Genomic DNA, 197,379 nt, shown 5'->3' on the forward strand with positions numbered 1-197,379 from the left:
CCGCAGGTCCGTATCCACAGCGGCGATCTCGGTGCGTAGAGCCTCAGCGTCGTCCGCGTGGGCGTCGCGGTAGGCAGCGACCAAGTCGGCGCGATAAGTCATCAGCTCGGTCTGTGCGGCCGTGGGTTCGGCCCGAGTAATGACCGGTTCCTCAGCGAGGTGCCAGCCCTCTCGGCATTGCGCTTGCCGCAGCGCTTTCGCCTTGCGGGCACACGGCAAACAGACAGATTCCACTGTGGACCCGCACGGGACGGGCACGTAGCGCAGCTCCCCGGTATCAGTGTCGGCGACCTCCATCGTGAACGGCCGCACGCACACTCCGTGCTTCTCCGCAGTCGCCTTCACAACATCGGCAGCCAGCGCCCCACGTGTGCGCTCGACCCTGGTTTCGGTGCTCATGCGGCCGCCTCTCCGCCACGTGCCCAGTCGCGCAGCAGCCACACCGGCATCTCCTGCTCGGTGCGCGGAGGCAGGTCAGGAAACGTCACGGGGTCGAACGGGACCCCGCCGTAGACCGTCACCGGAATACCGCACGGCGTCCGGCCACTCAGCTCCAACTGAACCCGATCCCCCGAGCGCCACAAGCTCACGCGGGGTGCGTCCAGGGTCGCCGCCCAGGTGCTCAGCCCATGCGCGACTCCGGTCACCGTGTCGGTGTCGAGGTGCACGCTCACCGGCGTGGACCAGGTGGTGACCTCGATCGAGCAAGCCGGAGGGAGCGCATGCGCGTCGAGGTGATCGCGGATGGCGTCGAGGAAGATCATGAGCCGATTCATGCCGCCCTCCTTTCCTCGGCCTGCGCGTGGTCGAGGTGGTGGGTGCCGCCGTTGGTCACGTACTGCTCCAACGCCTTCACCGTGTCGTCCGACACCCAACCCGCGCGGACGCGCAGGGGTTCGCGGATGCCTTCGCCCCACACGTAGCCGGTGCCGGGCATGGTCTCCGGGATGCGGTTGGCCCACGCCCCGCGTTCGTACGCGCCGTCGCCGAGAACCATCCCGACATGGGTTTTGGAGGTGACTCGCAGGCAGACGCGGCGGGTGAACAGCTCCCGCACCGGCACCGTGTCCTTCGTCGGCTCCTGCACATAGCCGCGGACCGACACCCCCAACGCCCGGCCCTGCGTGTTGAGCACTGCGACGTGTTCCACGATCGCCTCGCGGGCCTTGCGGTCGGTGTAGCGGGTCAACGCGCCGATCTCGTCGAACTCCAGCAGCTCCAACGGAAACTCCTGCGACAACGGCACATCCCGGGTCCGCCCGGCGAACTCCCGCTTACGGTGTTCCAGCTCGTCCCGCAACCCCTCCAGCAGTTCCAGAGTGTCCTTGCCGGACACGGCATAGCGGGCGAAGATCCCACGCCCGTACGCCAATTCCATGCCCTTCGGGTCCACACCGGACACCCGCACCAGCCCGGAACGGATCGCCGAAGCGGCCGACACCAGCGGGGACCACATGACCGAGTTCTTCCCGGCACCGCTGGCACCGGCGACGAGGATGTGCGCGCCCGCACCGGTCAACGGCAGCCGCCACGGCGTCCCGTACTCCGTCGTCCCCGCATACACCGCTCGCAGGTTCACCCCGGCAGGTTCCAGGCCAGGCAGCTCACGGCACCGGACGGGGGTGGTGAGCAGGTCGCGGCGCATGAAGTCCAGCGACACCACATCCGGCGCGATCTCCCGCACCTGCACCCGCGACACCTTCCGCGCCGTCGCCAACGCCCGCGCCGCCTCGTCGAAATCCTCCGGCTTCTGCCCCGGAACCAACCGCACCCGGACCTCGTCCCACGACGCCCCCGACCGCACCCGCACCACCGCAGGCACCGCCACCCCCGACGTCTTCCGCGCCTGCGTGATCGCCTGGCGCTTCCGCCGCCGCGACACCAGATTGACCGTCACGTCCACCGGGATGGCTTCGTCGCGGACAGTCAGGCCGCAGGCATGCAGCCAGTCCGGCAGCTTGCGCCCGTAGACCGCCCAGCGCAGCCACCACGCCCGCAGCCACCGACCGCACCACCGGTCAAACCCGACCACATCGAGCTGATGCCAGACCACCGCGATCAGCGCCAGCGTGACGAGCACGACCGCCAGCGACAGCCAGCCCCACCACCGCAACCACGCCACGATCACGAGCAACGCGAGACCGGTGCGCCACCGGGTGACGATCTGCCGGGCCAGCCAGCCGACCGCCCGCAGCACTGTCCAGAACGCGAATCCCAGGAATGCCAACGCTGCCAGCGTTTCCACAATGGACGCCAACGCACGCCCCAGCTTCGCCAAAATCCACAACACCACCGCGACACCCGCGCCGACAGCGATCACCACAGCCGCGTTCATCGACGCTCACCGCCCTCAGCCGCGGTGAGGTCAAGCGGCAACATTCCTTGACATGCCGCGCACTTCGCTTCTCCCCGCACAAGTCGGGCGAACTTTTTGCATGCGGCGCAACGCATCCGGGTGACCCCCGTTGACGCACGCCGTCCAGAACCGGTTATGTTCGTCATTGTTCACTTCCCAGTGGACAGCGCAGAACCGGTGACGGTTGGCAGCCAGAGGCCGGTTCTGCGTTTATACGGAACAATTCCAAGCGCAAATGGGCGCGTTGAACACAGCACACGTCGCCGTGCGCTTTTTTCAGTACCCGCTAAGGTTTTCCCGCTAGTCGGTGGCCGACTCGTCCGTGGTCGGTTCCTCGCCGGTCAGGAGCCGGTTCAGCCCGGCGTCAGTCGCCCGCCGCTGCGCCTTCACCTCTTTCAGGAGCTGGTCGACCACCACCGACAGCCGCGCCAGCGATTCCGCCGGAGACAACGCAGCCGCCCGCAGCCGCTCGATCGTCACCGTGTACGGGGTGGCTTCCTTCCCGACCAGGAACACGCCCATCCCGCGATGCGGGCAGTACACGACATCCGAGGTGTCCTTCAGCGCGTACCGGCTGAACGCCTCCGCAGTCACCGCCTGACTCGGAGCCAGGCGGATAGTCATCGTCCGCGACAGCCCGATCAAGTCCTTGAGGAACCGCGTCTGCCGCAGCATCACCTCGGCATCCCCGAAGTGGTTCCGCAGCGCCTCCGACCCGATGAACATCTGCGCCGGGATCGCGCCCGCGCCGAAGATGATCCGGTTGCGGTCCATCCGGCTCTCGACCACCTGGTCCAGCTTCTCCTTGTCCCGCAGGTCCGGGCCGAACACCAGCCGCGCGTAATCCGGGACCTGCAGCAGATCCGGAATCAGCAGCGGAGCCCATACCGTCACGGCCGTCGCGACCCGCTCGTGCGCGATCAATGTCGTGTAGTGGGCCGGGTCAGCCTGCGAACCGACCGAGGACCAGCTCGGGCCCGTCACGCCATGCGCCAGCAGCATGATCCACGCTTTCCGCTCCCCGGTCACTCCGAGAGCACCGAGCACGTTCGACACCTCTTCCGGGGTCGGGACCCGCTGACCGAGTTCCCAGTTCGACAACAACGCCGGGTTCACCCCGATCCGCCGCGCCAGCTCCCGCAACCCGAACCGCGCCTCGATCCGGGCATCTCGCAACGCCGCCCCCAGGCCGCGTGCTCGCGGGCTCGCCATCTCCGTGCCACGCATCAACCACACCTCCGGCCCGGGATCGTCCCTGTCTGCAAACCAAGAACACCCATCTACGCCGCCTTGCCCTCACCCGACGCCGACGACGCACCCGCCGACCTCGACGACGACTTGCCCGCAGCGGCCCTGAACCCCGTCGCCCGAAAGACGTACGTCTGATACTTGAACTCGCCCTGCCCGCCGACACGCGGCTCCGCCGTCAGGCCGTCCAGCTCGACCGGCCGCATCCCCGGCAACGCCTCCGCCGTCGTCGGCACCGGCTGCACATCCGCCAGGAACGTCACCTCGAACGAGGCCCGCTTCGCCTTCGTCTCACCCGGGTCCGTGACCGCAGCCCTCCATTGGCGCTTCCCGGTCACCTCATCCACCCGTTGCCGCACCGGACGCCCCGCAGCCCGGTCCTCCCGAGACTGATACTCGTTGTCCGGAATAACTTCCCCCACCATCACCAGTCCCTGCGGGAACGCCTCGTCGAAGTCGATCGCAAACCGGTGTCCCTTTTCGATAGCCATAACCGCTAGCTCCCTGTGTTCTTTGTCAGTCAGTCGTGTCCGGCGCCTCGCCGCCGTAGTCCGTCCGTGTCGCTGCGCTCAGCGCCGTCTCTGCTTCGTGAAGTTGCTTGCCCAGAACCGCGATCGCGTCGGAGTCGACGAGCAGGACCACGGGGAACGCCTTGCCGAAGCGGATCTCCGCTCGGTTCGCATACGTCAGCGCGCGGACGCGGATCGGCAGGTCTGCCGTCACGTGGATCTGGACCGTGTCGCGCATGTCGTCCGCGCCTAAACCACGTACTTGCGCGGCACCGGCGCGGACGAACCGCTCGACTCGCCTCCGAGCGTCGACGCCGTACTTGCAGTCGTCATGTCTGCCTCCTTCGGGCTCTGCCGCCGAGCGAGTCTCGGCAACGTGCCACCCAATCTCCGGCAAAAGGCGGGACATGATCACCACGTGGCAGGACATCTTGGGACGTCCCTGGTACGGTCGAAGACGTCCCTAAAAGTCCCAAGGGGGTGCGGATGCCCAACGAACGGCTGCGTGACGCGCTGCTGCGCAACGGGCTCACGCTGGAACAAGTGGCCAAGGCGCTCAGCGTCGACCAGAAGACGGTCGAGCGGTGGATCACCAAAGGCCGCACCCCGTACCCGAAGCACCGGCACAAGATCGCCGCGATGGCGCGCGAATCGGAGACCTACCTGTGGCCGGACTCCGTCGCACCGGAACGCCGGGCCGAGACTGCCGCCGCCGAGGTGGTGAGCGTGTTCCCGCACCGCAACGCCATCCCGGTCGAGCTGTGGGACCGGCTGATCAACGACGCGTCAGAGACCGTGGAGATCCTGGTCCACGCGGCCCTGTTCCTGGTCGAACGCCCGCGGTTCATCAAGGACATCGCAGCCAAGGCCGCGGCCGGCGCGAAGATCCGCCTGGCGTTCGGCGACCCGGACGGGGACAGCGTCGCCCTGCGCGGAGAAGAAGAACAACTCGGCGACGGGACGCTCCCCGCGCGTGTCCGCAACGCGCTGGCGTTCTACCGACCGCTCGTCGGCGTCGAGGGAATCGAGATGCGATTCCACAACACGACGCTCTACAACTCCATCTTCCGCTTCGACGACGAAATGATCATCAACACGCACGTCTACGGATTCCAGGGCGCCCACGCACCGTCGCTCCACCTGCGCCGACTCTCCGCCGGGGACCTCTTCGAGACCTACTCGGAGAGCTTCGAGACCGTCTGGAACCTCGCCAAGCCCGCCACCATCTAGGAGGCACCACATGGCACGCGTCGACTACTACAACGACCCCAACGCACCCGAGGCCAACAGCATCGCGGTCGCGGTGTCGGCCTTCATCCAGGACGAGGAAGGGCGGATTCTCATGATCCGCCGGACGGACAACGACCTGTACGCCATCCCCGGCGGCCAGCTTGAGTTAGGCGAGACGCTTTCCCAAGCCGCCGTCCGGGAGGTGCGCGAGGAAACCGGCATTGAGTGCGAGATTTCAAGCGTCGTCGGACTATACTCCAATCCGCATCACGTCATCGCCTATGACGACGGCGAGGTTCGACAAGAGTTTTCGATTTGCTTCCGCGCCATCCCGGTTGGCGGCAATCCAAAACCGAGTAATGAGAGCAAAGAAGTCCTTTGGGTCCATCTTGCCGATCTCAATAAGCTCAACATCCATCCTTCAATCCGCATAAGGATTCAACACGCTTCAGAAGGTACCGACCGAGTCTTTTTCTCCTAGGTTCCCGCAAGTGCAACTTAGTTGCCGCGTCCTGCACCAGCAACCAGGTCAAGGACTTCTTTCAGCCCCGCGTGAATCCTGAAGGTATCCGCCTCTGGATTGAACCTCGTATTACCGCTTGAATATCGCCAGACGTACTGCGACCCGCCACCCTGGCCGCCAGGCTTCAGGTAGCCGACGACAGAAAATTCAAACAGCTCACGCAGAGCCTCTTTGCTTTTCCCAATCTTATCCATGTCCAGCTTCTTCCAAGCCAAGTCGAAAGAAGTTGACGTGAACTGCATGGAGCCGACGCTCTTAACGACCTCTAGATAATCTTTATAGTGCGGAACCTGCTTTGCAATTTCATCATCAAGCTCGTTTCTAAGGTACTCAGAATACGAAGACCTGGCCTCTAAGACGTGTTCGTTATCAAATTTTTCGTCCGGATCTGCGCCGAACGCTCTGTGCTCTATCAGCACTTGATTGCAGAATTTGATCATATCGCGCGGGCGAAGAAAGGTGCGATCGCAGATGTAAGTGTACTTTGACTTCCGACTCGGCATCTCTCGACCCTCGTTAAAAACACTGTCCCACGAAACCGTTCCTTCACCGTTTAAGACCTGACCGAACCTGCGCTCCATGAGACTTTTAAGCGTGAGACCTCTCCCATACTCCTTCCATTCAATCTTGGACAGGTGGTTCTCGGTAAGCTTATTCTTGTCCTCAAAATGCAGCATCTGGTAGATATCGTCGCGAAGAAATACGATCACTGACGCACGCTTACCATTCTCGGTAGCGATCCGATTTAACTCACGCGACGCCAAAATGAGGCCGATCAGCCTTTGATGGTATGCCTGATCGCCAGGATTGAAACCTAAGTCTAATTGGTCGAAGCAGATGTAGTAGTCATGCTCAGGGTTCAAGCTCTGCATAACGTGCTTGGCAAGCTGTCTATTAACTTCCTGGATGTGGATAGGCAGGTCTTTTACTCTGATTCGCTCGATATCCAGCACTGCGAACGGCGTCCTCAGGCCGCCCTTCAACTTTATTTCCTTGTTGGGCGAGAAGAGCTGCGTCAAATCCGGGTTTCGAGACCCGTACGAGTCAACAACGAACGACTCAATAACCTCCAGCGAGTCCAGGGATTCTTCCCTGATCGCCAATGACTGATCCTGATTCAGTGCGATTTTTGCAAGGCTAAGCAACATCAGGTACTTCCAGCTTTGGATGTACCGTCTCTCCTCCGGGACGCCCGTCTGAGCTTGCAGGTCGTGATGATGCCATGGGTAATCATCAAACGTGTGACCGTCGCTAAAAAGATCATGCGAACGCTCCGATATTAGCCGCCTAAAAATAGCAGTCTTTCCACTTCCTTTCCGGCCAATAATCAGGAACCTCTCATGCTTTCGCGCATCCAGGTAAGCTCCGTGATCCTGAAAGCATTCGTTCAAAAGCAAGTCAGCGTCAGCGTCGATTCCACCGAAGCTGCTGACATTTCCGAGGTCCACTAGCCTTGCCTTCCTTATCCAGAATGTAGCTGCCGAACTTGGCTCTATGGGATCAAGGCGCGCGCCGCCCAGGGCGGCGCGCTGGTCACCTAACGTCCGGCGGCCCCGCCCCCGGGCGGCGCGGATGGCCTGCCGCTCCGCTTCGGCCACCGGCCGCGGGGCGGGCCGCCGAAGGTGCAGCGGCGTGAGCGCGCCGCCCAGGGCGCACACCGGACATGTAGATCCACATGAGACATAGAACGCTCAGAGCCACCCCCGTGTTACTGCTTGCTGTCTGGGCTGCGGAGGCCACTCCCTCGTCGGCGATTGTCTAACGGCGGACCGACACCCTCAAGGGCGCCTCCGGCGTCGCTGGCGCGATGAGCTGCGCTCACCCTTGACCGCGCCACTCCGACGCTAGGTGCGGCAGGGACGAGGAAGAGGCCAGGCTGCCTCCGCACGAGGGCCACCACCCGAGGGCGAGACGGCGACCAAGCAGGCCATGACCAGGCAGGATCTTGGGGACCATTTGGGGACCACACGTCACGCCCGGACCCACACGACCAGGCGTTTCAGACACGCCAGTCGATCAAGCAAACGCGCTCTGAGCTGCGAAAACCCTGACTCCACCGTCCTGGGGGTCAAGGGGTCGCAGGTTCAAATCCTGTCAGCCCGACCGGACGAACGAGCCGCTTGGCTTGGGTGAAAGCCCAGGTCAGGCGGCTTTTTTCGTCGCGGGTTTGATCTTGCGGATGATCACCGGGGGCTGCCGCCCGGGGACATCTTGGGGACAGACCCCGGTTGGAACGAACGCCGGCCGAACCGAACAGCTCTCGGCCCCGGGCAAGTAACGCGCGCGCGGGCCCATCCGATGACAGGAACTAGCTTCGAGTGGCCTACAGAGGGAGCGCACAGAGTGACCGGGCTGGAGACAGGCCTTGTGATGGGTGGGAAGTTCCTCGCCCCGCATGCCGCCAAGGCCGCGCTCAAACTCGCGAAGAGAGTCACCTATCGGTGGCGAGTAGATCGCGACGTTCATGGCCGCTTGAACCTCAAGTACCGGAGGCGACACTTTCGTTCGTGGCTCAAGACGATCAAGGCCAGCGACCTAGACCAGCCTGTCGAGATTGGCGGACCCGAGCTTGCAGTCCGCCTCTCTAAGTGGCTAAGTGAGCGCGACCCAGCGTGGGAGCGCAACCCGGAGAGACTATCTTGCGCTCGCCGCATCATTGAAGCGACATACCTCGCGATCCTCAAGCTGGCAGACCCAGGACTCGAACGACAGCTGCGCGAGCAATGGAGCCGAGGTCGCAATGAAGATCTCATCGAACGACTGGTAACCCTCACAGGGCGAAGCGCGCCGGTTAGCCCGGAAGATCTGTCAGTCTGGCTCCTCCGCCGCTCGACGGAACGAAGACGGCTTCGGCTCGCAGCCTTCGACGTCGATGCGGACGCCGTCGACGACCAACTCGATGCACTTCGTGCATTCGTTCCTGACCTCCGCGCGGGATCATTTCGAGTACTGGTCGGATCGTTCGGAGCAGGCAAGTCGGAGATCGCAGAAGAATGGCACCGGATCACTATTTCGCGGATTACCGAGAGCCCGACCTCGCCGGTTCCCGTTTGGCTTTCCGCTCGCGACGTCGCAGCAAGCGGCTTAGAATCCAGCCTTGCGCAGCTGGCGGGCGATGTCCGGGTTCGTTCACATGGCGCTGCGATAGTGGTCGACGGCCTCGATGAGGTTGACGGCGCGACAGCAGAAGCGATCGCACGCGACGCACGGGTGCTGGTAGCGGGCGACCCGCGGAGCACAGTTCTAGCGACGTGTCGCCCAAGCGTCTTGCTTGAAAGCGCTGACGATATTGCGGTCGACGGATTCAGCGAAGATGCCGCGAGAGCATTTGTTGAAGCACTCGCTGGCGGAAGGCATTTGACTTTCAAATGGTCAGACGATCTAATAGACACAATCCGTCGACCGTTTTTCGCGCTAGCCGCAGGCTCCTTAATTGCAGCCGGGCATTCTGCTGCAAATCAGGTCGAACTGATCGACAAGTTGGTCCAAGGCGCTCTCACGCGTCCGAACAGCTCTTCCGCGACCAGCTCGAGCGATTTGTTCAAAATACTCATCAGGCTGGGCGTATCTCTCACTAGATCAAGTGGCCGCCTTGACGGTTTGTCCTTTCAAGAACGTCAGTCCGTGTTGTCAACCCGACTAGTAAGCCGCAACGTTAGCAACAATGCATCATTCGTCTTGCCGATATTCGAGCAATGGTTTGCGGCACAAGCACTAATTGAAGAGAGCGATCTATTCGCCGAAGCGATCAGCAGTCCAGAACATTTCGATCGATGGCGATGGGCTGTTGCGATCGCCACGCTTGACGGAAACTCCGATCAAGTCGACGATATGATCGAGGGATGCGTTCGATCAAATCCAGGCGCAGGCGCGTGGCTTATCGAACAAATTACACCACAGAAATCTACCTCACAGTCGGCAGACGAAGGATCAGTTGATCCAGATTCAGTCGGGAGCCGGTTACTCCGCGCGAACCGGGCGTGGATCGATTCACTCGGACCACTATCGACCATGCTATTTCCAATTGCCGATGCGTCGAAGCCGATTAGGCTCGGCACAAGAGTTACAGGCCGCTTCCTCGAAGTTGGATGGTCGACTACTGCGCCAACCGCAGACGAATGCATACCACTACCGGACCACATTCAATTCTTCTCACCGAGCGATAAGGAATGGCAATTCAGGTCCGGGGGACGCCTTCCGGGAGGGATTCAATGGCCTTGGACCAAAGTACGCGACCATATCGCAAGCAGCACCCTTAACCTTCTCAACGGCCCAACAGTGCTCGGGCCGATGGGCGGCATCTGGCATCAAGAGATCCGGTACCGTACAGCTAGGCTTCTAGTGTCGGAGAGCGGAATGCGGCACGATCCACTGAACCGCCAGAGAGTCATTAAAGCCGGAATATCGCTGGTAAACCAAATTGACCCCAATGTCGAGAACGCCACCATCCAATTGGGATCCCATACGGTTGAACTCGTTGATATCAAGGATTTAATCGCATGGCTTCAAAGTCAGGGATTTGAGTCACTTGAACGTGTCGCCCCAAGGTCCGACGTGCTCCAACCTTCACCGGGCGGTTGGGTGTGGGACTTGTACACACCTGAGCACATGGCACGATTTTGTGCGGAGACGTACGGACTTGCATGCGTTGCGTATGACGAGGTGGCCAATACCAGCTTCTCAGCCTTCGGCTGGTCACTTGGTCATAGAGTGATTCGGCCGTTCGGGATATTCGGGCTGGTAACGTACCAAGAATCAGCACTTGGCACGACTCCGACATTTGCTTACGAGATGCTTCCCGAGGAAGTTTTGCGAGAGGTCATCTCCAAAGAAGAAGGCCTTATAGTTTCGACCAACGGCCGGTCGGCAGTCAAGCTCCTCCCGCACCCGACAGGCGACAGTGACGATTGGCGAAAATTGGCAGAGGCGCAAGCGAAGCTAACTTCCGAGTGGATCCTTAAGAACGAGATAAAGACACCGTTCCAGAACATCTCTTCATACAACACCATCATCGAGTGCGGCCACGAACGTCCAGTGAGCTATGTCGCGGCACAGTGGATTTGGGCTGACCTTAATCTCCTATCTTTGGCGAAAGGAACTTTTCCACAATTGGACCGATGACTCTAGACGGCTCGCAAGCGGCGTTTCTCGCGCGCAACTGTCAGATGTTTCGAAAGCAACCCCCGCGTCCGTGATCGACTGCTGATCGGGGTGGAGGTACCGCTGTGTCGTCGACAGCGAGCCGTGGCCGGCAATCTTCCTCAACACATGGACGGGTACGCCCGCGTCAGCCATCCACGTAAGGCCGGTGTGGCGAAGATCGTGACGGCGGAGGTGTTCAAACCCCAGCTTGGTCACGACCTCGTCCCAGTGCGTCGCGTCTCGCAGGACCGCGGTGCTGATCCGACCGCCGCGAGGACCGGTGAACAGCCTCGCCATCGGCTCGGGGCCGACCGCATCCAGTCGGCTCGCTCGCCACCAACGGCCGGATCTCCTCGATCAGAGGCACCTCCCGGGCTCGTTTGCCCTTAGCGGCCTTGTCCATCAGCCCGCCAGGTGCCGTGGTCGTCTGCCGACGGACAGTCCACAGCCACTTCTCTCGGTCGATGTCGCAGACCCGAACCCCTGAGACTTCGCCGATCCGGGCGGCCGTGGAAGCCATGAACTTAACTATGTTGCCTCACCCAACGAACTCGTCGGACGATCGTGCGACCAGCGCATCAGCTAGGCGCAGGAGAGTTGGCCAGTCCGGGAGGGCCAAGGAGCGAGGGTCGTCAAGCTCGTCCTCCGCCATCTCGAATTCGCGCTGCCATTCGGCGATACGGGCGGGGTTCTGGCTGATGAGCTCGTCTCGATGCGCCTGCTCCCTCGCAAGGCTGTTCTTGATGGTGGATTTGCTGCAGCCGTCGGCGATCCAAGCCATCGCGGCGCGGTCCACTACGCCGTACGTGATCATGCATATGGGCAAGTGCCCAAGCGTCGGCTTGACACGCTTTCGCCAGCCGGCCAGATACGGGGTCGGTCGTCTTCGCCGCCAACCCCCGGATCTCGACTGACAGGTTGAGGTCCCCGTACTCTCCGAGCGGCATCTCGGCAGCTGCCGGATCTACGCCGCTTGCCGCGGCGCGCTCCATCCCGCTGATCCAGTCTTCGGCTTCATCGCGAGTTTCGTGCGACTGCGAGATCGAGGGGTAACCGCCGGTTTCGGGGTCGCTCCAACGAACCCGCGCACGATAGGGCAACGGCCGGCCTTCGCGGTACTCGATGTCGGTCGCGAGAGACACACCCCATCGGCGGCAGGCGGCGCTTACCAGTTTTTGTTCGATGCCAACGTAGTCTCCAGTGTCATCCGGGAACTCGAACGAGCACCGAGGGTTTTTGACCACCTACTAGTGGGGGCCTCTTCGTCCATCCCGTCGACCTGGCGTGAGCCCGATCAAGTCTGTCAAGGGGGCCCGTTTCTGGGGTGGTGAGTGTGCGTGCGGTCTGCCCCCTTGACAGGCTTGATAGCCCCTTGGGGAGGTCGAGATGACGGCGTGGTTCGCACTCACCGCAGGTGACTACCGCGGGGTGCTTGCTGCGGGGCAGGCCGGTGAGCAGGTCTCGGCGACGCATAGCGTCTCGGTGCAGCTCATAGCACAACAGGCGAAGGCGTTCGCCCGCATGGGCATGCGCGCCGAAATGAAACAAACGCTGGAACGCGGGCGAGTTGCCCTCGATAAGCTTCAGTATCCAGCCAATATTGACAACCACTTCGTAGTCGACCCGTCGAAGTACGACTTCTACGTGATGGACTGTTACCGCCACGTCGGCGAGGACCGGCTCGCGCGTGAACTGTCTGAGGAAGTAATTCGCGTGAGTTCGGGATTTCAGGACCAAGACCGCTGGCCGATGCGCATTGCCGAGGCTCAGATCACGCTGGGAGTCGCAGCGGCGCGAGAGGGCGATCTCGACGGCGCGGTTGTGTATGGCCGACGAGCGCTCGGCAACGGTCGGCGTTCGCTTCCGTCGCTGAGCATGGTCTCGCGCGACCTGTCGTCGGTGCTGCAGGAACGCTATCCCGGTGAGCCTGCGGCAGATGAGTTCGTTTCTGAGCTTCGCGAGATTCAGCGGCCGGCATAGGCCCCGGGGACAAGTTGGGGACAGCGCACGCGGCGACACGCGCGAAACGCCAGGACGTGAGCAACTGTCGACGCTTCACATTTTGCTGTTTTCTCAGGTCAACGCACTAGCTGAGTCCTGGGGCCAAGGGGTCGCAGGTTCAAATCCTGTCAGCCCGACCGGACGACGGGTTTCCGCAGCTCAGAGCAGCGGAAGCCCGTTTTTTCATGTGGTCGCAGGTGTCCTTCCGGTCTAGCGCAGCGCTCGGTGACACCTTGACTGCAGGCTCTCCTCATGCCGATCACTTTGACTAAACAGGGTGTGCCCTCGAGGAGTGGGACCGCGGCCTCCGCGTCGGCAACAAACCTCACACCACCGCTACAACTACGAACTCGCCGTCGCCCAGTTCGCCGACTTCCTCGGCAGTGAGGACCTCCCTGCGGTTTCTCGCCGACGCCGACGACCCCACCGACGTGGGACGCAAGCACGTCGAGTCGTTCATCGCCTGGATGATCCAAACCCGTTCCGCATCCACCGCCCTGAACAAATACAAAGCACTCCAGCAGTCCTTTAACTACCTGCTCGACGCCGAAGAAAACGACCGCCATCCGATGGCCAAGCTCAGCCAGCCGGCCACCACCGAAAAAATCATCCCCGTAGTCGGCGACGAACAGCTCGCCGAGCTGCTCGAAACGGGCAAAGGCAAAACCTTCCGCGACTGCCGCGACATGCCGATGAGCCGAAGCTCGCTCGTGGGGTTTTCCGACCGAGCGCCTTCCGTTCGGGCGGGCCCGGCTGTACTGGGCTGGTATCGAACCCGGTTACCGATCGGTCAGCTGACCATGCCGGCCTCGACCTCCGGGATCGGTTGCTCCTCGAGGACGGTGATGGCACAGGAGTCGGCCCACTGCAGGTGATGGTGATCGCGGACCATGTCGAGCGCGTCGTCCATGGTGTCGGCCTGCAGGATCGTCATACCGATGACCTCGGTCGGGGCAGCCATGGCGCCATCGCGGGTCACGGTCCTTGCATTGCCGAGCGGTCGGCCGGGATCGATCAGTGCCGGTCCGAGCCGAGCAAACCAATCCGTCCAGAGCTGCATGCCGGCCTGGGCCTCCTCGGGCGTGGCCGTTGCGAAACGTTCCGCGACCTCTTGCGGAGCGCGGTACAACACGATGAAGCGTGCCATTTCGTTGTCTCCTTGCTCTCATGACTCTCGTTCGCCGTCAGTGATGGTCGATGAAAGCGTGCGCGACACCTCGTTGAGCGAGACCGTGAGTTCACGCAACTTGGCCTCGCTCAGCTGTGACACGACCTCGGCGAACCATGCCACCTGCCGCTGATAGATCGCGCTTAGTACCTCGTGTCCCCGGGGGGTGAGTTCGGCAAGCTTCGTGCGGCGGTCGGTGGGGTGTGGCCGATACGCGATCAACCCCTCTCGCTCCAGCACGTCGGCCACCCGCTGCACGCTCTGCCGTGCGTGCCCCATCTCGGCCGCCATCTCAGCAACGGTCCGCGGCTGGAATGCCCGACCGAGCACTTGCCACCTCGCTGCGCTCTGCCCCAAGGGACCGGAGATGCGCTCGCCTGCCTGAATTATCAATCCGTTGACGTCAAAGACCGCGAGTACGAACTCGCTCCACGCGTCCTCTGGCCCACGCCGATGACTCACGACGGGAGTCTCGCACGATCGACAGCATGCTGTCAATTAACTCGTTTATGAGCGCGCCCCGGGACGGCAGGAGAGTGTTCTACGCCAACCGGAACGGCAGAGGCGGCACCCTCGCTCTCGACCCCGCCGCCTGGGAGCGCGATCTCTTCCGCATCCTCGGCAACCGCCGGTTCACCCCAGACTGCCAAGCGTCGCCCGAGATTGTCACCGCGGTGCCGCCGGGCAGATCGTGCATGTTTCTTGAAGGCGTCGCACGGGTCAGTGCTCGAGGCGGTAGTGCGTCGTGGCCCAGGGCGGACTTGACGGTGAGCCCAGGTCGACCCCTCAACCCTGCATGGCGGGTGCGGCACTCACTGTGGTCGTCGAAATGTCTGGTTCTGCTGCCATCGTCGGCGAGCCGCCCGCATCACCACGTCCGAGGGCCGCCGCGCAGGTGGACAACTCGCGCCGGAACCTCCGGCTTCCGAGCCGACACCGTTAAGCCCATGCGATCGGCGACTGCGGCAAACTGGCTCCGCTGACCCGCATCGGCTAAGCCGCGGTCCACCCGCCGTCGACAGTGAGTGTGCTGCCGACGGTATAGGTCGCGGCGTCGGACGCCAGGTAGACGGCCGTTCCGCCGGGCTCATGCGGAGCTGCCACGCGGGTCTGCGGGGTACGGGCGAGGAGGCGCTCACTCCATTTGCTTGCCGTCGCCCCGGCTTCGATGTCCTCCCATGCATCCCGGACGAGCTGCAGCCGCAACAGCATGGGCAGCGCTGCTGGGCTTCGCTCGGCTCACACTCGCTGTGCCACGCGCTGGCAGCTGGCGAGCGGGCTTGCCGGTCCGAGCGGCGGGTTGCGCCGTGTCCGAACTGGGTCGCGGCGAGGAACTTCTGTTTCACGGCACCGGGGTGATGTCCTCCTGGCTGGGCCGCCAGACTGAGTCGCACCACACTCCGGCGGCACTGAGCGTGAGCGCGGGCGGCGATCTGCTGGCCGGATGCGATTCCGTCGGTGGCCGGTGGCGATCAGGTGGTGCTCGGCCGTCACAAATGGCCCCCGCCGTCGGCCAGGTCTACGTGGTGGACCGGATCGGCGCGGTCTGTGGTGAATGTGGCAATCCGCGCCTAATGCGCATTCCGCCCGGCTGGCGGTATGGACCGATATATTCCGGCTGACGTAAACGTCGCCCGTCGCATAGCTGCAGGTGATTTGTGTGTTTCGACTGAATAAGGTCAAGGGCGACGTCGCAGCAATCAGCGCCGAATCGGTCACACTGCGTCGATATTTCGGCGGTTGTCGCTCCTGGGTGTCTGGGAAAATGCATCTGCAATCAGGCGGATTGCTTTTGTTCACCTCGCATTTTCTTCCCCGACCGCTTTGGCGAAGAAAGATACGGCGCACACGGAAATGTGCGACGTCTCGTTGTACTCGACTCCATGGAGAGCCATGCCGAAGTTCACTCGCCCGGCCGTAGCCGGCGCTGCGATGGCGTCCGCCGCATCGCTGCTCGTGCTTTCGACCCTGCCTGCCGACGCGCAGTCGGCGGGCGCGCCCGCGAACAAGCACGTTCTGCTGATTTCGGTCGACGGCATGCACCAGAGCGACCTCGACTGGTATGTCGCCACCCACCCGGGTTCGACGCTGGCCAAGCTCTCGCGCGGCGGCAGCGAATACACCAACGCGCAGGCGTCCAACCCGTCGGACTCCGACCCCGGCGGCACCGCGCTGATGACCGGCGGCAACCCCAAGTCGACCGGCGTCTACTACGACGTCGAGTACAGCCACAAAACCGACGAGCCCGGCTCCGCCTGCACGCCGGGCAAGCCGGCCACCGGCGGCGATGTCGTCTACGACTCGCCGGACGACGCGCTGGCGAACGTCAATGACTTCATCAACCCGTCGAACGGCACGTTCCCGTCCTTCGACGAGAACGGTTCGATCTACGCCAAGGGCGTCGACAAGAACCCGGCCGCGATCATGAACCTGAAGAACGACGCCTCGTCGTTCAATGCCTCGACGTTTCCCGTCGACCCGGCGACCTGCAAGAACATCACGCCGTGGGACTACCTGGGCACGAACTCGATCTTCCAGGTGATCCACAACGCCGGTCGGCGCACCGCCTGGTCGGACAAGCACGCCGTTTATCTGTCGTTCAACGGCCCGGGCTCGAACGGCCAGAGCATCGACGACTTCTTCGGTCCCGAAATCGACTCGCAGGCCGTCATGCCGAACGGCGTCCCCTACCCGCAGGACGACGACTGGGCGCACATCGACGCCGCCACCAAGCAGTACGACGGCTACAAGGTCCAGGCAGTCCTCAACGAGCTCGACGGCCGCGACCACTCGGGCAAGGCGCAGGTCGGCACCCCGGCGGTTCTCGGCATGAACTTCCAGGCCGTATCGGTCGCGCAGAAGAGCCGCTCGACCTCGACCACGCTGATCGGACCGGACGCGAAGGGCAACTACACCACCAGCGCGCCGCAGCCGGGCGGCTACCAGTGGGTCAACGGCAAGCTCGTCCCCGGCCCGGCCCTGTCGAGCGCCTTCGACTACGTCGACGCCCAGCTGGGCAAGATGTCCGCCGAGATCCACAAGGACGGCCTCGCGGACTCGACGACGGTCATCGTCACGGCGAAGCACGGCCAGTCGCCGATGAACCCGAACGAGCTCGTCACGGTCCAGGACGGCCCGATCGTCAGCGCGATCAACGCTGCCTGGGCCCAGAAGCACCCGGACAACAAGAGCCTGATCGTCGCCGGCACCGACGACGACCTGTGGCAGTCCTACCTCTCGGACACCTCGCAGGCCGCGTGCGATTTCGTCAAGAACTACCTGTGGAACCACACCGCGCAGGGTTACGACGTCAACAAGAAGCCGGTCACGGTCCAGCACTCGGGCCTCACCCAGATCTGGGCGGGCTCTGATGCCGCCGGCTTCTTCGGCGTCCCGGTGAACAACGGCCACTACCCGGACGTGTTCGGCAAGGTCCAGGAAGGCGTCGTCTACTCGAAGCCGACCAAGCTCGCGGAGCACGGCGGCATGAACACCGGCGACCGCAACGTCCTGATGGTCGTCAACGGCCCGGGCGTCCCGGCTCAGGTCCAGTCGAACCCGGTCGAGACCACCCAGGTCGCGCCGACGATCCTCTCGGCTCTCGGCCTCGACCCGGCGTCGCTGCAGGCCGTCCGCACCGAGGGCACGCAGGTCCTGCCCGGCATCGGCGGAGCGCACCGCTGATCCAGCCCCGCTCGACCGGAGCGCCGGGATCCCGCACCGGATCCCGGCGCTTCTGCGCTGCCGGGCTTCTCGTCGAGACCGGAGCGGCGACAGGCAACCGGCGCTGCTGAACAGCCTGCGCACGCACGGCGGCCGCTTCGGCCTGCAGACGATGTGCGTCGCCGGCGATGTGACTTAAGGGTTCGCGTTTCCTCGCTGGCTTGGAGGTCGGGTCAGGGCATTTCCTGTCTGGCGCTCCGTGAGCGTGTTGCGGCGCTCGCGGAGGTGTTCCGGTCGTGCCCGGCTACGTTCGAGATTCTCGGGCCGGCGACTTGCGGGGTCTTGCCTCGCGAAGTCGAGGTGCTGCTGAGCCAAGCGGTCTAGACCGGCGCAAGGCGTCGAGTGGATCGGCGAGAGGGCAGCGGCACGCTGTCTGCTCGCTTGGCGATCGCGGCTGGAGCCTGTCGACTGGCTGCGGAGCGCGCCGGTCGGCTTGGATGTCCGCGGCCATCGCCAGCGTTCGGTGACGCCTTGACTGGAGGCTCTCCTCATGCCGATCACTTTGACTAAACAGGGTCTGCCCCGCCCGGCCAGCGACCGCCGGATCTCCTACCTCGAGAAGTGGGACCGGAGCCTCCGCGCTGACGACTCACGGGCAATCAGGCGGAATTGCAGAGCCTGAGCGCTCGTCGGGGTGGTGTGACGACGGGTGGGACGGCGGGCCGCCGGTGCGCGCCCCGGCTTGGTGTCGAGCACCGGTCCGGCGGTCGCGACGACGTCCCTGCGGTGGTAATCGCAGGTATCAGAACCGGGGGAGTCGGGTAGTGCGCATCGGCTTAACGACTTCCGGATGGAAGGTTCCTCAGGGTGCGTTTGAGGATCTTCCCGTTGGCGTTCTTGGGAAGCTCGTTGAGAAATGTGACGGACTTCGGTTTCTTGAAGGACGCCAGGTGCGCACGGGTGTGTGCGATGAGTTCTGTCTCGGTGACGTCGGCGCCCGGGCTGGTCACGACGAACGCGCCGACGTTCTCGCCCCATTCTGGGTCGGGGAGGCCGACGACCGCGGCTTCGTGGACAGCTGGATGGGCGAGCAGGACTTCTTCGACCTCGCGGGGGTAGATGTTCGAGCCGCCGCTGATGATGACGTCTTTCGAGCGGTCGGTGAGATACAGGAATCCGTGTTCGTCGACGTGCCCGACGTCGCCGGTCAGCAGCCAGCCGTTGTCGACGGCGGCGGCGGTGGCGGCTGGATCGGACCAGTAGCCGGTCATCACGACGTCGCCGCGGACCCGGATTTCTCCGGTCGTTCCGGGGGGAAGTTCGGTGCCGTCGGCGTCGGCGACCCGGACCTCGACGCCGGTGAACGGCTGGCCGCAGGACCGGCGGCGAGGGTGTGCGCGGTTGTGAGGAATCTGGTCCGATTTCATGACTGCGATGGTCATGGGCGCCTCGCCTTGCCCGTACATCTGGGTGATGATCGGGCCGAATGCGTCGAGTGCTTGCTGCAGATCTTCTTGATATAGCGCGGCTCCGCCGATGACGAGGCTGCGCAGTCGTGGAAGCGCTGGTGCGGAGCCGGCTCGGGCTTCGTCGGTCAGCCGACGCAGCATCGTGGGTGCGAGGAACGCTCCGTGCGTGACCTGGTTGGCTTCGGCGAGCGCGAGATAGTCGGCTGGCTCGAAGCTGCCGGCCGCGGAGATTACGTTGACCGCTCCGTGCCCCACGGCGGGGAGCAGGTACATCCCGCTGCCGTGGGTGAGCGGAGCGGCGTGGAGGAAAACGGCGTCGTCGTGGACCGGGTCGACGTCGGCGTAGTAGTTGAGCGTCATGCTCAGCAGATTCCGGTGAGTGAGGGTGGCGCCCTTCGGCCGCCCGGTGGTCCCTGAGGTGTAGAAGATCCAGGCGGGGTCCTCAGGGCGCACTTCGGCGACCGGCACCGGCCGTCCGGCTGTGAGTGCCTCGTACGAAGGTGAGTCGGTGCGGAGCACGGTGGCATCGGTGGTGTCGCTGCTTGCCGCGTCGCCGGTTTCGGGTGCGACGACGAGGAGCTTCGCTCCGGAATGGCCGAGGACGTATGCCACCTCCCGGGGGTGCAGGTGCCGGTTGAGAGGCACTGTCACCAGCCCGGCCCAGAAGGTCGCCCACAGCAGTTCGAAGAGGTCGGGCCCGTTCGGCAGGACGAGCGCGACCCGGTCGCCGGTGCGGAGCCCGAGCGCCTGCAGTCCTCCGGCCAGGCGGGCGATCCGGTCGCGGGCGAGCGCGTAGCTCGCGGATCGGTCGCCGTGGCGCCAGGCGTCGCGTGCCGGTACCCGGAGCGCGCTCGCTGCCAGCAGAGTTGCCGCGTTCATCGTGTCGTCAGCCTTCGGCGTTGCCCGGTTCGGGGAAGTGCTCCACCGGCGAGCCCGGCGGAATGGCGTCGTTGACGAGCGGGCCGCCGTCCTCGCGCCACATCTCGTAGGCGATCTCCTTGGTGATCTTGCCGTCCTTGAGTTCGAAGCAGTGCACGATGCGGGCGCTGACCCGGGTGCCGACGGGGAAGGGCAGGTTGGGCATCTCGTCGCCGACCACGGTCACGTCGGCGATCGCGTCGTCGAAGACGAAGTTCTCGGTGGCGAAGCGACGCAGCGAGGTCAAGGAGTGGAACTGCAGGGTGCGGAAGATCCCCAGGTAGCCCTCGCGGACTTTGCCGTGGTCGGTGTAGACGAGCCCGCGGTTGGGGGCTTCCCAGGAGATTTCGGGGGCGTAGAGCGCGATTGCCTTGTCGACGTCGTCGGGGTTTTCGTTGTGGAAGTGTTCTTGGACCACTTCGAGATTGCGCGCGATGATCTCGTCGCGGGTCAGCGCCGCGTCCGGTCGCATGGTCGTCATGAGTCAGGGATCCTTACGGCAGAAGGGAAAGGTTAGTTGGTGAGCCACGGGTAGCGGGTGGTGTCCTCGCCGGCGTAGTCCGGGTCGAGGTAGACGAAGAGACGCTGGATCTTGAAGTCGCGGATTTCGAACACGTCGCACCACGGCCCGGCGGAGGTCACTCCCGCCCGCCACTCGACGCCGTTCGCGGTCGTGCCGTGGCTGGTGCCTTCGACGACGACCTTGTCGCCGTCGACGACATAGTTGAAGTACGCGGTGTGGTGTTCGATCGACGAGATGATGCCGCCGAGCTGGCCGAAGAACTCGCGGATTTTGTCGATGCCGCGGACCACGCCGTATTTCGGGAAGCAGAACTCGGCGTCGTCGGCGAAGAGTTCGAGGACGTTGCCGCCGGAATCGACTCGTTTGAGGAACTCCAGGGCGACCGACTTGCGCTGTTCGTCGGTCATGGTGCCGGTCGTGACGGTCATTTCGAGCCTCCTTGATCGAATGAATGGCCGGGCTCAGGTTCGGGAGAGGGCGGCCTTCGCCGCTTCGCGCAGCGCGCCGACCGGGTCGTCGGCCTTGTCGTGGCTGCGCCAGGCGATGTGCCGGTCGGGCCGGACCAGCAGGCAGCCGCCGTCGGTCACCTCGCGGGTTCTGGCCCAGTCGCCGTACACGTCGTCGAAGGCGAGCCGGTAGCCGATGGGTGCGCCGACGATCTCGACACCCAGTTCGGCGCTGATCTTCTCGGCGGCGGCGGTCCAGGCTTCGCCGCCGATCCCGGTGATCAGGGTGAATGTGCCGTGCCCGACGACGTCGAGCGTCGAGATCTGCTTGCCGTGGCGTTCGATCCAGACGTGGGGGAGGTAGGCGCCGGGGTGGGTGGTGGGGTGGTAGTAGAGCTCGGGATCGCGGGGGCAGGCCGGGAACGGGGTGCCGTCGTCGACGACGGCGGCTGAGGTGTAGCGCTGGCCGAGTTCGACCCCGTGCGCGTGGAAGTGGTACGCGTTCTCGTCGAGGCAGTCTTCGAGCGCTTTCCGTCGCCTGCGGCCGTCGTCGGTGTCGGCGAAGAAACCGTCGATCGCCGCCCAGCCTTCCTCGTCGGTCTGGCCCGGCCGGATGCCGAGGATGGACGGCACCCGGCCCACGATGTCGGCGCTTTTCAGGGCGCGGTCCACGACCTGGCGACCTACCGGGTGCCGTTCCTGGTGGTAGGTCTCGAGCAGTGCTTCGCCGGCGTGTCCCTGGATGACCGCGGCCAGTTTCCAGGCGAGGTTGTAGGCGTCCTGGATCGAGGTGTTGGACCCGAGGCCGTTCGCGGGCGGGTGCCGGTGCGCGGCGTCGCCGGCCAGGAATACCCGTCCTCGCCGGTACTCGGTGGCGAGGACGTGGTTGACCTGCCACGTCGAGACGTTCTTGATCGTCACCGGGACGCTGTCGTCGCCGATCGCCTTGTGGACGCGCGGCAGCATCGCTTCCTCGCTGGTGTCGATCTCCTCGGTGTCCGGGTCGTACATGAACACCAGGACCCATTCGTTCCAGGGCCGCACGGTGATGAAGACTCCGGAGCCCAGCCAGAAATCCTTGCCCGGCTGGACCGTCCAGAACAGCACGCCCGGGCGGTGGGCGCGGAAGCGCGAGAGGTCGGCTTCGAGCCAGACGTTGACCGCGTACCCGAGACCGGTTTCTCCCTCCAGCGAGAACCCGAGCTGGTCGGCGACCGTCGAGCGGCCGCCGTCGGCGCCGATGGCGTACTTCGCCTTGATCAGATAGGTCTCGCCGGTGTGGCGGTACCGAACGGTCGCCGTGACCCCGGCGTCGTCCTGGGCGATTTCGATCAGTTCGGTGGAGAACCGGATGTCGGCGCCGCGGTCGAGCGCGCCCTGCAGGATCAGGGGCTCGAACAGGTGCTGGGGCATGTTGCACATGGCCGACGGGCTGCCGGCCTCGTAGTCGGCCTTGCGCTGGACCATCGTCCCCCAGGTTTTCACCCGGGCGATCTCCTTGCCCGCCATGCTCGTGGCCCACACGTTGTCGGCCATCAGCTCGTTGGGCACCGAAACGGCGCGCACCTGCTCCTCGATGCCGAGGTCGCGCATGACTTCCATGGTGCGCTGGTTCGTGATGTGCGCCCGCGGCGTGTTGGCAGTGCGCGGATACTTGGTGACAGTGATGGCCTCGACGCCGTACATCGCCAGGAACGCCGCGGCCGTGAGTCCGCAGGGCCCGGCGCCCACGACGAGGACATCGGTTTCGACGACTCGCATGGTCGGTCTCCTTCCCGGTCAGTCGCGGGACGCGACGAGACGGTGGGTCATCCGGCCCAGCCCGTCGATCCGGGTGGTCAGCACATCGCCGGCGGCGAGGTAGCGCTGCGGGTGCGAGGCGAGTCCGACGCCGGCCGGGGTCCCGGTGAAGATCAGGTCGCCGGGGTAGAGCGTGACGACCTCGGAAAGCTGTTCGATCAGCGCGGGCACCGAGAAGATCAGGTCCGAGGTCCGGCTTTTCTGGACCTCTTCGCCGTTGATCGCGCAGGCGATCTCCAGGTCGTCCGGGTTCTCCAGTTCGTCCGGGGTGACCACCCACGGCCCGGTCGGGCTGAAGCCGGGATGCGACTTGGCCAGGCTGAACTGCGGCGCGGGCCCGGCGAGCTGCCGGGTTCGCTCGGAAATGTCCTGGCCGTTGGTCAGCCCGGCGACGTGCTCCCACGCGTCCTGTTCGCGCACGGCGCGCGCCTCGCGGCCGATCACGACGACCAGTTCCGCTTCCCAGTCGACGTTCCCGTCGACGAGGGCGATGTCGCCGGCCGGTCCGGTCAGCGACGAGGCGAATTTGGTGAACACCGAAGCCTTGTCCGGGATGTCGAAGCCCGACTCGACCGCGTGCGCCCGGTAGTTGAGCGCGATCGCGAAGATCTGCCGCGGCCTCGGCACCGGCGGGCCGAGCAGCGCCTCGTCGAAACTCCGCGGAGCCAGCGTCGCAGTTCGCGCCCACTCACGGAACTCGGCCCACTGCTCCAGGACTGCCTGCGGGTCCGGGCCGAAACGCCCGCCGCTGTCCCGGGCGACGTCAGCCGCTTCGTCGCCGGTCACCAGGACCGCTCGTCCTGCCAGGTTTGCCAACTTCATCGTCGTCCTCCTCGGCCGGGGCGGCCGGCGCCACCCTGCGCTGTGGGACTCAGCATGACCGCAAACTTTCTAAAGTTCAAGCGAAAGAGGAAAGTTGCCGGTACGTTCTCTTCTGCTGCTACTGTGGAACCATGGCGCGATCCACGCACGGGACCCGCGCGGACGACACGTTCGCGACGATGCGGGCCGACATCCTGGCCGGGCGGCTGGCCCCGGGGGAGAAGCTGAAATTCCCGGAACTCGGCGCCCGGTACGGCGTCGGCGTGGGAGTGCTCCGTGAAGCCCTGACCCGGTTGGCCGAGCAGGAGCTCGTCCGGTCGCAGCCGCACCAGGGTTTCCAGGTGACGCCGTTGTCCGCGGAGGATCTGACTGATCTCACCGCCGCCCGCGTGGCGATCGAGTGCCTCGTGCTGCGGATGTCGCTGGCCGAGGGCGACACGCCGTGGGAGTCGGATCTGGTCGCGAAGCACCACACGCTCGAGCGGACTCCGCAGTACGACGAGGACGATCCGGAACGGGTCAGCGACGCGTGGTCGCGCGCGCACGCCGACTTCCACCACACGCTGCTGGCCGGCTGCCGCAACTCCCGGCTGCTGGGCATCGCGAATTCGCTGCGCGACTCGGCAGAGCTTTACCGCTCGTGGTCGCAGCAGCATTCGAGGCATCCCGGCCGCGATGTGATCGCGGAACACCGCACTCTCATGGAACTCGCGCTCGCCCGCGACACCGAAGCCGCTGTCGAGGCGTTGGAGCGGCATATCAGCCACACCACGGAAATCCTGCTCGACGGGGACCGAGCTTCCCGGTCTGACGGCGGGTTTCCGCGTGCACGTCCGGAGCTCTCAGCCCGAGTGGCGGGCGCTGGGCGGATCGCGGTCGAGACGACCCCGTGACAGGTAGGGAGCGCGAACTGCGCACCCGAACCATTCGAGGTCCGCCCGTCGCGCGAAAGGCTGGTAGTCGTGAATCTCGGCCTTGCAGGGAAGAGCCTGCGCGCCATGACCATCGAGTACAGTGCGGTCCTGCACTTCTCCGACGATTGCACGGCGCGCATCGAGTCGCCATTCACCTTCAGCACCGCAGGCGAGCAGTACAGTTTTTCTCCCGACAGCGATCCGCAAGAATCATTTCGGCCGATGGATGTCGTGCTGTCCGATATTGTGACGAAGGCAGACGCTGATGATGCGGGCGCTCTGAACATCGTGTTCGACAGCGGGGCTGTGATTCGGGTGGAACCCGACGACGAATACGAAGCATGGACAGTGTCGGGACCCGGCGGGTTCCTGGTCGTCTCCATGCCTGGCGGGGAACTTGCGACCTGGGACGCAAAGCCTGACGTTTCCTGACGAGGTTTCGCCTGCCTCCAAGCGCACCGACACGGTCAAGTCCGAGGTGTCCTCGGTCGCAGCAAGCTCGTCGTGCGGGTGCGCCGCCGGAATCGGCGCGGCGTGTCTCCGACCGCATCACGGAGCCTCGCAGCCGTTGTCGTCGTCAAGCCCGTCTCCCTGCGAGCCCTCGCCGAGACCGCACTTGCCCAGGTCCCCGACGGCATCGGACTGGTGGAGAGCTCAAGAACCTGACCGGGTTCGATCTCGACGAGCTGTCGCCTCTCGCTTACGCGAAGACGTCACGGTCCCGACGCTGCTCGCCAGGTCCACCACGACTCCAGCACACGCCCCGACGACGTCCAGGGCGGTGACGACAACCTCGCCTCAACGGACCAGAAGTTGTAGCGGACCGAGGGAACTACTCGCCGCTTCGATGGCCTGCTGGCCGGGGCAGCCGTCGCTTCGGCGATGTCCGCTGATCGGTGGTGGCCGTACCGCGGCGGCCGGGGTTCCTGCACCGTCGCCACTGCCCGCGACGCGAGCGAGTAACAGCTCGGCTGCGCTGCAGCTTTCCTTGGCGTACGGCGGTATCCAGGGAGAATTCAGGTCGGGGAATAGTTCCCGGCGAACGGTGCTCGGCCGGTCCGGGTCTGTCCACTGTGGTCATGGCAGCGGCCGGGCTCATACCGTGCCGGGGGACCAGATTCAAGTGAAGAAATCCGAATCGGCGCTTTCCGAGAACCGAAGCTGGTTTTCGGGAGGATCGTTGACGCTCCGCGTGACGGCTGCGTATGGATACAGGCATGCCACAATCCGCGGTTCGCGTCTACGACCGGCTCTACATCGGCGGCGAGTGGGTCGCGCCCGCTGACGGCGAGAACGCCGAGAGCATCGATCCGGCCACCGGACGGGCGTGGGCAGTGGTCGCCACCGGCGGTCCGGCGGACGTGGACCGGGCCGTCGATGCCGCTCGCGCGGCTTTTCCGCGCTGGCGGCGCACTCCGGGGCACGAGCGGGCCGCGCTGCTGCGCCGGTTCGCGGATCTGTTCCGGTCTGCTCTTCCGGAATTGATCGAGGTCGAGTCCCGGGACACCGGGACGCCTGTGACTGATCTGCGTGCTTCGTTGCCCGCGCAAGTGCAGTGGTACCACTGGTTCGCGTCGCTCGCGGACAAGGCGCAGGGCGCGACGATCCCGTTCGACGATTCCGTGCACGCGTTCACGACCAGGGTCCCGGTCGGTGTCGTCGGCGCGATCGTGCCGTGGAACGCCCCGCTGCTGGCCACCTGCCTCAAGCTCGGCGCCGCGCTCGCCGCGGGGTGTGTCGTGGTGCTCAAACCGGCCGAACAGACTCCGGTGTCCGCGCTGCTGCTGGCTCGTCTCGCGCATGAGGCGGGTTTCCCGCCGGGCGTGTTCAACGTGGTCAACGGCGCCGGCTCCCGGGTCGGCGCGCACCTGGTCGCGCACCCCGGCGTGGACAAGATTTCGTTCACCGGGTCCACCGCGACCGGCCGCCGGATGCTGCGCGAGGGTTCAGGCAATCTGAAGCGGTTTACCTTCGAGCTCGGCGGCAAAGCTCCGCACATCATCTTCGATGACGCCGACGTCGAGCAGGCACTGAACGCCGCGACCGCGTCGGCCTGGAGGTTGTGCGGGCAGAGTTGCGCGCTGGGCTCCCGGGTTCTGGTGCACCGCCCGCTGTACGACCGGGTCGTCGAGGAGTTCCGCACCCGCGCCGGTCGCGTCCGGGTCGGGCTGCCGCACGACGAATCCGTCCGGATGGGGCCGCAGGCGCACGCCGAACAGCTGGCGAAGACCCTGTCCTATGTCGAGCTGGGCACGCACGAAGGGGCCGAGCTTGTGCCGGCGGCGCGCGCATCACCGACGGCGGTCTGGCCGATGGTTATTTCGTCCAGCCGACGGTGTTCGCCCGGGCGACGAACGCGATGCGGATCGCCCGGGAAGAGATCTTCGGGCCGGTGGCGACCCTGATCCCGTTCGAAGACGAGGACGAGGCGGTCGACATCGCGAACGACACGGACTACGGCCTGACGGCTGGCCTGTGGACCCGCGATTTGTCCCGAGCGCACCGGGTCGCCGGCCGGATCGAGGCTGGCTCGGTGTGGGTCAACACCTATTCGTTCGTCCGGTGGTCCATGCCCTACGGGGGTTTCAAGGCCAGCGGATGGGGGAGGGAGAACGGGATCGACGCGCTGGCCCCGTACCTGGAGACCCGGACGACCGTGATCGGGCTGAACGGGACCTTCCCCGACCCGTATTCGGCGTAGCACCTCTGAAAGGAAGCGCGATGGCAGCGAAGGCACCCATTCCGGAAGACAAGATCCGGTGGGCGATCGACGTCGAAGAGATCAAGACGGTGATGGCGAAGTACTGTCACGGGATCGACAAGCAGGACGAAGAGCTGTTCATGAGCATCTGGTCCGAGGACGCGGAGTACGTGCTGCCCCGAGGGGAAGGGCGGGGCATCGACGGCGTCCGGGCGTTGGTGCGGAAGGTGTGGGTGCAGGTGCCGCGGTGCCACCACCACATCACGAACCCGGTGATCGAGGTCGACGGCGACACCGCGGCAGCGAAGGCCGACGTCTTCTACTTCCGGATGACCGAAGGCGGTGTGCGGGAGTTGTTGTCCGGCGGGTACGACTTCGAGTTCGTCCGGCAAGACGGCGGATGGAAGACGCGCCGGATGGAGTTCAGCCCGTTCGTCTCCGCCAGCCCGGTATTCGCCGACAATCCGGCTGCCGCCCACGGCTGAGGAGACGACCCCGCTTCGTGGGCTGCAACGGCATCGCTGGCGCAGGCCACGAAGCGGGGCCGTCAGTGCTTGCCGCCTTGCGCGTCGGCCAGGACGTGCCGTTCGGACCTCGTCGCGAAAGACCGTCTTCGGCAATGGAAAAGCCGCAGAAATGGAAGAACAACTGCCAGGTCTACCACGGACAGGCAGAGTGGCGGCCAATGAATCACAGCGGAGACGTGTCAGCTTCAGACTGCCAGGCGGCCTCGATGGAGCGAGACGGCGTCAGTTGGGGCTAACTCGTGCTCGCCGTGGCTCGGGCCAAGCACGAACCGCCCTGGATTGAGATGGAGTTTTACCGCGGGACTCTGAGGGACGCTCAGCCTTGGCGCTACAGCGAACGTGCGGATCCGGACGACTATGACACGGCTGCCGAGCTTCGGAGAGGTGCGCTGGCGGACCGCAGCGGACGCAGCCGCCCAAGGCAAGACCTTCGCGCAAGCCGAGAAGGCGATCATCAGACCCGTCCGCACTTGCCGGGAGATCGTGCCAGTGCTCCGCTCCACGAATTTCCGCACCTGCGGATCCCATGGAACGGCAGCCTCAACAGGTCGCCACCACGGCTAGCAGACGGCACCATCCGAGTGGCCAACCGGCATTGCCGAACCCCATCCACAGTCGCGAACGGTCATCACCGACCGTTCGAAAAGCGCGGTCCGCGACGCCTTCCGCGCCCTCGGCTACTCGCCGCGCCAGCAGGACGCCAACCACGTCGACCGCTGGTGCGGCCTCCCCCGACGATCACGACACAGAGGAGGGGGCGGTCTGCCGGCCGGGTCGAGTACGCCGGACGAACCGATCCCCGCGACCGTTTTCAGAGCCCCGTTGTTCAGGCACGATGATGCCGTGCATGGAAGCGGGCGCGCGTCGAAGGCGGCCGACCGCTTGGTCGGACGCACGGCCGAGCTGGAGCTGCTTCGCTCGTGCCTGGATTCGGCCGGTGGCGGGCGTCCGGTCGTCATGATGTGTGTGGGCGAGCCGGGCATCGGCAAGACGCGCCTGGCGGAGGCTCTGGGCGAGGCGGCTGGGGCGGCCGGTTTCGTGCAGGCTTGGGGCCTCGGCGACGAGGCGGACGGCGCCCCACCCTTCTGGCCGTGGATACGAATCCTGCGCCAACTCGCGCAGGAAACCCGCGTGCGCGAGCGCGTCCTGGCTGAGGCGCTGGAGGTTCTCTCCGGCCGTGACGTGGGGCAGTATGCGGCTGACGCGCAGGCGCGGTTCCGTCGATTCGAGACTGTCGTGGAGGCGCTGCGCGAAGTCGCCGCAGCGTCGCCGACGCTGATCATTCTCGATGACGCGCACTGGGTCGACGAGTCCTCGATTCTGCTGTTGCAGCATGTCACGCGCGGGCTGCGAAGCGAGCGGCTGTGCGTGGTGGTGACGATGCGAGCGACTGATCCGCGCGTCCGAGCGGTGAGGAGCGACCTGCTACGGAGCCCGTTCGCGCGCGAGCTGTCGCTACACGGCTTGCCAGTCTCCGGCGTTCGCGAATACTTGGACGCAGCGGGTCTGCTCGCCGACGATGCGGACGCCGAACGCGTTCATGAGCTCACCGGCGGCAATCCGCTGTTCCTGGCCGAATACGCGCGCACATATCGCACAGGCGGGCTTTCTCCGACCGTGCGCGAGACGATTGCGCGCCGTATTCGGACGTTGCCGGCGGACACGTCGCGCGTCCTGGCCAGCGCCGCCGTTCTCGGGCCGGAGTTTCTGGTGTCCGAGGTGACGGAGGTGGCTGGCTTCACTCAGACGGACGTTCAAGCAGCTCTCGACGACTTGGACCTTGCCGGCCTCGTCGCGCCGACCGCGGCAGGTCGGTACCGCTTCGTGCACTCGCTAGTGCGCGACGCGGTGGAAAGCGGTCTGGGCCATGCCGATCGAGCCGCCCTGCACCGTCAAGCCGCACGAATCGCGGAGGGGCGCCCGGAACCCGACCTGTTCGCCGTCGCGCACCACCTCGCCGAGGCGGCCGACGGTGACCCGGCGGGAGCGCTCGTGGCGATTCGGCGGGCGGCCGACGAGGCGATGCGGCGGCTCGCGTTCGAACCAGCGGTCCGGCTCTACCGCCTGGCGCTGTCGATCGGTGCTGATCTGGAACCAGCCGAACAATTCGAGCTCTTGATGTCTCTCCAACGCGCGAGCCACGACGCGGGTGACCTCGGCGAGCGCCTTGCTTCGGCGACACGTGCCGCGTCGCTGGCTCGGCAGATCGGCCGGGGAGACCTGCTCGCCGAGGTTGCCCTGGCGATGCCGCCGGTCGGCCACATCGGCTTCGACCTCGCGACTCGACGGCTGTGCACCGAGGCGTTGGACGCCGTCGACCCCCAGGACCTACGGCTGCGCGCGATGTTGTCCGCGTGCTATGCGGAAACGTTCAACTACCAGGCCGACGCGCTCGCTGGGCGCCGGGCGAGCCGGGCCGCGCTCGAACTTGCGGAGGCGAGCGGCGAGCCGACCGCGGTGATGGCCGCCTGCCGGTCGTTCCAAACGCTGTTCGCCGGCCCGGACGATCTCGACACGCGCGCCGAGATCGCCGAACGGATGATGCGGGTCGCCGAGTCAACCCAAGATGCCCACCACGAACTCACCGCGCGGACGGCGTGGACAACCGTCCTGCTGGAGCGCGGCGACCTGGACGGCGCTGCCGACCAGGTCGCCGCGTCATCCGTGCCAACCGAGAAAATCGGCACGCCGGTCGCGCGGTTGCATTTGTTGTTGGCGCAGGCGACGCTCGCGCAGGCGCGCGGCCGCGTGGTCGAGGCGCGCCGGCTGGCCGACGCCGCCCACGCCGCAGCGGGCGGGACCGGACTGCCCAACGCACGTCACGGGCGGGCAGCACTGCTGGGCAACCTCGGCCGCCATGCCGGGCACGACGACACGACGCTGTCCGCGTCGGGTGACTCGGCTGCGCCGAACCCCGGTGGCGCACCTCCGGTCATCGCCGGTATCGCCTTGGCGCACAGCCTGGTGACCGCGGGGCACACGGCCGAGGCGGCGGAGGTCTACGACTCGCTCGGGTCGCCGCGGCACTGGCGTCCGGCCCCGCACGTCACCCTGTTGTGCGCGGCCATGGGCATCGCGGTGGCGTCGGAGCTAGGCCGGGGCGAGGATCTGCCGGTCTTCGTCGAACGGCTGGCCAACTATCGAGGTCATCACGTAGTCAGCGGCGTCGGGGCGCTCGCCTATCTCGGGCCGGTCGAACTCTGGCTGGGCACAGCTGCCCGAAATCTCGGAAACCTCAGCGGTGCCCTGGAAGACCTCCAAGCGGCCCGCGACATCTGCGAACGCGTTGCCGCTCTCGGCTTCCAGTGCGACGCCGAAATCGAGATCGCCGCGGCACTCGTCGCACGAGGTGCCCCCGGCGACGCGAGGCGGGCGCGGCAGCTGATCGCGCACGCAACGGCCGTGGCGAACTCCCACCGCATGCCAGGCGTCCGCCGGCGTGCGGACTCGGTCCGCACGCAGCCAACCGGCACGAGTCTGCTCACGCGCCGCGAATGGGAGGTCGCCCGACTTGTCGCGGCGGGCCTGACAAACCGGCAGATCGGTGAGCGTCTCGTGCTTTCCGAGCGGACCGCGCAGAACCACGTCCAGCACATCCTCGACAAGCTCGGGGTGAACACGCGAAGTGCGATCGCGACGTGGGTGGCCGAGAACCGAGGTGAGTAGGAATCTGAGTCATCCGGCGGATCTGCGCGCAGCCGCCGGCTCGTAGCGTCCGGTTCGTCGACGACTCGCGACGAAATCGGAGGGCATCTCATGACCACGACATCCGTGCACGACGCGGCGGTCGATCAGCTGTGGGCAATGACGACGGCCCACCTGCACGCACGTGCCCTCCACGTCGTCGCAGACCTCGGTGTCGCGGACCTGATCGGGGACGATCCGGTCCCGGTCAGCGAACTCGCGGCCGCCTGCGGCGTGGCGCACCACTCACTGGGACGGGTATTGCGACTACTGGCCGACCTTGGGGTGTTTCGGCACGGGCCGGCGGGCGTGGAGCACACAGCGATGTCGCGCGTGCTGCGCACCGACCACGCGGAGTCCCTGCGCGCGTTCGCGCAGCTGATGGCACTCGATGTGGTCTGGCACGGAGTCGCATCACTCGAAACAGCAGTACGGCACGGGACCACCGGCATCGCCGAGATCGCGCCGAACGGCCTCTTCGACTACCTGGCCGAACACCCAGCACAAGCGCAGCTGTTCGACAACGCCATGCAGGCGAAGGCGCGCGCGGACGTGGACGCGGTCATCCGCGCCTACGACTTCAGTCCCTTCGGGACGGTCGCGGACATCGGCGGAGGGACCGGGCAGTTGCTTAAGGCAATCCTGACCAGGCACCGCACCGTTCGCGGCATCCTGTTCGACCTGCCGCACGTGATCGCCCAGGCCGGTGTCGACGACGCTCACCTCACCACGTGCGCGGGAGATTTCTTCACCGACCCGCTGCCAGCGGCCGACCTCTACGTGCTGATGGAGGTGCTGCACGACTGGCCCGACCGGGGCACCACCGCGATCTTGCGCGGCGTGCGGGCCGCGTGCCGAACCGGTGCCGTGGTCCTCGTGATCGAAAGCCTGCCCAGCGACGAGCATCCGGATCCGCGAGCTCGCACGCTCGACTTGCTGATGCTTGCCGTCAGCGGCGGCCAGGAACGCAGCCCGTCAGAACTCGATCGCCTGCTCACGGCCACTGGTTTCCGCCGGACCGCCGTGCTCGACATCGCCGGACCGCTGCGCATCGCCGAAGCCGTCGCCGTCTGATCCATGTCCCGACAACCAGATTCATGTCCCGACTACCGAAGGAGAGCACCCATGCACGCAGTCGTCTTCACCGTCGAATTCAAGCCGTCGGCGACACCACAACAGCTCGACAACGAACTCGACCACCTCGCCAGCCACGTCCGCACGATTCCTGGCTTCGTCCGCGGGACGTGGGCGACCGACGGTCGAACTGGCGTGAGCTTTCAGCTGTTCACCGACGAAACTGCGGCGCGAAGCGTCGCCGCGAACGCGTCTGTACCAGCCGACGCCGCGGTCTCCCTCCGCTCCGCCAACGTCTACGAGGTAGCCCGCGACGTCTGAAGTGCGAGATCAGTCTGCGAAGCAGCCGGAGTTCGGCTTCGACCACGCGCGCGGGCTCGAACGGGACGTGAGCGCTCGTCTGGGAACCCTGGATTCGATACATCTCGGCAGGTCGCCGGGATCAGATCCGCATCGCTTGGGGCAGCACGAAGTAGAACAGAGCTCCGATGCCGATGAGGTAGGCGAGGATGACCAGTGTCCAGCCCATGTTGTAGCGGATGACCTGGCCTTCGTCGCGGACGAATTTGGTGGTCGCGACGCCGACGCTGGCTGTCTGCGGCGCGATCGGTTTGCCGACCTCGGCGCCGAGGGAGTTGAGCGAGGGCAGCAGGAGCACCGGGGCGTGGATCAGTTGCGCCACCGAGTATTGGAAGTGCCCGAACACGGCGTTGGAGGAGGTGTTGCTGCCAGACAAGGCGACCGCGATCCAGCCCAGGACCGGGGAGAGCACCACGAACCAGGTGCCCAGGTGGGAGAACCCGTTCGCCATGGAGTTGGCGATCCCGCTGAAGTTGTAGACCGCCGCCAGCCCGAAGATCAGCGGCCCGACCAGCAGCGCACCCCACATCTGCTGGAACGTGGACCGGAACACCCGGCGCAGCTGGTCTCCGCGCGGCCGCAGATAGGCCAGGATCAGCAGCCAGCTGACCAGGATCGCAGTGCCGGCGATGAAGGGCGCGAACTTCCACGTGACAGCGGAGGCGGTGTGGCCGAGCGAGGACCGCGCCGACACGCTGGGCGCGAACGGGGTCCAGTTGCCCAGCTTCGACCACGGTCCCGTCCAGGCCACGACGACGATGACGAGGATCAGGAACGGCAGCAGCGCCCGCAGCGGCGCGGTCTGCCGTCGGGGAGTATCGGCGACGGGGGATCGGTCGGACGGGATCGGCACACCGCCGAAGCCGAGGGTTTCCTTGGGCTGCCACACTTTCAGCAGGAGCAGCAACGCGGCGAAACAGACCAGCGAACCGATGACGTCGGGCAGGTACGGGCCGAGGTATTGCGAGGTCGGGTACTGCCCGATGATGTAGCCGAACGAGCCGACCAGCGCCAGCGGCCATCCGGTCTTGATGCCGCGTTTGCCGCTCACCAGGTACAGCAAGATCCACGGCGGCGCCAGCGCGAGCACCGCGACGATCTTGCCGATGGACGCGGACAGCGCCGTGGCCGAAAGGCCGGTGACAGCCGCGAGGCCGAGGACCGGGGCGCCCAGGGCGCCGTAGGACACCGGCGCGTTGTTGGCCAGTGCGGCCACCCGCAACGCGGGCAGGTCGGCGATGCCGAACGCGATGAGGATCGGCGCGACAACGGCCCAGGGGTAACCGAATCCGACCAGGCCTTCCAGCAACGCCCCGAAGGCCCACGCGATCAGCAGCGTCTGCACGCGGATGTCAGCGGTCGCCTGCTCGATCAGCCAGTTCTTGAACACGTCGAACGCGCCGGTCACCACGAGCGTGTTGTAGATGACGACGCCCCAGAACACGATCCAGTCGACCGACCAGAAACCCTGGCCGGCGCCGATCCCGTAGGCCTTGGCCGTCGCGGCGAACGGCGCGTGCCACACCGTGACGCCGAGCGCGATCGTCACCAGTGCGCCGACGATCACGGCCTGCCATGCCGAGATGCGGAAAACCGCCAGGAGCAACAGCAAGACGATGACCGGAGCGAGCGCGAGGAGTGTGCTGCCGAATACGCTGTGGGCAGGGTCGAGGACCTGCGAGAACACCATCGTTGGCCTCCGCGCGCCGTCGGGTTCTGCCGGTTTACCTGCCCGTTGACACAGGTGTCAAGGACGTCCGGCAAACCGGCGGGCGTTCACTCCGGAGGCCGGTTGTCAGGTGCTGATCTTCTCGCCAGACAGCAGGACGGACCGCGGGTTCGCGCGGCACCCGTCGGGCCGAGCAGGGGAAAGGGGCCGGTCGACGGACCCTCGCGGCACGTCTGCTGCTGAAACCTTCGGTGGGTGTCGGTTAAAGTCGCGGCATGGTTGACGAGGCTCCGCGCATCGACATCGACCGGCCGAGCGCCGGCCGGATCTACGATTACGTGCTGGGGGGCACGCACAACTACGCCATCGACCGGGAGTTCGCGGAGCAGCAGCTGAAGGAAATGCCGCAGATGCGGGTCGGGATGGTGGCCAATCGGGAGTTTCTCGGCCGGGCTGTGCGGTTCGCGGTGGAGTCGGGCATCCGGCAGTTCGTCGACATCGGCAGCGGGCTGCCGACGCAGGGCAACGTGCACGAGGTGGCCGATGAGGTCGCGCCGGGGGAGTGCCGTGTCGTCTACGTCGACAACGAGCCGGTCGCGCACGCGCACTCGCAGATCCTGTTGGAGGACACCGCGGACCCGTTGCGCCACCGGGCGATCTTCGGCGATTATTTCGACGGTCCCGGTCTGTGGGAGCGGGTGCTGGACGAGGGCATCATCGATCCGGATGAGCCGGTCTGCCTGCTGATCGTCGCGTTGCTGCACTTCATGCCGGACGACCTGGAGCCGGAACGGCAGTTGGCGCACTATCGCGACCTGCTGGCGCCGGGCAGCCTGCTCGCGCTGACGCACGTCAGCATGAATCCCGAGGACGAGGACGCGCTGGGCTCGTTCGGCAAGGTGTCGGGGCAGTACACGCAACGGGCGACCCTGCCGCTGACCCAGCGGAGCCGGGAGCAGATCGCCGCTTTGTTCGGCGACTTCGAGCTTGTCGAGCCCGGGTTGGTGTGGCTTCCGGATTGGCGTCCGGACGCGCCGATCCAGGGAGACTCCGCGGAGGCGAACATCGTCGGCGGGGTCGCGCGCAAGCGAGGCAGCACGAGGAGATGAGCGTGCTCCGACGTGCGGTGCTGATCCATCGGTGGTCCGGCATCCGCGCTGGATCGGCTTGCTGACGTTCGGGATTGTGTTCATTCAGCTGGAACAGTCGGTTGCCGGGATTGACCGGCTGTTGGGAGCCCAGCTGGAGCGGGCAAGCGTCTATCTGGAGTGCGATCGGTGCAGGTGCTGTGCCGGAACCAACCGCTGGGACGGCGCCGAAACCCGCGTCTGCTGCTCCGGTCGGACATTCGCCCTGGGTCGAAAACCCGGGCAGCGACTACAGCACCACCGGGTCTCCGGTTATGTGGTGCACCGCAGTGGTGAACGACTGGATCGCCGTCGGTCCGGATTCCGCATTGCGCGGGACCTGCGCTCCCGCGTCGGCGGTCACGCTGGCTAGGGCCTGGCCCGGAACATGGCGATCCAGTTGGAGAATTCGCACGCCAGGTGGAGCCGGTGCTCGCGGAGCATGGCCGGCGCGGTGAGCTTCGGGAACTCGACGCGGAGCCGGGCGTGGAATCCGCCGTCCTGGTCGCGGAATTCGTGGCGGACGCCGCCGATCGCCTGGCCCGCTGCGGTGCGGGCGACGCCCGACGCGTCGAGCGGGAACTCCGCGTCTCGGGGCGTCACGAGCGACGAGGTGTCGGCGTAGTCGATGAAGAACCGGGTCGCGAGGGGGCTTCCGCCGGTCGTTTCCACCACTTCCTGCCTGCCGTCGGGTGCGGTGTCGATCAGGAAGTGGTCCGGGTTCGCGGCAATCATGCTGCGGGCGTAATCGCTGCGGCCGGTGTCGCTGAACCAGTCGACGAACTCGCCCGCCCGGCCGGCACCAGACACGTACAGGTCGCAGGTGCTCAGTGCGCGGCGTCCGCGCGAGAGTCCGGTGAGCGCCCGGGAAACGGTTTCGCTGAGGCGGAGGTCGCGATGCAGCCGACGGCGCACTTCGTCCGGGCCGAGGGCGAGCTTGGCGTCGGCGAAGCTTGTCCTCATCTGGGCGAGGTCGCCTCGCGGAGCGGGCAAGCCCAGCTTCGCCGCTGCTTTGCGCATCCGGCCGGCTTCCCACTTGAGCACGTCGTCGCGGGAGACCGGACGTCCGTCGAGGACTGTGCGGATGGACAGCGGGGCAGGTGGCATCGGAGCCTCCGGTGGTGGACGTGCCCGCGACGAGGGTGCCTGCGCGGAACTCGTGTGCGTTGACACTGAACAGTGTAGATCCCGCGTGCGCCGGTCCGGGCGGTATCGTTCAGCGAGGGCGGATCAGGTCTGCCCACCTGGACGGCGAGCAGGGGTGACTGTGGAGCACATGATCGGTCCGGCGCTGCGGGAGGCGCGGTTGGCGCGCAACCTGAGCCTGCGCAGCGTCGCGGCGGCGGCCAAGATTTCCGCGAGCCTGTTGTCCCAGGTCGAGAACGGCAAGTCGCAGCCGTCGGTGAGCACGCTGTACGCACTGGTCAGCCACCTCGGCGTCTCGCTCGATGATCTGCTGGGCCTCGGCGGCGGTCGCGCCGTCGCGACCCCGGCCGAGCGGCCGCCGGGCGAGGCGTCGTCCGGGGTGGTCCAGCGTGCCGCCGACAACCCGGTGCTGGAGATGGCCAGCGGGGTCCGGTGGGAGCGGCTGGCGGTCGGCTCGGGTACTGGAGCGGACGCGCTGCTGGTCACCTACGAACCGGGCGCGGCGAGTGCCGCGGACCGGAAGCTGATGCGGCACAGCGGGACCGAGCACGCCTACCTGCTGTCCGGGGAATTGGTCCTGCTGCTGGACTTCGAGCGGCATGCGATCGCCGCGGGCGATTCGCTGTGCTTCGACTCCACCCGGCCGCACCTGTACGTGAACCAGGGCGCCGAACCCGCGCGCGGCATCTGGTTCGTCACGGGACGGCACGAGCTCGACCACACGCAGGACTGGGTCGCCGCGCAACTCGGTCCCGCCGGTTTCGCCGCCTCGCCGTCGAACGCGGCAGAGGCGCTCGAGATGCTCGCAGCGGAGCGCGCCGCGGAAGGCGGAGCCGGCTGAAACAGGAGCGCGAGCTCCGCCGGAAGTGTGCCGGATCTGGGACACCGAGGCCCCGCCGCGGCGGCCTAGCATCCCCGGCGCGGTACGGATCGAAATGCCGTGCCGCTGCCCGGAAATGCTTCTCCTCGGAGGTGTCCTGTGCTGACCAGGCGACGTTTTCTGACTGCTGCCGCCGCGGCCGGGCTCGTGCCCGTCGCCGGTCGGCAAACGGCCGCCGCTGACGACGCGGAACCCGGGCTGACCGCCTACCTCGGCGGCGAGGCGATCGGCCGCGACGCGGTGCTCGAATGGGAGGCGCGACGCCTGCGCGTCGCCGCGGAGCGGTTGCGCGGCAACCTGCCCGCCGCGCTGGCGGCCGAACTCGACGCGCTAGTGCTGCGGCCTGCCCAGAGCACCGCGGAGGTGGCCCGTGACCGCGAGCGTCTCGCCGCGGTGAAGATGCGGATGGGCGAGGCGGAGATCCGCAAGCTGATGGCTCCTGACCTCGCGGTCAGCGGCCCGGCGAGCGAGGGCGCGGCTGCCCCCGGCGAGTGGGCGGTCAGCAGCGCCGGGCTCGCCAGCACGCGCGGCACGGCCGGCGGATTCGCGCGGTGGTTCACCGGCGAGCGGGACCGGAACGACGAGCGAGCCATGCTGGCCGCCTGCCCGGACCACTACGTCATCCGGACTCCCCGCGCCGGCGTCCAGGAAGTGATCGAGGTGACCGGCGGCGCGGTGCTCGCCGCGCGGTTCGTCATCGACTACGCCGACACCGCGGGCGTTCCGATCGCGCGGGACCAGGGGTTCCCGATCGACCTCTCCGGCTGGGCCCGCGGCGGCGACGGCGTCCCGATCGGCGCGGTGCGCCACCAGTTCCGCGACGATCCGCGAGGCGGATTCGCCGCGCGGCTCGCGATCGCGTTTCCGGCGGTGCTGCCGCCGTGGATGATCAGCGAGCACCGCTGGCACCTCGCCTGCGAGTTCTCGAACTGGGTCCTCGCTTATCTGGCGGGCCGCCCGGCGACCGCGCACTGAGCTGCCGCGATCTCGGTGCCCAGCCTGATTTTGTGCGCTATGCGTTGACATATGCTGCGCGTTGTTTCATGATACTGAACACCGGCTGAACGCTGCGCTTCCGATGGGCAGTCGAGGGGCGACCGTTCCCTCACTTGTCGGCCAGCCGGAGAAACCAGGCAGTCAATCCTCAGGAGGAGTCCGTGTTGATCGGATTCGCCGGGCTCGGGCGGATGGGCCGGCCGATGGCCGCCCGGCTGGCCCGAGCCGGGCACACCGTCCTCGCTTACGACCCGGGCCTCGGCGCGGCGCCCGACGGCGTGACCGCGGTCGAGTCGGCGGGCCGGCTCGCGGACGCGCCGGTGAGCATCAGCATGCTGCCGGACGGGGCGACAACCCGGGACCTGGTGGAGCGCGGGCTGGCCGGAGCGCGGCGTGGGCATCTGCACGTCGTGATGGGCACCGTCGGGCCCGCGCTGGTGCGCGAACTGGCTGCGCGAGGCGGCCCGGTCGAACTGGCGGACGCCCCGGTGTCCGGCAGCGTGTCGATGGCGGAGGCCGGCACGGTCACCGCGATGGTCGGCGCCACGCCGGATCAGTTCGCCCGGCTCCGTCCGGTCCTGTCCGCCATGACCGCTGCGCAGGTGCACACCGGTCCGGTCGGTTCGGGTTCGGCGGCGAAGCTCGCGGTGAACACGGTGCTGGCCGCGGTCAACCAAGGGGTCGCCGAAGGCCTGCTCGTCGCGGAGGCGGGCGGACTCGACCTGAAGATCTTCTACGACGTGCTCCGGACGAGCGCCGCGGGCGCGCCTTACGTCGGCTACAAGGAGGAAGCGTTCCTCTCCCCGGCCTCGGCCGGAGTCGCCGCACCGGTGTCGCTGATCCGCAAAGACCTCGGCCTCGCCCTCGACGTCGCCGCCGGTCGCCGGCTCGGACTGCCGGGCACCGAAGCGGCTCAGTCCGTCCTCGACGACGCGATCGCGGCCGGGCTCGGCGACGAGGACATGGCTCAGGTCCTTGCGGCACTGCGGCTGCGCAACACCCGCTCGAACGACAAGGAGACGATCTCATGACCGCCGGCACTGCCGCGGACGTCGAAGCGACCATCCGGGATCTGGAAGAAAGCCGTTACGCCGCCGTCATTTCCGGCGACATCGAGGCCTTCTCCGCGCACGCGCACCCCGACCTGGCCTACACCCATTCGAACGGCGTCACCGACACCCTGGACTCGTACCGCGAGAAGCTGCGGGCAGGCTACTACGTCTATCACCGCATCGATCACCCGGTCGACCGGATCCTCGTCTGCGGGGACACCGCCGTCGTGGTGGGAGAGATGCATGCGGACATCACCGCCGGCGGGACCCGCAAAACCCTGGCCAACAAGGCTTTGGCGGTGTGGGTGCGCGAGAACGGCCGATGGCTGCTGCTGGCCTACCAACCCACCGTGCTGCCCGAGGCGCGCTGATGGCCGCCTTTGTCTACGACGCCCTGCCCGGCCGGGTGGTCTTCGGCGCCGGAGCCGCGCGGACCCAGCTGGCCGCGGAAGCGGAAGCCTTGGGAGCCAAGCGGATTCTGGTGGTCGCCGCCGATTCGGAAACCGAGCTGGCCGACGAACTCTGCGGCCCGCTCGCCGGCCGGGTGACGGAGACGTTCTCCGCAGTCCGCCCGCACGTCCCGGTCGAGGCGGCGGACAAGGCACGCGCCGCGGCCGCCGGCGCCGATCTGATCCTGTCGGTGGGCGGCGGCTCGACGACCGGCACCGCCAAAGCGGTCGCGCTGACCACCGGACTGCCGATCCTGGCCGTGCCCACCACATACGCGGGCTCGGAGGTCACCCCGGTCTGGGGCCTGACCGACGCGGGCCGCAAGACGACCGGAACCGACCCGCGCGTGCTGCCCCGCACGGTCGTCTACGACCCGGACTTGACCGCCACCTTGCCGGAGGAACTGGCGGTCGCCAGCGGTCTGAACGCGATGGCGCACTGCGTCGAAGCGTTCTGGGCGCCGCGCCGCAATCCTGTGTCCAGCGCCGTCGCCGAGGACGGGATCCGGCACCTGGCGGCGGGCTTGCCCGGCTCGGGCGCGGACCCCGCCTCGCGCGAAGAGCTGATGCTCGGCGCCTACCTGGCCGGGTCGGCGTTTGCCGTCGCGGGATCGGGGCTGCACCACAAGATCTGCCATGTGCTCGGCGGCGCTTTCGACCTGCCGCACGCGCAGACGCACGCCGTCGTGCTCCCGCACGTGCTGGCGTTCAATGCCGCTCCCGCCGCCGACGCCGCGGCGCGGACCGCCGCCGCGCTTGGCGCGCCGGACCCGGCGATCGGGTTGTTCGAACTGGCCGCGCGACTCGGCGTTCCCGCTGGGTTGCGCGAGCTGGGACTCCTTGAGTCCGATGTGGACACTGTGCTGGACGAGATCCTCGAGCTGGCACCGGCCGACAATCCCCGTCCGGTCACCGCCGCCGGGGTTCGGACGCTGCTGCACGCGGCGTGGGCGGGCATCGAGCCAGGAAAGGAAAGCCGGTGAGCACACGGGAAAGCCTTGCCGCCGAACGGGAACAGGCCGTCACCGACGATGTCCTGGCCAGCTTCGACAACGCCGAGCCACGGCTGCGCGAGGTCATGCAGAGCCTGGTCCGGCACCTGCACGCGTTCGCCCGCGAAACCCGCCTCAGCGAACGGGAATGGGAAGCGGGCATCGCATTCCTCACCCGCGCCGGGCGCCTCACCGACGACCGGCGCCAGGAGTTCATTCTGCTGTCCGATGTGCTCGGGCTGTCGATGCTGACCGTCGCGATCAACCAACCGGCGGAACCGGGCGCGACCGAGGCGACCGTGTTCGGGCCGTTTTTCCACGACGAGGCACCGGAAATCGCGCTCGGCGGAGACATCGCCCGCGGCGCGGCCGGGATGCCATGCTACGTGTCCGGACAGGTCCGCGGCACTGGCGGCGAGCCGATCGCCGGGGCCCGGATCGACGTGTGGGAGGCCGACGAGGACGGCTTCTACGACGTCCAGTACGACGACCACCGCTCCGCCGGTCGGGCGTGGCTGCGCACCGGGCCGGAAGGGGAGTACCGGTTCTGGTCGGTGCTGCCCGCGCCGTATCCGATCCCGCACGACGGCCCGGTCGGAGACCTGCTCAAGGCCGCCGGACGCGGCCCGATGCGCCCGGCGCACCTGCACTTCATGGTCACCGCGCCCGGATACCGGCGGCTGATCACCCACATTTTCCTCGCCGGCGACCCGCATCTGCGCGACGACGCGGTCTTCGGCGTGAAAGACAGCCTGATCGTCGACGCGACCACTCACGCGGGCGGGCTCGCACCCGACGGGACCGAGCCCGCGGCCCCCTGGGCGAGCATCGCTTTCGACCTCGTCCTGGCCCCCGCACCGGCCCGCCCCTGACCCGCTGCGCCCATTCCCGACCGTCCGCGCCCGGACGGCGATCGACCCTGCCCGCACGCCCTGGCAGCTCACCGTGGAGATGCGACATGAGAGATTCCCGCTGGATCGTCCTGGGCGGGTGCTTCCTCGCCTACCTGTTCGACGCGCTCGAAATCGTCCTGCTGTCGCTGGCGTTGCCGGCGATCCGGCACGAGATGGGGTTGTCGGTCACGCAAGCGGGCCTGCTCGCGACCGCGACCTTGCTGGGCATCGGAGTCAGCAGCGTCACCGGCGGCTACGTGGCGGACAACTTCGGCCGGAAGAAAGCGCTGATCGCTTCGCTGCTGGTGTTCGGCGGGTTCACCGCGGCGCTGTCCGCCGTGCCGAACTTCGCGGTGTTCCTCGTCCTCCGGTTCCTCGCGGGCATCGGGCTCGGCGCGGTGTGGAGCGTCGTGTCGGCGTACGTGGTCGAGACCTGGCCGTCGCGGCTGCGCGGCCGTGCCGCCGCGTTCGTGATCAGCGCGTTCCCCGCCGGGGGAGCGATCGCCGCGGTGCTGTCCGCCCCGTTCCTGCCGAACTGGCGGATGATGTTCCTCGCCGCCGGTCTCGCGGTCGTCGTGCCCGTCGCGGTGGTCCTCGCTTTCTTCCCCGAATCGGCCAGCTGGGCCGAGCAGAACGCACAGCACGAGGGCGATCCGGTCACCGCGCGGACCGTGCTCACCGGCTCGCTGCGCCGCACCACGCTGCTCGGCACGCTCATGGCTGCGCTGGCCTTGACCGGGTACTGGGGCACGACCACCTGGCTCCCGACCTACCTGACCACCGAGCGCGGCCTGCCCGCCCCGTCGGTCGCGGTCTTCGTGACCATCCTCAACCTCGGCATGTTCCTGGGCTACAACGGGTTCGGCCTGCTCGCCGACCGGGTCGGCAGGCACCGCACGATCGTGGCGACACTGGCCGGCGTCGCCGTCACCCTGCCCGTCTACGCGGTCGTCACCCATCAGGCGGCGCTGATGTGGCTCGGTCCGCTGTTCGGCGCGTTCACCGCGTTCTTCGGTCTGTTCGGCTCCTATCTCGGGGAGCTGTTCCCCACCCGGGCGCGAGCCACCGGTGCGGGCTTCTGCTTCAACGTCGGCCGCGGCATCTCCGCTTTCGCCCCGTTCGCGCTGGCGGGGCTCGCCGGCACCATCGGCTTCAGCGGCGGGCTCCTGGTCTGTGCGGGCGTTTTCGCCCTTGCGGCCGTGACGGCGCTGTTCCTGCCGCGCACCACGGCCGGCGAGGCCCTTCCGGCCGAGGCCGACCGCGTCCGAGGGGCTGCCGCATGACTGGGACGATGCAGGCAGCCGTTTACCACGGCCCGCAGGACGTGCGGATCGAACAAGTGCTGGTGCCGGCTCCGCGGGATGGCGAAGTGCTCCTGGCAGTGCGGCGCAACGGCCTGTGCGGGACGGACGCCACTGAGTGGGCGAAGGGGCCGGTGCTGGTGCCGCTGCACCGGCCGCATCCGGCGAGCGGGCACGTCGGGCCGATGATCCTGGGACACGAGTTCGTCGGCGAGGTGGTGGACGGGAGCCCCGGCCTTCCCGCGGGCACGCTCGTCGCCTCCGGCGCGGGAGTTTGGTGCGGACAGTGCGACAGGTGTGCCGAGGGCCGCACCAACGTCTGCCGCAACTACTACACGCTCGGGCTGAACGCACCGGGCGGCCTGGCGGAGTACGTTGCGGCACCCGCCGCGACGCTGCGGCCGATTCCTCCCGGCGTCTCCCTGGACGCCGCCGGGATGGCGCAGCCGCTCGCGGTCGGTCTGCATGCGGTGCGCCGGGCGGGCGTACGCGACGGCGACTCGGTCGTGATCATCGGTGCCGGCGCGATCGGCACGTTCGTCCTCGCCGGGCTTATCCACTTGTACCGAGCCGACCTGACCGTGATCGACCTGCCCGGGCAGAAGCTGGAGCGGGCCGCGCAGCTCGGCGCGGCGCACACCGTCTCCGCCCGCGGCGACGTCGTCGCTGCTGTCCTTGAGCGCACCAGCGGGCGGGGAGCAGACGTGGTGATCGAAGCCAGCGGCGCTTCCGGGCAGTTCGAGAACGCGCTGCGGATGGTGTCGGCCGGCGGCCGAGTCCTGGCAGTCGGCCTGCCGAAGGACAAGCCCGCCATCGACCTGGCTGCCGTCGCCCTTCGCGAGATCACCGTCGAGTCCACCGTGGCGCACGTGTGCGACGCCGACCTCGGCCCGGCTCTTGACATCCTCGCCGAAGGACACCTCGAAACGGCGCTGCTCGAGTCGGTGATCCCGTTGCCGGACGTGGTCGCGCGAGGACTGGAACCGCTGGCGTCCGGCAGCGCCGAGGGCAAGATTCTCGTCGCGCCCACCGGCCGGTAGGACCTGCCATGTCCGCCGGAACACAGGAATTCATCGCCGCGGCCCGCGCAGCGTTCGTCGCCGACGGAGTCGAGACGCCAGGCATCCGCGCCGAGACGCTGGCTTCGTGGCGCCGTTGCAAAGCGGCCGGCGTGCCGGCGACCGGTCGTGTGTCGCGCCGGACCGGCCAGGACTTCGATCGCGACAGTGCGCTGCTGCGCGCGGTGCGTCCGGTCACCGAGGACCTGATGAGCCAGTTCCACGCCTCCGACTTCGGCATGGTCCTGATCGACCGCGACGCCCGCGTAGTGGGCCGGTGGACGGCCAACGGCGCGATGGAGAGCCGGCTCGACGGGATGAGCGCCGTCCCCGGAGCGGTCTTCGACGAGTCGTTCGTGGGATCCACCGCACTGGGCACGCCCTTGGAGGAGGGCCGTCCAGCCATTGTGGACGGTGCGGAGCACTACAACGAGACCTTCGATTCCGTTGTCGCCACCGGTGTTCCGGTGACCAACCCGGCGACCGGCGTGGTCGAAGGGGTGCTGGATCTCGTCGCGCCGACCGGTGCGCCGTCAAGCCTGATGCTCCCGCTCGCCGCGCACGCGGCCCGGGACGCGGGCGATCGGCTGGCGAGCGGGCACGCGAGACACGACCGGGAGCTGCTCGACGCGTACCTGCGCCTGGACCGGCGTGGCCACCGGCGCCCGCTGGCAGCGGTGAACAGCCGGCTTCTCGTGGTGAACCGGCACGTCGGCGACGCCTTGGCCGGACATCCGCAGCTGCTGCTGTGGGAACAGGTCGAGCGCGCGATCTCCCGGGGCGAGCGGACGCTCCGCCTCGATCGCGGCGCGCAAACGCCGCTCAGCGCCCGCATCCGGGTGATCGGCGAACCCGGACAGTGCCTGGGCGCGGTTCTCCAGCTGGTGCCCGGTTTCCCCGCATCTGAGCCGAAAGGCGCACCGTGCGGTCCTCGCGTGCTGGAGACCGCGGCGGCGGCAGCCCTGCGCGGCAGCAGCCTGCGGTGGACGAGCGCGGTCCAGCGGGTCCGCGAGGCACTGGCGGGCAGCCGCCCGGTGGTGCTCACCGGGCCGAGCGGGAGCGGGAAGAGCTTCCTGGCCGTATCGGCTGCCCAGCAGCAGGTGGGCAACGAAGGACGAGTCGAAGTGGCCGAGGCATCGGCTGGCGAGACCATGCCCGAGCACTGCGAGGCGGACGCGCTGGTGCTCGACGGCGTCGACTTGCGCGAGGGGCCGGGCGAACTGCTGCGCAGGGTGGTGGACGCGCGCCGGGCTTCCGGCCGCCTGACGGTCCTCGTCTCGTGGTGCAGTCCGGCTCGCGCGGAAGAAGCCGCGGCTGCGATCGGAGGCGACATGGTGGAGCTGCCGAGCCTGGCGCACCGCTCCGCCGACATCGCCGACCTCGTCCGCGCGTGGGCGGACCGCCAGCGTTCCGGCGTGAGCGTCGACGCGACGGCGGTCCACGAATTGGCCCGGCGCAGCTGGCCGGGCAACGTGCGGCAGCTATTCACCACACTGGATCGGGCCCTGGCAGCGCGGCCCCACGGCCGGATCGACCGGGCGGCACTGGGTTTCGCCGGCACCCCCGCCCCGCATCGCGACCTGACGTTCCTCGAGAACGTCGAACGCGAGGCGATCGCCGCCCTGATCGACTCGGCAGGCGGCAGCCGGATGAGAGTCGCCCAGGAACTCGGCGTGTCCCGGTCGACGCTCTACCGCAAGCTCGCCGCACTCGGCCTCGACATCTGAACCGACCACCGGAGACAGGAAAGCGGATGCTGAACTACTTCAAGGACTACCCGGCCGATCTGTCGCTGTCCATGGCCTTGGACATGGGTGCCAACATGGACGAGGTCGACCGGGCCTGCCGCGATCTGCGCGACCACGGCCCGCGGCCTGGCATGGACGAAGCGGACGCGTTCTTCGAGGCCTGGGTCGGCGCCGGTGACCGGCTCGTCGCCGCGGCTCAAGCAGACGAGGCCGTCGGGCATCGCTACTCGGCAGCGGAGAAATATCGCCGCGCCGCCATCATGTACATCACCGGCGAACGGATGCCCGAACACGACAACCCGGCGCGCGTCGAGGCGTACGACCGGCTCCTCCACGCGTTCGGGAAGCACCTCGAGCTCGGCGAGGTGAACTGCGAGAAGGTGTTCGTGCCGTATCAGGGCTCGGTGCTGCCAGCGTTGTGGGTGCCGGCGGCTAGCGGCGCGGCTCCGGCCGTGGTGCACTTCAACGGTCTCGACGGAACCAAGGAGTTCCTGTTCCTCACCGGGTTCGGCGCGGCCCTGAACCGCCGGGGGATTTCGGTGCTGTTCGTGGACAATCCCGGCGTGGGGGAGGCGCTGCGCAAGCACGGCTTGCACAACTTCGCGGAGGCTGAGATCCCCGCGGGTGCCTGCGTTGACTACCTGGAAGGCCGTCCCGACGTGGACCACGACCGGATCGGGATGGTCGCCCTCAGCCTGGGCGGCCACCATGCTGCGCGAGCGACTGCCTTCGAGCCGCGCTTCAAGCTCGGGGTGTGCTGGGGCGCCAATTACGACTTCGCCGCCCGCCTGCGCGGCAGGGTCGCCGGTGCCGGTGCGCAGCCGTCGGTGCCGCACCTGTTCAAGCACCTGATGTGGGTGTTCGGCACCAACACTATGGAGGAATGCGTCCAGGCGACCCGGGACTTCCACCTGCGCGGCATCCTGGACCGGATCACCGTGCCGATCCTGATCACCCACGGCGAGGAGGACCAGCAGATCCCGGTCTCCGACGCGTGGGCGACCTACCACGACTGCGTCAACAGCCCGCGCCGGGAGCTCCGGCGCTTCACCGCGGAGGAGGGCGGCGAACAGCATTGCCAGATCGGGAACATGTCGCTGGGGACCGACTACATGGCCGACTGGATCGCGGACGTGCTGGGGACCGGATCCGCAGTCGGCACACCGGTTCAGGACGCCGCTCGCGTCAGGTGAGAACGGTCGGCGCCACGCCGGACTTCAACCATGACAGTGCCGCTCATGGTGTCATCAGAGCCGGCAGTCCCGTCCGGGGACAGTCTGCCTCACGTGATGCGGGGCTGCTGGTCAGCGCCTTCCGCACCGGCCTGCACGCGTCAGCCCCGATGACGGTGACGCGCTCGCGGTCGGCTTCCAGCTCGCGCACGGCGATGACCTTGTCGTCGGGAATCAGCCCGGCGTGGGCGTCGGTTGTGCGCGGCCGCCTGCAGTGCATTGCCGCACGCGGCCGACCCAGTCACGGGATGGTTTCCGGCGTCTACGGTGATGTGCGGCCAGATGGACGGGTCGGATGCGTCGCGACCGCGGTGAGGCACACGGAGCGTTTCTAGATGCGAGGCTGCCGCATCTGGAGGCGCTGTACCGGATCGCGCGGCACGCGGCGGCCGACGAATTGAGCGCGATCACCGGCTCCGCTGCGGCGTCTCCATACCGGCGACCGCGTGTTGTCGCCTCGCTGACAGTTCCGTGGCCGAACGCGGCACCACCAGGCTGGAATGGTCGGCAGCAACGGCGAACGGAGCATCGTGACCACGTCCCATCGGGAGTCTCCCAGGAAGACCAAGGCCGACCGGCTGCCGGTATGGCGGATCGGCGTCGTCGGCGGGTTGGTGGGCATTCTCTGCTGTGTCGGCCCGACTGTGCTGGCGCTGCTCGGCTTGGTCACCGCCGGAACCGCGTTCGCGTGGGCGACGAACCTCTATGACGGTTACGCCTGGGGGTTCCGGCTCGGCGGGTTGGCCGTTCTGGCTGTCCTGGTTTGGCTGTCCCTTCGGCGGCGCGACCAGTGCAGCGTGGCTGGGATGCGGCGTTGGCGGTGGCGGCTGCTCGGCGTCCTCGGCATCGCCGTCGGCACGTACGTCGCGTTGTACGCGCTGACAACCTGGTTAGGCACCTTCGCCTGAGCAGCGGCGGCCGAACCGGCGCGGCAGCGAGTTCGCGACCACGATGGCCGCTCCGGTGGAATGTCTGTGGTAGCGCTTGCCCTCGGCAGGCGCGTCGATCGGTGCGGGGTGTTGAGTGCGGGTACAACGTTCGACGGGTCGGGAGGGCGCGGGGTATGTCTGAAGTGGTGGTGTATTGGCGGCCGGGTTGTGTGTTCTGCGCGCGGCTGCGGCGGCAGCTCGATCGCGCTGGGGTCCCGTATCGGCCGGTCAACATCTGGGAAGACCCGGCCGCGGCGGAGACGGTGCGGTCCATTGCGCGGGGTGACGAAACCGTGCCGACGGTGGTCGTCGGCGGTCAGGGCTTGGTGAATCCGAGCGTGCGCCAGGTGCAGGCGGCGATGCGGGAGGCGATGCCGGACGTGCCGTTCGCGTCCGATGCCGCGCGCCGCCCGTCGCCGGGTTTGCTGGGGTGGCTGCGGGAGAAGGTGCGCAAGCTCGGGCGCTAGGCACCGGCGGGCAGCGCCATCAGTCTCTGAGCGACCTCGGCAAGGTCAGAACCGACCACGTCGGCTGGCGCGAAGATCCCGGCGTATTGGCCTTCGTGGCGGCTGGCCCATCCCGTGGTCAGGCCTGCCCGGCGTGCGCCGTGGCAGTCGAACGCGTGCACTGCCACCAGCGCGGCCTGCTCGGGCTCGCATCCGGTCTTCTGGAGTGCGTAGTGGTAGACCTGGGCGGGCGGCTTCCAGCTGCGCACGTCGGCGACGGACAGAATTTGCTCGACATACGTCGTCAACCCGGTGCGCTGCAAGAAATCCTGGGTGTTCCGCGCTGCGCCGTTGCTCAGGCATGCCACGCGGACGTCGTGTTCGGCGAGCAGCCGCAGCGCCGGTTCGACGTCGGGATGCGCTGGCAGTTCGGCGAATCCGGCCAGGACGTGCTCGACGGCGTCCTTGCTGACCGCGCCGCGGGTCAGGGTGCGCAGCGCGGCCGCGGCGACCTTCGGGAACGGTTCGTAGTCCCCGGCCAAGGTCAGCGCCATGCCGTCGCGGGCGATTCGGCATCAGGCCTCCCATGCCTGGGCGGTGAACGCGTCGTCCAGGGGCGTGTGGGCCAGATGGTTGATGTAGTTGGACAGGGTCTTCATCGCGACGCCGACGACGACGTCCAGGATCTGCCGCTGCGCGAACCCCGCGGCCAGGAATGCGCGTATCTCGTCGTCGGGGACGTTGCCCTGCTCGGCGGCCACGGCGTGGGCGAAGCGGCGGATGGCTTCCAGTTGCGGGTCGCCGAGCGGCTTGCCGTCGCGCAACGCGGCGACCGTTTCACTGTCCACACCGGACCGCAGGGCGTTCGTGGAGTGCACGGCCATGCAGTAGTGGCAGGCGTTGTAACGGCTGACCGTGAGCCACACGACGTCTTGCCCGCCCTTGGGCAGCGACGTCTTGCGGAACTGCTCCGACAGTGCCTGGTAGGCGTTGAACGCCTGCGGCGACTCGGCCATGATGCCGTACAGGTTCGGGATGAACCCGAGACTCTTGTGGATCTTTTCGAGCGCCGGGGCCACTTCGGCCGGCGCGGTGTGCTCGTCGTGGATCGTGAACTCCGTCATCGAATTCCTCCGTGTTCGTCGGGTTTAGCGCGGCCACGCGTCGGTGGTATCGCCCGGACGGCGCAACGCGGTCAACGCGGCGGCGACGGCGCTGCGCAGGGTCGACGCGTCCGCGCCGGCTCGCGAGCGCAGGTTGACGCCTTGGGCCACCAGCACGAGGTGTTCGGCAGTGGCGTCCAGGTCGAGGTCCGGGCGGAGCTGGCCCAGCCGGTCAGCCGAGTCCAGCGCAGTCCGCAGTGCGTGCCGCACCCGCTGGTGATGTTCGGCGAGCGCATCCGGGATGGGTGCCTGCCCGCCGGTCTGGAGGTTGGTGGCCAGACAGCCCCAGCGAGCCCGCGGACCCGCACAGCGCGCGGTGATCAGCCCGTCGAAGAACTCCGCGATCGTCGACAGCCCGCGCCCGCCGGTCTCGAGCGCGGTGAACGCGGGTTCGGCGTGCTCGGCCAGGTAGCGGCGCAGCGCGGCCAGGCAGAGGCTCTGCTTGCTGCCGAACGTCGCGTACAGGCTTGACCGGCTGATGCCGGTGGTGGCCACGATGTCCGCGATCCCGGTCTCGGCCCAGCCACGCTGCCACAGCAACTGCGTCACGGCGCCGACCACCGCCGAGGGATCGAAATGCTTGACGCCCGACACGGTGCACCTCCAACCTGGACCGCTCGTTCCAGGTTGGATCGCAGGTGTCGATCGCGCCATCGCAGTGTCTGGTCGCTGACAAACTCCGCTTGCCGGGCGGGGCGGGTCTGGTGTGCTGGACGATGAGTCCGAGGCTCGGCAAGGAGGGCGCAGCGTGACGCGAGGCAGTGGCAGGGCCGACCTGGTCATCGTCGGCGGCGGAACCGCCGGCATCATCGCTGCCCAGACCGCGGGCGGGCTCGGCGCGCGGGTCGTCCTCGTGGAACGTGACCGCATCGGCGGTGACTGCCTGTGGACCGGATGCGTGCCGAGCAAAGCACTGATCGCCGCTGCCCGCGCCGCCCAGAACATGCGCACTGCGGGCAGGTTCGGCATCGCTCCGGTCGAGCCGCAGGTGGATTTCGCGGCCGTGACGGCGCATGTCCGCAGGTCGATCGAGCGGATCGAGCCGGTCGACTCGCCCGCGGCGCTTACCGACGCCGGTGCCGAGGTCGTCGCCGGTACCGCGGTGTTCACCGGCCCGGACGAACTCCAGATCGAGGGCCGGTCGCTGCGGTTCCGGCGCGCGCTGATCGCCACCGGCTCCGCCCCGGCGCTCCCGCCGGTGCCCGGCCTGGCCGAGGCGGAGCCGCTGACCAGCGACACCGTGTGGGACCTGGCGGAACTGCCCGCCCGGTTGGCCGTGCTGGGCGGCGGCCCGATCGGCTGCGAGCTCGGACAGGCGTTCGCCCGCCTCGGCGCCGAGGTGACCGTCGTCGAGGCCACCGAACGCCTTGTGCCGCGCGAAGAACCCCGCGCTGCGACCGCGTTGTCGGCCGCCCTGTCCGCGGACGGCGTCCGCGTGCTGACCTCGACTACCGTCACCCAAGCCGCCCGGCAGGCGAAAGGGGTGCGTCTAGATCTCACGGGCCGCACCGGCCCGAGCGTGCTCGATGTCGACCGGGTGCTCGTCGCCACTGGCTGCCGCCCGCGCACCGCCGGGCTCGGCCTTGAGCAGGCCGGGGTTCGCCTGGACGAGCGCGGCTACGTTGCCGTGGACGCCAAGCTGCGCACCAGCAACCACCGGATCTACGCGGCCGGGGACGTCACCGGCGCGCCCGCGTTCACCCACGTCGCCGGGGTCCACGGCAGCATCGCCGCCACCAACGCGCTGCTCGCCCCGATCCGCCGCATCGACCACGACAAGATTCCCTGGGTGACCTTCACCGACCCCGAGATCGCCCACCTCGGCCTCACCGAAGACCAAGCCCGCCAACGCTTCGGCGACGCGGTCCGGGTCCGGCTGCTCCAGCACGAGCACCTCGACCGCGCGATTGTAGAAGACGAAACCGACGGCTTCACCCACGTCGTGCTCGACGCCAAAGGTCGCGTGCTCGGTGCCACAGTCGTAGGACCGCGGGCCGGGGAGATGATCGCCGAGCTCACCGGATTGCTCGCGCGCGGCGGGAGGTTGAGGGATCTCGCGTCGGTGATTCATCCCTATCCGGCGTGGTCCGACGGTGTCTGGAACGCGGCCGTGGCCGAGTCGAGCGACGCACTCCAGAGACCGGTCATGCGCCGCGTCACCGGTGCCTTGTTACGCCTGCGCCGAGTCCGGTGACGCTCCACGTCGGCAACTCGACTGCATGGATTCTCTGGCGGCAAGTCCAGCACCAGGTCGCGATGGTCGGGGACGGCATCAGTGACGCGTCCTCGCTGATGCGCGCCGACGTGGGCGTGCCCATCGGCGGGGCACCGACATCGCCACCGGGTCCGCCGACATCATCCTTGTCCGCGACGACCTCAGGCTCGTGCTCACCGCGCGCCGAGATCAGGTGCCGCTCCTACCGCAGGTTTTAGCAGAACGTCGTGCTGGCGTTCGCGTTCAACGGCCTCGGCCTCCCGCTTCGGCGACCGGGTTGTCAGGTCACCCAGTATCGCTCTGCCCTCGCTGCTGGCTTGTCTCTGTGCTTTCCCACCCCATGACCGTGCGGCCGAGACTTACCATCGACGTCCACAGTGGAGTGATCCGGGGACCGAGCCGATGCACATGATCAGGGGCGAAGATCACCCGCGTCACCGTGGCGAAGCCTGCCAGCAGGACCGGTCGCGGTGAAGCGGCACTTCGCGTCCGCTCAGCGGCGGCGCAGGGTGAACCAGAAAGTGGGGAAGGGGTTCGTGCCCGGGGTGACGTCGACGAGATCCCAGTCGGAGAACCGTGTGCGCAGTTCGTCGGCGGTCACCCCGAAGATCTTGTCGGGCAGTGCGTCCGGCCCGTACCCGAACATCAGCAGGTTCGCCCCCGGTGCCGTGGCGCGGGTGACTCCGGCCGCGTAGCCGTCACGCCGATGCGCCGGGATGGCGCAGAAGCAGCTCAGGTCGAAGACGAGCGAGAAGCCGTCGCCCACGGCCAGCTCGACCAATCGAGTGGCATCGCCGAGCAGCAACTGTGCGGACACTCCGGCCGCGTCCGCCTTCGCACGGGCCTGCTCGATCGCCCGTTCGATCAGGTCGACCCCCACTACCTCCCAGCCGTGTTCCGCGAGGTAGACGGCGTTGGTCCCGGTGCCGCACCCGAGTTCGAGCGCGCGCCCGGCCGGCTCGCGCTCGACCAGCGCAACCAGTTCCGGCGGCGTGACGCCGTTGTCCCACGGCGCTTTCTCCCGGTAGTACTCCTCGAACTCCAGCCGGACCGCCGTCTCTTGTTCCGCCGGGCTCTTCGCCTGCATCCGCTGGACCATGACTTCTCCTCCGGTTACTAGAGTCAGCCTCTAGAGTTCCTCTCTAGAGCTATACTCTTCTTCGTGAGTTCTGACAAGCAGGCCGAACGCTCCCGCAAGACCCGCGCGAAGATCGTCGCCGCCGCGTGCGAACTGTTCGTGGAGAAGGGATACGGGGCGACGAGCCTGCAGGACGTCGCGACCCGGGCCGGGGTGGCCGTCCAGACGATCTACTTCGTCTTCGGCGCCAAACGCGCGCTGTTTAAGGACGTCGTGGACACCACCATCGCCGGCGACGCCGAGCCGGTGGAAACGATGGGCCGGGACTGGTTCCGCCGCGCGGTCGCCGCTCCGACCGCGGCCGAACACGTCCGCCTGCACGTGCGAGGCACGCGACCCGTCATGGACCGGGTCGCACCGATCATCCCGGTCATCGCGGCCGCCACCGCGACGGATCCGGAGATCCCGGCGCTGTGGCCGGACCGTGACCCGCGCTATACCGTCCTGCACACGACCGCGAAGTCCCTGGTCACGAAGCCAGGCGCACGGACGGGAGTGTCGGCGCGGCATGCCGCGGATGTCCTGTACGGGGTGCTGAGCCCGGAGCTGTACCTGGTGTTCACCCGGGAACGAGGCTGGTCGCCCGCGAAGTGGGAGAAGTGGGCACGGGAAACCCTGCTCCAGCAACTGTGCGAGGCGGCCGGTTCCTGAGCCCCAAGGCTCCGTCTCGTTTCATTCGGCTCGTCTGCGGTCCGTCAGCGACGCGCGAGTGACGGTCTGGCCGGACATTGCCAGCGCTACGACACATCTTCCCCGATTGCGGGTATGCCGCTGGAATGCCCGGACCGGTTCCGGGACTGGGGAGTCTGTCTGCTGCTGCGGTAGCCACGCGTCCAGCGGAGGAGGGCGCGGGCGGTGAGCACGGCCTGCATCGCCGCGGCCGGCCGGACGAGGACGGGCCGTGGCGTGTCCACCATCCGGCCGCGTCCGAAGCTGGCCGTGGCGACCGCGACGACCGGAGCCACCCAGGCCGCCAGCGCGGCGGTGCGGACCCGGATGCTTGGTTCGTGGTGCAGGGCGTACCAGGCCCAGAAGGCCGCGTCGGCCAGCGAGTCCGCGGCGGCCCCGAACCGGGATGCGGTGCCGAGCCCGCGGGCGAGACGGCCGTCGGCGAGATCGCTGGCGAGCGCAACGAGGGGGACGGCCCACCCGTCGCTGATCGCGGGCAGGTTGGCGCGGGTCAAGGTGACGATGTCGGCCGCGCCGAGGGAGCGGCGGTCTTCCAGCATGCCCAGGTGGGTGGCCGCCAGCACCCAGCTCGCCACCGTCCACACAGGACGCTTCCGCCGACCGGCCGCAGCGAAGACGAGGTGCAGCACGGTGATCTCGCCCAGCGCAGGTGGCCGCAGCCGGGCTTGACTGATCGAGCGCCGAGTGGTGTCGAGGAGGAATCTGGTCCAGGCTCGCGGCCGCCACCGTCCCTGACGCAACCCGTCCAGGAGCGCATTGGTGGCTGCGCGGCTGTCCGGCTCGGTCGTCACCGGTCGTCGCCGAGCATTGTTTTGAGACCCGCGTATCCGCCGTCGGCCAGCCGCCGCGCCGAGCGGGTGAAGTAGTCCGCGCTGGCCGTGATGCCGAGCCCGTCGACCAAGCGGTTCATGAGGTTGAACAACGCGCACACCGAGACCGCGTCGTGCAGGGCACGCTCGTCCCAGCCCGCAGCGAACACCGCGGCGGCGTCGGCTTCGGTCATCCGGCTCGGGGTGCGGGTGAGCTTCCCGACGTAAGACAGGAGCGGTTTGAGCCGCTCGTCGACCGGCGCGGTGGCGACATCGGCGAGCAGTGCGCTGAGCGTGTTTCCCGGGACGCCGAACGCGGCCGCGGTGGCCGTGTGGACGCCGTGGCAATAGCCGCAGGAATTGAGCCCGGAGACGTAGGCGGCGATGAGCTCGCGTTCCGCCACGCTCACTGGGGACGGCCCACGCAGCAGCGCCTCGTGATAGTCGAGCAACGGTCCTGCGGTGTCCGGATAGGACCGGAACACGTCGAGCAGGACGGCCTCGGCGGGCAGCGACGGCAAATACGACAACAGGTTCTCCTCTCAGCTCGTGAGGGGCAGGTGGGCGACGACGCGGCGCAGCGGGAACGGCAGTCGGCGGCCCGGTCGTGCCCAGGACGCCAGCGCGGCGCGCGCGGCCTCGACGCGGTCGGGTGCGATGTCCGGAAGGTACAGCCCGTCGATGAGCAGTGCCGCCGCGTGCGCATCGCCGATCTCGCGCCGGAACACGCGGCGTTCGCTGGTGTCGACGATGAACCCGTGCGCACGCAGGATTCTCGGCAGTCCGTCGCGGGCGCCGGGGTTGGGCCAGGGCTGGGCGCGGATGCCCAGGGACCGCATCACCCGCCACCAGCCGAGCAGCCCGCGCCCGAACCGCATCCGGGACGGGACCAGTGCCACCAGCGTCCCGCCGGGCCGCAGCACGCGTTTCATCTCGGCCAGCGCCGCGTCGAGCGGGGTCAGCACCGGCAAACACATGGCCGCGCAGACCGCGCCGACGCTGTGGTCGCCGAGCGGCAGCTGCTCGGCGCGGCCGCGGACCACCGGGCCGCGGCCGGCGGCCACGGCGAGCGCCAGTTCCCCGGCGGAGAAGTCGACGCCGAGCCAGCGCGCGTCCGGAAGCAACTCGCGGGTGGGAGCGGAGCCGCAGGCGAGGTCGAGGACCACCGCGTGGCGGCCGGGCAACGGTTCCAGCAGCCACGAGTAGGGCTGTTCCGCCTGCCGGTCCGTGGCCTGCCCCAGGATGAGCTCGGTGATGCCGGGCCGGGCGTCGTGGTAGCGGGCCAGGTAACCGGGCCAGGCCGTGGCGTCCGCTGCGGTGCGGCGTCCGGCGAGATAGCCTACGCTGGCCACGATAAACGGCACCGTGTAGTTCACCGCCACTCGAATCCACGTGCTCGCGGTTGCCGTGCCGGCGAGGATCGTCGAGCCCTGATTGACCAGCGACAGCACCGTGCCGACCACGAGCGCCACCGGAAACGCCGTGCGCGCAGTGCGGCCGCGCAGCACCAGCAGCGCCGCCTCGCCCGGCCGCGTCCACGAACACCGCGGACACACCTGCGAGCCGGTGTGTCGGCATGCCTCGACCGCCACCTCGTCACCTCACAACCGTGGACCCGGGAAGCTAATCGCAGCCGTCGTCCTGCTGACAGGGAAAGTGTCAGCGTGCAGACACCACCGTGAACCGACCAGCACCTCGCGGGTCGTGACCGGACACCGCGATCTCGATGGGGAAGTCTTCGAGCGCGGCGCGAACGACTACCGAACCGCAGTCCGCGAGAGGGCGTCTTCGATGGCGCGGTGGCAGGCCGGGTGGCGTAGCGTCTCGCGGTTTCGTCTCCTATCCGGCGGTGGTGAGCAGTTTGGCCGGGTCGAGCAGGCCGATGGCGGCGTAGCGCACTTCGATCAGGCCGGCGCGCTCGAATTCCTTGAGAATCTTGTTCAGGGACGGCCGCTGCACGCCGAGCATGGCCGCCAGGGTGCGCTGGGGCAGCGGGACCTCGCCGTCGACGGCTTCGTCGAGCAGCAACCGGGCGACCTGTTCGGTCAGCGACCGGCCGAGCAACCCGACGATGCGGCTCTGGCTGGTCGCCAGCCGCTGCGCGACGCTGGAGAGCCAGCGGCGGGCGATCTGCGGGTGCTCGGCCAGGAGTTTCTCGAAGGCTGCGGTGTCCAGTGACAGGGCGGTGACCTCGTCCAGGGCGCGTGCGGTGTAGGTGAGCGGCATGTCGAGCAGGTGCTGGATGTCGCCGTCGACGTCCCCGGGCTGCAGCACGTAGACGACCGCGCGGTGCCGTCCGGAACCCACCGACAGCTCGACGCGGCCGCGCTGCACGATCCACACCCCGTCCGCGGCGTCGCCGCCGCGGAAGAGGAGCGCGCCGCGCTCGTAGGTCCGGGTCCGGAGCGTCGCGGCGAGCGCGTCCACGTCGGCGCGGCCCAGGGGAGCGGCCTCGCCGCGGCCGACGCAGCGGGCTACCCACGCAGCCTGCCGGATCGCCATGTCGGCGGCGGGACCGGTGCCCAGCAACCGCATCGTCTGCTCCATCGCCGCGGCGGGCAGCTTCGACAACGCCATACGGCCAGCGTGACAGTGTTCCGCCGGGAATGCCTGTCCGATCACCGTGGAGTGTCAGCGACCTGACAGAGTTTCCGTCCTGTCAGCGTGCTGACACTTCGGCTGCCGGGCTCCCGCAGGGGTGGTGGTATGGAGGCATGTTGAGTGCCGTGTGGAACGGGATCGTGCTGGCCGAGGCGCCGCGCACGGTCCGCGTCGAAGGAAACCACTACTTCCCGCCGGATTCGGTGCACACCGAGTACTTCGCCAAGAGCCGGACCAAGACGCTCTGCCCGTGGAAGGGCCTGGCGAGCTACTACAACCTCACCTCCGACCGGGGCAGCGAGCTGGACGTGGCGTGGTACTACCCGCATCCCAGCCCGCTGGCCCGGCGGATCAAGAACCACGTCGCGTTCTACCCCGCGGTGCGGATCGAGGGCGAACCCGAACCGCGTCCCGGCGGCAGCTTCTGGAGCCGTCTGTTCGGTCGCACGCCAACGCCGTGACCGGGAACGACACCGGTGCCACCGTGTACTGGCGGCCCGGTTGCCCGTACTGTTCGCGGCTGCTCGGCGACCTGGAGCGGATCGGCCTGCCCGTCCGCAAGGTCAACATCTGGGAGGACGCCGGGGCTGCGCCGCCGGTCCGTGGCATGCGGGCCTGGTGGTCACCCTTCTGGCAGCCGTCGGCTGGTTCGCCCTCGCCACCGCCAACCCGACGGCCAGCTATCACCTGGTCCCGGCCGTGGTCACCGCCGCCTGGCCTATCGGGACCCTTAACTGGGGAGCGCGTTGTCCAGGCTTTTCGGCGACGAGCAGGGCGTATCCGATGAGCTCGTCGGCGACGGCCTGCCGGGCCAGCGCCGTGTAGCGCAGGACGGCCTCGACATCGATCCTGGATTCGGCCAGTCGGGCGGACGCGGTCATCCGCAGGAGCCGCAGCCGGGCGTCGATCTCGTCGATCATCCGCGCGATCGCGGTGTCGTGGCGCTCGGTGTGCACCATACGCAGCCCGGCCCGTTCCAGGATCGCCGCGTAGTCCGCGAGCGGGCGGGCGTCGGCGATGCAGGCGACCCACGCCGCCACTGTCGTCAGCTCCCCGGGCAGTCCGCCCGCGGCAACGGTCACGTCGGTGATGCCGACCCGTCCGCCCGGTCGAAGGATTCGTGCGAACTCTGCCGCGGCGGTGGCCTTGTCGGGGAAGGTGCAGAACGCGCACTCGCACACCACCGCGTCGAAAGTGCTGTCCGGCAACGGGATTCGCTCGGCGTCGCCGAGGTGGAACCGCACCTTGGCAGCCAGCCCTGCCTCGCCCGCCGCTGCCGTAGCGGCTTCCACTGTGGACTGTCCAAGGTCGACTCCGTCGACCGAGACGTCGTACTCGGTCGCGAGCAGCCGTGCGGTGGCACCGGGGCCGCTGGCGATGTCGGCGACCCGCTCGCCGCTGCTCAGCCGCACCTGATCGGCCAGCCGACGGGTCAGGGCGAACCCGCCGGGGTGGTAGGACTCGCCCAGCACCAGGGCCACGGCGTCGAGCTCGTAGGAGGCGGCGCAACAGAGCTTGATCTCGCCCGGCGTGCTCATTCCGGCACCGCCCGCCGACCGACGTTGGTGGTGTCCGGGGCGCTCGGCCGGTGCCCGTTGCCTGCCGCGATTTTGGAACCGTAGGGCGAATCGGCCAGCAACGGCTGGAGTTCTGCCGAGTTGGGCACGACGTCGGCGACCTTCACCCCGGACATCTGTCCGCGTACCTGTTCCCGGTAGCCGACGGAGTTGTAGGCGCAGAAGGGGATCAACCGCCCGTCCGGGGTGATCTCCTCGACGCAGCACTTCATCAGCTGTTTGACGTTGAGGGTGTAGGGGTCCTGGAAGTCCTGCACCACGATCATGAACGCCCGGTCGGTGAGGTTGGCCAAGGCTTCGGGCAGGTTGACCCCGCACGCGTCGGCGCAGTCGAGGGCTTCGGCGGTCTGCCGTAGCCGCTCTTCGGTGGTGTCAGTGCCCATGAACGCCGAGGCGCTCCACAGTTTCTCCAGCGCCTCCCGGATTGCGTAGTCGGGCACGATGCGGTTGGACACGTAGTCCAGGTAGTCCTCGACCTTGAGCAGCCGCGGGATCGGCACGACCCCGAAATCGGGTTCGCCCGGTGTGCCTTCGGAGAGCAGGTAGGTGATCGACCGGCAGGTCGGGAAGCAGCACGGCACCGGGAAGAAGTCCTCCTTGCCGAACCAGTCCGGGCGCTGCGCGGCGATCAGGTTGATGACGTCGGAGTTGGTCAGCCGGGTCAGTGGATCGAACTCCACGTGCCGTCCGGAGTGGGTGACCGGCTGGAACGACACCGACCGCACCGCCGGATGCGCGAGCCCGAATTCGACGATGTCGCCCAGTTCGTGTTCGTTGAGCCCGCGCTCGACCGCGGCGACCAGAGTGACGGTCAGCCCCGCTTCGGCGCAGTTGTCCAGCGCCTGCCGCTTGCGCTCGCGGAGATCCTTGCCGCGGATCTCCCGGTGCGTGCGCTCGTCGAAGCCGTCGAACTGCAGGTAGATGTTGATCGACTTCCCGTTCCGGCCGTTGCGCTCCCCGAGCGCGGTCACGAGTCGCTTGTCGGTGGCGAGGCGGATGCCGTTGGTGTTGAGGGTGACGTTGCGGATCGGCTTCGCTTGGGCGAGGTCGATGAAGTCGAGGATGTGTTTGTGGATAGTGGGTTCCCCGCCGGAGAACATCACTACTTCCGCCTCGCCTTCCGACGCGACGAACACGTCCAGCATCCGCTCGCACTGCTCCAGGGTGATCGCGTAACCGTCGGGCTGGTGGCCGGAATCGGCGAAGCAGATCGGGCAGTCCAGGTTGCAGTTCGTGTTGACCTCGATGATCCCGAGGCAGGCGTGCTGTTTGTGCTCCGGGCACAGGCCGCAGTCCGACGGGCAGCCGTCCTTGACTTCGGTCTGGAAGGTCAGCGGGATCGTGCCGGGCTTGTTGAACCGGGCCGAGGACAGGTACGCCTGAGCGTCGCCGTAGACCAGCGCCTCGAATTCGCCGTGTTCCTTGCAGCGTTTGCGCAGATAGACCTTGTCCTGCCGGATGTTGACGTGCGCGTCGAGCACCACCCTTGCACACCGGGCAGATGCTCTTGGTGTACTCGACGAACACCTCGTCGCGATCCCGCTTCCGCTCCGCCACCAGCCGCTCCTCGGTCCAGGTCCGTGCTCAGGGTGCGGGCATCAGCCCATCAGCCAAGGCCGATCGCCGCAGCACAAATGTCAGCACGCCGACACTGTGCGGACGGCGGTAGTGCACCGGACCCAAGCCGGGCAAGTGTGTCGGCACCCCTGAGACATCAGCCCTTCCGGTCCGCCGTGACCTCCGGCGTTGCTCCCGGCGTGACGGCAGAAAGTACCGGCACCTCACGGAATGAGGATGTATGGCGGGGCATCTCATGATGTCCACATGGGACAGTTGCCCGACGCGGTGGCCCGATGCTCGCGACCGAAGGTTCGCTTCCTGGCACGCCGGTATTCCCCGCGGAATTGAAGCAGGACGAGAGCAGTCGCTGCGGTTCAGTTGGGCTGCGGGGGTTCCGAGCGGGCAGGGTCTCCATGATCTGTCCCAGGGGCGCGCGGAATCGTGCCCACGTCGCTCGATTTCCCCGCATCGCCAGCCGATGGAACACATTCGCGTGGTCTGGATATCCGGGTCGGTCAACGGTGCGCCGACATCGCGGGTACGTCCGGTGACGTAGACCGGGCCGCCAAAGTGTCGCTTCCCGCCCGATGCCTGTGTACGGGCCGCTCGCCGACACTGGCAGCCGAGCCAGTTTCCCGCGGCGAGGAGGACAATCCCGTGGCTGAACAGATCCGGATGGCCCGTACCGCGCTCGGCCGTGCGCAGGGCAGGCATCGGGCGCTTCTCGTCGCGACGTGCGTGGCGCTGATCGTGGCCGCGATCGGGGACGAGGCCACCGGTTACGACGGACCCGGCCCGTTCATCTACCCGGCGTTCGCGTTGCTCGTCGCACTCGTCCCGGGACGGTTCACCCCGCTGGCCGCGACCGTCATGAGCGTGTTCTTCGTCTTCGGCGGGCTCTCCTCACCCGCGTTCGTGCACCAGCTGCTCGACGCCGACCGGCTCGGGCCTTTCGCTGCCGGCTGGGCGCAGATGGCCGGCTTCGCCGTCGCCGCGGTGTGTGCGGTGGCCGCAGTCGTCACCGCGCGCTCGTCCCGCCAACCCTCTGTATGAAGGAGTCCGCCATGTTCCGCCGTCTCAACCGCAACACCCTGCTCGCTTTCACCGGGCTGCTCGCAGGCATCGTCGGGCTGCTGGTGCAGTGGGCCGCCGACCCGGCGAAGTTCTCCGAGGCCCAAGGGTTCTTCGGGCTCGCGTTCCCGCCCGGCATCCTGTTCATCGTGCTGGCCGGGCTGCTGATGCTGGCCACCGCCCGCTGGTGGTGGCATTCGGTGTTCGGCGTGTTCATCGCGTTCTGGATCGTCGGCGTCGGCGGCCTCTCCGGGCAGCTGACCCCGAACCTCGTCTCCTCGAACCCTGGCACGGTCACGGGCAACGTCGTGATGTCCGCCGGGCTGATCCTCGCGTTCGGCGCCGGGATCGCCAGCATGATCGGCGGGCGGCGCGCCACGCGAGCACGCGAGCTGCGGTGAGGCAGCTGCTCAAAGTACGCGCTGGCCCGGTGGTTGCCCGCGTCTCGGTGAGAGTGTTCGGCGTTGATGCCGAGGGGCAGCAGGCCGTGCTTCATGACGGGGCGTTCCCGCGTGCCGGACCCGTGAGCTCTCGCCCTCGGGGCCGACGAAAAGCAGGACGGCCCGCCGGAGATCCGGCGGGCCGTCGTGATGTGCTGCGTCGAATTGTTGCCGCGAACTCGTCAGTTGGGGTCCGCGCCGGGAAGAACCGCGCCCGGAACGTCGTTCGGGGCGTAGATCTTCGGGTCACCGGGGTAGGGCGTTGCCCATTGGTGCGTCTGGTACCAGGTGTAGCGGTTCATCTGCTCCGGGTTCGAGTAATCCGGAACCGCACCGTTGCCGGTGGTGTGCTGGCCGGCGAGCCAGGCCTGCCAGGCGGCGGCGGTGGCTTGCATGTTCGCCGGCACCGCGGTCTTCTGCGCCTCCGACCTGTTCAGCGCGGCCGCCGCGGCGCCGGTCTGGCCCGTGGTGTCGGGACCGCAGGACGGCTGGGTGGCGATGCCTTCGGTGAGCGGAACCTGGTTCGGCGCCGCCGTGTAGGGCGTGTTGTCGGGTTTGCTGGTGAAGGCGTCGTACATCGGCGTCGCGGCCGCGAGCTTCTCGTTGAGCGGCTGCGCGCCCAGGATCTGCTCGATGGTGCGGACCATGTTGATCTGCGAGTAGTAGGTGCTGACGGTCTTGCCGTGCACCGCGTACGGGCTGATCACCTGGACCGGAGCGCGGTGGCCGTCGACGTGGTCGGCCCCGTTCTGGCTGTCGTCGTCGACCACGAAGATGGCCGAGTCCTTCCAGTACTTGCTGTGCGAGATCGTGTCGACGATCTGGCCGATGGCGAGGTCGCCGTCGGCCACGCCCGCGGACGGGGTGGTCGGCCCGCCGGTGTGGTCGCTGGACAGCCACACCATGTTGAGGTTGGCCGGACCGTTCTTCTCGAAGTCCTGCTTCCAGATCTGGGACCGGTAGATGTCCGGGATCGAGAGGTCGAACGGAGGGGACTGCGGGTCGGCGATCGCGTTGAGCGACGGAATCGCCGAGCCGTAGTTGCCCTTCAGCGCGGGGGAGGTCAGCTGGCTGGGGTCGCCGCCCTTCTCGACGCTCCTGGACGCGCAGTAGTACTGCTGCCAGGTCCCCGACGGCCTGCCCTCCATGTACTCGAACTCGCCGTAGTTGCGGGCGGTCTTGCCCGCGTCCTTGACCCCGGTCCACAGGAAGCCCGAACGCTGGTGGCCGAGGACGTCCTCTTCGGTGTCGTAGCTGCGCTGGTATTCGCCGGCCGAGGACTCGGTGTACTCGGGGTTGTCGCCCTGGGTGAGCCAGTTGTGGCCCTCGGCGGAGTTGGTAGCGGGGTCGTAGGTGTTGTCGTAGAGGCCGAACTGCTTGGCCAGGGCGTGCTGGTTCGGCGTGACCTTGGCGCCGAACTGCGTCAGGGTCGGGTCGCCGTTGCCCTGCTTCATGTCGCCGAGGATCTGGTCGTAGGTGCGGTTCTCGTTGATGAGCAGGAAGACGTGCTTGATCGTCGACGGGTCGCCGACGCGGGCCGGCACCGGCACGGCTGCCGCCTTGGCTCCCTTGGCCTGCTGGTCGTCCTTCTTGCCCCAGCCGTTCTGGGCGAAGACCGTGTCGGTGTACTTGCCGGAGATGTCCTTGTCGCTCGGCAGGGCGAACCGGGTCAGCGACGCGGTAGTGCTGTGCGTGCTGTGTCCGGTCGCCGGGAGCGTGCCCGGATAGGAGGTAGTCAGGGCCGGGCCGCGCGCGTCGATGCCGCGGGTGTTGGTGACCACGATCTGGCCGCCGACCGTCGCCACGTTCGACGGGTAGTAGTCCGTCGGCAGCAGGCCGATGAAGCCCACCGGCTGCTGGGGCGCGCCGTCGTAGCGGTAGACCGCGACGGCGTTGGCCCGGCCGAGGGTCACCAGCAGGTGCCCGTCGGCGGTCAGTGCGATGCCAGTGGGCTCGTAGCCGACGCTCGACGACGGCCACGGCTTCGTGTCGATCGTCTGCACGACCTGGTTCTTGGCGGTGTCGACGACCGAGACGGTGTCGCTGTTGGTGTTGGCGACGAACAGCGCGTTGTTCTTGGCATACATCGCGGTGGGGTGCAGCCCGACCGCGATCGATCCGACTGGTGCCGCGGGGTCCGCGGGGTTGATCACGCTGACCGTGCCGGTCGTCGAGGCACCGGTGGACCCGTTGGCGGGCACCTGGGTGCCGTACGAGTCCATGGCGGTCTCGCCGGGCTGAGCCGGGCGGCCGCCCTCGTTGCTCACGTACAGCTTGCCGCCCGCGAAGGCGAGCTGACGGGGCGCGGTGCCGACGTGCCAGGTCTTCTTGACCGCGCCGGTGGCGGGGTCGAGCGCCACGACCGTGTTCTGGCCGTTGAGCGCCGCGTACAGGGCGGAGCCGTCCGGCGCGTACTTGAGCTGGCCGACCAGCGCGGAGTTGGGCGCGGTATGGCGGTCGTTGTCGGCGAGGTGGGTGCCCGACGTGGGGATGGGGAAGCGGGTCGGCGCGCCGAGGGTGCCGCCGGCGTTGACCGGGAACCGGGTGACGGCGTCCTGCTGGGGAAGCCAGAGGAACTTGCCGTCCGGCGAGAAGGTCGGACCCTCCTGCCCGACGGAGCCGTCGGAGAGCTTCTGGTTGACCCCGGACGCGCTGCCCGCCGTCCAGATCAGCCGGTAGCTGTGCAGATCGAAGATCTGCAGAGCCACCGACTTGTCGGCGCTGCTCGCCGCGAGGAACCGACCGTCCGGGCTGACCGTCGAGCCCATGAACTTGCCGAACGGGGTCATCAGCCGGGCGCCGAGCGGGTTGACGAGCTGATTGTCGGAAACCTGCAGCCCGTCGCGGTACTGCGTGCCGACCTGGTTGCCGCCGAGCGGCACAGGGGTGGCGGCGGCTACCCCCGTGCCCACGGTGACGACGACAGCCACGCCGGCTGCCACGGTGCGGAGACTGCGGCCTTGCCGGCGCACTCCCGAGACTTCTCGACGCCGTCTCGTGACTTGCATAAACCTATCCCTTCAATCGGGGCGAGCAGATCATCCGGAACGCTGCCACCGTCGACGACCTACCGCTCACCCGACGACCTCGCCGACGAAATCACTATCTCCGCGAATTACGAGCAGTTTCGTACGTTGTGCCTCGCTGATTCGCGCGGCTCGAAGAACCTAACCACGCTGCATGGAATCGGCAGGGCGCGCCAGACGAACCTTGGGTAACGCGGCAGCGACGTAATCTGAAAGCCGCACGCATGTTCCTGTGCGCGAACACCGCGCTCCACGACCGCCAGGGCGATCCGAAATCCGCTGTTTCGATGCTTATTGTCGCCTGAAATGCGGAAGTGACCCCGTTGTCTGAATTGCCGCGAAAGTGTGTCAGCTGGCGAAGCCACGTCGTGGTGCGGCTGGCCGAGCAGCCGCTGGCCACGCTGACCCGCATGGGCCGAACCGATACCTGGAGGACTGAGGAGCGGCAATGGAGGAAAACATGGTGCGTCGGCCCGCATCCTGGGCATCGCAGCGCCCCGTCCGGACGGGCGGTGGCGTCTACCCGGATGGAGGCGGTCCCAGTCCGGGGCGCGCCGCGGACACAGAACAGGACCACAGATCATGGCCAAGTACGTTTTCTCCTTCCGTGTGCCCTCCGGCTACGCTCCCGGCGCCGGGACGCTGGCCGAGTGGCGGGCCTGGTTCGGCGGGCTGGGATCGGCCCTTGCGGACGTCGGGAACGCGGTGACCGAGTACGCCTCGCTCGGCGAGGTCGGCGGCAGTGACTACCGGATGGCCGGCTACTCGGTGGTGTCCGCCGAGGACATGGACTCCGCGCTGGCGCTGGCCAAGGACTGCCCGGTGATGCGGGTCGGCGGCGGAGTCGAGGTCGGTCCCGTGCTGGAAGCCGCTGAGTCGTGAACAACGTGGTCTCGCACCGGCTATTCCGTTCGCCCGCATGACTGTAATGACGCCAGCACGTCCGGAATTCGTCGCTCAATCCCCCTCGTCGCGCGCGTCTCAACGCACGCAGCACCCGCCAGGCAAAGCAAGGAGAACCGAGATGGGAAAGATAGTGGTCAGCCAGAACGTCACGCTCGACGGCGTCGTCGAGGACCCGAGTGGCGAGGGAGGGTTCAGGCACGGCGGGTGGTTCCAGCAGTTCATGGGCCAGGACTGGGAGGCGTGGGAGGAGCTCGAACTGGCCGAGGCGCAGGGTGCCGAGGCGCTGCTGATGGGCCGGCGGAGCGACGAGTACTTCGGCGCACGGTCGCCGTTGATGAGCGGCGAGTGGGTCGACAGGTTGAATCGCTTGCCCAAGTACGTCGTGTCCGCGACGCTCCAAGAGCCCAAATGGACGAACGCGACCGTCATGTCGGGCGAGGCAGTGAGCGAGGTTTCGAAGCTCAAGCACCAGATACCGGGGGAGATCGTCGTGTACGCCAGCCGCCCGCTCGTGCGCACCCTGATGGAGCACGACCTGGTCGACGAGTTGCGCCTGACCGTCTTCCCGGTTGTGCTCGGCGCGGGCGAGCGCCTGTTCGGCGAGACCAGCGACAAGCGACCTCTGCGCCTGATCCGCACGAAGATCGTGGGGAACGGCCTTGCCCACCTGACCTACGAGCGCGCCCGCGAGGCCTGAACAGCCGAGTCGGGCATCTACGAGATGATCGAGGCCGCCGCCTACGCCTTATGCCGGAGGTGAAAGGGCGCGAACACGGGCGTGGCGAAGGATAAAGCCGGATTGGCCCAGCCTGTTCAGCACCCTTTCCAGCTCGGGCGGGGGCTCGACGTGGCGGTGTCCAGCGGGATCGCGACCAGCCCCCCCTGCTGGTCGCCCACCGCACGCCCCGGAGCACTCACCGCCGGATTCCAGCGGGTGCCGCGGGGAGCCATCGTGTTGCGTGCTTTCGGCACCCGTGGCGAGCCAGCCGCGGTGCCAGAAACCCCGCGAAGATCCGGAATCCTCCTCCGGCCCCGCATCACACAACACGAAGAAAACCCGGGCTGGCGTTCAACGCCAGCCCGGGATTTTCCTTGCCGCCGGGTGCACGATTATGCCCATCCTGCTGTGCTTCCGAGCTCCACAACGTTCTCCACTGCGCTTCCTCGGCCTGGGGCAATGCCGCCCGGCAACCGGCACAGTGCGTCGGCGTCGTGACAGTGGCGCCGCCGGGGCGTGCGGGTGATCGAGTCCGAGATGACGACTAGCCCTCAGCGGCTCGGATCAGCGCCTCGGCCAGGGATTCGGGCTGCGTGAGCTGTGCCAGGTGGCTGCCCGCGGTGTAGATCAACGGAGCTCCCGGCAGGCGCTGCGGGAACCGGGGCGCCCAGGCGAATTCCCCTGGCGGCATGGAGATGTCGTCCGTGCCCAGCACGTAGGACGACGGCAGTTGCAGCCGCTCCCACTCAGTGAGGTCGAGCGCTTCGCTGATGGTGTGGAACGGCTGGCGTTCCAGCAGCGAATAGATCGTTTTCTGGGTCTCGGCCGTGGCATCTTGCATCAAGGCAGTGCAGAAGACCTCGAACGGGAATTTGACCGAGTTGTCCGACGACGCGGCAACCGACGCCCGGAACACCTCGCCGAGTTGAGGCGGGCACAGGTCGATCATCGTTTCGCCACTGTGCGGCACGAATGCGTTCCAGTACACCAGACGTGAGATGCGGGTGGCCAGTCGTGCGGCTGCTCCGGACACCGGGAAACCGCTCCAGCTGTGGCCGACGAGGACCACCTGGCGCAGGTCGGCGCGCTCGACATAGCCGGCCAGGTAGTCGACGGTGTCGGCGAGGTGGACGTTCGCGGGCTGGTCACCGGTGTTCAGACCAGGCAGCGTCGGCGTGTGCACGGTGTGGCCTCGTGCGCGCAGGTGCAGGGCGACCGGCCGCCAGGTCCATCCGGCATCGCACGCACCGTGGACGAGAACGAAAGTACGGGATGTCATCTTCGTTTCCTTGGGTTGGCTTGATTCCGGCCGAGATGGGCCGAGCCGTCGAAGAGACAGACGTCGCGTCGGCGGAAAACGGGTCGGCATCAACCGGCGAGTTCAGTACTGGGGCAAGCGATCCGATGACCATTCCGGCAAAAGCCGGTGCTGCCGCTGAACCGAGTGCAGAGCCAAGGCCGTTCCGTTCATCTGTCGACTTCATAGGTCAGCTTCACGATTTTCGAGAAGGCCTTCACAGCCACGAGCCTCAATTTGGCGTCCTGGCCCTCCCGAAAGAACTGTTTCCCGGACCCCGCCAGAAAAGGGTAGATAGCGAGGTCTATCGCATCGATCACCCGCTCCCGCAGCAGCGTCTCCCCGAGCAGGCCGTGGCCCATGAGCAACAGGTTCCCTCCTTCCCGCTGCTTGAGCCGGGTCACCTCGGCTACCGCATCGCCTCGAACGACGGTCGGGTTTCCCCAGCCGCCCTTCTCCAGCGTCGAGCTGAACACATACTTCGGGATCGCATTGAGCCGCTCGGCCCACATCGGTTTGTGGGTCCCGCCGCCATACAGCTCAGCGAACGCCTCGTAGGTGCGGCGGCCGAAGAGAATCGCGTCGCACGCCGTCAGCAGGCCCAAACCGTCCCGCAGGTAGGCCTCGTCCTGGTACTGGCCGACCCCCATGGCCACCGGGTCTTCGAAGACGCCGTCCGCCGAGACCAGCACGTACCCGATCACCTTCCGCATGGCGTTGACCTCCTTGGTCGAAACCTGCGGCACCGGCTCCGAACCGGCGCCTTCGTCGCCGACGTTGTCGGCTGTCGCGGATCTAGACGCGGCGACGCCGGGAAACGGGGCGCTGATCAACCGCCCCGTTCGCCAGCCGGGCGGCGTCTATACAGGACGGAAGCGCGACACAATGCGGCAGCGACGAGAGGCGGCGAAGGTGGAATTGGACCTGATCAGCAGGGCGCGGGCCGGGGACGGCGACGCGTTTCGGGCGCTGAGCGAGCCGCACCGCCGCGAGCTGCAGGTGCACTGCTACCGGATGCTCGGGTCCTTCCAGGACGCCGAGGACGCTCTTCAGGACACCCTCTTGTCCGCTTGGCGAGGCCTGGCCGGGTTCGACGGTCGCGCTTCGATTCGCACCTGGCTCTACCGGATCGCCACCAACAGGTGCCTGAGCGTGCTCCGGTCGGCCAGCCGGCGTCCGGCCAAGGAGTGGGACATCCCCGGGGTGCGACCGCCCGAGCCGACCCGCCTCGGCGAAGTCGCCTGGCTCGAGCCCTACCCCGACGCGCTCCTCGACGGTGCGATCACTGTGCCGCTGGGCCCGGAGGCCCGCTACGAGCAGACCGAATCCATCTCCCTGGCCTTCATCACCGCTCTTCAGGCCCTGCCACCGCGTCAGCTTGCCGTCCTCGTCTTGCGCGACGTGCTCGGATTCCCCACCAACGAGGTGGCCGACATGCTCGACACAACGGCGGACTCGGTCAAGAGCGCGCTGAAACGCGCCCGCACCGGCCTGCGGAGCCGATGGCCGCAAGCCCTTGACTGCGAGCCTCCCGCCGCAGGTTCCCCCGCGGAGGAGGCGATCGCGGCGAAATTCGTCAGTGCGTTCGAATCCGCCGACGTCGACGCGCTGGTAGCCCTCCTGACCGACGACGCCTTCATCTCCATGCCGCCACTGCCGCTGGAATACGAGGGCCGAGCCGCCGTGGCCGGCTTCTGCGCCGCGCTCTTCGGCACCGGCCGCACGTTCGACCTCGTACCGACTCGAGCCAACGGTCAACCGGCGTTCGGCACGTACCTGCGCACCCATGCCGGCGTTCGCCCCGGAACCGGCATCTTCGTCCTCACGCTCACCGGCGACCGGATCTGCGCACTGACCCGCTTCGAGAACACCGCGCTGCCATCGTTCGGCCTGCCACGATCGCTCCCGCCCGTCCGGAAGAAGGAATGAGACTGTCGGGCCAGGCGGGAAACCAGGTCATGGTGGAGAGCCCTGTGACTCCTGGCGGGATCGGAAGCCGACGCTGTCGCCGGCCCGGCTGGAACGGGATTTTCGGCCGGTGAAACGCGCAGCGGGTACCGCGGCAAGCGGTCCGTCAGCACGAGCGCGGGCAGCGACCACGACAACGTGCCACGGGCGTACGCCTGCTGGCTTCCGAGCTGCGCGAGGGCGAGCAGTGGCCCCTGACCGACCATCCACTTCGGACTGGCCACCAGCCGGCGCAGTTCCACCCTGGCCGGGTCGTCTACAGTCAGCGTTGAACTTCTCCCACTCTTGTCATAGTCCTGGGCCCTCTTCCACGATCCGCACTCCAGGAGCCACTGCCATGACCACCGCGTTGACAGCGGCCGCCGACTCCGGCATCCCCGACAGCGGACTGATGAACGCCGTCAACGACTTCGCCCGCGCCACCCCGTGGCTGCACGGCCTGATGTACGGCTACGCGACCTACGGCATCGCGTTGTTCGCGGTGCTGCTGGTGGCCGGATGGTGGAGCGCCCGCCGCGCGGGCGATCCGGCCGGGGTCGCCGCCGCGATCTGGGCGGGGGTCGGCACTCTCGCCGCGGTCGGGATCAACCAGCCGATCGTCAACGCCGCCCACGAAGCTCGTCCTTACACCACGATGCCGCACCTGCTCGTCCTGGCCGATCGCAGCGCGGACTTCTCGTTTCCCAGCGACCACGCGACGATGGCCGGTGCCGTCGCGGCCGGCCTGTTCGTCGCGCGCCGTCGGCTGCTGGGCTGGATCGCGACGGTCGCCGCGGTGGCGATCGCGTTCGCGCGGGTCTACATCGCCGCCCACTACCCGCACGACGTCGCGGCCGGCCTCCTTCTCGGCGCTCTGGTGGCGGTGTTGGGCTGGCTGCTGCTCAAGCGGATCCTCACCCGCCTGGTGTGGCGGCTGGGCCGGACTCCGTTGTGGTTCGTCGTGACGAGCGCGCCGCGGGAATCGTGGCAAACCCTCGCCAATGGGGCAGAGCAGGCCGCGGAGCCGCCTCATCGACAGGAACACTGACCCTGTTTGCCCGCTCGCGTTCGGCACGTCTCGTGAGGTAGCGCGTGATGCATTCGTGAGCGTGACGCCGTGGAGAAGCGGCTGGTCCTGGTCGCGCTGTTCACTGCCGATCGCGAGGACAAATGGCGCGAATTCCTCGCCGATCGCGGCAAATGCGACGCCGAGATCGACAAGGAAATCCAGAGCCGCGAGTTCACCATGGCGGAACCTGGAGGAAGAGGAGCAAAGGCTCGAACGCCCGGGCCACTGGCACCGCGACCTGAAAGTCCGCGAGGTGTTCAGCTCCCCGTCCGCAGCCGAGGCGGAGCAGCAGCTGAACCACTGCGCCGAGCGGCACGCCGATTGCCCTGAGCGGGTTTCCAAGCCAGATGTGCCTCGAGGATTCACGATGTACGCCGACCTCGCCTCGCCCGCAACGACTGCCATCATTCGCTGCGGCCCGGAGGCGGGCTGACGTGGCCGCGCCGTGCTGCCGGGGTTCCTGGGCAGCCTCACTCCGCTGCCCGACAGCCACGGCTATTTCATCGGCGTTCGTGCGCCTGAGTTGCTCAGCCGTTTTCGACGTTGAAGGTCCAGAGAGCGATGATCTTCCCCGCGTGGCGAAGGGTGATCTGCGCGGCCCCGGTGTGGAAGGTCGCCGCTACCTTGAGCTCCGCAGCGGTGCCCGGCGTACCGGTAGCTCCGCTGGCACCGACTGGGGTGAGCCGGATGTCGTTGCCGCTGTCGTCGCGGCTCGTCAGGTCGGTCGCGGCGACGGTGATCGAGCCGGACTCGGTGGCGACGCGGAGCGTGATGGTGCCGTTCACCTGCTCGGGCGGTTTCGTCGTGCCGGTGGGCAGGTCGATCTCCGGGCCGAGCGCGGTGATGGTGGCACGGCCGGTGGGGAGGATCGCCTCGACCGGGGCGCCGATCGCGAGGAGTTGCGGGTGCTGCTGGTCGGCGGTCGGCGTTGGCTCGGTCGCCGGCGCGGTCGGAATCGGTACGGCGCCAAGGCTCTGCACGACGTCGTGCGCGGAGTCGTCGGCGGTGGACGTGCTGCAGGCCGCCGTGCCCAGGGCGAGCGCGGAGGCGGTGAGCAGGCTCAGCAGGGAGTGGCCGCGGCGGGCGCCGGGCCGGCGGGTGCCGGCCCGGCGCACGGTCGCGGAATGGCTGGTGGTCACGAGGTGTGCTCGGCCTTTCCGGGATGCGACGGAGATCCGGTGGTCAGCGCGCGTAGACGCTGCCGGCCGGGATCACGGGCTCGCCGGTCGCGCCGGCGCCCGCGACGGCCGGGTAGACGATCGCGCCCGACGGGGTCGGGGGGAGCGCCTTGCCGGACGGGTTGTTGTAGATGTCGCCGCCGAACGGGCGCAGCCCGTCGGCCGCGGCGTAGCCCAGGTGGCCGTGGTGGTCAGTGCCGCCTTCGTCGATGCCGAACAGGTCCTCCATGCTGCGCAGCCAGCTGTAATGGTTGTACGGCTGCTTGCTCACCGAACCCGGCTTGATGAACCGCGAGATCATCACCGCGCCGGTGATGCCGCCGCCCGGAGTCGTGTCCTGGTGGAAGGCCTGTGCGCCCGGCTGGTCGGTGTTCGGGCCCGGAAGCTCGTTGCAGCACGCGACGACGGACTGGGCCGTGTTGGCTTCGGCCGCGACCGGCTGGCCGGTCTTGCTGTCCGTGCCGAGAACGGGCGACGACTCGGGGCCCCACGGGCCGGCGTTGTAGGGGAAGTCGGCGGTCGAGTTGCCGTACATCTTGTACGGAGGCATGGCCTCGTCGAAGACGACCTGGATGAGGCCGTCCTTCTGGAACGCCGGCGAGGCCATGATCATCGGGATGTACTTCTTCAGGAACAGGTCCGCCGCGTAGAGGCCGCCCTGGTGGTTGTTCGGGTCGCCGCTGAGGTTGTCGCCCTTGCACGTCGCGTCGTGCGCGTCGGAGCAGTTGTCGGGGGAGATCCAGGAGAACGCGGGCGTGGTGTCGATCGACTTGAGGTCGTTGGCGATGCCGGGCTCAGCGGGGTGCCCGGGGGCTGCCGCCAGGCCGTCGAGCGGCACCACGTTCTTGCACGCGGCCGGGTTGTCGATCATCGAGCGGAACCACGGCGCCGGGTTGTGCTTGGCGACGTACTGGTCAGTCGGCGTCGCCCCGCCCGGGTCCTTCACGCCCGCGCCGGACGGGTCGCCCGGGATGCCGCACCGGTAGGCGTCCTCGCGCGTGGCGTCTTTGCCCATGTCCTGGTTGTAGATCTTCCAGGGGAGGTGCTTGCCGTCCAGCTGGTTGAACAGCGTCTTGACCGAGGACGGGTACACGCAGCCGGAGGAGGCGTGGACCTGGCCGTCGGCGGCCGGGGTCCCCGGCGCGACGTCCTTGTACTGGTCGCAGTCGGCCTGGTTGTCCGGTGCCGGGGCCTGGCCCGAGACGAGGCTGATGTAGTTGTCCAGGCTGAAGTGACCGGTGCCGTAGTACTGCGTCAGCAACTCGCCGTACGACGGGAGCGTCTTCCACAGATAGTCGTTCTTGTTCAGTCCGGTGAACGTCGCCTCGTAGGACTTGTTCTCCAGGATGATCGTCCACACGTGACCGATGTGCGGCTTCGCACCGTGGCCGTCGCTGTCCGCGGATGCGGCGGCGCTGCTGTTTGCTCCGACGAGTGACGCCCCGACCGCGCCGAGTGCCACCACGCCTGCGGCGAACTTGACGAGCCCGCCCCGGCCCCGAAATCTCATGCGTGCCTCCTGCACCTACCGGCAAAACCCTGAGTTGTCCACATAGGACGCCGGGACGCTAGCCGCGGCTGCTTGCGGGAAATCGACCGCGAGGTGAACTCGAGTGGCACGACGGCGAGCATTGGTCACACTGTGCCGTCGCTCACCTTGCCCCGCTGCCAGGTCCTCATCGACTGGTGCTCAGTGGCCGTCTCTAGTGCGGCCGGGTCGAAGCGCAGCTCTTGACGACTGCGCCCCAGGCCTTCATTATTCCGCATGTCATCATATGACCTGCGGAATCCAAGTCCGCGTGAGTGCCGCAAAGGAGCGACCAGATGCACGAGGACACCGCCGCCCGTCCGCGGGTCGGGGTGGTCGGCTTGGGCGCGATGGGCCGGGGGATGGCCTCGTCGCTGCGGACCGCCGGGTTCGAAATCGGGGTGGTCGACGCCCGTCCTGGTGTCGCGGACGAGTTCGCGGCAGGCGGCGGCACGGCGTACCGGACGGCCGGCGAGCTTGCCGCCGAGGTAGAGGTGCTGGTGAGCGTCGTCGTCAACGCGGCGCAGGTGGAGCAGGTGCTCTTCGGCGACCACGGCGCGGCTGAGACGTTGCGCCCCGGGTCGGTGTTCGTGATGTGCTCGACGGTCCTACCCTCGTGGTCGGCCGAGCTTGAGCAGCGGCTGGCCGAGCGTGGCGTCCGGTATCTCGACGCCCCGATCTCGGGCGGCGCGGTCAAGTCCGCCGCCGGGCAGCTCACGATGATGACCTCCGGCGCTCCGGAGGCGTACGCGGTCGCGGATCCCGTCTTGGAAGCGATGAGCGAGACGGTGTATCGCCTCGGCGACGCGGCGGGCAAGGGGTCGACGGTGAAGATCGTCAACCAGTTGCTCGCCGGGGTGCACATCGCCGCTGCCGCGGAGGCGATGGCGCTGGGAATCAAGGCCGGGATCGCGGCGGACGACATCTACGAGGTGATCACCCACAGCGCGGGCAACTCGTGGATGTTCGAGAACCGGATGGCGCACGTGCTCGCCGCCGACTACACGCCCCTGTCCGCGGTGGACATCTTCGTCAAGGATCTGGGCCTCGTCCTCGACGCGGCCCGGCCTCAGAAATCGCCGGCGCCGCTCGCCTCGACCGCGTTGCAGATGTTCCTGCAGGCGTCCGCGCAGGGCCACGGCGGCGAAGACGACAGCGCGGTCATCAAGATCTTCCCGGATGTGGACCTGCCGAAGGCGGGGCGCTGACATGGGAATCCGCCTCGGCTGCATCGCCGACGACTTCACCGGTGCCACCGACCTGGCCAACAACCTCGTGCGGGCGGGCATGCGCGTCGTCCAGACGATCAACACTCCCGCCGGACCGCCGTCCGGCCTCGCTGCCGACGCCGTCGTGGTCGCGCTCAAGTCGCGCACCATTCCCGCCGCGGACGCTGTCGCACAGTCGCTGGAAGCGCTTGCCTGGCTGCGCGCGGCGGGCGCCGAGCAGATCTACTTCAAGTACTGCTCCACGTTCGATTCCACTTCGGACGGAAACATCGGCCCGGTCGCCGAGGCGCTGCTCGACGCGCTCGGCGCGGACTTCACGGTGGCTGCCCCTGCGTTCCCCGACAACGGCCGCACTGTTTACAAAGGACACCTCTTCGTCGGCGACGAGCTGTTGTCCGACAGCGGGATGCGGAATCACCCGCTGACCCCGATGACCGATTCCAATCTGGTCCGGGTGCTGCAGGCGCAGTCGAGGGGCAAGATCGGACTCGTCGAGCACGCCGTCGTCGCCGCGGGTCCGGACGCGGTCCGGGAACGGTTCTCCGCGCTGCGCGCCGACGGCGTGTCACTGTCCATAGTGGATTCCGTGACCACCGGCGATCTGGTCCGGATCGGCCCGGCACTGGCGGAATTGCCGCTGGTGACCGGCGGTTCGGGCATCGCGATCGGCCTCCCCGCGAACTGGGGCATCACGCCGTCCGCCGACGCGGCGAGTCTCCCGGCCGCGAGCGGGCGGGCCGCGATCCTGTCCGGCTCGGTTTCGACCGCGACCAACGGCCAGGTCCAGCGCGCGATCCGCGCCGGGGTTCCGTCCTTTGTGGTGGAACCGCTGCGGATCGCGGCCGGCGAGCCGGTCGTCGCGGAGGCGCTGGCCTTCGCCGACCGTCACCTCGCGGCCGGTCCGGTCCTGGTCTACTCGACTGCCGCCCCGGAGGCAGTCCGGTCGGTGCAGGGGCGGCTCGGCGCGAGCGAGGCCGGCGCCCTCGTCGAGCACGCGCTGGCCGAAGTGGCGCGTGGGCTCATCGAGCGCGATGTGCGCCGCCTGGTCGTCGCGGGCGGCGAGACTTCCGGTGCCGTCGTTCAGGCTCTCGGCGTCGATCAGCTCAGGATCGGCGCCCAAATCGATCCCGGCGTTCCGTGGTGCGCCGCCACCCTGCCCGGCGGCGAAACCCTGCACATCACGTTGAAGAGCGGAAACTTCGGCACCCCCGACTTCTTCACAAAGGCATTGGAGTCGTTGCGATGACCGGACGCGCCGACGTCGTGCGCGCGGGCGCGAGCCTGTTCGCCCGCGGATATGTCCACGCCAGCGCCGGCAACATCAGCATGCGCGTCGACGACGGATACCTGATCACCCCGACCGACGCGCCGCTTGGTTTCCTCGAGGCCGACCGGCTCGCGCACGTCGCCGCCGACGGCGCCCAACTGTCCGGGGACCGGGCGAGCAAGACCCTCGCCCTTCACCGGCGCATCTACGCCGCCGTCCCCTCGGCGCGCGTCGTGATCCACACTCATGCCACCCATCTGGTGGCGCTGACGCTGCTCGGCGTGTGGTCGCAGGACGACATCCTGCCCCCGCTGACGCCGTACCAGGTGATGAAAGTCGGCCACCTGCCGCTCATCCCGTACCGCCGCCCGGGCGATCCCGAGGTGGCGGACCTGGTCGAGGCCGCGATCGCGGCCCGGCCGTCCCTGCGCGCGGTCATGCTCGAACGACTCGGCCCGGTCGTATGGGGGCCTGACGTCGCGACCGCGATGGCCACCCTCGAGGAAGCCGAAGAGACCGCCCGCCTGTGGGTGCTCACCGGCCACCGGCCGCGACCGCTCGCCGACTCCGCCATCGCCGAACTTCGGGACGCCTTTTCCGCCCCGTGGTGACCGGCGACGGCCGCTCCCTCCCTCCCCAGCCTCACCCAGCGACAAGGAGGTCGCATGTCCACGCCGGTAGACCGGTCCGTGTCCGAGCGGGTCACGGAAAAAGCCGTGTTCCGCAAAGTCGTGCTGCGGATCGTGCCGTTCCTGATGCTCTGCTATGTCGTGTCCTATCTGGACCGGGTCAACGTCGGGTTCGCGCAGCTGCAGATGTCCAAAGACCTGAACCTGTCCAACGCGGCGTTCGGCCTCGGCGCCGGACTGTTCTTCATCGGCTATTTCCTGTTCGAAGTGCCGTCGAACATTCTGCTGCAGAAGGTCGGCGCCCGCGTCTGGATCGCGCGGATCATGATCAGCTGGGGCGTGGTGTCCGCGGCGGCGATGTTCACCCGCGACGAATGGTCGTTCTACGCGTTGCGGTTTCTGCTCGGCGTCGCCGAAGCGGGCTTCTACCCAGGAGTGATTCTCTACTGCACCTACTGGTTCCCGGCGCAGCGGCGCGCCAAGGCGATCGCGCTGTTCATGTCGGCGATCCCGGTCGCGGGCATCTTCGGCAATCCGCTGTCCGGCTGGATCATGCACACTTTCGACCAGGTCGGTGGCCTGGCCGGATGGCAATGGCTGTTCGTGCTGGAGGCGCTGCCCGCGATCGCGGTCGGCGTCTGGTGCCTGTTCTATCTCGACGACTCCGTGCGCGGCGCGAAATGGCTTTCCGACGAGGAGAAGGCCGTAGTCGAAAAGGCGGTCGCCGAGGACGCGGGCCGCACCGTCGGCCACGGCAAGCTGTCCGAGGGTTTCCGGAACCCGAAGGTGTGGCTGATGGCCTTCATCTACTTCTGTTTCGTGATGGGGCAGTACGCGCTGACCTTCTGGATGCCGGCCTTCGTCAAGTCCAGCGGGGTCAAAAGCGTCGTCGCGATCGGGCTGCTCAGCGCCGTGCCCTACGTCGCGGCGCTGGTCGCGATGAACTTCTTCGGCTTCTCGGCCGACCGGAGGCGGGAACGCCGCTGGCATCTGGTGATCCCCGCGTTGATGGGCACGGCGGGCTTCTCGGCGGCCGCCGCGGTGCACGGCTCGGTCGTGCTGTCGCTGATCGCGCTGTCGATCGCGGCCGCGGGCGTGCTCACCTGCGCACCGCTGTTCTGGTCGCTGCCGACGTCGTTCCTCGGCGGCGTGGGCGCGGCGGCCGGGATCGCGGTGATCAACTCGGTGGGTAACCTCGCCGGGTTCGTCAGCCCGTACATGATCGGCGCCATCAAGGACTCGACCGGATCGAGCGTCGTGCCGATGTTCGTCCTCGCCGGAGTGCTGGTGATCGGCGCCCTCGCGGTGCTGACGACCGACAAGCGCACCGTGAACCGCTGAGGGAAAGGAATCGCCGATGCCTCGTTTCGCCGCCAACCTCTCGATGCTCTACCCCGAGCACGCGTTCCCCGACCGGTTCGCCGCGGCTGCCGCCGACGGTTTCACCGCGGTCGAGTACCTGTTTCCCTACGACTACGAGCCGGGCGAGTTGCGCGCCCGGCTCGAGGACAACGGCCTGCGGCAGGTGCTGTTCAACGCGCCGCCGGGCGACTGGGCGGCGGGGGAGCGGGGCATCGCCGGCGTCCCCGGACGCGAGGACGAGTTCAAAGAGGCCTTCACGGCCGCGTTGTCCTACGCCGATGCACTCTCCTGCCCGCGGGTGCACGTCATGTCCGGGGTCGGCGAGCCGGAGGACCGGCCGCGCCGGCTGGACACTTACCGGAACAACCTGGCGTGGGCTGCGGCGCAGGCCGGCGACCTCGAGGTGCTCGTCGAGCCGCTGAACCACCGGGACATGCCCGGCTACCTGCTGACTCGTCAGGCCGAGGCGCACGCGCTCGTGAGCGAGATCGGTGCCGCCAACCTCGGGGTTCAGCTGGACCTCTATCACCTTCAGGTCAGCGAGGGCGACGTCACGACGACGCTGCGCCGGGACCTGCCGACCGGCCGGGTCCGCCACCTGCAGGTGGCCGGGGTTCCCGACCGGCACGAGCCGGACCGCGGCGAGCTCGACCTGCGGCGGGTGCTGGCCGTCGTGGACGAACTCGGCTACGACGGCTGGATCGGCTGCGAGTACCACCCGGCCGGGGAGACGTCGGCCGGTCTTGGCTGGATTGCGGAATGCGGTGGAGTGCAATGAGAATCGTCATCACCGGCGGCGCGGGGTTCATCGGGTCGCTGGTCGCCGGGGAATTGCTGGAACGCGGTGTTTTCCGCGGCTCGGAGGTCACCTCGCTGGTGCTCGCCGACCGGATGCCGGCCCGCGTCTCGGACCCGCGCGTCGAGGCGGTCACCGGCGATCTGGCGGAGGTCGTGCCGCGGTTGTTCGCCGAACCGGTCGACGTGCTGATCCATCTCGCGTCCGCGGTCTCGGCGGAGGTCGAGGCGGATACGGAGCTGGGCATGCGGTCCAATGTGGACGCCACCCGCGCCCTGCTGGCAGCGTGCCGCGAGCAGGCCGCCTCGGGCCGGGTCGCGACTTTCGTGTTTTCCAGCAGCGTCGCCGTCTACGGCGCCGACCCGGCGGCGCCCCTGCCGTCCATTGTGGACGAGACGACGCTGCCGGCGCCGCAGTCCAGCTACGGCGTGCAGAAGCTCGCGTGCGAGCAGTTCATCGCCGACGCGACCCGGAAGGGCACGGTGGACGGCCGGATCGTCCGGCTCATGACCGTGGCGGTTCGCCCCGGGCGGCCGAATGCCGCGGCCTCGAGCTTCCTGTCCTCGATCGTGCGCGAGCCGTTGAACGGCGAGCCCGCGGTATGTCCGGTCGACCCGTCGCTGGAAGTCGCCATCGCCTCGCCGGCCCGGACGGTGAACGGCCTTCTGGCCGTCGCGGAAGCGGAGCGCGGGGAAGGACCCGGCCGGCTCCGCGGCCGGATTCCGGTGAACCTGCCCGCGCTGACCGTGACCGTCCAGGACCTGCTGGACGCACTGGAGTCCGTGGGCGGCAGCGACGCCCGGGCGCTGGTGGAGATGCGGCGGGACCCGGCCGTCGAGGCGATCGTGGGCTCCTGGCCGGCCCGGTTCGACAACCGGCGGGCCGCGGAGCTGGGCCTGCACGCGGACGCCGGCGCGCTCGACGTCGTCCGTGCGTTCGCCCGGGACCGGGCTGCCGCCGGCCGGTAGCATGTCGTTGTGCTGACCAGGGTGAACGCGTCGACGAAAATGGCGGACCGGGCGGCGGCCGTGCTGACCGAGGAGATCAGCAGCGGCCGGTGGCCGGTCGGGTCGAAGCTGCCCACCGAGGTCGCGCTCGTGGAGCAGCTCGGCGTGAGCCGCACGGTCGTGCGGGAGGCGATCTCCATGCTGCGCAATGCCGGCCTCGTCGAATCGCGGCAGGGCTCGGGCGTGTTCGTGCTCAAGCCGCAGACGGCGCCGCTCGACCTGTCCGTGGACGAATCGTTCAGCCCGGGGATCAAGGCGAAAGTGCTCCAGATCGTCGAGGTCCGGCGCGCGGTGGAGGCCGAGGCGGCCGGGCTGGCGGCCGAGCGCGCCGACGAAGCGGGCCTCGCCGGGATCGGCGAAGCGCTGGCCGCGATCGACGCGGCCGTCGCGGCCGGCGGCGACGGGGTCGACGAGGACCTGGCGTTCCACCGGGCGATCGCCGACGCGAGCGGCAACCCGGTGCTGGCGGAAACGGTGCGCTACCTCGGCGAGGTCATGCGCACGGGCATCCAGGTCACCCGTGCCAACGAAGCCCGCCGCGAGGACTTCGTCGAGCAGGTCCGCGACGAACACGCCGCGATCGCCGCGGCCATCCGCGCCCGCGACCCGAGAGCGGCGAGCGAAGCGGCGCGTACCCACCTGGTCGGCGCCGACCGGCGGCTGCAGGACGCCGACGATCGTTTCTGGGCAAGGGCCTCCGACCCGACGGCGTAACGAGGCCGGTCGGTCGCCGAAGGAGCACGCATCATCGTCGATCTCGCCACGTTGCCCGACGACGGCCCGACCGGTGGATTCTTCAATGACGAGGGACCAGTACCGTGGTAGTCGCACCGCAACACGATGCCGTGCTTTCGCAGGGACGTCTTCAGCTATCGCCGATATCCAGCGCGCAGCCGCTGCTGCGGTGCCGCACCTGGTTGGTGCAGCCGCGTCGATCCCCACTGAGGTAAGTAGACGTTGAACCAGATAATCATGGATCGCAAAAGTTCCAGCCGGATTGAATGATATCCGGCCGAAATGGCTTGCCACAATTAACCGAAGGGTTCTTGGTTCGAGTGCAAGCGGGGGAGAAGAGTCCAGATCGACGATCTGGGTTTTTGGCCGTGAGCGAGGGCGATTTAGTATCGATTTTGACGCGGGGTCGCTGAGCGCGTCGAGCTGGTTCGACGGCGCGGGTTCGCTGCAACTGCCAAACATGTTGGTGGCGCAAGCGGCGTGCTTGCCGGTGCAGGCCACGGTGTACTGAACGGCGCGGCGGGTGGGCGATATCGCATGGCCAGAACGCGATCCGGGCGGAGAGTCCGAATTCGGGTGCGAGACCGGTGTTCTGCATCGGCTCGAACGGCAAACTGCTGGGGCAGTCGTGGCACGCACCTTGTGCGGGACACGAGAGCGCCCGACTGAATCTGTTCGGTCGCGATGCCTCGCTGGTTCTTTGATCGCTGCCGTTGCGACGCCGACGTACAGTTCAAGCATGCCGCTGGGGATGACTCGGCCGCTCAGGGCGGCACTTGACGGGGTGTCGACGCCCGCTGAGCTGCTCGGCCGTCTCGCGTATTCATCTCTGGCATCCCAGTACCCGCGAACGGCCACGCTGGAGCAGCTCCTGGCCGCCGCGGCGCACGAGGCGGCCCTCCGGCGGCACCCGTACGTTTCGCCGGAACACGTCATGGTGGCTGCTGCGCGTCAGGTAGGCGATGCCCAGCTGGCATCGAGTCTCGCTGCCCGGTTGGAGGCTCGGTCTGTGAGGACGCGGCGCTGGTGGCGGCCGCTGGGCCGGAAGTCGGCCCTTCGGCCCCAGAATCAGCGGTTGCTTGACGATCAGCAACGGGCTGCCCAGGAGCGCGAGCAACGGCACCCCGGCGATGGTGACTTTTCGGAGCCGCCAAGCGGTTGATCCGCGGCGGGGAACTCTCTGGCGGACCTAGCCCGCCGCTGGACGTCCGTCGGGAACTCAACGACAACGAGTTCGCTGCCGCCGGGATGGTGCCAGGTTCGGCGCGAGCAGTGGCGTTCGAGGCCAGGCAACGTCGCCGGACACGCGGTATGTCGCGCAATGAGCTCGCGGCATGTGCTGCTGCCGATCAGCTGCCGCACAACCTGCCGGATGAACGGTCTGGCCGACGGCGGCGGACTGGGCCGCGAGTTGATCGGGCATCGCGGTCCGGTTCGCCGTGGGTGAACTGGGGAATCGGGTGCTTCGCCGGCGGCGTTGTGCGGTCATGGAGAACGACGAGATCGACGCCGGGGCGATGGACGTCTATTCGGCGATCGTCACGTCGGTGGCCGAGCAGCTCACGCCGCGCGTGGCGGCGTTGCGCGTGCGGTCCTCGCGCGGCGAGTCGGCCGGGTCGGCGGTGGTGCTGACCGGCGAGTCCCATCTGGTCACGAATGCCCACGTGGTTGCCGACGGGGACCGGGGGACGGCCCAGTTCGCGGACGGCACTGTGGCGAGTTTCGATGTGGTGGGCCGGGATCCGCTGTCGGACCTGGCGGTCGTGCGGGCGGACCGGCCGCTGCCCGCGCCGCCGGAATTCGGTGATGCGGACCGGTTGCGGGTGGGTTCGCTCGTGGTCGCGGTCGGCAACCCGCTGGGGCTGGCCGGAACGGTCACCGCGGGCGTGGTCAGCGCGCTGGGCCGGAGCATGCCGGCGAGGACTCGGCGCGCGGCCCGGCTGATCGAGGACGTCATCCAGACCGACGCGGCGCTGAATCCCGGCAATTCGGGCGGTGCGCTGGCGGACAGCCGCGGCCGGGTGGTGGGGATCAGCACCGCGGTCGCCGGCGTCGGTCTGGGGCTGGCGGTGCCGGTCAACGCGACTACTCATCGGATCATTCACGCGCTCATGCACGACGGTCGGGTGCGGCGCGGCTACCTCGGTCTGGTCAGTACGCCCGCGCCGTTGACTCCGGTTCAGGCTGACCGGTTCGGGCAGCGTACGGCGTTGCGGATCGTGGAGGTGGTCGAGAACAGTCCCGCCGCGCGCAGCGGGCTGAAGGCGGCGGACCTGGTGCTCGCGGTCGACGGCGTGCCGCTCGGCGACGCGCAGTCGCTGCAGAAGCGCCTGTTCTCCGACTCGATCGGGCAGCCGATGGAGGTCACCGTCCTGCGCAACGGCGCCCTGGTCGACGCGATCGCGGTGCCGGAAGAGTTGAGCGACTGACCCGGAGCCGGGGGCCAACGCTGGCCGGTCGTGCTGGCGGCGGCTGCGGGCTGTGCTGACGATTCAGGCAGGGAGCGGGGCGAATGCCACGTCGCGGATCCGCAGTCAGCGGAGGTCGGGCAGCGCGATCGGCAGGCGGTAGGACGGGCGGTATCCGACGAATCCGCCGGGGCGTCGCACGGGCCGGTCAGGTAGACGAAGCCGTCGTCCGGGGCGGGTCGCGGGTCGCAAGCCCGTGTCCGGACCACATGCGGGGCAGAGTGCGGGCGGCGGCGCAGAATCTGTTCGGATCAATGGCCGCGCCGGGAATGGCGTCGAGGATGTGAATGTCCTTTCCGGACCAAGCTTAGAAATCAGCGCCGAGACGAACGTCGGCCCGTGCGCTCCGGCTGGTCGCGTGTGTTGACTCTGACACTGTGTGAGGCCGTACACCGGGGCCATGAACGACATATTGTTGCGGTCCGCTGCCGGGATCGCGGAGGAGCTCCGTGCGGGCCGGCTGTCTGCGCGGGAGCTGGTCGAGCTGGTGCTCGATCGCGTCGACGCGGTGAACCCTGGAGTGAACGCGGTGGTGGAGCTGCGCCGAGAGAGCGCGCTCCGTGCTGCCGATGACGCTGACCGGGCGCTGGCCCGAGGCGCGCAGGCGGGCCCGTTGCACGGGGTGCCGATGACCGTCAAGGAGGGCATCCGCGTCGCCGGGATGCGTTCCACTTGGGGCGACCCGGCTTTCGCCGACCATGTCGCCGAGCGTGACGCGGTGGTCGTGTCGCGGCTGCGTTCGGCCGGTGCGGTGGTGTTCGGCACGACCAATGTCGCGCAGATGCTGGCCGACGTCGTGGAGTGCGTCAACCCGGTGTACGGGAGGACCGTCAACCCGTGGGACAGCACGCGCTCGCCCGGTGGCTCGACCGGGGGCGGGGCGGCCGCGGTGGCGGCCGGCTTGTCCTTTCTGGAGTACGGCTCCGACCTGACCGGTTCGATCCGGATCCCGGCCAGCTTCTGCGGGGTGTACGGGCTGAAACCTACTGCCGGCACGGTTCCGCTGGAGGGGTTCCAGCCGCCGGGCCCGCCCGCCGGGTCCACTGAGATGGCCTTCCTGTCCTCGATCGGGCCGCTGGCTCGTTCGGCCGCTGACCTGCGGACCGCACTACGCGTCACCGCCGGGCCGAGCGGTCCGGACGCCAAGGCCTACACCTGGCGCCTGGCACCCCCGCGTCATGCCCGGTTGACCGACTTCCGGGTCGGGGCGGTGCTCGACCATCCGGCTGCCGCCGTCGCCTCCGATGTGGGCGCCGTGTTGTCGGACGCCGTGGACGCCCTGGGCGCGGCGGGCGCGACGATCGTGGAAGGCTGGCCGGACGGGATCGACCCGGTCGGCCAGGCCGAGTCTTTCGGATTCCAGGTGCGGCAATTCTTCGCCTTCCACGGCGGGGACCCGGATTTCGCCGGGCTGCCGGCGGTGGTGGAGCAGCAGGACCGGCGGATGGCGGCGCGCGCCGCGTGGGACCGGTATTTCTCCGAGTTCGATGTCTTGCTCTGCCCGGCCACCTGCACCACGGCCTTCCCTCGCCTCGGGCCGGACGACGAGCGGCCCTATCACGAACTGGGGTTCTGGATCGCGCACGCCTCCCTGGCCGGTCTGCCCGCGCTCAGCGCCCCGGCCGGCCGCGCACCGGGAGGGCTGCCGGTCGGCGTGCAGATCCTCGGCCCCCGCCACGAGGACGACACCGCGATCACGTTCGCCGAACTGGCCGCCGAGGTCATCGGCGGATTCACGCCGCCGCCCGTGGCCGGATGAACCATGCCGCCGTCGGTGAGTGGCCGGCATGGCGGTTGTACGGGTTGACGGCGTCGGCGTCGAGCCGTGGCCAGCGCGGTCGATGACGGTGGCCGGGCGTTGGCGTGCGCGACCGCGTTGCGCGTCCAGCCGAGGCTGCCGAACTCAAAACGAGGGGAGCGGGGGACAATGGGCCCGGAGTCGGGTCACTCGACGAGGGTTCATCGCGGCCGGTGCTCGGGTTCACCTCGTCGCGGCGCCGGGAAGAGGTCATCGCCCGGTCTCGCACGCGATCGCCCCGAGGGCTTCGCCGCGCAGGGCGCCGAGGCCGGTGTGCAGGTAGTACGCCCAGTAGCCGAGGTTGTCCCCGTACCGGCTGCGCAGCCGCTGGTTGTCGTAGCCGGGTCCGTAGACCTTGGCGGTCGCGTCGGCGAAGGCGGGCATTTCCAGGGGGACGTGGTCCATCCGGCCCAGGCCACGCAGGAGGATCGCGGCGGCGGAGAACTCGCCGACGCCCTTGATGCCGCGCAGGGCTTTCGTCGCCTGCCCGTAGGAGGCCGTCGCCAGGTAGTCCTCGCCGATGTCGAGCAGGCCCTCGACGAGACTCGCGAGGTACTCGGCCTTGCGCGCGTTCTTGACGATCGCGAGCCAGTCGGCGACCTCGAGCTGCCGCAGATCGGTGAGTTCGGGAAACGCCTGGAAGCGCAGTCCGTCGTAGGCGATCGTGCGGCCGAACCGCTCGGTGATCCGGCGCTTGAGCGCGGTCGACACGTTCTTTGGGGTGCGCTGGGAGAGGATCGCCCAGACGCCGATCTCGGCCACGGTCAGGAACCGCACCTGGTGCAGTCCCCAGAGCGCCTTGACCAGGCGTGCGTAGTCGGGGTGGTCGTCGGCGGCCTGGGCGTAGAACTCGGCGAGGTCGTCGGACAGGCTGAGGTAGCCGTCGATCTTGGCGAGCACGGCCGCGCGCAGGTCGGGCGAGATGGCCCGGTCCGAGCTCAGCGTGTAGTCGACGCCGCCGTCGCACGGGCTGACGGTGAACACGACGGCCTGTCCGCCGATGGCGATCGCCTTGGTCAGCGTGTCGTCGGTCATGACCTGGTCGCCCTTGCAGGCGCCGAAGCCCCGCAGGAACCGGATCGAGGTCCGCAGATCGAACGGCTGGGCCGCGGGCAGCACGCCGGCGGCGGTGGTCGAGGCGATCAGGCTGGTCGTCATGGCGGTCTCCCTCGTCGTTGCTCCCGGCTGACGGTAGGAGCGATCCAGGACAGAATGTGTCCTGGATCGAGGGCGGTTGCGGGCCCTGTTTCCGAAATCCTTGCGTCGTCCCAAGACAGGTACGGCCCGGTGTTCGTCCACATTAGACTTCGGTACGCGCTCGCCGAGGCCGGCGGACCGGACGCGGCATTCTCGCGGCGAGTCTTCAGTTGGGACCGGCAGTCCCATACCGTTTCGGGCATGGCGGAGGCGAGTCGCGGCGAGGGGCTGGACCTGGACAGGCGCAGCGTGCTCGACGCGGCCTTGTCCGCCCTGCAGACGGGTGATCTGGCCGCGGCTGACGAGTTGCTGGCAAGTGCCGCGGCCGGCGGTGAAGCACCGGAGGTGGACGAGGCCAGGGCTCAGCTGTCGGAGGCGAAGGGCGACTATCCGGCAGCGCGGGTTTGGCTTGAACGGGCTTTCCGCGGCTATCGCACTTCCGGTCAAGGGCCGGCGGCTATCCGGGTGGCGGCCGGCCTGGCCCGGGTCCATTACGGCTTCCTTGGCAACCTGGCGGCGGCGAAGGGCTGGCAGGCCAGGGGACGCCGGTTGGCCGCCGAACACGGTCCGTGCCTGGAGGAAGGGTATTTGGAGCTGGCGTTGTTGGCGTGCTGGGAGTCGGACATCCCCGCGCTGACGGCCGCTTCCGAGCGGGCGCTGGCGATCGCTCGCGAGTTCGGCGACGCCGACCTGGAGGTGAGAGCGCTGGCCGACAGCGGCCTAGCGCTGGTCTCGGCCGGACAGATCACCGAAGGCCTGGCCCGCCTCGACGAGGCTGGCGCGGCGGTCACGGCCGGCGAGGTGGCCAATCCGCGGATGGCGTCGGCGGTGTTCTGCGCCATCTTGTCAGCGGCGGCCCGAACCGGTGACGCCGCCCGGGCCGCGGAGTGGACCCGCCTGTTCGAGGAGCAGTGGAACGAACGCGATCTGACGATGGGCGCCTATCAGGTCAGCCATTGCCGCAGCGAGTACGGCGCTGCGCTGTGCACATGCGGTCGATGGGATCAAGCCGAGGTTCTCCTACAAGAGGCGGTGGAGGCGGGGCGGCGCTCCTCACCGGTGACCCTGTGGGAGGGCTTGTCGAGTTTGGTGTCGTTGCGGGTGCTGCAAGGGCGGGTCGAAGAGGCGGCTGCGCTGCTCGAAGGCTGGGAGGACCGGCAGGAGCTGGCCGAGGCCGCCGGCCGGGTCGCCTTGGGCCGCGGGGAACCGGATCGGGCAGTCGCGACGGTCCTGTCCGCGCTGCGGAAGATCCCCGGGGACCGGCTGCGCGCTGTACCGCTGTGGGCGCTGGTCGTGGAGGCGGCCGTTGCCGGCGGAGATCTTGACCGGGCAGCCCAGGCGGCCGAGTCGCTGGAGCAGGCGGCGTCGCGGACCGAGATCTCGTCGCTGGCGGCCGAGGCCCGTCTGGCCGCGGCGCGGGTCGCAGCCGCGCGGGGCGACCACGCGTCGGCGGCCGCGGAGTGCGAAGGAGCGCTCGCCTGCCTGGAAGACGAGGAGAAACCCCTTCTGGGCGGCGCTATTCGCCTGGAACTGGCCCGGGCGGTCGCCGGCACCGATCCGTCCTGGTCGGAAGTCGAGGCACGGGGAGCGTTGGCGATCTTCACCCGGCTCGGCGCCGAAACGGCCGCGGCGGCGGCCCGATCCCATCTCCGGTCCCTCGGCGCCCGGGTCGCCGACGGGGGGAGCTCGGCCCTGGCCGAGCTGACCGGGCGGGAGCTGGACGTGGCGCGGTTGATCGCGGAGGGCCTTTCCAACCAGGAGATCGCCCGTCGCCTCTACCTGAGTCCCAAGACGATCGAGCATCACGTCGGGCGCATCCTGGCCAAGCTGGGCCTGCGCCGGCGAGGCGAGGTGGCGGCCGCCCTGGCGCGGATCGGGGGCCGATAAGGGGGAAACCCCCGATGGCAGTCCGGCCCGGCCGCCGCATGCTCCTCCTGTCCGGCACAAAGGAGGAGATCATGACGGCAACGGCGTTGGGGTATGTCGGAGTACGGACCGAAGCCCCGCGAGAATGGGCCGGCTACGCCGAGGTGTTCGGGCTCAGGCCGGAACAGGACGCGTCCGGGGCGGTCCGCCTGCGTGCGGACGAGCGCGCGCAGCGGATCGTGGTCGAAGCCGGGCAGCCGGGTCTCGGGTATCTGGGATGGGAAGTGCCCGACCGGGACGCCCTGGAGGCGATGGGGAACCGCCTCGACGACGCCGGCGTCCGCCTTCGGGAAGGCTCGACGGAAGAGCTCGATCGCAGATGCGTCGATCGGCTGCTGTGGTGTGTCGACCCTTCGGGGAACCGGGTCGAATTCGCCACGCCGGTCGCCCGCTCGGACCGCGGGTTCGAGCCGGCGGCGGGGATGGCGGGCTTCGTCACCGGCGAGCTCGGGGTCGGCCACGTAGCCCTCTACGTCAGCGATCTCGACGCCTCCTTGAAGTTCTACCGCGACGTGATGGGCTTGCGGATCTCCGAGGAAATCCCCGAAATCGGGGCGGCGTTCCTGCGCGCTGGGGGCCGGCACCACAGCCTGGTCCTTTTCGACGTCGGCATCACCGGCATCGACCACCTCTTCGTGCAAGCCGAAAGCATCCACGACCTTGGCCGCGCGATGGACACCGCTCGCCACGCCGGCGTCGACCAGCCGGTCGCCTTGGGCTACCATCCGCCCGACGGCACCGTCAGCGCCTACTTCTCCTCTCCGTCGCGATTCCGTCTGGAATACGGCTGGGGCGGGCGAACCGTGGATGACACCTGGGTTCCGGGCAGCTGCGACGACACGCCGTGGGGACACGAGGGGCTCCTCGATTCCATCCACGAGGCGCTGGCCGCCGGTGGCCGCCTGGGCGTGCCCGTCGTGGAGGCGACGCGGTGACCGGCGCGCGCGTGGCCCCGCCCCGATCTCTGGGCGGGCCGGCGGACCGCCGGGAGCACCATCCGCGGTTTCCGAGCCGCATCGTGCTCGCACGCGGGCATACCCGCGGGCTCCAGCCGCGGGGCACCGACGCGGTCGGGCGAAGCACCCCGAGTCCCCGCATGGGGCGTCCGTTTTCTTTGTCGAGTGCAGGAGGAGCAGGGCCATGTCGGTAGCAATAGTGGGCGGCGGACCAGCCGGGCTCCTTTCGGCGCTCCTGCTCGCCCGGGACGGTCGCGAGGTCGTTGTCTTGGACCAGGACGACCTGACTCCCGCCGCCGATCCCGAAACAGCGGCCGAAGAGGCTTACCGGCCGGGCGCGCCCCAGGCGGTGCAGCCCCACATCGTCATGCCCCGCTGCCGCCTGGTGCTGGCCGAGCGACTGCCCGACGTCCTCGCCGACCTGATCGACGCCGGAGCGGTGGAAGCCACGCTGGCGGATCGGCGGCCGCCGACCTTGGCCAGCCTGCCCGTCCGGCCGGGAGATGAACGGCTCACCACGGTCATGACCCGGCGGTCCACTTTCGACTGGGTCCTGCGTCGAGCCGCCGCCCGGCAAAGCGGCGTCGAGATCCGCGCCGAGCGGGTCACCGGCCTGGTGGCTCGGCCCGGTCCGGTTCCGCACGTCTGCGGGGTGCGCACCGCACAGGGCCCGATTTCCGCCGACGCAGTCGTCGACGCCTCGGGCCGACGCTCGCCCATCGACAAGTGGCTCGAAGAACTCGACGCCCGCCCGGCTGAGAATCAGTCGGCCGAATGCGGCGTCACGTACTACGGACGCCACTACCGGCTGCGAACCCAGGCCGCTCTGCCCGGCCTTGCCAACACTCGAATCGTGGTGCCCTTCGACGAGTTCACCGCGGTGCTGTTCTGCTCCGACAGCGGTGCCGTGCAGACCGCAGTGGCTCCGCTGACCGCCGACCGCCGCTACCGGCAATTGGCCCATGAGGACGTGTACGACGCCGTGCTGCGGGCATTGCCGACCCATGCCCCCTGGATGCCGTGCATGGATCCGATCAGCCCCGTCCGTCAGATGGTCGCACCGCGGAACACGCTCCGCCGCCTGGTCGTCGACGCGACACCGCGAGCCACCGGGCTTCTGCCCGTCGGCGACGCGGTCTCGACCACCAACCCCACCTTCGGACGAGGCCTGAGCCTGGCCGCCTGGGGAGCCGCCGACGTAGCCGACGTCCTCGCCGAACACTCCGGCGAGCCCGTCGCGCAGGTCCTCGCCCTCGACGCCCGGATCGCCCACCACGTCGTCCCCTACTACGAGGAGCAGGCCAGAACTGACCTGGCCAGGCTCGCCGCCTTGCGGCACGTCGTCCTCGGCACGCCGCTCGTTGTCCAGGGGAGAGGCGCTCAACCGATCGGCTTTGCCCACCTGCGGGCCGCGGCCGCTGTCGAGGCCACCGCCTTCCGCGCCCTCTGGGAGCTCATGGGCATGCTGCGCAGCCCCAAGGAGATCTACTCCGACCCGGACGTTCTCGCCGCCATCTCGAAGACCGCACCCGATCTGCCGTCCCCGAGCCCCGATATGGCCATGCTGCAGGCGGCTTTGTGCCGCCGGTCCGCAACCCGTAGCGCTAGTGGGTCGCGGATCGGGACGGCGGCGCAGACCGGCCGCGCGGGCGCCCCAGTTCCCCATCGGACGGCCACATGACGACCGGCAATCGGCGCAAGATTGCTAAGCAGCGGACCTGGCTCAAGTCAGAGCCAGGTCCGCTGCCGAGAGACAGCGCGTCACCTACGGGCGGTCGGTGAGATATCCGCCCATAGTCGTGAAGTACTCGGTCGCCGACAGCTCCCGGTCATCGGCCGTCCGGACCCGTTCCACCTGCAGACCCGGCGACTGGCCGCGACGCGCATCTCGACCGGCGACGATCACCACTCCCTCGCCTTCGCGGATGAAGATCCTGCCAGGCGTCCCGCCGTAGCGGCCGTCCGAAACCGACGCGCGCACGATGCGCAGTGGGGAGCCGCGGTGGTACGTGAACGCGTTGGGGTACGGGTCGGATTGCGCACGCACCAGACGGTCCAGTTCCTCAGCCGACCACGTCCAGTCGATGAGGCTGTCGCGCGGGGCGCGCTTGTGGAAGAAGCTTGCCTTGGTCCGGTCTTGCGCGATCGGGACTACGGTGCCGGATTCGATCAGGGCCAGGGCTTCTGTCACGAGCGGTTCGATGAGGTCCACGGTGCGGTGGAACAGATCCGTGGCGGTGTCGCGCGGGCCGACCGGAACGGCGCGCTGGGCCACGATGTCGCCTGCGTCGAGTTCGTCGTTCATCATGTGCGCGGTGACGCCGACCTCCGGCTCGCCGTTGATCAGCGCCCAGATGAGGGGGGAGAAGCCGGCGTAGGCGGGCAGCAGCGAGTCGTGCACGTTGAGCGTGCCGTGGCGCGGCAGGGCGAAGATTTCCGGCGGCAGCCAGGTGCGCCAGTTGTTCGCGACGATCAGGTCGAGGTCCGCGGCCTTCAGCTCGGCTTGCAGCTCGCCGTCGTCCGGGCGCGTGCGCAGCAGCGTGCGGATTCCGTGCTCCTGCGCCAGTTCGGCGACCGAATCGCTCCAGATCCGTTCGTAGGCGTGCTCGCTCGGCGGGTGGGTGACCACCAGCCGCACGTCGTGGCCTGCGTCGAGGAGGGCCTTGAGGGTGCGATGTCCCCAGGTCTGGTAGCCGAACATGGCCACGCGCATCGGCGGCACCTTTCGTGGTCGGGACGAACATCACCGGACAGTACTAGTTGAGGCTTACCTAAGTTAGGTTAGGGTTCCTTGGGCAGTGATCAGTCGGGTAACGGTGATGCGGCAGTGCCGCGCTAGGGGACTTTCATGTCACGAGCAGGGGCCGAGGACAGCCAGGTGCCGGTGTACGACGTGGTCGGAGTCGGGTTCGGGCCGTCCAATCTCGCGCTCGCGATCGCCCTCGCCGAGCACAACGCGGGCTCGGGCGAGACGGTCACGGCGCATTTCCTGGAGCGCCAGCCCCGCTTCGGCTGGCATCGCGGGATGCTGATCGACACCGCGACCATGCAGGTGTCGTTCCTCAAGGATCTGGTCACGATGCGGAACCCGGCGAGCGCGTTCACCTTCCTGAACTACCTGCACGAGAAGGGCCGGCTGGTCGACTTCATCAACCACAAGACCCTGTTCCCGCTGCGCGTCGAGTTCCACGACTACTTCGAATGGGCCGCGGCGAAGGTCGACGACCTGGTGTCCTACGGCAGCGAAGTCGTCTCGGTCGAACCGGTGCGCGACGGCGGCGAGATCGCGTACTTCGACGTGCGCGCCGAAGCGGACGGCGAAATCACCGAGCTGCGGGCGCGGAATCTGGTGCTGGGCACCGGATTGCGCGCGAAGCTGCCGGACGGGGTCGTTGCCGGGGAACGGATCTGGCACAACAGCGAGCTGCTGCATCGCGTCGAGTCGTTGCGCGGCACGGACCCGCGGCGGTTCGTGGTGATCGGGGCCGGTCAGAGCGCGGCCGAGGTCGCCGCCTTGCTGCACGACGAATTCCCGCGCGCCGAGGTGTGCGCGGTGTTCGCGCGCTACGGCTACAGCCCTGCCGACGACAGTGCGTTCGCCAACCGGATTTTCGACCCCGAGGCGGTCGATTCCTTCTACACGGCAAGCGAACCGGTCAAGGACCGCCTGATGCGCTACCACGGCGCGACGAACTACTCCGCGGTCGATCTCGACCTCATCGACGAGCTGTACCGGCGGCGTTACCAGGAAAAGGTGCTTGGCGTGGAACGGTTGCGGCTGTTCAACGTCTCGCGGCCGGTCGAGGTCGCCGACCAGGGCAGCCACGTGCGCGCGACCGTCGAATCGCTGGCCACCGGCGAACGCTCGCTGCTGGAAGCCGACGCCGTCGTCTACGCGACCGGCTACCTGCCCGCCGACCCGACGCCGCTGTTCGGCGCACTGGCCAGTCAGTGCCGCCGGGACGACGAGGGCCGGCTGAAGGTCGAACGCGACTACCGGATCACCACCGACCCGGCCGTGCGCGGCGGGCTCTACCTGCAGGGCGGCACCGAACACACGCACGGCATCACGTCGTCGCTGCTGTCGAACACCGCGGTGCGGGTGGGGGAGATCTTGCAGTCCATTGTGGACCGGAGGGTGGCGGAGGCCGATCCGGTGGAGTACGCGGTCAGCGGGATCCGCTGAGGAAGGGACTGAACCATGACGAATCCGTTCGAAAACCCGGACGGCGTTTACCGGGTCCTGGTGAACGACGAGGGCCAGCACAGCCTGTGGCCGGATTTCGTGGCCGTGCCGGACGGCTGGCGGACCACCTTCGGCCCGGACGCGCGGCAGGCGTGCCTGGACCACATCGAGCAGACCTGGACCGATCTGCGTCCGCTCTCGCTGATCAAGTCCCAAGAAGCCTGAACGTCCGTGAGGGAATCAGAGTCCCTCACGGACGGTGGCTGCGCAGGCCGGACCAGGCGGTCCAGAGCGTGGCGTACCGGCCGCCCGCGGCGACGAGTTCGTCGTGCGTCCCGCATTCCACGACCACCCCTGCGTCCAGGACAACGATGCGGTCTGAAGCCGCCGCCTGGGTCAGCCGGTGGGCCACGATCAGCCCGGTGCGGCCTTCGAGCGCGGCGGCCGCGGCGGCTTCCAGCGTTTTCGCCCCAGCGCTGCCCGCCTCGGCCGTGGCCTCGTCGAGGATCGCCACCGGCGGGTCGGCCAGCACCAGCCGGACCAGCGCCAGCTGCTGAGCCTGCGTGACGGTCAGCCGATGCCCGCCCTCGCCGACGACCGTCGCCAGCCCGTCCGGCAAGCCTTCGACCCACTCGGCAGCACCGGCTTTGGCCAGCGCGGCGCGGAGATCCTCGTCGCTGGCCTCGGGAGCGGCCAGGCGGAGATCGTCGGCCAGCGGCCCGCTGAAAACGTGCACTTCCTGGCTGATCAACGCGACCGCGCGCCGGGTGGCGGCCGGGCCGAGCTGGTCGAGCGGGACGCCGCCGACGGAGATCGTGCCGCTGCTGGCCTCGTGGATCCCGGCGATCAGTTTGGCCAGCGTCGTCTTCCCGGCTCCGCTCGCCCCGACCAGTGCGACGCGCTCGCCCGGCGCGACTTCGAGGTCGACGTCGCGCAGCACCGGATGGCCGTCCACATAGGAGTGTCCAACGCCGACGGCCTTCACCGACGCGTCGACCGGACGGCTCACGCGGCTAGGTTCGGCCGGTGAAGGCAGATCCGCCACGCCGATCAGCCGGGACAGGCTCGCGGTCGCCGCCTGAGCGTCGTCCACCAGGGCGAGCGCGGTGTTGATCGGTCCGAAGAGACTGTGGAAGTACAGCGCGGCCGCCGTCGCGACGCCGACCGTGGCGAGATTCGCGCCCACCAGCAGAAAACCGGTCGCCAGGACGGCGGAAAGCCCGACGAACTCGGCGAGGTTCAGCCGCCCGTAGAACCGGGTGGCGAGGCGGACTCCGCGCAACGCCAGGTTCACCGCGCTGTTCGAGCGCTCGCGGACCCGGTCGACGTGGGCGTCCGCCAGCCGGAACGCGCGGACGGTCTTGGCTCCGCCGATGGTGTCGAGAAGTTGTTGCTGCTGCGCGCCGACGGCAGTCCGCTGGGCCGCGTACAGCGGGGTCGCGCGGCGGACATACCAGCGGACGGTGTGCAGCTGGATCGGGACCGCGAGCAGCGCCGCGGCGAGGAAGCGCCAGTCGAGGACCGCCATCGCGATCAGGGTCAGCACGATCGTCAGCACCGAACGGGCCAGCGCGGGCAGGGCTTGCCGAACCGCTTCGGCGACGACCGACACGTCGTTGGTGACCCGGGCGGTCAGGTCGCCGGAACCGGCCTTTTCCACCTGCTCCAGCGGCAGGCCGAGAGCCCGGTCGACGAACCGTTCGCGCAGGTCGGCGAGCATCGTTTCGCCGAGCCGGGCAAGCATCGAGACGCCGATGGCGGTGGCGATCGCGGACGTCGCGGCGACCAGGACGAGGCCGGCCACCGGATAACCGAGCGCGGACGCGGGCTGCCGGGTGGCGACGAGGTCGACGACGCGGCCGAGCAGGGGAGCGGTGAGCAGGCCGATCGCGGTCGCGCCGACCACGAAGGCGAAGGACCCGATCGCGCGGCCTTTCGCTTGCCGCAGCAGGTCGAGCAGGACAGCCCGGATGCGCGGTCCGGCGGCGACCGGCAGGAGTTCGCGTTCGGTCACGAGAGCACCGCCGCTCGGTATGCCGCCTCGGCGCGGACCAGCTCGGCGTGGCTGCCTTCAGCGGTGACCCGCCCGTCTTCGAGCAGCACGACCCGGTCGGCCACGGCGAGCAGCGCCGGGCTGGTGGTGACCACGATGGTGGTCCGGTTTCGGCGAAGCTCCGCGACTCCGGTGGCGATGCGGGTTTCGGTCACGGTGTCGACGGCCGTGGTCGGGTCATGCAGCACCAGGATCGGTGCTTCGGTGGCGAGGGCGCGCGCCAAGGCGACCCGTTGTCGCTGCCCTCCGGACAGCGATCGCCCGCGTTCGGTGACCGTGGTGGCGGTGCCGGAGGGGAGAGTCGCGGCGACCTCGTCGGCGGCGGAGGCGGTGAGCACGCCGTCTGGCACGGCGGGCATTCCGCCTCGGACGTTGTCTTCCACTGTGCCCTCGAACAGATCGGTGTCGTGCGCGGCGACGAGCACGACGTCACGGACCCGGTCGGGATCCACAGTGGACAGATCCACCGTGTCGACGTGCACAGTGCCGGCGCGAGGATCGGCGAACCGGCCGAGGCAGTCGAGGAGATCGGCGGCCGCGGCGGGGTCGGCGGTCACGACGCCGAGCAGTTCGCCGGGCGGGACGGTGAGGTCGAGTTCGCGGAGTTTCCCGTGCGATACCGAGGAAAACGTCACGTGGCCGCGAGCCGGAGCCGGCAATGCGCCGGTGCCGTCCGGGACTGCCGGGGGTGCGCTGAGCACCGCGGCGACCCGGCTGGCAGAAGCACGGCCCTGGGCGAGCTGCCCGTTGACCCAGGCGAAAATGGTGAACGGCGTCTGCAGGAACTGGGCCAGCCCGACCGCGGCGACGAGGTCTCCGACGGAAATCTCGCCGTGCGCGGCCAGCGAGCCGCCGACGAGCGCGACGATCGCGATGAAGATCCCGGTCAGCGCGAGCAGCGCGCCGTTGTGCCACGCCTGCGCGCGGGCCGCGCGGATGGTGGCTTGCAGGGAATTCCGGCTGGTGCGCCGATACCGCGCCGTCGCCGCCGGTTCCGCGCCGATGCCCTTCAGCACCCGCAGCCCGCTGACGAGGTCGGCTGCGACGCCCGAGGCGTGCGCGGCGCGTTCCTGCTCCAGCTCGCTGCGCTTCTCCAGCGGCTTGCCGATGAGATGGGCGAGGAACAGCAGCGGCGGGGTGCCGAGGAGGACGAGCAGTCCGAGCGGAACCGACATCCGGAGGAGCACGACCGCGCTCACGATCAGCCCGGCGAGCGCGGCGATGCCGAACGGCAGCACCGCGTTGATCATCCCGACCCGGCGGGCGTCCGAGGTCCCGACGCTGACCAATTCCCCGGCGAGGGAACCGTTCTCCGCGCCGCCGCGAGGGTGCAAGACGCGACGGCTGACCGCGAGCCGGATCTCGTGCGCGGCTCGTTCGGACGCGCGTTCGGCGGCCCGCGCGCCGAAGCGGTAGCTGGAGGAAAGGACGAGGAAGACGACGGCCAGCACGGCCAGCCAGCTCAGGAGGGTGAGCGCTGAGCTGTCGGCGACGGCCCGGTCCAGCACGACGCCGATCACCACGGGGACGAGCGATTCGCCGCCCTGGTGCCCGGCGGCGAGCATGGACGCGGTGAGCACGGATTTCCGTTGCCCGGCGACGGCACTGCGCAGGACGTCCCGGCCGGTGGTCATCGGCGCCTCCGTTCGTGCGGAGGAGGCCGGTCCGCGCGCCGGTTCCTCCCTTTCGTCCGCTCGCAGGAAAGGCTAGCCTAACTTTGGCTGCGAGGTGGCGGGAGGTGGTGCGCACGAAGTGCCAGCGCGCCGATCGGCAGTGAATCGTCCGTCGGCGCGGAGCCGCGGAACGGCCCGCTCGCCGGGGTCGCCGCCTTCTTCGTCGGCGGGTACTTCGGGGCCTGGAGCGCTGATGATCGCGCTGGGTGCTGGCACGCCTCAGCGGTCGACCTGGCCGAGCCGAGGCGAGGGAGCTACCGGCGGGCGTCGCGACCTGCGGGCTCCGCCTCCGGAGGCTGCCCGCTGGCCGAAACAACGGCCGGTTCGGGTTCGCCGAAGCGGGCCAGCGCGAGCGCCGCGGCGACCGCGAGGACGAACCCGATCAGCGCGACGACAGCGAAGCCGGGCCGCGTCCGGTCGCCGAGCAATAGCACGCCGATCAGCGACGGCATGACCGTTTCGCCGAGCACCATCATCGCGGTGGCGGTCGTGACGCCGCCGCGTTGCAGCGCGGTGGCGAAGAACAGCATGGCCAGCGCACCCGCGACGGCGACGACGTACAGCGCTGGGTCGCGCAGCAGGTCCAGCGGCGCGAGGCTCGGAATGACCCGGCCTGCCACCGCGACCAGCCCGAAGCTCAGCCCGGCGACCAGCCCGAGCCCGGCGGTGCGGATCCGGTCGCCGGCGCGTCCGACGAGAAGCCCAGCGACCCCGAGGACCGCTGCGGCACCGGCCAGCGCCAGCCGGAAGCCCAGGCCGACCTCGCTGGAGCCCTCGCTTTCCGCCGACGAACCGAGCAGCGCGAGCCCGGCGACCACGACGCCGACCGCGGTCCATTCCCGCGCCCCGAGCCGGACACCGAACACCCGCACCGCGACGGCCGTCACCGCGAGGCTCGCGGCTTGCGTCGCCTGGACGAGAAACAGCGGCAGAACGTGCAGGGCGGCGATCTGCGCGACGAATCCGAGGCCGTCGAGCACCAGGCCGACGACGAACTTCCACTGCTTCAGCACCCGCAGCAGCAAGCGCGGGTCGACCCCGGCGCCGCCCTTGTCCGGCGCGGCCTTCGCGGCCACCGCTTGCATCACTGAAGCGACGCCGTAGGCCACCGCGGACAGCAGCGCGCACAGAAATCCCCACACCATGACACCGAGCGTATTCCTCTCCAGTGCTAGTACGGTCGGGGCCATGGCGGAGGCAGAACGCGTCTGGCCGGATCCACTCGACGGCGACGAGATGACCGTGCAGACGCGGTTCCTGGACTTCCTCCGGGCGACCGCGGTGCGAAAGGTCACCGGGCTGACCCGGGAGCGGGCGGCCGCGGCCCCGCTGCCCAGCTCGCCGCGGACCACTGCGCTCGGCGTGCTCAAGCACCTGACCGCGGTCGAGCGGTGGTGGCTGGTGATCGAGGCGGGCGGTTCCGGCGAGCCGTCGCTGTGGCCGGGCTCGCCGGATCCGAGCTGGGACTTGACCCCCGAAGACGACGTCGCCGGGGTCGTCGCGGCTTACCGCGCCGAGTGGGACCGGGCGGCTGCGGCGCTGGCCGGGCTGACGCCGGAGGACCGGACCCGGCGGTCCGGGGAGTTCACCGTCCGCTGGGTGCTGGCGCACGTCGTGCAGGAAACCGCGCGGCACGTCGGGCACCTCGACGCGCTGCGGGAACTCGCCGACGGGTCCGTGGGGGAGTGACCGGCGACCGTTAGGCTGCGGGGCATGGCAGACCAGCTCTACTTCCGCCAACTGCTCGCCGGCCGCGATTTCGCCGTCGGGGACCCCGTCGCGACCCAGATGGTGAATTTCGCTTACCTGATCGGGGACCGCGAGTCGGGCGAGGCGGTGCTGGTCGATCCGGCGTACGCGGTCGGCGACCTGGTCGAGACGCTGGAGGCCGACGGGATGCGGCTGACCGGCGTGCTCGCCACGCATCATCACCCCGACCACGTCGGCGGCGACATGATGGGCTTCTCGTTGCCGGGGATCGCGGAATTGCTCGCGCTGCGGCAGGTGCCGGTCCACGTCAACGCGCAGGAAAGCGAGTGGGTGCGGCGGGTGACCGGGGTGTCGGACACCGACCTGCGCGCCCACGACCACGACGACGTCGTGACGGTCGGCTCGGTCGACATCCGGCTGCTCCACACGCCCGGGCACACGCCGGGAAGCCAGTGCTTCCTGGTCGGCGACCGGCTGGTTTCCGGGGACACGCTGTTCCTGGAGGGCTGCGGCCGGACCGATTTCCCGGGCGGCGACGCCGACGCGATTTTCCGCAGCCTGCAATGGCTGGCGACCCTGCCAGGCGATCCGGTGGTGTACCCGGGGCACCAGTATTCGCCGGAATCGTCGGCGTCGCTGTCGCGGGTGAAGAGCACGAATTTCGTGTTCCGGCCGCGATCGCTCGAAGAATGGCGGAGGATGTTCGGCGGCTGAGCTGGGTCTCGGTTCGGGCCGCCGGCTGTGCGGTCGGACGGGTGCTGGCAAGGCGCGCACGGCCCCGTCGCGCAGACGGGGCGCGGAGCGCGGGTGACGGGCGAGGAACGCTTGCAGTGCCTGCGAAATGAACATAGTGATCTTGTACCGCACAGCACCGACAATTTCGGGCTGAGCCCAGAACGCCGGTGTTCACCTCAGGTCGGTGGTGCTGAGCGGGATCGGCCAGTCACCGTGGCGGCGGCGGGTTTCCGGCTGGGCCCTCGGCGTCGGCGGGGGAACGCCCCCGGAGACGGTCGCCGCGACAGCTGGAGCGACCGCGCAACAGCCTGAGGCACCCCATGTTCGGCAGCGGACCGGGAAACCCGTCCCGCATCGCAGGCCTCCGCGCGCCCGCTCGGTGAACAAACTCCGTACACCGCCGCGCAGGTTCCAGTGTGTGAGAGCCGTCCGGCGCGACATTGACTTCACCCGTCCGGGGATCGAAGCTCGGGGGCATGAAACGCGGCGTCCTCCTCGTGTGCCGCCTGCACGTCGACCTCCGGCAGCAGGCGAGCGCCGTCTGTCTGTCCCGCCGCTGAATTCCTTTTCCCTGAAACGAAAACCCCACCCGGGAGAAATCCGTGTCGATTTCCACCACGGGCGTGCTGCCGCGCGCCGAAACGGCCGCGCCGAAACGCGCGCACCGCTGGCGGGCACCGTCGCTGCGCCGCTGGATCAGCCCGGTCGCGCTGGTCGCGGCGTGGCAGATCGCCAGCTCGACCGGCGCGTTGCCGCCCGACAAACTCAGTTCGCCCTGGACTGTCCTGCAAGCCGGAGTCGACGTCGCCCGCAGCGGCGAACTCGGCAGCGCCTTCGTGGTTTCGCTGGGCCGCGTCGGTGCGGGGTTCGCACTCGGGGCGATCGCCGGGCTCTTGCTCGGGGCCGTCGCGGGCCTGTCCCGCTGGGGCGAGGCACTGGTCGACCCGCCGGTGCAGATGCTGCGCACCTTGCCGTTCCTCGGATTGATCCCGTTGTTCATCCTGTGGTTCGGGATCGGCGAGGAGACCAAAATCTTTCTGGTCGCGCTGGGCGTGGCGTTCCCGCTGTATCTGAATGTCCACTCGGGAATCCGCACCGCCGACCCGCAGCTCGTCGAAGCCTCGCGGGCACTGGGATTCACCCGCGCCGAGCGGCTGTGGCACGTCGTCCTGCCGGGTGCGCTGCCGCAGGCGCTGGTCGGGCTGCGGCAGTCGCTCGGCGTCGCGTGGCTGGCGCTGATCGTCGGCGAGACGGTCAACGCGGACGCCGGGATCGGTTATCTCATCAACAATGCCCGCGAATTCCTGCGCACCGACGTCGTGGTGGTCGGGCTCGTGGTCTACGCCGTGCTGGGCCTCGTCACCGACGCGCTCGTCCGGCTGCTCGAAAGGAGGGCCCTGCGATGGCGAGCCCGGTAGTCGAGGTCCGTGACCTCGCGAAGAAGTTCGGGGATCGGACTGTCCTCACTAGACTGAACCTGGACATCGGCCGCGGCGAGTTCGTGGCGTTGCTCGGGCGGAGCGGGTCCGGGAAGTCGACGCTGTTGAAGGTGCTGGCCGGGCTGGACCAGGAGATCGAGGGCACGGCCAGTGTCGACGGGACGGTCTCCGTCGCGTTCCAGCAGCCGCGGTTGCTGCCGTGGCGCAAGGTCTGGCGCAACATCGTGCTCGGCCTGCGGCAGGACAACGACCGCGCCGTCGCGGAGAAAGCGCTGGCCGAGGTGCGGCTGGCGGAGCACGCCGACAAGTGGCCGCTCACGCTGTCCGGCGGTGAGGCGCAACGGGTTTCGCTCGCCCGGGCACTGGTCCGGGAGCCGGATCTGCTGCTCCTGGACGAGCCCTTCGGCGCACTCGACGCGTTGACCCGGCTGGCGATGCACCGGCTCGTCGAGGATCTCTGGCGCACACATCAGCCCGCGGTGCTGCTCGTGACTCACGACGTCGACGAAGCGCTCGTGCTCGCCGACCGAATCCTCGTCCTGGGCGAGGGCCACATCGTCGCCGAACACGTTCTCGGCCAGCCGCGTCCGCGGAAGGCCGCCGACAATGCCGAGGTGCGCAGCCGCGTCCTGGCCGATTTGGGAGTGACCGAAGGTGCACCTGCGTAACGTCCTGGCCGCGGCGCTTCTGCTGACCGGGCTCGCCGCCTGCTCGTCGTCCGCTTCGGACGGTCGCGCGCCGGTGCCCGCCGCGGTGTCGCCCGCGGAGCTGAAGAAGGTCACGCTGCGCGTCGGCGACCAGAAGGGCGGGGTGAAATCCCTGCTCACCGCGGCGAATCAGCTGAGCGGCACGCCGTATCGGATCGAATGGTCCACGTTCACGTCCGGGCCGCCCTTGCTGGAAGCGGCGTCGGCGGGCGCGATCGACGTCGGCCGGGTGGGCAATACACCGCCGATTTTCGCGGCGGCGTCGAAGGCGAAGATCTCCGTGGTCAGCGTGGCGAAGAGCAATGTGGAGCGGGAAACCATTCTGGTGCCGCCGGATTCCCCGCTGACGGATGTGGCTTCCCTGCGCGGGAAGACGGTGGGGGTTGCGAAGGGGAGTTCGGCGCACGGCCAGCTGCTCAATACGCTGAAGAAGGCCGGACTGTCCACCAAGGACATCAAGATCTCGTTCCTGCAGCCGTCCGAGGCGTTCGCCGCGTTCACGCAGCACCAGATCGACGCGTGGGCGATCTGGGATCCCTACACCGCGCAGGCCCAGATCGACGCCCACGCCCGGGTGCTCGCCGACGGTCGCGGCGCGTCCAACGGGCTCGCCTTCGAGACCGCCAGCACCACCGCGCCGGCCGATCCGGGCAAGAACTCGGCGATCAAGGATTTCGTGCAGCGCGTGGTGAAAGCCCAGCTCTGGGCGAACTCGCATCCGGACGAATGGGCGCGCGCGTGGGCAGCGGAAACCGGATTGAAGCCGGAAGTGGCGAAGAAAGCCGTGTCCGCCGGACGGGACCGTCCGATTCCGCTGGACGATTCCGTCGTCGCGTCCGAACAACAGCTCTCCGACGCGTTCACGAACGAGGGCACGCTGCCCGGGAAGGTCGACTTCGCGGCGTTCGTCGACCGCCGTTACGGGCCCGACATCGAGGCCGCGAGGAGGAACGGATGAGCGTGAAACTGCACTGGTTCCTGCCGACCACCGGGGACGGCCGGACGATCGTGGAACGCTTCCACGCCAACAAATCCCAGGGTCCGAGCGCGCAGCGGCCCGCCGATCTCGACTATCTCGCGCAGGTCGCCCGCGCGGCCGAGCGGCTGGGGTTCGAGGGCGTGCTGACGCCGACCGGGACCTGGTGCGAGGACGCCTGGCTGACCACCGCCGCGCTGATCCGCGAGACGAGCAGGCTGAAGTTCCTGGTCGCGTTCCGGCCGGGCGTCATCTCGCCGACGCTCGCCGCGCAGATGGCCGGCACGTTCCAGCGGCTGTCCGGCGGCCGGGTCCTGCTGAACATCGTGACCGGCGGCGACGCGATCGAACAGCGCCGCTTCGGCGACTGGCACGACCACGACGCCCGCTACGCCCGGACCGACGAGTTCCTCTCCATCGTGCGCGGCGTGTGGTCGGGCCAGCCGTTCGACTTCGCCGGCGACCACCTGCGTGTCGAAGGAGCCACCACGCTGGCCGCGCCGGATCCGGTGCCGCCGCTGTACTTCGGCGGCTCGTCGGCGGCGGCGCTCCCGGTCGCCGCGCGGCACGCCGACGTGTACCTGACCTGGGGCGAGCCGCCCGCCCAGGTCGCGGAGAAGATCGCCAAGGTGCGGGAGCTGGCGGAGCAGGAGGGACGGACGGTCCGGTTCGGCGTCCGGCTGCACACGATCGCGCGCGACACCTCGGCGGAGGCCTGGGCGGAGGCGCAGAAGCTGCTCGACGCGCTGAGCCCGGAGCAGATCGCCAAGGCCCAGTCGCAGCTGGCGGCGAGCGAGTCGGTGGGGCAGCAGCGCATGGTCGCCCTGCACGGCGGCCGAGCCGGCACGACCGCGCGGGACCTGGAGATCCACCCGCATCTGTGGGCCGGGATCGGTCTGGTCCGCGGCGGTGCGGGGACGGCGCTCGTGGGCAGTTACGCGGAGATCGCGGACCTGATCGAGGAGTACCACGAGGCCGGGGTGTCGGAGTTCGTCCTTTCCGGGTATCCGCATCTGGAGGAGGCGTACTGGTTCGGCGAAGGGGTGCGGCCGGAGCTGGCCCGGCGCGGGTTGCTGGGCGAGGTTCCGGCGGTGCGGGCGGTGCCGGGGGAGCGGGCGGTGGCTGCTCAGTAAGGAGAGCCGTGAGTGGCGGCGCGTGCGCGGCCCGCCGCGGCTACTGGGAACGGCAGGTCCGGAGGTAGCTGAGGAACGAGGCTTGCAGGCCGGTCACGTGCGTTTCGCGCAGGACCTCGCTGGTGACGGTTCCGTCGCGGGAGCCGAGGCGGTGCAGGAGAACGGCCGTGTTCTTCGCGAGGTTCTGGTAAACCGCCAGGTCCCCGAAAAGCTCCCGTTCGTTGACGGTCACGTGAAGCTTGGCGGCGGGCAGGTTGTCGCCGAGTTCGCGGAGCCGGGCGAAAATTTGGCTGTCTTCACCGACGACGCCGGGGCTGCCCGCGCCGATGCTCTCGAAGAGCGGGCAGCCGCTGAGCCAGGCGTAGAGGCTGAACAGCCCGCCGTAGGAGTAGCCGAAGAGGCCGTGACCGCTCGCCGCTGTCCCGTATTCGCGTTCGATCCGCGGGTTCAGTTCTTCGGTGAGGAAGCCCAGGAACGCATCGGCACGGGTGTCGCGTAGTTCGGCGAGGTAGGCGTCGGCCTGCTCGCGGGTCATCCTGCCCGTGTCGACTCCCATTTCCACGGCATCGACGAGTTCCGGGGCGACCGGCTCCCCAGGCGGCACGAGGTCGCGGTTGCGCAGCGTCGCCCACTGCTGTGCTTCCTCGCCCGCGTACCCGACGCTGACCTGGACGTACGGCCGGACCTTCTGCATGGGATCCGCCTGGGTGACGATGAGCGGAGCCGTCATGCCCACGGTCCAGTTGCCGTCGAGCACATACATGACCGGTGCTGGCGCGGCGGGGTCGTAGCCGGGCGGCGTGGTGACCCAGACGCCGTACTCGTGCCCGCCCCGGGAACGCATTTCGAAGTAGTCGGTGTCGGCGAGGCAGCCGTTCCACATGGCGGTCATCGGAGGTCCTTCACGATACGTCCGGCCTGGACGACGACAACGGCGTTGTCACGGTCGGAGAAGAGCTGCGGATTGTCGAGCGGGTTTCCGTTCCAGAGCACGAAATCCGCCTGCCTGCCGGGCGCGATGAGTCCCACCTCGCCGGACAGGCCGAGGATTTCGGCGTTGGTCTTGGTGGCCGCTACGAGAGCTTCCATCGGCGTCTCGAGCTCGGCGCGCAATCGGAGTTCTTCGCCGCGGCGGTCCTGGCCCGGGCCGATGAGATCGGACCCCAGCCCGATCCGCAGCCCGGCCTCCTTGGCGACCGCGAGCGCCTCGGCCATCCGCTCGCGAACCCCCAGCACGCGATCGCGGATCGACTCGTTGAGCCCGGTGCCGGCGGAGTCCCGCAGCAGCTGCTCGACGACCGCGAAGGTGGGCACGAGAGCGACGCCGCGCGCGGCCATCAGGGCGGCGGTCGGCTCATCGAGGTCGGTGCCGTGCTCGACACAGCGCACCCCGGCTTCGACCGCGTTCCGGATGCCCTCGTTGTTGTGGGCGTGCACCGTCACGTAGGTGTTCCGTGCCGCGGCCTCCTGGACCGCGACGGCGATTTCTTCGACGGTGAACTGGGTGTCGGTCAGCTGGTCGTGCGCGCTGACCACCCCGCCGGTCACGCAGAGCTTCAGGAACGAGGCTCCGCGGCGGAACGCCTCGCGCACGTTGCCGCGCAGCTCGTTCGCGTTCCCCGACTGCATGGACAGGGCGTAGAGACCCGGAATGTGGTGGCTGCTCCAGAGTTCGGTGGGTTCCCACTCGGCTCCGTAGTAGCCGTGCCCGCCGGTCTGGCACTGAACCGGCCCGCACGACAGCACGCGCGGCCCCCGGACCTTGCCCTTGGCGATCGCGGTGACGACGCCGCCGTCGATCCCGCCGGTGTCCCGGACGGTCGTGAAGCCGGCGTCGAGCGCCGCGCCGGCCGTGGCGAAGATGTCGGCCGCGATCTCGGCGGCACTGAGCCGAAACGAGAACTGCGGCTCGATCGGGCTCGACAGGCCCAGGTGGGCGTGGGCGTCGATCAGGCCGGGCGTCATCGTCAGCCCGTCGGCCTCGAGGCGTTCGCCGGACGCGCCGGGCTGGGCGATCCGGCCGTCTTCGACGGCGACGGTGACGTCCGCGGGATCGCGGCCGGACCCGTCGACGACCGTCGCGCCGACTACCTGAAAACGTCCCACGAGCGTTCCCTCCGCCGTTGCAGCGTTCTTTTCCAATGGATAAACTGCCGGAGTGAGCCTGTCAAGCGCGGAACCCCGAGACGACGCCCGCACGCGCCTCCTGGTCCGGCTTCTCGATGCCTTCGACGAGGCCCTTCCCTCGCCGGACGTGTCGCTCCGGGAGGTCGCCGCCCGGGCCGGAACCAGCCACGCGCTGCTGCGCTACCACTTCGGGTCGCTGCCGGGCGTCTTGACGGCCATGCTCGAGGCGCAGCGATCCCGCGACAACGAGGTGCTTTCCGAAACCGCCCGCCGTTGCACCTTTGACGAGTTCGTCGTGGAGATCTGGCGGACCTACACCCGCCCGGAGCTGCTGTCGCGGGTCCGCGGGTTCTTCCACGTCGCGGGACTGGCCGCGTACCGGCCGGAGGACTTCCGCGAGTTCATCGGCTCGCTCGACGATCTGACGAAGATGCTGGCGTCTCTCGCCGAACGCGAAGGGCGCGATGCCGGGGAAGCGCGGACGATGGCGACTGTCGCGGTTGCCGCGATTCGGGGTCTGTTGTTGCAGGAAGTGCTGACTCCGGGAACCCGCCCGGACGACGCCCTCGCCCTGGTTCTGCGGATGAGCAAAGGGCAATCCTAGGGACGGTGATCAGGTTTCGGCGACGGTCCGCGACAACGCCAGCGCCACGGTCCGCACGGCAGGCGCGACCCGTTCGGTGCGCATCCGCGTCGCCCATCCGGAGATCGACACCGCGGCTACCGCGAGTCCGTTCGCGTCGACCAGCGGACTGGCCGCGCATACCACGCCCACGCCGGATTCCTCGCGCTCGAACGCGATCCCGTCCTCGCGGATCCGCGCCAGCTGGCGGCGCAGCAACCCCGGCGCGGTGATCGTCCGCGCGCTGACCCGGGGCAGCCCGGCATCGATCACGCGCGTCACGACGTCCTCGGGGGACCGGGACAGGATCGCCTTCCCGACCCCGGTCGCGTGCGCCGGAAACCGCCCGCCGGTGCGCGAGGGCAGATCCGGTGCGTCCGGCCCGCGCAGCACGTCCAGGTACACCACCTCGGTGCCTTCCAGGACCGCGAGATGCACCGTGTTCCGCGTGGCCTCCCGCAGATCCGCCAGGTAGGGCCGCGCCGCCTCGACCAGGCCGCGGCGGCGCACCGCGAGCTGGCCGATCTCGAACAGCCGCAGTCCTAACCGGACGGACGTGCCGTCGCGTTCCAGCAGGCCGGTGTCGGCGAGATGCCCGGCCAGCCGGTGCACGGTCGTTTTCGCCAGCCCGGTCCGGCGCGCCAGTTCGGAGACGCCCAGCGCGTCGTCGCCGGGGCGGAACGCTTCCAGCACGGCGGCGACGCGGGCGGTCACGAGCCCGTCGCCGTTCCGTCCAGTGGTACGCATGGGTTGAGTGTGCCCCATCCCGGCGAGCACCGTGCAGGCATGGCGGAACGCAAGGTGACGGCCGCGATCGTCGGCCCGGGCAACATCGGTACGGACTTGCTGGCAAAACTCCAGCGCAGCGAGCACGTGGAAGTGCGCTACATGGTGGGCGTCGACCCGGCGTCGGACGGGCTCGCGCGCGCCGCGAAACTGGGGCTCGAGACGTCCGCCGAGGGCGTCGACTGGCTGCTCTCGCGGGCGGAACTGCCGCAGCTGGTGTTCGAGTCGACGTCGGCGAAGGCGCACAAAGCCAACGCGCCGCGGTACGCCGAGGCCGGCATCCGCGCGATCGACCTGACGCCGGCCGCGGTCGGCCCGCTGACGTGCCCGGCGGTGAATCCGCCCGACCAGCTGACCGACCGGAACGTCAACATGATCACCTGCGGCGGCCAGGCGACCATCCCGATCGTGCACGCGGTTTCGCGGGTGACGCCGGTGCCGTACGCGGAGATCGTCGCGTCGGTCTCGTCGCGGTCGGCCGGTCCCGGCACGCGCGCGAACATCGACGAGTTCACCGAGACCACCGCGCACGCGATCGAGCAGGTCGGCGGCGCGGACAAGGGTCGCGCGATCATCATCATCAACCCGATGGACCCGCCGATGATCATGCGCGACACGGTGTTCTGCGCGGTGGACCCGGACGCCGACTTCGACGCGATCAGCGAATCCGTGCACCGCATGGTGAAAGACGTCCAGCAGTACGTGCCGGGCTACACGCTCAAGGCCGATCCGCAGTTCGACCCGCCGCGGCCGGACTGGAGCGGCCGGGCCCGCGTGGGCGTGTTCCTGGAAGTCGCGGGCAACGGCGACTACCTGCCCAAGTACGCGGGCAACCTCGACATCATGACCGCCGCCGCCGCGCGCGTCGGCGATCTCTTCGCCGCTCAGGAGGTGGCCGCGTGAACAACACCGACGTCCGGCTGGTCGACACCACCCTGCGCGACGGCAGTCATGCCATGGCGCACCAGTTCACCGAAAAGCAGGTGCGCGACACCGTCCGCGCGCTCGACGACGCGGGCATCTCGCTCATCGAGGTGACCCACGGCGACGGTCTCGGCGGCTCGACCTTCAACTACGGCTTTTCCTTGGTGGACGAGCGAAAGCTCATCGCCGCGGCGGTCGACGAGGCGAAGCAGGCGAAGATCGCCGTGCTCCTCCTGCCCGGTCTCGGCACGGTGACCGACCTGCGCGCGGCGGCCGACCTCGGCGCGGGCGCGGTGCGGATCGCGACGCACTGCACCGAAGCCGACGTGTCCATCCAGCACTTCGGCGCGGCTCGCGATCTCGGCCTGGAAACCGTCGGGTTCCTGATGCTGTCGCACATGTCGTCGCCGGAGGACCTGGCGAAGCAGGCCCGGATCATGGTCGACGCGGGCTGCCAGTGCGTCTACGTCGTGGACTCCGCGGGCGCGCTGATCCTGGACGACGCTTCGGACCGCGTCGCCGCGCTGGTCGCGGAACTCGGCGACGAAGCCCAGGTCGGCTACCACGGGCACCAGAACCTGAGCTTCGGCGTCTCCAACTCGGTGCTCGCGTACCGCGCGGGGGCCCGGCAGATCGACGGTTCGCTCGCCGCCCTCGGCGCCGGGGCGGGCAACTCGCCGACCGAAGTCCTCGCCGCCACCTTCGACCGGCTCGGCATCAAAACCGGGGTGGACAAAGACGTTCTGATGGAAGCCGCGGAGAACGTCGTGAAGAAGTACCTGACCCGGCTGCCGGTGATGGACCGCTCGTCGATCATCCAGGGCTACGCCGGCGTGTACTCCAGCTTCCTGCTGCACGCCGAACGCGCCGCCGAGCGCTACGGCGTCCCGGCGCACGAAATCCTCTACAAGGTCGGCGAAGAACGCTACGTCGGCGGCCAGGAGGACATGATCATCGACATCGCGCTGAGGCTGCGCGACGAGCGGGCAGCCGCTCAGTGAGCTTCCGGGTCGAAAGCGTCCGCGCCGAGCACCAGCTGCACGCAGTGCTCGACGAGACGCTCGCGGCTCACCTTCAGCGTGCCGTCGAGGTAAGCGATGAACACGTTGCTGAGCGCGCCGACGAGACCGATCGCCACGAGCTGGCGGCCGGTTTCGTCGCCGCGCGAAAGCTGTTCCCCGACGAGCGTGGTGAACGCCGGGAGGAGGTGCAGGCCGCGCTGGGTCAGCGCCGGATCGGTGAGCGGCGCGAGCAGCAGCACGCGGCCCTTGCGCGGATCGTCCAGCACCAGCTCCACGAACGCGGTGACGGCGCGTTCGGCGCGGCGGCTCGGATCGGCCTCGCCGGAAACCGCGTCGGCCAACGCTTTCCGGGCCTGGTCGCCGACGTCCTCGTACACCGCGGCGACCAGGCTTTCCCGGTCGGCGAAGCTTTCGTAGAAATACCGCTCGGTCAGCTTCGCGGCCCGGCACACCGCGCGGACGCTCACCGCCGCGCTGCCCTGCTCGCCCAGCAGGTCGAGCCCGGCGGCCAGCAGCTGCGCGCGACGCTGGGCCTTGCGGTCGTCCAGCGTCGTGCCCGCCCACGTGCGGCCCGGCATACCCGCTCCCGTCCCGAGTTGACCACAGATGTTGTCACATCCTAACCTGACAACAGCTGTAGTCACTTCGCCGACCCGCCGAGGAGCCGCGATGAGCAGGGACGCACCGGAGCCGCTGGGGCCGGACTCGCTGACCTGGAAATACTTCGGCGACTGGCGCGGGCTGCTGATCGCGCTGTGGGCCGGGTCGATGCAGAACATGCACCCGGGGCTCGGCGCGGGCGTCGAGCAGCATTCGAAGTTCTTCGAGGAACGCTGGCAGCGGCTGTTCCGTTCGCTGTACCCGATCGGGGGCGTGGTCTACGACGGCCCGCTCGCGCACCGCACGGCGCTGGAGGTGCGCGGCTACCACGACCGGATCAAGGGCGTGGACGCGCGAGGCCGCCGCTACCACGCGCTCGACCCGGACACGTATTACTGGGCGCATTCGACGTTCTTCGTCAGCACGATCTTGATCGCCGACAATTTCATGGGCGGCATCGGCGAAGAGGAAAAGCGCACGCTGTTCGACGAGCACGTGCGCTGGTGGCGGATGTACGACATGACGATGCGGCCGGTGCCCGAGTCGTGGGAGGACTTCCAGCGGTACTGGAAGCACATGTGCGCCGAGGTCCTGGAGGACAACAAAGCCACGCGCGACGTCCTCGACTTCCGCGGCATCGCGAAACCGCCGTTCCTGCCGTGGCTGCCGGACGCGCTGTGGAAACCGGTCGCGAAGATCATCGCGAAACAGTTCGTGTGGCTGACCGTCGGGATGTACGACCCGGAAGTGCGCGACCTGCTCGGTTTCCGCTGGACCGGGCGGGACGCGCGGCGGCACCGGCGCGTCGGCAAGCTGATCAACGCGGTGTTCACGCTGGTTCCGCACGATCGCCGCTACCATCCGCGGGCACGGGCGGGCTGGCGGCGCGCCCGCGGCGAACTGGCCCCGGGGACGCCGCCGGTCGAAACCCCGCGCCGCAATCTTCCCCCGCTCGCCGAGCGCGGGAAACCGGAGCACTACTCGCCGGACGTGCCGTGAAGGACTCCCCGCGGGAATCTGATTCCCGCACGGAGTCCTTCACGGGCTTCGAGATCAGGAGGGCTGGATGAAGCTGGGCTTTCACCTCGGGTACTGGGGGAGCGGGCCGATCCCGGGCGCGCGGGAATCCGTGCTCGAAGCCGAACGGCTCGGGTTCGACTCGGTGTGGTCGGCCGAGGCGTACGGGTCGGACGCGTTCACGCCGCTGGCCTGGCTCGGCGCGGCGACCAGCCGGATCAAGCTCGGCACCAACATCGTGCAGATGTCCGCGCGCACCCCGACCGCGACGGCGATGAGCGCGCTGACCATGGACCACCTGTCCGGCGGCCGGTTCGTGCTCGGGCTGGGCGCGTCCGGTCCGCAGGTGGTGGAGGGCTGGTACGGCCAGCCGTATCCGAAGCCGCTGGCGCGCACGCGCGAGTACGTCGAGATCGTGCGCAAGGTCTTGGCCCGCGAGGAACCGGTGACCATCGACGGGCAGTTCTTCCAGCTGCCGCTCAAAGGCGGGTCCGGACTGGGCAAGCCGCTCAAGCCGACCGTGCATCCGCTGCGCGCCGACCTGCCGATCTACCTCGCCGCCGAAGGCCCGAAGAACGTCGCGCTGGCCGCGGAGATCTGCGACGGCTGGCTGCCGCTGTTCTTCTCGCCCAAGTCCGACGGCTTCTACCGGGCCGCGCTGGAGGAGGGTTTCGCCCGCCCGGGCGCGCGCCGGAGCCTGGCCGATTTCGAGGTGGCCGCGTCGGTGCCGGTGATCGTGCACGACGACGTCGAGGAGGCGGCGAGCTGGATCAAACCGCCGCTGGCGCTGTACATCGGCGGGATGGGCGCGAAGAGCGTGAACTTCCACCACGACGTCTTCGCCCGGCTCGGGTACGCGGATGTCGCGGACAAGGTGCAGGAGCTGTACCTGGCCGGCCGCAAGGAGGAAGCGGTCAAGGCGATCCCGACGTCGCTGGTCGAGGACACTTCGCTGATCGGGCCCCCGGAGAAGATCCGGGAGGAATTGGCCGCCTGGGAGGCCACGGTGGTGACGACGCTGCTGCTGCGCGGGGACGCGGGGTCGTTGGCGCGGGCGGCGAAAGCGCTGTCCTGAGGAGAGAAGCTCGTGAGTGCCTGTCGCGGTGAGAACCGCGACGGGCACTCACGACGGCGTAGTCGGCCCGGTACTGCCGGTGCATCACGACGGTGGCACGATTCCTCCCGACCACTACCGGGAACCGGCGAAGATCCATTAGGCATGCGTTCGTCGTTCCGCCCTCGAGGAGGACCTTTGGCGTCGCTGTCCCGCCGCACGAGATTCCGCTACTCGCTCGGCTCCTTCGTCACCGGCGGGTTCGGCACGGTGCCGGGGCTGCTCCTGCTGCCGTACCTCACCGACACGATGGCGGTGCCCGCCGCGGCGGCCGGGATCATCGTGTTCGTGCCCAAGGCGTGGGACGTGGTCTTCAACCCGGTCGCCGGACGGCTGTCGGACGCCGACCTCGCGCGCACCGGCAGCAGGCGGCGGTTCCTGCTGCGCGGCGGGCTCGGCGTCGCGGTCCTGTTCTTCGCCCTGTTCGCGCATCCCGGCTTCGGCACGCCGCTGTGGGACGCGACGTACGTCGTCGTGATGTTCTTCCTGTGCGCCACCGCGTACGCGTTCTTCCAGGTGCCGTTCAACGCGCTTCCGGCCGAGCTGACCGATTCCGCCGAGGAACGCACGAAACTCACCAGCGTCCGGATCGGCGTGCTCGCGGTCGCGGTGCTGGTGTCCGGCGGCGGCGCCCCGGCGATCACCGACCTGCTGCCCGGCGTGGCGGGCTACCGGGTGATGGGCCTGGTGATGGCCGTGATCATCCTGGCCGCCACGCTCGGCGTCTACTTCGGCCTGAAGGGCGCGCCGGTCGGCTCGCTGCGGCCCAACACGGTGCGGCTCAAGGAATTGGCGCGCACCATCGCGCAGTGGCGTTCGTTCCGGTGGCTGATGGGCGTCTATTTCATCCAGGCGCTCGGCATCGGCACCGTGCTGGCCGCGATCCCGTACTTCGCGCAGCACGTCCTGGGCGACCCGAGCTACCGCACCTACCTGTTCGTGGGGTTCGTCGGCCCGGCGCTGATCACCATGCCGGTCTGGCCGCGGCTGGGCGCGCGCTGGGGCAAGCTCGCCGGGTTCCGGATCGCCACCACGTCGTTCTTCGTCGGGCTGGTGGCGATGTACTTCGCCGACCGGCTCCCGTTCGCCGCGACGCTGGTGTTCGTCGCGCTCGCCGGCGTCGGGTACGCGGGCATTTCGGTGTTCCCGCTGGCGATCCTGCCGGACCTGATCAGCGCCGAGGAGGAGCGGACCGGCGAGACCAGGGCGGGCGTCACGGCCGGCGTGTGGACCGCGTCCGAGACTCTCGGGCTCGCGCTCGGGCCGGGACTGTTCGGGCTCGTGCTGCAGGCCGGGAGCTACGTGTCGAGCACCGGCACGACCGCCGTCCCGCAGCCGCCCTCGGCGATCACCGCGATCGTGCTCGGCGCGTCGGTGCTGCCCGCCGTGCTGATCGCGCTCGGCATCCCGCTGCTGCGCCGTTCGGTCCTGGAACGGCCGGCGTGACCGACGTGCTGGCGCGGCTGCGCGAACTCCGCTCCGGCGACCTGCCGACGCACGGCGGGCGCACGCTGGCCTACGTGTACGACAGCGGACTGTCCGAAGTAGACGAAATCGCCGCCGCCGCGCACGCGCTGGCCAGTTCGGCCAACGGGCTCGACCCGACCGCGTTTCCCAGCCTGTTGCGGATGGAGAACGACCTGGTCGCCCGCGCGGCCGGACTGCTCGGCGGCACGCCGGACACCGTCGGCACGGTGACGTCCGGCGGCACCGAATCGTGCCTGCTGGCGGTCCTCGCCGCCCGCGACGCCCGGCCGGATGTCGCGTCTCCGTCGATCGTGCTTCCGGAGACCGCGCACGCCGCTTTCCACAAGGCCGCGCATCTGTTCGGCGTGCGGAAGATCGTGGTGCCGGTCGATCCGGACACCTTCCGCGCGGAGCCGGCGGCGATGGCCGCGGCGATCGACGATTCCACCGTGCTTGTCGTGGCGAGCGCGCCTTCGTACGCGCACGGCGTCGTCGATCCGATTTCGGAGATCGCCGCCGCCGCTTCGGCACGCGGGGTGCGCATGCACGTCGACGCGTGCATCGGCGGCTGGGTGCTGCCGTACTTCGCGAAGCTCGGCGCGGACTTGCCGCCGTTCGACTTCCGCGTTCCGGGCGTCACCAGCATTTCGGTGGACCTGCACAAATACGCCTACTGTGCCAAGGGCGTCTCGGTGCTGCTGCACGCTTCGGCGGAACTCCGGCGGACGCATTTCTTCGCGAGCGCGGCCTGGCCCGGGTACACGATGCTCAACCCGACGCTGCAGAGCACCCGGTCCGGCGGCCCGCTCGCCGCCGCGTGGGCCGTCGTGCACCATCTCGGCGAGGACGGCTACCTCAAGCTGGCCTCGCGTGCGCGGGAGGCCGTGGAGCGGATTCGTGCTGGTGTAGCGGGGATTCCGGGCTTGCGCGTGCTGGGCGATCCGGTGTCGACGCTGGTCGCGTTCACCGGCTCGGACGGTTTCGACCTGTTCACCGTCGCCGACGAGATGAAGGCGCGCGGCTGGTACGTCCAGCCGCAGTTCGCGCACGGGACTTCTCCGCTGAACCTGCATTTGACTGTCACCGCCGCGAACCACGGCAGCGAGCGGGAATTCCTCGCCGATCTCGCGGCTTCCGTCGAGGCGGCGCGGGCGGAAGGCCCGGTGCGGGTCGATCCGGACGTCGCCGCCTTCGTGGCCGCGCTGGACCCGGAAACGCTGACGGCCGAGCAGTTCGGCGGCTTGCTCGCCGCGGCGGGCCTGACCGGCGGCGACGGGCTGCCGGAGCGGATGGCGCCGATCAACGCGCTGCTGGCCGCCGCGCCGGAACCGTTGCGGGAGCGGCTGCTGGTGGAGTTCCTCGGAGCGCTGTACACGCCGTCTCCGGAGTAGCGCAACCGAACGGCCGGTGGGGTTCGGCCGTCCGGCGGGACCAGCTGAAACGGCGCGGGCTGCGCTAACCAGCCGGGAGGACGTTCAGAGGGTGCGCCCGAGGAGCGGCAGCAGCCGTTCCCCATGACGGTGCAGACCAGCGGAATTGAACGCGTCGGTGTCCGCCATGGTGAACCCGTGGACCGTGCCGGGATAAATCTCGGACGTGCAGTTCACCCCTGACGCATCGAGAGCCTCGTTGAGTTCGCCGAGAGTCTCCGGCGTCAGGTCCGATGCGGCATGGCCGAAATGCGCCTGAGCAGTGATCCGCGAGAAGCTCTCGGACCCCGCCGCGCCCACCGGCGCGTGAAATGCCGCCACAGCAGCCACCGGGTCCGGATGCGCCGCGGCGGTGCGGACGGCGAGAAGGCCGCCGATGCAGTAGCCGGTCACCCCGACCGGTCCGGTGCTGACTTCGGGCTGGGCGGTGAGAAATCCGAGGTAAGCGCTCGCGTCGCGCAGGACCAGTTCGGGGGTATGCGCTTCGATCAACGGCAGCACGCGAGCGAACACCCCGGGGCGCTCGTCTTCGCCGATGAACTCCGGAAGTTCGAGTACTGGCGCAGGGGCACGCCGGGGTGCTGCTTGCCGTCGTCAGGGAACACGGCGAAGGCGTCCGCGACACCGTCGGCGGTGGGGATCTGCACAGTCTTGTCGGGCATGAATTTCTCCTGTCGTCGTTGAGGTTCCGGTGTCAACGACGAAAGAGGAGGAGCCCGCGCGGCGCTCAGAAGAGCGCCGGGTAGCCGATCCGTGAGTGGCGCGAAGCCGTCCCGGTAGTCATCGCGGCCCACCTTATCCCAGCGATCGCGGTGGGCGGGCTAGTCCTGGTGGAAGTACCGCTTTCCCCGCGACGCGGACGCCAGCGCGGCGACCAACGCCATCGCCGCGGCCGCGACGAAGACCGTGACCAGTCCGTCGTGGAACGGCCCGGAGATGAGGTGGGGGAAGAACTCCTTGCCGGTCAGCGCCGCGGAATCGGCGGGGGAGAGCTGATTGAGCAGCCCGGGTCCGACCAGATGCGCGACCGGGTTGCTGCCCAGGAACGCGGCGAAGAGGGTGCTCACCGGCGGCAGCTGGGCGATGTTCGCGGCGACGTCCGCCGGGACGCCGTGCGCCTGGAGCCCGCCGGTCAGCGTCGAAGGCAGCGAACCGGCCAGCCCGGCGATCATCAGCGAGAAGAACACGCCGATGGACAGCGACGTCCCGGAATTCTGGAACGTCGAGCGCATGCCGGAGGCGACGCCGCGCTGGTTGTCCGGCACGCTGCTCATGATCGCCGAGGTGTTGGGCGCGGAGAACATGCCCTGCCCGATCCCGCTCAGCACGAGCAGCAGCGCGAACGCCGGATAGCTGAAGTCCACCGGCAGCGCGAGCAGCCCGAGGAACGACCCGGCGACCAGGAGCAGCCCGCCGGTGGAGAACAGCCGCGCGCCGAACCGGTCGGAGAGGAAGCCGGACACCGGGCCGGCGATCAGGAACCCGGCGGTGAGCGGCAGCAGGTAGATCCCCGCCCACAGCGGGGTTTTCTCGTAGTCGTAGCCGTGCAGCGGAAGCCAGATCCCCTGCAGCCAGATGATCAGCATGAACTGCATCCCGCCGCGCGCGATCGCGGTGAGCAGCGCGGCGAGGTTCCCGGCGGTGAACGCGCGGATCCGGAACAGCGAGAGCTGGAACATCGGCGACGGCACCCGGGTCTCGATCACGCAGAACCCTGCCAGCAGCGCGATGCCGGCGCCGAGCCCGCCGAGCACCCAGGGGTTGCCCCAGCCGGTCGCCGCGCCGCCGTAGGGCTGGATGCCGTAGGTGATCGACGCGAGGATGACCGCGGTGCCGAGGGCGAAGGTGACGTTGCCGCCCCAGTCGATCCGCGCCCGTTGCGGACGGCCGATCTCGCGGAGGCTGCGGATCGACCAGACCGTCCCGAAAATGCCGAACGGCACGCTCACCCAGAACACCGCGCGCCAGTCGAGTTCGGCCAGCAGCCCGCCCGCGACCAGGCCGAGGAACTGCCCGGCCAGCGCGGTGATCTGGTTGACGCCCAAGGCCATTCCGCGCTGCTCGCGTGGGAACGCGTCGGTGAGGATCGCCGCGGAATTCGCGGTGAGCATCGAGCCGCCGACCGCCTGCACGACCCGCCAGCCGATCAGCCACAGCGCCCCGCCGCCCGCGTGGAACGGGTCGAACGACAGCGCCACCGAGGCGACGCTGAAGATCACGAAGCCGACGTTGTACATCCGGACGCGGCCGAACATGTCGCCGAGCCGCCCGAGCGTCACCACCAGGACCGCGGACACCAGCAGGTAGCCGAGGATCATCCACAGCAGGTAGCCGATGTTGGCCGGCGCCAGCGGATCCAGGCCGATGCCGCGGAAGATCGCGGGCAGCGAGATGATCACGATCGACCCGTCCAGCGCCGACATCAGGACGCCGAGCGTGGTGTTGGAGAGCGCGACCCACTTGTAGCGCCCGCCGCGGCGCGTCTGGGTGTCCATCGTCCGGTCCGCCACAATCAACAGCCTAGACTGATAAACCTAGCCTGTTCAACTCGTGCGAAACGGGTATCCCGGACGAACCATCCTGGTAGCGGCGCGCTCCTGGTTGCCTTCTCCCTCCTCGCCGACGATGGGGCGAGAGAGAAGGAGGATCCGGTGAAAGCTGCCGTGCTCAAGGAATTCGGGCGTCCGCTGTCGGTCGAGGAGGTCGCGGAACCGGTGCCGGGCACCGGGGAAGTCGTTGTGGACGTCGTCGCGGCGCCAGTGCTGCACTACACCGCCGAGGTGATCAGCGACGTCCGGCGGTATCTCCTCGACCTGCCCGCGATCCTGGGCACCGGCGCGGTCGGCCGCGTGCGTTCGGCCGGTCCGGACGCGACGAAACTCCGGCCGGGCGACTGGGTCCGCTGCGATCCGACAGTCCGCTCCCGCGACGACGCGGTTACGCCGGACATCGTGCTGCAGGGCCTGACCGCCCGCGGCGACGGAGGATTGGCTTTGCAGCGCCACTTCCGGAACGGCGGCTTCGCTGAGCGGATCATGGTCCCGACCGAGAACGCGGCCCCGCTGGGCGAGATCGACGAGGCCGACGCCGGCCGGTGGGCAGCTCTCGGGATGTGCTTGGTGCCCTACGGCGGCCTGCTCGACGGCGGACTCCAGCCAGGGGAGACAGTGCTGGTCAGCGGTGCGACCGGTGCCTACGGCGGTGCGGCGGTGGCCGTGGCGGTCGCGATGGGTGCGGGCCGCGTGATCGCGCCGGGCCGCAACCGGGCGGCGCTCGCCGATGTGGAGCGGCGCTTCGGCCACCGGGTCCGGACGGTCGTGTTGTGCGGCAACGAGGACGAGGACCGCGCGGCGATGCGGGCGGCTGCGGCGGGACCGGTTGATCTGGTGCTGGATCTGCTGCCGCCGTCGGCTTCGGTCGCCGCCGTGCGCGCGGCCGCGATGACGGTCCGGGAGTTCGGCCGCGTCGTGCTGATGGGCGGGGTCGGCGACGAACTGGCGCTGCCGTATCCGTGGCTGATGCTGAACAGCGTGACAGTGCGGGGCCGGTGGATGTATCCGCGCGACGCGGTGCCGAAGCTGATCGCGCTGGCTCGGTGCGGACTGCTGGACTTGACGCAGTTCGAGGTGGACGAGTTCCCGCTGTCCTCGGCGGGCGAGGCGGTGGAGCACGCGGCCGAGGCGGGCGGACGGTTCCGGCTCACGGTGCTGCGGCCGTGAGCCGGATCCGTCCTCAGTGGACGTGAACCGGTTCCCACTCGGGGAACGGGTCGTCGGCGGCGACAGCGTCGGACAGGCAGCTTTCGAGCGCGTCGAGCAACGCGGCGTGCTCGAGACCGACACCGATGAACACCAGCTCCTGCTGGGGTTCGTCGGCGACGCCCTGCGGCTCGAACCGTGCGACGCTGCCCGCCTGCGACCACAGGCCAAGCGTGCCCGGACGGGTGCTGAGGCTGAAGAACCCCTTCGACCGCAGCACCGTGCCGAACTCGCCGGAGTCGAGCCGCGTCGTCACGAACTCCCACAGCCGCACCGGGTCGAACGCGCGGGCGGAGCGGAACACGACGCTGGAAATGCCGTACTCCTCGGTCTCCGGCACGTGGTCGCCGTTCAGTTCCGCCACCCAGCCCGGTGCTTGCCGCGCGCGTTCGGCGTCGTACCGGCCGGTGCCGAAGACCCGCGCCAGCGGCACCCGGCCGAACTCGGCGGGCACGACGTCGGCGGCTGGGTTGAGGCGGCGCAGCGAGGCGAGCAGCTGGTCCTTTTCGGACGGAGTGACCAGGTCGGTTTTGTTCAGCAGCAGCACATCCGCGAACTCGACCTGGTCCATCAGCAGGTCGCTGACCGTCCGTTCGTCGCCTTCGTACTGGTCCAGGCGACGCTCGGCGAGGCTGTCCCCGCGGGCCAGTTCCCGGGCGAAGTTCGCCGCGTCCACCACGGTGACCATCGTGTCCAGCCGCGCCGACGACAGCACCGGGGAGCCGTCCTCGGCGGGGAACGAGAACGTCGCGGCGACCGGCATCGGCTCGGAGATACCGCTGGACTCGATGAGCAGATGGTCGAACCGCCCGTCCTCGCAGAGCCGGGCGACCTCGTCGAGCAGATCCTCGCGCAGGGTGCAGCAAATGCACCCGTTCGTCATCTCGACCAGCCGCTCCTCGGTCCGCGACACGCTGTCCCGCACGAGCGCGGCGTCGATGTTGACCTCGCTCATGTCGTTCACGATCACCGCGACCCGCAGGCCGTCGCGGTTGGCCAGGATCTCGTTGAGCAGCGTCGTTTTGCCCGCACCGAGGAATCCGGAAAGGACAGTGACCGGGACGCTCACCGCTCGAGCCGCTGGAAGTGCTTGATCAGCTTGCGCGGCACCAGTTTCCGCTTGCCGTCGACGACGATCGGCACCAGGTCCGGCGCCGTCGCCTTCCACTGCGAGCGGCGGGACCTCGTGTTGCTGCGCGACATTTTCCGCTTGGGGACGGCCATCAGCGCGCCCCTCCGCTCTTGCGCTGCCCGTAGCGGCGGTGGAACTTCTCGACCTGGCCCGCCGAATCGAGGACCCGCTGGGCGCCGGTCCAGAACGGATGCGACCACCCGCTGATGTCCACCGTCACGAGCGGGTAGGTGTTCCCGTCGGACCATTCGATCGTGCGGTCGGAGGTGGCGGTGGACCGGGTCAGGAACGCGTCGCCGGTCGACGAGTCCTTGAAGACCACCGGGTGGTAGTCGGGGTGGATGCCGGGTTTCACCGAGTTTCGTCCTTCTGGTTGGCGGCGTTCGCGTGCCGGTCGGGTTCTTCGGTTTCTTCGCAGGGGTCCTCGTGCCAGTCCCCGAACGGATCGGGATACTCGCGCCAGGCGGCTTCGCCTTCGGCGAGTTCGGCGTCGGTGAGCAGGGCTGCTCGCAACGCGCTTTCGATCTCCGCCGGAGCGGCCTGGTCGGTGACGATCACCAGCTCCTGCGCGCGGTCGCCGTGCACCGGGTCCCAGCGCAGCGAGGCGAGCGTGCGGCGTTCGGGGGAGACGTCGGCCCAGTCCGGTCCGTCCGGCGAGGCGAGCCACGGCCCGGCGTGCCCGATGCCGAGCCCGCCGCCCGCCGATTCGATCCAGAACGCGACGTCCGGCTGGCTCGCCACCCAAGCCCGGCCGCGGGTGCGGACCACGCCGTCGAGCAGCAGGTCGATCGCCTCGTGCAGCCGCTCCGGATGGAACGGGCGCTGCGCGGTGAACCGCAGCAGTTCGATCCCGCAGTCCGGATGCAGCGGCGGGGCCCCGCGCAGCAACGCGCCGTGCAGGTCGGTGACCTCGCCGCGGCGCGCGTCGGCCGGGATCGCGGCGAACAGCCCGGCGGCGTCGGTGCGGGCCAGCTCGACCCGCGGGACGGACGGCGCGACCCGGTCCAGCACTGCCGAGGATTTGGCCGCGCACCAGGCGTCCGGCGCGGCTCCGGCGAGCACGAGGACGTCCGCGGATTCCACTTGGGACAGTGCGACCTGCGCGACCGTCCGCTCGTCCTCGGGGCTGCCGTGCAGACTGCGTTCGGCGAGCAGGTCGTCGCCGGTGACGTCGGCGAGCCAGGTCGCGCAGTCGAGCACGGTGAACACCGCTTCGAGTTCGACGTCGTCGCTCACCGGGCGGTCGCCGACCAGGACGTTGCGGATCGCCCAGCTCACCGGCTCCGGCTCCATCGCCTCGTCCAGCCGCACCACGATGCGGTCGACCTGCGGCATCCGGGCCAGCCGGCGCAGCAGCGGCAGCAGGTCCTCGCGCAGCGTGCAGTTGACGCAGCCGTGCGCGAGTTCGAGCGGCGTCAGCTCGTCGCGGCCGCGCAGGCGGATCCGGCGGCGCACGATGCCGGATCCGATGTCGCGGAGGTCGTGGTGGACGACGGCGGTGCCGGGGCTCGCTCGGAGCAGGAGCGCGGCGAGGGCGTCGGCTTGCCTGGTGCGGGCGATCCCGCCGCAGAGCACGAGCGGGACACGCGGACGTAGGGGCACTGGATCTCCAGACGACGGGTCGGGGTACGGTGGCGAGCGTAATTGAACATGAATGTCACTATCAACTTGGGAGGGTCCGTGTCAGCCGTGTGCCAGGTCACCGGCCGCGCGCCGGGCTACGGCAAGCAGGTCTCGCATTCGCACCGCCGCACGTCGCGGCGGTGGGAGCCGAATCTGCAGACGCGCCGCTACTACGTGCCGAGCCTCGGCCGCACCGTGCGGCTCAAGGTGTCGGCGAAGGGCATGAAGACGATCGACAAACACGGCATCGAGGCCGTTGTCGCCGGTCTCCTGGCGAAGGGGGCGAAGTTCTAGATGGCGAAGAGCACCGACATCCGGCCGATCATCAAACTGCGGTCGACCGCGGGGACCGGCTACACGTATGTCACGAAGAAGAACCGACGCAACGACCCAGACCGGATGGTGTTGCGCAAATACGACCCCGGGGCGCGCAAGCACGTCGAATTCAAGGAAGAACGCTGATGGCGAAAAAGTCGAAAATCGCGAAGAACGAGCAGCGGAAGGTGATCGCCGCGCGGTACGTGGAACGCCGGCGCGCGCTCAAGGCGGTGATCGCATCGCCGACCGCGTCGGCCGAGGAGAAGGCCGACGCAGTGGTTGCACTGCAACGGATGCCGCGCGACGCCAGCCGCACGCGCATCCGCAACCGCGACGCCGCCGACGGCCGTCCGCGGGGATACCTGCGCAAATTCGGGCTGTCGCGGGTGCGCATGCGGCAGATGGCGCACAACGGGGAACTGCCCGGCGTTTCGAAGTCGAGCTGGTGAGCGCGATGCCTAAACCGGACCGGACGCCGCGCCGTCGCCCGAACCCCTTCCACGCGGCCGGAATCACCAGGGTGGACTGGAAAGACGTCGACCTGCTGCGGAAATTCATCTCCGACCGCGGCAAGATCCGAGCCCGCCGGGTCACCGGACTGACGCCGCAGCAACAGAAACAAGTGGCGACGGCGATCAAGAACGCGCGGGAGATGGCGCTGCTGCCCTACCCGACGGCGGCGCGGAGCTGAAACGGAGGCGCGGCTGGGCGGACGCGGGGCTCGTCCAGCCGCGCCCGGATCCGTCGGGTGAACTGCCGGAAAGGGACAGTCGGCACCGTCGTTCCGAGATCTGTCAGTGGCATGACCCACACTCGGCGTGCGAATCGGCACCCCGCCCATAACTTCGCCTTCCTCCCCTCCGCTGCCCTCAACGGAGGCGCTTCGCGCCGCTGTTAGATTCCCAGCATGGACGACCCGCACTACCTTTCCGGCCTGAACCTGACCGGCCGCCGCGTCGTGGTGTTCGGCGGCGGTTCCGTGGCCCAGCGCCGGCTGCCCCGGCTGATCAGCGCGGGCGCCCGCGTCGAACTGGTGTCGCCGCACACGACGCCGTCGGTGCAGGGGATGGCGGACGCGGGGGAGCTGGTGTGGCATCAGCGCCGCTACGCCGAGGGCGATCTGCGCGCCGCTTGGTACGCGCTGGCCTGCACGAACGACCCGGAGACCAACGCCGCGATCTGCGCCGAGGCGGAACGGGAACGCGTCTTCTGCGTCCGCGCCGACGAGGGCGAGTCCGGGTCGGCGGTGACCCCGGCGACCGGACGGCACGGCGGTCTCCTGTTCGGCGTCCTGTCCGGCGGAGAACCGCTCCGCTCGGCCGCGGTCCGCGATTCGATGCTGGACGGCCTGCACGCGGGCACCATCGAGGACGGCCGCCAGCCGCATCCGGAAGGCACGTTGCCCGGGATCGCGCTGGTCGGCGGCGGGCCCGGCGACCCGGACTTGATCACCGTCCGCGCCCGGCGGCTGCTGTCGCGCGCCGACGTCGTGGTCGTCGACCGGCTCGGACCGCGCGAGCTGCTCGACGAGCTCGCGCCCGAGGTCGAGGTCATCGACGCGGCGAAGATCCCGTACGGCCGCGCGGCGAGCCAGGACGTGATCAACCGGACGCTCATCGAGAAAGCCAAGGAAGGCAAGTTCGTCGTCCGGCTCAAGGGCGGCGACCCGTACCTGTTCGGCCGCGGGTTCGAAGAGGTCCAGGCGTGCGCCGAAGCGGGCGTGCCGGTGACCATGGTCCCGGGCATCACCTCGGCGTTCGCGGTGCCCGCGGTGGCGGACGTCCCGGTGACGCACCGCGGGGTCGCGCACGAGGTGGTCGTCGTGTCCGGGCACGTCGCGCCGGGGGACGAGCGGTCGCTGGTGGACTGGTCGCTGCTGGCCCGGATGCGCGGGACGATCGTGCTGATGATGGGCGTCGAACGGCTGCCGAAGTTCGCCGCCGCCCTGCTCGAAGGCGGCCGTCCGGGCGACACGCCGGTCGCGGTGGTCGAGGACGGGACGATGCGGACCCAGCGCGTGCTGCGGTCCACGCTCGCCTCGGTGGCCGAGGAAGCGGAGGCCGCGGGCGTGCGGCCGCCCGCGGTGATCGTGTTCGGCCCGGTGGCCGGTCTGGACCGGAACCAAGCGGGATAACGCAGACAGCGGGGCCGTCCGCGCGCGAAGATGGCGGCTATGACCTTGCCTGCCCTGCCCGAGGAATCCTTCCGGCGCGTGCTCTGCGTCGTCGCGCACCCGGACGACATGGAGTACGGCACGTCCGCGGCCGTCGCGCGCTGGACCGCGCGCGGCATCGAGGTCGGATACCTCCTGCTCACCCGCGGCGAGGCAGGCATGCCGAATCCGCCCGAGGAGACGGCCCGCCTGCGCGTCGCCGAGCAGCGCAACGCCTGCGCGGCCGTCGGCGTCGAGCGCCTGACCGTCCTCGAACACCCGGACGGCGTGCTCGTCTACGGCCTTGACCTGCGTCGGGACATCTCCCGCGAGATCCGCCGGTTCAAGCCCGACGTCGTGCTCGGCTGCGGATTCGACGTCGAAACGCCCTACGGCTTCGACCAGGCCGACCACCGCGCGGCCGGGCTCGCGACGCTCGACGCGATCCGCGACGCGGGCAACCGGTGGGTCTTCCCGGAGCAGATCGACGACGAGGGCCTGGCCGCGCATTCGGCGCGCTGGTACCTCGTCCCGGGACTCCCCGGTTCCGGCGCGACGCACGGCGTCGACGTCACGGGCGAGCCGCTGCGGCGCGGCGTCGCGTCCCTGGAGGCGCACGCCGCGTACCTGGCCGCGCTCCCGGACCATCCCGCGCCCGCGGACTTCATTCCGCAGTTCACGGCGATCAGCGGCAAGGCCGCGGGCGTCGAGCACGCCGTTCTGTTCCGCGCGCACGACCTGCAGGCTCCGCCGGACTTCCCCGCTCCCGACGAGGACTGATCCGAGACGTTCCGTGAAGGACTCCTTGAGGGAATCTGATTCCCTCAAGGAGTCCTTCACGGACCTCGGGGCCGAGGGAATCAGGCGGGATAGCGGCGGAAGGCGAAGTCCCGGATCGCCGCGCTGAGCCGTTTCGGGTCGAACCGCAGCTCGACCGGGCTGCGAGCCTGCACGAACTCGGCGTTCGGCAGGTCCTCGGCCAAGCTGCCCGCGTCGCCGAACGGGTGGATCGGGTCGCCCTCGTGCCCGATCACCAGCGTCGGCGTGGTGATCGTGCCCCGGATCGACTTGGGCGGCGCGATCCGGCCGAACAGGACGCCGTGCAGCAACGCGGCCATCGGCGCCGGTTCCTGGCTCAGCGTGTCCGTGATGACGTCCACCCACTGGTTGCCGTGCGGCACGAGCTGCGCGGCCAGCGACACGCCGCGCACCGTCGCGGGCAGGAACCGCGCGGCGAACAGCAGCGGCGCGAAGGTCAGCAGCCCGGCGATGATCGCGTTGTCCAGCACCGGCATTTCGACGATGAGCCCGCGCGTCCGCGACGGCGCGGCGACAGCCACCTCCAGCGCCACGTTCGCGCCCAGCGAGGTGCCGCCGACCACCGCGTCCTCGATCTCCAGATGGTCGAGCAGCGCGACGGCCTGCTCGCCGAAGGCGGGCATCGAATAGCGCCACGACTGCGTCGGCCGGTCGGAATCGCCGTGGCCGAGCAGGTCGAGGGTGACCACGCGGAATCCCGCGCGGGCGAGCCGCCGGGCCAGCGGCGCGTGCATCCGGCGGGTGAACATGATCCCGTGCATCAGCACCACGACGCGGTCGCCGCTGCCGTATTCGGTGTAGCACAGGCGCTGGCCCTCGTGCCGGAACGAGCCGGACAGCTCGATCGGCCGGGCCTTGCGGGCCGCCGCGGGTTCCGCCGGCGGGGCGTCGGCGACGGGCACGGGTGCCGGGTCCATACGGGCGCCTCCCTCTCCACCTCGGGTCTCCAGGAAAGCATCCCGCGGCTGTGTTGGCACAGTGTCAACCGGATGAGCTGGGGTGCGGACGATGAGTCAAGATGATCGCATGACCGAACCAGTAGCCGCCCTTCCCGAACTCGCCTCGCTCCGCGTCGGCCTCGACGGCCCGGTCGCCGAGGTCACCCTGCTCGGCCCGGGCAAGGGCAACGCGATGGGCCCCGACTTCTGGCGCGAGCTGCCGCAGGTGTTCGCCGCCCTCGACGCCGACCCGCGCGTGCGCGCCGTCGTCCTCGCCGGAAGCGGCAAGCATTTCTCCTACGGACTCGACCTGCCCGCGATGATGGGCAGCTGGGCTCCGCTGCTGGCCGGCGACGCGCTGGCCGGGCCGCGCACCGAGTTCCACCGCGAGGTCCAGCGGCTGCAGCAGGCGGTCAGCTCGATCGCCGAATGCCGCAAACCGGTCGTCGCCGCCGTGTCCGGCTGGTGCATCGGCGGCGGCGTGGACGTCATCACCGCCGCCGACATCCGCCTGGCCAGCGAGGACGCCAAGTTCAGCGTCCGCGAGGTGAAGGTCGCGATCGTCGCCGACATCGGCAGCCTGCAGCGGCTCGCGCCGATCATCGGCGAGGGCCACGTCCGCGAGCTCGCCCTGACCGGCAAGGACATCGACGCCGCGCGGGCGGAGAAGATCGGCCTGGTCAACGACGTGTACCCGGACCAGGAGACGCTGCTGGCCAAGGCCCGCGAACTGGCCGCGGAGATCGCCGCGAACCCGCCGCTGGTCGTCCAGGGCACCAAGCAGGTGCTGTCGACCAACACCGAACGCCAGGTCGCCGAGGGCCTGCGCTACGTCGCCGCGTGGAACTCCGCGTTCCTGCCGAGCAAGGACCTCCAGGAAGCCGTCCAGGCCTTCCTGGAGCGACGCGCGCCGGAGTTCAAGGGCGAGTAGAACAGGCACGGAAGGCGAGCACGAGGAGTACGACGTGAGCAACGGCGCTGAGGTCACCGGCTACCAGGCATTCCGCGCGGCGCGGGACTATCTGCAGGCCCATCGCGAGGACTACGACACCGCTTACCGCGAGTTCTCGTGGCCGCGGCTGGACGAGTTCAACTGGGCGCTGGACTGGTTCGACACCGTCGCGGCGGACCCGGCGAACGCGCAGCGGTACGCGCTGTGGATCGTCGAAGAGGACGGCACCGAGAACCGCTGGACGTTCCCGGAGATGTCGGCCCGGTCCAACCAGGTGGCGAACTGGCTGCGCGGCCTCGGCGTCGCTCGCGGCGACCGGGTGATCGTCATGCTCGGCAACCAGGGCGAGCTGTGGGAAACCATCCTCGCCGCGATCAAGCTGGGCGCCGTCGTGATCCCGGCGTCGACCCTGCTCGGCCCGGCCGACCTCGTGGACCGGGTCGAGCGCGGCCACGCGAAGCACGTGATCGTCCGCGCGGTCGACACGGAGAAGTTCGCCGACGTCGCGGGCGACTACACGCGGATCGCGGTCGGCGAACCGGTTTCCGGGTGGCACGCCTTCGACACCGCGTACGCCTCGTCTGCCGACTTCGCCCCGGACGGCGTCACCCGCGCCGAGGACCCGCTGCTGCTGTACTTCACCTCAGGCACCACCGCGAAGCCGAAACTCGTGCAGCACACGCACGTTTCCTATCCGGTCGGCCATCTGTCCACAATGTACTGGATCGGGCTGGAACCGGGCGACGTCCACCTCAACATCTCGTCGCCGGGCTGGGCCAAGCACGCGTGGAGCAACTTCTTCGCGCCGTGGAACGCCGAAGCTACGGTGTTCCTGTACAACTACACGCGGTTCGACGCGGCGGCTCTGATGGCGCAGATGGACCGCTGCGGCATCACCAGCTTCTGCGCGCCGCCGACGGTGTGGCGGATGCTGATCCAGGCCGACCTCAGCGCGCTGAAGACGCCGCCGAAGAAGGTCGTCGGCGCGGGGGAGCCGCTCAACCCCGAGGTGATCGAGCAGGTCGAGAAGGCCTGGGGCGTCACCATCCGGGACGGGTTCGGGCAGACCGAGACCAGCGTCCAGGTGGCGAACACGCCGGGCCAGGACGTCGTGGCCGGTTCGATGGGCCGCCCGCTGCCCGGGTTCGCGGTCGCGCTGGTCGACCCGGTCACCGGCGAGCGCGCGAGAGAGGGCGAGATCTGCCTCGACCTGGCGCACCGCCCGGTCGGCCTGATGGCGGGCTACGCGGACGACGACGAACGCACGTCGGCGGCGTTCGCGGGCGGCTACTACCACACCGGAGACGTCGGCTCGATCGACGAACGCGGCTACATCACGTACGTCGGCCGCACCGACGACGTCTTCAAGGCGTCGGACTACCGGATCTCGCCGTTCGAGCTGGAGAGCGTCCTGCTGGAGCACGAAGCGGTCGCCGAGGCGGCTGTCGTGCCCGCGCCGGACCCGATCCGGCTGGCCGTGCCCAAGGCGTACGTCGTGCTCGCCTCCGGGCACGAGCCGAACGCCGAGACCGCACGGGCGATCCTCGCGTACGCGCGGGAGCACCTCGCGCCGTACAAGCGGATCCGGCGGCTGCAGTTCGGGGACCTGCCGAAGACCATTTCGGGCAAGATCCGCCGCGTTGAACTGCGCGGCCGCGAAAGCGGCGAGCGGCCCGAGGGCGAGTTCCGCGAGGACGACTTCCCGGATCTCAAGTCCTGAGAAGCGGTTCCGGCCGGGTGTCGTTACTCGGCCGGAACCACCGCCGCCAGCACGGTCTGCTCGCCCTTGCTGCACGTGGTGCCGCCCTGCGCGGCGGGCGGGCCGGAAACGCACAGCCAGCCGTCGACGGTCGCGTTGACCGGGTTGTTCGAGCCCGCGGCCTGGCGGCCGTTGATCGCCTGGTGGAACTTCTCGACCAGAGCCATCGCGTCCGCGCACGGGATGGCTTTGTTGTCGTAGACGTACAACGTCATCCCGCTCGCCGCGGTGACGGTGCCGCACGTGCCCGGAGCGGACGGCGGAGGCTGGTTCGACGGCTTCGGCGCGGCCGCGGTGCTGCTGGGCGCGGCGGGCGGGCTGCTCGCGCCGGCGGTCTGCGGCAGCGGCGGCGGAGCGTGCGTGCTCGGCGCGGCCGAGGCGATCGCGGAGGGCGCCGACGACGCGGCCGCGGGTGGCGCTTGATCCCCCGAACAGGCGGTGAGCGCGGGCAAAACCACCACAGCCGCGCACAGCGGCCCGTACACGGTTTTCGACGGGAGCACCGCGATCCTTTCTCCGGGGTCGCGCTCATTCTGGCCCCTCGCGCCCCCGCTGAGCGGCACCGACACACCGGAGCGGCCGGTGTTCAGTCTACTGTGGACGGTTGGTTTCCGGTTCCGGACTGAGAAATCCGCATCGCCGGGGCGCATCGTTCGGAGGAATCCGGCCCGGGGCGGTTAACGCTCGGCGGGCCCGCGCCGACGTACAGGACAGGCGCCCCGCGCGCTCCAGGTCCCCGAAGCCCGACGCCAGAGAGCACGAGTCACCGAGAGCATGAGCCCCGAAACCGCCCCCGCAGCCGACCCCGACGCCCCGACCGACCCGCCGACCGAACCCTGCAGCGTGGTGTGGTGCGGCGGCCGCCCCTACGTCCTCGAAGCCGGAGCCGTGCGCCCGCGCTGGGTGGGCACCGACGGCCGCGGCCGTCCGGAAACGCTGAGCAACGCGCAGCTGCGGCGCCGCGGATGGAGCCACCGCCGCGCGGCCAGCAGGCGGCACACCCGCTGAGACTTCCGCCGGACCGCGGCCGGAACCGGGGAGGGGTTCCGGCCGCGGCCCGGCGGATCCGCCGGATTCCGTGCCACCGCACCGATTCACCCCCGGCTTCGGCCCCGGGCGCGGATGCGTTCCCGGGTGCGGATACGCCCCGGTGCCGATTCGTCCCCGGCATCGATTCACGCGCGGGGCATCGCCCGTGCGGCCGTGTGCCGCCGACCCGCTTGCGGTCGATCCACCCGGGCCGCCGGTCTGCTTGCGCCGCCGATCCGCTCCCGCGAGCGATGCGCTCGCGTGGCCGATCTGCTCGCGCCGTCGGCGGAATCGGTCCAGCGCCGGACGAGCAGGGTCCGTTCGATCCTCCGCCGCGCTGAGCGCCCGCATGCGGCACATCGGGTGGGTTCAATGCACCGAACGCCGCATTGGGCGCATCTGACGCATTCACTGCCACCTTGGGACGTTCTCGGCAGCGCGGTGTGCTTGCGGGTTCGCTGTCGCGATGCGGAGCACCCGTTGAGCCGAGACGGCCCCTAGGGCTTCGCACCCGCAGAAGTCCGTGAGGGGCACCGATTCCCTCAAAGGCCCTCGCCGACCTCGGCCTCGCGAGCCCGGCCTGTCGGCAGGGGGCGAGAAGCCCCGCGCGCTAGTGCGAAAGGCTCACTTGGGGACGCCCGAGAACCAGACGCCGCGCCGACCAGCGATGCCGCTCCGTCTGGGCGGGAGGCACCGACTGCGGCAAGCGGGCGCCAAGGCCGCCCGCCCTTCGCGCCCCGGACCGCCGCCTGCCGAGGCGGAACCCCTGAACTTCACCCGCCGGGAGAAACCTCGCGCCCGCGCTCGCTCTAGGCTGGCCGCGTGACCACGGTCCCCGACGAGCCCAAGACGGAGCCCTCCCTGTGGCGGCAGGCGCTCAACGTTCCCAACCTGCTGTCCCTGCTGCGCCTGGCGGGCGTCCCGGTGTTCCTGTGGCTGCTGCTCGGCCCGAAAGAGGACGGCTGGGCGCTCGCCCTGCTGATCTTCTCCGCGCTCACCGACTGGCTCGACGGCAAGCTCGCCCGCTGGCTGGACCAGATGTCGCGGCTCGGGCAGCTGCTCGACCCCGCCGCGGACCGGCTCTACATCCTCGCCACGCTCGTCGCGTTCCTGATCCGCGACATCGTCCCGTGGTGGGTCGTCGTCCCGCTGGTGCTGCGCGAGCTGGTCCTGGGCGTCTGCGTGCTGCTGCTGCGCCGCGGCGGGTTCGCGCCGCCCGAGGTCACCTACATCGGCAAGGGCGCGACCTTCGTCCTGATGTACGCCTTCCCGTTCCTGCTGCTCACGCAGGGCGGCTCGGACGTAGCCGCGGTCGCGCGGCCGATCGCGTACGCGTTCATGGTGTGGGGCGGCGTCCTGTATGTCTGGTCCGGCGCGCTCTACGTCGTGCAGGCGGCTCGCGCGCTGCGCACCCGGTGATAGAAGATTGTCCGCAGGAAAGCCAGCATCAGGAAGGGGAGCGGCGTTGACCACTCCGGAAGAACTGCGCTACACCGAGGAACACGAGTGGGTCGCGACCCGCGAGGGTTCGCTCGTGCGGGTGGGCATCACCGAGTACGCGCAGGACCAGCTCGGCGACGTCGTGTTCGTCGACCTGCCCGAGGTCGGCAAGCAGGTCGGCGCGGGGGACCCGTTCGGCGAGGTCGAGTCCACGAAGAGCGTCTCGGAGCTGTTCGCGCCGGTCGACGGCGAGATCGTGGCCGTCAACTCCGCGGTCTCCGATTCGCCGGAGCTCATCAACTCCGACCCCTACGGCGAGGGCTGGCTCGTGGAGATCCGGCTCGACGACCCGGCCGGTCTCGAGGCGCTGCTCGAGGCCGAGGCCTACCAGGCGCTCATCAAGGGCTGAGCCGCCCGGCCCGGCACCCGGAGCCTCAAGGGGAGCCCGAGGGTTCCGGGCCGGTCGGGCACGGTACGTTGGCAGCTACACGTTCTTGGTCGATGACAACACTTCATGCGTAGAGGAGAGCTCAGGTGAGCACGAACGACGGGCCCGGCGTTCCCCCGGAGCAGTCTCCGGAGCGGACCTCTGTCTTCCGGGCCGATTTCCTGGCCGACATGGAAGGCCAGCAGGAGTCCGCGCCGGCCGCCGAGGCACCGGTGCAGGGCGTCGACGCCCTTCCGCCGGGTTCCGCCCTCCTGGTCGTGAAGCGCGGGCCCAACGCGGGCTCCCGCTTCCTGCTCGACCGCGACACCACCAGCGCGGGACGGCACCCCGACAGCGACATCTTCCTCGACGACGTCACGGTTTCCCGCCGCCACGCGGAATTCCGGCGCGAGGGCGGGGAGTTCGTCGTGATCGACGTGGGCAGCCTGAACGGCACCTACGTCAACCGCGAGCCGGTCGACCAGGCCGTCCTCGCCGGCGGCGACGAGGTGCAGATCGGCAAGTTCCGCCTGGTCTTCCTGACCGGCCCGGGGCACGGGGGCCAGGGGGCGCAGTGACGGCGGCCGGGCAGCCCGGTCGTCAGGAGGCCCGGCGGGACGGGTTGAGCATCGGGGCGGTGCTCGCGCAGCTGCGCGGGGACTTCCCCGATGTCACGATTTCCAAGATCCGCTTCCTCGAGGCGGAAGGCCTGGTCCGCCCGGGCCGCACGCCCTCGGGATACCGGCAGTTCTCGCCCGCGGACGTGGAACGCCTGCGGTACGTGCTGTCGGCGCAGCGCGACCACTACCTCCCGCTGAAGGTCATCAAGGAGCAGCTCGACGCGGCCGACGCGGGCGCGCAACCGCCCGCGCCGGTCCCGGCGGCCCCCCAGCTGCCGCGGCGGCTCGTGCCGCTCGGCGACGGGAGCGATCCGGCCGGACTGCCCGCGGCGGCGGACTTCGAGACCGGGCCGGACACCCGGCTCACCCAGGAAGACCTGCTGGACCAGGCGGGCATCGACGACGCGATGCTGGCCGAGCTGTGCCAGTACGGCCTGCTGCGCCCCGGCGCGGCGGGTTTTTTCGGCCCGGAATCGGTGCTGATCGCGCGCACCGTCAAGGCGATGACCGAATTCGGGCTCGAACCGCGGCATCTGCGCGCGTTCCGCGCCGCGGCCGACCGCGAGGTCGGCCTGCTGGAGCAGATCGTGACCCCGGCGTACCGGCATCGTGACGCGGACGCGAAAGCCCGCGCGGACGAGGTCGTGCGCGAGCTGGCCGCGCTGTCGGTCACGCTGCACACGCTCCTCGTCAAAGCCGGCATCCGCGGGGTCGCCGGCGATTGACCCCGCATGCCCGAGACGCGGTTTTCGTCACTTGTCAATGACTGAACCTGAGCGCCGGGATGCCGTACCGTGAGAGACGGTTCGCGAGACCACGAACCGAGAAAGTCCGCTGCGAGCGAGCACAGCGCCCGGATGACGGGTAGCGTCGGAGACAACGGTCGTCAGCCGTCGCCAGCGCTGCGGCCCGTGTGCACGAGAGGGAGGCGAAGCCCGATGAGCGAGATGCGCGTCGTCGGAGTGCGGGTCGAACTGCCCGCCAATCAGCCGATCTTGTTGCTGCGGGAGACCGAGGGCGAGCGGTACCTGCCGATCTGGATCGGCTCGGTCGAAGCCACCGCGATCGCCCTCGAACAGCAAGGCGTCCGGCCCGCCCGGCCGCTGACCCACGATCTCCTCAAAGAGGTCATCGGCGCGCTCGGCCGCGAGCTCGAGCAGGTCGTGATCACCGACCTCAAGGAAGGCACGTTCTTCGCCGAGCTGGTCTTCGACGGCGACATCCGGGTCTCGGCCCGCCCGAGCGATTCGGTCGCGCTGGCGCTGCGGATCGGCGTCCCGATCCACGCGGTCGACGCGGTGCTCGAGGAAGCCGGGCTGATCATCCCGGACGAGCAGGAGGACGAGGTCGAGAAGTTCCGCGAGTTCCTCGACTCCGTGTCCCCGGAAGACTTCCGCGGCGCCGACACCTGACCGGCCCCCTGCCCGGCGGCGTCCCGCCGGGCAGCGTTCACCGCGCGGTGGCGCGGGCGAACAGGTCGGCCAGCTCCCGGCCGTAGCGGTCCAGGTCGATGGCCGGATCCGCGGCGTACGCGGCCGCGACCCCGTCGATGGCCTGCGCGATCGAGAGCGCCGCGATGTCCGGCGAGATGTCGCCGAACGCTCCCTCTTCGCGGCCTTGTTCCAGCTGCCGCCGCAGCGCACCGGTGCGCAGCTGCCCGACCATGACGCCGGTCATCGCCCAGCCGTCGCGGTCGTCGGCGTGCGCGGCCATCTCGACCAGCACCCGCTCGCAGTGCGGATAGTCGCGCAGGAACGCGACCGAGGTTTCGATGTACGCGCGGAGGTTCCCCGGCCGGTCCGCCGGGTCGAGGCCTTCGCTGCGCCGGCGCAGGTATTCCGATTTGGTCTCGGACACCGTGCTCAGCACCGCCTGCATGAGGCCGGCCTTGTTCGTGAAGTGGTACGAGATCAGCCGCGTGCTGCTGAGCCCGGCCCGCTCCTTGATGCGCGCGAAGGTGGTGCGCGCGTACCCGTGGTCGGCGATCGTGGCGATGGTCGCGCCGATGATCTGCGCCCGGGTGGTCGCCTCGGTGACGCTGAGGCCGAGTTCGGCTTGCGTGTCGATGCTTACCTGCATGAGTAATAAGTTACTCGGCTGAGTAAACCAGGGCAATCCCGTACGGCGAACGGGCCAAAGCCTCGACACGGGCTTGAGGGGCGCCGCGCGTCGCGTTGACCGGGTCGCGGCGCAGCCTTACCGTCAAAGGCGGTAAATCGCCACGATGTGATTCGCCGACCCGGCGCGCTCGTGGCAGTTTTCCCCGGCCGATCCCGATCCTGGGCTCGACCGGCCTGTCGAACGCCCCGCCGCGAGGCCGGGCGAGGGGAGGCTTGCGGTGGTCGAGGCTGGTCGTCCGGAGAAACCCGCCGGACCTGTCGCCGACGGCGAGCAGGGCGAGCTGTTCCCCGACGCCTCGCTGCCCGACGAGCTGGTCGGCTACCGCGGTCCCGCGGCCTGCCAGATCGCCGGGATCACCTACCGTCAGCTGGACTACTGGGCGCGCACGAAGCTGGTCGCGCCCAGCATCCGGACGGCGCACGGTTCGGGGTCGCAGCGGCTCTACTCGTTCAAGGACATCCTGGTCCTCAAGGTCGTGAAACGCCTGCTGGACACCGGGGTCTCGCTGCAGAACATCCGCGTGGCGGTGGACCACCTGCGCGTGCGCGGGGTGCGCGACCTGGCGAAGGTCACGCTGTTCTCCGACGGCACCACGGTGTACGAATGCACGTCGCCGGAGGAGATCGTGGATCTGCTCCAGGGCGGCCAGGGCGTGTTCGGCATCGCGGTGAGCGGGGCGATGCAGGAGATCAGCGGCACGATCCACGAGTTCCCGGCCGAACGCGCCGACGGCGGACTGGTCGAGGCCGTCGTGCCGGACGAGCTGACGCAGCGCCGCAACGCCCGCCGCACGGGCTGATCTTCCTCCGCGCTAGACTGGGCGCGCGATCGACGATCCCGCGCGGGAGAGACCGGACCGGGCATCCCCGGCCCGGCGCCGAAGGAGCAAGTCCTCCCCGGAACCTCTCAGGCACCCTGGACCGCGCGGACGAGACGCCTCTGGAAAGCGCATCGGCAGGAGACCACCAGCCGGTGCCGCCGACGGTGCAAACCCGGCTATCCACGCGGGTGAAACTCTCAGGCGCCCCGCGGGGTACGGACAGAGTGGGGAGGGCCACGCCTTCGCGCGTGTGCGCCGGTGAGGTTCAGACCTCCCGGGTGGTCTGAACCTCCAGCTGTGGTCAAGACCACATGCCCGGCGGTTTTCGGCGCGTCAGCCCGGCATCTTGTCCAGGAAGCCGTGCACCTTGGCGATCCGGCCGTCGGCGATCTCGACCACGTCGAAGCCGATCGCGATCGGGTCCGGGTCGCCCGGAGCCGACAGGTGCCACTGGAACCGCGCGAGATCGTGGTGCGCGTCCGGCTCCGCGGGCAGGCTGAAGACGAGCCCGGCGAACTGCGCCTGCGCGCCGCCGATGAATCCGTCGATCTCGTCCTGTCCGGCGACCGCGCCGAGAGGGTCGGTGTAGGTCGCGCCCGGCGCGAAGACCTCCGAGACGAGCTGGCGGCGCCGCTGCGGGTCGGTCTCGTTCCAGACGTCGACGTAGCGGCGGGCGAGGTCGGCGGCGGTCGGGGCGATGGCGGTCATGACGGGTTCTCCTTGTGTCGGCCGGGTTTTCGGTGTCCCGGTTTCGGTAGGGCCAAGCCTGGCGGAGGATCGGCGGCTGGTCGATTACCCGGGAGGTAACCGGCTGGCCGTGCTAAACCGGGGCATGGACTACGGCCGCCTGACCATCGACGGGCAACTCGAGAAGTTCCGCGAGATCGCGACTCGCAACGACCTGGTGCCGGAAGTGCTCGGCCGCGCGGCGGCCCTGGATCTTCCCGGCTGGTACCTGACCGCGGGCTGCCTGTGCCAGACCGTGTGGAACGCGGTGACCGGACGTCCGCCCGCCGAGGGCATCAAGGACTACGACCTGTTCTACTTCGACGATTCCGACCTCAGCTGGGAAGCGGAGAACTCGGTGATCGAGGAGGGTGCCCGGCGGTTCGGGGATCTCCCGGCGACAGTGGAGATCCGCAACGAGGCGCGGGTGCACCTCTGGTACGAAGACCACTTCGGCATTCCGTGCGCGCCGTACTCGTCCACCGAAGCGGCCATCGACTCGTTCCCGTCCGCGACGTCTTGCCTCGGGGTCCGGCTGGGCAGCGAAGGGGAGTGGCGGGTCTATGCGCCGCACGGGTTCGCCGACGTCTTCAACCTCGTCGTGCGGCCCAATCCCGGGCACGCGCCGCGGAGCAGCTACGAGGCGAAAGCCCGGCGCTGGCAAGAACAATGGCCGGAGCTGACCGTCCTGCCGTGGCCCGGTTGACGCACGCCTCGAAGATGGCGTACTTTCGATACGGGACAGTAGCGTATCGAAAGTGGGCGCAGGTGTCGGAGTCGTCAGGAGTGGGCAGGCCGCGCGATGTCCGGAGGGATGTCGCGATGCACGAGGCGGCCTTGGCGTTGCTGACCGAGGTGGGCTACGACCAGCTGTCGATCGAGGCGATCGCGGCCCGTGCGGGCGTGGCCAAGACGACGATTTACCGGCGGTACCGCGACAAAGCGGCCTTGGTCGCGGCGGCGGTGGAGCAGCGGCAAGGGTCTGCTCCGCCCGAGCCGGGAGGCGGCGGACTGCGGGAAAACCTGCTGGCCGTCGTGCGGTGGCTGGCCCGGGAGATCGCCGAGCAGGAGATCGGGGTGCTGGGCGCGCTGTTCGCGGGCATGCGCGGCGATCCCCGGTTGGCCGAAGAGATGCGCCGCATTCTGCGCCGGGACCAAACGGCGATGACGGATCGGCTGCGGGGCGAAGAGCTGGCGCCTGGTGCGGCTGAGTTGTTCGCCGAGGTCGCGCCAGGGGTGATCGTGCATCGGATCGTCTTCGCCGGACAGCGGTGCGACGACCGGTTCGTGCGGCATGTCGTGGACGACATCCTGCTTCCATTGCTGCGGAAGGGAATCCGGACATGATCGTGATCATGGGGGCGACCGGTGCGCTGAACGGAGCGACAGTGGAGCACCTCCTCAAGCGGGTTCCGGCGGAGGAGATCGGCGTCAGCGTCCGGGATGTCGCCAAGGCGCGGCACTTCGCGGACCGAGGCGTGCGGGTGCGGCGGGGTTCCTATGAGGACCCGGCAGCGCTGAGGAATTCGTTCGAGGGGGCGGAAAAGGTTCTCCTCGTGTCCTCGAACGATCCGCACGCGGACGGGGTCAGCCTGCACCGTGCGGGCATCGAGGCGGCGGTAGACGCTGGAGCGCAACGGATTCTGTACACCAGCCATCAGAATTCCCGCATGGACACTCCGTTTCCGCCGGGGCCGGAGCACGCGGCGACCGAGCGGATTCTCGCCGAATCCGGGGTCGCGTGGACGGCGCTGCGCAACGGGTTTTACGCGCACAGCATCGGCTGGCTGCTCGGGAACTGGCGGGAGGACGGGGTGATCACGGCCCCGGCGGACGGCCCGGTTTCCTGGACCGACCGGGCTGACGTCGCCGAAGCGGCGGCGGTGATCCTTGCCGGGAACCGGGCGTTCGACGGTCCGGTGACACTGACCGCGCGGCAGGCGGTGACGTTCGACGACGTGGCCGAACTCGCGTCCCGGGTCAGCGGACGCGAGGTGAAGCGGGTAGTCGTGGACGACGAGGAGTGGACCGCGGGCGAGCCGGAGGAGATCGCGCGCATGAAGCTCACGATGTTCCAGGCCTCTCGCCAAGGCCACTTCGCCGAGACGAGTCAGGTGCTGGCCGAACTTCTGGGGCGCGAACCGCGCGGAATTACGCTGTAGACCCGAAAAAACTCGCGGCAGAAGGTGCGGAACGTTTCGGCTCGCCGGGTCAACCGCGCGCCCTCCGCGCGGGCGAGCACGACCGGTGTTGTCGGGACTCGCTCGCGCAACGGGCGTACGGCGAACGGTGTGCCCTCGACGGAAAGTTCCAACGGCGGGCGCTGCACCGACAGCGTGTAGCCGAGACCCCGCGCGACCAATGCGCGGGCCAGCTCGAAACTCGTCGTGCGATGCGCGACGGGCATCGGGAGGCCGACGGCGGCGAAGACGTCCCGGAAATAGCGCTCCGACGGCGGTACGTCCAGCAGGATGAACGGCTCGTCGGCCAAGGCGCGCAATGAAACCGTCTTGCGGCGCGCCTGCGGATGGTCCGGCGGGAGGAGCACGCTGGGCGGCTGGTCGTACAGCTTGTCCACCGCGATTCCGGGCACGAGATCTTGCCGGTACAGCACGGCGAGGTCGCAACGGCCCTCCAGCAGGAGACGCTGCAGGTCCGGCAGGGTGCCTTCGACGAACGTGACCTCGACTTCCGGGTGCTGGGCGCGGAAGGTCGCCAGCGCGGCGGGCACGTGCAGCGGCGCGAGGGGCGTGTAGCAGCCCAAGTTCAAGCGTCCGGCGAGGTCGTGGCCGAAGTCGCGGGCGGCGGTGCCGAGTTCGGCGACCGAGGTGAGCACCGCGCGGGCCTCGCCGACGACCTGGCGGCCGGCGTCGGTCAGCGCGGTCGTCCGGCCGGGGCCGCGCAGGATGAGCTGCACGCCCAGAGTCCGCTCCAGCGAAGCGAGCGCCAGCGAGACCGCGGACTGCGACACGTGGCAGCTGTCCGCGGCCGCGGTGAGGCCGCCGGTGTCCGCGACCGCGACCAGATACTCGAGCTGGCGCAACGACGGATTCATGAGCTCAGCTTATGTCCTTTACCAGAAATGTGAACTGGACCGATGACCGGTGCCGCGGCAGGGTCGAGACATGACCCGGCACCAGCACCCGTTCGTCCCGTACGCGCCGCCGCGGCTGTCCCCGGAGGAAAGCCTCGCGCGCGGGCAGGAGCTGTACCGGCTGCTCGACCGGCGCCGGTCGGTCCGCTGGTTCTCCCCGGACCCGGTGCCGCTCGAGGCGATCGAGACCGCGGTGCGGATCGCGAACACCGCGCCGAGCGGGGCACACCACCAGCCGTGGACGTTCGTCGCGACGGCCGACCCGGACGTCAAGCGTGCGGTCCGCGAGGCGGCCGAGGTCGAGGAGCGGAAGTTCTACCGGGAGCGCAGCGCGCCGGACTGGCACGCCGCGCTCGCCCGGCTCGAGACCGATGAGCACAAGGAGTTCCTCGAGATCGCGCCGTGGCTGGTGGTCGCGTTCGCGCAGAAGAGCACGCCGCTGCCGGACGGTTCGCTGCGGAAGAATTACTACGTCAACGAGAGCGTCGGCATCGCGTGCGGCATGTTCATCACCGCGCTGCACACGATGGGTCTCGCGACGCTCACTCACACGCCGAACCCGATGGGCTTCCTCACCGAGGTCTTCCAGCGCCCGGCGACCGAACGCCCGTACATCCTGTTCCCGGTCGGCTATCCCGCGCCGGACTGCGAGGTGCCGGACCTCGAACGCAAACCGCTCGGCGAAGCGCTGGTGGTGCACGGCGCCGTTACCTCGGGGGTAATGGTCTCGCGACCGGCGACGCCGTAGCGTCGTGCGGGTGACGACCACGGTGAAGGCCCCGATCGGCGAACTGCTCCGGGAATGGCGCGACCGCCGCCGCATCAGCCAGCTCGACCTCGCGATTTCCGCGGACATCTCGACGCGCCACCTGAGCTTCGTGGAGACCGGCCGGTCCAAGCCGAGCCGCGACATGGTGCTGCGCCTGGGCGAGCACCTCGACATCCCGCTGCGCGAACGCAACCGCCTGCTGCTCGCCGCGGGCTACGCGCCGGCCTACGGCGAGTCCGACATCGGAGCGCCGGAAATGACCGTGATCCGCGAGGCCGTCCGGCGGCTGCTGGCCGGGCACGACCCGTACCCGGCGGCGGTCGTCGACCGCGGCTGGAACCTCGTCGACGCCAACCTCAGCCTCGGCGTGCTCACCGAAGGCGTCGCGCCGTCGCTGCTGACCGGCCCGGTGAACGTCCTGCGCGCCACGCTGCACCCGGACGGGATGGCGCCGCGGGTGCTGAACCTCGGGGAGTGGCGGGCGCATCTGCTGGGCCGATTGCGCCGTCAGGTCGAGCAGACCGCGGACGCCGGGCTGGCGGAGCTGCTGGAGGAGCTGCGGGGCTATCCGTGCGACGACGAGGTCCCCGAGGTGGAAATCCCCGGCCCCGGCGACATTTTCGTGCCGTTGCGCTATCTGCACGGCGACGTCGAGCTGACGTTCTTCAGCACTGTCGCGACCTTCGGGACTCCGCTGGACGTGACCGTCGCCGAGCTGGTGATCGAGTCGTTCTATCCGGCCGATCAGGCGACCGCGGCGTTCTTGCGCGAGCGCGTGACCGGCTGAGCGCCGCTACGATCGGGGCTATGCGGGCGTTCGTGGTGACCGGACCGGGGGAGGCCGGACCGGCCGAGGTGCCGGAGCCGGTCGCCGGGGTCGGCGAGGTCGTCGTCGACGTGGAGCGGGCCGGGGTGTGCGGCACCGACGTCGAGTTCTTCACCGGCGAGATGCAGTACCTCGCCGACGGGCACGCCCGGTACCCGATGCGGCTCGGCCACGAATGGTGCGGCACGGTGTCGCAGGCCGGTCCTGGTGTGCATCCGGCGTGGGTCGGTCGCCGCGTCACCGGCGACACGATGCTCGGATGCGGGGAGTGCCGGCGGTGCCGGAGCGGCCGCCAGCACGTCTGCGCGGACCGGCAGGAGGTCGGCATCCGCGGCGGCCGGGCGGGGGCCCTCGCCGAACGCCTCGCGGTGCCGGTGCGCTCGCTGCACGAGCTGCCGGACGGGGTGGATCCCGTCGCGGGCGCGCTGGTCGAACCGGGCGGCAACGCGTGCCGGGCCGCCCGGGCGGCCGCGGGCGAGCGGGTGCTGGTGCTCGGCCCGGGGACGATCGGGCTGCTCACCGCGTTGTTCCTGCGGGCCGCGGGCAGCGAGGTCTATCTGGTGGGCGCGACGCCGTGGTCGGTGGAATTCGCGCGCGGCTTGGGTTTTTCCGCCGGGACGAGCGTTCCGGAGCCGCCGTTCGACGCGGTGGTGGACGCGACCGGCGATCCCGCGTCTCCCGCCCTCGCGGCCGAGGTGGTCGAACCCGCGGGCCGGATCGTCTGCATCGGACTGTCCGGGCGGCCGAGCATGCTGGACACGCGGACGCTGGCGTTGAAGGACGTCACCGCGATCGGCGTGCTGAGCGGGTCTCCGGGGCTGGAGCAGGCGATCGACGCGTACGCGTCCGGCGAGGTGGATCCGCGGCCGCTGGTGGCGGCGACGGTCGGGCTGGGCGAGGTCGCGGCGGTGCTCGGCGGGGAGCGGCCGGCCGGCGCGCCGAAGATCCACGTCGACCCGCGCCGGTAACTGGGTTGCTTGGCGGGTGCGAAAACGAAAAGGTCGGGACATGAGCGCCGACCTGACGTTCCGCGAGCCGACCGAAGACGACCACGCGCGCGTGCTTGCCGCGCTGGGCCCGTGGTGGGGCGGGTTGAAGGGCGAAGCGGGCGCGAAGGAGCGGGCGCTGCTGGTGCCCCGCCTGTACTTCCAGCACTTCACCCCGACCAGCCGCGTCGTCGAGCGTCCGGACGGGGCGTTGGCGGCCTTCCTGATCGGCTTCGTCTCGCAGACCGACCCGGCGACCGCCTACATCCATTTCGTCGGCGTCGACCCCGCGTTGCACGGGCAGGGGATCGGCCGCTCGTTGTACGAGTGGTTCTTCGAGCGGGTGCGGGAATTGGGCGTGCGGAAAGTCAAGTGCGTCACCAGCCCGCAGAACACCGCTTCGCGGGCGTACCACGCCCGGCTCGGGTTCGAGGTGTCCGACGTGCTTCCGGACTACGACGGGCCCGGGCTGGACCGGGTCGCGTTCACTCGCGGCCTGGCCGCCGGCCCAGCCTGACCCGGTCCCTCCGGGGCCTGCTCAGCGGGCCTCGATGACGGTCTGGAACTGTTCGGCGGCCCGCTCGACCTTCTTCTGCGGGTCGGCCAGCAGCGACGCGACCGCCTCGCCCAGTTTGCCCGCCGGGGGCCGGTATTCGAGCGAAATCTCCACGCCGGTGCGGCCGTGGCCCTTGTCCTCGAACCGGACGACGCCGGAGTTGCGCACGTCCGGATCGGCGTCGTCCACCGTGGTCCAGGCGATCTTGCGCGGCGGCGCGTCCTCGACGATCCGCGCCTCCCACTCCACTGTGGACCCCGCCGGTCCGTCGACCTTCCACCGGGTGCGCGTCCCGTCCTGGTCGACGGCTTCGACCGACCGGACGTCGGAGAACAGTTCCGGCAGCCGGGTCAGCGGCCGCCACCAGTCGTAGCACGCCTGCGCGGGAGCGTTGACCTCGACGTAATGCGCTGCAGCAGCCATGGCACCTTTCCTCGGGAATTCAGCGGAATCTTGCCGAGTTCTCCGGCTACCCGGCCCCTCGGCGGGACAAACCGGCGCTTCCGTTTCCGCGCGGGGGGAATCGCCGGACGGGGGTCAGTCGTCAGGAAGGCTTCGCGGACCGGCGGAGGTGTCTTCCGGGAGCTGTCCGGCCGGACTGCCCTGCGGGTACTGGCCGCGGGCGCGTTCCCCGGCGGTGCCCGTGACGCCGAGGACGATCAGTCCGATCCCGAGGCCGAGGTGCAGCCAGTCGTCGGCGTGGTCGAGGGGGACGAAGTTGGCGGCGCTGTGCTTGTCGATCGCGGCATGCCGACGACAAGGGCGGCCGCCGCCGCGAGCAGGCCGCCACCTGGACCGGCCGCCGGGAAGCGGTGGTCTCGTGCTGGGAGACGGAGGCCCGGCTACCCGGCGGCGAGCGGGGCAAACGGCCGGGTCGACCGCTGAGACAGCTTCGGAACTACGGGAAAGAGGCGCCTTCGCAAGCGAGTCCCGTTGTGCTGCGCGGATTTCCGCCTGCGGTCCAGCCGGAGAGATCGGCTGCGCCGACGTTCCTGGTCAGCGTCGGGCGAACGCTTCCTCTCCGGCCCGCGCCCGCGCCGGCTCCAGGAGCGAGCGCTGCCGGTCCGCGCGGGCGAGGAGGCCGTCGAAATCCACGGCGGCCAGCCGTTTTCCCAGGTTCGCCTGGTCCCGCAGGGTGGTCCAGAGGATTTTCTTGCCCTCGATTCCCATGGCCAGCGCCTCCAGTTCCCAGAACCGGCTCAGCGGCGAGGACGACGCGATCCGGCCGTTCGGCTTGAACCGTCCCAGCCGCTCGGCCGCGAACGCGAAACCGGTCTTGACGGGATTCGCCCGTACCGGCACCGCGCGCATGATTCCGCGGAACGTCTCCAGGTCCTGCGCGATCGCCGACGCCACTTCCCGCAGCGGCACCTCGAATTCGGTGCCCCGGTTGTTGCGGGCGGCGCGGCGCGCCAGCTCGCGCCACGCCAGTCCCATGGCCAGCTGGTCGTTGAGATAGATCCCGAGCAACGTCTCCATGCGCGCGGAGATACCCGGCACGGTCGCGGGCAACCGGGGAGCGGCGGGCGCGGCTTCTCAGCTCTCGACCAGGGCGGCCAGCCGGTCGAGGGACTCGCGCAGCTGCCGGTCGACCTCCTCGGCCGGTTCGCCGCCGTGGTTGCGCGGATCGTCGCCGAGGAAGGACAGGTGCAGCGTCGCGTAGCTGGTGCCGCCCTCGGCGGACGCGACCTGGAGCCAGCCGCTGTAGTCCGGGCTGCCCCGTCGTCCCCACTCGAGCCGGAGCTGGTCGCGGCGTTCCCGCAGGAGCCCGGGTTCGCCGGTGGAACCGGCCACGTCGACGTCGACGCCGGGCGGTTCCGCGGGGTGGACCCGCACGGTGCCGGGCAGCCAGCGGTCCAAAGAGGACCGATCGGCCGCGGTGCGGAACACGGTGCTGGCGTCCGCGTCGACCCGTCGTTCGCATTCGAATTCGGCCATGGCGCATCACTCCCCGGAGCCGACGAGATGGTCTCGCAGTTGCTGGCAGGCGTCCGCGCAGCCGCGGCAGGCTTCCGCGCACAGCGCGCAATGCCGGTGGCGGGCGGCGTGCCGCTCGCATTCGTCGGCGCACGCTCGACATGCTTGCGCGCAGGCTTGAAGCAGCGTGCCGACGACGCTCTGCGTCCCGGTCCGGCGGGAGAGCACTCGCGCCGTTGTGGCGCAGAGGTCAGCACAGTCGAGATCGGTGCGGATGCAGTGGACCAGACTGGCTGGATCTCGTTCGGACAGACAGGCATCGGCGCAGACCGAGCACGCGCGGGCGCAGGCGAGGCATTCGTCGACGCAGTTCGCGATGGCCGCCGGGTCGAGCCCGCCGAGCTGCTCGGGGTGGCTTTCGATCAAGGGCAGCGTCATGGCGTCTTCTCCTTTCGCGGGACGGCCGGCCTCAGAGGCAGGGGTGGCTTTGCTCGTCCCGGACGGTGACCCATTGCCAGCGGGTGAATTCCTCGAGGTTGACGAACGCGCCGAACCGGCTGCTCCCGCCGGAATCGCCGATCCCGCCGAACGGCGCGAGGGTTTCGTCGTTCACGGTCTGGTCGTTGACGTGGATCATCCCGGCGTGCAGCCGGTCGCCGACCGCGCGGGCGCGAGCGGAAGATCCGCTGTGGACTCCCGCGACGAGGCCGTACGGCGTGGCGTTGGCCAGGCGGACGGCCTCGTCGTCGTCGGCGAACGTGGTGACGGCCGCTACCGGGCCGAAGACTTCCTCGGTGAAGGCGGCCGCGTCGGGCGAGACGCCGGCGAGCACAGTCGGGCGGACGAACAGGCCGTCGCGGTCGCCGCCGGCAGTGACTTTCGCGCCCGCGTCGACCGATCGGCGGACGACGTCGTCGATGTGGTCGGCCTGGCCGGAGGTGATGACCGGGCCGAGATCGACGTCCTCGCGGGGATCGCCGACCCGGAGGCCGTCGGCGAGGCGCGTGAGCTCTTCGACGTAAGCGTCAGCGATCTCCTCGGCGACCAGGTGCCGGCCCACAGCCATGCAGACCTGGCCCTGGTGGACGAAGCTGCCGAAGGCGCCGGCCGCCGCGGCGGCCGGGATGTCGGCGTCGTCGAGCACGACGAACGCGTTGTTGCCGCCGAGTTCGGAGACGAACTTCTTGAACCCGCCGGCCGCGGCCTTGGCCAGTTCGCGCCCGACCGGGGTCGAGCCGGTGAAGGAAATCATGTCGATGTGCGGGTCGTCGGCGACGGCGGTGCCGAGCTCGCTGCCTTTGCCCGGCAGCATGTGCAGCACGCCCGACGGAAGTCCGGCCTCCTCGAAGAGGCGGGCGATGACGACGCCGCAGCAGATCGCGGTGTCGCTCGCGGGTTTGAGCAGCACGGCGTTGCCGGTCGCCAGCGCCGGGGCGACGGAGCGCAGGGCGAGGACGAGCGGGAAGTTCCACGGCGCGATCACCGCGACGACGCCGAACGGGACGCGCCGGGCGATGCTCGTGCGGCCTTCCTGGGTGGTGGGCAGCAGCGTGCCCCACGGCGCGCTCGCCAGCGACGCGGCTTCATGCAGTTCGTCGAGGGCGAGGTCCAGTTCGAGCTCGACCGCGGTGGCCGTCTTCCCCGCCTCGCGGGTGAGCCAGCAGGCGATCTCGTCCCGGTGCTGTTCGAACAAGGCCGCCGCGCGGCGCAGGACCCGGGCGCGCTCGCGGTAGTCGGCGTGCGCCCAGTCCTGCCCGCGCTCGGCCGCCCTGGCCGCGGAACGGGCGAGGTCGCCGGCGGTGGCCGTGCCGACCTCGCCGAGTTCGTCGCCGGTGGAGGGTTCGGTCGAGGCCGCCGCCGCGCCGGTGCGCGTCCACTCGCCGGTGAACACCCGGCCCGACCAGCGGCCCCGGTCGTCGAGCAGTCCCACGTCCTGTCCTTTCGTCCGGGTACGCGGGTCGGCTACCCGGGCGCCGGACCGGCAAACCCGGACCGGGCCCGGGAAGACGTTTCGCCGGGCCGGTGCCGGGTACCAGGGCGGAATGTCTGTGCAAGCTGTGGTGATGGACGAGTTCGGCGGCCCGGACGTCCTGGCGGTGCGGGAGATCGAACGCCCCGAAGCGGGACCGGGTGAAATCCTGGTCCGGGTGTTCGCGTCGGGGACGAACCCGGTGGAGGCGAAGATCCGGCAGGGGGTGGCGATCCCGGACCTCGAGCTGCCCGCGGTGCTGGGCGGCGACGTGTCGGGCGTCGTGGCGGCAGTCGGCCCCGGCGTGACTGACTTCGCCGAGGGCGACGAGGTGTTCTACACCCCGGAGATGGCGTCGCGCTTGGGCAGCTACACCGAGCTGAACGTCGTCGCGGCGGCCATCGCGGCGCCCAAACCGCGCGGGCTCAGCCACGTGGAGGCGGCGGCGATCCCGCTCGCCGGCGGGACCGCGTGGGAGGCGATCGTCCGCCGGCTGGCGGTCCGGCCCGGGGAGACGGTGCTGGTGCACGCCGGCGCCGGCGGGGTCGGCTCGTTCGCCGTGCAGTTCGCGATCGCCGCGGGCGCCCGGGTGCTGGCCACGGCGGGTCCGGACAACCAGGACCTGCTGCGCGACCTCGGCGCCGTCCCGATCGACTACCACGAGACCGACCCGGTCGAGGCGGTGTTCGAGCACACCGGCGGCCGGGGCGCCGACGCGGTGCTCGACCTCGTCGGCGGGGAGAACGTCGCGAAGAGCTCCGCGGCGGCCCGGGCGTTCGGCCGGATCGCGACGGTGCTGCCGCCGAAGGGCGAGCTGCGCGCCCTGTACCAGCGGAACCAGGAGCTGCACGGGATCCTGCTCACCCGGGAGCGCGGCCGCCTGGAGGAGCTGACCCCGCTCTTCGAACGCGGCCAGGCCCGCCCCGTCGTCGACCAGGTCCTGCCGCTCGACCAGGTGCGGCGAGCCCACGAACGGCTCGATTCCGGGCACGGGCGGGGAAAGACAGTTCTCGCGCTCACTTGAGCGGCGGGCCGCCGCGCCCGTTGCCGCGATTTCCCTTCCCCTGACCGAGACGGCGGCGATGCCTGGAGAAAGTGCCCTGAACCCGCGGAGCGAGGCAGTCGTCAGTTGTCCCGAAAAGGCTTCTGGCGCAGGAAGTTCGGGCAGGTCACGAGGCCTGTCGCCCCCTAGGATCCCCGCCGCCGGTGCGTGTGCGTCCGGCGGCTGAGTTAGCCTTGGCCGGCAAGGTGAACCGAGCTGTCCGGCGGACGGCAGAGGTGAGGTTGTGATCGTGGTGCCCGCGGAGAAGACGCTGTTTCCGGCGGGGTGTCCGTGATGGACACGGGGCAGGCGTTCCTGCATCCGGCGCTGTTCTACCGCGACGCCGGCGAGTTCGCGGCCGGGGTCGGCCGGTTCGTCCGCGACGGGCTGGCGGCGGGCGAGCCGGTCGCGGTCGCCGCGCCGCCGGAGCACGTGCGCCTGGTCCGGGCCGAACTGGGCGACGACGCCGGGCGGGTGCTGCTGGTCGACATGACCGAGGCGGGCCGCAATCCGGGCCGGATCATCCCGGGCGTGCTGCGCGCGTTCGCCGACGAGCACCCGGACCGGCACGTGCGGATCGTCGGGGAGCCGATCTGGGCCGGCCGGTCGGCGGCCGAGTACCCGGCGTGCGCCCAGCACGAGGCGTTGATCAACGTGGCGTTCGAGGACCGCTGGGCGACGATCCTGTGCCCGTACGACGCCGAAGCGCTGGGCCCGACGGAACTGGCCGACGCGCTCCGGACGCATCCGTGGCTGATCGACGGCGCGGGGGAGTGGCGAGCGAGCGCGGACTACGCACCCGACGCGGTGGTCGCCGACTACAACCGCGAACTGCCGCCCCCGCCTGACGCCCGGTCCTTTGTCGTCGCGGAACCGGACCTCGTCCACCTCCGTCAGGTGGCCGCCGAGGCGGCGCGGCGGCACGGTCTTGCCGAAGACCGGGTCGAGGACGTGGTGATGGCGGTGTCGGAGCTGGCGGTCAACAGCGTGGAGCACGGCAGCGGAGCCGCGGTGGTGCGGCTGGGTTCCGCCGACGGCGAGCTGGTCTGCCAGGTCTGGGACGAGGGTTGGCTGGCGGATCCGATGGCCGGCCGCGTCCCGGTTCTCCCGGATCAGGTCCGCGGCCGGGGGCTGCTCCTGGTGAACCATCTCGCGGATCTGGTGCGCATGCATTCGGACCCGGCCGGGTCGACGGTGGAGGCGCGGTTTGCCGCCGGGTGAAGGGCGCTGGGAAGCCGCGTCTTAGGCTGATGGCCGACAGAAAGCTATCCGTCTGGCAGGAGAGTGCGAGCGTGACCGCGGCAGCTGGCGACATCGAGAAGGCGGCCGGGGTGCTGCGCGACGGGGGCCTGGTGGCCTTCCCGACCGAGACGGTCTACGGCTTGGGCGCCGATGCCTCGGATCCGGCGGCGGTATCCCGCATCTTCCAGGCGAAGGGCCGCCCGCCCACGCATCCGCTGATCGTGCACGTCGCCGGTGCGGAGCACCTGGACGGCTGGGTCGAGAAGGTCCCCGAACCGGCGCGGCTGCTGGCCGAGCAGTTCTGGCCGGGCCCGCTCACCCTGGTGCTGCGGCGCGGCCCGCGGGCGTCCTTGGCGGCGACCGGCGGTCTGGAGACCGTCGGCGTGCGCGTCCCGGACCATCCGGTGGCGCTGGCGCTGCTGTCGGCGTTCGGCGGCGGCGCGGCGGCTCCGTCGGCCAACCGGTTCGGCTCGGTCAGCCCGACCACGGCGGACCACGTCCGCGCGGAACTGGGCGACGCCGTCGACTTCGTGCTGGACGGCGGCCCCTGCCAGGTCGGGGTGGAGTCCACCATCGTCGACGCCACCGGCGACACCCTCAGCGTGCTGCGGCCCGGCGGCGTGGCGCGGGAAGACCTCGAAGCCGTGCTCGGGTTTTCCCTCGAAGTGCCGTCCGCGAGCCCGATCCGGGTTCCCGGCCAGCATCCGTCGCATTACGCGCCGCGGGCGCGGGTGGTTCTCGTCGAACCGGACCAGGTCGTCGCCGAGGCGGAACGCGCCCAGGGGCTGGGGCACCAGGTGGGCGTCTTCCTGCCGCCTTCTCACGACGGCGCGCCGCCGGAGGTCCGCGCCGTCGTGGCGGTTCCGGCTTCGCCGGCCGAGTACGCCCGCGGCCTGTATGGCTTCCTGCGCGAGCTGGACCGGCAGGGGTGCGACCTGATCGTCGCGTCGCTCCCGGAGGAGAAGGGGCTGGGCCTCGCGATCGCGAACCGCCTTCGCCGCGCCGCGGGGCCTCGCCCCTGACCGCTTCCGCGCCGCGGGGAACCCTGAGGGAATCAGAGTCCCTCAGGGTTGCCCTCACGGACGGTCTTTGACGCTCTTGGCGGCGTCCTTGACTTTTTCCGCCGCCTGCTTGAGCGCGCCCTTGGCCCGCTCGGCTTTGCCCTCGGCCTGCCACTGCTCGTTCCCGGTGGCGTCGCCGACAGCTTCCTTGGCCTTGCCCTTGAGTTCCTCGGCCTTGTTTCCGGCGGTGTCGCTCATGTCGATGACCTCTTCTCGTCTCGGGGATTCCTCATCCCGCGGCGGAGCACGAAAAACGATCTTGGCGATGACTCCGGATTACCCGTCCGGAGCAGTGCGCAAACCGGCGGTCAGCGGCGAACCTTGGCGGCGGCGATGTACTGATTGGCTTCGGGGAGAAACGACAGGACGACGCCGAGCACGGCGAAGGCGGCGCCGACGTAGCTGACGACTGTGCCCTGTCCCGCCAGCAAGGAGACGACTTGGAGGGCGGTGAGCACGGTGAGCACGATCCTCGCCCAGTTGCGGCCCGCGCGGAGTTTGAACGCGAACAGCAAGTGCAGCAACGCGAACACGACAGCGATCACCGCTCCGACGACGATGCCGATCGTGACCGCCTGGTCGATCTGGGCCTCGGTGAGGCGGGTGGCGTTCTGCCCGTTCGCTCTTCGCATCGCGTCCGTCAACGTGTCTCGCGCGAAGAACAGGAACACGGCTCCGGCCAAGCCGACGACCGTGGCGGCGACGAACGACCAGAACGCGCCCGTGATCACCGCCGGGCGCGGCGGGGCCGCGGCGGGAGTTCCGTCGGAAGGGGAGGGGTAGGCAGGCATGTCAGTCATGAGAAAACGGTGGCACAGTGCGCGAAACCCCGCACGGCAAGAGAGAAACAGAGGCCGGAAAACCTGGCGGTGAACGAGATCGCGCACCTGTGCCGGATTTCCGGTTTGGGATTGCGCTCGCCGGGTATTCAGGGGAATTCCCGCGAAATCGCTGCGGAATTCGCGGGGCGCCCCGCGAATTGCTGATCCGTCTTCTCCGCGGCGAGTTTACGGTTCCGGCACTGTGGCTGGAGTGGACAGACGCACGCGCGGGTACCTCCTTCTTGGCTGGGGCGCCGAGGGGAGGTCAACCGTGAGTGTGGACGAATTCCGGCACAGTCGGTTGCCCGTGCGAGCTGCGTCGCCGGAGGGCGGGGCCGCCCGTTTGGATCTGGTGCTGGGCCGGGATTTCCCGGCGTTGCGACGGGTTCGCGACGAGGCGGTCGCGTTCGTGCGCCGCCACCGCCCGCATGCTGCCCCAGACGCGGTGGCCGACGCGAGACTGGTCCTCGACGAGATGGCCAGCAACGCGATGCGGCACGCCCGCCCGCCGTGCGAGCTGGCTCTGTCGCTGCGCGGAGACCGGCTCCTGATCGAAGTGTCCGACCCGCTCCCGGTTCTCGCTCGTTGCCGGGAAGGCTACGAAGGCGGGGGACGCGGGCTGGCCCTGATCGACGCGCTCGCCGCCCGCTGGGGCCAGACACCCGGGGCGGCCGGGAAGACTGTTTGGGCAGAGCTGCCCCTCTGAACCAGTCCCGGTCCGGTGCGCTGCCAGTGGGGAGGGGAACCCTGAGGGAATCAGAGGCCCGCAGGGTTCCCGTCACGGACAGCCTTACGATCGAGCCAAGTGCTCCGCCGCGGCCCGCAGGCTCACGTAGGAACCGCTGAAGGTGTCGATCCTCGGCCCCGGCCCGGTCTCCGGCCCGGGAACCCCGGTCTCGACCCGGATGTAGTCCACAGTGGACAGACCGGCCAGGAACTCCCGCACCGCCGGATGCCGGTGCGCTTCCCGGGTCACGATCACGACGCTCTCCGCCGAGGAGGCCTCGGCCAGAACCGTCGAGACGTCGTCGGGCGAGACCGAGAGGGTCCTGGTGCCCGGGACCAGCTCCGCCAGATGCGCACCCAGCCCCCACGGCATCGGCCCGGCCGCGATGCCCGGCTCGGTCTGCACGTCCACCACCAGCGACGGACCCGTCAGCCGGGGCGTGCCGGTAATCCGCAACGCGGCTCGCGCGGCGGACAGACCGAGCGAGTAGTCCACCGGCTGCACCGTTGCCGGAGCAGGGGAGGTGCCCAGCGAAGCGGTCCGGGCAGCGGCATCAGCCAGCCGCTCCAAGGAAAGCCGTCCCTCGGTCACGGCCGCGACAATCGCCTCCGCGGTCCGGTCGAGCGTCTCGGCATCGAACGCGGCCCCGCCGAGGCACAGCGCGTCGGCACCGCCCAGGAGGGCCCGGACGGAAGCCTCGCCGAGACCGTCGTGCCGTCCGTACGCCCCGGAGACCGCCCCCATCTCCAACGCGTCGGTGATGACCGCCCCGGTGAACCCCAGTTCGCCGCGCAGCACGTCGACGAGCGCGGTCCGGTTGAACGTCGCCGGTTCGTCGCCCCATTCCCGCACGACAAGGTGGCCGGACATGACCGTCCGGACGCCCGCGTCGATCGCGGCGGCGAACGGGACGAGTTCGACCTCCCGCAACTCGGCCGCGGTCCGCGGCAGCACCGGCAGCGAGAGATGCGAATCCTCGGTCGCCGCGCCGTGGCCGGGGAAGTGCTTGGCGCACGCGGCGACGCCGTACTTCTGCAGGCCGGTGACGAAGGCCGCGACGTGCGGCGAGGCTGCCGCCGGATCCGAGCCGAACGCGCGCACGCCGATGCCCGGATCCTCCGCCGCGAGCGTGAGATCCGCGCAGGGCGCGAGGTTGACCGTGACCCCGCACGCCGCCAGCCGCTCGCCGAGAGCCGCGGCGACGGACGCGGTCAGCTCCGGATCCCCGGCCGCGCCGAGGGCGAGCGGGCCGGGCACGAACGAGCCCTTGCCGACGTCGAGGCGGGTGACGTCGCCGCCTTCCTCGTCGATCCCGACGACCACGCCGTCCCGCTCGGACCGCAGCGCGGAGGTGAGCGCGGCGACCTGTTCGTCGTCGACCACGTTGCGCCCGAACAGGATCACGCCGCCGAGGCCTTCGGCGAGGCGGCGGCGCACCCAGTCCGGCGCGGTCGTCCCGGCGAATCCGGGCAGCAGCACGGCTTCGGCGAGCCGGCGGGTTTCGGACAGCTCAGCCACCGTCATCCCTTCACCGCGCCGGCGGTCATGCCGGACACGAGTTTCCGTTGCACGATCAGGAAGAAGATCACCGCCGGGATCGCGTAGACCACCGACGCGGCCATGACGCCGCCCCAGTCGATCGAGAACGCCGTCTTGAACGACGACAGCCAGACCGGCAGCGTCTGCTTGGATTGGTCGCGCATGAACACCAGGGCGAACAGGAATTCGTTCCACGCGGTGATGAAGCTGAACACCGACGTGGTCACCAGGCCCGGTCCGAGCAGCGGCAGCGTGACCCGGCGGAACGCGCCGACCCGGCTGCAGCCGTCGATCATCGCGGCCTCTTCGAGGTCGTACGGGATCCCGTTGACGAACCCGTAGAGCATCCACACGGTGAACGGCAGCGACGTCGCGAAGTACACCAGCAGCAGCGACGGCAGCGTGTTGAGCAGCCCGATGTCGCGCATCAGCAGGTACATCGGGATGAACAGCGCCGAGAGCGGGGCCAGCTGCGCGACCAGGATCAGCAGCAGGAACCCCTTGCGGCCGCGGAAACGGAAGCGGGCCAGCGGGATCGCCGCGAGCACGCCCACCACCAGCGCGGCCAGCACCGCGCCGAGCGTCACGATCAGGCTGTTGGTCAGGTACGTGACGAATCCGGGCTTGGTCAGCGCCGACGCGAAGTTCGACAGCGTCGCCGAGGTCGGGATCAGGTCGTACTTCGGCGACAGCACGTCGCCCGGCGTCTTCAGCGACGTCGTGAACATCCAGTACGTCGGGAAGAGGAACAGCAGCGCCACGAGCACGCCGGCGACCGACACCAGCACCCGGGCGGGCAGGGACTTCCTCATGCGATCTCCCCGTCCTTGGTCCGGACCAGCAGCTGCACGTACCGGCCGGTGACCAGCAGGAGCAGCACCAGCATGATGGTCGCGATGGCCGCGGCGGAGCCGAAGTGGCTGCCCGCGATGCCCTTGAGGTACTGCAGGATCGCCAGGTTCGTGCTCGCGCCGCCCGGGCCGCCCTGGCGGATGGCCCACACCTGGGCGAACATGTTGAAGTCCCACAGCATCGACAGGAACGTCACCATCGTCAGGATCGGCCGGATCGCCGGCCAGCTGACCGCGCGGAACGTCTGCCACGGCCCGGCCCCGTCGATGCCCGCCGCCTCGTACTGCTCGCGCGGCACCCCGATGAGGCCCGCGTAGAGCGTGAACGCGACGAACGGGACCGCCTGCCACAGCACCAGCAGCCCGATCACCACGAGCGTGCTCGTGCCCGTGGAGAACCACGAATACCCGATGAAGGAATGGAAACCCAGCCGGTCCAGCGTCTTGTTGAGGATGCCGTACTGCTGGTCGAAGATCCACTGGAACACCGTGGTGGTGGCGATGACCGGCACCGCCCACGCGAGCACCAGGGAAATCTGCACGAAGATCCGCAGCACGGGGTGGAGATGCCGCATCAGCACCGCGATCAGCAGCGCCACGAGCAGTGTCGCGGCGACGAGAGCGCCGGTGAAGAGGACCGTGCGGAGCGCGACTGCCCAGAACTCGGGGTCGGACAGCACGTCGGTGTAGTTCTTGAAGCCGATCCACACCATCTTGCCGGTCACCAGCTCGCGCAGGTCGAGCCGGCGGAGGCTGATGCCGAGCATCTGGACGGTGGGCCAGCCGAGCAGCACCAGCACGGCGGCGAGCGCGGGCAGGAGCAGCAGGTACGGCATGAGCCGTTCGCTGATCCAGCCGCCGCCCCGCCGGCGCGCCGCGCCGACGTGCGCCGGCGCCGGCGGGGTCGCCCCCGCCGGCACCGGCGTGTCCTTCGTCGCGGTCATCCGCCGATGATCTTGTCGAGGGCCGTGTTCGCGTCGGCCGCGGCCTGGTCCAGGGTCTTCTTCCCGGTCAGGTAAGCGGTCAGCATGTCCTTCAGCGGGTTCTGGCCGGATTCGACCTCGCCCCACTTCGGGCTGGCCGGCATCGCGCGGCCGTTCTTCGACGCCTTCGCCATCACCGAGCCCAGCGGGTCCTTGTCCAGGGCGCTGACGTCGGTGGAGGTGCCCGGCACGTAGCCGCTCGCGGCCAGCTGCGTCATGTACTTGGTGCTGGTCAGCAGCTTCAGGTAGTCCTTGGCGAGGTCCTGGTGCTTGCTGTTGAGCGGGACGACCAGGTTCGAGCCGCCGAGGAACACCGGGGCGGTCTGGCCGGCGGTCTTCGACGGGATCGGGAACGCGCCGGTCTTGGCGGTGATGCCCGGGTCGGTCTTGGCCGCGGTCGCCACCTCGTTCGGGGTGCCGATGAACATGGCGACCTTGCCCGCGCCGTAGATGCCCGCCTGCTGCGGCGTGGCCTCGTCGTTGTCCTTGGGCGCGGTGGTGCCGGAGGTGTCCACGAGCTTCTTGTAGAACTCGAGACCCGCCTTGGCTTCGGGGGTGGTGAGCGAGGACTTGAAGGACTTGCCCTCGGCCTTGGCGATGTCGCCGCCGTTGTCCCAGATGAACGACGACAGCGCGTACCAGTTCTGGCCCGGCATGTAGAGCGGCTGGAACTGCGGGTCGCTGCCGAACTTCGCCTTCAGCTTCGCGATGTCGTCGAGCCATTCGTCGTTCGAGGCGGGCGGCTTCGCGATGCCGGCCTGCTCGAACATGTCCTTGCGGTACATGACGACGCGGTTCGCGGCGTAGAACGGCACGCCGACGGTTTTGCCGTCGTACTGGCCGGACGCCTTGAGCCCGGCGAGCCACTGTCCTCCGTTGAGGTTGTTGACGTCGCCGGACAGGTCGGCCAGCACGCCCTGCGAGGCGAACGCCGGGGTCTGCGTGTTGCCGACCTCGATGACGTCCGGCGGGGTGTCGCTGGCCAGCGCGGTGGTCAGCTTCTGCTGGATGCCGTTCCACTGCTGGATCTGGTAGTCGACCTTGACGCCGGGATGGGCGGCCTCGAATTCCTTGTTCAGGGCGGAGGTCAGGCTGTCCGGCGCGGAGCCGGTCATCAGCCAGACTGTCAGTTTGCCGTCCTGCGCGCCCCCAGCGCTCGAGGCGTTCTCACTCCCGCCGGAGCCGGCACACCCGGCCGTGGCGAGCGTGATGGCGGCGGCTCCCGCCGCCAGCTTGAGCCAGCGCTTCACGTGTCTCGTCCTTTCGGTGCCCGGTCGTCGGCGACCGGGGCTGAATGACAAATGGTGTAGACCAATGTCCAGCAGAGTGGTCCGGACCACAGCCGGTGTCAAGCCGGTTGCCAAGATGTTGCGAAGACGGCCGCCGGGGTGACGCTGCGTATCCGCGCGGTTACCCGTGTCGCGGCGGAATGTGCTGGTAGAGCGCGGTTTCCGCAGTACGGGCAACGGTTTCCGGGGCGGGGGAGTTGTTCGTGAACGGCTCGCCGGGCCGGGCGCTGCGCGGTCACGTCTGCAAGCTCCGCGCGGACGACTTCCGGCCCTTGTGCGAGGACGCGGCAGCGGGCTCGCGACAGCTGTCGTCCGGCCCGGCGCGGCGCCGCGTTTCGGCCTCCAGGAGAGGTGATTACCCACTGCGACGAGTGCCGGACTGGCCGCCGACAGTGACCCGGGGTGGGTGAGTTTCATTCCGGCCGACGCTGGCCGTACCCCCGATGACCTCGGAAAACCTCTTGTGTACCACGTGTCACAGCACTCCCGGTGGTTTACAGGCGTCCCGCGTGTCACACACACTGGGGCTCGCCCAGGTGATCCGGTGCCGCTCTTGGGGAAGAGACGCGGACGGCCGGAGCGCTCCCAGGGCGGGAAAAGAAGAGGGAGTAGAGGATGACGGGCTCCGGGCGGATAGCGGCTCGGGCGGGTGCGGTCGTGGCGGCGGCAGCGGTGGCTGCCGCCGGAGCGCTGGGGCTGCTGCACGCGCCCCAGGCGGCTGCGGCACCTGCCGAGGTGCCGGGCATGGATGTGTCCGGGCACCAGGGCAATGTGGACTGGAAAGCGGCCTGGAACGCCGGTGCGCGCTTCGCGTACGTCAAGGCGACCGAGGGCACCGGGTACCAGAACCCGTATTTCGCGCAGCAGTACAACGGCTCTTACGACGTCGGGATGATCCGCGGCGCCTACCACTTCGCGCGTCCGGACGTGTCCGACGGCGCGACGCAGGCGGACTACTTCGTCGCGCACGGCGGCGGCTGGTCCGCGGACGGCCGCACGATGCCGCCGATGCTGGACATCGAATACAACCCCTACGGCTCGACCTGCTTCGGCCTGTCGCAGTCGGCGATGGTGTCGTGGGTCCGGTCGTTCTCCGAGCGGCTGCACGCGAAAACCTCGCGCTGGCCGATGCTCTACACCACCACCGACTGGTGGAAGACCTGCACCGGGAACTCGGGGGCGTTCGGCGACACGCATCCGCTGTTCATCGCCCGGTACGCGCAAAGCGCGGGTCCGCTGCCCTCGGGCTGGCGCTACTACACGGTCTGGCAGTACTCCGACTCCGGCAGCAAACCCGGCGACCAGGACTCGTTCAACGGCTCGATGGAGCAGCTGATCAAGTTCGCCGGCGGCGACGCTCCGAAGAGCGAGGCCCCGGCTCCGCCGAAGCCGACCACGTCGACGAAGCCGCCGACGTCGACCACGCCGACCACGAGCGCGCCGCCGACCTCGTCGGCCACGAAGACGCAGACTAAGACACCGACGAAGACGCCCACCAGTTCGGCCACGACTTCGCCGACGACGACCGCGAAGGCGAGCCCGACGACGTCCGGCAGCCCGACGTCCTCGGCGACGAAGCCGACCCCGTCCACCCCGTCCACCCCTTCCACGTCGTCGCCCGCGGCGAAGAAGGACATCAGCGGTCTCGTCTGGGCGGGCGGCAAGCAGGCGAACCCGCCGGGGTCGCTGTCGGACGCCAAGCACGCCGATTCGCTGACCGCCAACGTGCACGAGGTCGCGAAGGTGACGCCGAAGGCTTCGGCCCCGCAGGAGGTGACCACCAGCCAGCCGACGCAGACCTCCGCGCCCGATGCGAGCCAGCCGAAGCAGCAGGCGCTGGCGAAAACCGGCGTGAGCACCCCTCGGCTCGCCGTGTTCGGCGCGGCGCTGCTCGTGTTCGGGGCGATCCTGATGACGCTCTCCCGGATGGTGGCCCGGCGCTGATTCCGGCCGGGTCCGCGACTCCGCGCACGGAGCGCGGGCCCGGCCGTTAGGCTTCCCGGCGTGACCACGACTCGACCCGAATTGCGCGGTTTCCCCGGCGCGGTGCTCGTTGTCCGCTTCCTGACCGAACTGGCGCTGCTGGCCGGTCTCGCGGTCGCCGGCGCGCGACTCGGCGGGAGCGTGTTCCTCGACATTCTGGCCGCGGTCCTGTGGCCGGCGCTGGCGGGGGCGATCTGGTGGCTCGTGATCGCGCCGAAGGCCAAGCGGCGCAGTCCGGAACCGACCCGGTTTTTCCTGGAGGCGGGTCTGTTCGCGGTGGCCGCGCTCGGGTTGATCGCGTCCGGGCTGCTGGTCGCGGGGATCGTGCTCGGCGTGGCCGGGATCGCGGTCGCGGTGGCGGTGCGGATCTGGGCGAAGGACGGCTGAGCGGATTTCCCGAGCCGGGACCGGTCCCGGCCGTTGCTCAGTACGGTCCCCGCATGGACTTTCGCACTGCCGCCCGGACGGTGTTCGCGCCGGTCGCGCTGCTCGCCGCGCTGACCGCGTGCTCGGGCGGCCCCGCCCCGGCTCCCGCGCCCAAGCCGGCGCCACCCTCTTCGCCGGCCGCGCCGGTCGAGGAACAGGTGCCCGATCGCCCGCCGCACACACTCGTGCTGAACGCGACCGGGTCCGGTTCGCTGAAACAGGTCACCTACACCTTGGACGGCAGCGCCAAGGAAACCGGACAGGTGAAGATGCCGTGGCGGCAGTCGCTGACCGTGCCCGCCGACGGGAAACCGCGCCAGTGGACGCTGGAGATCACCTACTCCGGAGCGAGCGGCCACGTGGAGATGTATTCGGTCGTGGACGGCAAGGAATCCGTGCACACCGCGAGCGGCGGTTCCGGGAACGTCACCGGGTCGGCCTCGATCGGCGGCTCCGTCCAGGGTTGAGGGCTCAGGACGGGCCCGCGTCGTGGGTCCACCAGTCGATCATCGCGAACGGTTCGGTGCCGCGATGCGCGACCGCGAAGATCCTCGTCTGGTCGTCGGTCCACTTGAGATAGCGCTCGCCGCTCGACTCGAGAGTCGCGCAGGCGAGCCGTCCGGTGTGGCCGCCGCGGGAGTACGGGCGGTCGGCGGAGAAGCCGGACGGCTGGTCGGTGCAGGCCTTTTCCGTGGTCTGGGTGCTGTTGAAGACCTGGTTCATCGTGGCGGTGTCGGGCAATTGGTAGTAGACGACCAGTTCGGCGCCACTGGTGCGTCCGCAGGCGACGGCCGCGTCGGCCGGCGCCACGCCGACGTCCTGCCATCGCTGGTCCGCGGACGGGCGCACGCAGTTGACCCGGGACGCGGCGGGAATCCGTTGCAGCAGCGCGTTTTCCGCCGGATTCGGGAACGCGGGGGTGGCGTCGCCGTTGACCTGCGCGACGATTTGGGTCAGCGGCGCGAGGTGCCACTGCGACCACCATCCGCCGACGGTTGCCGGGACGGTGCCGGCGACGTGGCCGATGACGCGGAGGGATTCGAGGCTCCAGTCGATCGCGACGGTGCTTTCCGGGCCTGGATGGCAGAGCACCTGCCCGAGGTCGACGCTCAGCCAGTCGAAGCGGGTCGTGCTCAGGAAAGAACCCGGGCAAGGTCCGCCGCTCGGCGCCTTCGCGGCGGCGACCAGACTGCCGAAGCTCTTGCGCACTGCCGCGGCGTCGGCGAAACGGTAGTAGGAGACGTCGCGCGCGCCGGTGCCGCTCGGCGTGCAGGAGACCCCGGCGACGGCACCGGGGTAGCCGCTGAGGTCGCCTGGTGTCGCCCGGCGGCACTTGTTTCCGGCGGCGAGGTGAGTGAGGGCGACTTCGTCCGGGGTCGGGAAAGCCGGCGCGCCGGTCCAGCTGACCCAGGCCGCCCGCAACGCGGTGTCGTCGTTCGCCGAGGCTCGGGCGGTGGTGACCGCGTAGGCGGCGTCGTCCTTCCAGACCAGCACGGACAGGGAGGGCCCGGCCCAGCAGAAGACGCGGCCGAGGGCGGGTCCGGTTGCCGGGTAACGGTGTTCGGCTCCGGCGGCCGACGCGCAGTCTCCCTGCCCTGACGCCACCTTGACGCGGGACAGGGCGGCCGAGTAGGCGTCGTCGGCCTGTTTCTGGTCGGCGTACAGCGCGGTGGTGGCGGCGCGGCCGGACGGGTCGCGACAGGTGATGGTCGCGGTCGCGCCGGAGACAGGCGAGTCCGCGGTGGAGCAGTCCGCGCGGAGAGCGGCGGGCAGCCGGGCGAGAGCGGCGTCGTCGATTCCGGACGGGCTCGCGACGATCAGCCCGGCGAGGAGCAGTGCCGCACCGGCGGTCGCCGGGACTCCCGCGCGCATCACCCGGCGGCGGCGCCGGTCCCGGCGTGCGGCGGCGATCAGATCCTCGACCAGCGCGGTGCACGTCGGATGCCGGGCGGCCGGATCGGTGCTGAGCGACCGGCGGAGGGCGGCGCCGGGCTGGCCGAGGTCGGTGTGGTGGCCCGGGGGAGCGCCGGCCAGGCATTCGCAGAGCACGCAGGCGAGCGAGTACACGTCGGCGGCCGGTCCGGCGGGTTTGCCCTGGCGTTGCTCGGGAGCGGCGTAGCCGACCGTGCCGAGGAACGCCCCGGTCTCGGTGAGCTGCGTGAGGTCGAGCTGGCGGGCGATGCCGAAGTCGCACAGGTACGCGCGGCCGCCGGCGCCGAGCAGAATGTTGCCCGGCTTGACGTCCCGGTGCACGAGCCGGCGTTCGTGCGCGGCGTCGAGGGCGGCGGCGATCCCGCGTCCGATCTCGGCAGTCTCCTGGAAGGACAGCGGGCCTCGCTCGGCGAGAACGCTGCCGAGGTTCGCGCCCCGGACGTACTCCATCGCGAGGTAGCCGAGACAGCCGTCGCCGGTGAACCCGGCGTCCAGCACGGGGACCACGTTCGGATGCACCAGGTCGCGGGCGATCCGCGTTTCGCGCTCGAACCGGGTGCGGAATCCGGGCACCGCCATGAACTCCGGGCCGACGACCTTGAGCGCGACCGCGCGGTCGTCCTCGAAGGTGTCGGCGGCCTCGAACACCTCGCTCATCCGGGTGCGCGCGAGCTGGCGGACGAGCCGGTACCGGGGCAGCCGGCCGGTGATGTCCGGCCGGTCGAGGGTCGGTGCCTCGGTCTCGTCCACGCGCCCCTCCCCAGGTGTGCCGGAAAGCCTACCGAGGGCCGCCGCCGCTCCTGCTTGCGCGCGCCGCGCCGGTGGATGAGACTCCCGCTATGCCGAGCCCGTTCAGCGCCGAAACGGCGGAAGCGATCCAGCACGCCCGCCAGCATTCCGTCGGGGATCTCCTGCGGCGCACCGCGTTGCGCCTGCCGGACAAGCTCGCGATCGTCTCCGGCGAGCGCCGGGCGACGTACCGCGAGTTCGACGCGGCGGTCAACCGGTGCGCGCACCGGCTCGCCGAGCGCGGCCTCGCGAAGGGCGACCGGCTCGCGCTGCTCAGCCGCAACTGCTGGGAATACGCGGTGCTCGTGTTCGCCACGGCGAAGCTGGGCGTGGTGCTGGTGCCGGTGAACTTCATGCTCGGCGCGGAGGAAGTCGCGTACATCCTCGGCCACGCCGGAGTGTCCGGGCTGATCGCCGAGGACGCGCTGCTCGACACCGCGGCGGAGGCGGTGAAGCGCTCCGGCCGCGCCGATGTCGTGCGCGGGCGGATCGGCGGCAGCGGCGGCGAATGGGAGAGCGTCGCGGACTGGATCGACCAGCCCGGCGACGAAACCGCCCCGGCCGTGGCCGTGGCAGACGACGATCCGCTGCGGCTGATGTACACCTCCGGCACCGAATCGCGGCCGAAGGGCGTGCTGCTGTCGAGCCGGTCGCTGATTGCGCAGTACGTCTCGTGCGCGATCGACGGGAGCATGACCGGCGACGACATCGAGGTGCATTCGCTGCCGCTCTACCACTGCGCGCAGCTGGACTGTTTCCTGTCTGTGGACGTCTATCTCGGTGCTACCAGCGTGATCCTGCCCGGTCCGGACCCGGCGGCGCTGCTGGCCGCGGTGGAACGCGAACGCGCGACGAAGCTGTTCGCGCCGCCGACGGTGTGGATCTCGCTGCTGCGCCACCCGGCGTTCGACACGACGGACCTGTCCAGCCTGCGGAAGGGCTACTACGGCGCGTCGCCGATGCCCGTCGAAGTGCTGCGCGAACTCGCGCGCCGGCTGCCGGACGTCCAGCTGTGGAACTTCTACGGCCAGACCGAAATGGCCCCGCTCGCCACGATCCTGCGCCCGCACGAACAGCTGGCGAAGGCGGGTTCGGCGGGCCGGGCGTCGATCAACGTCGAGACCCGGATCGTGGACGAGGACGGCCGCGAACTGCCGCCCGGCGAGGTCGGCGAGATCGTGCACCGCAGCCCGCACGCGACGCTCGGCTACTACGAGGACGAGGAGAAAACCGCCGCGGCCTTCGCGGGCGGCTGGTTCCACTCGGGCGACCTCGGCGTGCTCGACGAAGAGGGCTATCTGTCGGTGGTGGACCGGAAGAAGGACATGATCAAGACCGGCGGCGAGAACGTCGCGAGCCGCGAGGTCGAGGAAGCCCTGTACCTGCTCGACGGGATCGCCGAGGTCGCGGTGTTCGGCGTCGCGCACCCGCACTGGATCGAGGCGGTCACCGCCGCGGTCGTGCCGCGCGAGGGTGTGACGCTCACCGAGGACGAGGTCCTCGCGCACGCCCGGAAGCATCTCGCCGGGTACAAATGCCCGAAGTACGTGGTGTTCGTGGACGCGTTGCCGAAGAACCCGAGCGGGAAGATCGTCAAGCGCGCGCTGCGGGAGGGGCACGCGGACCTGGCGAAGTCCTGACCTCCTCAGGAGTGTCTTTGCCGGTTCTCACCGGCATGGCCGCTCGCGAGGTCAGGTGCGCAGGTACCGCCGGGCGACCGCGGCGTTGTACCGGTCGAGGAATCCGGCGAAGGCGCGGAGCTCGTCCGTCGTCCAGTCGTCCAGCAGGTCGCCGACCGACGACCGGCGTCGGGCGCGGGTCAGATGCATGAGTTCCCGGCCTCGGCCGGTCGGGGTGATCACGCAGCGGCGGCGGTCGTCGCTGGCCTGGCTGCGCTCGACGAGGTCCTTGCCGAGCAGCGCCGACACCTGGCGTCCGGCGGTGGACGGGTCGAGGCCCAGCGCGCCGGCGAGCGTGCCGATGTCGGCCGAGCCCAGCTCGTCCAGGGTGCGCAGGATCAGGTACTCCGCCTGGTCCAGTTCGGCGTAGACGTCCGTGCGGCGGCGCAGCAGCTCGAAGTTGCGCACCAGCACCGCGGTGGCGCGTTCCAGCACGTCGAGCGCCTCGCTGGTCTGCTCCATGGCCAGGTCCTCCGATGAGCCGAAGAAGCGTCGCGGGAATACCGGTATCATACCGATGATTGGCGGAGACGGACCGGAAGGCGGGTTGATGCTGTCCAGGAGCACGGAGATCCGGGACCGCGTCGTCTCGTCGGATCCGGGGCTGAGCAGGCTGCGCTCGGCGCTCGGCGCGACCGTCTCGATGGCCACCGCGCTGGGCGTCGAATACCTGCTGGCCCATCTCACCGGCGCGGACGCGAAGGGCGCGCTGGTCGGCATGCTGCTCGGCGCGGTGGTCGCGATGATGGGATCGATGGCCCTCGGCGACGCGGGCGCGTGGGCGAAGGTCAAGACCGCGGTGTTCTTCCCGGTCGCGTTCGCCGCCGGGATGGCTCCGGGCGCGGCGGTCGGCGCGCATCCGGATCTGATGCTCGTCGTCTTCGTCGTGGTGATGTTCCTGGCGGTGTTCGTCCGCCGCTTCGGGCCGGTGTTCTTCTTCTACGGCTTCATGGCCTGGATGGGCTACTTCTTCGCGTCCTTCCTGCACGCGACGATGGCGGCCCTGCCCGCGCTGCTGCTGGCCGTCACGGTCGCGTCCGCGTGGGTGCTGCTCCTTTCGCTGACCTTGCTGCGCACCAATCCGAAACGCACCCTCGGCCAGGTGGTCCGCTCGTTCGACGCGCGCGGCCGGTCGCTCGCGCGCGCCTGCGCCGACCTGCTGGGCAACCGGGACCCGCGGCAGGAGACCCGGCTGCGCCGGCGAGTCCAGGCGAAGCAGGCGAGGATCGCCGAAGCGGCGCTGATGATCGAAGCCTGGTCAGCGCAACCGGGGGCGGTCCCGGCCGGGTTCTCCGCGGCGGCGCTCCGCCGGGCGATGGTCGACGCGCATCACCTGCTGGACCAGCTGGCCACCGCCGCGTGCGCGCTCGTCGACAGCGGGTCCGGGCTCGCCGTGCCTGCCGCCGAGGTCGCGGACCGGCTGGCGCGGCATGACGACCGGGGTGCGGCCGAGGTCGCGTATCGGCTGGCCGCGCTGGCTGAGCGCGCGGGCGGCACGGCGGGCGGCTGGTGGCCCGCGCGGCACTTCGCCGCGGCCGCGCTGGAAATCGCGCCGGTGCTGGAGCGCGCGCGGAAGCCGGGCGCGGTCGGCGCGGAACCGGTCGACGACTTCGAACCCGCGGTGGGGCTGGTGTTCGGCGCGCTGCCGGGTTCGGCCGCCGCCGCGGGCGAGGTCCCGGCGCGGCAGGCGCGCTGGAATCCGTTGTCCCGCTTGGACTTCGTCTCCCGGCAAGCGGTGCAGGGCGCGATCGCGGGCACGCTCGCGATCCTCGCCGGCAAACAGCTGTCGGACGCTCGCTACTACTGGGCGGTGCTGGCCGCGTTCATCATGTTCACCGGCACCGCCACCCGCACCGAAACGTTCCTCAAGGGCTTCAACCGGGTGCTCGGCACGCTGGTCGGGCTGGCCGCGTCGATCGGGCTGGCCGAGCTGACGGCGGGCAACACCGCCGCGGTGCTCGGGGTGATCTGCGGGAGCATGTTCCTCGGCTTCTACCTGATCCGGCTCTCGTACGCGTACATGATCTTCTTCATCACGATCATGGTCGGCCAGCTCTACAGCGTGCTGCACGAGTTCTCGCCCGGCCTGCTCCTGCTGCGGCTGGAAGAGACCGCGATCGGCGCGGCGGTCGGGCTGGTGGTGGCGATGCTCGTCACGCCACTGTCCACTCGCGACACTGTGCGCACGGTGCGGAACAACCTGCTCGACTCCCTGCGCGAACTGCTGACGGCGGCCGCAGCGCGGCTGGAGCGGCAGCACTCCGATCCGCCGCCGGACTTCGACGCGCTCGCCCGGACGCTGGACCACCGGCTTTACCAGCTCGCGCTGGTCGCCCGCCCGCTCACGCGCCCGGTGCTGGGCGGCACCACCTCGCCGCGGCTGCGGCACCGGTTGTCGCTCTACGCCGCGCTGACGACGCATGGCCGCGCGCTCGCGGTCGCGATGCGGATGCCGCCGGGTTCGTGCGCCCGGCACCCGGACGGCCCGGCCGCGGCGTGCGCCGCGCTGGCCGAGGCGGTCGAGGAACTCTCCCTGGCGCCGCCGGGCACCGGCCGGACGGCCGCCGAGGGACCGCTGGCCCGCGCGGACCTCGCGTTGTTCGCCTACACCCCGGCCGCGCCCGGCGACCGGGCGAACGACCCGGCGCTGCGCGCGTTGAGCCACCTGTACCACGTGCTGTGCGATCTCGCGGCGACCGGACCGGCGGGTCCGCGCCGGTTGCCCGCCCTTCCCGCACCGACGGTGCCGAGGCTGTATCGGCAGGTCCGCGCGGGCATCCCGGGCGAGCGCTCGGCCGGATAGGGCGGCTCTCAGGCGAGCGCGGCCCCGTAGGCGGCGAGCACGGGCGGCAGCGGCTGGAAGAAGCTGACCCGGTTGTTCCCGCCGGACAGGACGCCGTATCCGACCCCGGCATAGAACAACGGGCCGCCGCTGTCGCCCGCCCCGACCGGGATGTCGGTGGCGATCGTCCCGACGACCTGCTTGCCGTCGCCGAAGTTCACGGTCTGGTTGAGGCCGAGGACCTTCCCGCACGTCTTCTTCGTGGTCATGCCGCTCTTGCACACCAGCTGTCCCACCTGCGGGGTGCCCGCGCGCAGGATCCGCTGGGTGCTGCCGTCGTAGAGGTCGACCCGGCTGTGCCCGGAGCCGGACGAGTCTTCGACGCGGCCGTAATCGGTGACCGGGAAGTGGGAGTCCACGTTGCGGCCGATGTCTTTCCAGTCGAGCCCGTGCTCCGTGCAGTGCCCGGCGGTGAGGACGTACCGCACGTTCTTGACGAGGATCGCGAACCCGGCGGAACAGTAGTACGGCTCGCGGCCGGGCCCCGGAGAGACGGTGTACATCGCGTCGCCGCCGCTCACCGCCCCACTCGCCGCGGAGGGCGTCGCGGAAGCCAGCAAGGCGACAACCGCGGAAATCAGCACCCCGACCAGTTTTCGGCGCGAGCAGCGAGACGTCGGCAGATCCTTCCGTCCACAGGAGACTCGATACGTGCGGCCAGTCCAGCGCCGGGCAGCCGGCGGGACAAACCGAGTCAGCCGACTGTTCCGGGAGTGCGTCCGAACGGGTGACCGCAACGGTGGCCGGACCGGAGGTCGAACGGCGTGTTGAGCCGGGCCATCGGGCCGTCGGCGACCTGCGCAAACGTCGGTCGATGGCGTGGACGTCGCGCGAGCTTCGGCCCGGCGTTCGCCCTCAATCCGCGCGCGACGACCGGCGCGAGCAACGGCCGCGGGTGCTGATCGCGGACGAGCCGACGAGCGCGCTGGACGTCTCGGTGCAGGCTTCGGTGCTGGACCTGCTGGCGGACCCGCAGCGGGAACTGGCGTTCGCGTGCCTGTCCATCGGCCGCGACTTGGCCGTGATGGAGCGGGTTGCGGACCGGGCCGTCGTGCTGCACTACGGGGCGGGGTGGTCGAGGAGGGCCCGATGGCGGATCCAGCGCGGCACCGAGAACGCCGTGAGGCTCGCGCTGTCCGGCTGACCGATGAGTTTTCGTGCCGTCCGGAGTCGGTACCGGAAACCGAATCGGAGGTGCACCACATGGGAAAGCTGCTGTATTCCGCCGCGATGTCGCTGGACGGGTTCATCGCCGGACCCGGCGGGGACATGGGCTGGCTCGCGCCCTACACCGGGGAGGCTTCGGCGGACGAGCTGGCCGCGGAGGTCGGGGCGCTGCTGGTCGGCCGCCGGACCTTCTCCGGCGATGACCCGTATCGCGGCACTGAAGGCGAGGGCAAGGCTTTCGGCGGCGGATGGGACGGGCCGCAGGTGGTGCTGACCCGGCGGCCCGCACCGGCGGCAGTTCCTGGGGTGACGTTCTGTTCCTCGCTGGAGGAAGGCGTCGCGGCCGCTCGCGCGGCGGCGGGGGAGAAGACGGTCAACGTGCTGGGCGCTTCGGTGGGGCGGGTTTGCGTGGAGGCCGGATTGCTGGACGAGGTGGAGGTGCTGGTGATGCCGGTGCTGCTGGGCGGCGGAGTGCGGTTGTTCGAGCGGCCAGGCCCGCCCGTGCGGCTGGAGCTGGTGGCGCAGCAGGGGACGAGCCTTCGGTATCGCGTGCTGCGCTGACTGTCAGCGGTCCTCGAACCGCGCGATCGCTTCCAGAACTGCTGTCCCCATCGACGGGCTCCCGGTGTGCCCCGCGTCGATCACGACCAGCTCGGCGTCCGGCCAAGCCTGGGCGAGCTGCCACGCCTTGCGCAGCGGCGCGCTCAGATCGGCCCGCCCGTGGATCAGCACCGCCGGAATGCCGTGCAGCAGGTGGATGTCGCGGAGCAGCTGGTCGTCCTCGAGCCAGGCGTGGTGGCGGTAGTAGTGCGCGCAGAGGCGGGCGAGCGTGATCAGCTCCTCGTCCGTGCCCGCGCTGAACTGGCCGGTGCGGCCGCCGACCCATTCGTGCGAGATCACCGCGTCCTCCCAGGAGCACCAGTCCCGCGCGGCTTGGAGCCGCACCGCACGGTCCGGGCTCGCGAGCAGCTGCGAGTACCCGGCGAGGAGGTCTCCGTCCGGGTCGGGCCGCCCGCGCGGAACGCTTCCCATTGCGCGGGCAGCAGCCGCCGGACGCCGCGGTAGAGCCAGTCGATCTCGTCCGGCGACGAGGTGAACGCGGCGACCAGGATGATGCCGCTGACCCGGTCCGGATGCCGCTGGGCGTAGGCCAGCGCGAGCGTCGCGCCCCAGGAACCGCCGTAGAGCAGCCAGTTTTCGACGCCGAGGTGGACGCGCAGCTTCTCCATGTCGGCGATCAGGCGCTCGGTGGTCTGGTGCTCCAGGCTCACCGCCGGGTCCGCGACGCTCGGCGTGCTCCGTCCGCAGCCGCGCTGGTCGAACACGACGACGCGGAATTTCGCCGGGTCGAATCCGCTGCGGCCGAAGCTGCCGCCGCCCCCGCCGGGACCGCCGTGCACGCACAGCACCGGCCGGCCGGCGCCGCTGGCGTCCCAGTAGATCTGCTGTCCGTCGCCGGCGTCGAGCATGCCGGCGGCGTCGGGCTCGACGGAAAACGGCCGCATCGCGGGCCTCCTCCCCAGGCCGGAAACCCGTCGAGCGTACTGGATCACGTCCGGCGCGGGTTTACAGCGCGGACCGGGGGTCCCTAGGATCTGCGGCGCCGGAAGCGCCGCGGACGCGCGGCCCCGGCGGGGTGGAGGTCTGGATGGGGAACCCGGAGTCCGGCAGCGACCTCGAGTCGGTCGCGAACCTCGTGCGGCTGTCCGAGACGGCGCCGATGCCCCGGATCGACGGCAGCGAACCCCCGCCGCTCGTGCGGCGGCCCCGGGCCGACAGCACCGACGACCCGGCCTCGGCGGCGTTCGGCGGGGTCCTCGACGTCTCGACCGGCTCCCCGGTCGAACAGCTCGCCAAACGCGGCCCGGTGCCCCTGGCCGAGCCGCCCGCGCCGCCCGCCGAGACCGCGCCGCCGCCCCAGCGAAGGCCAGCTCGGTACGGCGTCTTCGCCGGTGCGGCGGTCCTGGTGTGCGCCGGACTGGGTTCGTGGGCGTTGTGGCCGTCGGCGTCCGGCGGGACTGATTCGCAGCCCGTGGAGCCGCCGCCCGCTCCGGTCCACACGTCGTCGGCGCCGCCCGCGGTGAGCACGCTCAGCGCGTCCCCGGCCCCGGCGACCGGCCAGGTGCGCGACACGGTCGTCCGCGCCAGCAGCCGTCCCGCGACGACCGCGCCGCCGCCGCGCGTCCAGCCGACGCAGAAACCGGAGCAGGAGAGCGGAAACCAGCCGCACGACCCGTGGGACGACACGTTCCGCTCGGCGGTCAGCTCGTACCTGGAGGAATGGGGCGGCGGCGACCAGGCGCCGCGGCGCTGGCACGGCTGAGCGGCGGGAGTACTACTCTGAGTAGGTCACTGCCGACCGACTGCTCCGCGAGGTGTCCATGACCGGCTCGTCGTCCCCGTTGTCGCCCAGCCAGGTGCCGGTGGGGGTGGACCCGAACCGCCCGAGCATCGCGCGGATCTACGACGGATTCCTCGGCGGGAGCCACCACTACGAGGTGGACCGCGCGGTGATGGAGAAGATCAGCACGGCGGTCCCCGAGGCGGTGCACATCGCCCGCGGCAACCGCGGTTTCCACAACCGCGTGCTGCGGATGCTGGCGAGCCAGACCGACATCCGGCAGTTCCTCGACTGCGGTTCCGGGCTGCCGACGGCGGAGAACACCCACCAGATCGTGCAGCGCTACCACCGCGACGCGCAGGTGGTGTACGTCGACAACGACCCGGTGGTGCTCGCGCACGGCCGCGCGCTGCTGGAGGACAACGACTTCACGCACATGGTCGAGGCCGACATCTTCGAGCCGCAGGCGGTGCTGCAGCACGAAACGGTGCGCGAGTACCTCGACTTCTCGGAGCCGATCGCGCTGCTGCACATCGGCACGATGCACCACTACGAGGGCGACGGCGCGGTCGAGGTGATGCGCGAGTACATCGACGCTCTCGCGCCTGGCTCGTACGTCGCGCTGGCGCATTTCTACGACCCCGAGGTGCCGGAGCTGACCGCGGTCGCGAAGCGGATCGAGGAGATCCTCGTGTCCGGCCCGCTGGGCGCGGGCCGGTTCCGGACCCGCGCGGAGATCGAGGCGATGCTGCCCGGTCTGGAACTGCTCCCGCCGAGCCGCACGGACGGCCCCGGCCTGTCGGTCGCCGACGAATGGTGGCAGGACGGCCCGAGGCTGAAGCCGCTGAGCGACGCGGCCCGGTGCGTCGCGGGTGTGGTGGGCCGGAAGGTGTGACCGCTACGCCGGCTGCGGGACTTCCGTGACCGGTGTGGGTTGTCTGCGGGCGATGAGGTAGCCGGTGAAGCCGAAGCCGATCAGGACGGCGAGGGTGCCTGCGGTGAAGAGTTCGAAGGTGAGCCGGGAGACGCCCCAGGTCGCTTGGAAGTCGTAGGGCAGGCCGAGGGCTTGGTCGAGCACGCCGGGCGCGATGGTTTGCCAGGCGCCGAGGAGGATCCACGCGTAGATCAGCACGGTGCTGATCCACAGCCCGGCTCGTCCGCCGGGTACGCGGAACGGCCGGTCGATCGACGGGTATTTCCGGCGCAGCACCAGGATCGTCGGGAAGATCAGCAGGTAGGACAGCAGCAGCGTGCTCACCGCGATGTTGAGCACGACGGCGAACACCGCCGACGCGGAACTGCTCTGCACAATCGTCGCCACGACGGTGAACGCGGTCGCGACCACGCCGGAGAGCAGGTTGACCCGCAGCGGGGTGTTCAGCTTCGGGTGGAAAGCGCCGAACCAGCGCGGGAACGCGCCGTCGACGGCGGCCATCGCCTGGATGCGGTCGGACGCGATCATCCACGAGCAGCCCTGGTTCAGCAGGACGAAGACGAACACGACGGCGGCGAGCGTCAGCATCGCGCCCGAAGCGCCGCCGTAGACGGAGAACACCTGGCGCACCGCGTCGAGGAAACCGCCGAGTCCGTTGATCTTGTCCGGCGGCATCACCAGCACGATGCCGAAAACCGGCACGAGATAGCACAACGCCGACACCAGACCGGACACGCCGACCGTGACCGGGACGTCGCGTCGCGGGTTGTGCATTTCCTCCGCGGCGCCGTTGGGAGCCTCGAACCCGACCAGGGCGAACATCAGAACCGGGACGACAGCGAGGAATCCGCCGATGCTGGGGGAGAAGGCCAGCGATCCGTGGACGCCGTTGCGGGCCGCGTAGATCGCCGCGGTGACGGCGAAGAGCACCACCAGGCCCACCTTGAGCAGAGCCCCGGCGGCGATGAACCACTTGCCGTACCGCAGGCTCACGACCGCGCCGAGGATTGCCAGCCAGATGAAGACGAGCTTGAACGCGTAGTCCGCGAACCCGCCCGGCGAAGCGGGAACGAGGTAGTGCTGCCAGGTCGCCGCGGCGAGGAAGGTGATCGATCCGCCGAGCCACACCGGATTGGTGATCCAGTACAGCAGCGTGCCGAGCGCGGCGGGCAGCTTCCCGAACGCGAGCCGCAGCCAGACGAACGGCCCGCCCTCCGCCGGGAACGCGCTGCCCAGCTCGGCCATGACCAGGCCGTACGGGAAGAGGAACAGCACCAGGAGCACGGCGGTCCAGGTGACCGCCTCCGCTCCGGAAGTCGCGATCTGGCCGATGGTGTCCACGGAGATGATGGCCGCGACCGCAAGGAAGATCGAGTCGATCCGGCGCAGATTCCGGCGCAGGTTTCCTGATTCGGTGTTGACGAACTGAGGCTCGGACACGCTTCACCGCCTTTGGTGAATCGAGGGCAGGAGTCAGGCTTCGGTGTTCTCCAGGTCTTCCTTGTGCAGCAACGGGGTTCCGACGGTCTCGCGCATCGAAAACGCCGCGATGAGGCCGACCGCGGCGGCGACCATCAGGTACGGACCGGGCACGAGCGTGCTGCCGGTGGCGGAAATCAGGACCGTCATCAGGTACGGCACGGTTCCGGCGAACAGCGCGGCAGTGATGTTGTACGCGATCGAGAGCCCGCTTTGGCGGGTGCGGGTCGGGAAGATCTCCGCCGACCACACCGCGTAGGTGCCGAGAATCGCCGCCAGGATGGCGCCGAGGGCGAGCCCGCCGATCCAGGTGCCGACGAGGCCGGTGCGCATCAGCAGGTACGCGGGGATGGCGAGGACGAAGAGCGCGACACCCGCGCCGATCAGGACCGGTCGCCGTCCGACCCGGTCGGAAAGGCGGCCGAAGAACGGCACGAGGAACAGCCCGACGAGCGAGATCACTGTGGACAGTGCCGCCGCGCTGCCGGACGAGTGGCCGAGGTAATCGGTCTCGTAGGTGACCAGATACGTGAGCACGGCGTAGAACGGCACGTGCATCATGGTCATCAGCCCGGCCGCCTGGAGCAGCTGCTTCTTGTTGTGGCGGAACAGTTCCCGGACCGGGCTGCGCGGCACGTTGTCGGTCGCTTCGAGGGCGCGGTACTCCGGGGTGTCCTCGATCTTGCTGCGGATGACGAACCCGATGACGCCCAGCGGCGCGGCGATCAGGAACGGGACGCGCCAGCCCCACGACGCCAGCTGCGGGCCCGTCAGGCCGACCGACAGCAGCAGGAACACGAACGAACCGGCGAGGAAGCCCAGCAGCGAACCGACTTCCAGCCAGCTGACGCCGAAGCCGCGACGCCGCCGAGGCGCGTACTCGGCGAGGAAGCTCGCCGCGCTGCCGAACTCGCCGCCCGCGGCGAGACCCTGCAGCAAGCGCAGCAGCACCAGCAGGATCGGGGCCGCGATGCCGATCGTGGAGTACCCCGGCAGCAGGCCGATCACGAGCGTCGCCCCGGACATCACGAAGATGACCACCGACAGCGTGCGCTTGCGGCCGATCTTGTCGCCCAGCGGCCCGAAGATCAGCGCGCCGATCGGGCGGATCCCGAACGACACCGCGAAGACGCCGAACACCGCGAGCAAGCCCGCGGTCGAGTTGCCCGCCGGGAAGAACACGGACGCGATGGTGCTGGCGAGGTAGGCGTAGGCAGCCCAGTCGAACCAGTGCACGAAAACGCCGACGGCGCCGGCGGCCACGCTGCGGCGGAGCATGGCGGGATCGGCGCTGTGCCCGGCGAGATCGGGCGCCGGAGAGGCGTCGGGTGCGGTCATGAATGGCCTCCTTGGACCGGTTCTCCGGGAGGACGCTAAGAGCGGCTCGCGGCATCTAACAAGAAGTAATAAGCAAAGCAAGGCATCTGTTCGGGTTATGCAGAAGCGCTGAGCTGTGCCGACACGAGCGGCTGACGGCGGGGAAACACAGCGTTCACGTGCCGGACGGTCCGCCGGTGAGGGCCTGCGGGGTGATCAGCGTGCCGACTTCGGCATCGGTCAGCAGCCGCCGTTCCCGCACCAGTTCCAGGGCAGGACGGCCGGTTCGGTGCGCTTCCAAGGCGAGCGTGCACGCGGTTTCGTAGCCGAGCACCGGACTCAGCGCGGTGACCAGCCCGGTCGAGGCGGCGACGAGGTCGGCGAGGTGTTCTCGGCGTGCGGTGATGCCGCGTACGCACTGTTCGGCGAGCACCCGGGCACCGGCGGTCAAGTGGTCGAGCCCAGCCGTCAAAGCCCGCGCGATGATCGGTTCAAAGGCGTTGAGCTGCAGTTGCCCGCCTTCGGCGGCGAGCGTGATCGTGACGTCGTGGCCGATGATCTCGAAGGCGATCTGGTTGACCGCCTCCGGGATGACGGGGTTGACCTTGCCCGGCATGATCGACGACCCGGCCTGCCGCGCGGGCAGCGTGATCTCGCCGAATCCCGCCTGCGGCCCGGAGGAGAGCAACCGGAGATCGTTGCAGATCTTGGACAATTTGACCGCCGCGCGTTTCAGCACGCCGGACAGCTGCACGAAGACGCCGACGTCCTGGGTCGCCTCGATCAGGTCGGGCGCGGAGACGAGCGTCGCGATGCCGGTCAGCTCGCGCAGATGCTCGACGGCTCTCTCGCGGTACCCGGGGCGCGCGTTGAGGCCGGTGCCGATCGCCGTGCCGCCGAGATTCAGCTCGTGCAGCAGCAGCCGGGCTTCGGCGAGCCGCTGCTCGTCCTCGCCGAGCGTGGCGGCGAACGCGCCGAACTCCTGGCCCAGCGTCATCGGGACGGCGTCCTGCAGCTGGGTGCGGCCCATCTTGAGGACGTCGGCGAACTCGATCGCCTTGTTCGCGAACGCTTCCCGCAGCGCGGCGAGCGCACCGAGCAGTTCGGCGAGATGCCGGTCGAGGGCGAGTTTGACCGCGGTGGGGTAGACGTCGTTGGTGCTCTGGCCGAGGTTGACGTGGTCGAGCGGATGCAGTTGCGCGTAGTCGCCGCGGGCGTGGCCGAGCAGTTCCAGGGCCCGGTTGGCGATGACCTCGTTGGCGTTCATGTTGGTCGAGGTCCCGGCGCCGCCTTGGATGAGGTCGACGACGAACTGGTCGTGCAGGCGGCCGTCCCGGATCTCCGCGCAGGCTTGGACGATGGCCGCGGCCCGTTCCGGGGAGAGCGCGCCGACCTCCGCGTTGGCGCGCGCGGCGGCCTCCTTGACGGTCGCCAGCGCGGTGACGAGGTGCGGCCGGTCGGCGAGCGTTTCGCGCGTGATCGGGAAGTTGACCAGCGCACGGGCGGTGTGCGCGCCGTAGTAGACGTCGGCGGGCACGCTGATCTCGCCGAGCATGTCGTGTTCGGAGCGGGTACTGGACATCGGTGTCCTTCCCGGGGAGGGGCAGTTCAGGAGATGCGGTCGGTGCGGTCGACGCCGGTCCACGCCAGCGCGATCGCGCCGTCGAGCAGGGCCCGTTCCGCGGTGCCGCCGACGCAATGCGCGGCGAACTCGCGCTGATGATTGATCGCGGGCAGCGAGCCGATGCCGATGTAGGGATGAATCGCGGGCACGACCTGCGAGACGTTGCCCATGTCGGTGGAGGCGCGGTTCATCCGCGACGCTGTGCCGTCCGGCGCGAACTCGCGGCCGAGTTCGAGGGCATTGGCGCGGTAGGCGGCCAACGCTGTCTCGTCAGCCCGGAATTCGGCGTAGGGCTTGCTTTCCGGTTCGACACTCAGCTCGCAGCCGGTGGCCAGCGCGCCGGCCTCGAACGCCCGCAGGACGCGTGGCTCCACTTCGGACAGTTCCGCCAGCGTTTCGGCCCGTACGTACCATCGGCCGGACGCGTGCTCGGGGATCGCGTTGGGGGCGTCCCCGGCGTGCGTCACGATTCCGTGCACCCGGACCGAGGCCGGAAGGTGTTGCCGCAGCAGGCCGATCGCGACCTGAGCGACAGTGAACGCGTCGGCCGCGTTGACCCCGGCCTCGGGATAAGCGGCGGCGTGTGCGGACTTGCCGGTGTAGGCAACCTTCGAGTGGCTGACGGCGAACGGCCGGGCTTCGGCCACGTCCACCGGCGCCGGATGCACCATCATCGCGAGGTCCACCCCAGCGAACGCGCCGCGTTCCAGCAGCTCGATCTTCCCGCCGCCGCCCTCCTCGGCCGGGGTGCCGTAGACCTCGACGGTGATCCCGAGGTCATCGGCAACTCGAGCGAGCCCGAGCGCGGCGCCAATCGAACTGGCCGCGATGAGGTTGTGCCCGCAGGCGTGGCCCAGGCCGGGCAGGGCGTCGTACTCGGCACACAGCGCGATCCGCCGGGGACCGGAGCCGAAGCTGGCGTGGAACGCGGTGTCCAGTCCGAGGTACTTCGAGGTGACGGCGAACCCGGCCCGGTCGAGCAGTTCCGGCACCGCAGCCGCCGAGCGGTGCTCTTCCCAGGCGGTTTCCGGGTCGGCGTGCAGCCGCTCGGACAGCTGGATCAGCTCGTCGGCGTGCCGTTCCACCTCGGCGCGCGCGGCCGCTTTGCTGGTGCCCATCACTCGTCACCCGGCACGCCATAGGACGGTGCAGCGGCAGGGTCGAGGCCGCGGGTCACGTAGTCGTCGCGCTGCGGGAGCCAGACGTCGAGGAGTTCGGCGAGCTGCTCGATCGGCTCGTCCGCCCAGTCCACGCGCAGATCCGTGACCGGCCAGTCCGCAGTGGACACGACGACGAGCCCGGCGGACCGCACCGGTCCTTCCTCGCCGCCCGCCGCGAGCCCGGCGCGCATGGCCGCGAGGAGACGCTGTTCGAGCTCGCCGCTCGCGTCGGCGAAAGCGTCCACCATGGACTGGGGGACGTGCTCGCCGGCCAGCATGTTGCCCGCCGCGACCACTCCGTCCGCCGTCGCCGACGCATGTGTACCGAGGGTTTTCGGGCCGCTGTAAGCGAAACCGGGTCCGGTGCGGCCGACCACAGTCAGCTGCCGGTACTCGATGTGCTCCGCCGCCGACGTGACGTCGGCGAGTGCTTTCTCCGGATCCCCGTGCTCGGCGAGCCGGTCGAGCAGCCGTCCGCCGAGCCGCGGGTCGGTGATGTTCTGCGAGGCCGCCGCGCCGAGGCCCGGGCGCAGGTGCGCGACGCGGGCGACGACCGCCGGACTGGACGAGCTGGCCGCGATGCCGAACCGGACGGCGTTACCGGCGGTGTCGCGGGCGACGATCGAAAAGGTCACTTCTCCTCCTCCGGGATCACCGCGATCGCGTCGATCTCGCACAGCCATTCCGGCCGGGCGAGCGCGGACACGACCACGCCGGTCGAGATCGGGTGCACGCCTGTGGTCCAGCGCCCGACGGTGCGGTAGACGGCCTCGCGGTAGCGCGGGTCGACCAGGTAGATCGTGAGCTTGACCAGGTGCTCCATCCGGCTGCCCGCTTCTTCGAGCAGCATCTTGATGTTCGCCATCGCCCGCTCGGCCTGCGCGGCGACGTCACCGATCCCGACCGATTCGCTCGTGTCGAGGTCCTGCCCGATCTGGCCGCGGACGTAGACCGTCCCGTTGGCGACGACGGCCTGGCACAGGTCGTTGTCGAGGTTCTGCTCCGGGTAGGTGTCCCGGGTGTTGAACGGGCGGATGCGACGGTGGACAGTCACTGCGTGGCCTTCCGTGCGGCGGTCGTCGGACGCCTCAGCCTGACCGCGCGGCCGAGGTTCTGTCCAGTAGATCTTTCCGGACCAATGCATCGGAATCAGTGATGCAATCTGCATCGGGAAAACAGATCTTGAGTGCCGGAAACATCTGTTGGACACGGGCAGTGCGGGCCGTGAGGATCCGGGGAGACGGCGCTGAACCGCGCTGAAGCCGGAGCGGAGGTCTGGGATGTCGAGCGAACAGGTGGAGGCCCTCGTCGTGGGCGGGGGACAGGCCGGCCTGGCGATGAGCGAGCACCTGAGCGAGTGCGGCGTGCCGCACCTCGTCCTGGAGCGGAACCGGATCGCCGAACGCTGGCGGACGGAGCGCTGGGACTCGCTCGTCGCGAACGGCCCCGCGTGGCACGACCGGTTCCCCGGCCTGGAATTCCCCGACGTGGCCCCCGGCGAATTCGCGTCGAAGGACCAGGTCGCGGCGTATTTCGAGGCGTACGCGGAGAAAATCGCCGCGCCGGTCCGCACCGGGGTCGAGGTGACGTCGGTGCGGAGGCACGAGGGCAGGCCCGGGTTCCGCGCCGAAACCTCGGACGGAACCGTCGACGCCCGGTTCGTCATCGCCGCGACCGGTCCGTTCCAGCGGCCGGTGATCCCGCCGATCGTGCCCGCCGACGCCGGTCCGGTGCAGCTCCACTCGAGCGGCTACCGGAACCCGGAGCAGCTTCCCGAAGGTGCGGTGCTGGTGGTCGGCGCGGGTTCGTCGGGCGTGCAGATCGCCGAGGAACTGCGTCGTGCGGGACGCGAGGTGTACCTGTCCGTCGGCCCGCACGACCGTCCGCCGCGCAGCTACCGCGACCGCGACTTCTGCTGGTGGCTCGGCGTTCTGGGCAAGTGGGACGCCGAAACGCCGCCCGCCGGCGCGGAACACGTGACCATCGCGGTCAGCGGCGCGCGCGGCGGGCACACCGTGGACTTCCGCGCGCTGGCCGGGCTCGGCATCACGCTCGTCGGCATGACCGGCGCGTATGCCGACGGCAAGCTCAGCTTCGCGACGGACCTGGCGAAGAACATCGCGGCGGGCGACGAGAATTACCTTGCCCTGCTTGACGAAGCCGACGCCTACGTGGCCCGCAACGGGCTCGACCTGCCCGAGGAACCGTCCGCCCGCGAGTTGGGCCCGGACCCGGAGTGCGTCACCGATCCGGTGCTGGAGCTGGATCTGGCCGCCGCCGGAGTGACCTCGATCGTCTGGGCGACCGGGTTCGCCGTCGACTACAGCTGGCTGCAGGTCGACGCCTTCGACGAGAACGGACGGCCGAAGCACCGCCGCGGCGTGTCTGTCGCGCCCGGCGTGTACTTCATCGGCCTGCCGTGGCTGGCGCGGCGCGGGTCGAGTTTCATCTGGGGCGTATGGCATGACGCGAAATTCGTGGCAGATCACGTCGCGATCCAGCGCGGGTACCAGAACTTCTGATCGAGTGGGCGGCGCGGGTTCGCTCGCGCCGCTATCGCGAGTACATGGCGCGGCACAGCTCTCGGAATTCCTGTGCTCGCCGCGTGAGCCGCACGCCGCGCATCGTCGCGAGCACGATCTCCAGCGACGGAACATCGTCGGTCAGAGCGAGCGGCACGACGCTGGCGCCCGCGTAAGTCGTGTCATTCGGCGGACGCTGGTTGAGCAACGCGAATCCGTGCCCGGACGCCACCAGCGCCCGCACGGTCTCGTACCCGCTGGTCCGATGCCGGATCCGCGGCGCCACCCCGGCGTCGCTGAGGATCGATTGCAGGTACTCCCGGCTGTGCGGCAGGTCGAGCAGCACCATCGGCTCGTCCGCCAGGTCCTGCAGCGACACCTTGCGGCTCTTCCGCCGGGCGAGCCGGTGGTCCTCGGAGACGAGCGCGTACGGAGCGGCGGTACCGACCACCTCGCGGTCGATGTCGTCGTCGAGGTCGTAGCCGTACAGCATCGCGAGTTCGGTTTCCCCGGCCCGCAGCGCGGCCTTGAGCGCTTTGTGCTCGCCCTCGCGCAGCGACACGTGGACGCGCGGGTGCCGAGCCTCGAATTCGGCCAGCAGGCTCGGCAGGCGGAACGGCGCGAGCGTGGTGAAGCAGCCGACGGTGAGCGTCCCGACCAGGTCGGTGCCGGATTGCCGGGCGGTTTCGACCAGTTCCGCGCCGTGCGCCAGGAAATCCAGCACCCGCTTGTAGAACTCCTCGCCGGCGGTGGTCAGGCTGAGCCCGCGGGCGTGGTGGCGCAGCAGGAACTGCACGCCCATTTCCTTCTCGAGCTGCGCGATCGCCGTCGAAACGGCCGACTGCGACACCATCAGCTCCTTCGACGCGGCTGTCATGCTCAGATGCCGCGCGGCCGCCTCGAAGTAGCGCAGCTGCACGAGGGTGAAGGAAGGCTCGCTCATGCCGACATCCTGCCTCAGTGGCAGCAATCGGGACGCTGCGGTTGCGGGGCGGGCGTGTCCAGCGCCGGATTGGCGTCGAAGAATCCGCTGGGTTTGAGCGTGAACCCGGTGTGGTCGACGGGCATGATCGGCCAGTCCTCGGTGCGCGGATAGTGCGTGAGCCCGAAGGTGTGCCACACGACGAGGTCGGCGCCGTCGAGGTCGCGGTCGGCCTGGATCCAGGTGTCGATGCCGGTCTTGCCGTCGTTCTGGTTGACGTACTCGCCCGCCGGGAAGCGCTCGTCCTCGGCGTAGGCGGTGACCCACAGGTGTTTGCGGGTGAAGGCGGCGCGGCGGGCGATGGACGACGCGTCGTCGGCCAGCAACGGCGGCAGGCCTTCCGGGTGCAGCGTGTACCCGACCGGTTTACCGAGCGCGTTGCGGGACTCGGGATTGCTGATCCGCCAGGTGCGGCCGAGATTGCCGTCGGCGAGCCGGGCTGCCTCGGATTCCTTGGCCAGCCTGGTGATCTTCCGGGTGAAGGCGTTGCCGTATGGATTGCCGGGGCCGATCGGGACTCGCTGCACGTCGATCTCGTCGACCGCATTGGAGAGGCCGTCGACCATCATGTCGAGCCGCGCGGAGAACAGGTGCTGGTGGAACGGCGCGCCGATGCCGGGGGCGATTTCAGCGGCCCACGGATAGTCGTCGTCGGCGGGGAAGGCCGAGGTGAAGACGATGCCGGTGGCTTTGCACTCGAGCTCGATCGTGCCGTCGAGGTAGAGATACCAGTAGAAGCCGTAATCGTAATTGCCGACGGTGACGAAGAACGAGATCACCAGCCGACGCTGCCGCCGGGTGGAGGCACTCCCGTTGTAGTGGTCAGTGTGCTTCCACAGCACGCCGGCGTCTTCCTCGTGCATGCAGATCGCGTTGGCGATGGTGTGCGGCTGGCCGTCGTCGTCGTGCACGGTGGCGTCGAAGTAGCGGATCTCGCCGAGGCAGTCGCAGCCCAGGGTGAGGGAGTTGGCTTCCTTGCCCAGCGAGTATTCGCCCGCGTCGAAGTAGTTCTGCCAGAACCGGACCGGGCTGGGGTCGCCGTAGGGCACGACCATCTCGGCGACCGAGGCGCGGTAGACCACCGGACGCAGCCGTTCGCCGTCCTGGAACCCGATTTGGTGCAGAGTAAGACCTTCGACCGCGGTGAAGCCGATCCGGAACTGCCACTTCTCCCACGTGACGACGTCGTCCTCGACGATGAAGCTCGGGCCCTCGGGCTGGGTGATCACGATGGGCTTCTGGGTCGTCCGGGCCGGCCGGTCGAGGTGGTAGTCGTAGGCGGTGCGCGGAATCTCGGCCGGACCGTCGTCGACCAGGCCGTGCACGCGGCCGGCGATCAGGTCGACGTAGGCCACGACGCCGTCGATCGGATGCGCCCAGAGGTTGTCGTCTTTGTTGAGCTGCAGGAACGCCAGGCAGCGCACGAGCCGCAGCCCGGTTTCGCCGGGAAGGTCGAAGCATCCGGCGCTCAACGCGGAGATCCGGACCGAACGCGGTTCCTCGATGCCGCGGCGGCGCATCGCCGCGTTCCACGCCTCGTCCTTCCAGAGGATCTCCTCGACCAGGTCGAACTCCTCGTGCAGGATCGGCGGCTGCCCCTCGGCCACGACGTCGACCGCCCGGTCGGCCACGATCTCGCCGCTGGTCAGCGACACGATCGTCTCGCGCACCGCGCCGGTCTTCCGGTGGAGCAGCAGCGAGCGGACGCGGCGGTCCACCGGGTCGCCCGGCCGCCAGGCCAGCACAGCCGCCTTCGCCGGTTCGAGCAGCGAGACGAGGGCGAACCGGGTGCTCTCGGTCGCGATGCCGGCTTCGACCAGCAGCGCGCGGTTGCGGGCGACCTCGTCTTCGGCCAGGCGCGAGAGGGGGTGGGCCATGCGCGTCTCCTCATTCTTTGCGGTCTAGCGCAAAGAATGCGCCGTGGCGGTCGGGCCTGGCAAGGCCCTTAAGGGGCGGATTCTCCGGAACCGGTACTGGGTTTTTCGATGCACGTCATCAATAATCCTGGACGTGGCACGACCCAAGGACCAGGCGAAGCGGCGCGACGAGCTGGTGGCGGCGGCCGCCCGCGCGATCCGGGCGCGGGGGCTGGCCGGCCTCCGCGTGCGCGACGTCGCCGAGGAGGCCGGGCTGTCGGCGGGCTCGGTCAGCTACTACTACCCGGACCTCGACGATCTGCTGTTCGAGCTGCACCGCGACGCGGTGGACCGGTTCTACTGGGCGCGGGCGCGCGCGGCGGAGGCGGAGGAGGATCCGGTCCGGCGGCTGGTGCGGCTGGTCGACGCGGGGCTTCCCGCCGGGGAAGGCGATCCGCTGTGCCGGGTGCTGTACGAAATGCACGTCCACGCGGCGCGCAACCCGGCGCACGCGGTGCTGATGACCGCGCTGTGGGACCGCGAGGTGTCGCTGTACTCGGCCGCGCTCGCGCACGGCCAGGACACCGGGGCGTTCCAGTTGCGCTCGCCCGCAGCGGACATCGCGGCGAACGCGGTGGCGCTGGAGGACGCCTACGGCCTGCATCTCGCCGGGCGCAACACCAGCTTGTCTGCAGGCAGGACGCGCGAGCTGATGCTGGGATATCTGGCCGCGGAAACCGGACGCGATCTCGGTCAGGCGTAGGCCGTCCAGACCGTCTTGAGGCCGGTGTACTTGTCGAACGAATGCAGTGAAAGGTCGCGGCCGAAGCCGGACTGCTTGAAGCCGCCGAACGGGGTCGCGACGCTGAGCGCGTCCACTGTGTTCACCGAGACCGTCCCGGCGTGGATTGCATCCGAGAGGCGGTGTGCGCGGGCGAGGTCGCGGGTCCAGACTGACGCGGCGAGGCCGTATGCGGTGTCATTCGCCAGCCTGATCGCGTCCGCTTCAGTCTCAAAGGGCTGCGTTGCGAGCACGGGTCCGAATAGTTCGTCGGTGACCAGCGGATCGTCCGCGCGCAGGTCAGTCACGATGGTCGGGTCCAGGAACGCGCCCCGGCGAGTGCCGCCAGCGACGACGGTTCCGCTGCTGGCCTCGACGGCGGCCAGCACCCGCGCCGCCGCGCTCTCGTCGATCATCGGGCCCAGTCTCGTGGCCGGGTCCAGCGGATCGCCGGGCACCCACGCGGCGACCTTCTCCCGCAGCAGGGCGAGGAATTCGTCGGCTGCCGCGGCCTGGACGAGGAGGCGGGTCGTCGCCGAGCAGACCTGGCCGGAGTTCGCGCAGAAACCGAACGCGACCAGGTCCGCGGCGGCGTCGAGGTCCGCGTCGGCGAACACCGCGACCGGGCTCTTGCCGCCGCATTCGAGCCAGACCTGTTTGAGGTTCGACTCCCCGGCGTAGCGCAGGAACAGCCCGCCCACCGGTGTCGACCCGGTGAAAGCGAGGACGTCGACGTCCGGATGCCGTCCGAGCGCCTGCCCCGCGGTCTCGCCGAAGCCCGGCACGACGTTGAGCACTCCGTCCGGAATTCCCGCCTCCGCCGCGAGTTCTCCCAGCCGCAGGGCGGAGAGCGGGGATTGCTCGGCGGGTTTGAGGACGACGCTGTTGCCCGCGGCCAATGCCGGAGCGAGTTTCCACCCGGCGATGTCGAGCGGGAAGTTCCACGGCACGACCGCGCCCACCACACCGAGCGGCACGCGCCGGATCGCGGCGAAAGCGCCCGGAGGGGTGGGCGCGACCTCGTCGTTGCGTTTGTCGAGAGCTTCGGCGTACCACGCGAAACACTCGGCGGTCGCGGGCACGTCCTGGCCGAACGTGTCCGAGATCGGACGGCCGACGTCGAGGGTGTCGCAGAGCGCCAGTTCCCGTCCGTGCGCACGGATGAGCTCGGCCAGCCTCCTGAGGCGCTTCTTGCGTTCGGCGATGGCGAGCCGGGACCAGCGGCCGTCCTCGAACGCTCGCCGCGCGGAGGCGACCGCGGCGTCGATCTCGTCTCGGCCGCATTCGGCCACGTGGGCGACCGGGTGCCCGGTGGCCGGGTTGACGGTGGCGAAAGTCCTGCCGGACTTGGCGTCGAGCCAATCACCGTCCACAAAGGCCGCCGTACGGGGACGCAATTGCGCAGCCTCGTGCACCCAGTCGCCCTGGTTCATTCTCGGAACCGCCTTTCGTCGCTTCCGCTCACTATCGCCAGGTACCGCGGTGCGGGAAAGCAGAGCTTTTCGCTGCCGTGCATCAGGCGAATCGATGCAACGTCACTGCGTCAGCTCCCACAGCGATGCCCACTGCTCGGCAGTCAAGTCGCGCGGGAGTGCCTGCGGCAACAGGCGGTTCCGGGCCAGCCAGGTGTGCGCCGCGCGGGCGCTGACGCGGCCGGTGCGGGGAAGGATCCCGCCCAGCCCTCGGCCGCGTCCGGTGAAGACTGCGCGGACGAACTCCTGGTACCCCGCCTGATCAGGGACGAGCGGGTCCGTGCGGCGGGTGATCACGAGGATTCCGCCGTCCACGGCCGGGCGAGGGCGGAACGCGTGCGCCGGGACCCGGGCCGGGACGGCGAATTCGAACCACGGCCACCAGGCAGCGGTCATCTGGGAAGCCCCGCCGATTCCGGCCCGGCGACGGGCGACTTCCCATTGCACCAGCAGCACCGCGAGTTCCCAGTGCGGCTGCCGGAACAGCCGCCGCAAGGTCGCGGTGGTGAGGTGGAAGGGAAGATTGCCGACGACGGTGTGCGGAACCTCGGGCAGCCGATGCCGGAGCAGATCGTCGTGGACGACTTTGACGTGGTCGCCGGTGCGCCGAGCCAGGCGGCGGGCGCGGCGGGGATCGAGTTCGACCGCGGTCAGCGGGCGGCCGGTGCGGCTGAGCGGGAGGGTCAGCGCGCCGTCGCCCGCGGCGAGTTCCGCGAGGGGACCGGTCGTGCGGGCGGCGGCAGTGCAGACAGCGGCGATGACGGCGGGGTCGGCCAGGAAGTTCTGGCCGAGTTCGTGCCGTCCGCCGTAAGGTCGGGCAGACATGAGGATGCGGACTCCGCGCAGGAAGAAGCGACCCGGGGGCCAGGAAGGCGGCCCGGACGGACAACGGGGGAGAGCGCGGCGGAGCGGTGTGCGCCCGGCGCTCAGGCGTTGCGGAGGCGAGTCACTGCGTATGCGGCGAAAGCGGCACCCATGGGCGAAAGCCTAGCCGACCGGCGCGACCGGCCGCATCCGAGTTTTCCCGCCGGGCCGCGCGGAGCTGCCGGAATGGGGTCGCGCCTTTCCGGGATCCGGCAGCTGAACAATTTTCGGCAATTCCGGCGGGAACCGCCTTCGCGCGGTCCTCTCGTGACGGAACTACCCGCTGATCACGGCCCGCAAACTGACACGAAACGGGGTCGCTCGGCTGAGGGGTGCGGACCTTGCGCGGCACTTTGACCAGCCGGACAGTGGGAACCGAAGCACGAAATCCGATTCGGGAAATGGAGTGGATCCATGGTACGCGCAATCCAGCCGCAGGATCTCGTCGACAGCACCGTCGTGGACAATTCGGGCAGCAAGATCGGCAAGGTCGGCACGGTTTATCTCGCCGACGACACGCGGCGGCCGGAGTGGGTGACGGTGAAAACCGGGATGTTCGGCCAGAAGGAGAGCTTCGTGCCGCTGTCCGGTGCGGGCATGGAAAAGGACGGGCTGCACGTCCAGGTCGCGAAGGACCAGGTGTCCGACGCTCCGCGCATCGACGCCGAGGGCCACCTTTCCGAAAAGGAAAGCGCTGAGCTGTACAAGTACTACGGCTTGCCGACGCCGCGCGCGACTGGCGAGAACGCCCGGAACCGCGGCCGTGACGCGGCGGCAGGCGGTGCCGCGGGCGGTGCGGCAGGCGGTGCCGCGGGCCGTGGGCGCGAGGCTGCGATGGGCGGCACCGCTGGCCGCGGGCAGCCGACCGGCCAGGAGACCGCCGCGGCCGAGGGCGGACGGCACGACGCGTCCGGCCGAGGCGACGTGGTCCGTTCCGAGGAACGCCTGCGGGTCGGCACCGAACAGGTCGAAACCGGCCACGTCCGGCTGCGCAAGTACGTCGTGACCGAGGACGAGCAGGTGACCGTGCCGGTCACGCACGAGGAAGTGCGCGTCGAGCGCGAGCCGATCACCGACGCCAAGGCGGCCGGCCGGGCCGAAATCGGCGAGACGGAGCAGGACGTCGTGCTGCACGCCGAAAAGCCGGTGGTGCAGAAGGAAACCGTGCCGGTGGAGCGGGTGCGTCTCGGCACCGAGCAGGTGACCGAGGAGCAGACTGTCGAGGGGAAGGTCCGCAAGGAGCGGATCGACATCGACGACGACAGCCGGCGGGGCAAGAAGTCCTGACCCGCCCGCGACGCCGCTGTCTCCCGCCGGATCGATTCCGGGCGGGAGGCAGCGGGCGCGCCCGGCTAGCGCCGCGATCGGCTGGCTTTCAGGAATTCCCGGTTGAGGTTCGCGATGCTCGTCAGCGGAATGCCCTTGGGACACGACGCGACGCATTCGCCGGTGTTCGTGCACCCGCCGAAATCCGCCGCGTCCATGGTTTCCACCATGTCGAGCACCCGCTGGGCGCGTTCCGGCTGCCCCTGCGGCAGGGAGTTCAGGTGCGCCACCTTCGCCGCGGTGAACAGCATCGCCGAGCCGTTCGGGCACGCCGCCACGCAGGCGCCGCAGCCGATGCAGGTCGCGTTGTCGAAGGCGAGATCCGCGTCCGGCTTGGGCACCCGCGTCGCGTGCGCCTCGGGAGCGCTGCCGGTCGGTGCGGTGACGTAGCCGCCCGCCTCGATGATCCGGTCGAACGCCGAGCGGTCGACCACCAGGTCCTTGATCACCGGGAAACCCTTGGCGCGCCAGGGTTCCACGTCCAGGACGTCGCCGTCGCGGAACGAACGCAGGTGCAGCTGGCAGGTGGTGGTGCGTTCCGGGCCGTGCGCGTGTCCGTTGATCACCACGCCGCACGAGCCGCAGATGCCTTCGCGGCAGTCGTGGTCGAACGCGATCGGCTCGGCGCCGTCCTCGATGAGATGCTGGTTGAGGACGTCGAGGAGTTCCAGGAAGGACATGTCCGGGCTGGCGTCGTCGACCGGGTAGTCGACCAGCCTGCCGTCGTCGTCCGGGCCGGACTGGCGCCAGACCCGCAGGGTGAGTTTCACGTGTAGCTCCGCTGGGTGGGGTGGACGTGCTCGAAGTCCAGGAATTCCTGGTGGAGCACCGGGTGTTCGCCGTACTCCCAGGCCGAGACGTACGAGAACCGCTCGTCGTCGCGCTGGGCCTCGCCGTCTTCGGTTTGGTGTTCCTCGCGGAAATGGCCGCCGCACGATTCCTCGCGCACCAGGGCGTCGAGCAGCAGCAGTTCGGCGAGTTCCAGGAAATCGGCGACGCGACCGGCTTTTTCGAGTTCCTGGTTCAGTTCGGCGCCGGTGCCCGGGACGCGGACGTCCCGCCAGAATTCGGCGCGCAGTTCCGGAATGCGGTCGAGTGCTTTCCGCAGGCCTTCGGCGGTCCGGGACATTCCGCAGTGGTCCCACATCAGGTGGCCCAGTTCGCGGTGGAACGAGTCGACGCTGCGCGTGCCGCGCACGGACAGCAGCCGTGCGAGTCGGTCGCGCACCGAGGTTTCGGCTTGGGCGACCGCCGGATCGGCCGGGTCGAGTGCGGGGAAGCTGCTCCGCGCGATGTAGTCGTTGAGCGTGGCCGGGAGCACGAAGTAGCCGTCGGCGAGGCCCTGCATCAGCGCGGACGCGCCGAGCCGGTTCGCGCCGTGGTCGGAGAAGTTGGCCTCGCCGATCACGAACAGGCCGGGCACGGTGCTCTGCAGGTCGTAGTCGACCCACAGGCCGCCCATCGTGTAGTGGATCGCCGGGTAGATCCGCATCGGGACCTCGTACGGGTTCTCCGCGGTGATCCGCTCGTACATGTCGAACAGGTTGCCGTACTTGGCTTCCACCGCAGGGCGGCCCATCCGCTCGATGGCGTCCGCGAAGTCGAGGTACACGCCGAGCCCGCCGGGACCGACGCCGAACCCGGCGTCGCAGACGTTCTTGGCCGCCCGGGAGGCGATGTCGCGCGGGACCAGGTTGCCGAAGCTCGGGTACATCCGCTCGAGGTAGTAGTCCCGTTCGGACTCCGGGATCTCCCGCGGCGGACGCGGGTCGCGCGGCTGCTTCGGGACCCAGATCCGGCCGTCGTTGCGCAGCGATTCGCTCATCAGCGTCAGCTTCGACTGATGCTCGCCCGAGCGCGGGATGCAGGTCGGGTGGATCTGCGTGAAGCACGGGTTCGCGAAGTACGCGCCGCGTTTGTGCGCCCGCCAGATCGCGGTGGCATTGGAGCCTTTCGCGTTGGTGGACAGGTAGAAGACGTTGCCGTAGCCGCCGGTCGCGAGGACGACGGCGTCCGCGAGATGCGTGGTCACCTCGCCAGTCACCAGGTCGCGCGCGACGATCCCGCGCGCCCGGCCGTCGGACACGATCAGGTCCAGCATCTCCGTCCGCGGGTGCATCTCCACGCCGCCGGCGTCGATCTGCCGCGCCAGCGCCTGGTACGCGCCGAGCAGCAGCTGCTGTCCGGTCTGGCCGCGCGCGTAGAACGTGCGCTGCACCTGGACGCCGCCGAACGACCGGGTGTCGAGCAACCCGCCGTACTCGCGGGCGAACGGCACGCCCTGCGCCACCGCCTGGTCGATGATCTGCGTCGACACCTGCGCCAGCCGGTACACATTGGACTCCCGGGACCGGAAGTCGCCGCCCTTCACCGTGTCGTAGAAGAGCCGGTAGACCGAATCGCCGTCGTTGCGGTAGTTCTTCGCGGCGTTGATGCCGCCCTGCGCGGCGACTGAGTGCGCGCGCCGCGGCGAGTCCTGGAAACAGAACTGGACCACGTGGTAGCCCTGTTCGGCGAGCGTCGCGCCGGCGGACGCCCCGGCGAGGCCGGTGCCGACCACGATGATCCGGTGCCGCCGCCGGTTGGCCGGGTTGACCAGCTTCGCGCCGAAGCGGCGGCTGTCCCAGCGGTCCTCGATCGGACCGGCCGGCGCTTGCGTGTCGGCGATCGGCTCGCCGACCGTGTAGTTGGTCATGTCAGGCCACCCATCCCGCCATCACGGCGATCGGCACGATCAGGAAGCCGCCGGTGATCACGACGGCGAGCACGGACCCGACGGTTTTGAGCGCCCGGTCCCGGGTTTTGCTGGTGATGCCGAGGGTCTGCGCGGCGCTCCAGAAGCCGTGGTTGATGTGCAGGCCGAGCATCAGCAGCGCCACGATGTAGATCAGGTTGACCCACCAGACCTGGAAGTCCGCGACGATGTTGTGGTACGGGTGGCCCTCGCGGAAGTCCTGGTTGGCCACGCCGACCGTGAGGTCCAGGATGTGCCACACGATGTAGAGCGCGAGCGTCGCGCCGCCCCAGCGCATGGTGTGCGTCGCGAAGCTGGCCTTGCGCCGCTGCCCGTGCGCGTACTTCACCGGGCGGGCTTGCCGGTCCCGTTTGGACAGTTGCACCGCCGCGACGACGTGCAGCACCAACGCGATGACGAGCACGACTCGCTGGATCGAGAGGTACCAGGCGTTCTGCAGCACCGGTTCGCCGATGGTGCGAAGCCAGGCCGCGTAGTCGTCGAAGTGCCGCGGTCCCAGGAAGACCTTGAGGTTCCCGGCCATGTGCACGAACAGGAACGCGACGAACATCAGCCCGGTGACGGCCATGACGACCTTCTTGCCGATGGTCGAACGCCAGAAGGTCACCAGCGCCGGGCGACGGCGGGGCGGAGCGGGTGCGAGTGCCACGCCTCCGACGGTAGGTCGGCGCTGACGAGAGGGCAAACACATGATTTCTCTCGAAACGAGAGGCAGTGCCTATGATGGCGGTCATGCAGTTCCAGCAGCTGGCGTATTTCCTGGCAGTGGCGGAGACGCGGCATTTCACCCGGGCCGCGGAACGCATGCGGGTGGCGCAGCCCTCGCTGTCGCAGCAGATCCGCGCCCTGGAACGGGATGTCGGCGCGGCGCTGTTCCACCGGATCCGCGGGAATGTCACGCTCACCGAGGCGGGGGAGACGCTGCTGCCGATCGCGCGCCGGATCCTCGCCGAAACGGAATCCGCGTACCGGGCGATCCGGGAACTGGACGAACTGGGCCGCGGCCGGGTGCGGCTCGGCGCGACCCCGAGCCTGTGCACCGGCCTGCTGCCCGCGATGCTCGCCGCGTTCCGCCGGGACTATCCGGGGATCGAGCTGGTGCTGCACGAAAGCGGGTCCCGCGACCTGCAGACCGCGCTGTCGGAAGGCGGGCTCGACCTGGCGATGATCGTGGACAGCCGCGTCCACGACGATGCGCGGCTGGAGAGCCGCGCGCTGTTCGTCGAGGACCTGGTGGTGATCTCGCCGAAGGACGCGCCCGCGCCGGTGCGCGGCCGGATGCCGATCGCCGCGCTGCGCGGCCAGCCGCTGGTGATGTTCCGGCAGGGCTACGACCTGCGCGAGGCGACCGTGGCCGCTTGCCGTGCCGAAGGCTTCGACCCGCTCTTCGCGATCGAAGGCGGCGAAATGGACGCGGTGCTGGAGCTGGTCCAAGCCGGATTGGGGCTGGCGGTCGTGCCGAGCACCGTGGTCGGGGACCGGTTCCGGCGGACGCGGTTCACCGAGCCGGGCCTGAACCGCGTGGTGCGGCTGGCGTACCGGCGGGATGTCGAGCAGCCGCGCGCCGTGCGGGCGCTCCAGGAGGCCGTGGTGCAGTACCTGGGCGGCGGGGTCGCTCGGCTGCCGCCCGGCATGCGCCCGCTCGTCGGCCGGTGATCAGCGGGCGAGGGAGTCCAGCACCAGGTCGATGAGCCGCTGCGCCTGCGGTTCTTCGCAGTGCTGCGCGGAATACGCGACGCCGCCGATCAGGAGCAGGACGTCTTCGGCGGGCACGTCGGACCGGAGCGTGCCGTCTTCCGCGCCGGCCGCGAGCAGTTCGCCGACGGCGTCGAGGAGCAGCTTCCGGCTGTCCGAAAAGGGATCGACGCCGGACGCGATCACGGTGTTGAGCGCTTCGGACATCCCGTGCTTAGCGCTGACGTAGGCGAGGAACCGCCGCAGCCACGCCCGCATCGCTTCGTCGGCCGGGTGCTGCGCGAGGAGCGCCGGCGCCTGCTCGCAAACCCCCGCGAGCTGATGCCGGTAGGCGGCGTCGACGAGGGCTTCGCGGGTCGGGAAATGCCGGTAGAGCGTGCCGACGCCGACCCCGGCTTGCTTGGCGATCGCGGCCGGCGCCGCGTCGAGCCCCTGTTCGGCGAAGGCCCGCGCGGCGACCTCCAGCAGCCGGGCACGGTTTTCGAGCGCGTCTCGCCTGGTGCGGCGCGGGGCGTCGGACACGGGTTCCCTCCCGGGTTGCTATCCGGAACGAATTCCGGATAAGGTCAAGCGGAACGCATTCCGATTAACTCTAGCCCTCCGGGAGCTCTCGTGACGTCCGCACCTCGGCATTGGTTCGTGACCGGCGGTTCCGGCGGCCTCGGCCGTCATCTGGTCCGGGAGGCGCTCGACCGCGGGGACTACGTGACCGCGACGGCCCGGCGGCCGGACGCGCTGCCCGCGTCGCCCCGTCTCGTCGTGGAGCGGATGGACCTCACCCGCCCGGCCGAGGTCGCCGCGGTGATCGACCAGACGCAGCGGGCCAGGCCGGTGGACGTCGTCGTGAACAACGCCGGGTACGCCGTCGTGGGCGCGGCCGAGGAGATGACGCCCGGGGAGATCCGCGACCAGATCGAGGTGCTGCTGCTCGCCCCGATGCTGATCACCCGCGCGTTCCTCGGCCCGATGCGCGAGCGGGGCGGCGGCCGGATCATCCAGATCTCCAGCATGGGCGGCCAGATCGGCTCGCCCACGCACAGCGCGTACCACGCGGGCAAATGGGGCCTGGAGGGATACACCGAGAGCGTCAGCCGCGAGGTCGCGGACTTCGGCATCCACCTCACCGTGGCGCAGCTCGGCGGGACGCGGACCGGCTTCGTGTCGGCGTTGCGCTACACGACCGAAACCGAGCCCTACCGCGACAATCCGGTCGGCCGGACCCGGCGCTATCTGGAGTCGCTGGAAGACCGCGACCTTCCCGGTGACCCGGCCAAGATCGCTGCGCTCCTGTACGAGACCACCCTTCAGCCGAACCCGCCGCTGCGCCTGTCCCTGGGCTCGGACACCTACTCGGCCGTCCACAATGCACTCACCGAACGGCTGAACCGCCTTGAAGCACAACAGGAATTGGCCGCGTCCGTCGCGTTCTGACTACATCCCGACCGATTGAGTCTCCGGCTCGATCAGGCCGACGATGCGCACCTGCTCCCGCGGGTACGGCTGCCCGATGTACTTCTTGGCCACCTCGTCGATGATCGCCCACGCCTCGTCGCCTTCGATCCACTCGGCGACCCGGCCGCGGATGGTGATCGGCTCGAACGGATTGTCCGGCGGGGTAAGGGAAATCGCCACGCGCGGGTCGCGGCGGAGGTTGCGGGCCTTGCGGCTGTCCGGGCCGGTCAGGAAGACGATCCGGTCGCCGCGCGTGCCGATCCACACCGGGACCACGTGCGGCGACCCGTCCGGGAGCACGGTCGCGAGGTGGGCGATCGGGGTGCCGTCGAGGACGCGGCGGACATCGGGGTTCAGCATGGGGATTCCTTTCAGCGGAGGATTTCGTAGTGCAGGTGGGTGACGCCGGGCGCCGGGACGGCTTCGACCAGCCGCAGCCGGACGTGCTCGGGCAGCTCGCCGAAGAAGCTCCGCCCGCCGCCCAGCAGGATCGGGACCTGGTGGAGGACGAACTCGTCGACCAGCCCGGCCTTGATCGCCTCGGTGACCAGGACGCCGCCCATGAGCGCGACGTCCTTGCCGCCCGCCGCGGCCCGCGCGCCCGCGACGGCCTCTTCGACGCTGGTCGCCTGGGTCTGCGCCTCGCTCAGCTCCGGCACCGGCTGGTGGCTGACCACGAACAACGGCGCGGTCGGATGCGGGCCACTGCCGCCGAAGTGGCTTGAATGGTCGTAGGTGGCGTGCCCGACGACGGTCGCCCCGACGCGGGCGGCGAGCGAGTCGAAAACCCGGGCGCTGGGCTCGGAAAGGCTGAATCCGTCGAAGACTTTGCTCGGGGTGTCGCCGGTGAAGTACCAGTCGAACAGCGCCCCGGCGTCGCCGAGCCCGCTGCCGACCTCGTCGGCCCCCGCCGGGCGGCGGCCGCTGATGTAGCCGTCGACCGAGACGGAGAGGGCGCTGAACACCTTGGTCATGCTGCTCCTTAGTAGTCGTTCACAGAGCCTGGGGAAAGTCGAAAACCCGAAGCGGGTCGTACCTGTTCTTGAGCGCGGCGAGTCTGGGGTAGTTGCCCGCGTGGTACGCCCGGGCCGGATCCTCGAGCGCGAGGTCCGGAAAGTTCGGGTAAACCCGGCCGGAGCCCTCCGCGTGCGCCGCGCGCCACGCCTCGTCCACCCACGGATCGCCCGGGTCGCCGACCTGTTCCAGCAGAAACCGCTCGCCGCGATGGGCGAACGCGGTCGCTTCCTCCGCGACCCGGTGGTACGCCCCGCCCATCGCCGTGAACGCCAGCCGCCGGGTTCCGGTCAGCTGATCGAGCAGCTGGCTCGTGGTGCGGTCCGACAGCGTGCGGGAGAAGAACTCCGACCGGACCCGGCGGCTCCCGCCGACCGGGTCCAGCACGCTGAAGGTCGGCTTCACCATGCTGTAGGGAACATCCAGTCGGAGGTCTATTGCATACAGAACACCGGCCCGCGCGGTGAACTCCCTGAGCAGCTCCTCGGTCTCGGCGGGCGGCAGGGTGGAGGCGCCGAAGAGCGTCGTGCGTCCGGTTTGGACGGTGAGGTTCGCGGTCAATCCGTCGGGCGCGTCGGGCGCCCAGTCCTGCCATGCCGGGACGAGGTTTTGCGGTGCCGGCCAGTGTCCCTCGATCCGGCAGACCGACGGCTCCGGCACGGTCGCGAACCGCAGCTCCGTGACGATGCCGAACTGTCCGCCGCCCGCGCCGCGCAACGCCCAGAACAGCTCGGATTCCCGGTGTTCGGCGCACTCCACGACACTCCGGTCGGCGAGCACGACCTGCGCGCCGACGAGCCGGTCGCAGGTCAGCCCGTACTGGCGGCCGAGAAGCCCGATCCCGCCCCCGAGCGTCAGCCCCGCGATGCCGACCGTGTCGCCGCAGCCAGCTGGAATCGTCCGCCCCTCGTCGTGCAGCGCCGCGTACACCGCTCCCAGCCGCGCGCCAGCACCGATCGTCGCTACGCCGCTGTCGTCGACCGTGATTCGGTCCAGCCCGGACAGCTCCACGACGATCCCGTCGGCCGGACACCGGTTCACCAAGCAATGCCCGCCACCGCGCGGCACGATGCGGGCGCCGATCTCCGCCGCGTAAGCCATGGCTTGAACGACATCGGAGATCGACCGGCAGGGAAGCACCAACCGTGGACCGGTCTCGGTGCCCGGCGAGCCGGGGGAGAAGCCGTCTTGCGAGGTCAGGTCGATCACGGAGCTGACGCTAGGCTTCGCGGCGCTGCTGTTCTTGAACGAAACGCGCATGCGTGCTGAGCGCCGTGGCGTTCCGCGCGGGATAGCCTGAGCGCGTTCGGAGGTGGTTGACGGTGCCGTTGTGGTTCGAGGACTTCGCGGCGATGGGCGCGGACGAGGCCCTCGTTTCGCCCGGCCGCACCGTGACCGAAGCGGACGTGGTCTCGTTCGCCGCCACGACCGGCGATTACAACCCGATGCACACCGACGCGGTCGCCGCGGCGGAAGGGCGCTTCGGCGAACGGGTCGCGCACGGCGCGCTCGGATTGTCGTGGTGCCTCGGCCTCAGTTCGCGGACCGGCGCGTTCGAGGGCTCGGCGCTGGCGTTGCTGGGTATCGAGAACTGGGAGTTCCGGGCACCGCTGCGGTTCGGCGACACCGTGCACGCGAGGGCGCGGGTGACCGGCGCTCGGATGACCGGCCGCGGCGATGCCGGGGTCGTCCGGGTGCAGTACGACCTGGTGACCCAGGACGGCGTCGTCGCGCAGACCGGCCTGATGTCCTACCTGGTCCGCACTCGCCCCTGACGCGCGTTCAGCCGAAGTCCGGGGCGATCATCACGTGCACCGCGTCCTCCCCGGGCACGCGTCCGGCCAACGTCTCCACGGCTCGCGCGACGGAGTCGAGGCCGAAGGTGTGGGTGTGCATCCGCATCAGCGGATACCTTCCCGATTCGATGAGCCGGAGCGCGGGCTCGAACGCGCGGATGTCTTGCGACCACAGGCCTTTCACGGTGAGTTCCTTGGTGATGACCGCGTCCGGCAGGAAGCCCGGCACGGTCGCGCCGGAGCCTTTGACCCCGGCCAGCACGACGGTCGCGCCGGGCTTGGCGACCGCGATCGCGTCCACAATGGGCTGCGTCGACACCGCGGTGACGTCCACGACCACGTCGGCTCCTTCGCCGCCGGTGTGCTCGAAGACGGCCGCGACGGTGTCTTCCTGGTCGGCGACCACGGCGACGTCGGCGCCGAAAAGCTTGGCCAGTTCCAGTTTGTGCGCGTCGCGCGCCAGGCCGGTCACGATGATCCGGCCGGCTCCGGCGTCGCGGGCGGCGACGACACCGGCCAGCCCGCGCTGCCCGCAGCCGAGAATGACCACGGTGTCTCCGCTGCGCAGCCCGGAATCGTGGGCGAACCAGCGGATCCCGGCGGCCATCGGTTGATAGAGCGCGGCCAGTTCCAGGGGCAGATCGTCGCGGAGCTTGTGCAGCACGGTGCGGGGGTGCAAGTACAGGTATTCGGCGTAGCCGCCCCACAAGCTCGGCGTCAGCGAGGTCGGCAGGTAGCCGTAGGCGTTGATGGCCGCGCCGTTGCCGGATCCCTTGCAGCGGCGGTAAGAACCGGTGAGGCAGGCCCGGCAGGAACCGCAGCCGAGCACCGGTTCGACCGCGACCCGGTCTCCGGCGCGCACGCCCCAGCGGCGGGCGGCCTCAGACCCGATCTCGGCGATGGTCCCGATCGGTTCGTGGCCGGGGATGACCGGATAGGTCACGCCGAGCGCGGCGAATCCGCCGTCGTACTGTTCGACGTCGCTGCCGCACATGCCGCAGGCGTCCACCCGCAGGAGCGCTTCCTCGGGGCCGATCCGGGGCACGGCGAACTCTTCGATCTCGAAGCGCCGGTCGGCGACCTGCACCGCGGCGCGGGCTTTCATTTCGCTCCCATCAGGTCCGAGCGGCCGGGGCCGGTGACGAAATCGGCGTCACGGCGGGCGCCCTGGACGAACGCTCCGCTGGCGACACTGCCCAGCGCCCACGGGGCGAGCACGGTGGAACCGCTCCAGTCGTGGATCATCTGCCGGTAGGCGATGCGCCAGCTTCCGTCGCGTCGTTCGACGCGGTCGACGTAGCGGCCGCAGAAGACGTTGATCTCGTCCTGGTCCTTCTGTTTCTGGAAGGTCAGCACGATCGCCTCGGAGAACGCTCGGTCGCCGTCGAGTTCGACGAGGTGGTTGGCGACCGCGTGCGTTGTCCATTCCGTGGTCGCGAGTTTCGCCGCGACGATCCGGTCCGCGAACTCCCATGCCGGGCCCGCGTCCGCGCCGTGGTTGTCGTAGGCGTCCGGCCAGAACGCCTGTTTGACCAGTTCGGCGTCGCACCGGTCGATGCCGCGGCAGTAGCCGAGCAGCAGGTCGGCGATTTCCTGTTTCGCGGCCAGTTCTTCGTGGGTCAGCATGTCAGGCCTCCTTCGGGCGGGGCGAGAGTTCGGCGCCGTAGTAGCCCGCGGTCCAGCCGCCGTCGACGGGGATCACGGTGCCGTTGACGAACCGGGCTTGCGGGCCGCACAGGAACACGACCGGTTCGGCGATCTCCGCCGGGCCGCACCAGCGCCGCATCGGGGTGTTGGCGCGGATCGAGGCGGTCATGCCGGCGGAGTGGAAGAACGAACTGGTCATCGGGGTTTCGACGACGCCGGGCGCGACGGCGTTGCACCGGATGCCCTGGTCGCCGCACTCGACGGCGATGACCTTCGTCAGCATGATCAAGCCCGCTTTAGCGCTGCTGTAAGCGGCGCGGTCGCGGAACGCGGCGAGCCCGGCCATCGACGCGATGTTGACGATTTTGCCGCCGCCCTGGGCGATCATGCCTGGAATGGCCGCGCGCGCCAGCGTGAACGGCGCGACGAGGTCGATGTCGAGGGTCCGCCGCCACTGTTCGGGAGTGAGGTCGAGCAGCGGGAGCACCTCGCGGACCCCGGCGTTGTTGACCAGGATGTCCAGTCCGCCGAAGTGCTCGCGCACCCGGCCCGGCAGTTCGGCGGACTGCCGGTCGTCGGCGAGATCGGCCGCGAAGGAGGCGAGGTCGTCTCCTGGACCCAGCTCGGCCGTGGTCCGTTCGAGCGCGGCTTCGTCGACGTCGGCCAGCGCGATCCGCGCCCCGGCGGCGCGCAACGCCCGGCAGATTTCCGTCCCGATCGCGCCCCCGGCTCCGGTGACGAGCGCGATTTCCCCGTCCGCTGAGGTCATGGCGGCTCCCTTCGTCCGCTCTAACCAGTATCATAGTTCTCGCCTCTTGACAGCTCCTCGGCAGCTCGCGCTTACTAGTATCAGAGTTATCCGAGGAGGTATCGACGTGAACGACCCGGCGCGCACCGCGCGGCAAGCCCGCGGCGGCCCGACCGTCGCGTCCGTGCTGCTGCGCGGGCACCGCGAGTACGGGGACCGCCCGGCGATCGTGGAACCCGGCGGCCGCACGGTTTCCTACCGGGAACTGGGTTCGCTGGCGCGGCGGCTGGTCGGCGGCCTGCGCTCGCTCGGGCTGGCCAAGGGCGACCGGGTCGTGGTGCTGACGAAGAACCGGTCCGAATGCTTCGTGCTCGACCACGCGCTGGCGATCGGCGGTTTCGTCCGCGTCGCGCTGAGCTACCGGCTGCATCCGCGCGAGGTCGCCGAGATCGTCGCCGACTGCGGGGCCCGTGCGGTGGTCGTGGACGGAGAACGGCTGGCGGAGATCAGCTCGGTGGTCAGCGAAACCCTGGTGGCGCTGGACGATCCGGCCGGGGACGCGGTGCCGTTCCAGGAGCTTTTCCCGGAACGGGAGGCCGATCCGGCGGAGGTCTGGCCGGGCGACGTCGCCTGGATGCCCTACACCTCGGGCACCAGCGGGCGGCCGAAGGGCGTCGTGCACACGCACCGGAGCCTGCTGGCGATCATCCGGAACATGCTCGTGGAGCTGCCCGGCGCGGCGAGCTCCGACGTGCTGGCGCACACCGCGCCGCTGACCCACCTCAGCGGCTACGCGATGCTCGCGTGCTTCCTGCGCGGCGCGAGCCAGATCGCGCTCGGCCGGTTCGACGCCGAAGAGCTGACGGAGATCGTCGAAAAGCACCGGGTGACCGTGCTGCCGCTGGTGCCGACGATGATCAACCTGATGCTTCCGGTGCTGGAGTCCGGCAAACACGACGTGTCGAGCGTGCACACCGTGCTCTACGGCGGTTCGCCGATCGCGCCGGACCGGCTCGCCCGCGCGATCGCCGTGCTGGGCCCGGTGTTCGTGCAGTCCTACGGGCTCACCGAAATGCCGTGGTCCTCGTGGCTGCCGAAGCAGGACCATCTCTTCGACCCCGGCGGCGAGCTGCCGGCGCGGCTGGGCTCGGCGGGCCGGGTGAGCCCGTTCATCGAGATGCGGCTGGCGGACGGCTCCGGGCAGCCGGTCGCGGACGGCGAGGCGGGCGAGATCCAGCTGCGCGGGGACGCGGGGATGGCCGGCTACTGGAACCTGCCGGAGGAGACCGCGGAGACGATCCTCGACGGCGGCTGGATCGCGACCGGAGACGTGGGCCGGATGGTCGACGGGTACCTGCGGATCGTCGACCGCAAGAAGGACATGATCGTCAGCGGCGGGTTCAACGTGTACCCGACCGAGGTGGAGAACGCGATCTACGCGCTGCCCGGCGTCGCGGAGGTCGCCGTGAT

At 69.5% G+C, this 197,379-nt stretch carries 200 protein-coding genes, 3 pseudogenes and 1 riboswitch (1 of these 204 only partly in view); of the genes and pseudogenes, 111 read left to right on the plus strand and 92 right to left on the minus strand.

Annotated features, from left to right (window positions below):
* The 6 genes from H5411_RS00540 to H5411_RS47275 form a co-directional block, all read right to left on the minus strand.
* Positions 1 to 399, minus strand: the beginning of a protein-coding gene (locus H5411_RS00540; protein WP_183122604.1) for a replication initiator. 1,191 nt of this gene lie to the left of the window's left edge; only the first 399 of its 1,590 coding nucleotides appear in the window; its start codon is at positions 397 to 399; its stop codon lies off the left edge, out of view.
* Positions 396 to 776 carry a hypothetical protein gene (locus H5411_RS00545; protein WP_183122605.1) on the minus strand — a complete coding sequence of 127 codons (381 nt, stop codon included), beginning with the start codon at positions 774 to 776 and terminating at the stop codon, positions 396 to 398. Before H5411_RS00545 ends, H5411_RS00540 begins: the two co-directional genes overlap by 4 nt.
* On the minus strand, positions 773 to 2,335 hold the full coding sequence (locus H5411_RS00550) for an FtsK/SpoIIIE domain-containing protein (RefSeq protein ID WP_183122606.1): 1,563 nt from the start codon (positions 2,333 to 2,335) through the stop codon (positions 773 to 775). Before H5411_RS00550 ends, H5411_RS00545 begins: the two co-directional genes overlap by 4 nt.
* A gap of 321 nt (positions 2,336 to 2,656) precedes the next feature.
* Entirely contained in the window at positions 2,657 to 3,583 is a 927-nt protein-coding gene (locus tag H5411_RS00555) for a helix-turn-helix domain-containing protein (RefSeq protein ID WP_183122607.1), read from the minus strand.
* 53 nt (positions 3,584 to 3,636) lie between these two features.
* The gene (locus tag H5411_RS00560) at positions 3,637 to 4,095 is read right to left on the minus strand and encodes a hypothetical protein (protein ID WP_183122608.1); all 459 of its coding nucleotides are present in this window, start codon (positions 4,093 to 4,095) and stop codon (positions 3,637 to 3,639) included.
* 25 nt (positions 4,096 to 4,120) lie between these two features.
* Positions 4,121 to 4,543: a hypothetical protein gene (locus H5411_RS47275; RefSeq protein ID WP_246368611.1), complete on the minus strand. Its 423-nt coding sequence runs from the start codon at positions 4,541 to 4,543 to the stop codon at positions 4,121 to 4,123.
* A 56-nt stretch (positions 4,544 to 4,599) separates the two neighbouring features.
* On the opposite strand from H5411_RS47275, the gene H5411_RS00570 reads away from it, so the two are divergent.
* Both H5411_RS00570 and H5411_RS00575 read left to right on the plus strand, forming a co-directional pair.
* Positions 4,600 to 5,343 (plus strand): helix-turn-helix domain-containing protein, encoded by a 744-nt coding sequence (locus H5411_RS00570; RefSeq protein ID WP_183122609.1) that lies wholly within the window; start codon positions 4,600 to 4,602, stop codon positions 5,341 to 5,343.
* A gap of 10 nt (positions 5,344 to 5,353) precedes the next feature.
* Positions 5,354 to 5,824 carry an NUDIX hydrolase gene (locus H5411_RS00575; RefSeq protein ID WP_183122610.1) on the plus strand — a complete coding sequence of 157 codons (471 nt, stop codon included), beginning with the start codon at positions 5,354 to 5,356 and terminating at the stop codon, positions 5,822 to 5,824.
* A 17-nt stretch (positions 5,825 to 5,841) separates the two neighbouring features.
* On the opposite strand, the gene H5411_RS00580 is transcribed toward H5411_RS00575, so the two are convergent.
* Positions 5,842 to 7,524: a P-loop ATPase, Sll1717 family gene (locus tag H5411_RS00580; protein WP_183122611.1), complete on the minus strand. Its 1,683-nt coding sequence runs from the start codon at positions 7,522 to 7,524 to the stop codon at positions 5,842 to 5,844.
* Between the two features lie 685 nt (positions 7,525 to 8,209).
* On the opposite strand from H5411_RS00580, the gene H5411_RS00585 reads away from it, so the two are divergent.
* The gene (locus H5411_RS00585; protein WP_183122612.1) at positions 8,210 to 10,987 is read left to right on the plus strand and encodes an NACHT domain-containing protein; all 2,778 of its coding nucleotides are present in this window, start codon (positions 8,210 to 8,212) and stop codon (positions 10,985 to 10,987) included.
* Here the strand turns inward: H5411_RS00585 and H5411_RS47280 are convergent.
* The gene (locus tag H5411_RS47280) at positions 10,946 to 11,305 is read right to left on the minus strand and encodes a tyrosine-type recombinase/integrase (RefSeq protein WP_246368612.1); all 360 of its coding nucleotides are present in this window, start codon (positions 11,303 to 11,305) and stop codon (positions 10,946 to 10,948) included. The two genes, H5411_RS00585 and H5411_RS47280, sit on opposite strands and share 42 nt — an antisense overlap.
* A 241-nt stretch (positions 11,306 to 11,546) precedes the next feature.
* Positions 11,547 to 11,822: a hypothetical protein gene (locus H5411_RS47285; RefSeq protein ID WP_246368613.1), complete on the minus strand. Its 276-nt coding sequence runs from the start codon at positions 11,820 to 11,822 to the stop codon at positions 11,547 to 11,549.
* 572 nt (positions 11,823 to 12,394) lie between these two features.
* On the opposite strand from H5411_RS47285, the gene H5411_RS00595 reads away from it, so the two are divergent.
* On the plus strand, positions 12,395 to 12,988 hold the full coding sequence (locus H5411_RS00595) for a hypothetical protein (protein ID WP_183122613.1): 594 nt from the start codon (positions 12,395 to 12,397) through the stop codon (positions 12,986 to 12,988).
* A 404-nt stretch (positions 12,989 to 13,392) separates the two neighbouring features.
* Positions 13,393 to 13,884 carry a phage integrase N-terminal SAM-like domain-containing protein gene (locus H5411_RS00600; protein WP_183122614.1) on the plus strand — a complete coding sequence of 164 codons (492 nt, stop codon included), beginning with the start codon at positions 13,393 to 13,395 and terminating at the stop codon, positions 13,882 to 13,884.
* On the opposite strand, the gene H5411_RS00605 is transcribed toward H5411_RS00600, so the two are convergent.
* The 3 genes from H5411_RS00605 to H5411_RS00615 all read right to left on the minus strand — a co-directional run bounded on the left by H5411_RS00605 (position 13,800) and on the right by H5411_RS00615 (position 15,389).
* The gene (locus H5411_RS00605; protein ID WP_101440364.1) at positions 13,800 to 14,156 is read right to left on the minus strand and encodes a YciI family protein; all 357 of its coding nucleotides are present in this window, start codon (positions 14,154 to 14,156) and stop codon (positions 13,800 to 13,802) included. The two genes, H5411_RS00600 and H5411_RS00605, sit on opposite strands and share 85 nt — an antisense overlap.
* An 18-nt stretch (positions 14,157 to 14,174) precedes the next feature.
* Positions 14,175 to 14,639, minus strand: a complete 465-nt coding sequence (locus H5411_RS00610; protein ID WP_312877361.1) for a MarR family winged helix-turn-helix transcriptional regulator — start codon at positions 14,637 to 14,639, stop codon at positions 14,175 to 14,177.
* A gap of 531 nt (positions 14,640 to 15,170) precedes the next feature.
* Positions 15,171 to 15,389 carry an SDR family oxidoreductase gene (locus H5411_RS00615; protein WP_183122615.1) on the minus strand — a complete coding sequence of 73 codons (219 nt, stop codon included), beginning with the start codon at positions 15,387 to 15,389 and terminating at the stop codon, positions 15,171 to 15,173.
* A gap of 95 nt (positions 15,390 to 15,484) precedes the next feature.
* Between H5411_RS00615 and H5411_RS00620 the strand changes: the two genes are divergently transcribed.
* Together H5411_RS00620 and H5411_RS00625 are read left to right on the plus strand one after the other, a co-directional pair.
* On the plus strand, positions 15,485 to 15,799 hold the full coding sequence (locus tag H5411_RS00620; RefSeq protein ID WP_183122616.1) for a hypothetical protein: 315 nt from the start codon (positions 15,485 to 15,487) through the stop codon (positions 15,797 to 15,799).
* Between the two features lie 271 nt (positions 15,800 to 16,070).
* On the plus strand, positions 16,071 to 17,861 hold the full coding sequence (locus H5411_RS00625) for an alkaline phosphatase family protein (RefSeq protein ID WP_220816309.1): 1,791 nt from the start codon (positions 16,071 to 16,073) through the stop codon (positions 17,859 to 17,861).
* Between the two features lie 815 nt (positions 17,862 to 18,676).
* Here the strand turns inward: H5411_RS00625 and H5411_RS00630 are convergent.
* The 5 genes from H5411_RS00630 to H5411_RS00650 are packed head-to-tail and all read right to left on the minus strand — an operon-like array spanning position 18,677 to position 23,818.
* Positions 18,677 to 20,188 (minus strand): class I adenylate-forming enzyme family protein, encoded by a 1,512-nt coding sequence (locus H5411_RS00630; RefSeq protein WP_183122617.1) that lies wholly within the window; start codon positions 20,186 to 20,188, stop codon positions 18,677 to 18,679.
* Between the two features lie 7 nt (positions 20,189 to 20,195).
* A complete protein-coding gene (locus H5411_RS00635) occupies positions 20,196 to 20,708 on the minus strand; it encodes a nuclear transport factor 2 family protein (RefSeq protein ID WP_183122618.1) in 513 nt (170 codons plus the stop codon).
* Between the two features lie 32 nt (positions 20,709 to 20,740).
* The gene (locus H5411_RS00640; RefSeq protein ID WP_183122619.1) at positions 20,741 to 21,178 is read right to left on the minus strand and encodes a nuclear transport factor 2 family protein; all 438 of its coding nucleotides are present in this window, start codon (positions 21,176 to 21,178) and stop codon (positions 20,741 to 20,743) included.
* 33 nt (positions 21,179 to 21,211) lie between these two features.
* On the minus strand, positions 21,212 to 22,957 hold the full coding sequence (locus H5411_RS00645; protein WP_183122620.1) for an FAD-dependent oxidoreductase: 1,746 nt from the start codon (positions 22,955 to 22,957) through the stop codon (positions 21,212 to 21,214).
* A gap of 18 nt (positions 22,958 to 22,975) precedes the next feature.
* Positions 22,976 to 23,818 (minus strand): fumarylacetoacetate hydrolase family protein, encoded by an 843-nt coding sequence (locus H5411_RS00650; RefSeq protein ID WP_183122621.1) that lies wholly within the window; start codon positions 23,816 to 23,818, stop codon positions 22,976 to 22,978.
* A 131-nt stretch (positions 23,819 to 23,949) separates the two neighbouring features.
* Here H5411_RS00650 and H5411_RS00655 point away from each other — a divergent pair, with 131 nt between their 5' ends.
* The 8 genes from H5411_RS00655 to H5411_RS00685 all read left to right on the plus strand — a co-directional run bounded on the left by H5411_RS00655 (position 23,950) and on the right by H5411_RS00685 (position 33,039).
* The gene (locus tag H5411_RS00655) at positions 23,950 to 24,711 is read left to right on the plus strand and encodes a GntR family transcriptional regulator (protein ID WP_183122622.1); all 762 of its coding nucleotides are present in this window, start codon (positions 23,950 to 23,952) and stop codon (positions 24,709 to 24,711) included.
* 69 nt (positions 24,712 to 24,780) lie between these two features.
* A complete protein-coding gene (locus H5411_RS00660) occupies positions 24,781 to 25,164 on the plus strand; it encodes a DUF6188 family protein (protein ID WP_312877362.1) in 384 nt (127 codons plus the stop codon).
* Between the two features lie 785 nt (positions 25,165 to 25,949).
* A complete protein-coding gene (locus H5411_RS00665) occupies positions 25,950 to 27,137 on the plus strand; it encodes an aldehyde dehydrogenase family protein (RefSeq protein WP_220816310.1) in 1,188 nt (395 codons plus the stop codon).
* The gene (locus H5411_RS48305; protein WP_281377135.1) at positions 27,038 to 27,433 is read left to right on the plus strand and encodes an aldehyde dehydrogenase family protein; all 396 of its coding nucleotides are present in this window, start codon (positions 27,038 to 27,040) and stop codon (positions 27,431 to 27,433) included. Before H5411_RS00665 ends, H5411_RS48305 begins: the two co-directional genes overlap by 100 nt.
* Positions 27,434 to 27,453: 20 nt before the next feature.
* A complete protein-coding gene (locus tag H5411_RS00670) occupies positions 27,454 to 27,918 on the plus strand; it encodes a nuclear transport factor 2 family protein (protein ID WP_183122624.1) in 465 nt (154 codons plus the stop codon).
* Positions 27,919 to 28,803: 885 nt separating this feature from the next.
* On the plus strand, positions 28,804 to 31,626 hold the full coding sequence (locus tag H5411_RS00675; RefSeq protein ID WP_183122625.1) for an ATP-binding protein: 2,823 nt from the start codon (positions 28,804 to 28,806) through the stop codon (positions 31,624 to 31,626).
* 90 nt (positions 31,627 to 31,716) lie between these two features.
* Complete coding sequence (locus H5411_RS00680; protein WP_183122626.1) at positions 31,717 to 32,718, plus strand: methyltransferase; 1,002 nt, start codon at positions 31,717 to 31,719, stop codon at positions 32,716 to 32,718.
* A 51-nt stretch (positions 32,719 to 32,769) separates the two neighbouring features.
* Positions 32,770 to 33,039 (plus strand): hypothetical protein, encoded by a 270-nt coding sequence (locus H5411_RS00685; protein WP_101440359.1) that lies wholly within the window; start codon positions 32,770 to 32,772, stop codon positions 33,037 to 33,039.
* Positions 33,040 to 33,160: 121 nt separating this feature from the next.
* Here H5411_RS00685 and H5411_RS00690 read toward each other — a convergent pair whose 3' ends face one another.
* Positions 33,161 to 34,768 (minus strand): L-lactate permease, encoded by a 1,608-nt coding sequence (locus H5411_RS00690; RefSeq protein WP_220816312.1) that lies wholly within the window; start codon positions 34,766 to 34,768, stop codon positions 33,161 to 33,163.
* Positions 34,769 to 35,022: 254 nt separating this feature from the next.
* Here H5411_RS00690 and H5411_RS00695 point away from each other — a divergent pair, with 254 nt between their 5' ends.
* Positions 35,023 to 35,856: an SAM-dependent methyltransferase gene (locus H5411_RS00695; protein WP_183122627.1), complete on the plus strand. Its 834-nt coding sequence runs from the start codon at positions 35,023 to 35,025 to the stop codon at positions 35,854 to 35,856.
* A 387-nt stretch (positions 35,857 to 36,243) separates the two neighbouring features.
* On the opposite strand, the gene H5411_RS00700 is transcribed toward H5411_RS00695, so the two are convergent.
* Entirely contained in the window at positions 36,244 to 36,981 is a 738-nt protein-coding gene (locus H5411_RS00700; protein ID WP_183122628.1) for a hypothetical protein, read from the minus strand.
* A 169-nt stretch (positions 36,982 to 37,150) separates the two neighbouring features.
* Between H5411_RS00700 and H5411_RS00705 the strand changes: the two genes are divergently transcribed.
* The 12 genes from H5411_RS00705 (at position 37,151) to H5411_RS00760 (ending at position 49,017) form a co-directional block, all read left to right on the plus strand.
* A complete protein-coding gene (locus tag H5411_RS00705) occupies positions 37,151 to 37,861 on the plus strand; it encodes a helix-turn-helix domain-containing protein (protein ID WP_183122629.1) in 711 nt (236 codons plus the stop codon).
* Between the two features lie 138 nt (positions 37,862 to 37,999).
* Positions 38,000 to 38,875, plus strand: a complete 876-nt coding sequence (locus tag H5411_RS00710) for a hypothetical protein (protein WP_183122630.1) — start codon at positions 38,000 to 38,002, stop codon at positions 38,873 to 38,875.
* A gap of 182 nt (positions 38,876 to 39,057) precedes the next feature.
* A complete protein-coding gene (locus H5411_RS00715) occupies positions 39,058 to 39,927 on the plus strand; it encodes an NAD(P)-dependent oxidoreductase (RefSeq protein WP_183122631.1) in 870 nt (289 codons plus the stop codon).
* Positions 39,924 to 40,319 (plus strand): nuclear transport factor 2 family protein, encoded by a 396-nt coding sequence (locus tag H5411_RS00720; RefSeq protein WP_183122632.1) that lies wholly within the window; start codon positions 39,924 to 39,926, stop codon positions 40,317 to 40,319. Before H5411_RS00715 ends, H5411_RS00720 begins: the two co-directional genes overlap by 4 nt.
* On the plus strand, positions 40,319 to 41,380 hold the full coding sequence (locus H5411_RS00725) for a maleylacetate reductase (protein WP_183122633.1): 1,062 nt from the start codon (positions 40,319 to 40,321) through the stop codon (positions 41,378 to 41,380). Before H5411_RS00720 ends, H5411_RS00725 begins: the two co-directional genes overlap by 1 nt.
* Complete coding sequence (locus H5411_RS00730; RefSeq protein ID WP_183122634.1) at positions 41,377 to 42,261, plus strand: intradiol ring-cleavage dioxygenase; 885 nt, start codon at positions 41,377 to 41,379, stop codon at positions 42,259 to 42,261. The genes H5411_RS00725 and H5411_RS00730 overlap by 4 nt, the downstream gene beginning before the upstream one ends.
* Positions 42,262 to 42,347: 86 nt before the next feature.
* A complete protein-coding gene (locus H5411_RS00735; RefSeq protein ID WP_183122635.1) occupies positions 42,348 to 43,565 on the plus strand; it encodes an MFS transporter in 1,218 nt (405 codons plus the stop codon).
* Positions 43,562 to 44,623, plus strand: coding sequence for a zinc-dependent alcohol dehydrogenase (locus tag H5411_RS00740; RefSeq protein WP_246368614.1), 1,062 nt, complete (start codon positions 43,562 to 43,564; stop codon positions 44,621 to 44,623). The genes H5411_RS00735 and H5411_RS00740 overlap by 4 nt, the downstream gene beginning before the upstream one ends.
* Before the next feature lie 8 nt (positions 44,624 to 44,631).
* Positions 44,632 to 46,368 carry a sigma-54-dependent Fis family transcriptional regulator gene (locus tag H5411_RS00745; protein WP_183122636.1) on the plus strand — a complete coding sequence of 579 codons (1,737 nt, stop codon included), beginning with the start codon at positions 44,632 to 44,634 and terminating at the stop codon, positions 46,366 to 46,368.
* A gap of 26 nt (positions 46,369 to 46,394) precedes the next feature.
* A complete protein-coding gene (locus H5411_RS00750; RefSeq protein ID WP_183122637.1) occupies positions 46,395 to 47,582 on the plus strand; it encodes an alpha/beta hydrolase family protein in 1,188 nt (395 codons plus the stop codon).
* Between the two features lie 569 nt (positions 47,583 to 48,151).
* Entirely contained in the window at positions 48,152 to 48,529 is a 378-nt protein-coding gene (locus H5411_RS00755) for a hypothetical protein (RefSeq protein ID WP_183122638.1), read from the plus strand.
* 155 nt (positions 48,530 to 48,684) lie between these two features.
* Entirely contained in the window at positions 48,685 to 49,017 is a 333-nt protein-coding gene (locus H5411_RS00760; protein WP_183122639.1) for a glutaredoxin domain-containing protein, read from the plus strand.
* On the opposite strand, the gene H5411_RS00765 is transcribed toward H5411_RS00760, so the two are convergent.
* Genes H5411_RS00765 through H5411_RS00775 form a run of 3 tightly spaced genes read right to left on the minus strand, consistent with a single transcriptional unit; the run spans position 49,014 to position 50,753 of the window.
* Entirely contained in the window at positions 49,014 to 49,550 is a 537-nt protein-coding gene (locus H5411_RS00765) for an HAD-IA family hydrolase (protein ID WP_183122640.1), read from the minus strand. The two genes, H5411_RS00760 and H5411_RS00765, sit on opposite strands and share 4 nt — an antisense overlap.
* 21 nt (positions 49,551 to 49,571) lie before the next feature.
* Positions 49,572 to 50,120: a carboxymuconolactone decarboxylase family protein gene (locus tag H5411_RS00770; RefSeq protein ID WP_183122641.1), complete on the minus strand. Its 549-nt coding sequence runs from the start codon at positions 50,118 to 50,120 to the stop codon at positions 49,572 to 49,574.
* A gap of 24 nt (positions 50,121 to 50,144) precedes the next feature.
* The gene (locus H5411_RS00775) at positions 50,145 to 50,753 is read right to left on the minus strand and encodes a TetR/AcrR family transcriptional regulator (protein WP_183122642.1); all 609 of its coding nucleotides are present in this window, start codon (positions 50,751 to 50,753) and stop codon (positions 50,145 to 50,147) included.
* A gap of 154 nt (positions 50,754 to 50,907) precedes the next feature.
* On the opposite strand from H5411_RS00775, the gene H5411_RS00780 reads away from it, so the two are divergent.
* Complete coding sequence (locus H5411_RS00780; RefSeq protein ID WP_101440344.1) at positions 50,908 to 52,353, plus strand: dihydrolipoyl dehydrogenase family protein; 1,446 nt, start codon at positions 50,908 to 50,910, stop codon at positions 52,351 to 52,353.
* Positions 52,354 to 52,867: 514 nt separating this feature from the next.
* Here H5411_RS00780 and H5411_RS00785 read toward each other — a convergent pair.
* On the minus strand, positions 52,868 to 53,473 hold the full coding sequence (locus tag H5411_RS00785; RefSeq protein ID WP_244194895.1) for a class I SAM-dependent methyltransferase: 606 nt from the start codon (positions 53,471 to 53,473) through the stop codon (positions 52,868 to 52,870).
* Positions 53,474 to 53,536: 63 nt separating this feature from the next.
* Between H5411_RS00785 and H5411_RS00790 the strand changes: the two genes are divergently transcribed.
* Complete coding sequence (locus H5411_RS00790; RefSeq protein WP_101440343.1) at positions 53,537 to 54,163, plus strand: TetR/AcrR family transcriptional regulator; 627 nt, start codon at positions 53,537 to 53,539, stop codon at positions 54,161 to 54,163.
* 86 nt (positions 54,164 to 54,249) lie between these two features.
* Here the strand turns inward: H5411_RS00790 and H5411_RS00795 are convergent, their stop codons facing one another.
* The 4 genes from H5411_RS00795 to H5411_RS00810 all read right to left on the minus strand — a co-directional run bounded on the left by H5411_RS00795 (position 54,250) and on the right by H5411_RS00810 (position 57,588).
* Positions 54,250 to 54,993 (minus strand): CDP-alcohol phosphatidyltransferase family protein, encoded by a 744-nt coding sequence (locus tag H5411_RS00795; protein ID WP_183122643.1) that lies wholly within the window; start codon positions 54,991 to 54,993, stop codon positions 54,250 to 54,252.
* Positions 54,990 to 55,541 (minus strand): carboxymuconolactone decarboxylase family protein, encoded by a 552-nt coding sequence (locus H5411_RS00800; RefSeq protein ID WP_101440342.1) that lies wholly within the window; start codon positions 55,539 to 55,541, stop codon positions 54,990 to 54,992. Before H5411_RS00800 ends, H5411_RS00795 begins: the two co-directional genes overlap by 4 nt.
* 12 nt (positions 55,542 to 55,553) lie before the next feature.
* Positions 55,554 to 56,603 (minus strand): nitrate/nitrite transporter NrtS, encoded by a 1,050-nt coding sequence (gene nrtS, locus H5411_RS00805; protein ID WP_101440341.1) that lies wholly within the window; start codon positions 56,601 to 56,603, stop codon positions 55,554 to 55,556.
* Positions 56,604 to 56,850: 247 nt separating this feature from the next.
* Positions 56,851 to 57,588, minus strand: a complete 738-nt coding sequence (locus H5411_RS00810) for a Crp/Fnr family transcriptional regulator (protein WP_101440340.1) — start codon at positions 57,586 to 57,588, stop codon at positions 56,851 to 56,853.
* Positions 57,589 to 57,725: 137 nt separating this feature from the next.
* Between H5411_RS00810 and H5411_RS00815 the strand changes: the two genes are divergently transcribed.
* Positions 57,726 to 58,073: a DUF427 domain-containing protein gene (locus tag H5411_RS00815; RefSeq protein ID WP_101440339.1), complete on the plus strand. Its 348-nt coding sequence runs from the start codon at positions 57,726 to 57,728 to the stop codon at positions 58,071 to 58,073.
* 222 nt (positions 58,074 to 58,295) lie between these two features.
* Here H5411_RS00815 and H5411_RS00820 read toward each other — a convergent pair whose 3' ends face one another.
* Positions 58,296 to 59,150, minus strand: coding sequence for a methyltransferase domain-containing protein (locus H5411_RS00820; RefSeq protein ID WP_101440338.1), 855 nt, complete (start codon positions 59,148 to 59,150; stop codon positions 58,296 to 58,298).
* On the minus strand, positions 59,147 to 60,673 hold the full coding sequence (locus H5411_RS00825) for a radical SAM protein (protein ID WP_244194894.1): 1,527 nt from the start codon (positions 60,671 to 60,673) through the stop codon (positions 59,147 to 59,149). Before H5411_RS00825 ends, H5411_RS00820 begins: the two co-directional genes overlap by 4 nt.
* 733 nt (positions 60,674 to 61,406) lie before the next feature.
* Between H5411_RS00825 and H5411_RS00830 the strand changes: the two genes are divergently transcribed.
* Both H5411_RS00830 and H5411_RS00835 read left to right on the plus strand, forming a co-directional pair.
* The gene (locus H5411_RS00830; protein ID WP_208637576.1) at positions 61,407 to 61,802 is read left to right on the plus strand and encodes a hypothetical protein; all 396 of its coding nucleotides are present in this window, start codon (positions 61,407 to 61,409) and stop codon (positions 61,800 to 61,802) included.
* An 11-nt stretch (positions 61,803 to 61,813) separates the two neighbouring features.
* Positions 61,814 to 62,221: a YbjQ family protein gene (locus H5411_RS00835; protein WP_101440337.1), complete on the plus strand. Its 408-nt coding sequence runs from the start codon at positions 61,814 to 61,816 to the stop codon at positions 62,219 to 62,221.
* A gap of 221 nt (positions 62,222 to 62,442) precedes the next feature.
* Here H5411_RS00835 and H5411_RS00840 read toward each other — a convergent pair whose 3' ends face one another.
* Positions 62,443 to 65,202, minus strand: coding sequence for an alkaline phosphatase family protein (locus H5411_RS00840; protein WP_312877363.1), 2,760 nt, complete (start codon positions 65,200 to 65,202; stop codon positions 62,443 to 62,445).
* Between the two features lie 666 nt (positions 65,203 to 65,868).
* Between H5411_RS00840 and H5411_RS00845 the strand changes: the two genes are divergently transcribed.
* On the plus strand, positions 65,869 to 66,168 hold the full coding sequence (locus H5411_RS00845; protein ID WP_183122645.1) for a hypothetical protein: 300 nt from the start codon (positions 65,869 to 65,871) through the stop codon (positions 66,166 to 66,168).
* A 142-nt stretch (positions 66,169 to 66,310) separates the two neighbouring features.
* A complete protein-coding gene (locus H5411_RS00850; protein WP_183122646.1) occupies positions 66,311 to 66,889 on the plus strand; it encodes a dihydrofolate reductase family protein in 579 nt (192 codons plus the stop codon).
* A gap of 565 nt (positions 66,890 to 67,454) precedes the next feature.
* On the opposite strand, the gene H5411_RS00855 is transcribed toward H5411_RS00850, so the two are convergent.
* Positions 67,455 to 68,189 (minus strand): alpha/beta fold hydrolase, encoded by a 735-nt coding sequence (locus tag H5411_RS00855; protein WP_183122647.1) that lies wholly within the window; start codon positions 68,187 to 68,189, stop codon positions 67,455 to 67,457.
* A gap of 188 nt (positions 68,190 to 68,377) precedes the next feature.
* On the minus strand, positions 68,378 to 69,040 hold the full coding sequence (locus H5411_RS00860) for a dihydrofolate reductase family protein (RefSeq protein ID WP_220816316.1): 663 nt from the start codon (positions 69,038 to 69,040) through the stop codon (positions 68,378 to 68,380).
* A 52-nt stretch (positions 69,041 to 69,092) separates the two neighbouring features.
* Between H5411_RS00860 and H5411_RS00865 the strand changes: the two genes are divergently transcribed.
* The 4 genes and pseudogenes from H5411_RS00865 (at position 69,093) to H5411_RS48790 (ending at position 71,656) form a co-directional block, all read left to right on the plus strand.
* Positions 69,093 to 70,136 carry a sigma-70 family RNA polymerase sigma factor gene (locus tag H5411_RS00865; protein WP_183122648.1) on the plus strand — a complete coding sequence of 348 codons (1,044 nt, stop codon included), beginning with the start codon at positions 69,093 to 69,095 and terminating at the stop codon, positions 70,134 to 70,136.
* 376 nt (positions 70,137 to 70,512) lie between these two features.
* Positions 70,513 to 71,202: a phosphatase PAP2 family protein gene (locus H5411_RS00870; RefSeq protein ID WP_183122649.1), complete on the plus strand. Its 690-nt coding sequence runs from the start codon at positions 70,513 to 70,515 to the stop codon at positions 71,200 to 71,202.
* Between the two features lie 69 nt (positions 71,203 to 71,271).
* A pseudogene (locus H5411_RS49200) lies at positions 71,272 to 71,346 on the plus strand (hypothetical protein); the annotation flags it as partial.
* Positions 71,347 to 71,410: 64 nt separating this feature from the next.
* Entirely contained in the window at positions 71,411 to 71,656 is a 246-nt protein-coding gene (locus H5411_RS48790; RefSeq protein WP_376772076.1) for a Chromate resistance protein ChrB, read from the plus strand.
* Positions 71,657 to 71,750: 94 nt separating this feature from the next.
* Here H5411_RS48790 and H5411_RS00880 read toward each other — a convergent pair whose 3' ends face one another.
* Positions 71,751 to 72,362 carry a hypothetical protein gene (locus tag H5411_RS00880; protein ID WP_183122651.1) on the minus strand — a complete coding sequence of 204 codons (612 nt, stop codon included), beginning with the start codon at positions 72,360 to 72,362 and terminating at the stop codon, positions 71,751 to 71,753.
* Between the two features lie 43 nt (positions 72,363 to 72,405).
* Positions 72,406 to 73,911 (minus strand): alkaline phosphatase family protein, encoded by a 1,506-nt coding sequence (locus H5411_RS00885; protein ID WP_183122652.1) that lies wholly within the window; start codon positions 73,909 to 73,911, stop codon positions 72,406 to 72,408.
* A gap of 314 nt (positions 73,912 to 74,225) precedes the next feature.
* Between H5411_RS00885 and ltnD the strand changes: the two genes are divergently transcribed.
* The 10 genes and pseudogenes from ltnD (at position 74,226) to H5411_RS00930 (ending at position 85,181) form a co-directional block, all read left to right on the plus strand.
* Positions 74,226 to 75,137, plus strand: coding sequence for an L-threonate dehydrogenase (ltnD, locus tag H5411_RS00890; RefSeq protein ID WP_183122653.1), 912 nt, complete (start codon positions 74,226 to 74,228; stop codon positions 75,135 to 75,137).
* 1 nt (position 75,138) lies between these two features.
* Positions 75,139 to 76,404: a 3-oxo-tetronate kinase gene (otnK, locus tag H5411_RS00895; RefSeq protein WP_183122654.1), complete on the plus strand. Its 1,266-nt coding sequence runs from the start codon at positions 75,139 to 75,141 to the stop codon at positions 76,402 to 76,404.
* Positions 76,401 to 77,036 carry a class II aldolase/adducin family protein gene (locus H5411_RS00900; RefSeq protein WP_183122655.1) on the plus strand — a complete coding sequence of 212 codons (636 nt, stop codon included), beginning with the start codon at positions 76,401 to 76,403 and terminating at the stop codon, positions 77,034 to 77,036. Before otnK ends, H5411_RS00900 begins: the two co-directional genes overlap by 4 nt.
* Positions 77,037 to 77,090: 54 nt before the next feature.
* Positions 77,091 to 78,395 (plus strand): MFS transporter, encoded by a 1,305-nt coding sequence (locus tag H5411_RS00905; protein ID WP_183122656.1) that lies wholly within the window; start codon positions 77,091 to 77,093, stop codon positions 78,393 to 78,395.
* Positions 78,396 to 78,411: 16 nt separating this feature from the next.
* Positions 78,412 to 79,194, plus strand: coding sequence for a 2-oxo-tetronate isomerase (gene otnI / locus H5411_RS00910; protein WP_183122657.1), 783 nt, complete (start codon positions 78,412 to 78,414; stop codon positions 79,192 to 79,194).
* Positions 79,191 to 80,180 (plus strand): D-erythronate dehydrogenase, encoded by a 990-nt coding sequence (gene denD / locus H5411_RS00915; protein ID WP_183122658.1) that lies wholly within the window; start codon positions 79,191 to 79,193, stop codon positions 80,178 to 80,180. The genes otnI and denD overlap by 4 nt, the downstream gene beginning before the upstream one ends.
* A gap of 9 nt (positions 80,181 to 80,189) precedes the next feature.
* Entirely contained in the window at positions 80,190 to 80,933 is a 744-nt protein-coding gene (locus tag H5411_RS00920) for a FadR/GntR family transcriptional regulator (RefSeq protein WP_220816317.1), read from the plus strand.
* Positions 80,934 to 80,939: 6 nt separating this feature from the next.
* A pseudogene (locus tag H5411_RS49735) lies at positions 80,940 to 81,044 on the plus strand (dehydrogenase); the annotation flags it as partial.
* Between the two features lie 1,397 nt (positions 81,045 to 82,441).
* Complete coding sequence (locus H5411_RS00925; protein ID WP_183122659.1) at positions 82,442 to 83,383, plus strand: S1C family serine protease; 942 nt, start codon at positions 82,442 to 82,444, stop codon at positions 83,381 to 83,383.
* Between the two features lie 439 nt (positions 83,384 to 83,822).
* Positions 83,823 to 85,181: an amidase family protein gene (locus H5411_RS00930; RefSeq protein ID WP_183122660.1), complete on the plus strand. Its 1,359-nt coding sequence runs from the start codon at positions 83,823 to 83,825 to the stop codon at positions 85,179 to 85,181.
* 249 nt (positions 85,182 to 85,430) lie between these two features.
* Here the strand turns inward: H5411_RS00930 and H5411_RS00935 are convergent, their stop codons facing one another.
* Complete coding sequence (locus H5411_RS00935; RefSeq protein ID WP_183122661.1) at positions 85,431 to 86,378, minus strand: DNA-3-methyladenine glycosylase family protein; 948 nt, start codon at positions 86,376 to 86,378, stop codon at positions 85,431 to 85,433.
* 288 nt (positions 86,379 to 86,666) lie between these two features.
* Here H5411_RS00935 and H5411_RS48795 point away from each other — a divergent pair, with 288 nt between their 5' ends.
* The 3 genes from H5411_RS48795 (at position 86,667) to H5411_RS00950 (ending at position 90,980) form a co-directional block, all read left to right on the plus strand.
* On the plus strand, positions 86,667 to 88,304 hold the full coding sequence (locus H5411_RS48795; RefSeq protein WP_183122662.1) for a LuxR family transcriptional regulator: 1,638 nt from the start codon (positions 86,667 to 86,669) through the stop codon (positions 88,302 to 88,304).
* Between the two features lie 71 nt (positions 88,305 to 88,375).
* Positions 88,376 to 89,278, plus strand: coding sequence for a VOC family protein (locus tag H5411_RS00945; RefSeq protein WP_183122663.1), 903 nt, complete (start codon positions 88,376 to 88,378; stop codon positions 89,276 to 89,278).
* Positions 89,279 to 89,483: 205 nt separating this feature from the next.
* Positions 89,484 to 90,980, plus strand: coding sequence for an NAD(P)/FAD-dependent oxidoreductase (locus tag H5411_RS00950; protein ID WP_183122664.1), 1,497 nt, complete (start codon positions 89,484 to 89,486; stop codon positions 90,978 to 90,980).
* A gap of 84 nt (positions 90,981 to 91,064) precedes the next feature.
* Here the strand turns inward: H5411_RS00950 and H5411_RS00955 are convergent, their stop codons facing one another.
* Complete coding sequence (locus H5411_RS00955; RefSeq protein ID WP_183122665.1) at positions 91,065 to 92,012, minus strand: methionyl-tRNA formyltransferase; 948 nt, start codon at positions 92,010 to 92,012, stop codon at positions 91,065 to 91,067.
* A gap of 135 nt (positions 92,013 to 92,147) precedes the next feature.
* Here H5411_RS00955 and H5411_RS00960 point away from each other — a divergent pair, with 135 nt between their 5' ends.
* Positions 92,148 to 93,485 carry a lysine N(6)-hydroxylase/L-ornithine N(5)-oxygenase family protein gene (locus H5411_RS00960; RefSeq protein ID WP_183122666.1) on the plus strand — a complete coding sequence of 446 codons (1,338 nt, stop codon included), beginning with the start codon at positions 92,148 to 92,150 and terminating at the stop codon, positions 93,483 to 93,485.
* A 15-nt stretch (positions 93,486 to 93,500) separates the two neighbouring features.
* Positions 93,501 to 93,710, plus strand: a complete 210-nt coding sequence (locus tag H5411_RS00965; RefSeq protein WP_183122667.1) for an MbtH family protein — start codon at positions 93,501 to 93,503, stop codon at positions 93,708 to 93,710.
* 25 nt (positions 93,711 to 93,735) lie between these two features.
* On the opposite strand, the gene H5411_RS00970 is transcribed toward H5411_RS00965, so the two are convergent.
* The 3 genes from H5411_RS00970 to H5411_RS00980 all read right to left on the minus strand — a co-directional run bounded on the left by H5411_RS00970 (position 93,736) and on the right by H5411_RS00980 (position 98,356).
* Positions 93,736 to 95,499, minus strand: coding sequence for an ABC transporter ATP-binding protein (locus H5411_RS00970; RefSeq protein ID WP_183122668.1), 1,764 nt, complete (start codon positions 95,497 to 95,499; stop codon positions 93,736 to 93,738).
* Positions 95,496 to 97,172: an ABC transporter ATP-binding protein gene (locus H5411_RS00975; RefSeq protein ID WP_183122669.1), complete on the minus strand. Its 1,677-nt coding sequence runs from the start codon at positions 97,170 to 97,172 to the stop codon at positions 95,496 to 95,498. Before H5411_RS00975 ends, H5411_RS00970 begins: the two co-directional genes overlap by 4 nt.
* A gap of 293 nt (positions 97,173 to 97,465) precedes the next feature.
* Positions 97,466 to 98,356 carry a DMT family protein gene (locus tag H5411_RS00980; protein WP_246368615.1) on the minus strand — a complete coding sequence of 297 codons (891 nt, stop codon included), beginning with the start codon at positions 98,354 to 98,356 and terminating at the stop codon, positions 97,466 to 97,468.
* 43 nt (positions 98,357 to 98,399) lie between these two features.
* On the opposite strand from H5411_RS00980, the gene H5411_RS00985 reads away from it, so the two are divergent.
* From H5411_RS00985 to H5411_RS01010, 6 genes are all read left to right on the plus strand, one after another.
* The gene (locus tag H5411_RS00985; RefSeq protein WP_183122671.1) at positions 98,400 to 98,900 is read left to right on the plus strand and encodes a DinB family protein; all 501 of its coding nucleotides are present in this window, start codon (positions 98,400 to 98,402) and stop codon (positions 98,898 to 98,900) included.
* A gap of 24 nt (positions 98,901 to 98,924) precedes the next feature.
* A complete protein-coding gene (locus tag H5411_RS00990; RefSeq protein WP_183122672.1) occupies positions 98,925 to 99,635 on the plus strand; it encodes an MBL fold metallo-hydrolase in 711 nt (236 codons plus the stop codon).
* A 623-nt stretch (positions 99,636 to 100,258) separates the two neighbouring features.
* Positions 100,259 to 101,074, plus strand: coding sequence for an ABC transporter permease (locus H5411_RS00995; protein ID WP_183122673.1), 816 nt, complete (start codon positions 100,259 to 100,261; stop codon positions 101,072 to 101,074).
* Positions 101,059 to 101,763, plus strand: coding sequence for an ABC transporter ATP-binding protein (locus H5411_RS01000; RefSeq protein WP_183122674.1), 705 nt, complete (start codon positions 101,059 to 101,061; stop codon positions 101,761 to 101,763). The genes H5411_RS00995 and H5411_RS01000 overlap by 16 nt, the downstream gene beginning before the upstream one ends.
* Positions 101,750 to 102,760 (plus strand): ABC transporter substrate-binding protein, encoded by a 1,011-nt coding sequence (locus tag H5411_RS01005; protein ID WP_183122675.1) that lies wholly within the window; start codon positions 101,750 to 101,752, stop codon positions 102,758 to 102,760. The genes H5411_RS01000 and H5411_RS01005 overlap by 14 nt, the downstream gene beginning before the upstream one ends.
* Positions 102,757 to 103,911: an LLM class flavin-dependent oxidoreductase gene (locus H5411_RS01010; RefSeq protein WP_183122676.1), complete on the plus strand. Its 1,155-nt coding sequence runs from the start codon at positions 102,757 to 102,759 to the stop codon at positions 103,909 to 103,911. The genes H5411_RS01005 and H5411_RS01010 overlap by 4 nt, the downstream gene beginning before the upstream one ends.
* 40 nt (positions 103,912 to 103,951) lie before the next feature.
* On the opposite strand, the gene H5411_RS01015 is transcribed toward H5411_RS01010, so the two are convergent.
* Positions 103,952 to 104,803, minus strand: coding sequence for an alpha/beta hydrolase (locus tag H5411_RS01015; protein ID WP_183122677.1), 852 nt, complete (start codon positions 104,801 to 104,803; stop codon positions 103,952 to 103,954).
* Complete coding sequence (locus tag H5411_RS01020; RefSeq protein ID WP_183122678.1) at positions 104,800 to 106,017, minus strand: metal-dependent hydrolase family protein; 1,218 nt, start codon at positions 106,015 to 106,017, stop codon at positions 104,800 to 104,802. Before H5411_RS01020 ends, H5411_RS01015 begins: the two co-directional genes overlap by 4 nt.
* Before the next feature lie 52 nt (positions 106,018 to 106,069).
* On the opposite strand from H5411_RS01020, the gene H5411_RS01025 reads away from it, so the two are divergent.
* Entirely contained in the window at positions 106,070 to 106,642 is a 573-nt protein-coding gene (locus H5411_RS01025) for a TetR/AcrR family transcriptional regulator (RefSeq protein ID WP_183122679.1), read from the plus strand.
* Positions 106,643 to 106,651: 9 nt separating this feature from the next.
* Here H5411_RS01025 and H5411_RS01030 read toward each other — a convergent pair whose 3' ends face one another.
* Positions 106,652 to 107,407 carry an IclR family transcriptional regulator gene (locus tag H5411_RS01030; protein WP_101440277.1) on the minus strand — a complete coding sequence of 252 codons (756 nt, stop codon included), beginning with the start codon at positions 107,405 to 107,407 and terminating at the stop codon, positions 106,652 to 106,654.
* 39 nt (positions 107,408 to 107,446) lie between these two features.
* On the opposite strand from H5411_RS01030, the gene H5411_RS01035 reads away from it, so the two are divergent.
* Both H5411_RS01035 and dmpG read left to right on the plus strand, forming a co-directional pair.
* Positions 107,447 to 108,349: an acetaldehyde dehydrogenase (acetylating) gene (locus H5411_RS01035; protein WP_183122680.1), complete on the plus strand. Its 903-nt coding sequence runs from the start codon at positions 107,447 to 107,449 to the stop codon at positions 108,347 to 108,349.
* A complete protein-coding gene (gene dmpG, locus H5411_RS01040) occupies positions 108,346 to 109,371 on the plus strand; it encodes a 4-hydroxy-2-oxovalerate aldolase (protein ID WP_183122681.1) in 1,026 nt (341 codons plus the stop codon). Before H5411_RS01035 ends, dmpG begins: the two co-directional genes overlap by 4 nt.
* Here dmpG and H5411_RS01045 read toward each other — a convergent pair.
* Positions 109,365 to 109,970, minus strand: coding sequence for a TetR/AcrR family transcriptional regulator (locus H5411_RS01045; RefSeq protein WP_101440274.1), 606 nt, complete (start codon positions 109,968 to 109,970; stop codon positions 109,365 to 109,367). The two genes, dmpG and H5411_RS01045, sit on opposite strands and share 7 nt — an antisense overlap.
* A gap of 91 nt (positions 109,971 to 110,061) precedes the next feature.
* Here H5411_RS01045 and H5411_RS01050 point away from each other — a divergent pair, with 91 nt between their 5' ends.
* The 4 genes from H5411_RS01050 (at position 110,062) to H5411_RS01065 (ending at position 114,981) form a co-directional block, all read left to right on the plus strand.
* Positions 110,062 to 110,991 (plus strand): oxygenase MpaB family protein, encoded by a 930-nt coding sequence (locus tag H5411_RS01050; protein WP_183122682.1) that lies wholly within the window; start codon positions 110,062 to 110,064, stop codon positions 110,989 to 110,991.
* A gap of 67 nt (positions 110,992 to 111,058) precedes the next feature.
* Positions 111,059 to 112,084 carry an LLM class F420-dependent oxidoreductase gene (locus H5411_RS01055; protein ID WP_101440272.1) on the plus strand — a complete coding sequence of 342 codons (1,026 nt, stop codon included), beginning with the start codon at positions 111,059 to 111,061 and terminating at the stop codon, positions 112,082 to 112,084.
* A 177-nt stretch (positions 112,085 to 112,261) separates the two neighbouring features.
* Positions 112,262 to 113,569, plus strand: a complete 1,308-nt coding sequence (locus H5411_RS01060) for an MFS transporter (RefSeq protein WP_183122683.1) — start codon at positions 112,262 to 112,264, stop codon at positions 113,567 to 113,569.
* A complete protein-coding gene (locus tag H5411_RS01065; protein WP_183122684.1) occupies positions 113,566 to 114,981 on the plus strand; it encodes a pyridoxal phosphate-dependent decarboxylase family protein in 1,416 nt (471 codons plus the stop codon). The genes H5411_RS01060 and H5411_RS01065 overlap by 4 nt, the downstream gene beginning before the upstream one ends.
* Before the next feature lie 84 nt (positions 114,982 to 115,065).
* Here H5411_RS01065 and H5411_RS01070 read toward each other — a convergent pair whose 3' ends face one another.
* From H5411_RS01070 to H5411_RS01075, 3 genes are all read right to left on the minus strand, one after another.
* On the minus strand, positions 115,066 to 115,521 hold the full coding sequence (locus H5411_RS01070; RefSeq protein WP_312877364.1) for a dienelactone hydrolase family protein: 456 nt from the start codon (positions 115,519 to 115,521) through the stop codon (positions 115,066 to 115,068).
* Positions 115,509 to 115,682 (minus strand): hypothetical protein, encoded by a 174-nt coding sequence (locus H5411_RS47305; protein WP_246368616.1) that lies wholly within the window; start codon positions 115,680 to 115,682, stop codon positions 115,509 to 115,511. The genes H5411_RS01070 and H5411_RS47305 overlap by 13 nt, the downstream gene beginning before the upstream one ends.
* Positions 115,683 to 115,841: 159 nt before the next feature.
* A complete protein-coding gene (locus H5411_RS01075; RefSeq protein WP_183122737.1) occupies positions 115,842 to 117,515 on the minus strand; it encodes an MFS transporter in 1,674 nt (557 codons plus the stop codon).
* A 156-nt stretch (positions 117,516 to 117,671) separates the two neighbouring features.
* Between H5411_RS01075 and H5411_RS01080 the strand changes: the two genes are divergently transcribed.
* Positions 117,672 to 118,739 carry a zinc-binding dehydrogenase gene (locus tag H5411_RS01080; protein ID WP_183122685.1) on the plus strand — a complete coding sequence of 356 codons (1,068 nt, stop codon included), beginning with the start codon at positions 117,672 to 117,674 and terminating at the stop codon, positions 118,737 to 118,739.
* Positions 118,740 to 118,752: 13 nt separating this feature from the next.
* Here H5411_RS01080 and H5411_RS01085 read toward each other — a convergent pair whose 3' ends face one another.
* Genes H5411_RS01085 through mrf form a run of 4 tightly spaced genes read right to left on the minus strand, consistent with a single transcriptional unit; the run spans position 118,753 to position 121,512 of the window.
* Positions 118,753 to 119,847 carry a GTP-binding protein gene (locus H5411_RS01085; RefSeq protein WP_183122686.1) on the minus strand — a complete coding sequence of 365 codons (1,095 nt, stop codon included), beginning with the start codon at positions 119,845 to 119,847 and terminating at the stop codon, positions 118,753 to 118,755.
* Positions 119,844 to 120,002 (minus strand): 50S ribosomal protein L32, encoded by a 159-nt coding sequence (gene rpmF / locus H5411_RS01090; RefSeq protein ID WP_183122687.1) that lies wholly within the window; start codon positions 120,000 to 120,002, stop codon positions 119,844 to 119,846. The genes H5411_RS01085 and rpmF overlap by 4 nt, the downstream gene beginning before the upstream one ends.
* Positions 120,002 to 120,265, minus strand: coding sequence for a type B 50S ribosomal protein L31 (locus H5411_RS01095; protein WP_183122688.1), 264 nt, complete (start codon positions 120,263 to 120,265; stop codon positions 120,002 to 120,004). The genes rpmF and H5411_RS01095 overlap by 1 nt, the downstream gene beginning before the upstream one ends.
* Complete coding sequence (gene mrf, locus H5411_RS01100; protein ID WP_183122689.1) at positions 120,262 to 121,512, minus strand: ribosome hibernation factor-recruiting GTPase MRF; 1,251 nt, start codon at positions 121,510 to 121,512, stop codon at positions 120,262 to 120,264. Before mrf ends, H5411_RS01095 begins: the two co-directional genes overlap by 4 nt.
* A gap of 78 nt (positions 121,513 to 121,590) precedes the next feature.
* Here mrf and rpmB point away from each other — a divergent pair, with 78 nt between their 5' ends.
* From rpmB to H5411_RS01130, 6 genes are all read left to right on the plus strand, one after another.
* Positions 121,591 to 121,827 carry a 50S ribosomal protein L28 gene (gene rpmB / locus H5411_RS01105; protein ID WP_101440264.1) on the plus strand — a complete coding sequence of 79 codons (237 nt, stop codon included), beginning with the start codon at positions 121,591 to 121,593 and terminating at the stop codon, positions 121,825 to 121,827.
* The gene (gene rpmG, locus H5411_RS01110) at positions 121,828 to 121,995 is read left to right on the plus strand and encodes a 50S ribosomal protein L33 (RefSeq protein ID WP_183122690.1); all 168 of its coding nucleotides are present in this window, start codon (positions 121,828 to 121,830) and stop codon (positions 121,993 to 121,995) included. It begins immediately after the preceding gene.
* Positions 121,995 to 122,300: a 30S ribosomal protein S14 gene (gene rpsN, locus H5411_RS01115; protein ID WP_183122691.1), complete on the plus strand. Its 306-nt coding sequence runs from the start codon at positions 121,995 to 121,997 to the stop codon at positions 122,298 to 122,300. The genes rpmG and rpsN overlap by 1 nt, the downstream gene beginning before the upstream one ends.
* On the plus strand, positions 122,297 to 122,542 hold the full coding sequence (rpsR, locus tag H5411_RS01120) for a 30S ribosomal protein S18 (protein WP_182889057.1): 246 nt from the start codon (positions 122,297 to 122,299) through the stop codon (positions 122,540 to 122,542). Before rpsN ends, rpsR begins: the two co-directional genes overlap by 4 nt.
* 216 nt (positions 122,543 to 122,758) lie before the next feature.
* Entirely contained in the window at positions 122,759 to 123,985 is a 1,227-nt protein-coding gene (gene cobA, locus H5411_RS01125) for a uroporphyrinogen-III C-methyltransferase (RefSeq protein WP_183122692.1), read from the plus strand.
* Positions 123,986 to 124,015: 30 nt separating this feature from the next.
* On the plus strand, positions 124,016 to 124,783 hold the full coding sequence (locus H5411_RS01130) for a PIG-L deacetylase family protein (RefSeq protein WP_220816320.1): 768 nt from the start codon (positions 124,016 to 124,018) through the stop codon (positions 124,781 to 124,783).
* An 80-nt stretch (positions 124,784 to 124,863) separates the two neighbouring features.
* On the opposite strand, the gene H5411_RS01135 is transcribed toward H5411_RS01130, so the two are convergent.
* Positions 124,864 to 125,739: an alpha/beta fold hydrolase gene (locus tag H5411_RS01135; RefSeq protein ID WP_183122694.1), complete on the minus strand. Its 876-nt coding sequence runs from the start codon at positions 125,737 to 125,739 to the stop codon at positions 124,864 to 124,866.
* Positions 125,740 to 125,848: 109 nt separating this feature from the next.
* Between H5411_RS01135 and H5411_RS01140 the strand changes: the two genes are divergently transcribed.
* Complete coding sequence (locus H5411_RS01140) at positions 125,849 to 126,691, plus strand: crotonase/enoyl-CoA hydratase family protein (protein WP_101440258.1); 843 nt, start codon at positions 125,849 to 125,851, stop codon at positions 126,689 to 126,691.
* Positions 126,692 to 126,725: 34 nt separating this feature from the next.
* Positions 126,726 to 128,432, plus strand: a complete 1,707-nt coding sequence (locus H5411_RS01145) for an AMP-binding protein (RefSeq protein WP_183122695.1) — start codon at positions 126,726 to 126,728, stop codon at positions 128,430 to 128,432.
* A gap of 23 nt (positions 128,433 to 128,455) precedes the next feature.
* On the opposite strand, the gene H5411_RS47310 is transcribed toward H5411_RS01145, so the two are convergent.
* Positions 128,456 to 128,686, minus strand: a complete 231-nt coding sequence (locus H5411_RS47310) for a hypothetical protein (RefSeq protein ID WP_246368617.1) — start codon at positions 128,684 to 128,686, stop codon at positions 128,456 to 128,458.
* Positions 128,687 to 128,714: 28 nt separating this feature from the next.
* On the opposite strand from H5411_RS47310, the gene H5411_RS47315 reads away from it, so the two are divergent.
* From H5411_RS47315 to H5411_RS01180, 7 genes are all read left to right on the plus strand, one after another.
* Positions 128,715 to 128,894, plus strand: a complete 180-nt coding sequence (locus tag H5411_RS47315) for a hypothetical protein (protein WP_158242580.1) — start codon at positions 128,715 to 128,717, stop codon at positions 128,892 to 128,894.
* 351 nt (positions 128,895 to 129,245) lie between these two features.
* Positions 129,246 to 129,479, plus strand: a complete 234-nt coding sequence (locus H5411_RS01155) for a hypothetical protein (protein WP_101440256.1) — start codon at positions 129,246 to 129,248, stop codon at positions 129,477 to 129,479.
* Between the two features lie 843 nt (positions 129,480 to 130,322).
* A complete protein-coding gene (locus H5411_RS01160) occupies positions 130,323 to 130,919 on the plus strand; it encodes a CDP-alcohol phosphatidyltransferase family protein (RefSeq protein WP_183122697.1) in 597 nt (198 codons plus the stop codon).
* A 46-nt stretch (positions 130,920 to 130,965) separates the two neighbouring features.
* Entirely contained in the window at positions 130,966 to 131,349 is a 384-nt protein-coding gene (gcvH, locus tag H5411_RS01165; RefSeq protein WP_009078861.1) for a glycine cleavage system protein GcvH, read from the plus strand.
* 125 nt (positions 131,350 to 131,474) lie between these two features.
* On the plus strand, positions 131,475 to 131,945 hold the full coding sequence (gene garA, locus H5411_RS01170; RefSeq protein ID WP_009078859.1) for a glycogen accumulation regulator GarA: 471 nt from the start codon (positions 131,475 to 131,477) through the stop codon (positions 131,943 to 131,945).
* Positions 131,942 to 132,712 carry a transcriptional regulator FtsR gene (ftsR, locus tag H5411_RS01175; RefSeq protein ID WP_167442090.1) on the plus strand — a complete coding sequence of 257 codons (771 nt, stop codon included), beginning with the start codon at positions 131,942 to 131,944 and terminating at the stop codon, positions 132,710 to 132,712. Before garA ends, ftsR begins: the two co-directional genes overlap by 4 nt.
* 213 nt (positions 132,713 to 132,925) lie before the next feature.
* The gene (locus H5411_RS01180) at positions 132,926 to 133,399 is read left to right on the plus strand and encodes a bifunctional nuclease family protein (protein ID WP_009078856.1); all 474 of its coding nucleotides are present in this window, start codon (positions 132,926 to 132,928) and stop codon (positions 133,397 to 133,399) included.
* Positions 133,400 to 133,436: 37 nt separating this feature from the next.
* Here the strand turns inward: H5411_RS01180 and H5411_RS01185 are convergent, their stop codons facing one another.
* A complete protein-coding gene (locus tag H5411_RS01185; RefSeq protein ID WP_101440253.1) occupies positions 133,437 to 134,066 on the minus strand; it encodes a TetR/AcrR family transcriptional regulator in 630 nt (209 codons plus the stop codon).
* Between the two features lie 259 nt (positions 134,067 to 134,325).
* Between H5411_RS01185 and H5411_RS01190 the strand changes: the two genes are divergently transcribed.
* Positions 134,326 to 134,907, plus strand: a complete 582-nt coding sequence (locus H5411_RS01190; RefSeq protein WP_101440252.1) for a MerR family transcriptional regulator — start codon at positions 134,326 to 134,328, stop codon at positions 134,905 to 134,907.
* 33 nt (positions 134,908 to 134,940) lie between these two features.
* Positions 134,941 to 135,041, plus strand: a riboswitch (glycine riboswitch).
* A gap of 220 nt (positions 135,042 to 135,261) precedes the next feature.
* On the opposite strand, the gene H5411_RS01195 is transcribed toward H5411_RS01190, so the two are convergent.
* Positions 135,262 to 135,636 (minus strand): nuclear transport factor 2 family protein, encoded by a 375-nt coding sequence (locus H5411_RS01195; protein WP_101440251.1) that lies wholly within the window; start codon positions 135,634 to 135,636, stop codon positions 135,262 to 135,264.
* 124 nt (positions 135,637 to 135,760) lie between these two features.
* On the opposite strand from H5411_RS01195, the gene H5411_RS01200 reads away from it, so the two are divergent.
* The 3 genes from H5411_RS01200 (at position 135,761) to H5411_RS01210 (ending at position 137,816) form a co-directional block, all read left to right on the plus strand.
* Positions 135,761 to 136,360, plus strand: coding sequence for a nucleotidyltransferase family protein (locus H5411_RS01200; RefSeq protein WP_101440250.1), 600 nt, complete (start codon positions 135,761 to 135,763; stop codon positions 136,358 to 136,360).
* A 116-nt stretch (positions 136,361 to 136,476) separates the two neighbouring features.
* Positions 136,477 to 137,001 carry a TetR/AcrR family transcriptional regulator gene (locus H5411_RS01205; RefSeq protein ID WP_244194884.1) on the plus strand — a complete coding sequence of 175 codons (525 nt, stop codon included), beginning with the start codon at positions 136,477 to 136,479 and terminating at the stop codon, positions 136,999 to 137,001.
* Positions 136,998 to 137,816, plus strand: coding sequence for an SDR family oxidoreductase (locus H5411_RS01210; protein ID WP_101440249.1), 819 nt, complete (start codon positions 136,998 to 137,000; stop codon positions 137,814 to 137,816). Before H5411_RS01205 ends, H5411_RS01210 begins: the two co-directional genes overlap by 4 nt.
* Here H5411_RS01210 and H5411_RS01215 read toward each other — a convergent pair.
* Positions 137,765 to 138,709, minus strand: coding sequence for a LysR family transcriptional regulator (locus H5411_RS01215; RefSeq protein ID WP_101440248.1), 945 nt, complete (start codon positions 138,707 to 138,709; stop codon positions 137,765 to 137,767). The two genes, H5411_RS01210 and H5411_RS01215, sit on opposite strands and share 52 nt — an antisense overlap.
* A 70-nt stretch (positions 138,710 to 138,779) precedes the next feature.
* Between H5411_RS01215 and H5411_RS01220 the strand changes: the two genes are divergently transcribed.
* From H5411_RS01220 to H5411_RS01235, 4 genes are read left to right on the plus strand one after another with little or no spacing between them, the layout of a single operon-like run.
* On the plus strand, positions 138,780 to 139,496 hold the full coding sequence (locus tag H5411_RS01220) for a nitroreductase family protein (protein WP_101440247.1): 717 nt from the start codon (positions 138,780 to 138,782) through the stop codon (positions 139,494 to 139,496).
* 4 nt (positions 139,497 to 139,500) lie between these two features.
* Entirely contained in the window at positions 139,501 to 140,304 is an 804-nt protein-coding gene (locus H5411_RS01225; protein ID WP_183122698.1) for a helix-turn-helix domain-containing protein, read from the plus strand.
* Between the two features lie 20 nt (positions 140,305 to 140,324).
* Positions 140,325 to 141,311 carry a zinc-dependent alcohol dehydrogenase gene (locus tag H5411_RS01230; RefSeq protein WP_101440246.1) on the plus strand — a complete coding sequence of 329 codons (987 nt, stop codon included), beginning with the start codon at positions 140,325 to 140,327 and terminating at the stop codon, positions 141,309 to 141,311.
* A gap of 40 nt (positions 141,312 to 141,351) precedes the next feature.
* Positions 141,352 to 141,846, plus strand: coding sequence for a GNAT family N-acetyltransferase (locus H5411_RS01235; protein WP_101440245.1), 495 nt, complete (start codon positions 141,352 to 141,354; stop codon positions 141,844 to 141,846).
* A 21-nt stretch (positions 141,847 to 141,867) separates the two neighbouring features.
* On the opposite strand, the gene H5411_RS01240 is transcribed toward H5411_RS01235, so the two are convergent.
* The 6 genes from H5411_RS01240 to H5411_RS01260 all read right to left on the minus strand — a co-directional run bounded on the left by H5411_RS01240 (position 141,868) and on the right by H5411_RS01260 (position 145,732).
* On the minus strand, positions 141,868 to 142,308 hold the full coding sequence (locus H5411_RS01240) for an SRPBCC family protein (protein ID WP_101440244.1): 441 nt from the start codon (positions 142,306 to 142,308) through the stop codon (positions 141,868 to 141,870).
* Between the two features lie 114 nt (positions 142,309 to 142,422).
* A complete protein-coding gene (locus H5411_RS49205) occupies positions 142,423 to 142,860 on the minus strand; it encodes a DUF4383 domain-containing protein (protein ID WP_376772077.1) in 438 nt (145 codons plus the stop codon).
* A gap of 21 nt (positions 142,861 to 142,881) precedes the next feature.
* On the minus strand, positions 142,882 to 143,364 hold the full coding sequence (locus H5411_RS01245; protein ID WP_183122699.1) for a hypothetical protein: 483 nt from the start codon (positions 143,362 to 143,364) through the stop codon (positions 142,882 to 142,884).
* A 57-nt stretch (positions 143,365 to 143,421) separates the two neighbouring features.
* Positions 143,422 to 143,823: an SRPBCC family protein gene (locus tag H5411_RS01250; protein WP_101440242.1), complete on the minus strand. Its 402-nt coding sequence runs from the start codon at positions 143,821 to 143,823 to the stop codon at positions 143,422 to 143,424.
* 6 nt (positions 143,824 to 143,829) lie between these two features.
* On the minus strand, positions 143,830 to 144,240 hold the full coding sequence (locus tag H5411_RS01255; RefSeq protein ID WP_101440241.1) for a four-helix bundle copper-binding protein: 411 nt from the start codon (positions 144,238 to 144,240) through the stop codon (positions 143,830 to 143,832).
* 31 nt (positions 144,241 to 144,271) lie between these two features.
* Positions 144,272 to 145,732, minus strand: a complete 1,461-nt coding sequence (locus H5411_RS01260; RefSeq protein WP_101440240.1) for an aldehyde dehydrogenase family protein — start codon at positions 145,730 to 145,732, stop codon at positions 144,272 to 144,274.
* A 112-nt stretch (positions 145,733 to 145,844) separates the two neighbouring features.
* Here H5411_RS01260 and H5411_RS01265 point away from each other — a divergent pair, with 112 nt between their 5' ends.
* The 3 genes from H5411_RS01265 (at position 145,845) to H5411_RS01275 (ending at position 149,077) form a co-directional block, all read left to right on the plus strand.
* Positions 145,845 to 146,795, plus strand: coding sequence for a zinc-binding dehydrogenase (locus H5411_RS01265; RefSeq protein ID WP_220816321.1), 951 nt, complete (start codon positions 145,845 to 145,847; stop codon positions 146,793 to 146,795).
* A gap of 312 nt (positions 146,796 to 147,107) precedes the next feature.
* Positions 147,108 to 148,034 (plus strand): sensor histidine kinase, encoded by a 927-nt coding sequence (locus H5411_RS01270; RefSeq protein ID WP_101440238.1) that lies wholly within the window; start codon positions 147,108 to 147,110, stop codon positions 148,032 to 148,034.
* Positions 148,035 to 148,105: 71 nt separating this feature from the next.
* Positions 148,106 to 149,077, plus strand: a complete 972-nt coding sequence (locus H5411_RS01275) for an L-threonylcarbamoyladenylate synthase (RefSeq protein WP_244194883.1) — start codon at positions 148,106 to 148,108, stop codon at positions 149,075 to 149,077.
* A 54-nt stretch (positions 149,078 to 149,131) separates the two neighbouring features.
* Here the strand turns inward: H5411_RS01275 and H5411_RS01280 are convergent, their stop codons facing one another.
* Positions 149,132 to 149,314 (minus strand): CsbD family protein, encoded by a 183-nt coding sequence (locus H5411_RS01280; RefSeq protein ID WP_101440236.1) that lies wholly within the window; start codon positions 149,312 to 149,314, stop codon positions 149,132 to 149,134.
* A gap of 110 nt (positions 149,315 to 149,424) precedes the next feature.
* Positions 149,425 to 149,916, minus strand: a complete 492-nt coding sequence (locus tag H5411_RS01285) for a hypothetical protein (protein WP_167442089.1) — start codon at positions 149,914 to 149,916, stop codon at positions 149,425 to 149,427.
* 292 nt (positions 149,917 to 150,208) lie between these two features.
* Here H5411_RS01285 and H5411_RS01290 point away from each other — a divergent pair, with 292 nt between their 5' ends.
* Positions 150,209 to 150,643, plus strand: a complete 435-nt coding sequence (locus H5411_RS01290; RefSeq protein WP_183122700.1) for an ATP-binding protein — start codon at positions 150,209 to 150,211, stop codon at positions 150,641 to 150,643.
* Between the two features lie 84 nt (positions 150,644 to 150,727).
* On the opposite strand, the gene H5411_RS01295 is transcribed toward H5411_RS01290, so the two are convergent.
* From H5411_RS01295 to H5411_RS01310, 4 genes are read right to left on the minus strand one after another with little or no spacing between them, the layout of a single operon-like run.
* Complete coding sequence (locus tag H5411_RS01295; RefSeq protein WP_183122701.1) at positions 150,728 to 152,188, minus strand: glycoside hydrolase family 3 protein; 1,461 nt, start codon at positions 152,186 to 152,188, stop codon at positions 150,728 to 150,730.
* Complete coding sequence (locus tag H5411_RS01300; RefSeq protein WP_183122702.1) at positions 152,185 to 153,015, minus strand: carbohydrate ABC transporter permease; 831 nt, start codon at positions 153,013 to 153,015, stop codon at positions 152,185 to 152,187. The genes H5411_RS01295 and H5411_RS01300 overlap by 4 nt, the downstream gene beginning before the upstream one ends.
* The gene (locus H5411_RS01305; RefSeq protein WP_183122703.1) at positions 153,012 to 153,998 is read right to left on the minus strand and encodes a carbohydrate ABC transporter permease; all 987 of its coding nucleotides are present in this window, start codon (positions 153,996 to 153,998) and stop codon (positions 153,012 to 153,014) included. Before H5411_RS01305 ends, H5411_RS01300 begins: the two co-directional genes overlap by 4 nt.
* The gene (locus H5411_RS01310) at positions 153,995 to 155,287 is read right to left on the minus strand and encodes a sugar ABC transporter substrate-binding protein (RefSeq protein ID WP_183122704.1); all 1,293 of its coding nucleotides are present in this window, start codon (positions 155,285 to 155,287) and stop codon (positions 153,995 to 153,997) included. Before H5411_RS01310 ends, H5411_RS01305 begins: the two co-directional genes overlap by 4 nt.
* Positions 155,288 to 155,941: 654 nt before the next feature.
* Here H5411_RS01310 and H5411_RS48800 point away from each other — a divergent pair.
* Genes H5411_RS48800 through H5411_RS01325 form a run of 3 tightly spaced genes read left to right on the plus strand, consistent with a single transcriptional unit; the run spans position 155,942 to position 158,202 of the window.
* Positions 155,942 to 157,270, plus strand: a complete 1,329-nt coding sequence (locus H5411_RS48800) for a lysozyme (RefSeq protein WP_183122705.1) — start codon at positions 155,942 to 155,944, stop codon at positions 157,268 to 157,270.
* A gap of 60 nt (positions 157,271 to 157,330) precedes the next feature.
* A complete protein-coding gene (locus H5411_RS01320; protein ID WP_183122706.1) occupies positions 157,331 to 157,696 on the plus strand; it encodes a YrdB family protein in 366 nt (121 codons plus the stop codon).
* Between the two features lie 53 nt (positions 157,697 to 157,749).
* Complete coding sequence (locus tag H5411_RS01325) at positions 157,750 to 158,202, plus strand: hypothetical protein (RefSeq protein WP_183122707.1); 453 nt, start codon at positions 157,750 to 157,752, stop codon at positions 158,200 to 158,202.
* A 4-nt stretch (positions 158,203 to 158,206) separates the two neighbouring features.
* Here the strand turns inward: H5411_RS01325 and H5411_RS01330 are convergent, their stop codons facing one another.
* Positions 158,207 to 160,417 carry a serine/threonine-protein kinase gene (locus H5411_RS01330; protein ID WP_183122708.1) on the minus strand — a complete coding sequence of 737 codons (2,211 nt, stop codon included), beginning with the start codon at positions 160,415 to 160,417 and terminating at the stop codon, positions 158,207 to 158,209.
* Between the two features lie 89 nt (positions 160,418 to 160,506).
* On the opposite strand from H5411_RS01330, the gene H5411_RS01335 reads away from it, so the two are divergent.
* Complete coding sequence (locus H5411_RS01335) at positions 160,507 to 162,096, plus strand: acyl-CoA synthetase (RefSeq protein ID WP_101440226.1); 1,590 nt, start codon at positions 160,507 to 160,509, stop codon at positions 162,094 to 162,096.
* Positions 162,097 to 162,147: 51 nt separating this feature from the next.
* Here the strand turns inward: H5411_RS01335 and H5411_RS01340 are convergent, their stop codons facing one another.
* A complete protein-coding gene (locus tag H5411_RS01340) occupies positions 162,148 to 162,597 on the minus strand; it encodes a MarR family winged helix-turn-helix transcriptional regulator (protein ID WP_101440225.1) in 450 nt (149 codons plus the stop codon).
* A gap of 88 nt (positions 162,598 to 162,685) precedes the next feature.
* Here H5411_RS01340 and H5411_RS01345 point away from each other — a divergent pair, with 88 nt between their 5' ends.
* The gene (locus H5411_RS01345; protein ID WP_158242579.1) at positions 162,686 to 164,938 is read left to right on the plus strand and encodes an FUSC family protein; all 2,253 of its coding nucleotides are present in this window, start codon (positions 162,686 to 162,688) and stop codon (positions 164,936 to 164,938) included.
* Positions 164,939 to 164,946: 8 nt separating this feature from the next.
* Here H5411_RS01345 and H5411_RS01350 read toward each other — a convergent pair whose 3' ends face one another.
* A complete protein-coding gene (locus H5411_RS01350; protein WP_244194882.1) occupies positions 164,947 to 165,561 on the minus strand; it encodes a S1 family peptidase in 615 nt (204 codons plus the stop codon).
* Positions 165,562 to 165,704: 143 nt separating this feature from the next.
* On the opposite strand from H5411_RS01350, the gene H5411_RS49210 reads away from it, so the two are divergent.
* Both H5411_RS49210 and H5411_RS01360 read left to right on the plus strand, forming a co-directional pair.
* The gene (locus H5411_RS49210; protein WP_376772073.1) at positions 165,705 to 166,121 is read left to right on the plus strand and encodes a hypothetical protein; all 417 of its coding nucleotides are present in this window, start codon (positions 165,705 to 165,707) and stop codon (positions 166,119 to 166,121) included.
* 59 nt (positions 166,122 to 166,180) lie between these two features.
* Positions 166,181 to 166,705 carry a dihydrofolate reductase family protein gene (locus tag H5411_RS01360; RefSeq protein WP_101441354.1) on the plus strand — a complete coding sequence of 175 codons (525 nt, stop codon included), beginning with the start codon at positions 166,181 to 166,183 and terminating at the stop codon, positions 166,703 to 166,705.
* Between the two features lie 3 nt (positions 166,706 to 166,708).
* On the opposite strand, the gene H5411_RS48805 is transcribed toward H5411_RS01360, so the two are convergent.
* Both H5411_RS48805 and H5411_RS48810 read right to left on the minus strand, forming a co-directional pair.
* Positions 166,709 to 167,044, minus strand: coding sequence for an alpha/beta hydrolase family protein (locus H5411_RS48805; RefSeq protein WP_312877365.1), 336 nt, complete (start codon positions 167,042 to 167,044; stop codon positions 166,709 to 166,711).
* Complete coding sequence (locus H5411_RS48810; RefSeq protein WP_312877366.1) at positions 167,041 to 167,649, minus strand: alpha/beta fold hydrolase; 609 nt, start codon at positions 167,647 to 167,649, stop codon at positions 167,041 to 167,043. The genes H5411_RS48805 and H5411_RS48810 overlap by 4 nt, the downstream gene beginning before the upstream one ends.
* A gap of 143 nt (positions 167,650 to 167,792) precedes the next feature.
* Here H5411_RS48810 and H5411_RS01370 point away from each other — a divergent pair, with 143 nt between their 5' ends.
* Both H5411_RS01370 and H5411_RS01375 read left to right on the plus strand, forming a co-directional pair.
* A complete protein-coding gene (locus H5411_RS01370) occupies positions 167,793 to 168,467 on the plus strand; it encodes a hypothetical protein (RefSeq protein WP_183122709.1) in 675 nt (224 codons plus the stop codon).
* Positions 168,468 to 168,525: 58 nt separating this feature from the next.
* Complete coding sequence (locus H5411_RS01375) at positions 168,526 to 169,380, plus strand: SAM-dependent methyltransferase (protein ID WP_101440222.1); 855 nt, start codon at positions 168,526 to 168,528, stop codon at positions 169,378 to 169,380.
* Between the two features lie 3 nt (positions 169,381 to 169,383).
* Here the strand turns inward: H5411_RS01375 and H5411_RS01380 are convergent, their stop codons facing one another.
* The 6 genes from H5411_RS01380 to H5411_RS01405 form a co-directional block, all read right to left on the minus strand.
* The gene (locus tag H5411_RS01380) at positions 169,384 to 170,859 is read right to left on the minus strand and encodes an APC family permease (RefSeq protein WP_101440221.1); all 1,476 of its coding nucleotides are present in this window, start codon (positions 170,857 to 170,859) and stop codon (positions 169,384 to 169,386) included.
* 33 nt (positions 170,860 to 170,892) lie between these two features.
* The gene (locus tag H5411_RS01385) at positions 170,893 to 172,236 is read right to left on the minus strand and encodes an MFS transporter (protein WP_183122710.1); all 1,344 of its coding nucleotides are present in this window, start codon (positions 172,234 to 172,236) and stop codon (positions 170,893 to 170,895) included.
* 154 nt (positions 172,237 to 172,390) lie between these two features.
* Positions 172,391 to 173,797 (minus strand): aspartate ammonia-lyase, encoded by a 1,407-nt coding sequence (locus H5411_RS01390; RefSeq protein ID WP_101440220.1) that lies wholly within the window; start codon positions 173,795 to 173,797, stop codon positions 172,391 to 172,393.
* Between the two features lie 26 nt (positions 173,798 to 173,823).
* On the minus strand, positions 173,824 to 174,957 hold the full coding sequence (locus H5411_RS01395) for a M20 family metallopeptidase (protein WP_101440219.1): 1,134 nt from the start codon (positions 174,955 to 174,957) through the stop codon (positions 173,824 to 173,826).
* Positions 174,957 to 175,634: a DUF1028 domain-containing protein gene (locus H5411_RS01400; RefSeq protein WP_101440218.1), complete on the minus strand. Its 678-nt coding sequence runs from the start codon at positions 175,632 to 175,634 to the stop codon at positions 174,957 to 174,959. The genes H5411_RS01395 and H5411_RS01400 overlap by 1 nt, the downstream gene beginning before the upstream one ends.
* Positions 175,631 to 176,053: a RidA family protein gene (locus H5411_RS01405; RefSeq protein ID WP_101440217.1), complete on the minus strand. Its 423-nt coding sequence runs from the start codon at positions 176,051 to 176,053 to the stop codon at positions 175,631 to 175,633. Before H5411_RS01405 ends, H5411_RS01400 begins: the two co-directional genes overlap by 4 nt.
* Positions 176,054 to 176,279: 226 nt before the next feature.
* Here H5411_RS01405 and H5411_RS01410 point away from each other — a divergent pair, with 226 nt between their 5' ends.
* Entirely contained in the window at positions 176,280 to 177,521 is a 1,242-nt protein-coding gene (locus tag H5411_RS01410) for a flavin-containing monooxygenase (RefSeq protein ID WP_183122711.1), read from the plus strand.
* Positions 177,522 to 177,552: 31 nt separating this feature from the next.
* Here the strand turns inward: H5411_RS01410 and H5411_RS01415 are convergent, their stop codons facing one another.
* Both H5411_RS01415 and H5411_RS01420 read right to left on the minus strand, forming a co-directional pair.
* A complete protein-coding gene (locus tag H5411_RS01415; RefSeq protein ID WP_183122712.1) occupies positions 177,553 to 178,464 on the minus strand; it encodes a LysR substrate-binding domain-containing protein in 912 nt (303 codons plus the stop codon).
* Between the two features lie 14 nt (positions 178,465 to 178,478).
* Positions 178,479 to 180,386, minus strand: a pseudogene (locus tag H5411_RS01420) (primary-amine oxidase); the annotation flags it as partial.
* A gap of 127 nt (positions 180,387 to 180,513) precedes the next feature.
* Between H5411_RS01420 and H5411_RS01425 the strand changes: the two are divergent.
* Positions 180,514 to 181,122 carry a TetR/AcrR family transcriptional regulator gene (locus H5411_RS01425; RefSeq protein WP_312877368.1) on the plus strand — a complete coding sequence of 203 codons (609 nt, stop codon included), beginning with the start codon at positions 180,514 to 180,516 and terminating at the stop codon, positions 181,120 to 181,122.
* On the opposite strand, the gene H5411_RS01430 is transcribed toward H5411_RS01425, so the two are convergent.
* Positions 181,113 to 182,573, minus strand: coding sequence for an aldehyde dehydrogenase family protein (locus H5411_RS01430; protein WP_183122714.1), 1,461 nt, complete (start codon positions 182,571 to 182,573; stop codon positions 181,113 to 181,115). The two genes, H5411_RS01425 and H5411_RS01430, sit on opposite strands and share 10 nt — an antisense overlap.
* 102 nt (positions 182,574 to 182,675) lie before the next feature.
* A complete protein-coding gene (gene erm / locus H5411_RS01435; RefSeq protein ID WP_183122715.1) occupies positions 182,676 to 183,437 on the minus strand; it encodes a 23S ribosomal RNA methyltransferase Erm in 762 nt (253 codons plus the stop codon).
* A gap of 453 nt (positions 183,438 to 183,890) precedes the next feature.
* Here erm and H5411_RS01440 point away from each other — a divergent pair, with 453 nt between their 5' ends.
* A complete protein-coding gene (locus H5411_RS01440; RefSeq protein ID WP_183122716.1) occupies positions 183,891 to 184,763 on the plus strand; it encodes a DUF2382 domain-containing protein in 873 nt (290 codons plus the stop codon).
* 65 nt (positions 184,764 to 184,828) lie between these two features.
* Here H5411_RS01440 and H5411_RS01445 read toward each other — a convergent pair whose 3' ends face one another.
* From H5411_RS01445 to H5411_RS01455, 3 genes are read right to left on the minus strand one after another with little or no spacing between them, the layout of a single operon-like run.
* On the minus strand, positions 184,829 to 185,572 hold the full coding sequence (locus H5411_RS01445) for a succinate dehydrogenase/fumarate reductase iron-sulfur subunit (protein ID WP_183122717.1): 744 nt from the start codon (positions 185,570 to 185,572) through the stop codon (positions 184,829 to 184,831).
* A complete protein-coding gene (locus H5411_RS01450) occupies positions 185,569 to 187,497 on the minus strand; it encodes a fumarate reductase/succinate dehydrogenase flavoprotein subunit (protein ID WP_183122718.1) in 1,929 nt (642 codons plus the stop codon). Before H5411_RS01450 ends, H5411_RS01445 begins: the two co-directional genes overlap by 4 nt.
* Before the next feature lies 1 nt (position 187,498).
* On the minus strand, positions 187,499 to 188,206 hold the full coding sequence (locus H5411_RS01455) for a succinate dehydrogenase cytochrome b subunit (protein WP_183122719.1): 708 nt from the start codon (positions 188,204 to 188,206) through the stop codon (positions 187,499 to 187,501).
* 83 nt (positions 188,207 to 188,289) lie between these two features.
* Here H5411_RS01455 and H5411_RS01460 point away from each other — a divergent pair, with 83 nt between their 5' ends.
* The gene (locus H5411_RS01460; RefSeq protein WP_101441352.1) at positions 188,290 to 189,213 is read left to right on the plus strand and encodes a LysR family transcriptional regulator; all 924 of its coding nucleotides are present in this window, start codon (positions 188,290 to 188,292) and stop codon (positions 189,211 to 189,213) included.
* Here the strand turns inward: H5411_RS01460 and H5411_RS01465 are convergent, their stop codons facing one another.
* A complete protein-coding gene (locus H5411_RS01465) occupies positions 189,214 to 189,774 on the minus strand; it encodes a TetR/AcrR family transcriptional regulator (RefSeq protein ID WP_183122720.1) in 561 nt (186 codons plus the stop codon).
* Positions 189,775 to 189,864: 90 nt separating this feature from the next.
* Between H5411_RS01465 and H5411_RS01470 the strand changes: the two genes are divergently transcribed.
* Positions 189,865 to 190,683, plus strand: a complete 819-nt coding sequence (locus H5411_RS01470) for an SDR family NAD(P)-dependent oxidoreductase (RefSeq protein ID WP_183122721.1) — start codon at positions 189,865 to 189,867, stop codon at positions 190,681 to 190,683.
* Here the strand turns inward: H5411_RS01470 and H5411_RS01475 are convergent, their stop codons facing one another.
* Genes H5411_RS01475 through H5411_RS01485 form a run of 3 tightly spaced genes read right to left on the minus strand, consistent with a single transcriptional unit; the run spans position 190,684 to position 192,927 of the window.
* Positions 190,684 to 191,064 (minus strand): PPOX class F420-dependent oxidoreductase, encoded by a 381-nt coding sequence (locus H5411_RS01475; RefSeq protein ID WP_183122722.1) that lies wholly within the window; start codon positions 191,062 to 191,064, stop codon positions 190,684 to 190,686.
* 11 nt (positions 191,065 to 191,075) lie between these two features.
* Complete coding sequence (locus H5411_RS01480) at positions 191,076 to 191,678, minus strand: dihydrofolate reductase family protein (RefSeq protein WP_183122723.1); 603 nt, start codon at positions 191,676 to 191,678, stop codon at positions 191,076 to 191,078.
* A 19-nt stretch (positions 191,679 to 191,697) separates the two neighbouring features.
* Complete coding sequence (locus tag H5411_RS01485; RefSeq protein WP_312877370.1) at positions 191,698 to 192,927, minus strand: FAD-binding oxidoreductase; 1,230 nt, start codon at positions 192,925 to 192,927, stop codon at positions 191,698 to 191,700.
* Positions 192,928 to 193,040: 113 nt separating this feature from the next.
* Between H5411_RS01485 and H5411_RS01490 the strand changes: the two genes are divergently transcribed.
* Positions 193,041 to 193,493 (plus strand): MaoC/PaaZ C-terminal domain-containing protein, encoded by a 453-nt coding sequence (locus H5411_RS01490; RefSeq protein WP_183122725.1) that lies wholly within the window; start codon positions 193,041 to 193,043, stop codon positions 193,491 to 193,493.
* A 7-nt stretch (positions 193,494 to 193,500) separates the two neighbouring features.
* Here H5411_RS01490 and H5411_RS01495 read toward each other — a convergent pair whose 3' ends face one another.
* Genes H5411_RS01495 through H5411_RS01505 form a run of 3 tightly spaced genes read right to left on the minus strand, consistent with a single transcriptional unit; the run spans position 193,501 to position 195,930 of the window.
* Entirely contained in the window at positions 193,501 to 194,619 is a 1,119-nt protein-coding gene (locus H5411_RS01495; protein ID WP_183122726.1) for a zinc-dependent alcohol dehydrogenase, read from the minus strand.
* Complete coding sequence (locus H5411_RS01500) at positions 194,616 to 195,140, minus strand: nuclear transport factor 2 family protein (RefSeq protein ID WP_183122727.1); 525 nt, start codon at positions 195,138 to 195,140, stop codon at positions 194,616 to 194,618. Before H5411_RS01500 ends, H5411_RS01495 begins: the two co-directional genes overlap by 4 nt.
* A gap of 1 nt (position 195,141) precedes the next feature.
* Entirely contained in the window at positions 195,142 to 195,930 is a 789-nt protein-coding gene (locus H5411_RS01505; RefSeq protein ID WP_183122728.1) for an SDR family NAD(P)-dependent oxidoreductase, read from the minus strand.
* Positions 195,931 to 196,036: 106 nt separating this feature from the next.
* On the opposite strand from H5411_RS01505, the gene H5411_RS01510 reads away from it, so the two are divergent.
* Positions 196,037 to 197,379: AMP-binding protein (locus H5411_RS01510; RefSeq protein ID WP_183122729.1), on the plus strand; the 1,343-nt coding region annotated here is incomplete at its 3' end.

It is taken from the genome of Amycolatopsis echigonensis, from assembly GCF_014174495.1.
Lineage (GTDB): Bacteria > Actinomycetota > Actinomycetes > Mycobacteriales > Pseudonocardiaceae > Amycolatopsis > Amycolatopsis echigonensis.

Excerpts from the sequence above, each read along its gene's own strand:
- H5411_RS00545 (WP_183122605.1), bottom strand. The coding sequence starts at position 776 with ATGAATCGGCTCATGATCTTCCTCGACGCCATCCGCGATCACCTCGAC.
- H5411_RS00550 (WP_183122606.1), bottom strand. The coding sequence starts at position 2,335 with ATGAACGCGGCTGTGGTGATCGCTGTCGGCGCGGGTGTCGCGGTGGTG.
- H5411_RS00555 (WP_183122607.1), bottom strand. The coding sequence starts at position 3,583 with ATGCGTGGCACGGAGATGGCGAGCCCGCGAGCACGCGGCCTGGGGGCG.
- H5411_RS00560 (WP_183122608.1), bottom strand. The coding sequence starts at position 4,095 with ATGGCTATCGAAAAGGGACACCGGTTTGCGATCGACTTCGACGAGGCG.
- H5411_RS47275 (WP_246368611.1), bottom strand. The coding sequence starts at position 4,543 with ATGTCCTGCCACGTGGTGATCATGTCCCGCCTTTTGCCGGAGATTGGG.
- H5411_RS00570 (WP_183122609.1), top strand. The coding sequence starts at position 4,600 with ATGCCCAACGAACGGCTGCGTGACGCGCTGCTGCGCAACGGGCTCACG.
- H5411_RS00575 (WP_183122610.1), top strand. The coding sequence starts at position 5,354 with ATGGCACGCGTCGACTACTACAACGACCCCAACGCACCCGAGGCCAAC.
- H5411_RS47280 (WP_246368612.1), bottom strand. The coding sequence starts at position 11,305 with ATGGCGAGGCTGTTCACCGGTCCTCGCGGCGGTCGGATCAGCACCGCG.
- H5411_RS47285 (WP_246368613.1), bottom strand. The coding sequence starts at position 11,822 with ATGATCACGTACGGCGTAGTGGACCGCGCCGCGATGGCTTGGATCGCC.
- H5411_RS00595 (WP_183122613.1), top strand. The coding sequence starts at position 12,395 with ATGACGGCGTGGTTCGCACTCACCGCAGGTGACTACCGCGGGGTGCTT.
- H5411_RS00605 (WP_101440364.1), bottom strand. The coding sequence starts at position 14,156 with ATGGCACGCTTCATCGTGTTGTACCGCGCTCCGCAAGAGGTCGCGGAA.
- H5411_RS00615 (WP_183122615.1), bottom strand. The coding sequence starts at position 15,389 with ATGCTGTTGCGGCTGCAGCTCGTCCGGGATGCATGGGAGGACATCGAA.
- H5411_RS00625 (WP_220816309.1), top strand. The coding sequence starts at position 16,071 with ATGCCGAAGTTCACTCGCCCGGCCGTAGCCGGCGCTGCGATGGCGTCC.
- H5411_RS00630 (WP_183122617.1), bottom strand. The coding sequence starts at position 20,188 with ATGAACGCGGCAACTCTGCTGGCAGCGAGCGCGCTCCGGGTACCGGCA.
- H5411_RS00635 (WP_183122618.1), bottom strand. The coding sequence starts at position 20,708 with ATGACGACCATGCGACCGGACGCGGCGCTGACCCGCGACGAGATCATC.
- H5411_RS00640 (WP_183122619.1), bottom strand. The coding sequence starts at position 21,178 with ATGACCGTCACGACCGGCACCATGACCGACGAACAGCGCAAGTCGGTC.
- H5411_RS00645 (WP_183122620.1), bottom strand. The coding sequence starts at position 22,957 with ATGCGAGTCGTCGAAACCGATGTCCTCGTCGTGGGCGCCGGGCCCTGC.
- H5411_RS00650 (WP_183122621.1), bottom strand. The coding sequence starts at position 23,818 with ATGAAGTTGGCAAACCTGGCAGGACGAGCGGTCCTGGTGACCGGCGAC.
- H5411_RS00655 (WP_183122622.1), top strand. The coding sequence starts at position 23,950 with ATGGCGCGATCCACGCACGGGACCCGCGCGGACGACACGTTCGCGACG.
- H5411_RS00665 (WP_220816310.1), top strand. The coding sequence starts at position 25,950 with ATGCCACAATCCGCGGTTCGCGTCTACGACCGGCTCTACATCGGCGGC.
- H5411_RS00670 (WP_183122624.1), top strand. The coding sequence starts at position 27,454 with ATGGCAGCGAAGGCACCCATTCCGGAAGACAAGATCCGGTGGGCGATC.
- H5411_RS00680 (WP_183122626.1), top strand. The coding sequence starts at position 31,717 with ATGACCACGACATCCGTGCACGACGCGGCGGTCGATCAGCTGTGGGCA.
- H5411_RS00685 (WP_101440359.1), top strand. The coding sequence starts at position 32,770 with ATGCACGCAGTCGTCTTCACCGTCGAATTCAAGCCGTCGGCGACACCA.
- H5411_RS00690 (WP_220816312.1), bottom strand. The coding sequence starts at position 34,768 with ATGGTGTTCTCGCAGGTCCTCGACCCTGCCCACAGCGTATTCGGCAGC.
- H5411_RS00695 (WP_183122627.1), top strand. The coding sequence starts at position 35,023 with ATGGTTGACGAGGCTCCGCGCATCGACATCGACCGGCCGAGCGCCGGC.
- H5411_RS00700 (WP_183122628.1), bottom strand. The coding sequence starts at position 36,981 with ATGCCACCTGCCCCGCTGTCCATCCGCACAGTCCTCGACGGACGTCCG.
- H5411_RS00705 (WP_183122629.1), top strand. The coding sequence starts at position 37,151 with ATGATCGGTCCGGCGCTGCGGGAGGCGCGGTTGGCGCGCAACCTGAGC.
- H5411_RS00720 (WP_183122632.1), top strand. The coding sequence starts at position 39,924 with ATGACCGCCGGCACTGCCGCGGACGTCGAAGCGACCATCCGGGATCTG.
- H5411_RS00725 (WP_183122633.1), top strand. The coding sequence starts at position 40,319 with ATGGCCGCCTTTGTCTACGACGCCCTGCCCGGCCGGGTGGTCTTCGGC.
- H5411_RS00735 (WP_183122635.1), top strand. The coding sequence starts at position 42,348 with ATGAGAGATTCCCGCTGGATCGTCCTGGGCGGGTGCTTCCTCGCCTAC.
- H5411_RS00740 (WP_246368614.1), top strand. The coding sequence starts at position 43,562 with ATGACTGGGACGATGCAGGCAGCCGTTTACCACGGCCCGCAGGACGTG.
- H5411_RS00745 (WP_183122636.1), top strand. The coding sequence starts at position 44,632 with ATGTCCGCCGGAACACAGGAATTCATCGCCGCGGCCCGCGCAGCGTTC.
- H5411_RS00750 (WP_183122637.1), top strand. The coding sequence starts at position 46,395 with ATGCTGAACTACTTCAAGGACTACCCGGCCGATCTGTCGCTGTCCATG.
- H5411_RS00760 (WP_183122639.1), top strand. The coding sequence starts at position 48,685 with ATGTCTGAAGTGGTGGTGTATTGGCGGCCGGGTTGTGTGTTCTGCGCG.
- H5411_RS00765 (WP_183122640.1), bottom strand. The coding sequence starts at position 49,550 with ATGGCGCTGACCTTGGCCGGGGACTACGAACCGTTCCCGAAGGTCGCC.
- H5411_RS00770 (WP_183122641.1), bottom strand. The coding sequence starts at position 50,120 with ATGACGGAGTTCACGATCCACGACGAGCACACCGCGCCGGCCGAAGTG.
- H5411_RS00785 (WP_244194895.1), bottom strand. The coding sequence starts at position 53,473 with ATGGTCCAGCGGATGCAGGCGAAGAGCCCGGCGGAACAAGAGACGGCG.
- H5411_RS00810 (WP_101440340.1), bottom strand. The coding sequence starts at position 57,588 with ATGGCGTTGTCGAAGCTGCCCGCCGCGGCGATGGAGCAGACGATGCGG.
- H5411_RS00815 (WP_101440339.1), top strand. The coding sequence starts at position 57,726 with ATGTTGAGTGCCGTGTGGAACGGGATCGTGCTGGCCGAGGCGCCGCGC.
- H5411_RS00820 (WP_101440338.1), bottom strand. The coding sequence starts at position 59,150 with ATGAGCACGCCGGGCGAGATCAAGCTCTGTTGCGCCGCCTCCTACGAG.
- H5411_RS00835 (WP_101440337.1), top strand. The coding sequence starts at position 61,814 with ATGTTCCGCCGTCTCAACCGCAACACCCTGCTCGCTTTCACCGGGCTG.
- H5411_RS00845 (WP_183122645.1), top strand. The coding sequence starts at position 65,869 with ATGGCCAAGTACGTTTTCTCCTTCCGTGTGCCCTCCGGCTACGCTCCC.
- H5411_RS00850 (WP_183122646.1), top strand. The coding sequence starts at position 66,311 with ATGGGAAAGATAGTGGTCAGCCAGAACGTCACGCTCGACGGCGTCGTC.
- H5411_RS00855 (WP_183122647.1), bottom strand. The coding sequence starts at position 68,189 with ATGACATCCCGTACTTTCGTTCTCGTCCACGGTGCGTGCGATGCCGGA.
- H5411_RS00865 (WP_183122648.1), top strand. The coding sequence starts at position 69,093 with ATGCGGCAGCGACGAGAGGCGGCGAAGGTGGAATTGGACCTGATCAGC.
- H5411_RS00870 (WP_183122649.1), top strand. The coding sequence starts at position 70,513 with ATGACCACCGCGTTGACAGCGGCCGCCGACTCCGGCATCCCCGACAGC.
- H5411_RS00885 (WP_183122652.1), bottom strand. The coding sequence starts at position 73,911 with ATGAGATTTCGGGGCCGGGGCGGGCTCGTCAAGTTCGCCGCAGGCGTG.
- ltnD (WP_183122653.1), top strand. The coding sequence starts at position 74,226 with ATGCACGAGGACACCGCCGCCCGTCCGCGGGTCGGGGTGGTCGGCTTG.
- otnK (WP_183122654.1), top strand. The coding sequence starts at position 75,139 with ATGGGAATCCGCCTCGGCTGCATCGCCGACGACTTCACCGGTGCCACC.
- H5411_RS00900 (WP_183122655.1), top strand. The coding sequence starts at position 76,401 with ATGACCGGACGCGCCGACGTCGTGCGCGCGGGCGCGAGCCTGTTCGCC.
- H5411_RS00905 (WP_183122656.1), top strand. The coding sequence starts at position 77,091 with ATGTCCACGCCGGTAGACCGGTCCGTGTCCGAGCGGGTCACGGAAAAA.
- otnI (WP_183122657.1), top strand. The coding sequence starts at position 78,412 with ATGCCTCGTTTCGCCGCCAACCTCTCGATGCTCTACCCCGAGCACGCG.
- denD (WP_183122658.1), top strand. The coding sequence starts at position 79,191 with ATGAGAATCGTCATCACCGGCGGCGCGGGGTTCATCGGGTCGCTGGTC.
- H5411_RS00925 (WP_183122659.1), top strand. The coding sequence starts at position 82,442 with ATGGAGAACGACGAGATCGACGCCGGGGCGATGGACGTCTATTCGGCG.
- H5411_RS00930 (WP_183122660.1), top strand. The coding sequence starts at position 83,823 with ATGAACGACATATTGTTGCGGTCCGCTGCCGGGATCGCGGAGGAGCTC.
- H5411_RS00935 (WP_183122661.1), bottom strand. The coding sequence starts at position 86,378 with ATGACGACCAGCCTGATCGCCTCGACCACCGCCGCCGGCGTGCTGCCC.
- H5411_RS00945 (WP_183122663.1), top strand. The coding sequence starts at position 88,376 with ATGACGGCAACGGCGTTGGGGTATGTCGGAGTACGGACCGAAGCCCCG.
- H5411_RS00950 (WP_183122664.1), top strand. The coding sequence starts at position 89,484 with ATGTCGGTAGCAATAGTGGGCGGCGGACCAGCCGGGCTCCTTTCGGCG.
- H5411_RS00955 (WP_183122665.1), bottom strand. The coding sequence starts at position 92,012 with ATGCGCGTGGCCATGTTCGGCTACCAGACCTGGGGACATCGCACCCTC.
- H5411_RS00960 (WP_183122666.1), top strand. The coding sequence starts at position 92,148 with ATGTCACGAGCAGGGGCCGAGGACAGCCAGGTGCCGGTGTACGACGTG.
- H5411_RS00965 (WP_183122667.1), top strand. The coding sequence starts at position 93,501 with ATGACGAATCCGTTCGAAAACCCGGACGGCGTTTACCGGGTCCTGGTG.
- H5411_RS00975 (WP_183122669.1), bottom strand. The coding sequence starts at position 97,172 with ATGACCACCGGCCGGGACGTCCTGCGCAGTGCCGTCGCCGGGCAACGG.
- H5411_RS00980 (WP_246368615.1), bottom strand. The coding sequence starts at position 98,356 with ATGGTGTGGGGATTTCTGTGCGCGCTGCTGTCCGCGGTGGCCTACGGC.
- H5411_RS00985 (WP_183122671.1), top strand. The coding sequence starts at position 98,400 with ATGGCGGAGGCAGAACGCGTCTGGCCGGATCCACTCGACGGCGACGAG.
- H5411_RS00990 (WP_183122672.1), top strand. The coding sequence starts at position 98,925 with ATGGCAGACCAGCTCTACTTCCGCCAACTGCTCGCCGGCCGCGATTTC.
- H5411_RS01000 (WP_183122674.1), top strand. The coding sequence starts at position 101,059 with ATGGCGAGCCCGGTAGTCGAGGTCCGTGACCTCGCGAAGAAGTTCGGG.
- H5411_RS01010 (WP_183122676.1), top strand. The coding sequence starts at position 102,757 with ATGAGCGTGAAACTGCACTGGTTCCTGCCGACCACCGGGGACGGCCGG.
- H5411_RS01015 (WP_183122677.1), bottom strand. The coding sequence starts at position 104,803 with ATGACCGCCATGTGGAACGGCTGCCTCGCCGACACCGACTACTTCGAA.
- H5411_RS01030 (WP_101440277.1), bottom strand. The coding sequence starts at position 107,407 with ATGCGTACCACTGGACGGAACGGCGACGGGCTCGTGACCGCCCGCGTC.
- H5411_RS01035 (WP_183122680.1), top strand. The coding sequence starts at position 107,447 with ATGGCGGAACGCAAGGTGACGGCCGCGATCGTCGGCCCGGGCAACATC.
- H5411_RS01045 (WP_101440274.1), bottom strand. The coding sequence starts at position 109,970 with ATGCCGGGCCGCACGTGGGCGGGCACGACGCTGGACGACCGCAAGGCC.
- H5411_RS01050 (WP_183122682.1), top strand. The coding sequence starts at position 110,062 with ATGAGCAGGGACGCACCGGAGCCGCTGGGGCCGGACTCGCTGACCTGG.
- H5411_RS01055 (WP_101440272.1), top strand. The coding sequence starts at position 111,059 with ATGAAGCTGGGCTTTCACCTCGGGTACTGGGGGAGCGGGCCGATCCCG.
- H5411_RS47305 (WP_246368616.1), bottom strand. The coding sequence starts at position 115,682 with ATGCCCGACAAGACTGTGCAGATCCCCACCGCCGACGGTGTCGCGGAC.
- H5411_RS01075 (WP_183122737.1), bottom strand. The coding sequence starts at position 117,515 with ATGGACACCCAGACGCGCCGCGGCGGGCGCTACAAGTGGGTCGCGCTC.
- rpmF (WP_183122687.1), bottom strand. The coding sequence starts at position 120,002 with ATGGCCGTCCCCAAGCGGAAAATGTCGCGCAGCAACACGAGGTCCCGC.
- rpmG (WP_183122690.1), top strand. The coding sequence starts at position 121,828 with ATGGCGAAGAGCACCGACATCCGGCCGATCATCAAACTGCGGTCGACC.
- rpsN (WP_183122691.1), top strand. The coding sequence starts at position 121,995 with ATGGCGAAAAAGTCGAAAATCGCGAAGAACGAGCAGCGGAAGGTGATC.
- cobA (WP_183122692.1), top strand. The coding sequence starts at position 122,759 with ATGGACGACCCGCACTACCTTTCCGGCCTGAACCTGACCGGCCGCCGC.
- H5411_RS01130 (WP_220816320.1), top strand. The coding sequence starts at position 124,016 with ATGGCGGCTATGACCTTGCCTGCCCTGCCCGAGGAATCCTTCCGGCGC.
- H5411_RS01135 (WP_183122694.1), bottom strand. The coding sequence starts at position 125,739 with ATGGACCCGGCACCCGTGCCCGTCGCCGACGCCCCGCCGGCGGAACCC.
- H5411_RS01140 (WP_101440258.1), top strand. The coding sequence starts at position 125,849 with ATGACCGAACCAGTAGCCGCCCTTCCCGAACTCGCCTCGCTCCGCGTC.
- H5411_RS47310 (WP_246368617.1), bottom strand. The coding sequence starts at position 128,686 with ATGACGTTGTACGTCTACGACAACAAAGCCATCCCGTGCGCGGACGCG.
- H5411_RS01155 (WP_101440256.1), top strand. The coding sequence starts at position 129,246 with ATGAGCCCCGAAACCGCCCCCGCAGCCGACCCCGACGCCCCGACCGAC.
- H5411_RS01180 (WP_009078856.1), top strand. The coding sequence starts at position 132,926 with ATGAGCGAGATGCGCGTCGTCGGAGTGCGGGTCGAACTGCCCGCCAAT.
- H5411_RS01185 (WP_101440253.1), bottom strand. The coding sequence starts at position 134,066 with ATGCAGGTAAGCATCGACACGCAAGCCGAACTCGGCCTCAGCGTCACC.
- H5411_RS01195 (WP_101440251.1), bottom strand. The coding sequence starts at position 135,636 with ATGACCGCCATCGCCCCGACCGCCGCCGACCTCGCCCGCCGCTACGTC.
- H5411_RS01200 (WP_101440250.1), top strand. The coding sequence starts at position 135,761 with ATGGACTACGGCCGCCTGACCATCGACGGGCAACTCGAGAAGTTCCGC.
- H5411_RS01205 (WP_244194884.1), top strand. The coding sequence starts at position 136,477 with ATGCACGAGGCGGCCTTGGCGTTGCTGACCGAGGTGGGCTACGACCAG.
- H5411_RS01210 (WP_101440249.1), top strand. The coding sequence starts at position 136,998 with ATGATCGTGATCATGGGGGCGACCGGTGCGCTGAACGGAGCGACAGTG.
- H5411_RS01215 (WP_101440248.1), bottom strand. The coding sequence starts at position 138,709 with ATGAATCCGTCGTTGCGCCAGCTCGAGTATCTGGTCGCGGTCGCGGAC.
- H5411_RS01220 (WP_101440247.1), top strand. The coding sequence starts at position 138,780 with ATGACCCGGCACCAGCACCCGTTCGTCCCGTACGCGCCGCCGCGGCTG.
- H5411_RS01230 (WP_101440246.1), top strand. The coding sequence starts at position 140,325 with ATGCGGGCGTTCGTGGTGACCGGACCGGGGGAGGCCGGACCGGCCGAG.
- H5411_RS01235 (WP_101440245.1), top strand. The coding sequence starts at position 141,352 with ATGAGCGCCGACCTGACGTTCCGCGAGCCGACCGAAGACGACCACGCG.
- H5411_RS01240 (WP_101440244.1), bottom strand. The coding sequence starts at position 142,308 with ATGGCTGCTGCAGCGCATTACGTCGAGGTCAACGCTCCCGCGCAGGCG.
- H5411_RS01245 (WP_183122699.1), bottom strand. The coding sequence starts at position 143,364 with ATGGAGACGTTGCTCGGGATCTATCTCAACGACCAGCTGGCCATGGGA.
- H5411_RS01250 (WP_101440242.1), bottom strand. The coding sequence starts at position 143,823 with ATGGCCGAATTCGAATGCGAACGACGGGTCGACGCGGACGCCAGCACC.
- H5411_RS01255 (WP_101440241.1), bottom strand. The coding sequence starts at position 144,240 with ATGACGCTGCCCTTGATCGAAAGCCACCCCGAGCAGCTCGGCGGGCTC.
- H5411_RS01265 (WP_220816321.1), top strand. The coding sequence starts at position 145,845 with ATGTCTGTGCAAGCTGTGGTGATGGACGAGTTCGGCGGCCCGGACGTC.
- H5411_RS01270 (WP_101440238.1), top strand. The coding sequence starts at position 147,108 with ATGGACACGGGGCAGGCGTTCCTGCATCCGGCGCTGTTCTACCGCGAC.
- H5411_RS01280 (WP_101440236.1), bottom strand. The coding sequence starts at position 149,314 with ATGAGCGACACCGCCGGAAACAAGGCCGAGGAACTCAAGGGCAAGGCC.
- H5411_RS01285 (WP_167442089.1), bottom strand. The coding sequence starts at position 149,916 with ATGACTGACATGCCTGCCTACCCCTCCCCTTCCGACGGAACTCCCGCC.
- H5411_RS01295 (WP_183122701.1), bottom strand. The coding sequence starts at position 152,188 with ATGACGGTGGCTGAGCTGTCCGAAACCCGCCGGCTCGCCGAAGCCGTG.
- H5411_RS01300 (WP_183122702.1), bottom strand. The coding sequence starts at position 153,015 with ATGAGGAAGTCCCTGCCCGCCCGGGTGCTGGTGTCGGTCGCCGGCGTG.
- H5411_RS01305 (WP_183122703.1), bottom strand. The coding sequence starts at position 153,998 with ATGACCGCGACGAAGGACACGCCGGTGCCGGCGGGGGCGACCCCGCCG.
- H5411_RS48800 (WP_183122705.1), top strand. The coding sequence starts at position 155,942 with ATGACGGGCTCCGGGCGGATAGCGGCTCGGGCGGGTGCGGTCGTGGCG.
- H5411_RS01325 (WP_183122707.1), top strand. The coding sequence starts at position 157,750 with ATGGACTTTCGCACTGCCGCCCGGACGGTGTTCGCGCCGGTCGCGCTG.
- H5411_RS01335 (WP_101440226.1), top strand. The coding sequence starts at position 160,507 with ATGCCGAGCCCGTTCAGCGCCGAAACGGCGGAAGCGATCCAGCACGCC.
- H5411_RS01340 (WP_101440225.1), bottom strand. The coding sequence starts at position 162,597 with ATGGAGCAGACCAGCGAGGCGCTCGACGTGCTGGAACGCGCCACCGCG.
- H5411_RS01345 (WP_158242579.1), top strand. The coding sequence starts at position 162,686 with ATGCTGTCCAGGAGCACGGAGATCCGGGACCGCGTCGTCTCGTCGGAT.
- H5411_RS01360 (WP_101441354.1), top strand. The coding sequence starts at position 166,181 with ATGGGAAAGCTGCTGTATTCCGCCGCGATGTCGCTGGACGGGTTCATC.
- H5411_RS48810 (WP_312877366.1), bottom strand. The coding sequence starts at position 167,649 with ATGCGGCCGTTTTCCGTCGAGCCCGACGCCGCCGGCATGCTCGACGCC.
- H5411_RS01370 (WP_183122709.1), top strand. The coding sequence starts at position 167,793 with ATGGGGAACCCGGAGTCCGGCAGCGACCTCGAGTCGGTCGCGAACCTC.
- H5411_RS01375 (WP_101440222.1), top strand. The coding sequence starts at position 168,526 with ATGACCGGCTCGTCGTCCCCGTTGTCGCCCAGCCAGGTGCCGGTGGGG.
- H5411_RS01385 (WP_183122710.1), bottom strand. The coding sequence starts at position 172,236 with ATGACCGCACCCGACGCCTCTCCGGCGCCCGATCTCGCCGGGCACAGC.
- H5411_RS01390 (WP_101440220.1), bottom strand. The coding sequence starts at position 173,797 with ATGTCCAGTACCCGCTCCGAACACGACATGCTCGGCGAGATCAGCGTG.
- H5411_RS01395 (WP_101440219.1), bottom strand. The coding sequence starts at position 174,957 with ATGGGCACCAGCAAAGCGGCCGCGCGCGCCGAGGTGGAACGGCACGCC.
- H5411_RS01410 (WP_183122711.1), top strand. The coding sequence starts at position 176,280 with ATGTCGAGCGAACAGGTGGAGGCCCTCGTCGTGGGCGGGGGACAGGCC.
- H5411_RS01415 (WP_183122712.1), bottom strand. The coding sequence starts at position 178,464 with ATGAGCGAGCCTTCCTTCACCCTCGTGCAGCTGCGCTACTTCGAGGCG.
- H5411_RS01430 (WP_183122714.1), bottom strand. The coding sequence starts at position 182,573 with ATGAACCAGGGCGACTGGGTGCACGAGGCTGCGCAATTGCGTCCCCGT.
- erm (WP_183122715.1), bottom strand. The coding sequence starts at position 183,437 with ATGTCTGCCCGACCTTACGGCGGACGGCACGAACTCGGCCAGAACTTC.
- H5411_RS01440 (WP_183122716.1), top strand. The coding sequence starts at position 183,891 with ATGGTACGCGCAATCCAGCCGCAGGATCTCGTCGACAGCACCGTCGTG.
- H5411_RS01450 (WP_183122718.1), bottom strand. The coding sequence starts at position 187,497 with ATGACCAACTACACGGTCGGCGAGCCGATCGCCGACACGCAAGCGCCG.
- H5411_RS01460 (WP_101441352.1), top strand. The coding sequence starts at position 188,290 with ATGCAGTTCCAGCAGCTGGCGTATTTCCTGGCAGTGGCGGAGACGCGG.
- H5411_RS01475 (WP_183122722.1), bottom strand. The coding sequence starts at position 191,064 with ATGCTGAACCCCGATGTCCGCCGCGTCCTCGACGGCACCCCGATCGCC.
- H5411_RS01480 (WP_183122723.1), bottom strand. The coding sequence starts at position 191,678 with ATGACCAAGGTGTTCAGCGCCCTCTCCGTCTCGGTCGACGGCTACATC.
- H5411_RS01495 (WP_183122726.1), bottom strand. The coding sequence starts at position 194,619 with ATGAAAGCCCGCGCCGCGGTGCAGGTCGCCGACCGGCGCTTCGAGATC.
- H5411_RS01500 (WP_183122727.1), bottom strand. The coding sequence starts at position 195,140 with ATGCTGACCCACGAAGAACTGGCCGCGAAACAGGAAATCGCCGACCTG.
- H5411_RS01505 (WP_183122728.1), bottom strand. The coding sequence starts at position 195,930 with ATGACCTCAGCGGACGGGGAAATCGCGCTCGTCACCGGAGCCGGGGGC.